This window comes from Streptomyces sp. NPDC045026 (genome assembly GCF_056432625.1).
On record NZ_JBWKIS010000018.1, the window covers coordinates 1 to 175739 of the forward strand.

157 protein-coding genes, 1 tRNA gene and 1 pseudogene are annotated in these 175739 nt (G+C 71.1%); 52 read left to right on the plus strand and 107 right to left on the minus strand.

What is annotated here, in order from left to right; genetic code table 11:
* Window positions 1-149: 149 nt before the first annotated feature.
* The 3 genes from AC07EJ_RS30325 to AC07EJ_RS30335 all read right to left on the minus strand — a co-directional run bounded on the left by AC07EJ_RS30325 (window position 150) and on the right by AC07EJ_RS30335 (window position 2498).
* Complete coding sequence (locus AC07EJ_RS30325) at window positions 150-647, minus strand: GNAT family N-acetyltransferase (protein ID WP_393585471.1); 498 nt, start codon at window positions 645-647, stop codon at window positions 150-152.
* A gap of 37 nt (window positions 648-684) precedes the next feature.
* Window positions 685-1203 (minus strand): RNA polymerase sigma factor, encoded by a 519-nt coding sequence (locus AC07EJ_RS30330; protein ID WP_389483896.1) that lies wholly within the window; start codon window positions 1201-1203, stop codon window positions 685-687.
* Window positions 1204-1316: 113 nt separating this feature from the next.
* On the minus strand, window positions 1317-2498 hold the full coding sequence (locus AC07EJ_RS30335) for a glycerophosphodiester phosphodiesterase (protein ID WP_478885476.1): 1182 nt from the start codon (window positions 2496-2498) through the stop codon (window positions 1317-1319).
* A 184-nt stretch (window positions 2499-2682) separates the two neighbouring features.
* Here AC07EJ_RS30335 and AC07EJ_RS30340 point away from each other — a divergent pair, with 184 nt between their 5' ends.
* Window positions 2683-3456 (plus strand): lysophospholipid acyltransferase family protein, encoded by a 774-nt coding sequence (locus AC07EJ_RS30340; protein WP_389484017.1) that lies wholly within the window; start codon window positions 2683-2685, stop codon window positions 3454-3456.
* A gap of 172 nt (window positions 3457-3628) precedes the next feature.
* Here AC07EJ_RS30340 and AC07EJ_RS30345 read toward each other — a convergent pair whose 3' ends face one another.
* The 8 genes from AC07EJ_RS30345 to argH all read right to left on the minus strand — a co-directional run bounded on the left by AC07EJ_RS30345 (window position 3629) and on the right by argH (window position 21174).
* On the minus strand, window positions 3629-5173 hold the full coding sequence (locus AC07EJ_RS30345) for an MFS transporter (protein WP_478885477.1): 1545 nt from the start codon (window positions 5171-5173) through the stop codon (window positions 3629-3631).
* Window positions 5170-5721 (minus strand): TetR/AcrR family transcriptional regulator, encoded by a 552-nt coding sequence (locus AC07EJ_RS30350; RefSeq protein ID WP_389483904.1) that lies wholly within the window; start codon window positions 5719-5721, stop codon window positions 5170-5172. The genes AC07EJ_RS30345 and AC07EJ_RS30350 overlap by 4 nt, the downstream gene beginning before the upstream one ends.
* Window positions 5722-5853: 132 nt before the next feature.
* Window positions 5854-7845, minus strand: a complete 1992-nt coding sequence (locus tag AC07EJ_RS30355; protein ID WP_478885478.1) for a hypothetical protein — start codon at window positions 7843-7845, stop codon at window positions 5854-5856.
* The gene (locus tag AC07EJ_RS30360) at window positions 7842-12041 is read right to left on the minus strand and encodes a DUF5682 family protein (protein ID WP_478885479.1); all 4200 of its coding nucleotides are present in this window, start codon (window positions 12039-12041) and stop codon (window positions 7842-7844) included. The genes AC07EJ_RS30355 and AC07EJ_RS30360 overlap by 4 nt, the downstream gene beginning before the upstream one ends.
* 5 nt (window positions 12042-12046) lie before the next feature.
* Window positions 12047-13231: an ATP-binding protein gene (locus AC07EJ_RS30365; RefSeq protein ID WP_478885480.1), complete on the minus strand. Its 1185-nt coding sequence runs from the start codon at window positions 13229-13231 to the stop codon at window positions 12047-12049.
* 294 nt (window positions 13232-13525) lie between these two features.
* Complete coding sequence (locus tag AC07EJ_RS30370) at window positions 13526-18703, minus strand: hypothetical protein (protein ID WP_478885481.1); 5178 nt, start codon at window positions 18701-18703, stop codon at window positions 13526-13528.
* Complete coding sequence (locus AC07EJ_RS30375; RefSeq protein ID WP_389483916.1) at window positions 18700-19557, minus strand: DUF4132 domain-containing protein; 858 nt, start codon at window positions 19555-19557, stop codon at window positions 18700-18702. The genes AC07EJ_RS30370 and AC07EJ_RS30375 overlap by 4 nt, the downstream gene beginning before the upstream one ends.
* A gap of 189 nt (window positions 19558-19746) precedes the next feature.
* A complete protein-coding gene (gene argH, locus AC07EJ_RS30380; RefSeq protein WP_389483918.1) occupies window positions 19747-21174 on the minus strand; it encodes an argininosuccinate lyase in 1428 nt (475 codons plus the stop codon).
* A 220-nt stretch (window positions 21175-21394) separates the two neighbouring features.
* Here argH and AC07EJ_RS30385 point away from each other — a divergent pair, with 220 nt between their 5' ends.
* From AC07EJ_RS30385 to AC07EJ_RS30395, 3 genes are all read left to right on the plus strand, one after another.
* Window positions 21395-21982 carry a pyridoxamine 5'-phosphate oxidase family protein gene (locus AC07EJ_RS30385; RefSeq protein ID WP_478885482.1) on the plus strand — a complete coding sequence of 196 codons (588 nt, stop codon included), beginning with the start codon at window positions 21395-21397 and terminating at the stop codon, window positions 21980-21982.
* A 3-nt stretch (window positions 21983-21985) separates the two neighbouring features.
* Window positions 21986-22696: a L,D-transpeptidase family protein gene (locus AC07EJ_RS30390; protein WP_393585481.1), complete on the plus strand. Its 711-nt coding sequence runs from the start codon at window positions 21986-21988 to the stop codon at window positions 22694-22696.
* A gap of 149 nt (window positions 22697-22845) precedes the next feature.
* Window positions 22846-23820 carry a bile acid:sodium symporter family protein gene (locus tag AC07EJ_RS30395; RefSeq protein ID WP_389483924.1) on the plus strand — a complete coding sequence of 325 codons (975 nt, stop codon included), beginning with the start codon at window positions 22846-22848 and terminating at the stop codon, window positions 23818-23820.
* A gap of 73 nt (window positions 23821-23893) precedes the next feature.
* Here AC07EJ_RS30395 and AC07EJ_RS30400 read toward each other — a convergent pair whose 3' ends face one another.
* The 6 genes from AC07EJ_RS30400 to AC07EJ_RS30425 form a co-directional block, all read right to left on the minus strand.
* A complete protein-coding gene (locus tag AC07EJ_RS30400) occupies window positions 23894-24433 on the minus strand; it encodes an arginine repressor (protein WP_100597053.1) in 540 nt (179 codons plus the stop codon).
* A 17-nt stretch (window positions 24434-24450) separates the two neighbouring features.
* Entirely contained in the window at window positions 24451-25653 is a 1203-nt protein-coding gene (locus AC07EJ_RS30405) for an acetylornithine transaminase (protein ID WP_389483926.1), read from the minus strand.
* Window positions 25650-26585, minus strand: a complete 936-nt coding sequence (gene argB / locus AC07EJ_RS30410; protein WP_389483928.1) for an acetylglutamate kinase — start codon at window positions 26583-26585, stop codon at window positions 25650-25652. The genes AC07EJ_RS30405 and argB overlap by 4 nt, the downstream gene beginning before the upstream one ends.
* On the minus strand, window positions 26582-27733 hold the full coding sequence (gene argJ / locus AC07EJ_RS30415; RefSeq protein WP_389483931.1) for a bifunctional glutamate N-acetyltransferase/amino-acid acetyltransferase ArgJ: 1152 nt from the start codon (window positions 27731-27733) through the stop codon (window positions 26582-26584). The genes argB and argJ overlap by 4 nt, the downstream gene beginning before the upstream one ends.
* Before the next feature lie 88 nt (window positions 27734-27821).
* Window positions 27822-28850: an N-acetyl-gamma-glutamyl-phosphate reductase gene (gene argC, locus AC07EJ_RS30420; protein WP_389483933.1), complete on the minus strand. Its 1029-nt coding sequence runs from the start codon at window positions 28848-28850 to the stop codon at window positions 27822-27824.
* 84 nt (window positions 28851-28934) lie between these two features.
* Entirely contained in the window at window positions 28935-29084 is a 150-nt protein-coding gene (locus tag AC07EJ_RS30425) for a hypothetical protein (protein WP_389483936.1), read from the minus strand.
* Between the two features lie 86 nt (window positions 29085-29170).
* Between AC07EJ_RS30425 and AC07EJ_RS30430 the strand changes: the two genes are divergently transcribed.
* A complete protein-coding gene (locus AC07EJ_RS30430; RefSeq protein WP_478885483.1) occupies window positions 29171-29617 on the plus strand; it encodes a DUF6314 family protein in 447 nt (148 codons plus the stop codon).
* Between the two features lies 1 nt (window position 29618).
* Here the strand turns inward: AC07EJ_RS30430 and AC07EJ_RS30435 are convergent, their stop codons facing one another.
* The 3 genes from AC07EJ_RS30435 to AC07EJ_RS30445 all read right to left on the minus strand — a co-directional run bounded on the left by AC07EJ_RS30435 (window position 29619) and on the right by AC07EJ_RS30445 (window position 32227).
* Window positions 29619-30194, minus strand: coding sequence for a histidine phosphatase family protein (locus AC07EJ_RS30435; RefSeq protein ID WP_389483941.1), 576 nt, complete (start codon window positions 30192-30194; stop codon window positions 29619-29621).
* Window positions 30195-30273: 79 nt separating this feature from the next.
* Window positions 30274-30723 carry a GNAT family N-acetyltransferase gene (locus tag AC07EJ_RS30440; protein ID WP_389483943.1) on the minus strand — a complete coding sequence of 150 codons (450 nt, stop codon included), beginning with the start codon at window positions 30721-30723 and terminating at the stop codon, window positions 30274-30276.
* A 67-nt stretch (window positions 30724-30790) separates the two neighbouring features.
* Complete coding sequence (locus AC07EJ_RS30445) at window positions 30791-32227, minus strand: aminotransferase-like domain-containing protein (protein WP_389483945.1); 1437 nt, start codon at window positions 32225-32227, stop codon at window positions 30791-30793.
* On the opposite strand from AC07EJ_RS30445, the gene AC07EJ_RS30450 reads away from it, so the two are divergent.
* Together AC07EJ_RS30450 and AC07EJ_RS30455 are read left to right on the plus strand one after the other, a co-directional pair.
* On the plus strand, window positions 32226-33182 hold the full coding sequence (locus AC07EJ_RS30450; RefSeq protein ID WP_389483947.1) for a DMT family transporter: 957 nt from the start codon (window positions 32226-32228) through the stop codon (window positions 33180-33182). The genes AC07EJ_RS30445 and AC07EJ_RS30450 overlap by 2 nt on opposite strands.
* Window positions 33183-33253: 71 nt before the next feature.
* Window positions 33254-33448: a DUF1918 domain-containing protein gene (locus tag AC07EJ_RS30455; RefSeq protein ID WP_362905948.1), complete on the plus strand. Its 195-nt coding sequence runs from the start codon at window positions 33254-33256 to the stop codon at window positions 33446-33448.
* Window positions 33449-33473: 25 nt separating this feature from the next.
* Here AC07EJ_RS30455 and AC07EJ_RS30460 read toward each other — a convergent pair whose 3' ends face one another.
* Window positions 33474-34682 (minus strand): glycoside hydrolase family 10-like protein, encoded by a 1209-nt coding sequence (locus AC07EJ_RS30460; RefSeq protein ID WP_389483949.1) that lies wholly within the window; start codon window positions 34680-34682, stop codon window positions 33474-33476.
* Between the two features lie 175 nt (window positions 34683-34857).
* Here AC07EJ_RS30460 and AC07EJ_RS30465 point away from each other — a divergent pair, with 175 nt between their 5' ends.
* Window positions 34858-35718: a 3-hydroxybutyryl-CoA dehydrogenase gene (locus AC07EJ_RS30465; RefSeq protein WP_389483951.1), complete on the plus strand. Its 861-nt coding sequence runs from the start codon at window positions 34858-34860 to the stop codon at window positions 35716-35718.
* Window positions 35719-35914: 196 nt separating this feature from the next.
* A complete protein-coding gene (locus AC07EJ_RS30470; RefSeq protein WP_389483953.1) occupies window positions 35915-36172 on the plus strand; it encodes a hypothetical protein in 258 nt (85 codons plus the stop codon).
* A gap of 5 nt (window positions 36173-36177) precedes the next feature.
* Here the strand turns inward: AC07EJ_RS30470 and AC07EJ_RS30475 are convergent, their stop codons facing one another.
* The 10 genes from AC07EJ_RS30475 to infC form a co-directional block, all read right to left on the minus strand.
* Window positions 36178-36723: an NUDIX domain-containing protein gene (locus tag AC07EJ_RS30475; protein WP_389483955.1), complete on the minus strand. Its 546-nt coding sequence runs from the start codon at window positions 36721-36723 to the stop codon at window positions 36178-36180.
* 74 nt (window positions 36724-36797) lie between these two features.
* Window positions 36798-38138, minus strand: a complete 1341-nt coding sequence (locus tag AC07EJ_RS30480; protein WP_389483958.1) for an NsdA family TPR-like regulatory protein — start codon at window positions 38136-38138, stop codon at window positions 36798-36800.
* 288 nt (window positions 38139-38426) lie between these two features.
* On the minus strand, window positions 38427-39566 hold the full coding sequence (locus tag AC07EJ_RS30485; RefSeq protein WP_478885484.1) for a PP2C family protein-serine/threonine phosphatase: 1140 nt from the start codon (window positions 39564-39566) through the stop codon (window positions 38427-38429).
* Window positions 39567-39736: 170 nt separating this feature from the next.
* Complete coding sequence (pheT, locus tag AC07EJ_RS30490) at window positions 39737-42247, minus strand: phenylalanine--tRNA ligase subunit beta (protein ID WP_389483962.1); 2511 nt, start codon at window positions 42245-42247, stop codon at window positions 39737-39739.
* Complete coding sequence (pheS, locus tag AC07EJ_RS30495; RefSeq protein WP_389483964.1) at window positions 42247-43371, minus strand: phenylalanine--tRNA ligase subunit alpha; 1125 nt, start codon at window positions 43369-43371, stop codon at window positions 42247-42249. Before pheS ends, pheT begins: the two co-directional genes overlap by 1 nt.
* Window positions 43372-43511: 140 nt before the next feature.
* Window positions 43512-44666: a sensor histidine kinase gene (locus tag AC07EJ_RS30500; protein WP_389483967.1), complete on the minus strand. Its 1155-nt coding sequence runs from the start codon at window positions 44664-44666 to the stop codon at window positions 43512-43514.
* A gap of 55 nt (window positions 44667-44721) precedes the next feature.
* Window positions 44722-45567, minus strand: a complete 846-nt coding sequence (locus AC07EJ_RS30505; RefSeq protein ID WP_389483969.1) for a TrmH family RNA methyltransferase — start codon at window positions 45565-45567, stop codon at window positions 44722-44724.
* A 196-nt stretch (window positions 45568-45763) separates the two neighbouring features.
* Window positions 45764-46147, minus strand: a complete 384-nt coding sequence (rplT, locus tag AC07EJ_RS30510) for a 50S ribosomal protein L20 (RefSeq protein WP_389483972.1) — start codon at window positions 46145-46147, stop codon at window positions 45764-45766.
* Window positions 46148-46244: 97 nt separating this feature from the next.
* Window positions 46245-46439, minus strand: a complete 195-nt coding sequence (gene rpmI / locus AC07EJ_RS30515) for a 50S ribosomal protein L35 (RefSeq protein ID WP_100597076.1) — start codon at window positions 46437-46439, stop codon at window positions 46245-46247.
* Window positions 46440-46554: 115 nt separating this feature from the next.
* Window positions 46555-47295, minus strand: coding sequence for a translation initiation factor IF-3 (gene infC / locus AC07EJ_RS30520; RefSeq protein ID WP_478885485.1), 741 nt, complete (start codon window positions 47293-47295; stop codon window positions 46555-46557).
* 350 nt (window positions 47296-47645) lie between these two features.
* On the opposite strand from infC, the gene AC07EJ_RS30525 reads away from it, so the two are divergent.
* Window positions 47646-48008, plus strand: a complete 363-nt coding sequence (locus tag AC07EJ_RS30525; RefSeq protein ID WP_100597078.1) for a DUF1844 domain-containing protein — start codon at window positions 47646-47648, stop codon at window positions 48006-48008.
* A gap of 13 nt (window positions 48009-48021) precedes the next feature.
* Here AC07EJ_RS30525 and AC07EJ_RS30530 read toward each other — a convergent pair whose 3' ends face one another.
* The gene (locus tag AC07EJ_RS30530; RefSeq protein WP_389483976.1) at window positions 48022-48753 is read right to left on the minus strand and encodes an SseB family protein; all 732 of its coding nucleotides are present in this window, start codon (window positions 48751-48753) and stop codon (window positions 48022-48024) included.
* A 94-nt stretch (window positions 48754-48847) separates the two neighbouring features.
* On the opposite strand from AC07EJ_RS30530, the gene AC07EJ_RS30535 reads away from it, so the two are divergent.
* The gene (locus AC07EJ_RS30535) at window positions 48848-49747 is read left to right on the plus strand and encodes a serine hydrolase (RefSeq protein WP_389483978.1); all 900 of its coding nucleotides are present in this window, start codon (window positions 48848-48850) and stop codon (window positions 49745-49747) included.
* A gap of 11 nt (window positions 49748-49758) precedes the next feature.
* Here AC07EJ_RS30535 and mycP read toward each other — a convergent pair whose 3' ends face one another.
* Window positions 49759-50922 (minus strand): type VII secretion-associated serine protease mycosin, encoded by a 1164-nt coding sequence (gene mycP / locus AC07EJ_RS30540; RefSeq protein WP_389483980.1) that lies wholly within the window; start codon window positions 50920-50922, stop codon window positions 49759-49761.
* Window positions 50919-52262, minus strand: a complete 1344-nt coding sequence (locus tag AC07EJ_RS30545; RefSeq protein WP_478885486.1) for a hypothetical protein — start codon at window positions 52260-52262, stop codon at window positions 50919-50921. Before AC07EJ_RS30545 ends, mycP begins: the two co-directional genes overlap by 4 nt.
* A gap of 149 nt (window positions 52263-52411) precedes the next feature.
* On the opposite strand from AC07EJ_RS30545, the gene AC07EJ_RS30550 reads away from it, so the two are divergent.
* Window positions 52412-53614, plus strand: coding sequence for an amino acid deaminase/aldolase (locus AC07EJ_RS30550; protein ID WP_389483984.1), 1203 nt, complete (start codon window positions 52412-52414; stop codon window positions 53612-53614).
* Between the two features lie 14 nt (window positions 53615-53628).
* On the opposite strand, the gene AC07EJ_RS30555 is transcribed toward AC07EJ_RS30550, so the two are convergent.
* From AC07EJ_RS30555 to AC07EJ_RS30575, 5 genes are all read right to left on the minus strand, one after another.
* The gene (locus tag AC07EJ_RS30555; RefSeq protein WP_478885513.1) at window positions 53629-54582 is read right to left on the minus strand and encodes a DUF2510 domain-containing protein; all 954 of its coding nucleotides are present in this window, start codon (window positions 54580-54582) and stop codon (window positions 53629-53631) included.
* 34 nt (window positions 54583-54616) lie between these two features.
* Window positions 54617-55906: an HAD family hydrolase gene (locus tag AC07EJ_RS30560; protein ID WP_393585504.1), complete on the minus strand. Its 1290-nt coding sequence runs from the start codon at window positions 55904-55906 to the stop codon at window positions 54617-54619.
* Window positions 55907-55939: 33 nt separating this feature from the next.
* Complete coding sequence (locus AC07EJ_RS30565; RefSeq protein WP_389483988.1) at window positions 55940-56719, minus strand: 3-oxoacyl-ACP reductase; 780 nt, start codon at window positions 56717-56719, stop codon at window positions 55940-55942.
* Window positions 56716-58080, minus strand: a complete 1365-nt coding sequence (locus AC07EJ_RS30570) for an aldehyde dehydrogenase family protein (protein WP_478885487.1) — start codon at window positions 58078-58080, stop codon at window positions 56716-56718. Before AC07EJ_RS30570 ends, AC07EJ_RS30565 begins: the two co-directional genes overlap by 4 nt.
* A 178-nt stretch (window positions 58081-58258) precedes the next feature.
* The gene (locus AC07EJ_RS30575; RefSeq protein ID WP_389483992.1) at window positions 58259-59629 is read right to left on the minus strand and encodes a glutamine synthetase family protein; all 1371 of its coding nucleotides are present in this window, start codon (window positions 59627-59629) and stop codon (window positions 58259-58261) included.
* Between the two features lie 87 nt (window positions 59630-59716).
* On the opposite strand from AC07EJ_RS30575, the gene AC07EJ_RS30580 reads away from it, so the two are divergent.
* From AC07EJ_RS30580 to AC07EJ_RS30590, 3 genes are all read left to right on the plus strand, one after another.
* Window positions 59717-60442 carry a FadR/GntR family transcriptional regulator gene (locus AC07EJ_RS30580; RefSeq protein WP_389483994.1) on the plus strand — a complete coding sequence of 242 codons (726 nt, stop codon included), beginning with the start codon at window positions 59717-59719 and terminating at the stop codon, window positions 60440-60442.
* Between the two features lie 111 nt (window positions 60443-60553).
* Entirely contained in the window at window positions 60554-62002 is a 1449-nt protein-coding gene (gene eat, locus AC07EJ_RS30585; protein ID WP_389483996.1) for an ethanolamine permease, read from the plus strand.
* A gap of 26 nt (window positions 62003-62028) precedes the next feature.
* Entirely contained in the window at window positions 62029-62721 is a 693-nt protein-coding gene (locus AC07EJ_RS30590) for a gamma-glutamyl-gamma-aminobutyrate hydrolase family protein (RefSeq protein ID WP_389484021.1), read from the plus strand.
* 15 nt (window positions 62722-62736) lie between these two features.
* Here the strand turns inward: AC07EJ_RS30590 and AC07EJ_RS30595 are convergent, their stop codons facing one another.
* Complete coding sequence (locus tag AC07EJ_RS30595) at window positions 62737-63678, minus strand: LysR family transcriptional regulator (protein ID WP_389483999.1); 942 nt, start codon at window positions 63676-63678, stop codon at window positions 62737-62739.
* Between the two features lie 70 nt (window positions 63679-63748).
* Here AC07EJ_RS30595 and AC07EJ_RS30600 point away from each other — a divergent pair, with 70 nt between their 5' ends.
* Window positions 63749-64870 (plus strand): TDT family transporter, encoded by a 1122-nt coding sequence (locus AC07EJ_RS30600; RefSeq protein WP_478885488.1) that lies wholly within the window; start codon window positions 63749-63751, stop codon window positions 64868-64870.
* Between the two features lie 9 nt (window positions 64871-64879).
* Here AC07EJ_RS30600 and AC07EJ_RS30605 read toward each other — a convergent pair whose 3' ends face one another.
* Entirely contained in the window at window positions 64880-65557 is a 678-nt protein-coding gene (locus tag AC07EJ_RS30605) for a GAP family protein (protein WP_389484003.1), read from the minus strand.
* 175 nt (window positions 65558-65732) lie between these two features.
* Between AC07EJ_RS30605 and AC07EJ_RS30610 the strand changes: the two genes are divergently transcribed.
* From AC07EJ_RS30610 to AC07EJ_RS30620, 3 genes are all read left to right on the plus strand, one after another.
* Window positions 65733-66323 (plus strand): hypothetical protein, encoded by a 591-nt coding sequence (locus AC07EJ_RS30610; RefSeq protein ID WP_478885489.1) that lies wholly within the window; start codon window positions 65733-65735, stop codon window positions 66321-66323.
* 108 nt (window positions 66324-66431) lie between these two features.
* Window positions 66432-67784: a Dyp-type peroxidase gene (locus AC07EJ_RS30615; protein ID WP_389484008.1), complete on the plus strand. Its 1353-nt coding sequence runs from the start codon at window positions 66432-66434 to the stop codon at window positions 67782-67784.
* 55 nt (window positions 67785-67839) lie between these two features.
* Window positions 67840-68964: a catalase family protein gene (locus tag AC07EJ_RS30620; RefSeq protein ID WP_389484010.1), complete on the plus strand. Its 1125-nt coding sequence runs from the start codon at window positions 67840-67842 to the stop codon at window positions 68962-68964.
* Between the two features lie 47 nt (window positions 68965-69011).
* Here AC07EJ_RS30620 and AC07EJ_RS30625 read toward each other — a convergent pair whose 3' ends face one another.
* From AC07EJ_RS30625 to AC07EJ_RS30640, 4 genes are all read right to left on the minus strand, one after another.
* On the minus strand, window positions 69012-69758 hold the full coding sequence (locus AC07EJ_RS30625) for a helical backbone metal receptor (protein ID WP_389484012.1): 747 nt from the start codon (window positions 69756-69758) through the stop codon (window positions 69012-69014).
* Window positions 69755-70330: a helix-turn-helix domain-containing protein gene (locus AC07EJ_RS30630; RefSeq protein WP_389484015.1), complete on the minus strand. Its 576-nt coding sequence runs from the start codon at window positions 70328-70330 to the stop codon at window positions 69755-69757. Before AC07EJ_RS30630 ends, AC07EJ_RS30625 begins: the two co-directional genes overlap by 4 nt.
* Before the next feature lie 160 nt (window positions 70331-70490).
* Window positions 70491-73109 carry an ABC transporter permease/substrate binding protein gene (locus AC07EJ_RS30635; protein ID WP_478885490.1) on the minus strand — a complete coding sequence of 873 codons (2619 nt, stop codon included), beginning with the start codon at window positions 73107-73109 and terminating at the stop codon, window positions 70491-70493.
* A complete protein-coding gene (locus AC07EJ_RS30640) occupies window positions 73102-74226 on the minus strand; it encodes a quaternary amine ABC transporter ATP-binding protein (protein ID WP_389490334.1) in 1125 nt (374 codons plus the stop codon). The genes AC07EJ_RS30635 and AC07EJ_RS30640 overlap by 8 nt, the downstream gene beginning before the upstream one ends.
* A gap of 249 nt (window positions 74227-74475) precedes the next feature.
* On the opposite strand from AC07EJ_RS30640, the gene AC07EJ_RS30645 reads away from it, so the two are divergent.
* Entirely contained in the window at window positions 74476-75414 is a 939-nt protein-coding gene (locus AC07EJ_RS30645) for a 5'-3' exonuclease (RefSeq protein ID WP_393585517.1), read from the plus strand.
* Between the two features lie 51 nt (window positions 75415-75465).
* Window positions 75466-76299, plus strand: a complete 834-nt coding sequence (locus AC07EJ_RS30650) for a siderophore-interacting protein (RefSeq protein WP_389490330.1) — start codon at window positions 75466-75468, stop codon at window positions 76297-76299.
* A 51-nt stretch (window positions 76300-76350) separates the two neighbouring features.
* Here the strand turns inward: AC07EJ_RS30650 and AC07EJ_RS30655 are convergent, their stop codons facing one another.
* The 4 genes from AC07EJ_RS30655 to AC07EJ_RS30670 form a co-directional block, all read right to left on the minus strand.
* Window positions 76351-77127, minus strand: coding sequence for an ABC transporter permease (locus AC07EJ_RS30655; protein WP_389490328.1), 777 nt, complete (start codon window positions 77125-77127; stop codon window positions 76351-76353).
* Window positions 77124-78152: an ABC transporter ATP-binding protein gene (locus AC07EJ_RS30660; RefSeq protein WP_389490327.1), complete on the minus strand. Its 1029-nt coding sequence runs from the start codon at window positions 78150-78152 to the stop codon at window positions 77124-77126. Before AC07EJ_RS30660 ends, AC07EJ_RS30655 begins: the two co-directional genes overlap by 4 nt.
* A 291-nt stretch (window positions 78153-78443) precedes the next feature.
* Window positions 78444-79091 carry a PadR family transcriptional regulator gene (locus AC07EJ_RS30665; protein ID WP_389490324.1) on the minus strand — a complete coding sequence of 216 codons (648 nt, stop codon included), beginning with the start codon at window positions 79089-79091 and terminating at the stop codon, window positions 78444-78446.
* 202 nt (window positions 79092-79293) lie between these two features.
* Complete coding sequence (locus AC07EJ_RS30670; RefSeq protein ID WP_393585521.1) at window positions 79294-79890, minus strand: GNAT family N-acetyltransferase; 597 nt, start codon at window positions 79888-79890, stop codon at window positions 79294-79296.
* A gap of 77 nt (window positions 79891-79967) precedes the next feature.
* Between AC07EJ_RS30670 and AC07EJ_RS30675 the strand changes: the two genes are divergently transcribed.
* Complete coding sequence (locus tag AC07EJ_RS30675; RefSeq protein WP_478885491.1) at window positions 79968-80942, plus strand: RluA family pseudouridine synthase; 975 nt, start codon at window positions 79968-79970, stop codon at window positions 80940-80942.
* 18 nt (window positions 80943-80960) lie between these two features.
* On the opposite strand, the gene AC07EJ_RS30680 is transcribed toward AC07EJ_RS30675, so the two are convergent.
* The 17 genes from AC07EJ_RS30680 to AC07EJ_RS30760 form a co-directional block, all read right to left on the minus strand.
* Entirely contained in the window at window positions 80961-82445 is a 1485-nt protein-coding gene (locus AC07EJ_RS30680) for a cytochrome P450 (RefSeq protein ID WP_478885492.1), read from the minus strand.
* Between the two features lie 164 nt (window positions 82446-82609).
* Window positions 82610-83242: a GTP-binding protein gene (locus AC07EJ_RS30685; protein ID WP_389490316.1), complete on the minus strand. Its 633-nt coding sequence runs from the start codon at window positions 83240-83242 to the stop codon at window positions 82610-82612.
* On the minus strand, window positions 83223-83621 hold the full coding sequence (locus tag AC07EJ_RS30690; protein ID WP_383887878.1) for a DUF742 domain-containing protein: 399 nt from the start codon (window positions 83619-83621) through the stop codon (window positions 83223-83225). Before AC07EJ_RS30690 ends, AC07EJ_RS30685 begins: the two co-directional genes overlap by 20 nt.
* Window positions 83618-84025, minus strand: coding sequence for a roadblock/LC7 domain-containing protein (locus AC07EJ_RS30695; protein ID WP_100597102.1), 408 nt, complete (start codon window positions 84023-84025; stop codon window positions 83618-83620). The genes AC07EJ_RS30690 and AC07EJ_RS30695 overlap by 4 nt, the downstream gene beginning before the upstream one ends.
* Entirely contained in the window at window positions 84022-85644 is a 1623-nt protein-coding gene (locus AC07EJ_RS30700) for an ATP-binding protein (RefSeq protein WP_389490312.1), read from the minus strand. The genes AC07EJ_RS30695 and AC07EJ_RS30700 overlap by 4 nt, the downstream gene beginning before the upstream one ends.
* An 835-nt stretch (window positions 85645-86479) precedes the next feature.
* Entirely contained in the window at window positions 86480-89305 is a 2826-nt protein-coding gene (locus tag AC07EJ_RS30705; protein ID WP_389490309.1) for a DEAD/DEAH box helicase, read from the minus strand.
* A 69-nt stretch (window positions 89306-89374) separates the two neighbouring features.
* Window positions 89375-90265: a diacylglycerol kinase gene (locus tag AC07EJ_RS30710; protein WP_393585527.1), complete on the minus strand. Its 891-nt coding sequence runs from the start codon at window positions 90263-90265 to the stop codon at window positions 89375-89377.
* A gap of 30 nt (window positions 90266-90295) precedes the next feature.
* A complete protein-coding gene (gene tatC, locus AC07EJ_RS30715) occupies window positions 90296-91240 on the minus strand; it encodes a twin-arginine translocase subunit TatC (protein ID WP_389490305.1) in 945 nt (314 codons plus the stop codon).
* Between the two features lie 50 nt (window positions 91241-91290).
* The gene (tatA, locus tag AC07EJ_RS30720; RefSeq protein ID WP_362905861.1) at window positions 91291-91578 is read right to left on the minus strand and encodes a Sec-independent protein translocase subunit TatA; all 288 of its coding nucleotides are present in this window, start codon (window positions 91576-91578) and stop codon (window positions 91291-91293) included.
* A 261-nt stretch (window positions 91579-91839) separates the two neighbouring features.
* Window positions 91840-92037, minus strand: coding sequence for a hypothetical protein (locus AC07EJ_RS30725; RefSeq protein WP_116503140.1), 198 nt, complete (start codon window positions 92035-92037; stop codon window positions 91840-91842).
* Window positions 92038-92046: 9 nt separating this feature from the next.
* A complete protein-coding gene (locus tag AC07EJ_RS30730; protein WP_389490303.1) occupies window positions 92047-92292 on the minus strand; it encodes a CpXC domain-containing protein in 246 nt (81 codons plus the stop codon).
* A 147-nt stretch (window positions 92293-92439) separates the two neighbouring features.
* Entirely contained in the window at window positions 92440-93396 is a 957-nt protein-coding gene (locus AC07EJ_RS30735) for a helix-turn-helix transcriptional regulator (protein ID WP_389490301.1), read from the minus strand.
* 15 nt (window positions 93397-93411) lie between these two features.
* A complete protein-coding gene (locus tag AC07EJ_RS30740) occupies window positions 93412-94365 on the minus strand; it encodes a helix-turn-helix transcriptional regulator (protein ID WP_389490298.1) in 954 nt (317 codons plus the stop codon).
* A gap of 227 nt (window positions 94366-94592) precedes the next feature.
* Window positions 94593-94967 carry an FKBP-type peptidyl-prolyl cis-trans isomerase gene (locus AC07EJ_RS30745; protein WP_389490295.1) on the minus strand — a complete coding sequence of 125 codons (375 nt, stop codon included), beginning with the start codon at window positions 94965-94967 and terminating at the stop codon, window positions 94593-94595.
* A gap of 59 nt (window positions 94968-95026) precedes the next feature.
* Window positions 95027-96043 carry an FKBP-type peptidyl-prolyl cis-trans isomerase gene (locus AC07EJ_RS30750; protein WP_389490293.1) on the minus strand — a complete coding sequence of 339 codons (1017 nt, stop codon included), beginning with the start codon at window positions 96041-96043 and terminating at the stop codon, window positions 95027-95029.
* Between the two features lie 143 nt (window positions 96044-96186).
* Complete coding sequence (gene pafA / locus AC07EJ_RS30755) at window positions 96187-97548, minus strand: Pup--protein ligase (RefSeq protein WP_019066118.1); 1362 nt, start codon at window positions 97546-97548, stop codon at window positions 96187-96189.
* Between the two features lie 9 nt (window positions 97549-97557).
* Window positions 97558-98817, minus strand: coding sequence for an MFS transporter (locus AC07EJ_RS30760; RefSeq protein ID WP_478885493.1), 1260 nt, complete (start codon window positions 98815-98817; stop codon window positions 97558-97560).
* A 123-nt stretch (window positions 98818-98940) separates the two neighbouring features.
* Here AC07EJ_RS30760 and AC07EJ_RS30765 point away from each other — a divergent pair, with 123 nt between their 5' ends.
* Window positions 98941-99975 carry a LacI family DNA-binding transcriptional regulator gene (locus AC07EJ_RS30765; RefSeq protein WP_389490287.1) on the plus strand — a complete coding sequence of 345 codons (1035 nt, stop codon included), beginning with the start codon at window positions 98941-98943 and terminating at the stop codon, window positions 99973-99975.
* A 66-nt stretch (window positions 99976-100041) separates the two neighbouring features.
* Here the strand turns inward: AC07EJ_RS30765 and prcA are convergent, their stop codons facing one another.
* The 6 genes from prcA to arc form a co-directional block, all read right to left on the minus strand.
* Entirely contained in the window at window positions 100042-100800 is a 759-nt protein-coding gene (prcA, locus tag AC07EJ_RS30770; protein WP_389490285.1) for a proteasome subunit alpha, read from the minus strand.
* Window positions 100801-100862: 62 nt separating this feature from the next.
* Window positions 100863-101705 carry a proteasome subunit beta gene (gene prcB / locus AC07EJ_RS30775; RefSeq protein ID WP_389490282.1) on the minus strand — a complete coding sequence of 281 codons (843 nt, stop codon included), beginning with the start codon at window positions 101703-101705 and terminating at the stop codon, window positions 100863-100865.
* Entirely contained in the window at window positions 101657-101833 is a 177-nt protein-coding gene (locus tag AC07EJ_RS30780; RefSeq protein WP_389490280.1) for an endonuclease domain-containing protein, read from the minus strand. The genes prcB and AC07EJ_RS30780 overlap by 49 nt, the downstream gene beginning before the upstream one ends.
* Window positions 101834-102038: 205 nt before the next feature.
* Complete coding sequence (locus AC07EJ_RS30785) at window positions 102039-102257, minus strand: ubiquitin-like protein Pup (protein ID WP_016325855.1); 219 nt, start codon at window positions 102255-102257, stop codon at window positions 102039-102041.
* 120 nt (window positions 102258-102377) lie between these two features.
* Window positions 102378-103889 (minus strand): depupylase/deamidase Dop, encoded by a 1512-nt coding sequence (gene dop, locus AC07EJ_RS30790; protein ID WP_383531789.1) that lies wholly within the window; start codon window positions 103887-103889, stop codon window positions 102378-102380.
* A 279-nt stretch (window positions 103890-104168) separates the two neighbouring features.
* Complete coding sequence (gene arc, locus AC07EJ_RS30795) at window positions 104169-105935, minus strand: proteasome ATPase (protein WP_389490278.1); 1767 nt, start codon at window positions 105933-105935, stop codon at window positions 104169-104171.
* 254 nt (window positions 105936-106189) lie between these two features.
* On the opposite strand from arc, the gene AC07EJ_RS30800 reads away from it, so the two are divergent.
* On the plus strand, window positions 106190-106504 hold the full coding sequence (locus AC07EJ_RS30800) for a ferredoxin (protein ID WP_478885494.1): 315 nt from the start codon (window positions 106190-106192) through the stop codon (window positions 106502-106504).
* A 100-nt stretch (window positions 106505-106604) separates the two neighbouring features.
* Here the strand turns inward: AC07EJ_RS30800 and AC07EJ_RS30805 are convergent, their stop codons facing one another.
* From AC07EJ_RS30805 to AC07EJ_RS30815, 3 genes are all read right to left on the minus strand, one after another.
* Complete coding sequence (locus tag AC07EJ_RS30805; protein ID WP_389490274.1) at window positions 106605-107183, minus strand: hypothetical protein; 579 nt, start codon at window positions 107181-107183, stop codon at window positions 106605-106607.
* 220 nt (window positions 107184-107403) lie between these two features.
* Entirely contained in the window at window positions 107404-108309 is a 906-nt protein-coding gene (locus AC07EJ_RS30810) for a tRNA (adenine-N1)-methyltransferase (protein WP_389483501.1), read from the minus strand.
* Window positions 108310-108361: 52 nt separating this feature from the next.
* Complete coding sequence (locus tag AC07EJ_RS30815; RefSeq protein ID WP_478885495.1) at window positions 108362-109900, minus strand: site-2 protease family protein; 1539 nt, start codon at window positions 109898-109900, stop codon at window positions 108362-108364.
* A 206-nt stretch (window positions 109901-110106) separates the two neighbouring features.
* Between AC07EJ_RS30815 and AC07EJ_RS30820 the strand changes: the two genes are divergently transcribed.
* Together AC07EJ_RS30820 and AC07EJ_RS30825 are read left to right on the plus strand one after the other, a co-directional pair.
* Window positions 110107-110964: a RecB family exonuclease gene (locus AC07EJ_RS30820; protein WP_389483507.1), complete on the plus strand. Its 858-nt coding sequence runs from the start codon at window positions 110107-110109 to the stop codon at window positions 110962-110964.
* Between the two features lie 37 nt (window positions 110965-111001).
* Window positions 111002-111673: a response regulator gene (locus AC07EJ_RS30825; RefSeq protein ID WP_389483510.1), complete on the plus strand. Its 672-nt coding sequence runs from the start codon at window positions 111002-111004 to the stop codon at window positions 111671-111673.
* A 64-nt stretch (window positions 111674-111737) separates the two neighbouring features.
* Here the strand turns inward: AC07EJ_RS30825 and AC07EJ_RS30830 are convergent, their stop codons facing one another.
* The 4 genes from AC07EJ_RS30830 to metH all read right to left on the minus strand — a co-directional run bounded on the left by AC07EJ_RS30830 (window position 111738) and on the right by metH (window position 119695).
* Complete coding sequence (locus AC07EJ_RS30830) at window positions 111738-113327, minus strand: ABC transporter substrate-binding protein (RefSeq protein ID WP_478885496.1); 1590 nt, start codon at window positions 113325-113327, stop codon at window positions 111738-111740.
* A 76-nt stretch (window positions 113328-113403) separates the two neighbouring features.
* A complete protein-coding gene (locus AC07EJ_RS30835) occupies window positions 113404-115008 on the minus strand; it encodes an ABC transporter substrate-binding protein (RefSeq protein ID WP_389483515.1) in 1605 nt (534 codons plus the stop codon).
* Between the two features lie 370 nt (window positions 115009-115378).
* Complete coding sequence (locus AC07EJ_RS30840; protein ID WP_389483518.1) at window positions 115379-116074, minus strand: HAD family hydrolase; 696 nt, start codon at window positions 116072-116074, stop codon at window positions 115379-115381.
* 99 nt (window positions 116075-116173) lie between these two features.
* A complete protein-coding gene (gene metH / locus AC07EJ_RS30845; protein WP_478885497.1) occupies window positions 116174-119695 on the minus strand; it encodes a methionine synthase in 3522 nt (1173 codons plus the stop codon).
* A 278-nt stretch (window positions 119696-119973) separates the two neighbouring features.
* Here metH and AC07EJ_RS30850 point away from each other — a divergent pair, with 278 nt between their 5' ends.
* From AC07EJ_RS30850 to AC07EJ_RS30870, 5 genes are all read left to right on the plus strand, one after another.
* Window positions 119974-120738 carry an IclR family transcriptional regulator gene (locus AC07EJ_RS30850; RefSeq protein WP_389483523.1) on the plus strand — a complete coding sequence of 255 codons (765 nt, stop codon included), beginning with the start codon at window positions 119974-119976 and terminating at the stop codon, window positions 120736-120738.
* Window positions 120739-121119: 381 nt separating this feature from the next.
* The gene (locus AC07EJ_RS30855; RefSeq protein WP_389483526.1) at window positions 121120-121911 is read left to right on the plus strand and encodes an MIP/aquaporin family protein; all 792 of its coding nucleotides are present in this window, start codon (window positions 121120-121122) and stop codon (window positions 121909-121911) included.
* Between the two features lie 60 nt (window positions 121912-121971).
* On the plus strand, window positions 121972-123516 hold the full coding sequence (gene glpK, locus AC07EJ_RS30860) for a glycerol kinase GlpK (protein WP_326776595.1): 1545 nt from the start codon (window positions 121972-121974) through the stop codon (window positions 123514-123516).
* Window positions 123517-123519: 3 nt separating this feature from the next.
* Window positions 123520-125142: a glycerol-3-phosphate dehydrogenase/oxidase gene (locus tag AC07EJ_RS30865; protein ID WP_389483528.1), complete on the plus strand. Its 1623-nt coding sequence runs from the start codon at window positions 123520-123522 to the stop codon at window positions 125140-125142.
* Window positions 125143-125267: 125 nt separating this feature from the next.
* On the plus strand, window positions 125268-126326 hold the full coding sequence (locus tag AC07EJ_RS30870; RefSeq protein ID WP_389483530.1) for an LLM class flavin-dependent oxidoreductase: 1059 nt from the start codon (window positions 125268-125270) through the stop codon (window positions 126324-126326).
* Between the two features lie 49 nt (window positions 126327-126375).
* Here AC07EJ_RS30870 and AC07EJ_RS30875 read toward each other — a convergent pair whose 3' ends face one another.
* From AC07EJ_RS30875 to AC07EJ_RS30895, 5 genes are read right to left on the minus strand one after another with little or no spacing between them, the layout of a single operon-like run.
* Window positions 126376-126912, minus strand: a complete 537-nt coding sequence (locus AC07EJ_RS30875; RefSeq protein ID WP_100599042.1) for a MarR family winged helix-turn-helix transcriptional regulator — start codon at window positions 126910-126912, stop codon at window positions 126376-126378.
* 56 nt (window positions 126913-126968) lie between these two features.
* Window positions 126969-127598, minus strand: a complete 630-nt coding sequence (locus tag AC07EJ_RS30880; RefSeq protein WP_389483533.1) for an SRPBCC family protein — start codon at window positions 127596-127598, stop codon at window positions 126969-126971.
* A gap of 38 nt (window positions 127599-127636) precedes the next feature.
* Window positions 127637-130036: a xanthine dehydrogenase family protein molybdopterin-binding subunit gene (locus AC07EJ_RS30885; protein ID WP_478885498.1), complete on the minus strand. Its 2400-nt coding sequence runs from the start codon at window positions 130034-130036 to the stop codon at window positions 127637-127639.
* 5 nt (window positions 130037-130041) lie between these two features.
* Complete coding sequence (locus AC07EJ_RS30890) at window positions 130042-130614, minus strand: (2Fe-2S)-binding protein (protein WP_389483537.1); 573 nt, start codon at window positions 130612-130614, stop codon at window positions 130042-130044.
* A complete protein-coding gene (locus tag AC07EJ_RS30895; RefSeq protein WP_389483539.1) occupies window positions 130611-131480 on the minus strand; it encodes an FAD binding domain-containing protein in 870 nt (289 codons plus the stop codon). The genes AC07EJ_RS30890 and AC07EJ_RS30895 overlap by 4 nt, the downstream gene beginning before the upstream one ends.
* A gap of 117 nt (window positions 131481-131597) precedes the next feature.
* On the opposite strand from AC07EJ_RS30895, the gene AC07EJ_RS30900 reads away from it, so the two are divergent.
* Complete coding sequence (locus tag AC07EJ_RS30900; RefSeq protein WP_478885499.1) at window positions 131598-132692, plus strand: XdhC family protein; 1095 nt, start codon at window positions 131598-131600, stop codon at window positions 132690-132692.
* A gap of 170 nt (window positions 132693-132862) precedes the next feature.
* The gene (locus AC07EJ_RS30905; RefSeq protein ID WP_478885500.1) at window positions 132863-133993 is read left to right on the plus strand and encodes a TetR/AcrR family transcriptional regulator; all 1131 of its coding nucleotides are present in this window, start codon (window positions 132863-132865) and stop codon (window positions 133991-133993) included.
* A gap of 154 nt (window positions 133994-134147) precedes the next feature.
* On the opposite strand, the gene AC07EJ_RS30910 is transcribed toward AC07EJ_RS30905, so the two are convergent.
* Window positions 134148-135512, minus strand: coding sequence for an MFS transporter (locus AC07EJ_RS30910; protein WP_478885501.1), 1365 nt, complete (start codon window positions 135510-135512; stop codon window positions 134148-134150).
* 293 nt (window positions 135513-135805) lie between these two features.
* Here AC07EJ_RS30910 and AC07EJ_RS30915 point away from each other — a divergent pair, with 293 nt between their 5' ends.
* From AC07EJ_RS30915 to AC07EJ_RS30980, 14 genes are all read left to right on the plus strand, one after another.
* The gene (locus AC07EJ_RS30915; protein ID WP_478885502.1) at window positions 135806-137290 is read left to right on the plus strand and encodes an aldehyde dehydrogenase; all 1485 of its coding nucleotides are present in this window, start codon (window positions 135806-135808) and stop codon (window positions 137288-137290) included.
* A 52-nt stretch (window positions 137291-137342) separates the two neighbouring features.
* Window positions 137343-138287 (plus strand): VOC family protein, encoded by a 945-nt coding sequence (locus tag AC07EJ_RS30920; protein WP_389483552.1) that lies wholly within the window; start codon window positions 137343-137345, stop codon window positions 138285-138287.
* Window positions 138284-139081, plus strand: coding sequence for an aspartate dehydrogenase domain-containing protein (locus AC07EJ_RS30925; protein ID WP_478885503.1), 798 nt, complete (start codon window positions 138284-138286; stop codon window positions 139079-139081). The genes AC07EJ_RS30920 and AC07EJ_RS30925 overlap by 4 nt, the downstream gene beginning before the upstream one ends.
* Complete coding sequence (locus tag AC07EJ_RS30930; protein WP_478885504.1) at window positions 139078-139869, plus strand: alpha/beta fold hydrolase; 792 nt, start codon at window positions 139078-139080, stop codon at window positions 139867-139869. The genes AC07EJ_RS30925 and AC07EJ_RS30930 overlap by 4 nt, the downstream gene beginning before the upstream one ends.
* Window positions 139870-139880: 11 nt before the next feature.
* Window positions 139881-140402 carry a cupin domain-containing protein gene (locus AC07EJ_RS30935; protein WP_100599053.1) on the plus strand — a complete coding sequence of 174 codons (522 nt, stop codon included), beginning with the start codon at window positions 139881-139883 and terminating at the stop codon, window positions 140400-140402.
* On the plus strand, window positions 140395-141147 hold the full coding sequence (locus AC07EJ_RS30940) for an SDR family oxidoreductase (protein WP_478885505.1): 753 nt from the start codon (window positions 140395-140397) through the stop codon (window positions 141145-141147). The genes AC07EJ_RS30935 and AC07EJ_RS30940 overlap by 8 nt, the downstream gene beginning before the upstream one ends.
* A 19-nt stretch (window positions 141148-141166) precedes the next feature.
* Entirely contained in the window at window positions 141167-141949 is a 783-nt protein-coding gene (locus AC07EJ_RS30945) for an SDR family oxidoreductase (RefSeq protein ID WP_393585549.1), read from the plus strand.
* Between the two features lie 10 nt (window positions 141950-141959).
* Window positions 141960-143588, plus strand: coding sequence for a thiamine pyrophosphate-binding protein (locus AC07EJ_RS30950; protein WP_389483568.1), 1629 nt, complete (start codon window positions 141960-141962; stop codon window positions 143586-143588).
* 15 nt (window positions 143589-143603) lie between these two features.
* Complete coding sequence (locus AC07EJ_RS30955) at window positions 143604-144548, plus strand: PDR/VanB family oxidoreductase (RefSeq protein ID WP_389483571.1); 945 nt, start codon at window positions 143604-143606, stop codon at window positions 144546-144548.
* Between the two features lie 20 nt (window positions 144549-144568).
* Window positions 144569-144793, plus strand: coding sequence for a recombinase-like helix-turn-helix domain-containing protein (locus AC07EJ_RS30960; RefSeq protein WP_389483574.1), 225 nt, complete (start codon window positions 144569-144571; stop codon window positions 144791-144793).
* 5 nt (window positions 144794-144798) lie between these two features.
* Window positions 144799-145830, plus strand: coding sequence for a Rieske 2Fe-2S domain-containing protein (locus AC07EJ_RS30965; protein WP_478885506.1), 1032 nt, complete (start codon window positions 144799-144801; stop codon window positions 145828-145830).
* Window positions 145827-147095, plus strand: coding sequence for an MFS transporter (locus AC07EJ_RS30970; protein WP_478885507.1), 1269 nt, complete (start codon window positions 145827-145829; stop codon window positions 147093-147095). The genes AC07EJ_RS30965 and AC07EJ_RS30970 overlap by 4 nt, the downstream gene beginning before the upstream one ends.
* Window positions 147096-147292: 197 nt before the next feature.
* Entirely contained in the window at window positions 147293-147964 is a 672-nt protein-coding gene (locus AC07EJ_RS30975) for a FadR/GntR family transcriptional regulator (RefSeq protein ID WP_389483582.1), read from the plus strand.
* Window positions 147965-148147: 183 nt separating this feature from the next.
* Complete coding sequence (locus tag AC07EJ_RS30980) at window positions 148148-149209, plus strand: PAC2 family protein (protein WP_393585556.1); 1062 nt, start codon at window positions 148148-148150, stop codon at window positions 149207-149209.
* A gap of 180 nt (window positions 149210-149389) precedes the next feature.
* Here the strand turns inward: AC07EJ_RS30980 and mshC are convergent, their stop codons facing one another.
* The 5 genes from mshC to AC07EJ_RS31005 form a co-directional block, all read right to left on the minus strand.
* Window positions 149390-150619, minus strand: coding sequence for a cysteine--1-D-myo-inosityl 2-amino-2-deoxy-alpha-D-glucopyranoside ligase (mshC, locus tag AC07EJ_RS30985; RefSeq protein WP_389483586.1), 1230 nt, complete (start codon window positions 150617-150619; stop codon window positions 149390-149392).
* 92 nt (window positions 150620-150711) lie between these two features.
* Window positions 150712-151152, minus strand: coding sequence for an SRPBCC domain-containing protein (locus AC07EJ_RS30990; protein WP_389483589.1), 441 nt, complete (start codon window positions 151150-151152; stop codon window positions 150712-150714).
* 121 nt (window positions 151153-151273) lie between these two features.
* Window positions 151274-152110, minus strand: coding sequence for an SCO1664 family protein (locus AC07EJ_RS30995; RefSeq protein WP_389483591.1), 837 nt, complete (start codon window positions 152108-152110; stop codon window positions 151274-151276).
* Entirely contained in the window at window positions 152074-152664 is a 591-nt protein-coding gene (locus AC07EJ_RS31000) for a DUF3090 domain-containing protein (protein ID WP_389483593.1), read from the minus strand. Before AC07EJ_RS31000 ends, AC07EJ_RS30995 begins: the two co-directional genes overlap by 37 nt.
* 100 nt (window positions 152665-152764) lie before the next feature.
* Window positions 152765-153451 (minus strand): histidine phosphatase family protein, encoded by a 687-nt coding sequence (locus tag AC07EJ_RS31005; protein WP_389483596.1) that lies wholly within the window; start codon window positions 153449-153451, stop codon window positions 152765-152767.
* A gap of 62 nt (window positions 153452-153513) precedes the next feature.
* Here AC07EJ_RS31005 and corA point away from each other — a divergent pair, with 62 nt between their 5' ends.
* Entirely contained in the window at window positions 153514-154512 is a 999-nt protein-coding gene (corA, locus tag AC07EJ_RS31010) for a magnesium/cobalt transporter CorA (RefSeq protein ID WP_389483599.1), read from the plus strand.
* Window positions 154513-154529: 17 nt separating this feature from the next.
* Here corA and AC07EJ_RS31015 read toward each other — a convergent pair whose 3' ends face one another.
* Together AC07EJ_RS31015 and AC07EJ_RS31020 are read right to left on the minus strand one after the other, a co-directional pair.
* Entirely contained in the window at window positions 154530-155318 is a 789-nt protein-coding gene (locus tag AC07EJ_RS31015) for a ferritin-like domain-containing protein (protein ID WP_389483601.1), read from the minus strand.
* A 236-nt stretch (window positions 155319-155554) separates the two neighbouring features.
* Window positions 155555-156610, minus strand: coding sequence for an LLM class F420-dependent oxidoreductase (locus tag AC07EJ_RS31020; protein ID WP_389483603.1), 1056 nt, complete (start codon window positions 156608-156610; stop codon window positions 155555-155557).
* A 128-nt stretch (window positions 156611-156738) separates the two neighbouring features.
* On the opposite strand from AC07EJ_RS31020, the gene AC07EJ_RS31025 reads away from it, so the two are divergent.
* Window positions 156739-157722, plus strand: a complete 984-nt coding sequence (locus AC07EJ_RS31025; RefSeq protein WP_389483606.1) for an aldo/keto reductase — start codon at window positions 156739-156741, stop codon at window positions 157720-157722.
* Complete coding sequence (locus AC07EJ_RS31030; protein WP_478885508.1) at window positions 157719-160004, plus strand: helix-hairpin-helix domain-containing protein; 2286 nt, start codon at window positions 157719-157721, stop codon at window positions 160002-160004. Before AC07EJ_RS31025 ends, AC07EJ_RS31030 begins: the two co-directional genes overlap by 4 nt.
* Before the next feature lie 98 nt (window positions 160005-160102).
* Here AC07EJ_RS31030 and AC07EJ_RS31035 read toward each other — a convergent pair whose 3' ends face one another.
* The gene (locus AC07EJ_RS31035; RefSeq protein ID WP_389483611.1) at window positions 160103-160804 is read right to left on the minus strand and encodes a hypothetical protein; all 702 of its coding nucleotides are present in this window, start codon (window positions 160802-160804) and stop codon (window positions 160103-160105) included.
* 47 nt (window positions 160805-160851) lie between these two features.
* Between AC07EJ_RS31035 and AC07EJ_RS31040 the strand changes: the two genes are divergently transcribed.
* A complete protein-coding gene (locus tag AC07EJ_RS31040) occupies window positions 160852-161040 on the plus strand; it encodes a DUF5703 family protein (RefSeq protein ID WP_067429589.1) in 189 nt (62 codons plus the stop codon).
* A 76-nt stretch (window positions 161041-161116) separates the two neighbouring features.
* Here AC07EJ_RS31040 and AC07EJ_RS31045 read toward each other — a convergent pair whose 3' ends face one another.
* The 3 genes from AC07EJ_RS31045 to AC07EJ_RS31055 all read right to left on the minus strand — a co-directional run bounded on the left by AC07EJ_RS31045 (window position 161117) and on the right by AC07EJ_RS31055 (window position 163664).
* The gene (locus tag AC07EJ_RS31045) at window positions 161117-161812 is read right to left on the minus strand and encodes a chaplin (RefSeq protein ID WP_389483614.1); all 696 of its coding nucleotides are present in this window, start codon (window positions 161810-161812) and stop codon (window positions 161117-161119) included.
* Between the two features lie 140 nt (window positions 161813-161952).
* A complete protein-coding gene (locus tag AC07EJ_RS31050) occupies window positions 161953-162186 on the minus strand; it encodes a chaplin (RefSeq protein WP_356291275.1) in 234 nt (77 codons plus the stop codon).
* A 152-nt stretch (window positions 162187-162338) separates the two neighbouring features.
* The gene (locus tag AC07EJ_RS31055; RefSeq protein WP_389483617.1) at window positions 162339-163664 is read right to left on the minus strand and encodes a M20/M25/M40 family metallo-hydrolase; all 1326 of its coding nucleotides are present in this window, start codon (window positions 163662-163664) and stop codon (window positions 162339-162341) included.
* A 188-nt stretch (window positions 163665-163852) separates the two neighbouring features.
* Between AC07EJ_RS31055 and AC07EJ_RS31060 the strand changes: the two genes are divergently transcribed.
* Window positions 163853-163940: transfer RNA gene (locus tag AC07EJ_RS31060), tRNA-Leu, on the plus strand.
* A 13-nt stretch (window positions 163941-163953) separates the two neighbouring features.
* Here AC07EJ_RS31060 and AC07EJ_RS31065 read toward each other — a convergent pair.
* From AC07EJ_RS31065 to AC07EJ_RS31115, 11 genes and pseudogenes are all read right to left on the minus strand, one after another.
* On the minus strand, window positions 163954-165168 hold the full coding sequence (locus AC07EJ_RS31065) for an ROK family transcriptional regulator (protein ID WP_389483620.1): 1215 nt from the start codon (window positions 165166-165168) through the stop codon (window positions 163954-163956).
* Window positions 165165-166151, minus strand: coding sequence for an ABC transporter ATP-binding protein (locus AC07EJ_RS31070; protein ID WP_389483623.1), 987 nt, complete (start codon window positions 166149-166151; stop codon window positions 165165-165167). The genes AC07EJ_RS31065 and AC07EJ_RS31070 overlap by 4 nt, the downstream gene beginning before the upstream one ends.
* A complete protein-coding gene (locus AC07EJ_RS31075) occupies window positions 166148-167119 on the minus strand; it encodes an ABC transporter ATP-binding protein (protein ID WP_389483625.1) in 972 nt (323 codons plus the stop codon). The genes AC07EJ_RS31070 and AC07EJ_RS31075 overlap by 4 nt, the downstream gene beginning before the upstream one ends.
* Complete coding sequence (locus AC07EJ_RS31080; RefSeq protein ID WP_389483628.1) at window positions 167112-168035, minus strand: ABC transporter permease; 924 nt, start codon at window positions 168033-168035, stop codon at window positions 167112-167114. The genes AC07EJ_RS31075 and AC07EJ_RS31080 overlap by 8 nt, the downstream gene beginning before the upstream one ends.
* Before the next feature lie 7 nt (window positions 168036-168042).
* On the minus strand, window positions 168043-169032 hold the full coding sequence (locus AC07EJ_RS31085) for an ABC transporter permease (RefSeq protein WP_478885509.1): 990 nt from the start codon (window positions 169030-169032) through the stop codon (window positions 168043-168045).
* 10 nt (window positions 169033-169042) lie between these two features.
* Window positions 169043-170737 (minus strand): ABC transporter substrate-binding protein, encoded by a 1695-nt coding sequence (locus AC07EJ_RS31090; RefSeq protein WP_478885510.1) that lies wholly within the window; start codon window positions 170735-170737, stop codon window positions 169043-169045.
* A gap of 35 nt (window positions 170738-170772) precedes the next feature.
* Entirely contained in the window at window positions 170773-171639 is an 867-nt protein-coding gene (locus tag AC07EJ_RS31095) for an ROK family protein (protein ID WP_478885511.1), read from the minus strand.
* Between the two features lie 256 nt (window positions 171640-171895).
* A complete protein-coding gene (locus AC07EJ_RS31100) occupies window positions 171896-173587 on the minus strand; it encodes a carbohydrate binding domain-containing protein (RefSeq protein ID WP_478885512.1) in 1692 nt (563 codons plus the stop codon).
* Window positions 173588-173699: 112 nt separating this feature from the next.
* Window positions 173700-174299, minus strand: a complete 600-nt coding sequence (locus AC07EJ_RS31105; RefSeq protein ID WP_389483639.1) for a histidine phosphatase family protein — start codon at window positions 174297-174299, stop codon at window positions 173700-173702.
* 19 nt (window positions 174300-174318) lie between these two features.
* Window positions 174319-175209, minus strand: a complete 891-nt coding sequence (gene gnd / locus AC07EJ_RS31110) for a phosphogluconate dehydrogenase (NAD(+)-dependent, decarboxylating) (protein ID WP_389483641.1) — start codon at window positions 175207-175209, stop codon at window positions 174319-174321.
* An 8-nt stretch (window positions 175210-175217) separates the two neighbouring features.
* Window positions 175218-175739, minus strand: a pseudogene (locus AC07EJ_RS31115) (glucose-6-phosphate isomerase); the annotation flags it as partial.

Consider the following 175739-nt stretch of genomic DNA (forward strand, 5'->3'; position numbering starts at 1 on the left):
CCTCCGTGCGGTGAAGATTCGACACCTCCACCACACACGGAGGCCTTCGCCCTCTTCAAGGCCCGCGCGTGTCAACAACGCTCATGCTCAATACAGCTAGCGCCTGCCGACAGGAACCGGGCGACAGCTCAGCAACCAGGCGGCAGCAACTAGGCGACGAAGGCGCCCGCTTCCGCCTCCTTGGCGAGCGTCACCACGGTGAGCCGCTCGTCGACGCGCTTCGTGGCTACAGCGGCATAGCCGTGCTTCCGGTAGAGCCGCAGGTTGTGCTCGCTGCGGTGGCCGGTGAACAGCTGGAAGCGCTTGGCGGCGCCGTCCGCGCCGAGCTTCGCCTCGACGGCGTCGAGGAGCCGCCCGCCCAGGCCGTGGCGCTGCATGCGCGGGTGCACGACGAGCTTGCCTATCCGGGCCGTGCCGTCCGCGTCCACGGCGCCCCGCACCGCGGCCACGACCTCCTCCCCGAGCCGGGCCACCAGGACCGTGCCGCCCGCGAGTTCGGCCCTGACCGAGTCGAGCGGTTCCGTCAGCGGTTCGATGGAGTAGTCGCCGTAGATCTCGGCCTCGCTCTGGTAGCAGAGGTACTGCAGTTTGAGGATCTTCTCGGCGTCCTGCTCGGTCGCCGCAGAGATGATCACACTCATGCCCATGTGTGCATGCCTCCCGCTCACCTGCTCCGCCGGTTGTCTAACGCTCCTTTCCCCAGGGTTCAGGAGCCGCAACCTCCGCCGCCAGCATTCTGCGCAGGCATCCCAGACATCTGGAACGTTCCGGACCGAGGCTGCCCTGTGAGATACCCAACTCCCCTGCGATCTCGCGGTAGGTGAGGTCCTGTGGCGACAGAAATGCAGCCACGACGCGGGGGCATCGCCCGGGAAGTCTGCGGACGGCGGCGTGCAGCGCGCGGCGGCGGTCGCCGGCCAGCGCCCGCTGTTCCGGGCCGTGTTCGAAGTCGTCGGCGGGCTCGGTGGCGTACGGGATCTCGCGCAGCGCGGCGTGGCGGGTGCGGCGGGCCTCGGATCTCACGGCGGCGGTGAGCCAGGCCGCGGGATCGGCGGGCGGGCCGTCGGTGTCGATGCGCTCCAGCAGGCGCAGCCAGACGGCCTGTTCGAGGTCGCCGGGTTCGGCCGCGCCGGCGTGGGCCTCCGCCGAGACCTCGGCGGCGACGAGCGGGCGCAGGGCGTCGATGACCAGGTCGTACGTCATGCCGGGCGGGACGCGGCCGCCCGGGCGTGCGGTTGCCGGGGCGGCCGTGTGTCACCCCAACCAGGGCCGGGGTGGGCGGTGTTGACGGCGTGCTGACGCCGTACTGACGGAGATCAGTCCTTCAGGAAGTCCTCGCGGGCGAGGAGAGCCGTGTCGCAGTTGTCCGAGAAGATGCCGTCGATGCCAGTGGCCAGATAGGCCTTGAAGGCGCCGAACGCGTCGCCGTAGGCGTTCGGGTCGGTCCCCTTCTTGAAGTCGGCGGGCAGGAAGGTGTTCTCGTTGCGCATCGTGTACGGGTGCAGGATCAGGCCCGCGGCGTGCGCGTCCTTGACGAGCGTGGTGGGCGCGAGCAGCTTGCCGTCCTTGTCCTTGGGGATGACGAGATCGAGCGTGGGGCCGATGCCCTGGGCGTAGGAGGCGATCTCGTCGAGGCCCTTGGGCGTGATGAGGTCGGCGACGGTGCGCGGGTCGCCGGCGTCGACGAAGTCCCAGGGGCGGGAGTTCGCGGTCGACAGGAGCACGACGAGCGGGTTGTCGACGAGCTTGTTCAGGCGCTGGATGCTGGTCGGCTCGAAGGACTGGAGGAAGACGGGCGAATTCTTCCTGTTCACGCCGTACTTGCGCAGGAGCGTGGCGACGCGCTCCTCCAGGCCGAGGCCGAGCTTGCGGAAGTAGGTGGGGTGCTTGGTCTCGACGTGGATCCACACCTCCTTGCCGCGCTCGCGGCTCTGCCGCTCCCGCCAGTTGAGGATCTCTTCGAAGGTGGGGATCTCCCAGCGCCCGTCGTAGAGGGTGTTGCGCTGGCGGTTGGCCGGGATGCGCTCCTTGGCCCGCAGGGTCTTCAGCTCGGCGAGCGTGAAGTCCTCGGTGAACCAGCCGGTGGTGGCGACCCCGTCGAGGCTCTTGGTGGTCTTGCGGCCGGCGAACTCGGGGTGCGCCGAGACGTCGGTCGTCCCCCCGATTTCCGGCTCGTGACGGCATACGAGGTGACCGTCCTTGGTGGGCACCAGGTCGCCCGCCTCGATGACGTGCGCACCCATGTCCAGGGCCAGCTGGTACGAGCCGAAGGTGTGCTCCGGCCGGTAGCCGCTCGTGCCGCGGTGGGCGATGACGGTGGGCACGGGCAGGCTCTTGTAGCCACCGCCGCCGTGATGTCCGCCACTGCCGCGCTCGTCGGCGCTCGCCACGCCGGGCGCGCCCAGGACGGCTCCACCCGCGCCGAGCACTGCCGCACCCAGTACCGAACGGCGGCCGAGCTGCGACCCCCGGGACTCCTGTGACTTCCGCATCCCCATTGAGCACTCCTCCCACATCGCTGCCTTGCACCTGTCAAAGCGCACCGATCGTAGATGTGCGGGAGTGACCAGTGGGAGACCTTGGACCGAACGGACGGGTGATGCGGGGTGACTCCTGGGCGCCGCATGACGGCCAACGGAGCGTAAATACGGGTCAACACTGCGTATCGAGTGCGTGAACCCGATGTGCAACGGGCCGGGGGCCGCGAGTATCGTCCTCACCTGCACAGACTTCAGCTCATCCAGCCACGGCTTAGGCCGCCACCCCTTGACACCGGAGGGCCCGTTGTCCCGTTTCGCGTTCATCAAGGCAGTGCTCTCACCGATCATGCGCCTGATGTTCCGCCCCCGGGTGGAGGGCGCCGAGAACATCCCGGGCACCGGTCCTGTCATTCTCGCGGGCAACCACCTGACCTTCATCGACTCGATCGTGCTGCCGATCGTGTGTGACCGTCAGGTCCTGTTCATCGGCAAGGACGAGTACGTCACCGGCAAGGGCCTCAAGGGCCGTGTCATGGCGTGGTTCTTCACCGGCGTCGGCATGATCCCGGTCGACCGGGACGGCGCCAACGGCGGTGTCGCGGCGCTCATGACGGGCCGCCGCGTCCTGGAGGAGGGCAAGGTCTTCGGGATCTACCCCGAGGGCACCCGCTCCCCCGACGGCCGGCTCTACCGCGGCCGCACCGGCATCGCCCGGCTGACCCTGATGACGGGCGCGCCCGTCGTTCCGTTCGCGATGATCGGCACGGACAAGCTCCAGCCTGGCGGCAACGGCTTCCCGCGGCCCGGCCGCGTCACGGTCCGCTTCGGCGAGCCGATGGAGTTCTCCCGCTACGACGGCATGGGCCGCGACCGCTATGTGCTGCGCGCCGTGACGGACTCGGTGATGGCGGAGGTCATGCGCCTGTCCGGCCAGGAGTACGTGGACATGTACGCGACCAAGGCGAAGGCCGCCTGAGCCGGTAGCGCTTGAGCCGGCAGTACTTGAGCCGGTAGCGCTTGAGCGTCACGAAGGGCCGCACCCGGTGGGTGCGGCCCTTCGTCATGCGTGGAGACGGTGGAGACGATGGACACGCCATGAGAGGCGCGTCATCCGTATGGACGCGTCGTCATCCGTCCGGACGCGTCCGTCACGGGTGTTCGACGCCGTCCTCCAGCTTCTGGCCGCGCAGCAGGAACCACGCCGCCACCGCCGTCGCGAGGAGTACCGCCGCGCCGATGCCCGCGGCGGCCTGCAGTCCGTCGACGAAGGCGCCCTGCGCCGCCGAGAGCAGTTCGCTCGCTGTGTGTGCGGGCAGCGCCGAGACGGACTCGACCGCTCCGCCCAGGGATTCATGGGCTGCCGACGCCACCTTTGGCGGCGTGCCGGCCGGGGCCGTGAAGTCCCGGTAGACGCCCGTGACGATGGAGCCGAGCAGGGCGATACCGAGGGCCGCGCCCAGTTCGTACGCCGTCTCGGAGACCGCGGACGCCGAGCCCGCCTGCTCCTTCGGCACGCTGGACAGGATCACGTCGGCCGTGACGGTGAACGAGAACCCTGCGCCGACGCCCACGATCAGGAGCACGATCCCGAGCAGCGGATAGCCGGTCGACTGGCTGAGCCCGGTGAGCCCGGCCAGGGCGAGGCCCACCGCGGCGAGGCCGCCCGCGACGACGGAGCGCACGGAGAACCGGCGCGCGACCGTACCGGCGACCAGTCCGGCCCCCACCGCGCCGATGGCGGCGGGCAGTTCGGCGAGACCGGCCTCGAACGGGCCGCGCCCCTGGACCAGTTGCAGGAACTGGGAGAGGAAGAACACCAGGCCCGAAAGGCCGAGGATGGTGAGCAGGTCGGCGAGGACCGCCGCCGAGAATCCGCGGTGGCGGAACAGCCGCATGTCGAGGAGCGGCGCGGGCAGCGTGAGCTGACGGCGGACGAACCACGTCAGAGCAGCCAGTCCGAGCACGCCGGACGCCGGCACCTGCCAGCCGAGGCCGTGCGCCGCGGCCTCCTTGACCGCGTAGACGACACCGATCATGCCGACGAGGGACAGGACGACGCTGATCAGGTCCCACGGGCCGGCGACCGGGTTCTTCGACTCGGGCAGCAGCTTGATGCCGACGAGGACGAGGACCGCCATCACGGGCAGGTTGATCAGGAAGACCGAGCCCCACCAGAAGTGTTCGAGCAGGAATCCGCCGACGACGGGACCGACGGCCGCGCCCGCCGAGGCCGCCGCACCCCAGATGCCGACGGCGAGGGAACGCTCGCGCGGGTCGGTGAAGATGTTGCGGATCAGGGCGAGGGTCGACGGCATCAGGGTGGCGCCCGCGACGCCGAGCAGGGCCCGGGCCAGGATCATCATCTCGGGGGTCGTCGCGTACGCGTTGAGCACCGAGACGGCGCCGAACGCGACGGCGCCGGTGAGCAGCAGCTTCTTGCGGCCGATGCGGTCGCCGAGGCTGCCCATGGAGACCAGAAGTCCCGCGATCACGAACGAGTAGACGTCACCGATCCACAGGAGCTGCGTGCCGGTCGGCTCCAGGTCCTCGCTGATGTACGGCGTCGCGAGACCGAGCACCGTCGCGTCGACCGCGACCAGGAGCACCGCGAGCACGAGGACGGAGAGCGCGAGCCATCGTCCGGGCCTCGGCTCCACCTCCGCCGCGGATGTGCGCTGGTGTGTGCTGGTCATGGTTCCACTCTCCGTCTGGCGCCGCCGAGCAGAAGCTCGACGATCATGTGCTGGAAGTCCTTGGCGGCCACCCGGCCGTCCTGTACGGCCCATGCGCCCCCGCCGATCAGGCTGTAGAGCGCCTCCGTGAGCCACGCGGGTGTCAGATCGATCCGGAACTCGCCGCGCTCCTGGCCGCGCGTGAACAGTGCGGCGATACGAGCGTCGAGCCGGGCCCAGCCCTCGTTCTGCGATTCGCCCTCGAAGAGCTGGTTCTCGGTGACGAGGAAGGCGAGGAGTCCGGCACACGGCTGGATCTCCGTCACGAGCCGGCGTACGGCTTCGTCGGCGCCGCCCTCGTCGAGCCGGGCGGCGTCGAGGGCCGCCTCGCACTCCTGGATCCCCAGGTCCTCAAGGGCCCTGACCAGTGCGTCCCGGCCCGCGAAGTGCCGGTGCAGCGTGGCGCGACTGAGGCCCGCCGCCCTCGCGACCTCGTCCATCGTGGCCGTGGCCTTGCGGGTGAGCAGGGCGGCGGCGGTGCGCAGCACCTGTTCCCGGTCGACTGACATGAGACGAGGGTAGCCCATGTGAGACACGCTTGTCTCACTGAGGGCTTAGGCGTCTCATACAGAGTGGCGCATATAGGGGCGCATTGGTGGGAATCAGGCGCAGGCGGGTGTGGGCTTGATCAGGGGTGCGGGTCAGGTCTGCCATGCCTCGCGGCACAGGGCCATGGACGCCTCGTCGAGGTAGCGGGCCGTGGCGAGCCAGACGCGGGCGAACGCGTCGGTGTCCGCTGCGCCGAGCCGGCCGAACCCGTCGCGGCCCCGCTCGGCCGCGGCCCTGCGCAGCGCGTCGAGCAGCTCGGCGGCGGTGGACAGGCCGGCGCGGCGCAGGAGGGCGGTGTCGGGTGCGGTGGCTGGCGGTGCGGTGGTGTGCGGTGCGGTGGCGTGTTGTCGGGTGGGCGCTGTGTGCGTCAGGGCGCGGCGGCCCGCGACGACCACCTGTTCCGTGCGGCGGCGCAGGATGTGGAGGGGTGCGGAGGGGGTGGGGAGTACGGGGACGCGTGCGGGGGCTGGTCGGGATGCGGGGGTCGGAAGGGACGCGGGGGCCGGCGGCGTCCGGGTCACGTCCTGGCGTTGGAGGCGGTCCAGGCCGAGGTCGTGCCAGCCCGTTGGGAGACCGACGGCGAGGAGCGCGGCCCGGGGATGCCCGGCGGGGACGAGGCGCGCGATCGCACGAACCCTGGTCCCGGGGGCCGTGGCGAGGACGGCGAGGTTCTCGCGGTGGGCCAGTTCGGGGTGGTCGTCGGCGGAGGTCAGCCGGACGGTGAGCCCCTCGCACTCGGCCAGGAGGCAGTCGCCACCCGCCTCGCGGGCCACGCCGGTCAGCGTGGCGTCGAGGAACAGCAGGTCCTGCCCCGTGGCGAGGGCCCGCGCCGCCTGTTCCGCAACGGGGACGGACCACAGTGCCGCGAGCGGCTCCTCGGTCCAGTCGGCTCCCGCGGCGGCCGCGGCCCGCACGCTCCGGCCCGCGCCGAGCCGCCCGTCGGCGGAGACGGTCGCCCCGGAGACCACGAGCCCGGTGCGCGCCAGGTCGCGGTGCGTGAGCGCGGTGTCGCCCATCCTGACGGCGCGGTCCCCGGCGGTCCTCGCCCTGGTCGGCCCTCCGGGGGCCATGTCGGGGACGGTGTAGAGGCGGCCCGTGGCGTCGGCGGTCCAAGTCACCACGCCCGCGTGACCGGTCGAGGTGAGAACGGGCTCGGTGAACAGCCCGTAGAGCCGCAGCGAACCGCCCGGCGCGTACGCGCGGCGGGCCGTGCCGCGCAGTGCGGCGTGCGCTTCCGGGGTGCCGGGGCGGCGCAGGCCGTGCGCGGTGACGAGCAACTCCTCGAGGGCGTCGGCAAGTTCGGAGGTGCGGTGGTCGGGCTCGGCGGCGCGGGCCGCGCGCAGGCCGTTCACCGTACGGATCGCGGCGGCCGCGGGGCGGGGCAGCGCCGCGAGGCGTGCCGAGTGGGCGGCCCTGAGCAGACCGGCCTGGAGCACGGCACCGGCACCGTCGACACCGGCGTCGAGGACGAGGGCGGCGGCCTGCCACAGAGCTTCGGCTGCGGCTGCTTGGGCCCGGGTGGTGGGCGGAGGCGTGGAGGCTTCAGTTGGTGGGGGCGCGGAAGGTTCGGGGGCGGAAGGCTCGGGGGCGGAGGCGGGTGCCTCCGGCCTGTCGGGGGCGGGTCGGGACGGCTGGGCGGGGGCGGGCAGGGACGGCTGATCGAGGGCTGGCAGGGATGGCTGGGCGGAGGTGTCGGCGGGGGCCGATGCGGGTGCGTCGGCGGGGGCCCACGTGGGTGCGTCCTCAGGGGTCGGCGTAGGTGCGTCCGCGATCGGTGCGAGGGTCGCCGCCGCGGCCCGGTGGACGCAGGCCGGGGCGAGCAGGCAGCCGCACCGGATCGCGTCGCCGACCGTGACCGTGCCGCCGGGTGCGTGCAGTTCCACGGAGGTCTCGTCGTCGACCGCGATCCGGCAGATGCCGCCGTCGGACGTCACCGGTCGCGTGGCGAGCTTCTCGACGGCCGCGTCCAGGCGCTTGCGCAGACGTGGCGAGAGTGCGGCCACGACAGCGGCGGTGACCTCGGGCAGTACCGGAGGAAGCTGCGGCGTCGGGCGGGACGACTGCTGAGAGTGCGTCGACGTCAACGGATCTTCTCCCCTACCCAGCGGGCGAGTTCGAGCGGGCCGAGTGCGGCGACCGGCATGCCCGCGGCGACCAGTTGTCCCGCGATGCCGGTGGAGTAGCGGGGGCGCCCGGCGTCATCGAGGCTCGCGCAGCCCAGTACGTGGCAGCCCGCGCCGACGAGTTCGCGTACCTCGGCGAGCATCCCGCCGACGGGGTAGCCCTCCTCGAAGTCGCTGACCACGACGACGAGGGTGCGCGAGGGCGCAGTGACGAGTGTGCGGGCGTGCCGCAGTCCGGCGGCGATGTGGGTGCCGCCTCCGACCCGGGCCTCCAGGAGGAGGGCCAGCGGGTCGTGGACGTGTTCGGTCAGGTCGAGGACAGCCGTCGAGAACGCCAGGAAGTGCGTGGACAACGCGGGCACGCCCGCCAGGACCGACGCGGTGAGCGCCGACCAGATGGTGGACGCCTCCATCGAGCCGGACACGTCCGTGAGGATGATCAGCCGCCAGTCGGCCGAGCGCTGGGCCCTGCCGTGGAACACGGGGCGCTCGGGGATGACGTGGATACGTCCGTCGTCGGTGCGCCGGGCTGTGGCGAGGTTGGCCCGCAGAGTGCGGGCGAGGTCGAGTCTGCCGCCGGGGCGCCGGGTGGGGCGGGCCGTCGCCGCGCCGGTGAGCGCGGGGCGCAGTCGCGTGGCGAGGGTGCGGGTGAGCTCGTCGACGAGACGCCGTACGAGAGGGCGCAGGGCGGCGAGCTTGGCCTCGGGCAGCCCTCCCGCGTGCTGGAGCACGGTGCGCAGCAGCTCCACCGAGGGGCGTACGGCTTCGGGGTCGAGCGCGGAAACCACGTCCGTGCGACCGCGGGTGGCCGCGGCGGCGAGGACCTCCTCGCGGATGCCGGGGCCGAAGAGGGCCGTGAGTTCCTCGGCCCATTCGCGTACGCCGGGGTAGGGCGCCTCTCGCCCGCCCCGGCCGCCGGCACCGCCCGGCAGATCGCCGCGCGCGCCTTCGCCGCGGCCCCTCCCGTACAGCTCGTCCAGGGCGGTCGCCAACGGGGCGATGTCCTGCGGGAGTTGGTCCTGTCGGCGCCCGAGTACGAGTCGCCACCGCTCGGCGGGGGCGATCCGGGCGTCACCGGCCGGCGGGAGGGGAGCGGGGCCGGTGGCGGGTGTGGCAGTGGCAGTGGCGGTGGTGGCGGCAGTGGACGGGGATGCGGTGGGCGGCCGGTCGGACGTGATGTCCGGCGTCGTGGGCAGGAGGTCCAGCGCGGCCAGCGCCTCGCGGGCGGCGAGGTCCGCAGACGTCCACGCGGCCAGCGTCCGCGCGTCCGTGTCCGGGGGAAGGTCTGCGTCGAGGGTGCCGTCGATGCGCTCCTCGATGACCGTGAGCAGCCGGTCGCGGGCGGCAGGGCTGAGCGTGTCGAAGCCGCCTCGAAGGGCGGGGAGCCGTGCGAGGAAGGGGCTGTCGGGCAGGTCGCCGACGCGGTCGAGCAGCGGGACGAGCGCCTCGGGAGCCGTCTCCAAGAGGGAGCCGGCGGCGGTGAGCAGGCCGGTCAGCCGGGCGGTGAGCTCCGCGCGGGTGCCGGGATCGGTGGCCGTGTCGACCCAGGACGCCGCGCGTACGCCGAGGGCGGTGGCGGGAGTGTGCCCGAGCAGAACGCGCACCGCGGCTGCGGCGCCGCGCATGAGCGGCGACCCGTCGTCGGCGAGCCGCGCCAACGAGTCGGCAAGCCGCATGCCGCCGAACACGTCGGCGCGCCGCGCGAGTTCGACGAGGGCGCGGGCGTCGTCCGGGTCGTCGGAGCCGGCGAGCCCGTCGAGACTACGGACGGCGGCAACGGTCAGAAGTCCGGCACAGTCGGCCAGCGCACGGTGCCAGGGGGTGGTGGGGGCGGAGGTCGGTCCGGGGGCGGCGGCGTGGGTGATGGGTCCGAGGGCGGGGGTGACGACGGGATCGGTCGCGGGTTCGGTGCTGGGGGCGGTGGCAAGCGCGGTGGTGGAGTCGGCACTGGGACCGTTGGCGCGCACGGCGCCGGGTTCGGCCCCGGGAGTCACAGCGAGAGCGGTGGCGGGTTCGGTGCTGGGGGCGGTGGCAAGCGCGGTGGTGGAGTCGGCACTGGGACCGTTGGCGCGCACGGCGCCGGGTTCGGCCCCGGGAGTCGCGGCGAGAGCGGTGGCGGGATCGACGCTGAATCCGTTGCGGGGTACGTCGCTGGGTTCGGCGCCGGGACAGGTAGCGGAGTGAGGCCCGGAATCCGAGTTAAGGCCGACGCCGGGGCCCGGAGCGGGATCAATGTGGGGATCAATGTGGGGATCAAGGTCGGGATCCGTAGCCGGACCAGTAGCCGTGTCCGTCCCGGGAAGGCCCGCGATGTGGCCCGACCTGAGGCGGTCTGTGAGGTCGAGGCCCCTGAGGATTTCGGGGAGCGTGCCGATGGCAGGGAGCACGGTCGTGACCTCTGCCAGGGCCTCGGCCGCGAGTGCGGGCAGCGCGCACTCGGCCGCCTCGCCGAGCGCGGTCAGCGCCTGCGCCGCGGTCGGGCCGCCTTCCGCGTGGGCGGCCCGGACGCGCGCGCGGAGCACGCCCTCGGCCACCTGCGCCGGCGTGACGCCCCGGGTGGTCGCCGTCGTGAGGACCGCCGCGGTGGCGGGTGTCCAGCGCACGGTCCAGCGCGTCGTGAGCGCATCGGCCCCGCCCGCCCCGCCGACGGACGCCTCCTGCGCGTACGGGATGCCGCACAGGGCGAGACGGCGCAGCAGCACCTCACGCCTGCGGTCCAGGCCGGAACGCAGGGGGTCGAGCCGTAGCTCCTTCTCCTGCCCACCGCTTGCCGGGCCCGGCAGTCCGAGAGCGGCCAGCTCCGTCTCGACGGCGGGTGCGAGTCCGCCGCGGGATGCGCCGGGGGCGGCCCGGCCCGTGCGCCCGCCGACCAGGACCCGTTCCAGCGCGCGGGCGACGGCGCGCCCGCGGCCCAGCGGCTCTCCCTGGGCCAGTACGGTCTGGACCGCCTCGACGAACTCGCTGCGGCCCGGCGCGGGCAGCCCGCGCAGACTCGCGAGGTCGCCCGCGACGCGGCGGACCTCGCGGGCGTCCGCCGGTCCCGACGGGTGGCCGTCGGCGCGCAGTTCGTTGGTGACACGGACGGCACAGCGCAGCGCCGTCTCTCCGACCGCGGCCGGGTCGCCCGCCGACTCCAGGACCTGGTGCTGCCACTCGGGATCACGGATCCCGGCCGGATATCCGGAACGGGCGTCCAACAGCGCGTACGTATACGGGATCAGAGAGACGGCACACGTGGGTGCGGCCGACGATCCCGGCTCCGCGGGGGGTCCGGTGTGCGGCTCGGCGTGGCCCATGGCTTGAGACTCGACCGGCGGTTCCGCGCCGGACCTGGCCACCAGCGGTTCCGCCCCCGGCCCGGCCGCCGGCTGCCCCGCTGTCGGCCCGGCAGTCACCCCCGCCGACGCTCCCCCGAGCGGCGCCCCCGGCGCATCGTCCCGCATCGCCTCTGTGCTCAACGCGGGCGCGTGGAACGCCCCGATCACCGCCGCCACCCTGCGTCCCCCGCGCGCCGCCTCGCGTAGGCACGCCCTCATCCACCGTTCCCTGGCGAGATCGAGCAGGTCGACTCCCGGGCCGTCCTGCGCGTCGCGGCGCAGGGCCCAGCCGGTGAGGAGCGCTGCGCGGCGCACGGCCTGTGGGGTGGCGCCCGGGGCGGGGGCCTCCACGAGACGGTCCCAGAGGTCGTCGCCGTCGCGGCCGGTCAGCCGCCCACGCACCCTGTCGTGCAGACTCAGCCTGCGTCCGGCGGGAGCGGATGCCTGTTCCGCGGGGCGGGTCACGCGCGGCTCCCGCCACGCCCGTTCCGCCAGAGGCAGGTCGCACGCGACCGCCGGGACGCCGTTCCGTGCGGCCCAGCGCAGCGCCGCGAGCTCCGGCGAGAAGTCCGCGAACGGGTAGAACGCCGGGCCCGCGTCCGCCTCTCCGTCGACCACCGCGGCGAGCGCGACAGGCGCCACCGTCTCCTCGTGGGCCAGCCACGGCAGCAACTCCTGCATCTCGGCCGGGAGTTCGACCAGCAGGACGTCCGGGGCCGCCTCGTCGAGGAGTCGCGGCACGACGGCGGCCAGCGATGGCGCGTGGTGGCGTACGCCGATGAGGTAGGGCCCGTCGGGATCGGTGAGCGCGTCGACGGCCACGCCCGCGTCGGTGGTCATGTGGATCAGCCCTCCAGGACGGAGCGCAGGTCCCACAGCGTGCGCCAGGTCGCGGAACCTTCCTCCGCGCGGCGCCGCACCGCGCCGTCCCAGTAACCGAGCAGCCGCGCCGCGTCTGCCGGGTCGTCCTTGCGGACGACGCCGGTGAGGTGGCCCGGCAGGAGCGCGAGGGCATCGCGGTCGCCGGGGAAGTAGGCGGCGGCGACGCCGAGGGCCGTGGCGACGGAGACGGCCTCGGCCGTACTCATCACGGTGGAGGGCCGCTCGACCTCCCAGCCCTCGGCCGAGCGGCCGTTACGCAGCTCTCGGAACGCGGTGACCAGGACGTCGAGGACCATGTCATCGAGCTGGTACGCGGCTCCCGCCCGTTCGACGGCCGCCTTCGACTGGCGGCGTACGAGGTCGAGTTCGGCGTCGAAGTCGCCGATGGGTCCGACCGTCTCGAAGTTGAAGCGGCGCTTGAGCGCGGCGGACATCTCGGAGACGCCCTTGTCGCGGAGGTTGGCGGTGGCGATGACGTTGAACCCGGGGGCCGCGTGGGCCTGGGCCGCGTCCGTGCCGGCCAGCTCCGGGACGGCGATGCGCCGTTCGGAGAGGAGGGAGATCAGGGCGTCCTGCACCTCGGGGAGGCAACGGGTGACCTCCTCCACACGTGCGACGGCGCCCTGGGTCATGGCGGCGAGCACCGGTGAGGGCACGAGCGCCTTCGGGCTCGGGCCCTGGGCGAGCAGCAGTGCGTAGTTCCAGCCGTACTTGAGCTGGTCCTCGGTGGTGCCCGCGGTGCCCTGGACGGTGAGCGCGCTGGTGCCGCTGACGGCGGCGGCGAGCAGTTCCGACAGCATCGACTTGGCGGTGCCCGGCTCGCCGACCAGGAGCAGTCCGCGCTCGCCGGCGAGCGTGACGACGCAGCGCTCCACGAGGGCTCGCTCGCCGACGAACTTCCGCCGGACGGCGAGGCGGCGCGGCACGCCCTCGCCGGCGTCGGCGCCTTCGGGCAGCCGCAGCGGTTCGTCGGCGCCCATCACGAACGTGACGACGGCGCGCGGGGTGAGCCGCCAGCCGGGCGGACGCGGGCCGGTGTCGTACGCGGCGAGGAACGCGAGCTCGTCGGCGTACAACTCCTCGGGCGGCACGATCTGCCGCTGCGCGGAAGACGTCGCGCCCTGGACGGTGTCGGTCGTGGTGGTCATCGGCGGCACTCCCGCGGCTGCGTGGCCCCGCATCGCGCGGCCGGGACGGACTCGGTCGTAGAAATCATCGGCGGCACTCCCCCAACTCCACGGCCCCGCACCACGCGACCAGGACGGACTCGGTCATAGAAATCGTAGAAATCATCGGCGCAGCTCCCGCTGCCGCGTGCCTCGGCACCCGCACCCACACCCGTGCGCTCGACGCGGCCGGAACGGATTCGGTAGGGGTGGTCATCGGCTGCGCGACCCGATGGCGCGGGCCGCGCATGGACGAGGTGACTCGGGTCGTGGTCATCATCGGCGCCGCCCCTTCCGGGTCGCCCGGGTCGTGAGTTCTTCGAAGGCCGGGACGTCGCCGGCGCGCACCCGGTCCCACGCTCGCGTGAACAGTTCCGGGACGGGGAGCAGCGGGACCGTCGCCGTGTTGCCCGGGATGTCGTACAGGGCCCGCTTCCAGGACTCGACGGGCAGCGCGGGGGACTTGAGTGCCAGCCAGGCGCCGGGCAGGAACAGGCCGCGTCCGGCGCGGGCGCGCTTCGCCTCCACCACCAGTGCGGTCGCGGCGAGTTCGGCGCGGGCCCGCTTCATGCGGGCGGGCTTCCAGCCGGTCCAGCGCGTGGTGTTGCGGTCGGTCGGGTCAGGGAGAGCGAGCAGTTGCAGGTAGAGGGCGGCTGCGTCCTCGCCGATGCCGTGCGTTTCGGCGACCTCGGTGACCAGGCCGGGGACGCTGCGCGTGGGGTCCTGGGCATATCCCTCACCTTCTCCCTCCGGCCCACCCGCGCCCGGCACGCCCGCCGACACCGCGCGGACCAGTCCATCCCCCAGTACCGCCCTGATCGCCCGCAGCGGGGCGTCCGCGCGGTATCCGGCCAGGCCCTCGATCAGACCGAGCGCCGGGTCGTCCGGGCCGGTGAGGCCGGCCGGGCGCAGGAGGACGGCCTCCTGCTGGTGCCAGGGGTGGAGCACGAACGCCTCGCCCACGCGCGTGAGTCCGTCCGCCGCCTCGCCCCCCGTCTCGGGCATGCCATGCGCCTTGCGCAGTTCGGGCGCGGTGGCGTGGCCCTTCTCGGTCCAGCCGAGGCCGAGCTGGAGCAACAGCTCCGGGTCGGCGAGCCGGGTGCGCAGGGCCGCGAGGCCCGCGGGCAGGGCGGCGCGCAGCGGACGCCCGTACGGCAGGCCGTACGCGAGCGCGCCGAGCGCCGCCACGGCGGGCACCAGGTCCCTGACGTGCGGCACCGCCGCCGGGTCGTCGCCTGTCAAACGGCCGTCCGTGTTGAGCCGTTGGATGGTGGTGCGGCCGAGCCACGGGGTGTGCCGGGGGTTGAGTACGGCTTCGGCGGTGCCGATGGAGGAGACCCCGTTCAGTGAGATCTCCACGTCCTCGGGGAGGCGTACGAGGGTGCCGAACCGCTCCGTCCACACGTCCCGTGCCTCCTCGACGGCGGGCCCGGTCTCCCAGAGGTCGGCGCCGGTCTCGGGGAGCAGCGCGGCGACGACATCGACGCGGCCCTGCCACGTGAGCGCGGTCAGGCGGTTGTGGCCTGCCTCCACCTGCGTGCGGGTGAGCCCGGAGCGGGCCTGACACTCGGCGGATCCGGCGTCGTCGAAGAGCGCTCCGGAGGGGCGTCCGGCGAGGAGCAGCGCGGCCTGGACGGGGCCGCAGCCGGGCGCCGCCGCCAGTGCGGTCGCGTTCTCCGCGTGCCAGGGCGTGGCGCCGCGCTCGCGTACGAGGGTGGCGAGTGACGCGATCCGGTCGCCGGTGAGCGTGCCGGGGATCCGCAGCGCCTCGCGGGTCGTGAAGTGGGCCACGGGCCCGAACTCGCCGGACGGGTCGTGGTCGAGGGCCAGCCAGTCCACCTCGTCGTCGTGACCGCGCGTGCGGGCCGCCGCGAGGATCGCGACGGTGCGGTCGCCCAGGCGGAGGACCTGGCCGGGGCGCGGCCGGTAGGCGCCCTTCTCGCGGAGTCCGACACTGCGGATGTGACGGTCCGGGTCCGTGAGGGCGCCTTCGGCGACGGCGTCCAGGAAGTGCAGGAGCGCGGACCTTTCGGTTTCGTCCAGGCCGGGGACGGTCGCGCGGTACGCCAGCGCGGGCAGGTGTCGCAGAACGGGCAGCCAGGTGGACGTGCAGCTCGGGATGGTGAGTTCGTCCGTGGTCCAGCCGCCGGTGAGCTTCGTGAGGTCGTGTCCGTCGGGCAGCGGGGTGCCTTCGGCGGCCTTGCCCGCGATCACGTGACCGACGGACTTGATCTGCCGGAGTGTGCTCCAGGTGTCGGGGCTCCAGTAGCCGAAGACCGTGTGGCCCAGGACGCCGCGGACAGCGCTGAGCAGGGGCCGGTCGTCGCCGTCGGGTGGCGAGAAGTCGTGGAACATCTCCTGCCTGCGCGCCACGACGGGCCGTGCCGTCGCCGTTCGGGGATCGGTGAACTCGGTCACGGATTCACGCAGTTGGACCATGGCGAGCGCGATGACGCCGACGCCCGTGTGGAGCGAGGGGTGGCCGATCGCGGGCAGGGCACGCTCGGTCGCGGTGAGCAGGTCGCGGTCGAACTGTTCGGATGCGGCCTGCTTCTGTTCGTCCGTGAGGGCCGTCCTGGCCTCGCCGGTGGTCTTCCTCCGGTGCTCCGCCAGCGCGCCCGCCACGTCGTCCGCCAGTGCGGCGGCCTGTTCGTCGTCGAACGCGCGCAGCGCCTTTGAACCGTCCTTGTCGCGGGCCCGCATGGCGTGCCAGAACGATGCCGGCGGGACCAGCGGGGTGCCGGCCGCGTACTGCGCGCCCGCCCGGGACATCACGGTGTCCCCGAAGGATCCGTCGGCGGGTCCGGCCCCGTCCCCGTAGAGACCCAACTGGTTGCCGTCGAGGGCGAGTACGGGCTCCGCTCCGCCGGGCAGGCGCAGCGCGCCGAGCGGCACGGGGGTGCTGCCGCTGGTGAAGCGGGCGGGCAGCGCGACCTCGCGGCCGTCGGGCGTGCCCGCCGTCAGCCGCTCTGCCGCGCCGTCCCGCGGACCGTCGCCGCGGACCCAGCGGCCGAGAACCGCGCCGTCGGTGCCCAGCGGGCTGTTCTCCAGGCCCGCTTGGAGGGGCAGCACTTGGCAGTCGGCGTGTCGCAGCCGGCCCTCGTCGCGCACGGCGCCCGCGAGGAGCGGCGGCAGGGAGGCGCGGCCGGTGGCGCCGGTGGCGGGGTCGTACTCGATCCAGGTGCTGGCCGTGCTCGTGGTGCGCAGCCGCCAGTGGTTCACGCCGTCGCCACTGACCCGGTGTTCCTTGGGCAGGGTGGTGTCGCCCGCGTGCAGGGGGCGGGCGCCGGTGCTGCGGCCGCCGTCGGCGAGGGGCAGGGAGGCGTCCGGGGTGTGTGCGCGCCACTGCGTGGCGGACTCGCCGCCGAGGTGGAAGACGTCGGCGGGACGCGAGGACCAGTACGCGCGCTGCTTGCCCTCGTGCCACCAGGTGACGAGCAGTTCACCGCCGACGAAGCGGAAGGCGGGCTGCCGCCAGTGGTCGGGCTTGCCGGGGATGCGCAGGTCGTGTTCGAGGAGGATGCCGTCGGGTCCGGCGACGACGGCCTTGTCCCGGTGGGCGACGATCAGCGCGGGCCAGGCCTCCTGGACGGTGAGCTCGTCGCCGTGGCGGCGCTCGGGTACGGGCCCGAGCAGTTGCATGGCCTCTTCGAGCGCGGGCCAGCCCAGTTCGTCGACGATGCCCGCGCGCAGGGTGCGGCCGAGGTTGCCGCTGAGGTCGTGGGCGCGGACGCGGGCGACGGCCTCGGGCACGACGTCCGCGGCGACCGACCGGAAGCGCCTGAGGCGCTGGAGCGCGGCGCGGGCACCGGGCAGGCCCGCCGCCGCGGTGAACGCGTCGGCCTGTTCGGTGAGCCATTCGGCCAGGAGCGGGCGGAGCACCGGGTGCTCCGTGACGGCGAGGGTCCTCCGATTGCCTGTGCTCTGGCGGGAGTTACCGCCGATGGCCTCCTTGAGGAGCGGCCTGAACCGCGTGTCCGCGGCCACTGCGGCGAGGTCGCGGCGGCCTGTATCGGGGCCGCCGAACCAGTCGTCGAGGCCGATCTCCTGGCCGCCCGTGCTCGGCGCGGGGTCCGCCACCGCGACGCCCGACGCGAGGCACACGTCGATGAGGTCCAGGTCGGCCCAACTGCGCCAGCCGCGCCCGCGGAACAGGTCGACCGGCCGCCCCTCGGCGCGCAGCCGGGCGGCCATGCGCTCCACCAGCCGGTACGTCATCGGGGAGCGGCGCGCCCCGCGCCAGCCGCCCTTCAGATGGGCGGACCAGCGCGACAGCCAGTCCCCCGCGTCGACGGCCGGGGTCGGGTCCGGGTCCGTCAGGAGCTGTTCGGCGCCGGTCTCGGCGAGCAGTTCCAGCCAGTCGCCCTCGGAGCCGTTGTCGTGTCCGTATCCCGTCGGCATGATCTCCAGCAGACGCTCGCGGACGGCCGGTTCCTGCGCTGCGAGGACGAGGAGGGCGGGCCGGTACGCCGTCCAGAACGTGCCGGGAGCGCGTACCACCGCCGGGGAGGCCAGGAGGTCGGCGAGCAGCCGGCACTCCTCCTCGACCCGGTCCAGGCCGGCGGCGTTGATGAGCTTGCGGGCGTCCTGCGGCAGGGCGGCGTACGGCGGCATGCCGGCCCCGCACCGCTCGACGATGAGCCTTCGGTACTGCTCCCAGGCCGCCTGCGGCGCCAGACGCTGCGTCAGGTCCCGTACATGGTCCTTGAGGGCCTTGACCGTGAGCGCCCCGGCGAACGCGAATTCGAGGAACACCGCGCGCTGCCGCTGCTCGTCCACGTCGAGGCTGTGGACGCGCTCGGCCTCGCGGCCCTTGCCGAAGAGGGCGGCCGCGTAGGTGGTGTTCTCGTGCCGGAGGAAGGCGCGGCCCGCCTCCTCGTAGTACGTGGGCAGGAAGTGCGGGACGGAGCGGCCGAGGCGCTCGCCGAGCTCCTCGAAGCCCTCCTTGGCGGCGCCCGCGCGGGTCTTGGCCATGCGGGCGAGGCGCTCGACGTCCTTCACGAGGGCGAGGGCGTGGTGTCCGTTGTCCGGGTCGTTCACCAGGGCCCAGGCGGGGAAGCCGAGGGTTTCGCGGCGCACCTGGCCGAGCCCGTCACGCACGCTCTCGCGCCGCAGCCCGAGGAAGTCCAGGGCGAGGTCCTCCGCGTCGCCGAGCGTGCCCGGCACGAGGCGGACGACCGTGCGCCCCTCCAGGACGGGGTGGGTGTACGCGCGGGCCGTGAGGTCGTCGGCGTCCTCGCCGGGGTGTGTGCCCGGGAGCAGGACGGCGCCCGCCTCCAGGAGCGCTCCCGTGTCCACCGTGCCGTCACCCGTGCTCATCGCGCCCCGCTCCCCTGCCGTCTGGCCCGCCGAACCCACTGGCCCCACCGCTCCCACCGCCCCCACCGAACCCGCCGTACCGGCCGTACCGGCCGCGCCCGGACCCGCGCCCGCGCCGCTCACCGCCGTGCTCACGCCGCCTGCTCCCCGTCCTCGAGCTCGCGGCCCGCGTACAGGACGGCGGCCATGCGCATGCCCTCCGACCAGGCCACCGGCCCGACTTCACCGAGGGCCAGGGCCTGCCCGCCCTCGGTGGTCCAGGTGAGCGGGCCGGTCTCGGTCTCGGCGTAGCCCTCGTAGTCACCGATCCACACTCGTGCCTCCACGGTGCGTCCGGCTTCGAGGACGGGCTGGACGGCGTGGCCGCCGCGCACGCGGTAGCCGAGGGACGTGGCGCGACCGGCTAGGAAGCGGAGCTCCTTGAAGGTGCCGCCCTCGTAGTCGTCGACGGCATGTGCGGCCGGGTCGCGGTCGGCGCCGCGTGTCCAGATCTCGCGGAACAGCTGCTGGACGCCCTGGTCGACCTCCAACTCGACGGCGAACTCGCGCAGTTCGCCGAGGTCTTCCAGGAGGACCGGGTGCGGAATGCTGATCTGCCGCGGGCGGATGCGCACGGTGTCCCCGTCGAGGTCGACGAGGCCGATACCGCGCTCGGGGTCGGCGTCGCGCAGGAACCCGGCGACCGTCCCGTCGTCACCGGTGACGACCAGGTCCTTCAGGGCAGCACGCCAGGCCGGGTCGGGCCACACCTCGGCGAGCACGGCGGCCGGCACGGGCAGTGAGCGGGTCATCCAGCGCTCGGCCCGCTCCCGGCAGTCGCGCTCGTGCCGCTCCAGCCACTCGGTGAGCTGCCGGAGCCCGATGACCGCCTGTTCGTCGGCGATCTTCGGCGGCACCGACTTCAGGAGCCGTCCCTTGCCGTTGCGGCAGACGACCTTCCCGTCGTCGTCCAGGGCGACTTCATAGTCGCCCGCGCGCATCCACCCCACCACTGCCTCCCCGACAGCCGATTTCCCGTTCGCAGATGTCGACCCCCGGTCGTGGGCGCGCGTCGAAAGCACGCGTCACGAGCACCGGTTGTGAGCCGGTGTTGATCAACTGCCGGAAACTTTAGGGGCAGCCACTGACAACGCAGTGCGGCCCGGCCCCCTGAAGGGCCGGGCCGCACAAAAGGCAGGTCAGGACTTGGCGTCGGCCCACGCGTGCTGCACGGCGAGGTCGTCCTTCACCTCGGCGAGCTGCACCGCGACGGCCGAAGGGGCGGTGCCGCCCCGCCCGTTGCGGGAGGCGAGCGCGCCGGGCACGTTGAGGACCGTGCGCACCTCGGGCGTGAGGTGCTCGGAGATCTTCGCGAACTGCTCGTCCGTGAGCTGGTCGAGCTCGATGCCCTGCTGCTCGCACTCCTTGACGCACTCGCCGGCGACCTCGTGCGCGACGCGGAACGGCACGCCCTGCTTGACGAGCCATTCGGCGATGTCGGTGGCGAGCGAGAAGCCGGCCGGGGCGAGCTCCTCCATCCGCTCCCGGTTGACCGTGAGCGTGGCCATCATGCCGGTGAACGCGGGCAGCAGGACCTCGAGCTGGTCACAGGAGTCGAAGACCGGCTCCTTGTCCTCCTGGAGGTCGCGGTTGTACGCGAGCGGGAGGGCCTTGAGCGTGGCCATCAGGCCGGTCAGGTTGCCGATCAGGCGGCCGGACTTGCCGCGGGCGAGCTCGGCGATGTCCGGGTTCTTCTTCTGCGGCATGATCGACGAGCCGGTGGAGAACGCGTCGTGGAGGGTGACGAAGGAGAACTCCTTCGTGTTCCAGATGATGATCTCCTCGGCGATGCGCGAGAGGTTCACGCCGATCATCGCGGTGATGAAGGCGAACTCCGCGACGAAGTCCCGCGACGCGGTGCCGTCGATGGAGTTGGCCGCCGAGCCGTGCTCGAAGCCGAGGTCCTTCGCGACGGCCTCCGGGTCGAGGCCGAGCGACGAACCGGCCAGGGCGCCGGAGCCGTACGGAGAGACCGCCGTGCGCTCGTCCCACTGGCGCAGCCGCTCGGCGTCCCGGGACAGCGACTGGACGTGCGCGAGGACGTGGTGCGCGAACAGGACCGGCTGGGCGTGCTGGAGGTGCGTACGGCCGGGCATGGCGACGTCGGCGTGCGCCTCGGCGAGGCCGACGAGCGCGTCCTGGAGCTCGGCGACGAGGCCGCCGATGACGCGCGCGTGGTCACGCAGGTACATCCGGAACAGCGTGGCGACCTGGTCGTTGCGGGAGCGGCCGGCGCGCAGTTTGCCGCCGAGGTCGGCGCCGAGGCGCTCCAGCAGGCCGCGCTCGAGCGCCGTGTGGACGTCCTCGTCGGCGATCGTCCCGACGAACGAGCCGTCCGCCACGTCCGCTTCGAGCTGGTCGAGGCCCGCGTGCATGCGGGTCAGCTCGTCCTCGGTGAGCAGGCCCGCCTTGTGCAGCACGCGCGCGTGGGCGCGGGAGCCGGCGATGTCGTACGGCGCGAGGCGCCAGTCGAAGTGGACCGAGGCGGAGAGTTTCGCCAGGGCCTCGGCGGGGCCGTCGGCGAACCGGCCGCCCCAGAGGCGGACATCGCCGGTGTTGCTGCTCACGGTTGCTCCTAGATGTGCGGTGCGGCGGGGCGGGGTTTCTCTTCCCCGTCCCGCCCCTTCCCGTAACGGGGTACCAGGCGAGGTCGCGCTTCGGCGCGATCTTCGACGTTATGCATGAGTATGCATCTCACTGCATGATTCGTCAATCGCTCCCCTCGTGGCCGGGATGCGCGCGAACTCGTTAGACAGGCGAACGACTTCGGGTCGATAATCCGGAGTCATGGGAAAGACCTACGAACGCATCGACGGCAGGCTGCGCACTTTCATCGAGGAGCAGCCCATGTTCTTCACCGCGACCGCACCCCTGTCCGAGGACGGCACGGTGAACCTCTCCCCCAAGGGGCTGACGGGATCCTTCGCCGTACTCGACGAGCGGACGGTCGCCTATCTCGACTTCGCCGGCAGCACCGCCGAGACCATCGCGCACCTGCGCGAGAACGGCCGCATCACCCTCATGTGGTGCGCCTTCCAGGGCCCTCCGAACATCGTCCGGGTGCACGGCCACGGGGAACCCGTCTTCCGTGACGACGCCCGGTTCAAGGAACTGCTCGAACACTTCCCCCACATCGACCCGACCCGGCACGGCCTGCGGGCGATCATCGCCGTGAGCGCCGACCTCGTCCGCGACTCCTGCGGATACGCGGTGCCCTTCATGTCGTACGACGAGGACCGCGATCTGCACGAGAGGCGCTTCGCGCGCGAGGACGACGCCTCCCTGAGTGCGTACTTCGAGAAGAAGGAACACATCGGGCGCAGCCTGGACGGACTTCCGGGGCTGCCGCTCCCGCTGCCCCCGACTACCGTCTGACACATGCGCTCACGATCCGTCGTCATAGCATCCCTGACCGGGGCGATAGCCCTGCTGACCCTTGGCGCGGCACCGCGCGGCGGACCCGCGCCGCTGCCCGCGCGGATGGCCGACACCGGCGGCGGCTCCCAGCTCGTCACCGCACAGGCCGCGCGCACCGGCTCGACCACCGGCACCGTCACCTGGTGGGACCGGCGCGACGGGCGGTGGGTCGCGGCGGGTTCGGCGGCGGCGCGGTTCGGCGCGAAGGGCCTCGCCGACGGCGGCTCGCGCAAACAGGGCACGTACACGACACCCACCGGCCTGTACGGCCTTCCCTACGCCTTCGGGACCGAGCCCGCACCCGTCGGCACAACCACCGCCTACCGGCGCGTGCACCAGGACTCCTGGTGGTGTCAGGACAACGACTCGCGGTCCTACAACCGCTGGACCGAGCCGCGCCCGGCCGACTGCCGCGCCGCCGAGTCCGAACACCTCGTGTCGTACGCGACCCAGTACGCACACGCTTTCGTCATCGCCTACAACTACGACCGGCCGGTGCGCGGGCGCGGAGCGGGGATCTTCCTGCACGTGAACGGGCGCGGGGCGACGGCCGGGTGCGTATCGGTCCCGGCGGACGCGATGCGGCGCATCCTGCGCTGGGCCGAGCCCGCCCGGCGGCCGCACATCGCGATCGGGACGGCGAGCGGCGCGACCGCGATCACGCGCTACTGAGGCGGCACCTCCGCCGCTGGATGAACCCGGACATGAAGGCGAACGTGTGGCGATCCTGAAGGCGAACGTGTGGCGATCCCATGAAGATGTAGGGACCACATAACGAGACGGGGTTGCGGGCTCGCGGGGCGGCGGCGTTGCATCGCCCGGTGCAGACCGAACAATTGATCCCCCAGCCGACGGACACCGGCAACCGCACGGCGCGCCTGGCCGTCACCGTGTTCCCCGTACTCGTGCTCGCGGCGGGCGGCATCGGGCTCGCCCTGCCGGACGCCTTCGCGAGCTGGAAGACGAACGTCCCGTACCTGCTGGGTGTGGTGATGTTCTGCATGGGACTCACGATGACCCCGCACGACTTCAAGGGCGTCGCGAAGCGGCCGTGGGCCGTCGGCCTCGGGCTCGTCGCGCACTACGTGATCATGCCGGGGCTCGGCTGGCTGATAGCCAACGCCCTCGACCTGCCGCCCCAGTTGGCGGCGGGAGTGATCCTCGTGGGCTGCGCCCCGAGCGGCACCGCCTCCAACGTGGTGACCTACCTGGCGCGCGGCGACGTCGCCCTGTCCGTCTCCGTCGCCACCGTCTCGACCGTGCTCGCCCCGCTCGTCACGCCGCCGCTGACGCTGCTGCTCGCGGGCGAGTTCCTGCCCGTGGACGCGGGGTCGATGGTCACGGACATCCTCAAGACCGTGCTGCTGCCGGTCATCGCGGGACTCCTCGTGCGCCTGGCCCTCGGCCGGTACGTCGACCGCGTGCTCGGCGCCCTGCCCTGGCTGTCGGCGCTCACCATCGCCGTCATCGTCGCCGTGGTCGTCGCGGGCAGCGCGAGCGCGATCAAGTCGGCGGCCGGGCTCGTCCTGCTCGCCGTCGTCCTCCACAACGGCCTGGGTCTCGCGCTCGGTTACGGCGCCGGGAAGCTGGCGCGTCTCGGGGCGCCCGCGTCCCGCGCGATGGCGTTCGAGGTCGGCATGCAGAACTCGGGGCTCGCCGCATCCCTCGCCACGGCGCACTTCAGCCCGCTCGCGGCGCTCCCCGCGGCCGTGTTCTCCGTGTGGCACAACGTGTCGGGCGCCCTGGTCGCGGCCTGGATGTCGTACCGGGCGCGCCGCGCCGAGCAGCAGGCCTGAGAACGCGGCAGCGCCCCGGACCGCCCGTGGACATCGGGTGGTCCGGGGCGCGAGCCCGAACGGTTCGGCGTGCTCAGTGGTCGTTCTGGGCGAGCCGCAGCAGATGGTCGGCGAGCGCCTGGCCGCCGGCCGGGTCGCGGCTGATGAGCATCAATGTGTCGTCACCCGCGATCGTGCCCAGGATCACCTGGAGTTCCGCCTGGTCGATCGCCGACGCGAGGAACTGGGCGGCGCCGGGCGGGGTGCGCAGGACCACGAGGTTCGCCGAAGCCTCCGCGGAGATCAGCAGTTCCCCCGCGAGCCGCCGCATCCGCTCCTCCTTGGCCGAGCCGCCGAGCGGGGCCTGCGGGGTGCGGAAACCGCCCTCGCTGGGCACCGCGTAGATCAGCTCGCCACCGGTGTTGCGGATCTTGACCGCGCCCAGCTCGTCCAGGTCCCGGGAGAGCGTCGCCTGCGTGACCGTGAGGCCGTCGTCGGCGAGCAGCTTCGCCAGCTGGCTCTGCGAGCGCACCGGCTGCCGGTTGAGGATGTCCACGATCCGGCGGTGGCGCGCGGTGCGGGTCTGCGGCACGGCGGGTCCCGCGGCGTGCTCGTTGTCCTGCGCCTGACTCATCGTCGTCGTCCCATTCCTCAGGATCGTCCTTCCCCGTCGGCCCCTTCGAGGGCCTTGTCCAGGATGCCGGGCAGCGCCTGGAGGAGGGCGTCCACCTCGTCGTCGTGGAGGTTGAGCGGCGGCATCAGCCGTACGACATCGGGGGCGGGCGCGTTCACCAGGAAGCCGGCGTCCTGAGCCGCCTGCTGCACCTGGGGCGCGAGCGGCTCGGTGAGCACGATACCCAGGAGGAGCCCGGCGCCCCTTACACGGCCGACGAGCGGGTGCCCGAGGGACGCGATCGCGTCCCGCAGCCGGGCCTCCGCGCGCTTCACGTTGTCCAGGAGGCCCTCGCCCGCGACGGTGTCGAGCACCGCGAGGCCGGCCGCGCAGGCGACGGGGTTCCCGCCGAACGTCGTGCCGTGGTGACCGGGTTCGAGCAGCCCGGCCGCCTCGCCGAACGCGACGGTGGCGCCGATGGGCAGTCCGCCGCCGAGCCCCTTGGCGAGCGTGACGATGTCGGGGTCGATGCCCTCCTCGGCCTGGTACGCGAACCAGTGGCCGGTCCTGCCGATGCCGGTCTGCACCTCGTCGAGCACGAGGAGGGTGCCGGTGGCCCGGGTGATCTCCCTGGCCGCCCTGAGGTAGCCGGCGGGCGGCACGACGACGCCGTTCTCGCCCTGGATCGGCTCGATGATCACGAGCGCGGTCTCTTCCGTGACCGCCGCCCGCAGCGCCTCGGCATCCCCGTACGGGACGTGCGTGACGTCGCCCGGCAGCGGCAGGAAGGGCTCCTGCTTGCCGGGCTGGCCGGTCAGCGCGAGGGAACCCATCGTGCGGCCGTGGAAGCCGCCCTGCGTCGCGACCATGTGCGAACGGCCCGTCAGCCGGCCGATCTTGAAGGCGCCCTCGTTGGCCTCGGCGCCCGAGTTGCAGAAGTACACGCGGCCGGACCGGCCGAACAGCTGGAGGAGCCGTTCGGCGAGCGCGACGGGCGGCTCGGCGACGAAGAGGTTCGAGACATGGCCGAGGGAGGCGATCTGCTCGGTGACCGCCCGGACGACCGCGGGGTGCGCGTGACCGAGGGCGTTGACCGCGATGCCGCCGACGAAGTCGACGTACTCCTTGCCGTCGGCGTCCCACACCTTGGCGCCCGCGCCGCGGACGAGGGGCAGCCGGGGCGTGCCGTAGTTGTCCATGAGCGCGCCCTGCCAGCGCGCGGTCAGCTCCTGGTTGCTCATGACTCCCCCTGCTCGTCGATGGCGTGTACGTCGGTGGAATCGGGGGCGTCCGGCACGACCATCGTGCCGATGCCCTCGTCGGTGAAGATCTCCAGCAGGATCGAGTGCGGGACCCGGCCGTCGATGACGCGGGCGGTCGTCACGCCGTTGCGCACGGCGTGCAGGCAGCCCTCCATCTTCGGGACCATGCCGCTGGCGAGCTCGGGAAGGAGCTTCTCCAGCTGCTTGGCGGTGAGCCGGCTGATGACCTCGTCGGAGTTCGGCCAGTCCTCGTAGAGGCCCTCGACGTCGGTCAGAACCATCAGGGTCTCGGCGCCCAGCGCCGCAGCGAGAGCCGCAGCCGCCGTATCAGCATTGACGTTGTAGACATGTCCGTCGTCCTGGGAGCGGGCGATCGAGGAGACGACCGGGATGCGGCCGTCGGCGAGCAGGGCCTCGATGGCGCCTGTGTCGATCTCGGTGATCTGGCCCACCCGGCCGATGTCGATGAGTTGGCCGTCGATCTCGGGCTGGTGCTTGGTGGCGGTGATGGTGTGCGCGTCCTCGCCGGTGAGGCCGATGGCGAGCGGGCCGTGCTCGTTGAGGAGCCCGACGAGCTCGCGCTGCACCTGGCCGGCCAGGACCATCCGCACCACGTCCATCGCGTCCTCGGTGGTGACCCGCAGGCCCGCCTTGAACTCGCTGACGATGCCGTGCCGGTCGAGTGCCTTGCTGATCTGCGGTCCGCCGCCGTGCACGACGACGGGCTTGAGGCCCGCGTGGTGCAGGAAGACGACGTCCTGGGCGAAGGCGGCCTTGAGGTCCTCGTCGATCATGGCGTTGCCGCCGAACTTGATGACGACGGTCTTGCCCTGGTGCCGGGTGAGCCAGGGCAGCGCCTCGATGAGGATCTGCGCCTTGGGCAGCGCGGTGTGCTTCCGCGTCGTGCTCATGAGCTGTACGCGCTGTTCTCGTGGACGTAGTCCGCGGTCAGGTCGTTGGTCCAGATCGTCGCGGTCTCGGAGCCGGCCGCCAGGTCGGCGGTGATGACGACCTCCCGGTAGCGCATGTCGACGAGCTCGCGGTCCTCGCCGACGCCGCCGTATCTGCAGACCCAGACGCCGTTGATGGCGACGTTCAGCTGGTCGGGCTCGAAGGCGGCGGACGTCGTGCCGATCGCGGACAGCACCCGGCCCCAGTTGGGGTCCTCGCCGTGGATCGCGCACTTGAGGAGGTTGTTACGGGCGATGGAGCGGCCCACCTCGACGGCGTCGTCCTCGGTCGCGGCGTTGATGACGTCGACCTTGATGTCCTTGCTGGCGCCCTCTGCGTCGCCGATGAGCTGCCGCCCGAGGTCGTCGCAGACCGTGCGGACGGCCTCGGCGAACTCGGCGTATCCGGGGGTGACTTCGGCGGCGCCGGAGGCCAGGAGCAGCACGGTGTCGTTCGTCGACATGCAGCCGTCGGAGTCGACGCGGTCGAAGGTGACCTTCGTGGCGTCCCGCAGGGCCTTGTCCAGGACGTCGGCCTCCAGGTCGGCGTCCGTGGTCAGGACGACGAGCATGGTGGCGAGGCCGGGGGCGAGCATGCCCGCGCCCTTGGCCATGCCGCCGACCGTCCATCCGTCGCCCTCGAACACCGCGGTCTTGTGCACGGAGTCGGTGGTCTTGATGGCGACGGCCGCTTTTTCGCCGCCGTGCGGGCCGAGCTGGGCGACCGCCGTGTCGACACCGGGCAGGAGCTTGTCCATGGGGAGGAGTTCGCCGATGAGGCCGGTCGACGCGACGGCGACCTCGCCCGCGTTCAGGCCGAGCGCCTGCGCGACCTTCTCCGCCGTGGCGTGCGTGTCCTGGAAGCCCTTGGGGCCCGTACAGGCGTTGGCGCCGCCCGAGTTGAGGACGACGGCGGACACGAGCCCGCCCTTGAGGACCTGCTCCGACCAGAGCACCGGCGCGGCCTTCACACGGTTGGAGGTGAAGACGCCCGCGGCGGCCAGGCGGGGCCCGTTGTTGACCACGAGGGCCAGGTCCGGGTTGCCGTTCTGCTTGATCCCGGCGGCGATGCCCGCCGCCGTGAATCCCTTAGCTGCCGTGACGCTCACGGTGTCTCCTTGTTCGCTTCTCCGCCCGCGCAGCGCAGCGGCGCGGCTGTCATACCCGTCTGCGGCCGGGTGGCTGCGCGTGCGACGCTCACGGTGCCACTCCGATCGTGGAAAGTCCGGTGGTCTCGTCGAGACCGAGGGCGATGTTCATGCTCTGGAGGGCGCCGCCGGCGGTGCCCTTGGTGAGGTTGTCGATGGCGCTGATCACGATGATCCGGCCGGCCTCCGAGTCGTACGCGACCTGCACCTGCACGGCGTTCGAGCCGTACACGGACGCGGTCGCGGGCCACTGCCCCTGGGGGAGGAGGTGCACGAACGGCTCGTCGGCGAAGGCCTTCTCGTAGACGGCCCGCACGCTGTCGGCGCTCACGCCCGGCTTCGCCTTGGCGCTGCACGTGGCGAGGATGCCGCGCGGCATCGGCGCCAGCGTCGGCGTGAAGGAGACGGAGACCGGCACGCCGGCGACCGCGCCCAGGTTCTGGATCATCTCGGGCGTGTGCCGGTGGCCGCCGCCCACTCCGTACGGGGACATGGAGCCCATGACCTCGGAACCGAGGAGGTTCGCCTTGGGCGCCTTGCCCGCGCCGGACGTCCCGGAGGCGGCGACGATCACGGCCTCCGGCTCCGCGAGCCCGGCCTCGTACGCGGGGAAGAGCGCGAGGGAGACGGCGGTCGGGTAGCAGCCGGGCACCGCGATGCGCTTGGTCCCCTCCAGCGCGGCGCGCGCGCCGGGCAGCTCGGGGAGCCCGTAGGGCCAGGTCCCGGCGTGCGCGCTGCCGTAGAACTTCTCCCAGTCGCCCGCGTCCTTCAGCCGGAAGTCGGCGCCCATGTCCACGACGAGCGTGTCCTCGCCGAGCTGCTCGGCGACGGCGGCGGACTGCCCGTGCGGCAGCGCGAGGAAGACCACGTGGTGCCCGGAGAGCACCTCGGCGGTCGTCGGCTCGAGGATCCGGTCGGCCAGCGGCACCAGGTGCGGCTGGAGTGCACCGAGAGCCTGCCCCACGTTCGAGTTGCCGGTCAGGGCCCCGATCTCCACATTGGGATGAGCGAGCAGCAGACGCAGCAGCTCTCCGCCCGCGTATCCGCTTGCCCCTGCCACTGCTACGCGTACCGCCATGGAACCCTCCTCTTGGATGGCATGACTATACGTGCGCATGCACGTTTATGCAATGTGGATGATCGTCGGGTGCTCTCTCAGGCGTCAGTCGGCGATCAGCCGGTCCCCGCCGCGCCACGACTGGCCTGACGCGGCGCGCTGTCGCTGGCGGCGTACGAGGTAGCGGCCGGGGGCGATGCCGGTACCGCCGTGTTCGGGGTGGATCGGATGGGCGACGGCGGTGTTCTCGGTCATGCCGAGGGCGAGCGCGACCCCGTCGGGGGACGGGGGCCGGGAGGCGGCAAAATGGGGAACAGGTGCGACGAGATGGGTGGGACGAGATGAGTGAGCCCTGGCCGGTTCCCGATGCGCTGGCCCATCTGGCGGGCCGGTGGCACGTCGAGCGGACGGTGCGGGACCTCGCCGACGACGCGGTCGGCACCTTCTCCGGGACCACCGACTTCGGTCACGAGGACGGCGGCGGGCTGCTGCACCACGAGGCGGGCACCTTCGTGTGGCACGGCACCGCCCGGCCCGCCGAGCGCACGCTGCGTTTCCTGCCGGGCGACGCTCCCGGCACGGCCGTCGTGCAATTCTCCGACGGCCGCTACTTTCACGACCTGGACCTGCGCACCGGCCGCCACACGGCGGACCACCCCTGCGCGGCGGACCTCTACCGCGGCGAGTTCGAGGTGACGGGCCCGGACCACTGGCGGATGGAGTGGCGGGTGAAGGGCCCGGCGAAGGACCTGGTGCTCACCACCGCGTACACCCGCGCCGCGGCCTGACTCAGACCGCGGCGTCGAGCCGTACGCTCCAGCGGCCGGCACTCCCCGTGAGGACCGCGGTCGACAGGGGGCGTACGTCGATGTTCCAGTACGTCGGCGGGGGCGCCTTGAGCGCGTAGACGAGCGCCGCGCGTACGACGGCCGGTTCGGCGACGGCCACGACGGTCGCGCCGTCGTCGTGCGGCCGTGTGTCGAGCCAGCCGCCGACCCGCGATATGAACGCGAGCAGCGACTCCCCGCCGTGCGGCGCCGAGCGCGGGTCGCGCAGCCAGGCGTCGACGGCGCCCGGCTCGACGGCCGTCACCTCGGCGAGCGTGCGCCCGCGCCAGCGGCCCATGTCGCAGTCCCGCAGGGCGAGTTGGGACAGGGGCGCGAGGCCGAGCGCCTCGGCGGTACCGCGGCTGCGGGCGGTGGGCGCGCAGTAGCGCAGTTCCGCCGCGGCGAGCGGCACCAGTACGGGCGAGGCCAGCTCCACCTCGTGCCAGCCGGTGTGGTCGAGGGGCCGGTCGTCGTCGAAGCGCTCGGCGAGCAGCGAGGCGCTGCGCGCGGCGGCCAGAAGCGTCACGCGAACGGGCATGCGGCGATCGTGGGGCGTGCCGCGGCTGCGGTCAAGGGTCCACGGGGCGTATGCCAGCCGCATGCGCCCCGCCGCGCGCTCACCGCAGGATGAGCGCCATCCAGTTGTCCGGCTCGGCGAGGGGTGCGAAGCCGACCTTCTCGTACACCCCGTGCGCGTCCTGAGTGGCGAGCATGATGCGGCGCAGGCCGAGCGGCTCCAGGTGGTCGCGGACGGCGGCGACGAGCGCGGTGCCCACGTTCTTGCCGCGGACGGCCCGGTCCACGTAGACGTCGCAGAGCCAGGCGAAGGTGGCGTGGTCCGTCACGACACGGGCGTACGCGACCTGCTCGCCGGAAGCGGAGTCGTACACCCCGAAGTTCAGCGATCCCGCGATCGCCCGGTCCTGGTGTTCGCGGGCGCGGCCCTTGGCCCAGTAGGCGTCCGTGGAGAGCCAGCGGTGCACGCGGTCGGCGTCGATGCGGATGGCGTCGGCCGAGATCTCGAAGCCGTCGGGGAGTGCGGGGGTGGCGGGTCGTGTGTCGGTCATGACGCGAGATTTGCAGGCGGGGCCGGTGTCCGTCGAGCCGGTTTCGGATGCTGATCGCCCCCGTCGCCTACTGGATCGTCTCGTCGCACGCGGTCCGCAGCCGGCGGATGCCCTCCGTGATCTCCGCGGGTCCGGCGACCGCCGCGAAGCTCAGCCGGATGTGCGGGGCCGGGGGCTCGGCGGAGAAGTACGGGCGTCCGGGCGCGACGGCGACGCCCGCGCGCAGCGCTCCCGCGACGAGCGCCGCCTCGTCCGTGCCGTCGGGCAGCCGCGCCCACAGGAGATAGCCCCCCAAGGGCACGTGCGCCACGGCGAGTTCGGGCAGGGTGGTGCGCAGGGCCGCCGTCATGGTGTCGCGGTGCAGCTTCAAGTGGGCGGCCACGGTGCGCAGGTGACGCGGCCACGCCGGTGAGCCGACCAGTTCGAGGGCGGCCTCCTGGAGCGGGCGCGGCACGAAGAAGTGGTCGACGACCTGGATCGCGCGCAGCCGTTCGAGGACGGGGCCGCGCGCGGCGAGGCAGCCGATGCGGAAGCTCGGCGAGGTCGCCTTGGTCAGGGAGCAGACGTGGACGACCACACCGTCGTGGTCGTCGGTGGCCAGCGGCCTGGGCAGCGGTCCCGCGTCCTCGTGGACGAGGCGGCGCACGAAGTCGTCCTCGACGATGAACGCCCCGGCCTCGCGTGCGATCCGCAGCACCTCGGGGCGCCGCTGCGCGGACAGGACCGCACCGGTCGGGTTCTGGAACAGCGGCTGGCACACGAACACGCGCGCGCCCGTCGCCCGGAAAGCCTCGGCGAGCAGCTCCGGACGCACCCCGTCCGTGTCGACCGGCACGGGCACGGGCCGCAGCCCGGCCGCGCGCGCGATCGCCAGCATGCCCGGGTACGTGGGCGATTCGACGAGGACGGGGGCGCCGGGCGGGGCGAGGGCGCGCAGCGCGGTGGCCAGGGCGGACTGGCCACCGGACGCGATCAGTACCTCGGCGGCGGTGATGGCGCCACCGATGCCGCGCGCGAACCACTCGCGGAGGTCGGGGATGCCGTCGACCGGGGGCCGCCCCCACGCGCCGGGGCGGCGGCCCGCGCGGGCCAGCGCCGCGGCCATGGCGCGTTCCGGCTGGAGCGAGGGGTGCAGATAGCCGCCGTTGAACTCGACGACACCCGGGGGCGGGGCGGAGAGCGTGACCAGGACTCCGGAGGCGTCCACGGCCCGCGGTACGAGCTCGGTCGCGGAGTCGGCGCTGAGCGCGAGCTCCTGCCAGGAGGTGTCACCGGCCGGCTCTGCCGCGGCGCGGGGCTCCGCGCGGAACGCCCCGGCTCCGGGGCGCGTCACGACGAGCCCCTCGGCGGCGAGCTGCGCGAGCGCACGCGACACGGTCACCGGACTCACCCGGAACCGCTCGACGAGAACCCGGCTGGACGGCAGCTTTCCACCTGGAGAGTAGCGATCCAGCTCTCCCCGCAGCCGTTCCGCCAGGTCACCCACACTGCTACGCTCATGCATGAGTACAGAGAATAGCGCTACTGCCACCACAGGGATAGCAGTTGCCGGGAGCGCGACCCCCGTCCGGGGCGCCGCTCCCACCCCCCTCACGCCGAAGGCGACCCGTGGCGGGACCGTCCTCGCGGCGCTCGGCGTCACCGCCTTCTCGCTCACCTTCCCCGCCACCGCCTGGGGACTCGAAGGGTTCGGGCCCTGGAGCCTCGTCACCGTGCGGAGCGTCCTCGCCGCCGTGATCGCCGGCTCCTGTCTGCTCGCGCTGCGCGTCCGCGCCCCCGAGCGCCGCCACTGGGCCGGTCTCGCGGTGGTCGGCGCGGGCGTCGTCCTCGGGTTCCCGCTGCTCACGACGCTCGCCCTGGAGACGGCCACCACCGCGCACTCCGCCGTCGTCGTCGGCCTGCTGCCCCTGACGACCGCGCTGCTCTCGGCGCTGCGCACCGGCGCGCGCCCCTCTCGCAGCTTCTGGATCGCGGCCTGCGCGGGCGCCGCAGCGGTGATCGCGTTCACCGTGCAGCAGAGCGGCGGCACGCTCACGACCGCCGACCTGTACCTCTTCGGCGCGCTCCTCATCTGCGCCGCCGGCTACACGGAGGGCGGCCGCCTGGCCCGCGTCATGCCGGGCTGGCAGGTCATCGCCTGGGCGCTCGTGATGTGCCTGCCGCTCGCCGTGCCGGGGGCGGTCGTCGCGCTGAGCCACGAGCCCGTCCACCTGACGGGGCACGCCGTCGCGGGGCTGCTCTGGGTGGCCGTGGGTTCGCAGTTCGTGGGCCTGGTCGTCTGGTACCGCGGCATGGCCGTCATCGGCATCCCGAAGGCGAGCCAGCTCCAGCTGGCCCAGCCCCTGCTCACCCTGGTCTGGTCGGTGTTCCTGCTCGGCGAGCAGCTCTCCCCCGCCGCGCCCCTGACCGCGGCCGCCGTACTCGTGTGCATCGCGGTAACCCAACGGTCCCGCGGCTGAGGGTCCCCGACTCGGCGACCCGGTCCTACTCTTGAGATACGGGTCGACGAGGGACGAGGAGGTCACTCACGATGCGTGCCACCAAGGGCGACCAGCTGCGGGTGCACGGCAGGACCGTGGGCGAGCACGACAGGGTCGCGGAGATAGTCGAGGTCATGGGCCACGACGGCGAGCCGCCGTTCAAGGTCCGCTTCCAGGACGGCCACGAGGCGGTGATGTCACCGGGCCCCGACTCCGTCGTGCAGCACGAGGAGCCGGCCCCCTAGTCATCGCACGGTCATCACAAGCGGCCTAGTAGTGGTCCTCGACCACCCGGGCCATGGCGCCGATCGGGTCGGCGCCCACCTCCTTCGCCGAGAAGAACACGTGTCCGTTCACCTGCGGGTAGCTCTCGGCGAAGGTGAGGTGGCGGGAGAGTTCGGCCGGATCCTGCCACTGCGCGGGCTGCGCCGGATCGCCCGCCTTGTAGAGCGCCTCTCCCGCGTAGAGGCGCACCCCGGTCCCGCGTACGACGTCCGCCCACCAGGGCACGAGCTTCGCGTAGTCCGCGGCGGCGAAGCCGATGTTCCAGTAGATCTGCGGGCAGATGTAGTCGATCCAGCGCTCGCGCACCCACCTGCGGGTGTCGGCGTGCAGGTCGTCGTACGTCTGCACCCCGGCCCGGGTGTCCGAGCCGAGGGGGTCCGTCGCCGCGTTGCGCCACACGCCGAAGGGGCTGATCCCGAACTGGGTGCGCGGTCGGATCCGCTTCACGCTCGCGGCCATCTCGCGCACGAGCCGGTCCGTGTTGTCGCGCCGCCAGGAGGCCCGGTCGGGGAAGTTCCCGCCGTGCGCCGCGTAGGCGGCGTCGTCGTCGAAGACCTGGCCCGCGACCGGATACGGGTAGAAGTAGTCGTCCCAGTGCACGGCGTCGAGGTCGTAGCGGCGGACGGCGTCGAGCATCGCGTCCTGGACGAACTTCCGCACCTCGGGCAGGCCCGGGTTGTAGTAGAGCTTCCCGCCGTAGGGGACCACCCAGTCGGGGTGCCGGCGGGCCGGGTGCGTGGACACGAGACGGGAGAGGTCCGTGTGGTTCGCGACGCGGTAGGGATTGAACCAGGCGTGCAGTTCGAGCCCGCGCCGGTGCGCCTCCGCCACGGCCGTGCCGAGCGGGTCCCAGCCCGGGTTCCTGCCCTGCACTCCGGTGAGGACGTCCGACCAGGGTTCGTACGGGGAGGGCCACAGCGCGTCGGCCGTCGGCCGCACCTGGAAGACCACGGCGTTCAGGTGCCGGCCCACCGCCGTGTCGAGGTGGGCGATGAGCTCCGTACGCTGCTGAGCCGCGCTCAGGCCCGGCTTCGACGGCCAGTCCCGGTTGGCCACGGTCGCCAGCCACATGCCCCGCAGGTCGCGGGCCACCGGAGCGTGGCCGGAGGCCGACGCGGCCGCGTCCCCCGCGGCGAGTCCGGTCAGCGCGGCCGCCGCCGCGATCGTGAAGCCCCTGCGTGACAAATGCCTCATACGCCCACCCCCTGGCCAACAGGCCCGGCCGTTCCGGTCCGCACAGACGACAGCATGCCCGACCCGGCCCCTCCTGTACGGCAGGTTCCGAGTAACGTGCAGGGCCGAGGCAGGCGCCGGAACCCGGGGGTCCTGCCGGCCGGAGAACAGCGAAAGGCACGAGGTGACCGACCCTATGGGGGACATCCAGCGCGTCGGAGTGGTGGGCTGCGGCCAGATGGGAGCCGGGATCGCAGAGGTCTGCGCCCGCGCCGGTCTGGACGTCATGGTGGCGGAGACCACCGGAGAGGCCCTGGAGATCGGCCGTACCCGGCTGCACAACTCCCTCTCCAAGGCGGCCGAGCGCGGCAAGATCAGCGCCGAGGAGCTGGCTGACACCCTGGCCCGCCTGAGCTTCACCACCGACCTCGGGGAGTTCTCCGACCGGGACCTCGTCATCGAGGCCGTCGTCGAGAACGAGCAGGTCAAGACCGAGATCTTCCAGGTGCTCGACCAGGTCGTCACCCGGCAGGACGCCATCCTGGCGTCCAACACGTCCTCGATCCCGCTGGTCAAGCTGGCCGTGGCGACCTCGCGCCCCGACCACGTCATCGGGATCCACTTCTTCAACCCGGCGCCCGTGCAGAAGCTCGTCGAGCTGATCCCGGCCCTCACCACCTCCGAGGGCACCGTCAGCCGCGCGCAGGCCCTCGTCGAGAAGATCCTCGGCAAGCACGCGATCCGGGCCCAGGACCGCTCGGGCTTCGTGGTCAACGCGCTGCTGATTCCATATCTCCTCTCCGCGATCCGGATGTTCGAGTCGGGCATCGCCAGCCGCGAGGACATCGACAACGGCATGGAGCTCGGCTGCGCCCACCCCATGGGCCCGCTCAAGCTCTCCGACCTCATCGGCCTCGACACGGTCGCCTCGGTCGCCGACTCGATGTACTCGGAGTTCAAGGAGCCCCTGTACGCCGCTCCCCCGCTGCTCCAGCGGATGGTCGACGCGGGCCGTCTCGGCCGCAAGACGGGCTCGGGTTTCTACCAGTACGCGTGACCTTGCGCGGTTGACTCTGCGTAATCGTGGGTTCGGGCCCGGCGCTCTTCGGAGTGCCGGGCCCGAACCATTCACACACCGTGTGCGCACCGGGCTCGCATATGCCCATCGCACACTCTCCCGCCGTACCCACCAGGCGAGTTGACTTTCCGTGCGTAAGGCAACGGATCTGCCGACTACGGAAAGGAGCCGACCCGTGACCGCCGACCCCGAGCGTCCCGTGGTCCCGGAAGAACTCGCGGAGTTACGCCGCAGCCTCGATGTGGGTCTCACCCGCGTCGACGGCAAGCTGGCGTTGCTCACGCAGCGCGATGAACAGAGCGTCAAGGATCAGGACGATCTGAGCACCCGGGTCACCGCCCTCGAGCACACCCGATGGCCACTGCAGGCCGTCGCCGCGATCACCGCGGCCGGCGCGCTCGCCGTTGCCGTCTGGCAGGCGTTCGGACGCTGAATCCCTCAGCCGGGGGTGTCCTGTCCCAGCCTGAGATGGTGCAGCATCAGCAGCGCGGCCGCCATGTTGGCGGCCGGGACCTCGCCGCGGGCGACCATGTCGGGGACGAGCTTGAGAGGGACCCACTCCCTGCGGTCCGACTCGAAGTCGTCCTCGGGATGGCCGACGTACGAAGCCTCCTCGGCCCAGTAGACGTGGTGCCTGGCGTCCTCGAGACCGTTGGACGGCTCCACGCTCATCAGATGGCGTAAGGGTCCCGGCCGCCAGCCGGTCTCCTCCTCCAGTTCCCTGGCGGCCGCGGCGGCGATGTCCTCGCCGTCCTCGACCACCCCCGCCGGGAGTTCCCAGCCCCAGCTGTCGGTGATGAAGCGGTGCCGCCACAGGAGCAGCACCTCGTTGGCCTCGTTGACCACGGTGGCCACGGCGACCGGCCGCAGCCGTATGACGAAGTGGTCGAGATGTCGGCCGTCCGGGAGCTCGACATCCGCGAGATTGACCCGGAACCAGCGGTTTTCATACACAGTCTGTTCGTTCTGTTTCGTCCACTGCACGGTTCTGCCACCTTCCGCCGAGTTAGATGGCAATATCCCAGCAGCGGGGCGTGAGAGAGCAGTGCAGGTCGGGCTCAGAGCGGTACGCGCAGCGCCCCGTCGATGAGTTCGGCGGCCTCCGCCGTGCCGGCGCAGCCGTTGCGGACCAGGTGTTCGCGTACCGCCCGGAGTCTGTCGCGCAGCCGCTGCGACTCCATTCCCCGTGCCTGTTCGGCCATCTCCACGGCGATCGCAACGGCCTTCTCGGCGTTGCCCTGTCTCAGCTCGATCTGGCTGAGCATGGCCAGGCGGTGCACCCGTCCCCGGTCGTGGGCGGGGTTGTGCACGGCCGCCGCCGCGTGCTCACGCGCCGAGGCGAGGTCGCCGAGGCTCAGCAGGGCCTCCGCCACCTGCACGTTGACGAGTCCGGGCTGGACATAGCCCGTCTCGTCCGGTTCGTGGCCGCGCCGGATGCGGTCGGCGGCCGACTCGGCGCGCCGGATGCAGGACAGGGCACCGGTGCCGTCACCGAGGTGTGCGTACGCCTTGGCCTGCATCGCGTACAGGTCCGAGGCGAGCGCCGGGGTGATGTGCCGTCCCGCGGCTCGCAGCGCGGCCTCCGCGAAGGCCACCGACTGCCGGTACTGCCGCATGTGGAGCGACTGGTTGACCAGAAGGGCGATGACATAGGCGCCGAGACCGCGGTCCCCGCTCGCCTTGGCGAGGCGCAGGGCCTGGTGGAAGTAGCGCTGGGCGAGGCCGTGTGCGTCGGAGTCGTAGGCGCAGATGCCCGCGATGGCGACCAACCCGCCGGTGGCGCGGTGCAGTTGGCGGCCCGTGTCATCGGTGTAGCTGCCGCGCAGCAGGGGCGCCGCCTCGGTGTTGAGGAAGCCGACGATGCGGGTGCGCGTCGCGATGCCGCCGGCCTTGCGGTACATCTGCTCGTAGTGCGTGCGGGCCGAGCGCATCATCTCCAGGTCGGCGGCGCTGACCCGGTGGCGTCCGCCGCGCGACACGTCGGTGTCCTCGGGCGGGTTCTCCCACTCCCATACGGGCATCACGGCCGGGGTCCCGGTGACGGCGGGGGCGCCCAGTATGTGGGGCCGCTGCTGTTCGTCCGAGCGCCACAGGGCGGTGGCCCGCTCGACGAATCCGGACAGGCTCTGACCGTGCGGACTGGCCGGCTCGCCGGGCACACCCAGGCCGATGTCGTCGAGGGTGACGGGGCGGTGCAGGCGGGCGGCCAGGACCTCACAGATCAGGTCGGGCACCTGGCCGCGCGGCCGCTGGCCCTTCAACCACCGTGCGACGGCGGTGTGTTCGTAACGCAGGGCGAGCCCCCTGGCGCGGCCCGCCTGGTTCACATGTGCGGCGAGGCCCGCATGGGAGATCCCGGCCTCGTCGAGGATCGCGTCGAGCAAAGTGTTGGGCTGCATGGAGGCCCTCCGGTGGCTCGGTGCCGTCAGCGTAGTGGAGCGGGCTTCACACGGGGTGTGAACGGAGTGCCCGAATCCGGGTGGTGCGCACTCTTTTGTGGCGTGATGCAACTCGATTGACTGAACTGCCTCGTAAGAGGCCGGCCGGGCCGCCGGCTCCCCCTCGTACAGTGCGGCGGCCCGCTTCGCGCCGTCCGACCGGTCGCCTGCCCGACAACTCCGTGGCCGGGCGGACGGCGCGCCCCGGGGCGCGGGAGCCCCGGGGTCAGGTCAAGCGGTGGCACCGATTCACTTGGCGGCGCTGTGGACGCGGGGCTCCCCGTGCTGCAAGGGGACTCGGTTGCGGTCGTTGCGCAGGACGAGGATCGCGGCGTCGTCGGCCGGCAACCCGCCCGTGTGGCGCAGGAGTCGGGTGTACACGGTGCGGATGACGGCCTTGGGGACGACCGGCTGGACGCGCACGGCCTCGGCGAGCGCGGCGGCCAGCGGGAAGAACCGGCCGCGGGCGTCCCGCGCGTCCTCGAGCCCGTCGGTGTGGAGCAGCAGCCCCTCCCCGGGCAGGAGCCGCCCGCACGCGACGACGGGCAGTTCGGCCGGGAGCGGGAACGGGCCCAGCGGTGGCAGGGGTTCACCGCCCACGACCAGTTCCGCGTAGCCACGCGGGACAGCTGCGGGTCCCACATGGCTGCGCAGCAGATAGGGCCACGGATGCCCGCAGTTGAGCGCGAGCACCTCCCCGTCCTGCCGGATCTCCAGGAGCAGTACGGTGACGAACTCCTCCGCGATCGGACTGACCGGATCGGTGCCGCCCGCCGCCGGGTGTTCGTCCCGCGACCGCTCGCGCAGATGGCGGGCCATGGCCCGCTCAAGTCGCCTCAGTACACAGCTCAGTTCGGCCTCGTCGTGCGCGGCCTCGCGAAAGCTGCCGAGGACGGCGGCGACGGTCGCGAGGGCGGCGAGTCCGTGCCCGCGGACGTCCCCCATGACGACCCGCACGCCGTGGTCGGTGGCGATGACCTCGTAGAGATCGCCGCCCACGGTGGCTCCCCGGTCGGCCGAGAGCTGTCCCGCGGCGATGGCCAGGCCGTCGACGCGGGGCGGCAGCGGGCGCAGCAGCACGTTCTGCGCGGCCCCCGCGATTTTGCGCAGCTGCCGCAGTTCACGCTGGAGGCCGCGCCGCACATGGAGGATCAGACCTGTGCCGACGGCGAAGAACACGGCGCTCGACGCGATGCGCGCACCGAGTCCGGTCTGCTGCGCGAGCGGACAGGCCAGCTTGAAGGTGATCGCCACGGCGCCCCAGGCCGTGGGCAGCGCGAGGTCGAGCGCGCGGCGGACACGAAGGGAGCGGGAGCGGGAGCGGGCGAGCCGGGATCTGAAGAAGGTGCGGGGTGGTCGGGAGGGCGTCCTCGGATGGTTACGGATCATGCCGACGGCCTCCCTAAGGCCCTGTTCAGCGCGGTCGGCCCTGCGGCCGCAATGATTCTGTCGACCGCCTGCCCCGATCGGACCGGATCACCGCCACTTCTCACCCGAACGAGTGAGGGGCACCTCCGGTGGTCCGGAGGTGCCCCTCACTGCGTCTCGCTCTGCCGGGATCAGGCCCCGCGCAGCACCGCCCCGGTGCGCTCAGCGGCCAGCGCCACCGCCGCGTCGCGGGCCGCTGAGGCCTCGTCGACGGTCAGCGTGCGGTCGCCGGCACGGAAGCGCAGCGCGTACGCGAGGGACTTGCGGCCCTCACCGAGCTGCTCGCCGGTGAACACGTCGAACAGGCGGAGGGACTCCAGGAGTGCACCCGCCCCCTCACGCAGCGCCTGCTCCACGTCGGCAGCCGGCACGGAGGCGTCGACGACGAGCGCGACGTCCTGCGTGGCCACGGGGAACGTGGAGATCCGCGGCGCCTGGAGCGCGCCGGTGCCGGCCCGCTCGATGCGGTCGAGGTCGACCTCCATCGCGCAGCTGCGCTCGGGCAGGTGCAGCGCCTTGATGACGCGCGGGTGCAGCTCACCGGCGTGGCCGACGAGCGTCTCAGCACCGTCCACCACGGCGAACAGCGCGGCACACCGGCCCGGGTGCCAGGGTGCGTGCTGGTCGCCGCGCACGATCAGCTCGACACCGGCCTCACGGGCGATGGTGCGGGCCGCCTCGACGGCGTCCGCCCAGTCGGCCGGCCGCCCGTTGCCCCACCAGCCGGCCTGCTCGCGGGCGCCCGTGAGGACGACCGCGGCGTGGCGCGGCTGACGCGGCAGAGCGGCGTCGAGGTCCGCGATCTCCTCGTCGGTGGGACGCCGGTCGACGGGCAGCCGTACGGCCTGCGGCGCGTCACCGGTCGACCGGAAGACCAGGCCGGTCTCGAACAGCGCCAGGTCGTGCGAGCCACGGCCGTCGTTGCGGCGCAGCGCCTCCAGGAGGCCCGGCAGCAGCGTCGTACGGAGCGCGGGCTCCTCGTCGGAGAGCGGGTTGACCAGCTTGACCGTGGTGCGGCGCGGGTCGCCCTCCTCGATGCCGAGCTTGCCGAGCGTCTCGTCACTGATGAACGGGTAGTTCAGCGCCTCGACGTAACCGGCACCGGCCAGCGCGCGGCCCGCACGGCGGTGCAGGCGCTGGCGCTCGGTCAGACCGCGGCCCGCCGGGGGCCTCGGCAGCGTCGAGGGCAGGTTCTCGTAGCCCTCGAGCCGGATGACCTCTTCGGCCAGGTCGTTCACCTCGGTCAGGTCGGGACGCCAGGACGGCACGGTGACCGTCAGGATGTCCTGGCCGTAGACGTCGCAGCCGACCTGCTGGAGGCGGCGCACCACGGTCTCGCGGCCGTACGTGACGCCCGCGACCTTGTCGGGGTGGTCCGCCGGGAGCCTGATGGTGCGCGGCGCGGAGGGCGCGATGACCTCGGTGACTCCGGGGTCCGCGGTGCCGCCCGCGAGGAGCACGAGGAGGTCGACGGTGCGCTGGGCCGCGGCGGACGCGGCTTCCGGGTCGACGCCGCGCTCGAAGCGCTTGGACGCCTCGGAGATCAGCTTGTGGCGGCGCGCGGTGCGGGCGATCGAGACGGGGTCGAAGTGCGCGGCCTCGATGACGACGTCGGTGGTCCCGGCGTCGGCGCCGTGGTCGGCGATCTCCGTGTTGGCTCCGCCCATGACGCCCGCGAGGCCGATGGGGCCACGGTCGTCGGTGATCACCAGGTCTTCGGCGTCGAGCACGCGCTTGGCACCGTCGAGGGTGACGAACTTCTCGCCCTGCTCGGCCCGGCGCACGCCGATCGCGCCCTGAACGAGGGAGCGGTCGTAGGCGTGCAGGGGCTGGCCGAGCTCCAGCATCACGTAGTTGGTGATGTCGACGGCGAGGGAGATCGGGCGCATGCCCGCCTTCTGCAGCCGGCGCTGGAGCCAGATCGGGGAGCGGGCCTCGGGGTTGAGGCCGGTGACGGTGCGCGCGGTGAAGCGGTCGCAGCCGGCCGGCTCGGAGACCTGGACCGGGTAGCCCTTGCTGTTCGGCGCGGGCACGTCGAGGAGCGCCGGGTCGCGCAGCGGGAGGCCGTACGCGATGGCGGCCTCGCGGGCGACGCCGCGCAGGGACAGGCAGTCGCCACGGTTCGCGGTGACGGCGATGTCGAGGACCTCGTCGACGAGCTCGAGGAGCTCGATCGCGTCGGTGCCGGCCTCGTGCTCGGGCGGCAGGACGATGATGCCGCCGGAGCCGTCATCTCCCATGCCCAGCTCGTCGCCGGAGCAGATCATGCCGTGCGAGGTCCTGCCGTACGTCTTGCGCGCGGCGATCGCGAAGTCGCCGGGCAGCACCGCGCCCGGCAGGACCACGACGACCTTGTCGCCGACGGCGAAGTTACGGGCGCCGCAGACGATCTCCTGCGGCTCACCGGTGCCGTTGGCCTGGCCGACGTCGACGGTGCAGAAGCGGATGGGCTTCTTGAAGCCCTCCAGCTCCTCGATGGTCAGCACCTGACCGACGACGAGGGGGCCCTTGAGGCCGGCGCCGAGCTGCTCGACGGTCTCGACCTCGAGGCCAGTGGCGACGAGCTTCTCCTGCAGGTCACGGCCGGTCTCGGTGGCGGGGAGATCGACGTACTCCCGCAGCCAGGAAAGCGGGATACGCATCAGATCTCCATCCCGAAGGGCCGGGTGAACCGGACGTCACCCTCGACCATGTCTCGCATGTCTTCGACGTTGTGGCGGAACATCAGCATCCGCTCGATGCCGAACCCGAAGGCGAATCCGCTGTACTTCTCGGGGTCGACGCCCGCCGAGGTCAGCACCTTGGGGTTGACCATGCCGCAGCCGCCGAGCTCGATCCAGCCCTCGGAGGAGCAGGTGCGGCACGGCCGGTCCGGGTTGCCGACGGACTCGCCGCGGCACACGTAGCAGACCATGTCCATCTCGGCGGACGGCTCGGTGAACGGGAAGAAGTTCGGGCGCAGGCGGGTCTTCATGCCCGCACCGAAGAGCGCCTGGACCATGTGGTCGAGGGTGCCCTTGAGGTCCGACATCGTCAGGCCCTCGTCGATGGCGATCAGCTCGACCTGCATGAACACCGGCGTGTGCGTCGCGTCCAGCTCGTCGGAGCGGTAGACGCGGCCCGGACAGATCACGTAGACCGGCGGCTCACGGTCGAGCATGGACCGGACCTGCACGGGGGACGTGTGGGTGCGCAGGACGACGTTCGACTCCGTCTCGTGGCCCTTGGGGCCCTCGACGAAGAACGTGTCCTGCATCCCGCGCGCGGGGTGGTCGGGGCCGATGTTCAGGGCGTCGAAGTTGAACCACTCCGCCTCGACCTCGGGGCCCTCGGCGACCTCGTAGCCCATGGCCACGAAGACGTCCTCGATGCGCTCCGAGAGCGTGGTCAGGGGGTGACGGGCGCCGGCCGGGACCCGGTCGTAGGGCAGCGTGACGTCCACGGCCTCCTCGACCAGGACGCGCGCGTCGCGCTCGGCCTCGAGCTCCGTCTGGCGGGCGGCGAGCGCCTTGCTGACTGCGCCGCGGGCCATGCCGACGCGCTTGCCGGCCTCGGCCTTGGCCTGCGGGGGCAGGGCGCCGATCTCGCGGTTGGCCAGCGACAGGGGCGAGGTGCCGCCGGTGTGGGCGACCTTGGCCTCCTGGAGCGCGCCGAGGGAGTCCGCGGCCGCGAAGGCGGCGAGCGCCTCGTCCCGCATGCGCTCGATCTCTTCCGGTTTCAAGGCCTCGACCTCAACAGGGTCGTACGACTTATTCGGTGCCGACATCTCTTCCCGTGCTTCCGGTTGGTTTGGCGGATGGTCCCCGTCCACGACTCGGAGACGATTCGTCTCAGGATTGGGACGCAAAGTGCCAAAGACCGAGTCTAACGGGGGTGGGGTGTGCCGATGTGCCCGTGGGGGCCCGCTCAGGCGTTCAGATACGCCGGGGCCCCCACGGGCAACGTAAATCGGAACTGGGCGCCGCCGCCGGGCGCGCGGCCGACCGTGATGGTCCCGCCGTGGGCCTCGACGATGCCCTTGACGATGTACAGGCCGAGTCCGGTGCCGCCGCGCTTGCTGCCCCGCCAGAAGCGGGTGAAGACGCGCTTCATGGACTCCTCCGGGATGCCGGGGCCCTCGTCGCTCACGGTGACCGACGTGCCGGCGCACTCCCGCTCGCGGGGTGATGCCGAGGGCATGACGTCGATGGTGACGGTTCCCTCGCCGTGGCGCACGGCATTTTCCAGGAGGTTGCTGAGCACCTGGTCGATCTTGTCCGGGTCGGCCCAGAGGTCGGGCAGCGGCTGCTCCACCCGCACGAGGAACCGGTCGGCCGGCTGTCCTGAGGCGACGTGGGCCTGGACGTGGCGGCCCACGGCGGCGCCGATGTCGACGGGCTGGCGGCGCACTTCGAGGCGGCCGGAGTCGATGCGGGAGATGTCGAGGAGTTCGGCGATGAGCCGCGTGACGCGGTTCGCGTCGGCGTCGACGGTCTCCAGCATCAGTTTCTTCTGGTCGTCGGTGAACCGCTCCCACTTCGCCAGCAAGGTCGCGGTGAAGCCCTTCACCGAGGTGAGGGGCGAGCGCAGCTCGTGGGCGACGGTCGCGATCAGCTCGGCGTGGCTGCGCTCGGTGCGGCGGCGGGCCTCGGTGTCGCGCAGCGAGACGACGACGCGGCGGACGGGCCCGGTGGGCGCGGTGCGCACGTACCGCGCGGAGACGAGCACCTCTCGCCCGCCGGGGAGCAGCAGATTGCGCTCGGGCTGGGCGAAGCGGGTGGCGAGGCCGCCGTACGGGTCGGTCAGCTGCCACCAGCGGCGGCCTTCGAGGTCCTCTAAGGGGAGCGCGCGTTCCAGGGGGTGGCCGAGGGCGTCGGCGGCGGGAACGGCGGTGATGCGGACGGCCGCCGCGTTGAAGCAGATGACATGCCCGGTCTCGTCGGCGACGACGAGTCCGTCGGGCAGGTCGTCCGGGTGAAGACCGCTGTCGGCGAGGGTGGTGAGGTCGTCGGGGCCGCGTCCGGGCGCGGGCCGGCGCAGGGTGTCCTGTGCCCCCGGTGCTCTGCTCGTGCCGACGCTCATATCCCCGTATCCCACCTCTCGGAAGGGCGCTGTGGCCTCCGAGCTCGCCACACTACTAGCTGGGGGTGACGGAGCGGCACCCTCCCGGGGCTCGCTGTGCACGCGCGGTGGCGTACAGGCAGACGGCGGCCGCCGTGGCGAGGTTCAGGCTCTCGGCCTTGCCGTGGATGGGGACCCGTACGACGGCGTCGGCGAGCTCGCGGGTCTCCTCCGGGAGCCCCCAGGCCTCGTTGCCGAAGATCCAGGCGGTGGGGGTGCCCATGGTGCCGCGGTCGAGCTCGGTGTCGAGGTCGTGCTCGCCCGCGCCGTCGGCGGCGAGGATGCGTACGCCCGCGTCCTTGAGCCCCTGTACGGCCCGCTCCACGGGTACGCCGACGGCGACCGGCAGGTGGAACAGCGAACCGACGGACGCCCGCACGGACTTGGGGTTGTAGAGGTCGACGGACGCGTCGGTCAGGACGACGGCGTCGGCGCCCGCGGCGTCGGCGCAGCGCAGGACGGTGCCGGCGTTGCCGGGGTCGCGGACGTTGGCGAGGACCGCGACGAGCTTGGGACGGGCGGCGAGGACATCCTCGAAGGGGGTGTCCAGGAAGCGGCAGACCCCGACGAGGCCCTGCGGGGTGACGGTCGTCGAGATGTCGGCGATGACGTCCTCGTCGGCGAGGTGCACCCGGGCGCCGGCGTCGCGCGCCAGGGCGACGATGTCGGCGTAGCGCTCGGCGGCGTCAGGGGTGGCGAACAGCTCGACGAGGGTGTCCGCGTGCCCGGCGGCCTCCCGCACGGCCTGCGGCCCCTCGGCCAGGAACAGCCGCTCCTTGCCCCGGAAATTCCGCTTGGCAAGCCGCCGCGCGGCACTGACGCGGGACGACTTGGGGGAGATCAGCTCGGGGGCGGCGGCCATTAACTCACCTTCGAAGGGGGCGGGGACGGAAAGGGGGCGGCACATGCGCTCCTGAAAGGGGCGCGGGGCTGTGACATCATGCGGCTCCGCCGCGCGGGCGCGACCAGCCCCCGACAACCCGCGGACGACAGACGCACTCGGACCCGCAAGCCGGATGGCTTGCGGGTCCGAAACACATCCGGCTGAAAGCGGAGCGTCACGCAGCCTTGGGCGCGTTCACGTCGGCCGGCAGGGCCTTCTGTGCGACCTCGACGAGCGCGGCGAACGCGTTCGAGTCGTTGACGGCCAGCTCGGCGAGGATCTTGCGGTCCACCTCGATGTTGGCGGCCTTCAGACCCTGGATGAGGCGGTTGTACGTCATGCCGTTCTGGCGGGCAGCGGCGTTGATGCGCTGGATCCACAGCTGACGGAAGTCGCCCTTGCGCTTCTTGCGGTCGTTGTAGTTGTAGACCAGGGAGTGGGTGACCTGCTCCTTGGCCTTGCGGTACAGGCGCGAGCGCTGACCGCGGTAACCCTTGGCGGCCTCGAGGACTGCCCTGCGCTTCTTGTGGGCGTTCACTGCCCGCTTGACGCGTGCCACTTGTTAACTCCTTGTAGCGGGGCCGTGGTTGGACTCACACGACCCGAAAACGAATTGGTCCCGGTCAAAGCTCCGGCGCGCTGGTGCGCGCCGGGACTCACTTGCCGAGAAGCTTCTTGATCTTCTTGGCGTCGCCCGGGGCCAGCTCGACCGTGCCGGTGAGGCGGCGCGTCACGCGGGACGACTTGTGCTCGAGCAGGTGGCGCTTGCCGGCGCGCTCACGGAGCACCTTGCCGGAGCCGGTGATCTTGAAGCGCTTGCTGGCACCGCTGTGCGTCTTGTTCTTCGGCATAGCGCCGTTCTCTCCTCGTCAGTGGCGTTCCCTGCCGGTCCGGGGCGCGGACCGGCATACGGAACGTCCAGATGTATCGGTTGGCATCCGGTCCGTACGGGCTGTACGGGCCGGATCAGGCCTCGGCGGAAGCCTCGGCCGCAGCTTCCTCGGCAGGGGCCTCGGCGGCGGTCTCCTCGGCGGCGGTCTCCTCGGAGACCTCCTCGGAAGCCTCGGCGGCATCGTCGCTGGCCCGCTGCGTGCGACCGTGCGTCGGCTGCGCCTTCTGCTCGGCCTTGCGGGCCTCCTGGGCCTCGCGAGCCTCGGCCATGGCCTCGGTCTTCTTCTTGTGCGGACCCAGAACCATGATCATGTTTCGGCCGTCCTGCTTCGGGTTCGACTCGATGAACCCGAGGTCCTCGACGTCCGAAGCGAGACGCTGCAACAGTCGGTAGCCGAGTTCCGGCCTGGACTGCTCGCGACCACGGAACATGATCGTGATCTTGACCTTGTCGCCCTGCTTGAGGAACCGGACGACGTGACCCTTCTTGGTGTCATAGTCGTGCGGGTCGATCTTCGGCCGGAGCTTCATCTCCTTGATGACCGTGTGCGCCTGGTTCTTGCGCGCTTCACGGGCCTTCATGGCCGACTCGTACTTGAACTTGCCGTAGTCCATGAGCTTGCAGACGGGCGGACGGGCTGTCGCCGCCACCTCGACCAGGTCGAGGTCGTACTCCTGAGCAAGCTCAAGGGCCTTGGCAAGCGGAACAATCCCGACCTGCTCGCCGCTGGGACCGACAAGTCGCACTTCGGGAACGCGAATCCGGTCGTTGATGCGGGGCTCGGCGCTGATGGATCCTCCTCGGTAGCACCACACGACGGTCTGGCGGACCGCCGCGTAACGTCTGTTTTCGTAGTACCAACCGCGCCGAAACACAAAAAATGCCCCGGACGGTACACAGGCGGGGCTCCAAGGACTACCGGAGCACCGTCGCGTATCACCGCGGGGCGCACATCGGACGGCTCCATCGTCCGTACGGAACGATGGGGGCCGTCTGACCGGTGACCCGCCGCCCCTCAGGAGCGGCCAGGTGGGAGATCGGAGCCTCCACTTGTGGGCCGGTCACTCAAGCCAGTGGCATGCGTGTCCGGCCGGTCGTTACACAAGGTTAGCAGCTCCCGGAGGGTGGGCCCAACCGGGTGCACGGGCGGCATATCGTGGGGCACATGAATGACGCCACCCCCGCCGCCGAAAACACCGACTACGACGCCCTGACCCGGGACATCGCCGAGGTCCCCGCCGTCGAGGTGATCGTGACGGTCGCGGTCAACCTGATGAGCGCCGCCGCGGTGAAGCTCGGCCTCACCGAGGAGGGCGACGCCCACAAGGACCTCGACGAGGCCCGCAAGCTCGTGCACGCCCTCGCCGGCCTGCTCGACGCGAGCACCACCGAGATCAGCTCGTTCCACGCGGCGCCGCTGCGCGACGGTCTGAAGTCGCTGCAGCTGGCGTTCCGCGAGGCGTCCTTCGTGCCGGACGAGCCGGGCCAGGGGCCGGGCGAGAAGTACACGGGTCCGGTCTACGGCTGATCGTTCCGGTAGTTCACGCGCGTACGTAGAGGGGCTCGCCGGGTGGCGTGGTCTCGGCCGGCAGGAGTGCCAGGTCGAGACCCCGCACCAGGCGGGCCCTCAGTGTTTCGTCGGCGGCGATGCGCCCGGCGACGGCGCGGGCGGTCTCCGCGGGGGCGGCCGACGGGTCGATGACGAGCGCGAGGATTCCGTCTGCGCTGCCCGGGCCCAGATGGGCGCGGAGCACTCCGGGCTCGGCGGCGACAGCGGTGCGGATCGCCTCCGTGACGGCCGGGTCGGCGAGGGGGTCGGCGCTGGTGCGGCCCTCGTTCGCGGCGCGCAGGGCGGCGCCGGTGAGCTCGTAGGTGACCGGGCCCGCGAGGTCGATGACGACGGTGTCGGCCTGCTCGTGCGCGGCGGCCTGGAGCGCCTGGTGCAGGGGCACGGCGACGGGCCGGGCCTGGGGGTCCCACCGGGCGAGGGACGCGGTGGAGGTGAACGCGGGCAGGGCCTTGCGGTCGCCGGCCTTGAGGGTGGGCACGGCCATGTCGCTGGTCTTCTCACGGCGCAGCCCGTTCTCGTCCTCCTCCACCTCGCCGAGGACGGCGACGACCGGGACGAGGAGCCGGGCTTCCTTGAGCGCCGCGAGGACCGGGCCGTGCGCCGTGCGGTCCTCGGCCCACGCGGCCAGGGCCGCGCTCAGGCGCGGGTCCGCGGAGCCGTCGTCGTCGGAGAAGCCGGGGTCGGGAATGTTCTTGTTCGCCACGTTCACGACCCTACCGACCGGGCGGAGCGAGGTTCTCAGCGGACCCTGAGCCTGGTCACACGGTGCGCACAGGGCGGGCGCCGAGCCTTCGGGCATGGACCGGAACCCACTCGCGGCGTGCGCCGCCCTCCTCACGGGAACACTCGTGGTGACCCTCATCGGCTGCTCGCCGGGCGGGGCGGGGCAGCCGGTTCCGGTCGCCGCGACGGCTCCGGCTTCCGCTTCGGGGGAGGCGTCCGCATCCGGCAAGGAGGTCTCGGTGGACCGTGACGACGCCCTGGCGAAGGCGCTGAAGCCCCTGCTCGACGACGGTGACGCGCGGGTCTCCGTGGCGGTGGCGGCGCTCGACGGATCCGTGGACGGCGCCGCGTACGACGGCGGGTCCGCGTTCGACACCGCGAGCATCGTCAAGGTCGACATCCTCGCGGCGCTGCTGCTGCGGGCGCAGGACGCGGGGCGGGCGCTGACCTCCCAGGAGCGGGCGTACGCGACGGCGATGATCGAGAACAGTGACAACGCGTCCGCGACGGCCCTGTGGGAGGCGATCGGCGGCGCGGAAGGGCTCGACGCGGCGAACCTGACGCTGGGTCTGACCGGGACGAGGGCGGGCGCGGGCGGCGAGTGGGGTCTGACGCAGACGACGGCCGGGGATCAACTGACGTTGCTGCGGGCCGTGTTCGGCTCGGATGACGCGGACTCGGGGCTGAGCGGGGCGTCGCGCGCGTACGTCGCCGGCCTGATGGAGCGGACGGCGGCGGACCAGCGGTGGGGGGTGTCCGCGGCGGCCGACTCCGTGTCCGCGTGCGCGCTGAAGAACGGGTGGCTGCCGCGCAGCACGACCGGGCTGTGGGACATCAACAGCGTGGGACGGGTGACCGTCGGCGGGAAACCGTATCTGGTGTCGGTGCTCTCCGACGGCAATACGGCCAAGGAGGCGGGGGTGGCGCTGGTCGAGGGGGTCGCGAAGGCCGCCGTCGCCGTGCTCGCCGGCTGAGGGCCGGCAGGTCAGTGGACGGTGCGGCGACCGCGCCACAGGTAGACGGCGGCCGCGAGGAGTACGACGCCGAGGCCGCCGGCGACGGGGCCCACCCAGCCGGTGGAGTCGTCAGGAGTGTCGGGTCCCTTGCCGAAGAACTTCTCCGAGTAGGTGGCGGTGCGCACGCCCTCGGGCTTGAGGGAGTCGCCCTTGCGGATCGCGGCGGACGGGTCGACGAAGCCGAAGCCGAGGGAGTCGTCGCGGCCGCCGGAGGGGGCGTCGCGGGCGGTGTCCTCCAGCAGCTGCTTGATCTGCGCGGGCGTGAGCCCCGGGTGGGCGGCGCGGATCAGGGCGACGGCGCCGGAGACGAACGCGGAGGCGGCGCTGGTGCCCCAGCCCGAGTAGTACGTGCGGTCGGGGTCGGCGATCGCGATGGCGTTGCCGGGGGCGCTGACCGTGGCGTACCAGCGGCGGGTGGAGAAGGGGGCGCGGTGGAGGTAGCGGTCGACGGCGGTGGCCGTGATCACTCCGGGGTACGCGGCCGGGTAGGAGATGTGGTCGCCCTTCTTGCCGCCGTTGCCCGCGGAGGCGACGACGACGGAGCCCTTCTTCAGGGCGTACTGGACGGCGGCGTCCTCGGTGGCTTCCGGGTGGGCGGTGGCGGAGTCGTCGCCGAGGGAGAGGTTGATGACGTCGGCGCCGTGGTCGGCGGCCCAGCGGATCCCGTCGGCGAGTGCGTTGCCCCGCGAGGAGCGGGCTTCCTTGCGGGCCGGGTCGCCGTCCTCGAGGATCACGCGGACGGGCTGGATCTTCGCCTCGGGGGCGATGCCGAGTACGCCGTCGTCGCCTCCGGGGCCGTGGCCGTGACCGGCGATGATCCCGGCCATGGCGGTGCCGTGCCGGGCCCAGTAGCGGTCGCCCCTCTTGGCGCCGAAGCCGACGAAGTCCTTGGTGGGCAGGACGTTGCCCTTGAGGTCGGGGTGGGTGTCGTCCACGCCGGTGTCGAGGACGGCGACCGTGACGCCCTTGCCCTTGGTCGTGCGCCAGGCCTCTTCGGTGTGCATGGCGTCCAGGCCCCACTGCTGGGCGCGGATGGAGTCGGCCTGGGCGGTGGCCGACGGGAGCAGCGTGAGGGCCGCGGCGGCGGTGAGCGCGGTGGTGGCGTTCCGCCATGCGGCGGCCGTGCGGGTCATGACGGCTCCTCGGTGGCCTTGGCGACGGCGGCACGCAGGCTTCGTTCGACGCGGTCGGCGATGCCCTGTGCCTCGAAGCCGAGGCCGGCCTGCGCGGGGGTCGTGACGCCGCCGGCCTTCATGGCCTCGGCGGCGGGCTGCGGGTCGGTGACGGTACGGCCGTCGGCGAAGCCGGAGACGGCGTAGGCGACGACGGGGGCGTCGGTGAGGACGGAGATGGTCCAGGAGGCGCGCTGGGCGTCGCCGAAGCCGGCGGCGAGGGTGCCCTTGGCCGCGTACGGGCGGGGCATGAGGTCGGTCCTGCGGTCGAGGCCGTCCTCGGTGAAGCGGGTGCGCAGCGCCTTCATGGCCTCGGTGTCCGCCTTGGTGAACAGCAGGCCGACGGTGGTGACATGACTGCGGGTGGCGTCGGTGTAGGTGGCGCGCAGGAGGCGCAGGCAGCCGGCGGGCCTGAGCGCCCTCTGCAGGAGCGGGTCGAAGGCGTTCTCGCAGGTGCTGTCCGGGGCGACGGCGATGCGTGTCCAGGTGCGGTCGGCGCCGCCGGGTCCCGCTCCGTCGCCCTTGACGACGGGCGGGAAGAGCCGGTCGACGGGGATGCTGTGCCACAGGGTGCCCGCGGCGGCGTACGAGCTTGGCGTACCGATGCTGCCGCCGCTGTCCCCGGTCAGCCAACTCCCGGTCGCCGCACCGCCGATGAGGCCGAGCCCGAGCACGGCGCACGCCGCGGCGGCCGCGACGCGGGGCCGTATCCCGGAGCCGACGGGGTGCAGGCGGGTGGTGCTGTCGTCGTAAGCGTCGGGGCGGTTGGAGAACGCGAAGGGGCGGCCGGCGCCGGGTCCCGGGGTGAGGTCGACGGCTCCGACGGGGCGCCGGGTTCCGGCGAGGGGCTCGCCCGGGATGCGCGGGGGCACGGCGGGCCGGGGGACGGTGGCGTGCTGTTCGCCGGGGGCGCGGGGCGGCGTCGAAGGGCGGTGCGGGACCGCTGCTGCGGGGGGTGCGGCGGGACGGGGCTCAGGCGTGCCGTCGGCGTTCTGTCCGGCGGTGTCCCTGATCGGGCGCAGCCGGGTCGTGGTCTCCGCCGGGCGCTCGGGCGGCAGGGGGCCGGGGTGCGCCGGCCGGTCGGACGCGGGGGCCGCGGGCGCGCCCGGCACGGGCGGGGTGTCCGGGAAGCGGGCCGAGGCCGGGGGCGGCGGAGGCGTGTGGTCCGGAGCCGGGGTGTGCGCGGGGCGCGGGGGTATCGGCGCGCTCGGGCCGGCGGGGTCCGCGGCCAACTCGTCGCGCTGCGTGGGCGGCTGGGAGGGGCGCGGCGGGATCGGCGCGCGGCGCGCGTGCGTGCTCATGCCTCCCCGTTTCGGTCCCGTTCTCGTCCTTGCGTGCGCGTCACTCTACGGGCTGACGCGGCTTCGCAGGGAACCCGTATCGCAGGTCAGGACGATCTGCCCGGATCCTCCCCCTACCCCGCGGTAATCGTGTCTGGCAGGCTTCGGTCATGACACCGCGCGCAGCCGACAGGGCCCGCTACGACCGGGCCACCGCTCATCTCGACGCCCCGGTCGCGATCGTCGATCTGGAGGCGTTCGACTCCAACGCGGACGATCTGGTGCGGCGCGCGGGCGGCAAGCCGATCCGCGTCGCGAGCAAGTCGGTGCGCTGTCGCGCGCTGCTCGAACGGGTCCTGGCCAGGGACGGTTTCGCCGGGATCATGTCGTTCACCCTCGCGGAGTCCCTGTGGCTGGCCCGGTCCGGTTTCGAGGACGTCCTGCTCGCCTATCCGTCCGCGGACCGGGCCGGTTTCGCGGAGCTCGCGCACGATCCGAAGCTGGCGGCCACGGTCACGGTGATGGTCGACGACCCGGCCCAGCTGCGGCTGATCGACGACGCGCGGGACGGCGGGCGCGAGGAGGTCAGGGTCTGTCTGGAACTCGACACCTCGTGGCAGGTCCTCGGCGGGCGCGTGCGGGTCGGCGCCCGCCGCTCCCCGCTCCGCTCCCCCGCCCAAGTCGCCGACATGGCGCGCTCCGTGGCCCGCCGACCCGGGTTCCGGCTGGTGGGTGTGATGGCGTACGAGGGTCATGTCGCGGGCGTCGGGGACGCGGTCGCGGGGCGTCCGGTGCGGTCGCGGGCGATCCGGCTGATGCAGGCGGCGGCCCGCAAGGAGCTGGCGGTCAGGCGGGCCGAGGTGGTGCGCGCGGTGCGGACGGTGGCGCCGGACCTGGAGTTCGTGAACGGCGGCGGCACGGGCAGCGTGCAGCACACCGCGGCGGAGCGCGCGGTGACCGAGATCGCGGCGGGTTCGGGGCTCTATGTGCCGCGCCTGTTCGACAACTACACGTCGTTCACGGGCCGGCCCGCCGCCCTGTTCGCGCAGCCCGTGGTGCGCAGGCCGGGTGTCGGGGTGGTGACCGTGCTCGGCGGCGGTTATCCGGCGTCCGGCGCCGCGGGAGCCGATCGGCTGCCCGTGCCGCATCTCCCGGAGGGGCTGCGCTACGACCCGCAGGAGGGACCTGGCGAGGTGCAGACGCCGCTGCTCGGGGCGCCCGCCGACGATCTACTGATCGGCGACAAGGTGTGGTTCCGGCACGCGAAGGCCGGCGAGCTGTGCGAGCGGTTCGACGTGCTGCGTCTGGTGGAGGGCGACACGGTGACGGCGACCGTGCCGACGTACCGCGGCGAGGGCTACACGTTCCTCTGAGGATTCCGGGACGGTTACGGCGTGACCGTCGGGCCGATGCTGCTGCCCACCCCGCCGTCGGACCCGCTGTCGCCCGCCGCTCTGATGCCCTTGACGATGCGGTCCATGTCGGTGAGCGGCGGCGCGTCCTCGCCGGCGTCGACGGTGATGCGGACGGTCACCAGCGACTCGGAGCCGGCACTGGAGGGGAAGACGACGGACTGGACGTAACCGCCGGGCCCCTTCGCGGTCTTCACCTTCCAGCGGACGAGGTAGCCGGCGCGCCCGGCGACGGCGGTCTGGCGGGCGGCGATCTGTTGGTGCGACTCGATGCCCCCGAAGGGCTGCTGGTTGACGCCGTTCTCGTCGTACGAGGCGTTCGCGGCGTTCTTGATGTCCTGTTCGGCAACGACTTCGGGTGAGGTCTCGTCGGTGCCGGTGACGGTGCGGGAGACGACGGTGCCGTGCCGGCACAGGCCCGAGTCGCCGGGGCAGTTGTAGGTGCCCGGGGTGGTGACCAGCATGTCGTCGTCGACGACGTTCTCGGCCTTCTGCCAGCCGTCGAGGACGGGGAGCGTGATGCCGTTGAGCAGGTCGGCGGCGGTGGACGCGTCCTCGGTGGGGGTGGGCTCGGCGCTGCTCGCGGTGGCGTTCGGGTCCGTGGGCGCCGGGGCGCTCGTGGTGGGTGCCGTGCGGGTGTGGGGGTCGTCGTCGCCACGGCCGAGCAGGACGGCGCCGGTGGCGATGGAGGCGACGAGCACGATGCCGGCGGCGGCCAGGGCGATGGTCTTGGCGCGGCGGCCCGGTGCGGCGGGCGGGCGCAGCGGGACCGTGGCCGGGAGCGGGGCTTCGGCGGGCGGCCCGAAAGCCTGCGGCGCGGCCGGGGTGTTCTGCGGCTGCCGTCGGTGCTCGGTCCACGCGGCCCCGTCCCACCAGCGCTCGGTGGGCGGGGCCGTGGGGTCCGGGTACCAGCCGGGCGGGGGCGTCATGCTCATCCCGGCACTCTAAATTGTGCGGCGACGGTCAGTACACCGAGTCCGCCTGGTCGGGGACGACGGAGCCGTCGGGACGCAGCAGGGGGCCGAAGCCGCCCTCGGGCTTGTTGTACGCGGCCGTGGAGCAGGGGTAGCTGCCGGACTTGCGTGGGAGGGGTTCGATGAACATGGGGTTCGCGACCCAGCGTCCGTCGGCGTTGTCGTAGGCGCGGCACATCACCTCGTTCTTGTTGCGGTTGAGCACGAGGTGCGCGCCGGTGGCGTCGCCGACGAAGGTGACGTCGGTGTCGGCGTCACCACCGCCGAGGGCGATGCGTTTGCCCCAACGCTGCTTCTCCCAGGCGGACTTGCCCTTGAGGTGGAAGATGTCCTGGTTGATCCAGCAGCGCTTGCCGTCGATGTACGGGATGGCTTCGCCCTGGGTGCGTCCGACCCCGCCGCAGCCTTCGTTGTACGTGGTGATGCGGCCCTTACTGTCGAGGACGGAGCGGATGGCGATGGTGTGGGCGCGGTCGATGCCGACTCCGCCCCGGCCGCCCGACCACACCTCGGTCACGGGCTCGGACCCCGCCGACACGATGTAGACGTCGAATCCGGCCTTCTGCAGTGTGCGGATGAGGTCGCGCTGCTGCTCGTAGTAGCGGACGTAGCCGGGGATGGTGTGCGTGCCGAGGGTCTGGGTCGAGCCGACGGGCGCGGCGAGGGCCTCGCGGCGGGCCTGGGCGGCGTACGACTCCAGTTCGGGGACGGTGTGTCCGGCGAACAGCTGCGGCACCCAGGCGTACTGGGGCACGGTGCGGCGGTGGTTCCACTCGCCGGCGAAGGCGGCGGCGCCACTCATCGTCTTGCCCGATTCGCGGATGTTGAAGATCTCGTCGGTGCAGTCGGTGTCGGTGGAGGTCGGCAGGGGCGCGCCGACGGGGACGGCCGTGCCGCAGGCGGCGGTGAGTGCCTTGTCGGCGTCGTCGGTCAGCCACTTGCTGGTCTTCTTCCAGCTAGCGGGCCGCAGGATCTTGTCGTGCTTGAGCGACCAGGCGATCGTCGCGTCGGTGACGTCGTTCTTGGAGACGGTGTTGTCCCAGTCGAACGCGGCGACGGGGCGGGGCCCGTGGTGGCCGTTGCAGGTCCCGCGCTCGTCGATCATGCGCTGGAGCCTGGCCCGGTTCTGCCCGTACCACGGCAGCTTCTCGGAGAGCTGCGGGCAGGCCCGGCCGGTGGTGGGAGCGGACGTGGCGGCGGCCGCAGGAGAGACGAGAGCCGTGGCCGCCAGGGCGGCGACCACGGCTGAAGTCCACGCGGCAACATCTCTGTTACGCATGCCTGGGGACCGTACACCTATATGAGGTGTCCCCTACAGAGGCGTGACGTAGGCCCCCGAGATCCCGCCGTCGACGAGGAAGTCGGTGGCGTTCACGAACGAGGAGTCGTCGCTGGCGAGGAAGGCCACGGCGGCGGCGATCTCGTCGGCCTCCGCGAATCGGCCGACCGGGATGTGCACCAGGCGGCGCGCGGCGCGCTCCGGGTCCTTGGCGAACAGCTCCTGGAGTAGGGGGGTGTTGACCGGGCCCGGGCACAGGGCGTTGACCCTGATCCCCTCGCGGGCGAACTGCACGCCGAGCTCACGGGACATGGCGAGGACGCCGCCCTTGGACGCCGTGTACGAGATCTGGGAGGTCGCCGCGCCCATGCGGGCCACGAACGACGCGGTGTTGATGATGGAGCCCTTGCCCTGCTGCCGCATGTAGGGGATGGCGGCCTTGCAGCACAGGTAGACGGAGGTGAGGTTGACCTCCTGGACGCGCTTCCAGGCCTCCAGGCCCGTCTCCAGGATGGAGTCGTCGTCGGGGGGCGAGATCCCGGCGTTGTTGAAGGCGATGTCGACCGAACCGTAGGTGTCGAACGCGGTCTTGAAGAGTGCCTCGACCTGTTCGGCGTCGGTGACGTCGACCTGGACGAAGGTGCCGCCGACGTCTTCGGCGGCCTTCTTGCCGGCGCTCGCGTCGATGTCGCCGCAGACCACGTTCGCCCCTTCGGAGGCGAGGCGGCGGGCGGTGGCGAGGCCGATGCCGCTGCCGGCTCCGGTGATGACGGCGGTGCGGCCGGTGAGGCGGCGGCAGATGTTCTCTGTCACTGTGCGGGACCCTCCGTGCTGATGAAGACGTTCTTGGTTTCGGTGAAGGCGGTGAGGGCGTCGGGGCCCAGTTCGCGGCCGACGCCGGACTGCTTGTAGCCGCCGAACGGGGTGGAGTAGCGGACGCTGGAGTGGGAGTTGACGGACAGGTTCCCGGCGCGGACCGCCCCGGCGACGCGCAGGGCGCGCCCCACGTCCCGGGTCCACAGGGAACCGGAGAGCCCGTACTCGGTGGCGTTGGCGAGCCGGACCGCGTCGGCCTCGTCGTCGAAGGGCAGGACCACGGCGACGGGCCCGAAGACCTCGTCGGTGGCGGCGGGCGCGTCGGGTGCCGTCTCGGTGAGGACGGTCGGCGGGAACCAGAATCCGGCGCCCTCGGGGGCGCTGCCCCGCAACGAGGCCGCTGACCCGTCGACGTACGAACGGACGCGTTCCAGCTGGGACTTGGAGATGAGGGGGCCCATCTGGGTCTTCTCGTCCGCGGGGTCTCCGACGACGACGGACTCGATCGCGGGCGCGAGCAGGCCGAGGAACCGGTCGTACACGGACCGCTGTACGAGGATGCGGGTGCGGGCGCAGCAGTCCTGGCCGGCGTTGTCGAGGAACGACATGGGGGTCGCGGCGGCGGCGGCCTCGATGTCGGCGTCGGCGAAGACGATGTTCGGGCTCTTGCCGCCGAGTTCGAGGGTCACGCGCTTCACCTGGTCGGCGCACCTGGCCATGATCTGTTTGCCGACGCGGGTGGAGCCGGTGAACACGATCTTGGCGACGCCGGGGTGCTCGACGAGGGCGGCTCCCGCCACGTCTCCCGCGCCGGGAAGGACCTGGAAGAGGTGCTCGGGAAGCCCTGCTTCCAGGGCGAGTTCGGCGAGGCGGAGCGCGGTGAGCGGGGTCGTCTCGGCGGGCTTGAGGATCACCGCGTTCCCGGCGGCGAGCGCCGGGGCCGTGCCCCACGCGGCGATCGGCATGGGGAAGTTCCAGGGCGCGATGACGCCGACGACGCCCAGGGGTTCGAGGATCGTGACGTCGAGGCCGCCGGCGACGGGGATCTGGCGGCCGGTGAGGCGCTCCACTCCCCCGGCCGCGTAGTCGAGCAGGTCGCGGACGTTGCCGGCCTCCCAGCGGGCGTTGCCGATGGTGTGACCGGCCTCGCACACCTCCAGGCGGGCGAGTTCCTCGACGTGCTCGTCGACGACGACGGCGAAGCGGCGCAGGAGGCGGGCCCGGTCGGCGGGGGCCGCGGCCCCCCACCCGCGCTGCGCCCGGTGGGCTCGCGGTACCGCGGCGTCGACCTCGTCGCGGGATGTCGCGCGGATCGTGGCGATGACTTCTTCGGTCGCCGGGTTGAGGATGTCGTGCACGCTAAAGCCTTTCGCCCTAGGGTCTTTCGTTTGGATAAGGCCGGGTCAGGGAGCGGGGTCTGGTGCCGTGCATCGCAAGGCGGAGGAGGGAGTCGACGCGGAGCGTCGGCGAGTGACGACAACGCCGCGAGGTGCGGTGCCAGGGCGCGCGAGCCCGGCATGATCCAAACGGAAGACCCTAGAGCCTTTCGAACGACCGGCGGAGTTCCCAGTCGGTGACGGCGGCGTCGAACGCGTCGAGTTCGACCCGCGCCATGTTGCGGTAGTGCGCGACGACCTCGTCGCCGAACGCGGCCTTGGCGATGGGGCTGGTCTCCCACAGCTCGGCGGCTTCGCGCAGCGTCGTGGGGACGTGTTCGTACTCGCCGGTGTAGGCGTTGCCGGTGCACTCCTCGGGCAGTTCGAGCTGCTGCTCGATGCCGTACAGGCCGGCGGCCACGAGTCCGGCGACCGCGAGGTGGGGGTTCACGTCGCCGCCGGGCAGTCGGTTCTCGAAGCGCATCGAGCGGCCGTGGCCGACGACGCGGAGCGCGCAGGTGCGGTTGTCGTAGCCCCACGCGGCGGCGGTCGGCGCGAAGGAGCCCGGCTGGAACCGCTTGTACGAGTTGATGTTGGGCGCGTAGAGCAGCGAGAAGTCGCGCAGGGCGGCGAGCTGGCCCGCGAGGAAGTGCCGCATCACCGGCGACATCCCGCCGGGGTCGTCCGCGCTCCCCGCCATGACGTTGGTGCCGTCGGCATCCTGGAGCGAGAGGTGGATGTGGCAGGAGTTGCCCTCGCGCTCGTTGAACTTGGCCATGAAGGTGAGCGAGACGCCCTCCTGGGCCGCGATCTCCTTGGCGCCCGTCTTGTAGATGGCGTGCTGGTCGCAGGTGACGAGGGCCTCGTCGTAGCGGAACACGATCTCGTGCTGGCCCGGGTTGCACTCGCCCTTGGCGGACTCGACGACGAGGCCGGCCGCCGCCATGTCGTTGCGGATGCGGCGCAGGAGCGGCTCGATGCGTCCGGTGCCGAGGACCGAGTAGTCGATGTTGTACTGGTTGGCCGGGGTGAGGTTCTTGTATCCCGCGTCCCAGGCCTGCTCGTAGGTGTCCTTGAAGACGATGAACTCGAGTTCGGTGCCGACGTGGGCGGTGTAGCCGAGTTCGGCGAGCCGGTCGAGCTGGCGGCGCAGGATCTGCCGGGGTGCGGCCACGACGGGCGATGCGTCGTTCCACGCCAGGTCCGCGATGAGCATGGCGGTGCCGTCGTTCCAGGGGACGCAGCGCAGGGTGGAGAGGTCGGCGTGCATGGCGAAGTCGCCGTAGCCGCGGTCCCAGGAGGACATCTCGTAGCCGTCGACCGTGTTCATCTCGGTGTCGACGGCGAGGAGGTAGTTGCAGCCCTCCGTGCCGTGGGCGAGGACCTCGTCGAGGAAGAAGCGGGCGGCGAACCGCTTGCCCTGGAGCCGCCCTTGCATATCGGGGAAGGCCAGGACGACAGTGTCGATCTCTCCACTCTCGACGAGGGACGTGAGCTCCTCGACGCCGAGCGGGGGTGTGCGGTCTGCCACGGGAAGGCCTCCTTCGGGGCTTCTTCGGTCAGCCGGAAGCCATAAGGTATTGCGGAGAACCATTGCTTGGGAAGGGGGTACGGCCATATGTCGCACACCGATGGCGACGACCGGCTCACGCCGGTGCTGCGGCCCGTGCGGGCGGGCAACGGATTCGAGGAGGCCCTGGAGCAGATCCTCCAGGTCGTCCGGCTCGGCCTGGTCCCGGGGGGTGAACGCCTGCCGTCCGAGCGCGAGTTGGCGGACCGGCTCGGGATCAGCAGGGTGACGCTGCGCGAGGTCCTCAAGGTGCTCCAGGACCAGGGCCTGGTGGAGTCGCGGCGCGGGCGCTACGGCGGCACGTTCGTGGTGGCGCGCACGGATGCGCCGGGCGAGGACGAGCTGCGGCGCCGCCTCAAGGATGTCGACGTCGAGGACGCACTGCGCTTCCGGGAGGTCCTGGAAGTCGGGGCGGCAGGCCTGTGCGCCGCGCACGGCCTCACGGACGGGCAGGGCGAGCGGCTGCGCGCGGCACTCGCGCGCACGCATGACGCCCCGCTCGCCGACTACCGCCGCCTCGACACGCTGCTCCATCTCACGCTCGCCGAGCTGTGCGGGTCACCCTCGCTCGCGGCGCAGTACGCGGCGGTGCGCGCGACGGTGAACGACCTCCTCGACTGCATCCCGCTGTTGGTACGGAACCTGGAGCATTCGCAGCGCCAGCACACGGCCCTGGTGGAGGCGGTGCTCGACGGGGACGCGGACGGGGCGCGGGAGATGATGCGCGAGCACTGCGCGGGCACGGCCGCCCTCCTGCGGGGCTTCCTGACCTGAGCCCGTCATTAACCGGCGCGTAACGCAGGGGTCTTGATTTCTTCGCGCGCCCCCCGCAAAGGTATGGATCCACTCCATTGAGCATCCACCGTACGACGGGGAGCCCGCGCCATGACCTTGGACACCCAGAACACCCGCCCCACCGGTGATACGGGGGACGACTATCTGGAACGCAGAACGCTGCGCCGCGGCAGCGCGGGCTGGCTGCTCCTGACCGGGCTCGGCGTCGCGTACGTCGTCTCCGGCGACTACTCGGGCTGGAACTTCGGCCTGGCGCAGGGCGGCTTCGGCGGCCTCGGGATCGCCATGGCCCTGATGGGCGTCATGTACGCGTGCATGGTGTTCTCACTCGCCGAGCTGTCCTCGGTGCTGCCCACGGCGGGCGGCGGCTACGGCTTCGCGCGCCGCGCCCTCGGCCCCTGGGGCGGCTTCCTCACCGGCACGGCGATCCTCATCGAGTACGTCCTCGCACCGGCCGCCATCTCCATCTTCATCGGCGACTACGTCGAGTCGCTCGGCCTGTTCGGCCTGACCTCCGGCTGGCCCGTCTACCTGGCCTGCTTCCTCGTTTTCATCGGCATCCACCTGTGGGGCGTGGGTGAGGCGCTGCGCTTCAGCTTCGTGGTCACGGGCATCGCGGTCGCGGCGCTGCTCGTGTTCGCCGTCGCCGCGTTCACCGACTTCGACGCGTCGAAGCTCAACGACATCCCGGTGGACACGGGCGCGTTCGGCGCCAACTCCTGGCTTCCCATGGGTCTGTTGGGGATCTGGGCGGCGTTCCCGTTCGGCATGTGGTTCTTCCTGGGCGTGGAGGGCGTGCCGCTCGCGGCCGAGGAGACCAAGGACCCGGCGCGCACGCTGCCCCGGGCGATCCGCTGGTCCATGGCGATCCTCGTGGTGCTCGCCGTCCTGACGTTCCTCGCCTCCTCCGGGGCGCGCGGCTCGGCGGCGATCCAGGAGGCGGGCAACCCGCTCGTCGAGGCGCTCCAGCCCGACGGAAAGGCGACCGCGCTGAGCCGCATCGTGAACTACGCGGGCCTCGCGGGCCTGGTCGCGTCGTTCTTCTCCCTCATCTACGCGGGCTCGCGCCAGCTCTTCGCGCTCTCCCGCGCGGGCTACCTCCCCCGCTTCCTGTCGCTCACCAGCCGGCGCAAGGCGCCCTACCTCGGCCTGCTCGTTCCGGGCGCCATCGGCTTCGCACTGGCGGCCGCGACGGGCGACGGTGCCCGCATGCTGAACGTCGCGGTGTTCGGCGCGACGATCTCGTACGCTCTGATGTCCCTGTCGCACATCGTGCTGCGGCGCCGGGAACCGGGCCTCGAGCGGCCGTACCGCACTCCGGGCGGCGTGCTCACGTCCTCCGTGGCGCTGGTCCTCGCGTGCGCGGCGCTGGTCGCCACCTTCCTGGTGGACGTCACGGCGGCGCTGATCGCGCTCGGGGTGTACGCGGTGGCGATCGGGTACTTCGGGGCCTACAGCCGCAGGCATCTGGTGGCGCGGGCCCCCGAGGAGGAGTTCGCGGCGCTCGCGGCGGCAGAGGCCGAACTGGAACGGGACTGACCATGGCGAGGGAGCACGGGCACATGATGGGCAGACCGCTGATCGGGGTCAGTACCTACTGGGAGGCGAAGGCGAGCTGGGGTGTGTGGGAGCTGCCCGCCGCACTGCTGCCCGCCGGGTACCCGCGGCTCGTGCAGTCCGCGGGCGGCCTCGCCGCGATGGTGCCGCCGGACGACCCCAAATACGCGCCCTCGGTGGTCGCGCGGCTCGACGGGCTCGTCGTCGCGGGCGGGCCCGACGTGGAGCCGGGCCGGTACGGCGCCGAGCGCGAGGACCGCACCGGCCCGCCCGCGGTGGAACGGGACGCGTGGGAACTCGCCCTGATCCGCGCCGCGTTGGCGTCCGGCAAGCCGCTGCTCGGCATCTGCCGGGGCATGCAGCTCCTGAACGTGGCCCTCGGCGGCACACTCACCCAGCACATCGAGGGGCACGTCAAGGACATCGGCGTCTTCGGGACGCACGCGGTGACGCCCGTGCCCGGGACGCGGTACGGCGAGCTGGTGTCCGAGGAGTCGGACGTGCCGACCTACCACCATCAGGCGGTCGACCGTCTCGGCCGGGGTCTGGTCGCGTCGGCGCACGCGGCGGACGGCACGGTCGAGGCGGTCGAACTCCAGGGCCTCACCTGGGTGCTCGGCGTGCAGTGGCACCCCGAGATGGGCGAGGACGCGCGCGTCATGAAGGGCCTGATACACGCGGCGGCACGGGGCGGCTCCTGACGCCCCGCGCAGCGCTCAGGCCGGCCCGCGGGTGAGCGCGAGCAGATCCCTGGCCGGCCCCACGGGCCGGTGCCCCGTCGGCCACACCGCGCGCAGGTCCCTGTGCAGCCGTACGCCTTCGAGCGGGATCTCGACGAGCCTGCGCGCGGCGAGCTCTTCGGTGACGGCGAGCTCGCTCAGGACTGAGGGGCCCGCGCCGCTCACCGCGGCCGCCTTCACCGCGGTCGTCGACGACAGCTCGATGAGGGGGCGGGCCAGGCCGCCGAGGGCCGCGTCGAGGACCTGGCGCGTGCCCGAGCCGCGCTCGCGCAGGATGAGCGGGGTCGCCGCCAGTTCGCCCGCCGACAGCGGCTTCCTGCGCCGGGCCCACGGGTGCCCGGGGGCGGTGACCACGATGAGCCGGTCGTGGGCGATGACGGTGGCGTCCAGGCCCGTGGGCACCGCGAGGCCCTCGACGAAGCCGAGGTCTGCGTCGCCGGACAGGAGGCGCTCCGCGACCGCCGCCGAGTTGCCCGCGTGGAGCGACACCGCCGTGTCGGGGCGCTCCGCGCGCAGCGCGAGCAGCCAGTTCGGCAGCAGGTACTCGGCGATCGTCATGCTCGCGGCGACCCGCAGCCGCGAGTCACGGCGGTCGCGCAGGGCCTGTGCCCCTGCGTCGAAGGCCGCCGCCGCCTCGACGATCCGCCGCGCCCAGTCCGTGACGAGGGCGCCCGCGTCGGTGAGCCGTGAGCCGCGCGGCGACCGGTCGACCAGGGCGACTCCGAGCTGGCGTTCCATGGAGCGGATGCGGCTGCTGGCCGCGGGCTGCGTAATGCCCGTCTCGCGGGCGGCCCGGCCCAGGCTGCCGAGCCGCGCCACGGCGAGGAGGAGTTCCAGGGCGCCGAGGTCGGGGACCCGGTGGGCGAGCCCCGCCCCCGCCGTCGAACCGTCCGCCGCGCCCGCCGTATCGCCACTCATAAATCCAGCTTATGCCCACATAGAGGCATGGTCCCTGGTGGGGTGAGCGGCCCGGCGCGACCGTGGAGTCATGGTCACCGCCACCCGGCCGCTCACGGCACCCCGCATCCCGTCCCTCCGGTGTCCTGCCGTGCGCCATCTCGGCCCCAACTGGTACGCGTCCGTGATGGGCACCGCGATCATCGCGAACGCGGGCGCCGGACTGCCCGTGCACGTTCCCGGCCTGCGGACCCTGTGCACCGCGATGTGGGCGCTGTCCCTCGTGGCGCTCGTCGCCCTGCTGACGGCCCGCGTCCTGCACTGGACGCACCACGGCGACCGCGCGAAGGAGCATCTGCTCGACCCGGCCGTGGCCCCGTTCTACGGCTGCCTCGCGATGGCGCTGCTCGCGGTCGGCGCCGGCACGATGCTCGTCGGCCAGGACTGGATCGGGACGCAGGCGGCCGTCGCCCTGGACACGGTGCTGTTCACGGCCGGGACGGTGATCGGGCTCGCCGCGGCGGTGACAATCCCGTACCTGATGGTGGCCAGGCACCGGATCGAGCCCGGCCAGGCGTCCCCCGTGTGGCTGCTGCCGGTGGTGGCTCCCATGGTGTCCGCGGCCGTCGGCCCGCTCCTGGTGCCGCATCTCCCGTCGGGCCAGTGGCAGCAGACACTGCTCATCGCCTGTTTCGCCATGTTCGGGCTCAGCCTGCTCGCGACCGCGCTGATGCTGCCGCTGATCTTCGCGCGCCTGGTGACGGCGGGCCCGCTGCCGCTGATGCTCACGCCGGCCCTGTTCCTGGTGCTCGGCCCCCTCGGCCAGTCGACGACCGCCGTCAACAAGTTCGCGGACACCGCGCCGGGCGTCCTGCCGGCCCCGTACGCCCAGGGCTTCGGCGTCTTCGCCGTCCTGTACGGCGTCCCCGTGATGGGGTTCGCGCTGCTGTGGCTGGCGCTCGCGGCAGCGCTCGCGGTGCGGGCGCGCCGTCGCGGCATGCGGTTCTCGATGACGTGGTGGGCGTTCACGTTCCCCGTCGGCACCTGTGTCACGGGCGCGGAGGGCCTCGCGCAGCACACGGCGCTCGCGGTGCACGACGGGCTCGCGGTCGTCCTGTACGCCGTGCTCGTCGGCGCCTGGGCCGTCGCCGCCGTGCTCACGGTCCGCGGCCTGATCAGCGCAGAGCTGCTCGCAGCACCTCGACGAAAGTGAGTAGGCCGGTCAGGAGGTGAGGATCGCGATGCCGTCTCCGAGCAGTTTCAGCCCGAGTACGAAGAACAGGACGGCCATCACGGCGACGTTGTGCTGCGCGGCCCAGTCTTTCCAGTTGCCCAGCGTGGTCTTGGCCCGCTCTCCACCGAGCAGGAAGACTCCCAGAGGGGCAAGCAGGCCGAGGGTGGCGATCAGGACGAAGATTGCCAGCGATGCGATCTGCTGACCGACCGGCAGTCCGGCTGAGCCGATGGAGGCGGCCGCGGCGATGGTCAGCGGGGCGTTCTTGGCGTTGAGCGCGGCCAGGGCCAGTCCGAGTCCGAAGACCTTGACCGGCGTGAGGCGGTCGATCGCGCCCATCCATTTCGGCAGCTGGGCCTGCGAGGGATCTCTCGGACGCCGGTGCCACATCCGGGCGCCGAAGAGGACGAGGAACACGCCCAGAGCGAGCTTGAGGGCTCCCACCCAGGTGGCCGGGTGACTGTGGGCGGAGGCACCTGCGGGGGAGGCGATCGCCAGCATCACCGCACCCAGTGCCGCGAGTCCCAGAATCCAGCCGATGGTGAAGAGGGGGCCGTTGAGACGTCCCCGAGGCGTCGCGAGTATGAGGATGATGGCGATGATCGGGAGCGGGCTGATCGCGACGGCGGCCGCAAAACCCAACACGTCACCGAGAACTGCGCCCATGGTTGCCTCCGGTGAGGGATCCCATTCCATCTTCCTGCGTCGGGCCGGATCTGTCCTCGGGGGCCAAGATGCGAGGCAGCGCGTCCACCGTGAGGATTGAGATGTGAGGGCGACGGCGCCTCATGTTCGGACGCTTGGCGACCCTCGCACCGATCCGTGGCAGGAGAACCTCACGATGACTGCGACGACAAGTGCGGCCCAGTCGGCTCACTCCGAACGCCCGGGCAGGTCGGATGGGGTCTGCAGCGAGTTCACCGTCTTTACCAAGATCAAGCCGGGCCACGCGGATGCGCTGCGTGAGGATCTCGCCGCGCTCGCCGACGCGACGGCTGACGAGAAAGCCCGTGGAGCGCTGCGCCAGATCGGCACCCTGCACGACGCACGGCACGTGATCTTCGACAACGACACCCGGTTCATGTTCGCCAGCGTCTTCGACGGCTCCTGGGACACCTACATCGACGACTTCGCCAAGACAGTGGTCGGGGCCCGCTTCGACAAGGTCTTCTCGCACACCGAAGGGTTCCCTGGGGTCGCCGATCCCGGGGTGAAGGACTGGTTCGTCTCCCAGCAGGAGCCCGCGGGAGTCTTCGTCAGCTCGTACCCCGATCTGACCGTTCAGCAGATCTGGAAGGACCAGCGCGTGGACGAGGCGTTCGAGGCGGTGCTGGACACCGCCGAATTCCGGGCGATGCTGGACAACCCGGCCAACGCGGAGCTGCTGGCCACGCCGGCCTTCCAGAAGCTGCTGGAGGAAGCCGCGGCCTAGGGACACAACAAACCCTCAGAGCCGACCCGACACCGGTGGCCCGCGTCGGGCGCGGGTCGGCCGCTGAAGGCTGCCCGGGCAGAGGCCGACATGGAGGCACAAGCGAGCATGAACACGACGGCAAGCAGCAGCGCGGCCAGCGTGCGCGTCGAGATCGACGACGTCCAAAGCGGGGCACTGCGTCCACGGCCCGTGCCGTACGAGGGAAAGTTCGTCTTCCTGCGCGTCGACGACCGCCACGCCGGGCGTGCCCTGCTGCGGCGGCTGCTCCCGGTGACCTCGGGTGGTCTGCCCGGCGTGGACCCGAGCCAGGACGCCTGGGTGGCCGTGGCGTTCACCTACCAGGGCCTGGAGGCCCTGGGGGTGCCTCAGGAGTCGCTGGACAGCTTTCCGCGGGCTTTCCGTGAGGGCATGGCCGCTCGGGCGGAGCTGATCGGTGACGTGGGCGAGAGTGCCGCAGCGCACTGGGAGGCACCGTTCGGAACGGGCGATGTCCATATCGCGTTGAGCGCCCTCTCCTCCGATGCGGCGCAGCTGGACAAGGAGCTGGAGCGGGCTCGCGTCGCCTACGAGGACACGCCCGGTGTCCAGGTGATCTGGCAGCAGGAGGTCCACCAGCTCCCGACCGGGCGCACCACCTTCGGCTTCCGCGACGGCATCAGCCATCCGAACATCGAGGGCGTCGGACTGCCGGGTTCCAACCCGCAGGAAGCCCCCATCAAGGCCGGCGAGTTCATCCTCGGCTACCCCGACGAAACCGGCAGCCTGCCGCCCATGCCCAGCCCGGACGTGCTGGGACGTAACGGGACCTACGCGGCCGTGCGCAAGATCCACACCAACGTGGCGGCCTGGCGGCAGTACCTGCGCGCGAACTCCTCCAGTGCAGAGGAGGAGGCACTCCTGGCGGCGAAGATGGTCGGGCGCTGGCCCAGCGGGGCGCCGCTGACGCTGACGCCGGAGCACGATGATCCGGAGCTCGCGGCCGATCCGCACCGCGTCAACAACTTCCTGTACCGGGAGAACGACGATCGCGGCTTCCGGTGCCCCGCCGGTGCGCACATCCGGCGCACCAACCCCCGTGATTCCACCATCATCGGCGACGCACGGATGCACCGCCTCATCCGCCGCGGCACCACCTACGGCCCGCCGCTGCCCGAGGGCGTACTGGAGGACGACGGCGCCGACCGCGGCCTGGTCGGAGTCTTCCTCGGGGCCCATCTGGAACGGCAGTTTGAGTTCATCAAGGCCGAGTGGGTCAACGACGGCAACTTCATCGGCTACCCCGGCGAGAAGGACCCGGTGGCCGGGCATCACGGTGGAACCGGCCGCGTCACCATCCCGGAGAAGCCGGTCCGGCGGCGTCTGCAGAACCTGCCCAGCTTCGTGGTCACCCGGGGCGGTGAGTACTGCTTCGTACCGGGTCTGCGCGCCCTGCGCTGGCTCGCTGAGCTGGAGGGCTGAGGGTAATTCCTGCGCCCTGAGGCCCCACCACGGTCTCTGAGGAGAGGTCGACGTCATGGCAGCACAGTTCGTCCCCTACACGCCGGACGTCGAAGACGACGACCCGCACTTCGATCAAAGCCTGCAGACGGTGATCGAAAAGACCGAGAGCTACATCGCCGAGTCGGTCACGGCCGGTGGCACCGGCCGGGCCCTCCGCGACGCTCATGCCAAGGGCTACGGGCTGGTCCAGGGCGAAGTGGAGATCCTGGACGGGCTGCCACCCGCCTACGCCCAAGGCATCTACGCGACTCCGGGAACCCACGATGCGCTCATCCGCTTCTCCAACGGTTCGCCGCACGCCGGACCCGACGTGCGACTGGGCGCCGCCACCGGACTGGCGCTGAAGATCTTCGACATCCCCGGCCCGACCCTGCTGGAGGACGAACGGGACACGGGCACCTTCGACTACGCCAACATCAACGGACCGATCTTCTTCTGCAACACGGTCGAGCACTACCTGTTCATCCAGGAACTGTTCCTGAACGCGCCGGCCTACTTCTCCCAGGGCCGACCCGGCGCGCGTCGCTTCTTCACCGAGTTCGTGACCGGAAAGGGAACGCTGGACCAGGACAACTGGGCGTGGGACGAGTTCCTGGCCTTCCTGCGCCTGTCGAAGACCCCTCCGGCAAACCTGTTGCTGTCGAGCTACTGGACGATGGGCGCGGTCCGGCACGGGGACTACATCGCCAAGGTGCGCATCACCCCCGAGCCGTCCTTCGCCTCCGCGGTGGTCCGGCGCGACATCGACCCGGCCTCGGCGGCGGAGGTCTTCCGGCCGGCCCTGCAGGCCGAGTTGCAGGAGCGGCCCTACGCCTTCGACATCCAGGTACAGCTCTGCACCGACCTGGAGCGGATGCCGGTGGAGGACACCACCGTGGAGTGGCCCGAGCAGCTCTCGCCGTCCGTCACCGTGGCCAAGCTGCGGCTGCCGCAGCAGGACATCTCCGGCCCGGAAAACCTGGAGAAGATGGACTCGCTCTCCTTCACGCCCTGGCGGGTCACCGCCGAGCACGCGCCCCTGGGCAACATCATGCGGGCCCGCAAAGAGGTCTACCGGCAATCCTCCATCGAGCGCCACAAGCTCAACCAGCAGCCGCGCACAGAGCCGCGCAGCATCGACGAGGTGCTCGGTGCTTGATCGACTCCCGGGCCGCGCCGTTGATGTGGGAAAGAATCTCGCAGAAGCTACATCCGCGGATGCGCTGCTCGCAGTGCCGCGCCCAGGACCTCCGGCGCCTGCGCCAACGACGGCCCGTACCAGGTGAGATGGCGCCCGCTGACGAGTGCGGCGGGCACCGGGAACTGCTCGGGTCCGTCGTCGCGCGTGAAGCGGTAGGGCTCGTCGGGCAGCACCACCAGGTCGATGTCCGCCGAGCGCAACTCGTCGGCCGCCAGGCGCGGATAGCGCTCGCCGTGGTCCGCGTACACGTTGTCCACGCCGAGCCGCGCGAGCAGGTCACCGGCGAAGGTGTCCCTGCCGAGAACCATCCAGGGACGCCGCCACACCGGCACCGTCGCGCGCAGCCGCCGGGCCGGTGAGTCCAGCCCGCCCCAGGCCGCCGCGGCCTCGTCCAGCCAGCGGGGCCTGCCGGGAGAGCTGCAGGCCCGAAGGACCCGCTCCAGCTCGCGCAGCGCGCCCGGCAGATCTCGGATCTCGGTGACGAGGACGTCGAGTCCCGCGGCGCGCAGGGCCGCGAGGTCGGGCGCGCGGTTCTCCTCCTCGTTGGCGATCACCAGGTCGGGGGCGAGGGCGGTGATGCGTGCGACGTCGGGGTTCTTCGTGCCGCCGATCCGTACGAGCCCGCTGCCGAGGTCCGCCGGGTGCGTGCACCAGTCCGTGGCGCCGACGAGCACTCCGGGCAGGGTGACGGCGACCGCTTCGGTCAGCGAGGGGACGAGGGAGACGACGCGCGGGGCGCTGGGCACGGTCACCGTCCGGGTTCGTCGAGCGCCTCGATGTGTTCGGCGACCGCGACGACGAGCACGCGCGCGTCCGCGCCGGTGGCCCGCCAGCGGTGCCGTACGCCACCGGTCAGGTACAGGGTGTCACCGCGACCCAGGCGATAGGCCCGGCCCTCGGCCTCGACCTCGACGGCCCCTTCCGTGACGTACATGAGCACGTCGTTGCGGAGCTGGAACTCGCGGCCCTGGTCGTGGTCGCCGATGAACTCCTCGGCGTGCAGCTGGTGGTGACCGCGGACGAGGGAGCGCACGACGGAGTCGTGGGACGCGTCCTCGGCGACCGTGGTGTCGTCCGCGCGCACCAGGTCCACGGTGTGGGCGGGATCGGCGGCGGCGAGGAGCTCGACCGCCGTGGTGCCGAGCGCGTCGGCGACCTTCTCCAGGGAGCGCCGGCTCGGCCGGGCGCGCTCGTTCTCGACCTGGCTCAGGAACGGGACGGACAGGCCGCTGCGCTCGGCCACGGTGGCAAGGGTGAGCTCCTGGGCCCGGCGCCTGCGCCGCACGGCCGCGCCCACCCGAAGAGTCTCCTTGTGTTCGTCCATCCCTCCGGCTCCCTCCCGCGCGTCGTCACCCGTCGGCTCCTTGCACCCTACGCAGGTTCGCCGGACGGTTTCATGTGAGCGGGGGAAAGCGCGTGGGCGGCCGGTGCTGAACACCGGCCGCCCACGCGCTTGGGGAACTACTTCGGAACGTACTCGGGAACTACTGCGGAGCCATCCGGTCCGCGACGCCCGCGTGCGTCTTCAGCCACGCGTCCACGGCCTCTTCCTCATGGCCCTGACCGCGCTTCTTGATCTCCGCCTCGAGGCTGCCCAGCTCGCTCTCGCTCATCTTGAAGTTCTTGAACCACTTCGTGAGCTGGGGGTACTTCGAGGGGAAGCTCTTGTTGGCGATGGTGCGGATCGTGTTGCCCTCACCGAAGAGCTTCTTGGAGTCGGTCAGCTTGTTGAGCTTGTACTCGCTGTACGCCCAGTGCGGCGACCAGAGCACGACGGCGACCGGCTGCTTCTTGGCGTACGCGCGCTTCAGCTCGGCGAGCATCGCGGGCGTGGAGCCGTCGACGACCTTGTACTCCTTGTCCAGGCCGTAGCCCGGCAGGACGTTCTTCTTCAGCAGGTTCATCTCGCCGGTGCCCGGCTCGATTCCGATGATCTTGCCGTCGAAGGTGGAGCCCTTGCCCTTGAGGTCCTGGAGGGACTTGACGCCCTTCACGTAGGACGGCACGGCGACCTCGAGCGAGGTCGGGCTGTACCAGGAGCCCAGGTCGGTCAGGTTGTCCTTGTGCTTGTCCCAGTAGTTCTTCTGGGCATAGGGCAGCCAGGCGTCGAAGTTGACGTCCAGGTCGCCGGAGCCGAGACCCGTGTAGACGGGGCCGACGTCCATCTGCTTGAGGTTGAGCTTGTAGCCGCGGTCGCCGAGGACCCGCTTCCACAGGTAGGTGACCGCGACGTCCTCGTCCCAGGGGAACCAGGCGACGTTCACCGGACGGGCGGCCTCGCCCTTGCCGCCGGCCGTCGACGACTTCTGGACCGGGGCCAGCTTGTTGACGAAGCCGGGGTTCGCCTTCAGCCACGTCTTGACGGCGTCCTGCTGCTTGCCCTTGCCGGCCTTGTTGATCTCGGCCTCAAGACTCGTGAGCTGCTTCTCGGTCATCTTGAAGTTCTTGAGCCACTTGCCGACCTGGGGGTTGTCGGCGGCGAAGCCCTTGCGGGACAGCGTGTGCACGCCGTCGCCCTTGCCCCAGGAACCCTTCGGGTCCTTGAGCTTCTTCAGCTTGTAGTCGTTGTACGCCCAGTGCGGGGACCAGAGCGTCGTGACGATCGGCTGCTTCTTGGCGTACGCGCGCTTCAGCTGCGCCAGCATCGCCGGCGTGGAGCTGTCGACGACCTTGTACTCCTTGTCGAGGCCGTACTCCTTGAGCACCTTGCTCTTGAGCAGGCTCATCTCGCCGGCGCTCGCCTCGATGCCGGTGATCTTGCCGTCGAACTTCGAGGCCTGGCCCTTGAGGTCCTCGAGCGAGTCGATGCCCTTCATGTAGGCCGGCACCGACAGCTCCAGGGACGTCTGGTCGTACCAGGAGCCGAGGTCGTCGAGCTGCTTGCCGTACTTCTTCCAGTACTGCGCGTGGGTGGTCGGCAGCCAGGAGTCGGTCTCGAAGTCGATCTGGCCGGAGGCCAGCGACGTGTAGAGCGGACCCGCGTCGAGCTGCTTGGCCTGCACCTCGAAGCCGCGCTGCTCCAGGATCTCCTTCCACAGGAAGGTGGAGGCGACGCCCTCGTCCCACGGGATGTAGCCGATGGAGATCTTCTTGCCCTGGCCGACGTTGGACGCGTCGGTCACGGGGTTGTCGCTCTTCGAGCCGCCGAAGATGCCCATGCCGCCCGCGACGAGCGCGAGGATGACGACGCCGACGACCGCGACCTCGGGGCGCGGGCGGTAGTTCCAGACCGTCAGGCCGTGCGCGGCGCGCACCTTGGCGAGCGCGCGGCGGCCCATCGGGGACGCCTGGGTGCCGAGCGCGCTGGTCATGCGGTCGAGGTAGATCGCGAGGATCACGATGGCGACGCCGGACTCGGAGCCGAGGCCGACGTTCAGCTGGCCGATGGCCTCGTTCACGTCGGCGCCGAGGCCCTCGGAGCCGACCATGCCCGCGATGGCGGCCATGGACAGGCCGAGCATGATGACCTGGTTGACACCGGCCATGATCGACGGGAGCGCGAGCGGGAGCTGGACGCGGAACAGCGTGTTGCGCGGGGTGTCACCGAACGCGTCGGCGGCCTCGACCAGTTCCTTGTCGACCTGTCGGATGCCCAGCTCCGTCATGCGGACGCCGGGGGCCAGGGCGAAGATCAGGGTCGCGACGATGCCCGCGGGGGCGCCCGAGCCGAAGAACAGGATGGCCGGGATGAGGTAGATCATCGCGGGCAGCGTCTGCATGAAGTCCAGGACGGGGCGCACGACGGCGCTGACCCGGTTCGAGCGCGCCGCCCAGATACCGACCGGCACCGAGATGACCAGCGCGATGATCGTCGCCACGAGGACGAGCGACAGCGTCATCATCGCGTGGTCCCACAGTTCGAGGGAGTCGATGAACGCGAATCCTACGAAGGTCAGGACACCGGCCACCGTGCCGCGCAGCCAGAAGGCGATCACCGCGAAGATGCCCGCGAGGATCAGCGGCTGCGGGGCCTGGAGGACCCAGTTGATGCCGTCGTAGGCACCGTTGAAGACGTTCTTGAAGAAGTCGAAGAGCCATGCGGCGTTGCTGAGCAGCCACTCGACGACGTCGTTGACCCAGTCACCGAAGGGAATCCTAGGCACCGGTGCTCACCTTCTTCACCGGCTCGTCGCCCTCGCCACGCGGCGTCGGGACGGCGTCCTGCAGAGTCTTGGTCATGGAGGTCTGCGCTTCGGGCTTCATCGGCTCACCGAGCACGGCGAGGAGCCGTTCACGCGTGACCACGCCTATGAGCTCGCCGCTCTTGTCGGTCACGGCGACGGCGACGCCGTCCCTGGAGCACGGCGTGAACAGCTCGATGACCGGGGTGTCCTCGGCGACCGTCGCGGGCGCGTCGGCCGGGTCGTACTCCTTGCCGGGGGCGGTCATGATGGCGCCCGCCGTCAGCACGCGGGAGCGGTCCACGTCCTGGATGAACGAGGCGACGTAGTCGTTGGCCGGCGTGACGAGGATGTCCTCGGCACTGCCGATCTGGACGATGCGGCCGTCGCGCATGACGGCGATGCGGTCGCCCAGGCGCATGGCCTCGTTGAGGTCGTGGGTGATGAAGACGATGGTCTTCTTCAGGGTCTTCTGGAGCTCCAGGAGCTGGTCCTGCATGTCGCGGCGGATCAGCGGGTCGAGCGCGCTGAACGACTCGTCCATGAGGAGCAGGTCCGCGTCGGTGGCGAGCGCGCGGGCCAGGCCCACGCGCTGCTGCATACCGCCGGAGAGCTCGTCGGGCCAGGACTTCTCCCAGCCGGCGAGACCGGCCAGGCGCAGTGCCTCGACAGCGCGCGCCTCGCGCTCCTTGCGCGCGATGCCCTGGACCTCGAGGCCGTACGCCGCGTTCTCGAGCACGCTGCGGTGCGGGAAGAGCGCGAAGTGCTGGAAGACCATGCTGATCTTCTTGGAGCGCACGGCACGCAGTTCGCGGGGACTGAGCGCGGTCAGATCCTGGCCGTCGAAGCGGACGTGCCCAGCCGTGGGCTCGAGCAGTCCGTTCAGCATGCGCAGAAGCGTGGACTTGCCGGAGCCCGACAGACCCATCACGACGAAGATCTGGCCCGGCTCGACGGTGAAGGAAGCGTCGATCACGGCGGCGGTGGTGCCGCCGGCGCGCAGTTCCTCACGGTCTGCTCCGTGGCGGAGCTTCTCCACCGCTTCATCGGGTCGTCTGCCGAACACCTTGTACAGGTCTTCGGCTTGCAGCCTGGACACATACACCTCTCGGGTAGAACGATGACGGCCCGCCTCCCCCGCCGGCGGGCCGTGGAGCGATGCGAGGTCCACTCGCAGTCCGGAAACCCATGCACTTGTTGAATGAGTGACCGGGTCCGCTCCGGCTCGGCGCCTGCCCTCACTTATGCAGATCAAACGCAAGAGTGTTCCAGTTCACATTGCGTTCACTTCCGGACCCGGAACCGCCACATCCGCGAGCGGCGGTGACTGTCAGTGCGTTGCGGCAGGATGTGGTGCGTGACCCAGCGAACCGATCGCCTGATGCTGCTCGACACCGCCTCCCTGTACTTCCGGGCCTATTTCGGGGTCCCCGACTCCGTGAAGGCCCCGGACGGGACGCCGGTCAACGCGGTGCGCGGCCTGCTCGAATTCATCACCCGGCTCGTGCACGACCACCACCCCGACTCACTCGTGGCCTGCATGGACGCGGACTGGCGCCCCCAGTGGCGGGTCGACCTGATCCCCTCGTACAAGGCGCATCGCGTCGCGCAGGAGACCGAAACGGGGCCGGACGAAGAAGAGATCCCCGACACGCTCTCCCCCCAGGTCCCGATCATCGAGGACGTGCTCGACGCGCTGGGCATCGCGCGCGTGGGCGTCGAGGGGTACGAGGCGGACGACGTCATCGGCACGTTCACCGGCCGGGCCACCGGTCCGGTCGACATCGTCACCGGCGACCGGGACCTCTTCCAGCTCGTCGACGACGGCCGCGAGCGCCGCGTCCTGTACCCCCTCAAGGGCGTCGGCACCCTGCAGATCACCGACGAGGCCCTGCTGCGCGAGAAGTACGGCGTGGACGGTTCCGGTTACGTGGATCTGGCACTGCTGCGCGGCGACCCGAGCGACGGCCTGCCGGGGGTGCCCGGCATCGGCGAGAAGACGGCCGCGAAGCTGCTCGCGCAGTTCGGGGACCTGGCCGGGATCATGGCCGCCGTCGACGACCCGAAGTCGAAGCTGACGCCTTCGCAGCGCAAGCGCCTGGACGAGTCGCGGCCGTACATCGCGGTGGCGCCGACGGTCGTGCGGGTCGCCGGGGACGTGCCCCTGCCGGACGTGGACACGGCGCTGCCGCGCGAGGCGCGCGATCCCGCGGCCCTCGACAAGCTCGCGGAGCACTGGGGCTTGGGCGGATCTTTGCAGCGACTGCTCACCACCCTGGAGCGCTGAGTGTTAACTTAGGTAAACCTAAGTAGTCAGTGATCTTCAGGGGAGGCCGCCATGGCGGAACGTCCGGAACGCAGGAAGCCGACGGCACACCGGGGCGAGGTCCTGCGCACCGAGCGGCTCTCCCCGCACATGCAGCGCGTGGTCCTCGGCGGGGACGGCCTCGCCGCCTTCGCCGCGGGCGGCTGCACCGACCACTACGTGAAGCTGCAGTTCCCGCTCGACGGGGTCACCTACCCCGAGCCCTTCGACCTCGGCCGGATCCGTGAGGAGCTGCCGCGCGATCAGTGGCCCCTCACGCGTACGTACACCGTGCGCGCCTGGGACCCGGTGGCGCGCGAGCTGACGCTCGACTTCGTGGTGCACGGGGACGAGGGGATCGCCGGGCCGTGGGCACGGGACGTACAGCCGGGCGCGAGCGTGCATCTGGCCGGTCCCGGCGGCGCCTACGCCCCGGACGCCGGCGCCGACTGGCATCTGCTCGCCGGTGACGAGAGCGCCCTGCCCGCGATCGCCGCCGCCCTGGAGGCGCTGCCCGAGGACGCCGTGGCCCATGCCTTCGTGGAGGTCTCCGACGCCTCCGAGGAGCAGAAGATCGACTCCGCCGCCCAGGTCGTCTGGCTGCACCGCGGCGACCGGCCGGTGGGCGAGGCACTGGTGCAGGCCGTACGCGGGCTCGCGTTCCCGGCCGGCCGGGTGCACGCCTTCGTGCACGGTGAGGCGGGCTTCGTGAAGGAGCTGCGCCGCCATCTGCGCACCGAGCGCGAGATCCCGCGCGAGGACCTCTCGATCTCCGGCTACTGGCGCCTCGGTCACAACGAGGACGGCTGGCAGGCCTCGAAGCGGGAGTGGAACGCGCAGGTGGAGGCGGAGCAGGAGACGGCGTAGGGCCACCTCCCGCCCCGCTGCGGCGTGGTGTTCAGAGCTGCGGCGTGGCGCTCAGACGGAGCGCTGGTACGAGCGGAAGGTGCGGGTCGACAGCCACACCGCCACGACGGCCAGCACGAGGAGCGCCCCGCCGCGGGTCAGCACGTCGCCCTGGTCCGGGTGGGCGGACATGGCCGAACGGCCCGCAATCATCGCCCAGTTGAGCGGGTTGAAGTCGGCTATGTGCCGCATCCACGACGGCATCTGCGACGGCGCCATGAACGCCGAGGACAAGAAGGTCAGCGGGAGCAGCAGGAACGTGTTGATCCCGATGATCGACTCCCGCTCCCTGACCAGCATGCCCAGGGCGTTCGACAGCGCGCCGAACACCGTACCGAGGAGCACCGCGGCGGCGACGAGGATGAGCACTCCGCCCGCCCCGCCCGGCACTTCGGCCCCGCCGAGGAGCCCGAGCAGCACGATGACGACCGACTGGAGCGCGGTGACCAGACCGTTGCTCACCACGTTGCCGTTCATCAGTGCTCCACGGCTCACCGGTGTGGTGAGGAACCGGTTGAGCGTGCCCCGCTGGATCTCGTCGAGTGTCGCCATGCCCGCCCACATGTTGGAGCTGAGCGCGCTCATCACGACGACGCCGGGGATGAGGTAGTCGAGATAGGTCGTGGTCCCGAATCCGCCCAGCTCGACGACCTTCTTGAACAGGTTGCCGAACAGGAACAGCCACACCACCGGCTGGATCAGGGTGATCAGCAGATACGCGGGCTGCCGCAGGAACACCATGAGCTGACGCTGCGTCATGTACCAGGTCTGTGGGATCGCGGTACTCATCGGGCACCTCCGGCGGGGGCGAGGGAGTCGGCGGCGGACTCGTCCACGGTGGCGGCCTGCGCCTCGGAGTAGCGGCGGCCCGCGTAGCGGAGATAGACGTCGTCGAGCGAGGGTCGGGCGACGGTGGCGGCGGCGACCGCGACTCCGGCCCGCTCCAGCGCGGCGAGCAGGACGGGTACGGCGGCGGCCCCGTCGTCGGCGCGGACGCTGACGCGCCGGCCGTCGAACTGGGTCTCCCGCACACCGGGCAGCGCGGCGAGCGCGCCCTCCAGGAGCGTGCGTCCGGCGTCCTGGACGGCGGCGCGCAGCTCCAAGTGGACGGCGTCCCCGCGCAGTTCGCCCTTGAGTCCGTCGGGGGTGCCTTCGACGACGACATGGCCGCGGTCGACGACGGCGATGCGTTCGGCGAGCCGGTCGGCCTCTTCGAGGTAGTGCGTGGTGAGCAGGATGGACAGGCCCTCGTCGCCGGCGAGGCGCGCGATCTCGTCCCACATCGCGGTGCGGGCCTCCGGGTCGAGGCCGGTGGTCGGCTCGTCGAGGAAGAGCACCTCGGGCCGGTGGACGAGGCCGAGCGCCACGTCGAGGCGGCGCTGCATGCCGCCCGAGTAGCCCTTGACCTGGCGCCCGGCGGCGTCGGAGAGGCGGAAGCGGTCGAGGAGTTCGGTGACGCGCCGGTTCAGGTCCGCGCCGCGCAGGCCGTACAGCCGGCCCTGGAGCTGGAGGTTCTCGCGGCCCGTGGCGACGGGGTCGGCGCCGGACTTCTGGGCGACGACACCGATGGCGCGGCGCACGCGGTCGGGGTGCCGCAGCACGTCGTGGCCCGCGACGGTGGCGGTCCCGGAGTCGGGGCGGGCGAGGGTGGTGAGGATCTTGACGGTGGTGGACTTGCCTGCACCGTTCGGGCCGAGCAGGCCGAAGACGGTGCCGGGTTCCACGGTGATGTCCATGCCGCTGAGCGCGGTGACATCGCCGGGATAGGTCTTGACGAGTTGACGCGCCTGCACTGCGGGCGCACGGGTGCTCATGACGACGGCTCTCCTGTGTGAGCGGACGACGACTGATCCGCTCGCGGGTGTGAGCGGATGACGGCCGATCCACGTGAAGAGCGCCGGGCTATCCTGGGTGTGCCGCACCTCGATCGCCTGGCTCGCCGCACGGTGGGTCGGTCCGGGGTTCGAGACCCTGGCGGGACTGCTGTAACAGTCCCGCCGGGGTCTGTTTGTCTCTCTCGGCTTGCTTCCCTCTCGGCCTCTCTGTTCTCTTCCTGGTTCTCTTCCTGCGGTGGGGTCACCGGTCGCGGCGTTCTCGCGGTGAGGTCACCGGTCGGGGCGGGTGTCCTCCAACTCGGCGAATTCCGGCGGGATTTCACCGGTCTCCTGGAAGGTCCGCCACTGCTCGACGCCGTCGAGCGTGCCCTGCTTGACCTCCCGCAGGAAGCCGCGGATCCACTCGGCCTGCGCCTCGACCATGTGCAGCTGGTACTCGGTCTCCACGAGGAAGATCCGCGGCAGCGACTCGTACAGCTTCATGAGTCCGCCGCGCGCGCTCGCCGCCTGGACCTCGAGCGAGGCCAGCCGCTCCTCGAGCAGTCGCGTCACCTCGTCGGGGTGTATGACCCCCATCAGGGAAAGCGCCGTCTCGAAGATCGGGTACTCCCGCGCGGGCACCGCGAGCAGGTCGGAGAGCCACTCGAGCGCTTCCTCCCTGCCGTCGTCGGTGATCCCGTAGAGCGTGCGCTCCGGCCGGTTTCCCTGTCGCTGCACGTCCGCGACCTCGACGAAGCCGTGCTTCTCCAGGTTCTGTACGACCGTGTAGAGCGAGCCGTAATTGATCTTCGTCGTGGTGTCCTTGCCGCGCCGGCGCAGGGTCTGCGCGATCTCGTACGGGTGCATGGGCTTCTCCATGAGCAGCACCATCACCGCGAGGGCCAGCGGATTGCCCAGCTTGCGCCGCTTCGTGGCCACGGACCTCACCTCACCCCTCGCGCACCTCACCTGGAAGCGCTGCACCTCGTATCCGAATATCCGTAGCCGAACATATCGCGATGGGCCACCAGGGTCAATACACGATGTATCGCGAATGAGGCGGGTACGCAAGACGGGTGTGCAAGAACGGGTGCGCAAGAGGCGAGGGCTTCGACGCCGATACGACCGCGCCACGCCCCTGTCACACCCCCGGACTGCGGTCGCCCTGCACGCGCGCGTGGAGGTGGCAGTCGTGCCAGCCGTCCGCGTGCAGGAGCGCGCTGCGCTTCGTGCCCTCCAGGGCGAACCCCGACTTGAGGGCGACCCGGCAGGACGCCATGTTGCCGACGGCGTGCTGGAGTTCGAGGCGGTGGAAGCCGATCTCGTCGAGCGCCCAGCGGGACAGCGCGGCGACGGCGCGCGGCGCGACCCCGGCACCCCGGGCCGCGGGCAGGACCCAGTACGCGACCTCGGCCAGCCCCTCGTGCAGCGAGACGGTGCGCAGCCCCGTGCGGCCCACCACCTCGCCGGTGTCCGCGGTGGCGACCGCCCAGCTGGCCCGCTGCTCACCGTCCCAGGCGTCCCGCCACTCCGTCATCCAGCCGCGCGCCTCGTCCTCGGACTCCGCGATCCGCGCGTGCCAGTGCTGGATCGTCGGGTCGCGGAACGCCGCGTACACGGCCGGCACGTCCTCGTCCCGCCAGGGCCTCAGGACAAGGCCGCCCTCGGCCTCGATGGTGGGCTGGGGGCCACGGGCGAGCGTGCCGGCGGCCAGGACCTGCGAAATCGTCATCGGCATGCGCTCCATCCTGCCCCTGGCGGCCCGCCCCGTCCGCGATTTCTGGGGACCGCCGGCCGCCCGTAGGCTGGGCCGCGATGAGACGTAAGCGGCGCATTCCGCCCTCCCCGCTGCCGCAGCGCGACGGCATCGACCCCTTCCGAGTCATGCTGCCGCTCGACGGCGCCTGGAGCACGGTGCGCGACCATCTCGTGGAACGGCTCGCGGCCGGGCCCGGGGTGATCGACGCGATGCTGCGCGAGGGGCGGATCGTGGGCGCGGACGGGGCCGCGGTGACGCCGGACGCGCCGTACGCGCCGGGCGCCTGGGTTTGGTTCCACCGCGACCTCGCGCCAGAGGTGCCGGTGCCGTTCGCGATCCGGATCGTGTACCGGGACGAGCACATCGTCGTCGCCGACAAGCCCCACTTCCTGGCCACGACGCCGCGCGGCGGCCATGTCACCGAGACCGCGCTGGCGCGCCTGCGACGGGAGTTGGACCTGCCCGCGCTCGGGCCGGCGCACCGGCTCGACCGGCTCACCGCGGGCCTCGTCCTGTTCGTCGTCCGTCCCGAGGAACGCGGCGCGTACCAGACGCTGTTCGGCGACAAGCTGGTGCGCAAGGCGTACGAGGCGGTCGCCGCGTACGACCCGGGAGTCGCTCTGCCGAGGACCGTGCGCAGTCGGATCGAGAAGGAGCGCGGGGTACTCGCCGCGCGCGAAGTGCCGGGCGGCGAGCCGAACGCACAGAGCCGGATCGAACTCCTCGGGGAACGCGGCGGGCTCGGCCGCTACCGGCTGCTCCCCCACACCGGCCGCACCCACCAGCTGCGGGTCCATATGAACGCGCTCGGCCTGCCGATCCTCGGCGACCCCATCTACCCCGTGGTCGCGGACGCGGTGGCGCCGGACGACTTCCGCCGCCCGCTCCAACTCCTCGCGCGGACCCTGGAGTTCAGGGATCCGGTGACGGGCCAGGAGCACCGCTTCGAGAGCGGTCGGGTGCTTGCGGCGTGGTCGGCGTACGAGGAGTGGGCGGACGGCGGGCCGACGGCGCCCGCCCACTCCTCGTAGCGCCTGGGTGCGGCCCGGTCAGTAGCCGCGCCACCAGCGCAGGAAGCGCTGCCAGGCGCCCTGCGGCGGAGCGGCCGGCTCCGGGAACGCGGCGGGCGGCTGCTGCGGTTCCGGGGCAGCGGCGGGGGCGGGCTGCGGGGCCGGCGGAGCGTGCGTCGACACCTGCCAGTCGTCGCGCTGCTCCGGGACCGGCCGGATGCCGGGTTTGGCGACGATGTCCTGCGGCGGGCGCGGCTCGAACTTCACCGGCAGCTCCACCAGATGCCGCGAGAGGATCGAGGAGCGCCAGCGCAACTCGTGCTCGTCCACGGAGAGTTCGACGTCGGGAAGGCGCATCAGGAGCGCGTCGACGCCGATGTCGGCGATGGCGCGGCCGATGTCCTGTCCGGGGCACTCGTGCGGTCCGCCGCCGAAGGCGAGGTGCGAGCGGTTGCCCTGCATGTTGGCGGACAGGTCGGGGCGTACGACGGGGTCGACGTTGCCGGGCGCGATGCCGAAGATCAGGCCGTCGCCCCGGCGGATGTGCCGGCCGCCGAGCTCGGTGTCCTCCTTGGCGAAGTAGCCGACCATGGCACTGAACGGCGGCTCGTCCCACAGGGACTGCTCGACCGCCTCGGGCACGGTCATCTGGCCGCCGTTGAGCCTGGCGCGGAAGCGGGGGTCGGTAAGGACCACGCGCAGCACGTTCGCGATGAGGTTGGCCGTGGCCTCGTACGCGGCGATCAGGACGAGGCGCAGGTGCTGGGCGACCTCGTCGTCTCCGAGGGCGGCGGGCTGGGCGATGAGGTGACTGGTGAAGTCGGCCTCGGGGCGGGCCCGGCGGCGGGCGGTGAGCCTTGTGAGGACGCCCATGATGTATTCGTTGCTCGCGATGGCGGTCTCGGTGCCCTTGATCATGTCGCGGGCGGCCTGCACCATCCGCTCGTTGTACTCCTCGGGCATGCCGAAGATCCGGCACATCACCATCATCGGCAGGTGCTCGGCGAACTGGCTGACGACCTCGGCCTCGCCCGTCTCGCAGATCTTGTTGACCAGCTCGTTCGAGGCGCGGTTGATGAAGCGCCGCAGCCCCCGGGACTCGATGGTGCCGATCGCCCCGGTGACCGCGCCGCGCAGCCGCTGGTGGTCGGCGCCCTCGGCGAAGCTGCAGATGGGCTGCCAGCTGAAGACCGGCGCGAGGGGGTTGGTGGGGGTGACGCTGCCGTCGAGGACGGCGTTCCAGTGGCGCGCGTCGCGGTTGAACTGCGAGGTCGCGCGGACCATGTGCAGGTTCTCGCTGTGCCCGAGGACCGCCCACATCGGCACGTCTTCGTGGATCAGGACGGGGGCGACGGGGCCGTGTTCGGCGCGCAGCTTCTCGTAGACGGCCGCGATGTCGTCGTCCGCCTCGGGACCGTAGAGCCGGCGCAGGCCGCCGGGGCCCATGGCGTGGGCGGGGCAGCCGGGCGGCGGACTGAGCGGGGCCTCGTCCGTGCCGGCGTGTGAGTGGGAGGGAGTCGTCACTGTGATCGCTCCGGTGGTGTGGAAAAGGCGGTGTGGAAACGGCTGTGGGAATCGGCTGTGCGGCAAACGGCAGTGCGGAATCAGATGTGCCGGATCGGCGGTGTGCGATCGGCCGTGCGGAAAAGACTGCTGTGGCGGAAGCGAACAGGCAGGCTCCGACCAGGTCAGACGCGGGCGAGCGCCAGTTCGTGCAGATAGCGCATCAGCGTCATCAGGACGTCCCTGCTGGAGGCCCGGCGCCGGGCGTCGCACTCCAGGATCGGGACGTCCGGGTCGAGGTCGAGGGCCTGGCGCAGCTCTTCGGGAGGGAAGCGCGGGCCGTCGGGGAAGGCGTTGTTGGCGATGACGAACGGCACGCCGCGCTCCTCAAGGCGCCCGATCACGTCGAAGCTGACTTCGAGGCGGCGGGTGTCGATGAGTACGACGGCGCCGAGCGCGCCCTCGAAGAGGCCGTTCCACAGGAACCAGAAGCGTTCCTGGCCCGGGGTGCCGAAGAGGTAGAGCACCAGCTCGTCCGTGATGCTGATGCGTCCGAAGTCCATGGCGACCGTGGTGGCGGTCTTCGTCTCGGAGCCGTAGTTGTCGTCGACGCCGATGCCCGCCTGGGTCATGGTCTCTTCGGTGGTGAGCGGCCTGATCTCGCTGACGGATCCCACCATCGTGGTCTTGCCCACGCCGAATCCGCCCACGATGACGACCTTCACGGCGGCCGTGACCGTGTCGGGCAGGTGGTCCTCGCTCAGGGGCCCCGGAGTGTGGGGGCCGTCCCTGAGCGTGTCAGAGCTTTTGAAGTCCATGCATCACCGCTTCGAGGAGGGAACGGTCGGCGACGGCGCCGCGGATGACGGGGGCGCGTGCCTGGACCAGTTCGGCCGCGAGGAGTTCGCCGAGCAGCACGGTGACCACGCTGAACGGCAGACTGAGGTAGGCCGAGATCTCGGCCGTGGACAGGGGTGACTTGCACAGCCGTAACAGGGCTGCCTGTTCAGGCGGTGCCGCGGGCGGGGGGTCCGCGCGCGCGACGATCAGGGTCACCAGGTCGAGCGGCGCGCGCTCGGCCCCCTCGCCACCGCTCGTGATGGTGTACAGGCGTTCGGGATTGGCGCCCTTGCCGTCCGCCGGGCGGCGCTCGCGCTGCGGCGGCTGCGCCCGGGAGGGTTGCGGGGGGTGTGTCATACGGTCTGCCCGTTGCGCCTGGGCGGACTGGTGAGGTGTGCGCCGATGCGTACGACGAGGTCGCGCATGCGGTTGCTGATGAGTCCGGCGTCCACGTGGGCGTCGGCCAGGACCGCGAGGTACGCGCCCTTGCCCGCGGCCATGAGGTAGAAGAACCCTCCGCTGACCTCGATGATGACCATGCTCATGCGGCCGTCGCTGTCCGGGATCTCGCTGGCCACGGCGGTGGCCAGGCTCTGGAGTCCGGCGCAGGCGGCGGCGATGCGGTCGGCGGCGTCGGGGTCTCCGCCGTAGCGGGCGATGCGCAGGCCGTCCGCGGAGAGCACCACGACCTGCCGGGTCTGGGGCACGCCGTCGGCGAGCTCCTTGAGCATCCAGTCGAAGTTTGCCCTTTGCTGGATCACTGGCGGTCTCCCTCGTCGACCTGCTGATTGGCCTCGCCGGTCTCGCCCGACGCGTCGCCCTGCCCGTCACCCTTGAGCCCGTTCATGAACGCCTCGACCCACAGGCCCGGTTCGGGCTGGTCCGGCTTCTCGGGCTCGGCCTCGGAGGCCGGCACAGGGATGGGGGTCCACTGCGGGGGCTGGTCCGCGCGGGGCTCCGCCCCGCTGCCGGGCTCGGGTGCCCTGGGCGTCACGATGATCTGCTGGTCGATGACCTTCGTGTCGACCTTCCTGCGGCGCTGCGGCAGTCCGTTGGCGCGCCACTCGGTGACGACGGGGACGTCGTCCTCCATGGCGGCCATCAGCGGCGCGGAGGGACGGGGTCCCGTGGTGGGGCGGCGCAGCTTCTTCTTGCGGGGCTCCTCCACGATGGGCTCGCCGTCGTTGTTGACGCGGGGCACACCGGAGGCGCCGATACCGTGCGCGAGGCCGGGCGCGGAGTCGCTCGTGATCATGATCCGCGGCACGATGAGGACAGCGCGGACGCCGCCGTACGCGGACTGACGCAGCCCGACCTGCATGTCGTACATCTGCGAGAGCCGGCCGACGACGGCCATGCCGAGGCGGGGGTTCTCGCCGAGGTCGTTGAGGTCGACACCGGCCTTGGCGCGGGCGAGCATCTCCTCGGCGCGGGCGCGGGCCTCCTCGCTGAGGCTGACGCCGCCGTCCTCGATCTCGATGGCGATGCCGGTCTGCACCTCGACCGCGGTGACGTGCACCTTGGTCTGCGGCGGCGAGTAGCGCGTCGCGTTGTCCATGAGTTCGGCCAGCGCGTGGATGAGCGGCTCGACGGAGATGCCGCGGATGGCGACCTTGGCGATCGAGTGCAGTTCGATGCGCGGGTATTCGAGGATGCGCGACATGGCGCCGCGCAGCACGCTGTAGAGCGGCACAGGCCGGGGCCACTGGCGGCCGGGGCGGGCGCCGCCGAGGACGGTGATGGAGTCGGCGAGGCGGCCGATCAGCGCGGTGCCGTGGTCGATGCGCAGGAGGTCGTCGAAGACCTCGGGGTTGCGGCCGTGGTCCTCCTCCATCTCGCGCAGTTCGGCGTTCTGCTTGTGCACGATGGACTGGACGCGGCGCGCGATGGAGACGAAAGCGCGCTGCGCGGCGTCGCGCATGGACTCCTCGCGGTCGATGAGGTCGAGCACCTCGGCCATCAACCTGCGCTGTGCGTCGGGGAGTTGGGCGTGCGCCGGGTCACTCTCGACGACGACCTTGACGGCCTCGGAGGCCGTGTCACCGGAGCGCAGCCGGTACAGGGACTCGGGCAGCAGATACCGGCCCATCCACTGGGCTTCGTCGTCACGGGCGGCGAGGCTGCGTTCCAGGTGCGCGATGTGCCGGGCGGACTGCGCGCGTTCCCCCTTGATCGTGCGGCCGCGGCGCAGCGCCTCGGCGGCCACGAGGATCAGCAGAAGCGTGGCGAGGCCGCCGCACAGGGCGACGGCGAACCGCGCGGGCTGCGCCACCACCGCTACGGCGGCTCCGGTCGCCGCGGCCATGGCCACGGCGGGCAGCAACAGCACGCGCGTGTAGGGGATTTCTCGGCCACCGGGAGGCGATTGAACACTCACCATGTATGCCCTCTGAACGGTCGGATCGGGGGAAATGTGCGTTACGGGGTGACGTGCTGACGTGCGTGTGGGGGGACGAACTCGAACCATCTGCAAGATTGGGAACAAGCGCACGAATATGTGCCAACTCGGTGCGCTGCGGGCGAGCTTAGTCCCGTGGGATCACCGCTGTGTCATATTCCGCAAGCACCTGAAATGGCCGCACGGGAGGAATACACTCGGCTGCATTTGCACGCTCAGCGGCGGTTCGCACACATGGAGTGATCACGTCCGCCCGTGCGAAATCCCCGTCACGGCGGGGCCGTTGGGCCCTCGACGCGTGCCGTGTGTGAGGTCAGAGGCCTGCGAGGCGCAGGACCGCGTCCGCCGTCGCCCCGGGAAGACCAGGACAGAGACCGGTACGGAGCGTTCGGGATCGCAGCGGTGCCCGAGAATGACGTCTTCGGTCAGCCCGGAGAGCAGGTCGGTACGCGGGAAGAGTTCACCCTTGGCGAGCGCACGCCATGGTCGGCGACGGTGGCAACTGCCCGTGGAAGTCCGTGAGTTCGCCGCAGACGACGCGGGGGACGCGGAGGTCTCAGACGCCGCGGAGGGCGGGGGCGCAGAAGCCGCGGACGGCGGGGGCGCAGACGACGCGGGGGACGCGGAGGGCTCAGACGCCGCAGACGGCGGGGGCGCAGACGCCGCAGACGCCGCGACATCGTGTGCGGCCTGCGTCCCCGCGCCCCTTCAGGAGCGCGGGGAACGGCGCGACCGGTCACCACCGACCGCTACCTGTCCCGTCGGCCACCTGTCCCGTCGGCCACGTATCCCGTCGCCCACGTATCCCATCGGCTGTCTAGCCGACGGACGAGTACGCCACCACGCCGCGCCGCAACGCGTCCACCGCCTTGCGCGCGTTCTTGGCGACCGTGTCCCCGTCTCCCGCACCGGGGACGGACGGCGCCGCGGCCGAGATCTGGCCGAGCACGTCGATGACCTGCTTGCACCAGCGCACGAAGTCACCGGCAGGCATGTCCGCCTCGCGCAGGACCTCGTCGAGCCCCTTGCCGGACGCCCACTGGTGCGCGGCCCAGGCGAAGCCCAGATCGGGTTCGCGCTGGCCGACGCCCTCGGTCTGGCTGATCTTGAACTCTTCCTCCAGGGCGTCGAGCCGGCCCCAGATGCGGACCATCTCGCCGAGCGCCGCCTTGGCCTTGCCGGACGGCAGCTTGGGCGCGAGCGCGTCGTCGGCGGCGCGGGCCTCGAACACCAACGCCGAGACGCACGCGGCCAGTTCGGCCGGACTGAGGCCTTCCCAGACCCCTTCGCGCAGGCACTCGCTGGCGAGCAGATCGAGCTCACCGTAGAGCCGCGCGAGGCGCTTGCCGTTCTGCGTGACCTCGTCGCCGCGCAGGTAGTCCATCTCGGTCAGCAGGGCCACGATGCGGTCGAAGGTGCGGGCGATGGTGTTCGTCCGGCCCTCGATGCGGCGCTCCAGCTGCTGCGTGTCGCGACGCAGCCGGTAGTAGCGCTCGGCCCAGCGGGCGTGGTCCTCGCGCTCGTCGCAGCCGTGACAGGGGTGGGCGCGCAGCTCGGTGCGCAGCCGCGTGATCTCCCGGTCGTCGGCCGCCGCCGCGCGGTTCTTGCGGTGCCGGTCGGGCACGATGTGGCCGGCCTTGGTGCGCAGCGCGGAGGCGAGGTCACGCCGCGACTGGGGCGAGCGCGCGTTGAACGACTTGGGGATCCGCATCCGATCCAGCGCCTCGACAGGCACCGGGAAGTCGATGGACGCGAGTCGCTTGACCTGGCGCTCGGCGGTCAGGACCAGCGGGCGCGGCCCGTCGTGCTGCTCGAAGCCACGGTGTCCGTTCGACCGGCCGGCCGGGATGCCGGGGTCGAGGACGAGCGCGAGGCCGGCGAACTTGCCGGAGGGGACGTGGATGACGTCGCCCGGCTTGAGCTTCTCCAGGGCGGCGGCCGCCGCGGTGCGCCGCTGGGACGCGCCCTGCTTGGCGAGCTCCGTCTCGCGGTCCTTGAGCTCGCGGCGCAGCCGCGCGTACTCCTCGAAGTCGCCCAAGTGGCAGGTCATGGAGGACTTGTAGCCCTCCAGGCCCTCCTCGTTGCGCTGGACCTGGCGGGAGATCCCGACGACCGACTTGTCCGCCTGGAACTGCGCGAAAGACGTCTCGAGCAGCTCACGCGAGCGGTGCCGGCCGAACTGCTCGACCAGATTCACCGCCATGTTGTACGACGGCTTGAAGCTGGAGCGCAGCGGGTACGTGCGCGTGCCCGCGAGTCCCGCCAGGTGTTCGGGGCTGAAGCCGCGCTGCCACAGCACGACCGCGTGGCCCTCGACGTCGATGCCGCGCCGGCCGGCCCGCCCGGTGAGCTGGGTGTACTCGCCGGGCGTGATGTCGGCGTGCTGCTCGCCGTTCCACTTGACGAGCTTCTCCAGGACGACCGACCTGGCCGGCATGTTGATACCGAGAGCGAGGGTCTCCGTCGCGAAGACGGCCTTCACGAGGCCGCGTACGAACAGCTCCTCGACCACTTCCTTGAACGTCGGCAGCATGCCCGCGTGGTGGGCGGCGATGCCTCGCTCCAGGCCTTCGAGCCACTCGAAGTAGCCGAGGACGTGCAGGTCCTCGTCGGGGATCGCCGCCGTGCGCTCCTCGACGATCTCGCGGACGCGGGCGCGGGCCTCGTCGTCGTTGAGCCGCAGGCCCGCGTACAGGCACTGCTGTACGGCGGCCTCGCAGGCGGCGCGGCTGAAGATGAACGTGATCGCCGGCAGCAGCCCCTCGCTGTCGAGGCGCTCGATGACCTCGGGGCGGCCCGGCGTCCAGATCCGGGAGCGCTGTCGACGCTCGCGCTCGCGGTCCGCCTCGCGCACCATCTTGCCCTTGCGGCGGTCGCGGGGGTTGTACGAGCGGCTGGCCTCCATGCGGGCCATGCGCGTCAGGTCCGGGTTGACGGCCTTCTTGTGCCCCTCCCCCTCCTCGAAGAGGTCGTACATCCGGCGCCCGGCGAGCACGTGCTGGAACAGGGGCACGGGCCGGTGCTCGGAGACGATCACCTCGGTGTCGCCGCGCACGGTGTCGAGCCAGTCGCCGAACTCCTCCGCGTTCGACACGGTCGCCGAGAGGGAGACCAGGGTGACGGACTCCGGGAGGTGGATGATCACCTCTTCCCAGACGGCGCCGCGGAAGCGGTCGGAGAGGTAGTGCACCTCGTCCATGACCACGTAGCCGAGGCCGAGGAGGGTCTGCGAGCCCGCGTACAGCATGTTCCGCAGGACCTCGGTGGTCATGACGACCACCGGCGCGTCCGCGTTCACGCTGTTGTCGCCGGTCAGCAGGCCGACCTTGTCGGCTCCGTACCGCTTGGCGAGGTCGGCGTACTTCTGGTTCGACAGCGCCTTGATGGGGGTCGTGTAGAAGCACTTCTTGCCCTGCTGGAGGGCCAGGTGGACGGCGAACTCGCCGACGATCGTCTTGCCCGAGCCGGTGGGCGCGGCCACCAGGACGCCCTTGCCCGTCTCGAGAGCCTGACACGCCTCGATCTGGAAGGGGTCGAGGCCGAAGTCGTACATCTCGCGGAAGTCGGCGAGCGCGGTGGCCTGCTCGGCAGCGCGCTTACGTGCTGCCGCGTACCGCTCGGCCGGTGAGAGGTCCTCTGTCATCGTGCTTTCGAGACTACCGGCCACCACTGACAACGGACGATCTTTATTGTGATCGGGCCCTTCCGGGGGTCAGGGGCCCAGGATTCGCACGGCTCCCGGCACGCACTCGGCGGTCATGGGCAGCGCTCCGAGCGGTTCCCCGTCGGCGTATCCGGTGATCCCTTCCGCGGCCAGTTCGATCTTCGTCGCGCGGTGGACGGTGACCTTGGGGTGGTCGAGGTGGGTCCCCTTGTAGACGCGCGGGAAGACCTTGAGCAGCGTCGCCCGTGAGCAGTCCCCGACGACCGTGATGTCGAAGAGCCCGTCGGTCATGTCGGCGTCGGCACAGATCTTCATGCCACCGCCGTACGACGTCCCGTTCCCGACGGCGACGAGCGTGGCCTCGACCTCCAGCGGAGGTCCGTCGTCCAGGGTGATCCGGTACGGGATCGGCTTGAACGCGGCGAGCTCGGCGACGATCGCGAGGTCGTACTTGAAGCGTCCGCTCGGCCAGCGCATCCGGTTGCCCCGGTCATTGACCCGGGAGTCGAAACCCGAGGCCAGGACGGTGCCGAACCAATGGCCGCCGGCCCGCCCCAGGTCGAGCTCGCGGATCCGCGCCCCCTTGAGCGCGTCGGCGACGAGGGCGCCTGCGGCAGCCGGGTCCCGTACGGGCAGTCCGAGGGAGCGGGCGAAGTCGTTCCCCGTGCCGACGGCGATCACGCCGAGCGGGGTGCGGGTGTCCGCGACGGCCTGAAGCGCGAGGTTGGCCATGCCGTCACCGCCGACGGCTATGAGCGCTCCGGTGCCGTCGTGGACCGCGGCACGTGCGCGCGTGAGCGCGTCGTCGGCGTCCTCACCGACGAGGGTGTGCACGGTGAATCCGGCGGCCCGCAACGCGGAAGCGGCCGGCTGCGCCGCATGGGCGCCCCGGCCGCGTCCCGCGGTGGGATTGACGAAGAGGGTGATCTCGCTGGTCACGGGCGGACCTTACAAGATCGTGCCGCCCTGTCAGGTCACGTCGTCATAACCGTTGACCCGGTCATGGTCCGAACTCGCCTGCTCGGGCAGCGCGCTGCCGGCCGAGACGGGCTCGGGCGTGAGGTCCAGGTCAGAGGCCTCGTCGTCGTCCAGGTCCTCGCGGTCCCTGGCCTTGCGGCGGTCGTTGAGCAGGGAGAAACCGGCGGCCGCGAAGTACAGGACCCAGATGGGTCCGGCGAGCGCCATCATGCTCAGCGGGTCGGTGCTGGGCGTGGCAACGGCCGCGAAGACCGTGATGCCCATGATCATGCCGCGCCACCAGCCGATCATCCGCTTGCCCGTGATCACCCCGGTGAGGTTGAGCATCACGAGGAGCAGCGGCAGCTCAAAGGAGAGCCCGAACACGACCACCATGCGTGTGATCAGGTCCAGGAGATCGTCCAGCGGCAGCTGGTTGTCGACACCGCCCGGCGAGAAGTCGAGCAGCACCCTCGCCATCGTGGGGAGGGTCTTGTACGCGAAGAAGGCGCCGCACAGGAACAGCGGGAAGCCGGTGGCGACGAAAGCGGTCGCGTACTTCTTCTCGTGCTTGTGCATGCCGGGCGCGACGAAGCCCCACAGCTGGTAGAGCCAGACCGGCGACGCGAGCACGACACCCGCCATCAGCGAGATCTTGAGCGCAAGCGTGAACGGCGTCAGCAGACCGTTCAGCACGATCCGCGCGCACGTCTCGTCGTGCTGACCCCTGCTCGCCTGCTCGGCGAGCTCGGCGAAGCTCGACTTGCAGCCCACCGAGTCGAGCACCGGGTTGGTGAAGAACTCGATGATGTCCTTGTAGAAGAAGGCAGCGACGATCGTGACGACGACGATGGCCAGCAGGGCCTTGGTGAGCCGGTTGCGCAGCTCACGCAGGTGTTCCGCGAGTGGCATCCGCCCCTCGGGATCCTTCTCCGTCTTGCGGGCAGACTTAGGCAACCCACGTCCTCATCTCGTGCGACAGGCCGCCTTCGCGGGGCGGCCCGGGATCAGCGCTGCGAAGTCTGGTCGGTCGGCTCGGTGACCGGGCGGGCACCCGTCACATCGCCGGGGGCGGCCTTGATGGTGCGCTGAGCCGGGGGCTGCTCATCGTTCTTCGGCGGGTCCGTGGGCGCGGTCTGCTGACCGTCGGACTTCATCGCCTTGGCCTCGCTCTTGAGGATGCGGGCCGACTTGCCCAGCGAGCGCGCCATGTCGGGAAGCTTCTTCGCGCCGAACAGCAGGACGATGACGACGAGGATCAGAATGATCTCAGGGGCGCCGATCTTTCCGAACATAAGCGTTTACCTTCTCACCGAGGCGGCAGGGGCGGGGCTGCCGGTACAGGTCGGACTGATGTCCGACCACCGTGCTGGCAGCGATCGTATCCCGTGGGGGTGAACAGGGGGCAATCCCTCTGCGTACTCCCAGTTGCGGGCCGCGCCTCGCTCTTCGGGCCGCGTCTGGCAGCGTACCCGCCCGTCCCTGCGACCGGACAGGGCACAGGGGTAAAGCGCTTACCATCCTGTCGCCCCCGTCACATTCGGCGGGTCGTGCGATTAGAGGAGTTCGCGGCTCGTGCGGGCCGTGCCGGCCGCCGCCCGCTCCAGGTCCTCCGCCGCACGGTTGATCTGCTGTGTGGTGTCGGCGACTTGGCGCCCGAGACGCTGCGCCTCGACAAAGACCTTGACCGCGAGTACGCCGAGCACGGCGAGCCCCACGAACCCCACAGCAATCGCCAGCATCGCCCAGAACATGCGCCGAGCCTAGACGGTCTGGTGGAGGCGGAGCGTGCTCACCCCTCCGCCGGTGAGGAGTTCGACGATGCGCTCCCCAGCCGGCTTGCGCACGGCGGCATCGCACTCGGGGCAGGTGAACGAGTAGAACGTGGTGCGGCGGGTGGCGCCGATCGCCAGGCGCAGGGCCTGCGCGGAGAGTTCGAACCGCGCACGGCAGTCGGGGCAGGCGGCCTTGAACAGCACCGGACCCACCACTGCAGACAATCCACCCATTTCGACCATCCCAGACTCTTCAGAGACTCTTCAGAACTTCCCGAACTTCTGGCACCCCCGGGCCGCACCGCGGTCAACGGCACGCCCACCTTGCTCACCACACCGCGCGCGTGAGGGTCGTCACCGACCCGGCCGCGGCCAACGGCCCTACCCCTGCACGTCGTACGCGGCCAGCGCCTCCCCCGCGGCCTGCCGCGCACTCTCGGCGAGTCCGAGCGGCGACACGATGCGCCCGTCGCGGCCGAGCCGGAGCGCCAGCCGGCGCAGCGAAGACGGGTCCGGCGTGCGCAGGGTGATCCGCAGGCCGCCGTCCGCCAACTCCTCGGCGCTGTCGTGCGGGTAATACTCCGCGACCCAGCGTCCGCCGGGACCGACCTCGACCACGACCTCGGGGTCCTCGGCCGCGGGCTGCACGAGCCCCTCGGACAGGTCCCGCAGTTCGATCTCCGGCGGCGCGGACGGCTCGTCCAGGATCCGGATCTCGGCGACCCGGTCGAGCCGGAAGGTACGGCGCGCCTCGGACCGCCGGCACCAGGCCTCTACGTAGGTGTGGCCGACGCTCACCAGGCGGATGGGGTCGATCTCCCGCTCGGTGAGCTCGTCGCGGGCCGGGGAGTAGTAGCGGATCCACAGCCGGCGCCGCTCCGAGATGGCCCGGTCGACATCGGCGAAGACGCCGCCTTCGGACTCGAAGGTCACCGAGAGCCGCGCGCTCGCCCCGGCCGCCTCGCCCGCCGCGGCCTCCAGCTTCGCGGTGGCCCGAAGGAGCGCGAGCCGGTCGCTCTCCCTGAGGCCGGGCAGGGTGGACACGGCGCGCGCGGCGACGAGCAGCGCCGTCGCCTCGTCGGCGGCGAGCCGCAGCGGTGCGGCGACATCGTCCGGGTTGTGCCACCAGATGCGGTCGCCGTCCGTGTCGATGTCGAGGAGGTCGCCCCCGCGGAAGCTCGTCCCGCACAGGGGCAGGATGTCGAGGTCCGAGATCAGCTCGTCCTCGGTGATCCCGAAGGCGCGGGCGACATCCTCCACGCGCGCTCCGGGGCGCTCCCGCAGATACGTCACGAGGGACAGCATCCGCCGGGTCTGGTCGATGGCATTCGTGGCCATTGGTCCTCGTTCCCCTCAGCCCTTGGCCACGGCACGCAGCCGGTCGACGACCTCGGCCCGCAGCTCGGCGGGTTCGAGGACGACCACGTCGGGCCCGAACTCGACCAGCCAGGCGTCGAGCCCGTGCCCGTACGGAATCTCCAGCTCGTCCCAGCCGTCGCCGAGATCGCGTACGGCCGATGCCTTGGCGCGCAGTGGATAGCCGGAGCCGGTGCGCAGCCTGATGAGGGCCGTGCGGTCGGCGGTCTCGCCGGCCCAGCTCGCAACGGTCTCGCGGACGGTCACGACGTCGGGCACGTCGGCGGTGAAGCGGGCGGCGCGGGAGCGGACCTTGCCGGTGATGCGGGAGAGCCGGAAGACGCGCTCGGCGTCGCGGTCGCGGTCCCAGCCGGCGAGATACCAGTGGCCGCGCCAGCATTCCAGCGCCCACGGCTCGACATGCCGCTGCTCGGGCCGCGCGGCGGTGGCCTTGCGGTAGTCGAAGACGACGGGCCGACGGTCTCGGCAGGCCAGCATCAGCGGCTCGAACGACGCCTCGTGCGCGGGGATGCGGGGTTCGAGGGCGGAGTGCGCCTCGTACGGGTCGACGTCCTCGGGGAGGCCCGCGGCCCGCAGCTTCTGCAGGGCTCCGCTGGCGGCACCGGCCAGGCGGGCCTGCTGCCAGACCTTCGCGGCCAGGCCGAGCGCGGCGGCCTCCTCGGCGTCGAGCGTGACGGGAGGCAGGCGGTTGCTGTCGCGGCGGGCGAGGTAGCCGACCTCCCCGTCGAGGTTCTCCACGGTCGCGATGACCAGGCCGAGCTCGCGCAGGTCGTCCTTGTCCCGCTCGAACATCCGGTTGAAGCTGTCGTCGGAGCTGGCTTCCAGGTAGGCCTCGATGGAACCGCGCAGCTCACGCTTGCTGAGCGGACGCCTGGTCCCTAGCAGACACAGCGCCAGATTCATCAGCCGCTCGGCCTTGGCAATGGCCATCGACGCCCTACGTCCTCTCTTCGAGAGCCCCCGGGCTCTCCCCCATCCGAACGTCGACCGTACCGCTCCGGGGTGTCGTGGCAAAAGCCGAGGCCAAGGGGTGCGTCCCGAAGGGATCCGGTCGAGAGCGGTGGAGAGAGACCGAAGGGCCCATGCCAGGAGGCATGGGCCCAGGGTTGACCGCCTGCGGTCGCAGCCTGATCAGAGTGCGACCGCGTCGGTGACGATCAGACCGCGACCAGGTCGCAGACGAAGATCAGCGTCTCGCCGGGGGCGATCACGCCGCCGCCGGCACCACGGTCTCCGTAGGCGAGGTGGGCGGGGATGGTCAGCTGGCGGCGGCCGCCGACCTTCATGCCCTGGATGCCCTGGTCCCAGCCGGTGATGACCTGCTGGGCGCCGAGCTGGAACTCCAGCGGGTTGCCGCGGTTCCAGGAGGCGTCGAATTCTTCACCGGTGGAGAAGGCCACGCCCACGTAGTGGACCTTGACGTAGTCGCCGGCCTTGGCGACAGCGCCGTCACCCTCCCAGATCTCCTTGATCTCCAGGTCCGCCGGCGGCTGACCCTCGGGGAAGTCGATCTCGGGCTTCTCGATGCTCACGTCTCTTGCTCCTGCTGCTAAACGGTTGGGCAACCCGGACAGTCTTGCATCCCGCAGGGTCAGGACGTGGCCAGGATGTCGACGACGAACACGAGCGTCGAGTTGGCCGGGAGCGTGTCGCCCTTGGCCTCCTTGCCGTACGCCTGGTCGGCGGGGATCACCAGCAGGACGCGGTCGCCCACGTGCTTGCCGACGAGACCCTTGTCCCAGCCCGGGATGACCTGGCCCTGACCGATCACCGTGGTGAAGGGCTGTCCGGTGTTCCACGACGAGTCGAAGAGCGTCGCCTTCGGCTTGCCCTCGTTGATCTTCCAGGCGGCACCGCTGTACTGCATGGTGACCGTCTTGCCGCTCTTGACCTCGGCGCCCTTGCCCTGGATCAGGACCTGGTCGACCAGCTTCTTCGGCGGGTCGTTCTTCGGCACGGAGATCGTCGCGGGCTCCGGCTTGTCGGCCTTGATCTGCGGCAGGTCCGACGGGATGGACGCCTGCGTGCCCGTCACCATCTTCGGAGTGACCTTGCCGACGTCGATCGCGAACACGAGCGTGTCGGTGCCGGTGACACCGGCCTGCTGGTTGCCCTGGCTGCCGAAGCCGGCGGCGGGCGGCGCGACGACGAGGACGCGGCTGCCCTCCTTCTGGCCGACCAGCGCGTCCGCGAACGCCGGGATGACCGACTTCGAACCGGCGGTGATCAGCTGCGGGCTGCCGCCCTGCTGGTAGGAGCTGCCGAGGTCCTTGCCGCTCTTCCAGACCTTGCCGGTGAAGTTCATCGACACCAGGTCGTCCTTCTTGACCACGGCGCCGTCACCCGCCGACAGGGTGTGCACGACGAACTTGCCGCTCGGCTCGGCCTTCGGCACGGTGATCTTGGCCTGCTTGCCGAAGTCGCCGCTGATCTCCGGCATGGGCGACGCCGAGTCGACGGGCTTCGGGGCGGCCGCCTCGGCCTTGGGCGAGGGGGACGCCGAATTCGCCTTGTCCGTGTCGCTCTTCTTGTTGTCATCACCCCCGCACGCCGTCGCGGTCAGCGCCAGAGCCGGGACGATGAGCAGAGCAGCAAGTCGGCGTCGCACAGTGATCCTCAGGTTGCGGGTTACGTGAGTACGGTCCAGCCACTCTAGGCCCTCACGTCCCTTACCCGGGGTACCGCACGCACACCGAAGGGCCCCGTACGTAGATCACGTACGGGGCCCGGGTCGACGGTGAGCCGGTCGTCCTACATTCCGGCGATCAGCTTCTCCACCCGGTCGTCCACGGACCGGAAGGGGTCCTTGCACAGCACGGTGCGCTGCGCCTGGTCGTTCAGCTTCAGGTGCACCCAGTCGACCGTGAAGTCACGGCGCTGTTCCTGTGCCCTGCGGATGAAGTCGCCCCGCAGCCTCGCGCGCGTGGTCTGCGGCGGCACCGACTTGCCCTCGAAGATCTTGAGGTCGTTGCAGATGCGGGCCGCCTGTCCCTTCCTCTCCAGAAGGTAGTAGAGGCCCCTGCGGCGGTGGATGTCGTGATACGCGAGGTCTATCTGCGCGACCCGCGGATGCGACATGGTCATGTTGTGCTTGGCCCGGTACCGCTCGATGAGCTGGTACTTCATCACCCAGTCGATCTCGGTGCCGATCCGGTCGAGGTCCTCGGCCTCGATCGAGTCGAGAACCCGGCCCCACAGTTCGAGGACCTGCTCGACGGTGCCGGTGCGGATCCCGCGGCGCTCGCAGAAGTCCACGGCCTTCTCGTAGTACTCGCGCTGCACCTCGAGGGCGGATGCCTCGCGGCCGCTGGCCAGACGCACCTTGCGCCGGCCGGTGATGTCGTGGCTGACCTCGCGGATGGCCCGGATCGGGTTCTCCAGGGTGAGGTCACGCATGACCGTGCCCGCCTCGATCATGCGGAGCACGAGGTCGGTGGCGCCCACCTTGAGCAGCATCGTCGTCTCGGACATGTTCGAGTCACCGACGATGACGTGCAGGCGCCGGTAGCGCTCGGCGTCCGCGTGCGGTTCGTCGCGGGTGTTGATGATGGGGCGGGAACGCGTGGTCGCGGAGGACACGCCCTCCCAGATGTGCTCGGCACGCTGGCTCACGCAGTACACGGCGCCGCGCGGAGTCTGCAGCACCTTGCCCGCGCCACACAGCAGCTGCCGTGTGACCAGGAACGGAATGAGGATGTCCGCGAGTCGCGAGAACTCCCCGTGACGGGCCACCAGATAGTTCTCGTGGCAGCCGTAGGAGTTTCCCGCCGAGTCGGTGTTGTTCTTGAAGAGATAGACGTCGCCCGCGATTCCCTCCTCGTGCAGGCGGCGTTCGGCGTCGACGAGCAGGCCTTCCAGAATGCGCTCGCCCGCTTTGTCGTGCGTGACCAACTCGGTCACGTTGTCACATTCGGGAGTTGCGTATTCCGGATGTGACCCGACATCGAGATAGAGGCGGGCGCCGTTCCGCAGAAAGACATTGCTGCTGCGGCCCCATGACACGACACGGCGGAAGAGGTACCGCGCCACCTCGTCAGGAGACAGGCGGCGCTGTCCCCTAAACGTACATGTGACGCCGTACTCGTTCTCCAGCCCGAAAATGCGGCGGTCCATGAGTGAACATTACGCCTGATGCCCTGTACTGAAACCGGGTTCGACAGCACCGTTTCGATCATTTTCCGATGAGCCCGCGACACGCCCGGCGCCACGGGGAGCTGCGAGGACCCGTCCGGTGGCGAGGAGCACGAGCAGCGCGGCCACCCCAGCCACACCGGGAACAGCGAAGCCCCACACCGTGCCGCCCCACTCGACCACCGGTCCGGCCACGGCGGTTCCGACCGACGTACCCACCGTGAACGTCGTCACGAGCCACGAGAACGCCTCCGTCACCGTGCCCCGCGGCGCATGCCGGTCGACGATGATGAACGCGCACGCGATCGACGGGGCCAGGAACACACCCGCGAGCGCCGTCAGCGCCGTCATCGCCACCACACCCGGCATCAGGACCAACGGCAGGTAGAAGACGGCCAGCAGGGCCACCAGCCACCGCAGCCGCCGCTCGGGAACGCCGGCCCACTGCCGCGCCCCGTACACGGAGCCACCGGCCAGCGCGCCCAGTCCGAGCGCCGCCATCAGCCAGCCGTACGTCACGTCACCGCCGTGCCCGTCCGCGTACGAGACGCCCGCCACGGTGATCGAGCCCAGCGCCGTCCCGATGAACAGGAAGGCCCCGAGGAGCGCGAGGAGTCCCGGCGAGCGCAGGGCGCCCAGCCAGTGCGCCTCACGAGGCGCCGAGCGCCAGGCGCGCGACGGCTGCGACACCACCACAGACAACGCGCCGAGCACTCCGACGACGTTCAGGACGATGAGCGCGGCCTGCGCCGACCACAGGGACACGCACACAGTGACGAGCAACGGCCCGACGGTGAACATGACTTCCTGCGCCACGGCGTCCATCGCGTACGCGGTGTGCACCTGGTCCTCGCGCGGCAGCACGTTCGGCCACAGCGCGCGCAGTCCGCCTTCCAGGGGCGGTGTGAACAGCCCGGCCGCGCCCACCGCGACGTACGCGAGCGCCGGCGACCCGGTCCCGGCGAAGGCGAAGACGGTCATGGCCAGTGCCGACGCCAGCGCCGCCGGGAGCTGCACCCGAGGCTGCCCCCGCAGGTCCACGAGCCGGCCGAGCAGCGGCTGGCCCACCGCGTTCGCGACGCCGTACACCGCGGCGAGCGCCCCGGCCAGGCTGTACGTGCCGCCCTCCGCCCGGACGAACAGCACGATCGCGATGGCGGCCGTCGCGTTCGGCAGCCGCCCCACCAGGGTGCCTACCAGCAGCCGCGTCGCGTGCCGCGCCTTGAGGATCTCCGCATATCCCGCGGCCATCGCCCGCCCTCTCGCCGCCCCGAGGCGCCTAGGTTTTACGTATAACGTCGAGGGTCATACGTACCATGTCCGCAGGCCACGGGTCCACCCGAAGGCCCCGCCACACACCCCACGGAGGCATGAGTGACGACCGGGTCAGACGAGACGGCCCCCGCGCGCCCCACCAGCCGCGACGTCGCCCGCGCCGCCGGAGTCTCCCAGGCCGCCGTCTCCCTCGTACTCGGCGACAAATGGCGCGGCCGCGTCGCCGAAACCACCGCCGAACGCGTCCGCGCCGCCGCCCGCGACCTCGGCTACCGCCCCAACCTCGCCGCCCGCAACCTGCGCCTCGGCCGCACCCGCACCGCCCTCCTCGTGGTCCCCGCCCTCACCAACGAGTTCTTCGCCGGCGTCTACACCGGCGCCGCCCGCGTCGCCGCAGAGCACGGCTTCGGCGTCGTGCTCTACCCCTCCCCCGAAGGCATCGGCCCCGCCCGCGACCCCTTCGACTCCGCGCGCGCGGCCCTCGACGGCGTACTCGCGTCCTCCATGGCCTCCGACGCCGTCACCGCCATCCGCGGCGACGGACTCCCCCTCGTCATGCTCGACAGCGACCCCGACGACACCGCGGCCACAGGCGCGGCCACCGTCAACCTCGACATCGCCGACGGAATGCGCCAGGTGACAGACCATCTGCTCGCCCTCGGCCACCGCCGGTTCCTGCATCTCGCATCCGCCGTACCCTCCTGGACCTTCGACGTACGCGCCCGAGAACTCGCCGAACGCACGGCCCGCGTCCCCGAAACCCATGTGACCACCGTGCACTCACCCCTGACGGTCGAAGCAGCCCGCACCGCCGCACAGGCCGCACTGGCCGCCCCCGGCCCCCGCCCCACCGCAATCGTCTGCGACGACGACAAGCTCGCCACCGGCGCCTACAAGGCCGCCCGCAGACTGGGCCTGCACATCCCCGACGACCTCTCCGTCACCGGCTTCGACGACCTCTCCCTCGCCAACGCCGTCGAACCCGAACTCACCACCGTCCGGCTGCCCGCAGAACTCTTCGGCGAGCGCGGCATGGCCGCACTCCTCGCCGTCCTGGACGGCCACACCCCCGAAACCACCGCGCTCCCCGTCGAGTTGATCGTCCGTGGCTCCACCTCCCCACCCACGGACTGACACAACGAACGGCGCCCCAACCGCTTCCACGGTCGGGGCGCCGCACACACCAGCAGGAAACCCTGCTCACTCCTCGTCGTCGGACTCCGCGTCACTGCTCTCCACCGGCTCCGCGGACGTCCCCGCACCGGCCTCGAGCAGCCGCGACAACTGCGGCCCCACAATGCGCTTGAACTTCCGCTGCTGCGGACGCGTGCGATCAAGAACCGCCACCTCGAGCCGCTCCGCGGGGATCTCCCGCTCGCTGCCGTTGGTATCCCGCGACAACGCCTGCACCGCCAGCTTCAACGCCTCCGCGAGAGTCATCCCGTCCCGGTGGCGCTGATCCAGATACGTACTGATCTGCTCCGCATTACCCCCGACCGCGACCGAGCCGTGCTCATCCACGATCGAGCCATCATGCGGAAGACGGTAAATCTGGTCACCCTCGGGCTCCGACCCGACCTCGGCGACCACCAACTCCACTTCGTACGGCTTCTCGGCGCTGCTCGAGAAGATCGTGCCCAGCGTCTGCGCGTACACATTCGCCAGACCACGCGCCGTCACGTCATCACGGTCGTAGGTGTAACCCCGCAGATCGGCGTAGCGCACACCACCGATCCGCAGGTTCTCGTACTCGTTGTACTTACCGGCGGCAGCGAAACCGATCCGGTCGTAGATCTCGCTGAACTTGTGCAGCGCACGGGACGGGTTCTCGCCGACGAACACGATGCCATCGGCGTACTGCAGCACAACCAGGCTGCGACCGCGGGCGATGCCCTTACGGGCGTACTCCGCCCGGTCGGCCATGGCCTGCTGGGGTGAGACATAGAACGGCGTCGACACCGGCTGACCGTCCCTTTCTGTCAGTGACTCAGTGACTCAAGTCTGCGGCGAATACGGACCGGTCAGAGAAGCGCGGCCCGCGGACCGTCGGGCTGCTCCAGCCGGCGCTCCAGGATGGAACGGGCGATCTCCGAACCCTCCTCATCGGTGAGCCTGCGGAACCCGTCGTCCGTGATCACCGTGACGATCGGATAGATCCGGCGCGCCACATCGGGACCACCGGTCGCCGAGTCGTCGTCCGCCGCGTCGTAGAGCGCCTGCACGACCAGCGTCGTCGCCTCCGACTCCGTCAGATCGTCACGGTAGAGCTTCTTCATCGCCCCACGCGCGAAGATCGAACCGGAACCGGTCGACGCGTACCCGTGCTCCTCGCTCCGCCCGCCCGTGACGTCGTACGAGAAGATGCGGCCCTTGCCGCGGTCCACGTCGTACCCCGCGAACAGCGGCACCACGGCCAGGCCCTGCATGGCCATGCCCAGGTTCGACCGGATCATGGTCGAGAGCCGGTTCGCCTTGCCCTCCAGCGACAGCTGGGCGCCTTCCACCTTCTCGAAGTGCTCCAGCTCCAGCTGGAAGAGCTTCACCATCTCCACGGCCAGACCGGCCGTACCGGCAATGCCCACCGCCGAGTACTCGTCAGCCGGAAAGACCTTCTCGATATCGCGCTGAGCGATCATGTTGCCCATCGTGGCCCGCCGGTCACCGGCGAGGACCACACCGCCGGGGAACGTGACGGACACGATCGTCGTCCCGTGCGGCGCCTCGATCGCGCCCTTCACCGGCAACGCACGGTTCCCGGGCAGGATTTCGGGCTGGTGCACGGACAGAAAGTCCACGAAGGACGACGACCCGGGCGTCAGGAAGGCAGCTGGTAGACGCCCGGTGCTACGAGTGTTGGCTTCCACGCGATTCCTTCCACGTAGGCGGCGGCCCGACTTATGGCGTCGGGCCGATCCTTCAACTGCCCCAGGGCTGCGTTGCAGCTGAAGCACGGTACGCCACGGACCCTACCCGTCTCGTGGCAGTGATCCACATGAACTGCGGGGCCTTGAGACAGATCACGCAGATCCCCGTCCGGGAGCAGTCACGGCAGCGCTGTTACAGCCCCTCGAGGTTCGACCGCTTGACTGCGAAGCACGCGCGCGGCTTGATCTCACCGCACCGCACACAGCGCTTCGCACTCCCCACCTCCGTCACACATCCACCCTGCTCACCTTCGAATCGAAGGTGAAAGTGGCCTACTGGCCACCTTTTTGCACGAAGGAGCGGACGAAGTCCTCTGCGTTCTCCTCGAGGACATCGTCGATCTCGTCCAGCACGGAGTCCACGTCGTCGCTCAGCTTCTCCTGGCGTTCCTTGAGGTCCTCGGAAGCCTGCGCGTCCTGCGCCTGCTCCTCGACCTCCTCGGTGGAACGCGTCGCCTTCTGCTGTCCGCCGCCGGTGTCCTTGGTCGCCATCTACCTCACCCCGCTCGGTTCGACGTTCTTGATCAGACCCTACAAGCCGGGTCCGACATCGGCCCCGCACTTCGTCCAACGTGCGAGGCCCACCTCTGTGATTCCCCGACCGCCGGCTTTTCAGCCTCCGGACAGCACCCGGACCAGATCTTCGGCCGTGCGGCACCGGTCGAGCAGCTCCTTCACGTGATTACGCGTTCCGCGAAGGGGTTCGAGGGTTGGGACGCGCTGCAGTGAGTCACGGCCGGGCAGATCGAAGATCACCGAGTCCCAGGAGGCCGCGGCGACGTCGTCCGCGTACTGCTCGAGGCAGCGCCCACGGAAATAGGCCCTGGTGTCCTCCGGCGGCTTCGTACGGGCCCTCTCGACCTCCGACTCGTCCAGGAGCCGCTTCATCCGGCCGCGGGCCACGAGACGGTTGTACAGGCCCTTCTCGGCCCTCACGTCGGCGTACTGAAGGTCGACGAGGTGGAGCCGGGCGGCATCCCAGTCGAGGTTGTCGCGGCGGCGGTAGCCCTCCATGAGCTGCCGCTTCGCGACCCAGTCGAGCTCTCCGGCCAGGCTCATCGGGTCGCTCTCCAGGCGGCCGAGTACGTCTTCCCAGCGCGTCAGGACGTCCTTGGTCTGTTCGTCGGCGTCCGCTCCGTAGCGCTCCTCGACGTACTTCCTGGCCAGCTCGAAGTACTCCATCTGGAGTTGCACCGCGGTGAGCGTGCGGCCGCTACGGAGTGTGATCAGGTGTTGCAGGCCGGGGTCGTGGGAGACCTGGTGGAGGGTGCGTACTGGTTGGTCGACGGCCAGGTCGACGGCGATGAAGCCGTCCTCGATCATGGAGAGGACCAGGGCCGTCGTGCCCAGTTTGAGATAGGTCGAGATCTCGGAGAGGTTCGCGTCGCCGATGATCACGTGCAGGCGGCGGTACTTCTCCGCGTCGGCGTGCGGCTCGTCCCTGGTGTTGATGATGGGGCGCTTGAGCGTGGTCTCCAGGCCGACCTCGACCTCGAAGTAGTCGGCGCGCTGACTGAGCTGGAAGCCGTGTTCGTGGCCGTCCTGGCCGATGCCGACGCGGCCGGCGCCGGTGACGACCTGGCGGGAGACGAAGAAGGGCGTCAGGTGGCGCACGATGTCCGAGAAGGGGGTCTCCCGCTTCATCAGGTAGTTCTCGTGCGTGCCGTAGGAGGCGCCCTTGTTGTCGGTGTTGTTCTTGTAGAGGTGGATCGGCTGGGCCCCGGGGAGCTGGGCGGCGCGCTCGGCGGCCTCGGCCATGATGCGTTCGCCGGCCTTGTCCCACAGGACGGCGTCCCGGGGGTTGGTGACCTCGGGGGCGCTGTATTCGGGGTGCGCGTGGTCGACGTAGAGGCGGGCACCGTTGGTGAGGATGACGTTGGCCAGGCCGATGTCCTCGTCGGTGAGCTGGCTGGAGTCGGCGACCTCGCGGGCGAGGTCGAAGCCTCGCGCGTCCCGCAGCGGATTCTCCTCCTCGAAGTCCCAGCGGGCGCGGCGCGCCCGGTGCATCGCCGCCGCGTAGGCGTTGACGATCTGGGATGAGGTGAGCATGGCATTGGCGTTGGGGTGGCCGGGGACGGAAATTCCGTACTCCGTCTCGATGCCCATTACTCGCCGTACGGTCATGCGGCCCTCCTTGCCCGGCGGCGCCCCCGTTCGGGGGCGGCGCTCAAGTACCGCTGGTTCTCCGGTGCGCGTGCGGTGCCCGTCCCCGCGCTGCGCGACTCGGCGGTACCGAAGAGCCTAGAACGCCTATGCGCTGGTGGGGAGATCATTACCGTCATTGCTGTTGCTGTGCTTTGGGAGTCGGCCGCTGCCTGGAATCCGGGAAGTCGGCCGGAATTGTTGCCTGGAAAACAGTCGGCTGCGGGTACCCGGTAGAGGCACCCGCAGCCGCCCTGCCTTTTACAGGTACTGCCCGGTGTTGGCCACCGTGTCGATGGAGCGTCCGGTGTCCGCGCCCTGCTTTCCGGTGACGAGCGTACGGATGTAAACGATCCGTTCGCCCTTCTTGCCGGAGATGCGGGCCCAGTCGTCCGGGTTGGTGGTGTTCGGCAGGTCCTCGTTCTCCTTGAACTCGTCCACGCAAGCCTGGAGGAGGTGGGAGACCCTGAGACCCTTCTGCTTGTGTTCGAGGAAGGCCTTGATGGCTGCCTTCTTGGCGCGTCCGACGATGTTCTCGATCATGGCGCCGGAGTTGAAGTCCTTGAAGTACAGGACTTCCTTGTCGCCGTTGGCGTACGTGACCTCGAGGAAGCGGTTCTCCTCGCTTTCGGCGTACATCTGCTCCACGGCGGTCTGGATCATTCCGTGGACCGTACTGGCGCGGTCGCCGCCGTGCTCGCCGAGGTCGTCGGAGTGCAGGGGGAGGCGGGCGGTCAGGTACTTGGCGAAGATGTCCTTGGCCGCTTCGGCGTCCGGGCGCTCGATCTTGATCTTCACGTCGAGTCGTCCGGGGCGCAGGATCGCGGGGTCGATCATGTCCTCGCGGTTGGAGGCGCCGATCACGACCACGTTCTCCAGGCCCTCGACACCGTCGATCTCGGCGAGCAGCTGGGGGACGATGGTGTTCTCCACGTCCGAGCTGACGCCGGATCCGCGGGTGCGGAAGAGGGACTCCATCTCGTCGAAGAAGACGATGACGGGGGTGCCCTCGCTGGCCTTCTCACGCGCACGCTGGAAGACGAGGCGGATCTGCCGCTCGGTCTCGCCGACGTACTTGTTGAGCAGCTCGGGGCCCTTGATGTTCAGGAAGAAGCTCTTGCCCGTGGCCTGTCCGGTCACTTCCGCGACCTTCTTGGCAAGGGAGTTGGCCACTGCCTTGGCGATCAGGGTCTTGCCGCAGCCAGGAGGTCCGTAGAGCAGGACGCCCTTGGGCGGCCGCAGCTCGTGCTCCTTGAACAGGTCCGGGTAGAGGTAGGGGAGCTCGACCGCGTCGCGGATCAGTTCGATCTGGTTGCCCAGGCCGCCGATCTGCTCGTAGCCGATGTCCGGGACCTCTTCGAGGACGAGCTCTTCGACTTCGCTCTTGGGTACGACTTCGTAGACATAGCCGGATCGGGGTTCGAGCAGGAGGGCGTCGCCGGGGCGGATGGTGATGTCGAGGAGTGGTTCGGCGAGCCGGACCACGCGTTCTTCATCGGTGTGCCCGACCACCAGGGCGCGCTCGCCGTCCTCGAGGATCTCCTTGAGGGTGACGATGTCGCCGACGCTCTCGTACTCCATGGCCTCGACCACGTTGAGTGCTTCGTTGAGCATCAGTTCCTGGCCGCGCCTGAGCTCTTCGAGCTCCACGCTGGGGCTCACGTTCACCCGGAGCTTGCGGCCGCCGGTGAAGATGTCGGCGGTACCGTCCTCGTTCGCCACGAGGAAGACTCCGAAGCCGGCCGGCGGCTGTGCGAGCCGGTCGACTTCCTCCTTGAGGGCCACGATCTGGTCGCGGGCCTCCCTGAGCGTGTTGGCGAGCCGCTCGTTCTGTGCGGACACGCCGGCCAGGTTGGTCTGCAGCTCGACGATCCGCTCTTCGAGAATCCTCGTATGCCGCGGAGAGTCGGCGAGCTTGCGTCGCAGGACGGCGATCTCCTGCTCAAGATAGGCAATCTGACCGGCGGGGTCGTCGGACCCTCTTCCCGGGCGGATGCCGCGGTTCATGTCGTCGTCGTGGGCTGCCACGGTCCTCACCTCCTCCAAGGGGAGCTGGACGCTTCCAGACCCTACCTGGGTGGGTGTCGATTGAAACCCCTAGATCAAAAAGACGATGGGGGTGTGTCCGATCTTCACCCTTGCGCTCTCCCTCACGCCAGGGGAATACCCACCCAACATGATTGGGAAGCGGGCGGTTGTAGGGTCGAAGTGTTCAACACCCGTCGGAGCTGGCCCGACTTGCTGGTACGCGGGGCGGTTCGAGGCAGGAAACGGCAGGAGATATGAGCGTGCAGCAGGAGGCCGGATCCGGCACCGGCAGCGGTGCCGCCCTTGAGGTGTGGATCGACCAGGACCTCTGCACCGGCGACGGGATCTGCGTGCAGTACGCACCGGAGGTCTTCGAGCTGGACATCGACGGTCTGGCGTATGTGAAGGGCGCGGACGACGAGCTGTTGCAGGCGCAGGGGGCTTCTGCCCCGGTGCCGCTGCCGCTGTTGAACGACGTGGTGGACTCCGCGAAGGAGTGTCCGGGCGACTGCATTCATGTACGTCGCGTTTCGGACAGGGTGGAGGTCTACGGTCCTGACGCGGAGTGACCGCCGGGTTTCGACGCGTCACGTGACGTAGGAATCGGCCAACGAAAGGGGCCCGTGCCGCCGTTCCCGGCGGGCGCGGGCCCTTTTCGTGTGTCGCGGGTCAGATGCTGCGGGCCTCTGCGGGCGTGGAGCGCACGAACGCGTCGCCCTTCCACTGCCACTTGGCCTTGTCCTGGGTGTCGGGGCAGCAACTGGGGACGGCGGAGCTGGAGTAGCCGAGGAGGGTGGCGGTGACGGCCTTGTCGCGTACCGCCACGTCGTCGGCGGTGAGCCGGTCCTTGGGGTCGACGAGCGTGGCGACGATGCGCGGCTCGGCGTGGGTCTCGCGGGGCTGGGTGAGGACGTAGACGCCGTTGGGCGGGGTGCCGGAGCCTGCGTCGCAGCGGACCACGGCGACGGTTTCCGGCCTGCCGTCACCGTCGAGGTCTCCGGTGGCCTTCTTCACCACGAGGATCTTGGCGGGGCCGCAGTCGAGCGGAAAGTGGACGGCGGCGGGGTCGGGCGGTGCGGCGGTGGTTCTGGTGCTTACGGGCTGCGTTGCCGGCTGGGCCGCGGTGGCCGCGCCGGGCTGCAGGAAGGAGGAGGCCGCGACGACGGCCGATACGGCCGCGGCGGTCGCGAGCCAGTGGATGGGGCGGGTGGTGCTGTGCGCCAGTTCCGGGACGGCGGGGTGCTGCACTAGGAGTGTCTCCTGTGAGGGCTGTGCCGGTGGGGGTGGCCAGCATCGTGCCATACCTCACAGTGCGAGGGAACGTCAGGGTCCGCTGATTCTCAGCTTCCTCACGTTGTCTTGCCGTATCGTGCGCGCCGCTTGTCAACGAACGGGCGCCGCCGTCGAGTTCCCCTGGTGTGACGGGGAACTCGACGGCGGCGCCTGTGCGTTGTGTGGGGTGTTCGGGTCAGCGTCCGGCGTTGCCGCCGTCCGCGTTCGGGCCCGAGTAGTCCTCGCCGTAGGCGCCCTTGGCGGGGCGGCGGCGGCGCATGGGCGGCTCGACGCCGTCCGCGAGGCGGCGGGCGGTGAGGAGGAAGCCGGTGTGGCCGATCATGCGGTGGTCCGGGCGGACGGCCAGGCCCTCGACGTGCCAGTTACGGATCATCGACTCCCAGGACGTCGGCTCGTTGAAGCAGCCGATCTCGCGGATGGACTCGACGGTCCGCGCGAGCTGGGTGGTGGTGGCGACGTAGCAGCAGAGGATGCCGCCGGGGACGAGGGCCTTGGAGACGGCCTCGAGGCACTCCCAGGGGGCGAGCATGTCGAGGATGACGCGGTCCACGTCGGCGTCGCTCAGGTTGTCCTGGAGGTCGCCGACGGTGAGCTGCCACGCGGGGTGGGGGCCGCCGAAGTAGCGCTCCACGTTCTGGGTGGCGATCTCGGCGAAGTCCTCGCGGCGCTCGTAGGAGTGCAGCATGCCCTCGTCGCCGATGGCGCGCAGCAGGAAGCTGCTCAGCGAGCCGGAGCCGACGCCTGCCTCGACGACGCGGGCGCCGGGGAAGATGTCGGCGAAGGCCAGGATCTGCCCCGCGTCCTTGGGGTAGACCACGGCGGCGCCGCGGGGCATGGACAGGACGTAGTCGGGGAGCAGGGGGCGCAGCGCGAGGTAGGCGACGTTTCCGGTGGTGCGGACAACGCTGCCCTCGGGAGCGCCGATCAGCTCGTCGTGGGGGAAGGAACCCTTGTGGGTGTGGAAGTTCTTCCCGGCCTCGAGCGTGAACGTGTAGTGGCGGCCCTTGGGGTCGGTCAGCTGTACCTGGTCCCCGACCTTGAAGGGCCCGCGTCGGCGGGCGGCACCGGTCGGTTCGGACATGTGACCAGCCTACCGGTCCGCGGAGGGGGCGCGGACCAGGGGCGCGGGGCGGTCAGGAGGGGCGGGCCATGGCCTTGACGAAGGCGCGCTCCACGTCGGCGGCGGACAGGACGCCGTAGATGGCGCCGCTCTCCTCGACGACGAGGTACTCGGTGGCGGGGGTGGCGCGGAGGGTGTCGAGGAGTTCCTCGCCTGAGAGTTCCGCGGAGACGCGCATGCCGTCGGTGAGGTCCTGGGCCAGTCCGCTGACGGCGACCCAGGGACGGCGGTGTTCGGGTACGCCGACGATCGCGGCCTCGCGGACGAGGGACCTGGGTTCCCCGTCGGCGTCGACGATGACGAGGGCGCGGGCTCCCGCCTCGTTGGCGCGGCGCAGGGCTTCGGACAGGGGGGTAGCGCTCTCGACGGGGACGGCGCGGCGGGTCAGGGTGCGGGCGCGCAGTTCGGGGAGGTGTTCACGCAGGCGGGCCATGCGGAGGCTGTTGCCGGCGCCGGTCCAGATGATCGCGGCGAGGATGGCTGCGAGCAGGGCGTCGGTGACGGTGTCCATGCCGCTGACGTCCGCGGCGCGTTCGCCGAGGGCGCCGGTCTGGGTGACCAGGGGCAGCCCGATGAGGACGGTGATGGCGAGGGCGCGGCCGACCCAGGCGGCGGCGACTGTGCCCGTCATGGGCTTGCCGGTGATCTTCCAGACGATGGCGCGGAGCATGCGGCCGCCGTCGAGGGGCAGGCCGGGCAGCAGGTTGAACGCGGCGACGATGAGGTTGGAGATCATCAGTCCCGCGAGCAGGACGCCGGGCACGGTGCCGGCTTCCACGACGAGCATGCCGAGGTAGAAGACGCCGGCCAGGACGAGGGAGAGCAGCGGTCCGACGAAGGCGAGGACGAACTCGCGTCCCGGCGTCTCGGACTCCTTCTCGATCTCGGACACCCCGCCGAAGAACTGCAGTTGGATGCGGCGCACCGGCAGTTTGAAGCGGAGGGCGGCGACGGTGTGCGCGAGTTCGTGGACGAGCACGGAGGCGTAGAACGCGACCGCGAAGAAGAGGGAGACGAGGTAGCGGGTGGCGCCGAGTCCGGGCAGGACGTGGTCGAGCTGGCCGCCGAAGACCCAGGTGATGAGGGCGGCGACGAGGAACCAGCTGGGCGCCACGTAGACGGGGACGCCGAAGGGGCGCCCCATGAGCAGCCCGCCCCGGGGCTCGGGGGCCTTGGTGGGGCGGCGGCCGCTGGTCGCGGGGGTTCGCGTGGGTGGGGGGTTGCCCTGAGGTCCGGGGTCCTGAGCGGGCGGGGGCGTGTCGCCGTCGCTGCCCGTGCCGGACTTGGTGAACGGGTCCGGGTCGGAGGTGTCGTCCTGGCCGGCCGGGGTGGTGTCGTCGCCGTCGGGCGGGGTGGTGTCGCCCTGGCCGGCCGGGGTGGCGGGCTCGGGGTGCTCTGTGTGCGGGTGCTCTTCCGGATCCCGGGGGGTCTGTGGGACGGAGTTCGCGCGGTCCGCGCCGTTGACGGGTGTTGGGTGCGTGGGGCCGGGGCGGGCGGCCTGGTGGTCGTCCGTCGTACCGCTGCCGGGCTGCGGCCGGCCGCTCTCGTCCACGGTGATCCCTCGGTCCCCTCGTCAGAAATCCCTCGCTCCTGCCGTTGCACGATCATGCGGGGCGAGGGGGTCTGTCGTCGATGGTATGCGTCCGGTGTGGCGTTGCCCTCGTCGACTCCCCTGCGGGACCGCCGGGCCCCGCTTCCCAGGACGCCGGCGACGCGTTCGTACCTGACTGTCGGTGGCGGCCCGTATGGTCTGTCGTCATGGAAACCAGCACCGAAGGGGCCGCCGCGGCCGCTCGCCCTGCGTCGCTCTCGCCCTCGCGCGCGAGCGACTTCATGCAGTGCCCGTTGCTCTACCGGTTCCGGGTGATCGACAAGCTGCCCGAGAAGCCGAGCGAGGCGGCGACCCGCGGCACGCTGGTGCACGCGGTGCTGGAGAGACTGTTCGACGCGCCTGCGGGCGAGCGGACGGCCCCGCGGGCGAAGTCCCTCATCCCCGGCCAGTGGGACCGGCTGCGCGAGGTGAAGCCGGAGCTGGCCGAGCTGTTCGCGGACGACGGCGAGGGTGAGCGGATGGCGCGCTGGCTCGGGGAGGCCGAGCAGCTCGTCGAGCGCTGGTTCACGCTCGAGGATCCGACGCGTCTGGAGCCCGCCGAGCGGGAGCTGTTCGTCGAGGCCCAGCTGGACTCGGGCCTGAAGCTGCGCGGCATCATCGACCGGGTCGACGTCGCGCCGACGGGCGAGGTCCGGATCGTCGACTACAAGACGGGCAAGGCCCCGCGCCCGGAGTACGCGGAGGGCGCCCTGTTCCAGATGAAGTTCTACGCGCTGGTGGTGTGGCGTCTGAAGGGCGTGGTGCCGCGGCGGCTCCAGCTGGTCTATCTGGGCAGCGGTGACGTGCTCACGTACGACCCGGTGGTGGAGGACCTGGAGCGGGTGGAGCGCAAGCTGCACGCGCTGTGGGACGCGATCGAGCTGGCCACGGAGACGGGTGAGTGGCGTCCCCGGCCGACGAAGCTGTGCGGTTGGTGCGACCATCAGGCGGTTTGCCCGGAGTTCGGTGGGACTCCCCCGCCGTATCCGCTTCAGATCAGGGTGCCCGGGTCGGAGAGCAGCTAGCAGGGCAGAATGGGCCGGACTACCGAAGGAGAGTTACGTGGCGATCCGCGTCCTACTGGTCGACGACCAGCCGCTGCTCCGTACCGGGTTCCGGATGATTCTGGAGGCCGAGCAGGACATCGCGGTCGTCGGCGAGGCCGGAGACGGCCTGCAGGCGCTCGACCAGGTCCGTGCCCTGCAGCCCGATGTGGTGTTGATGGACATCCGTATGCCGCGGATGGACGGTGTCGAGGCGACCCGGCAGATCACCGGCCCCGGGCGGGACGGTCCGGCGAAGGTGCTCGTCCTGACGACGTTCGACCTCGATGAGTACGTGGTGGAGGCACTGCGCGCCGGCGCCAGTGGCTTCTTGTTGAAGGACGCTCCGGCCAATGAGCTGGTGCAGGCGATCCGGGTGGTCGCGGCGGGCGAGGCGATGCTCGCGCCGAGCATCACGCGGCGGCTGCTCGACAAGTACGCGGACCATCTGCCGTCGGGTGACGAGCCGGTGCCCGACGCGCTGCACACGCTGACCGAGCGTGAGGTCGAGGTCCTGAAGCTCGTGGCGCGCGGCTTGTCGAACGCGGAGATCGCGGCGGATCTGTTCGTCAGTGAGACGACGGTGAAGACCCATGTCGGCCATGTACTGACGAAGCTGAGGCTGCGCGACCGCGTGCAGGCGGCGGTGTACGCGTACGAGAGCGGTCTGGTGCGTCCCGGCGCCCAGTGAGGCCGGGCGTCCGAAGGAACGGGCCGGTGGCCGCCTCCCGCGAAGGGGGGCGGCCACCGGTCTGTTATGCGGTGCCCTTGCTGATCTCCCAGAAGCGGAACACGGTCGACGCGTCGAGGCAGGATTCCAGGCCGTAGACGCTGTCCCGGGCGACGGCGTACTGCTTGGCCTGCCAGACGGGCAGGACCGGCAGTTCGTCGGCGACGATGTTCTGGAGCTGCTCGAAGTCCGGGTCGGTGGAGGCGCGGTCGCTCTGCGCCCCGGTCTCCGGGATGATCTTCCCGGTGATGGTGCTGTTGGTGTAGTTGTTCCCGAGCACGTTGCCGGCGCCGAAGAACGGCTGGGTGAAGTTGTCGGGATCCGGATAGTCCGGGACCCAGCCCTTCACGTACACGCCGTACTTGCCGGTCTTGATGTCCTTCTCGTACTGGCCGAACTCGATGGACTTCATGTCGGCGTCGAACAGGCCGCTCGCGTTGAGCTGCTTGGCGATGGCCTTCAGTTCCTGGTCGGTGGCGGGGCCGTAGCGCGAGGGCGTCGACCAGAGGGTGATCTTCACCTTGCCGGTGATGCCGTCGGCGCGCAGCGCGGCGCGGGCCTTCGCGGGCGAGGGGTGGGCCCCGTAGGTGTCGAAGAAGGCCGTGTTGTGGCCGCTGATGCCCGCCGGGATGATCGAGTACAGCGGGGTGGCGGTGTCCTGGTAGACCTCGTCGACCAGGGCGTCGCGGTCGATCAGGTAGGCCATGGCCTTGCGCACGGACAGGCGTCCCGCGACCGGGTCCTTCATGTTGAAGACCAGGTGCTGGACCTCGGCGCTGGTGCCCTCGACGACGTCCATGCTCTGGCTCGTCGAGGTGGAGTTCTCGATGCCGGCGATGTCCTTGGCGGCGAGTCCGCGGTAGGCGAGGTCGATCTTGCCGCCGACGAGGGCCTTCTTCAGGCCGGCCTGGTCGCCGTGGAAGAACTTGATGGTCATGCCGGAGTTCTGGACCTTCGCGGTGCCCTTGTAGTCCGGGTTGACCGAGAAGACGGCCTGCTTCTTGTCGAAGGAGTCCAGCTTGTAGGGCCCGGAGCCGACGGCCTTGCCGTCCGTGCGCAGGCCGTCTATCGAGTACGCGGCGTGGTCGACGATCGATCCGGCGCCGGACGCGATCTTGCTCGGGAACGTGGCGTCCGCGTGCTTCAGCTTGAAGACGACGGTCTTGGCGTCGGGCGTCTCGACCTTGTCGAGCATGGGGAACATGATCGCCGGGCCTGCGTCGTCACCGATGTTCATCATGCGGTCGAAGGAGAACTTGACGTCCTTCGAGGTGAGCTTGTGGCCGTTGCTGAACGTGAGGCCGTCGCGCAGGGTGCAGGAGTAGACGCGGGTGCCGGTGTCCGTGAAGGAGCACTCCTTGGCCGCTTCGGGCTCCGGCTCGGTGCTGCCCTTGGGGAAACTCAGGAGTGACTGGAACACGTTGTTGAACAGCAGCCACGACCCCGGGTCGTAGCCGGACGCCGGATCGGTGGCCTGAATGTCGTCGGACATTCCCATGACCACGGCTTCGCCCTGCCCGGCGGCGTCTGACTCGTCGGTGCCACAGCCGGCCAGCAGAGCCGCGGTGAGTCCCGTCCCGAGGGGCAGGACCAGCCACTGGTTGCGCATTCTCACGTACGTGCCTTGTCGTCAGTGGTGCGGAATCGGGCGAGCCGGCCGTCCTGGAGAGGAGGGCCGGCTCGCGCTGGGATCAGCCGCTCACGCCGCGGCCGAGCTCCCAGAGCTGGAGGATCGAGGAGGAGCTGAGGGCCCACTCGACTCCGGTGATGTCGTCGCGTGCGGCGACGTACTGCTTGCCCTGCCACAGCGGAAGGACCGGCACGTCGTCGGCGACGATGTTCTGGATGCTCGTGAGGCTCTTGGAGGCGGTCAGCCGGTCGGCCTCACGACGGGACTCGGGGATGAGCTGGTCCCGGATGGTGCTGTTCGCGTAGGGGGACGCGAGGAAGTTGTCCTTGTCGAGGAACGGCGCGATGAAGTTGTCGGCGTCGGGGAAGTCGGGGAACCAGCCCAGGCCGTAGACGTCGTACTTGCCCTTGAGCTCGGACGCGCGGTACGTGTCCCAGGCGTCGCCCTTGATGTCGACGTCGAACAGGCCGCTGGAGTTGAGCTGCTTCTTGAGCACCTCGAACTCCCGCTTGGTGGCGGGGCCGTAGTGGTCGGTCGTGTAGTGCAGGGTCAGCTTCACCGGCGTGGTGATGTTGGACCGGGACAGGATCGAGGCGGCCTTGGAGACGCTCGGCTCGCTGTACTTGTTGAAGAACGAGTTCGTGTGGCCGGTGATGCCGGCGGGCACGAGCGAGTACAGCGGTTCGGCGGAGGTGCCGTAGACGTCGGCCGTGAGCTGGCCGCGGTCGACGATCTGCGCCATGGCCTGGCGGACGGCCTTGCTCTTGACCACGGGCGCGCTGGTGTCGAACCCGAGGTAGCGGATCTCCATGCCCGGCATCTCGACCAGGTTGATGTTCTTGCCGGGGTTGTCCGAGAGCTGCTTGATCTGCTCCGGCGACATGGTGCGCGTCATCATGTCGACGTCGCCCTTTTCGAGGGCCTTGCCCATGGCGGGGGCGTCCGCGAAGGAGATCAGCTCCACCTGGTCGTTCTTCGGCTTCAACTGCCCCTTGTAGTGGGGGTTCTTGGTGAAGACGGCCTTGACGAGGGTGTTGTTCTTGACCTTGGCGTCAAGGGTGTACGGGCCCGAGCCGTCGACCGAGAAGCCATTGCGCAGCTTCCCCTTCGTGTAGTCGTCGGGGTTGACGATGCCGGCGGTGGGTGTGGCCAGCTTGTACGGGAAGGTGGCGTCGGGGCTCTTCAGGTGGAAGATGACCTCGCTGCGACCCTTGGTCTCGATCGTGTCGATGCTCGAGAGCAGTGCGGAGGAGCCGCTGTCGCTCTTGATGCCGAGCACCCGGTCGATGGAGAACTTCACGTCCGAGGCGGTGACGGGGGTGCCGTCGGCGAACGCGAGGCCCTTGCGCAGGGTGCAGGAGAAGCGCTCGTTGCCGGTGTCGGTGAAGCCGCAGGTCTGTGCGGCCTCGGGGACCGGCTCGCCGCCGCCGCGCGGCATGGCCATCAGGGTCTGGATGGTCTGGCGCAGCACGTTCCAGGAACCCGCGTCATAGGCGTACGCGGGGTCGAACGGGGCCGGGACGGCCTTCGAGGCCACGAACCGGTCGGTGGTGCCGACGGCGATCGCATCGCCTTCCTTGCCCCCGCTGTCGGACCCGCCGCACGCGGCGAGCACAGGCGCGAGCAGGCCGATGACGGCCGGCAACACCAAAGTCTTGCGGTTCATGCTCGAAGTTCTCCAGAGCTTGTCGATCCTGTGGGCCCGGCAACGGGGGTGGTGCCGACGGGACACAAGGGGGTACGGCGATGTTCTCGCGACGACATTAATGCGCACGGCGAGGTGTCCCGAAGGCGCCGCAGCCATGGGTTCATCACGCTGCGAAACCGGGTGTGGACGCACCGATAACCCCACAGGGGTCGCTTCGGCTCAGGTTCCGACCAATCGGGACACAAGGTCACCCGGGGTGGCACAGGGGGTGGGGTCGCAGCACAGGTCCACACACCTGTCGACCCCACATCGAGTGGGAAACCTCACACGTTCAACTGGGTTGCCTGGCACAGTATTTCGGCCACGCGCGAGGGGCGTTACCGAAGGTTCAGCGGACCATCAGGCCATGCAGGAAAGGCAGGTTGACGTGTTCGAGCGAGGGGACGACGGTGCGTCGGTGGGCGGGCGCGATGGGGGCGACGGAGGGTACGGCGACGACGTGGCAGCCGGCCGCCTCGGCGGCGGCGACACCGGTCGCGGTGTCCTCGATGACGGCGCATCTGGCCGGATCCGCACCCAGACCCGCGGCGGCGAGCAGATACGGGTCGGGGTACGGCTTCGTCCGCTCGACCTCGTCACCCGCGACCGTGAGCGCGAAATGCTCGCGTCCGAGTGAGCTCAGGACCCGGTCGATGATGCGCCGGTGCGAGGCGGACACGAGGGCCGTGGGCACTTCGTGGGCGGCGAGTTCGGCGAGGAGGCGCGCGGCGCCCGGCATGAGCGGCAGGGTGCTGCTGATGCGCTCCTCGAAGCCGTCGTTGAGCAGCACGGTCAGCTCGGGCAGCGTGATGTCCGCGCCGGTCGCCTCGATGAGGAAGCCGGCACTGCGGGTCATGGGACCGCCGACGACGACTTCGCGCCACGCCTCGTCGAGCACGTGCCCCAGCGAGCCGAAGACGGCGACCTCGGCGTCCCACCAGAAGCCTTCGGTGTCCACCAGAGTGCCGTCCATGTCGAGGAGCACGGCCTGCAGGGCGGAGCCTTCGGCCGTTCGGGTACCGAGAGCGGGGACCGTACTGGTCATCCGGGCACACCTCCGTGAAGGGACGAGAAGGCCGGCCGCCTCCTTTGACAGGAAGGCAACCGGCCTGCACTGGACCGACCAGTGTACGACTCGTTCAGGTCAGCGCGCGTTGAAGTACTTCGCCTCGGGGTGGTGGATGACGATCGCGTCCGTGGACTGCTCCGGGTGGAGCTGGAACTCCTCGGACAGGTGGACCCCGATGCGCTCGGGCTCCAGGAGCGACGCGATCTTGGCGCGGTCCTCGAGGTCCGGGCACGCTCCGTAACCGAGCGAGAAGCGGGCGCCGCGGTACTTGAGCGCGAACATGTCCTCCATCTCGGCCGGGTCCTCACCGGCGAAGCCCAGCTCCGAACGGACTCGCGCGTGCCAGTATTCGGCGAGCGCCTCGGCCAACTGGACGGACAGGCCGTGCAGTTCGAGGTAGTCGCGGTACGAGTTCGACTCGAAGAGCTTGGCGGTCTCCTCGCCGATCCGGGAGCCGACGGTGACGACCTGGAGGCCGACGACGTCGGTCTCGCCCGACTCCTCGGGACGGAAGAAGTCCGCGAGGCACAGGCGGCGGCCGCGCCGCTGGCGCGGGAAGGTGAAGCGGGTGCGCTCGTTGCCCTGGTCGTCGAGGATGATCAGGTCCTCGCCCTTGGACACGCACGGGAAATAGCCGTAGACGACGGCCGCTTCCAGCAGGTTCTTGGTGTGCAGCTCGTCCAGCCAGCCGCGCAGGCGCGGGCGGCCCTCGGTCTCCACCAGCTCCTCGTACGTGGGCCCGTCGCCGGTGCGCGCCTGCTTGAGGCCCCACTGGCCCTTGAAGAGGGCGCCCTCGTCCAGCCAGGACGCGTACTCCTTGAGCTGGATGCCCTTGATGACGCGGGTGCCCCAGAACGGGGGCTCGGGGACCGGGTTGTCGGTGGACGTGTCGGAGCGCGCGGGCTGCTCGTCGGGCCGCTCCTCGATCTGTACGGCGCCCGCCTTCACCCGGCGCTGCTTGAGCTCGGGGAGCGTGGCGCCGGGGACGCCCCGCTTGACGGCGATGAGGGCGTCCATGAGGCGCAGGCCCTCGAACGCGTCGCGCGCGTAACGGACTTCGCCCTCGTAGATCTCGTGGAGGTCCTGCTCGACGTAGGCCCTCGTCAGCGCCGCGCCGCCGAGGATGACGGGGAAGTCGGCCGCCATCTTGCGCTGGTTGAGCTCCTCCAGGTTCTCCTTCATGATCACGGTGGACTTGACGAGGAGTCCGGACATGCCGATCACGTCGGCCTTGTGCTCCTCGGCGGCTTCCAGGATCGCGGAGACGGGCTGCTTGATGCCGAGGTTGACGACGTTGTAGCCGTTGTTCGACAGGATGATGTCGACGAGGTTCTTGCCGATGTCGTGGACGTCGCCGCGCACGGTGGCCAGGACGATGGTGCCCTTGCCCTCGGCGTCCGACTTCTCCATGTGCGGCTCCAGATAGGCCACCGCGTTCTTCATGACCTCGGCGGACTGGAGGACGAACGGCAGCTGCATCTGGCCGGAGCCGAAGAGTTCGCCGACGACCTTCATGCCGTCCAGGAGCGTCTCGTTGACGATTTCGAGGGCGGTGCGGGTCTGCAGCGCCTCGTCGAGGTCGGCCTCCAGGCCGTTCTTCTCGCCGTCGATGATGCGGCGCTTGAGGCGCTCGTCCAGGGGCAGCGCGGCCAGTTCCTCGGCCTTGCCGGCCTTGAGGGACTTGGCGGTGGCGCCCTCGAACAGCGCCATCAGCTTCTGGAGGGGGTCGTAGCCCTCGGCGCGACGGTCGTGGATCAGGTCGAGGGCCGTCTGCACCTCCTCCTCGGTGAACCGGGCGATGGGCAGGATCTTCGACGCGTGCACGATCGCCGAGTCGAGGCCGGCCTTCACGCACTCGTCGAGGAAGACCGAGTTGAGCAGGATGCGCGCGGCCGGGTTGAGGCCGAAGGAGATGTTCGACAGACCGAGCGTGGTCTGCACGTCGGGGTGACGGCGCTTCAGCTCACGGATCGACTCGATGGTGGCGATGCCGTCCTTGCGCGACTCCTCCTGGCCGGTGCAGATGGTGAAGGTGAGGCAGTCGATGAGGATGTCCGACTCGTGGATGCCCCAGTTGCCGGTGAGGTCATCGATGAGGCGCTCGGCGATGGCGACCTTGTGCTCGACGGTGCGGGCCTGGCCCTCCTCGTCGATGGTCAGCGCGATCAGGGCGGCGCCGTGCTCCTGCGCGAGGCGCGTGACCTTCGCGAAGCGCGACTCGGGGCCGTCACCGTCCTCGTAGTTGACGGAGTTGATGACCGCGCGGCCGCCGAGCTTCTCCAGGCCCGCCCGCAGGACGTCGACCTCGGTGGAGTCCAGGACGATCGGCAGGGTGGAGGCGGTGGCAAAGCGGCCGGCCAGCTCCTCCATGTCGGCGACGCCGTCGCGGCCCACGTAGTCGACGCAGAGGTCGAGCATGTGCGCGCCCTCGCGGATCTGGTCGCGGGCCATCTCGACGCAGTCGTCCCAGCGGCCTTCCAGCATGGCCTCGCGGAACTTCTTGGAGCCGTTGGCGTTCGTACGCTCACCGATCGCCATGTACGAGATGTCCTGGCGGAACGGGACCGTCTGGTAGAGCGAGGCGGCGCCCGGCTCGGGGCGGGGCTCGCGGACGGTGGGCGTCAGGCCGCGGACGCGCTCGACGACCTGGCGCAGGTGCTCGGGCGTGGTGCCGCAGCAGCCGCCGACGAGGGAGAGCCCGTACTCGCGGACGAACGTCTCCTGGGCGTCGGCCAGCTCGGGGGCCGTCAGCGGGTAGTGCGCGCCGTTCTTGCCGAGGACGGGCAGGCCGGCGTTGGGCATGCAGGACAGCGGGATGCGGGAGTGGCGGGCGAGGTAGCGCAGGTGCTCGCTCATCTCGGCCGGGCCGGTGGCGCAGTTCAGGCCGATCATGTCGATGCCGAGGGGCTCCAGGGCGGTCAGAGCCGCGCCGATCTCGGAGCCGAGGAGCATCGTGCCGGTGGTCTCGACCGTGACCGAGCAGATCAGCGGGAGGTTCGCGCCGGTGGCGTCGAGGGCGCGGCGGGCGCCGATGATCGAGGCCTTGGTCTGGAGCAGGTCCTGCGTCGTCTCGACGAGGAGCGCGTCGGCGCCGCCGGCGATCATGCCCTCGGCGTTCTGCTGGTAGGCGTCGCGCAGCGTCGTGTACGCGGCGTGACCGAGGGTGGGCAGCTTGGTGCCGGGGCCCATGGAGCCGAGGACCCAGCGCTGCTGTCCGGTGCTGGTGGTGAACTCGTCGGCGACCTCGCGGGCGATGCGCGCGCCGGACTCGGAGAGCTCGAAGACGCGCTCGGGGATGTCGTACTCGCCGAGGGCCGCGAAGTTCGCGCCGAACGTGTTCGTCTCGACGCAGTCGACGCCGACCGCGAAATACTCCTCGTGGACCGAGCGGACGATGTCCGGGCGGGTCACGTTCAGGATCTCGTTGCAGCCTTCGAGGTCCTGGAAGTCCTCGAGGGTGGGGTCCTGTGCCTGGAGCATCGTGCCCATCGCGCCGTCGGCCACGACCACGCGGGTGGCCAGGGCTTCACGGAGGGCATCGGCTCGGGTCCGGCCGGCGGGGTCGGTGGTCGGAACGGGCGTTGGCAACGAGGCCATGAAAGTGCTCCCTGAGATGCGACGGCTGTCGGCTTTGCGGCTCCCATGGAGGAGGCGCACCCGGTCAGGGTAGCCGGGCCGGTGGTTTCTCCGCGGAGGCGTCCACTGGCCGGAACGGCCGTGTGGCGCGTGGTGCGGGTGTGCCCCGAACCGGGGCGTCGAGCCAAACGGTGCGAAATATAGGCTCCTCGCGTATTCGCACGAGGTCGGCAACGACCGATAGTGTTCAGCATTGTCGAACGTTGCTCGGCGAGAGGATCGAGGGAGGAAGGGCTGGGATGGCACGGAACATCCAGTCACTCGAGCGGGCCGCCGCCATGTTGCGGCTCCTTGCGGGCGGTGAGCGCCGGCTCGGCCTCTCGGACATCGCATCCGCGCTGGGCCTGGCCAAGGGCACGGCGCACGGCATTCTGCGCACGCTGCAGCACGAGGGCTTCGTCGAGCAGGACGCCGCGTCGGGCCGCTACCAGCTGGGCGCGGAGCTGCTGCGCCTCGGCAACAGCTATCTGGACGTGCACGAGCTGCGGGCACGCGCGCTGGTGTGGACGGACGACCTGGCGCGCTCCAGCGGCGAGAGCGTCTATCTCGGCGTCCTGCACCAGCAGGGCGTACTGATCGTGCACCACGTCTTCCGGCCCGACGACAGCCGTCAGGTCCTGGAGGTCGGGGCGATGCAGCCGCTGCACTCCACGGCGCTGGGCAAGGTTCTGTCGGCGTACGACCCGGTGGCGCACAGCGAGGTGGTCGAGGTGGACCGCAAGACGTTCACGGGGCGGACGGTGAGTGACCTCGTGGAGTTCGAGACCGTCCTCGACCTGACCCGCGCTCGCGGGTACGCGGACGACGTCGAGGAGACCTGGGAGGGCGTCGCCTCCGTCGCGGCCCCGATCCACGACCGGCGGCGCATGCCGGTCGGCGCGGTCGGCATAACCGGCGCCGTGGAGCGCGTGTGTGCCGACGGGGAGCTGCGCCCCGAACTCGTCGCCGCCGTGCGGGACTGCGCCCGCGCCGTCTCCCGCGACCTGGGCGCCAGCCGCTTCTGAGCGCCCCGCGCCGCTTCGCCGGTGTCCTCCGTACGGACCGAAGGCCCCGCTCACCGGCGGGGCCTTCGCCGTTTCAACATGCAGGCCGCACCTTTACGGGCCACCATCGACGAACGCGCAGTCCAGACACGGAAGCGACAGCACGGAAGCGATAGCCCGACTCGATCAATAACGATCGAGTTTTCGATAACAGAACCCTTGACTAGCGAGTAACCCCGGGGTGAGACTCGCGTCCATCGGTCGGCATTGTCGAACACCTACCGGCAATAGGCGTTAGAGTGTGGCAAGCCAGGGCCGAAAACGCCCTCACCTGAGGGCGCGAACCACCGGAGAGGGACCCGGGGTTCGGCTTCCCCTGGACGAAGGACAAAGGAGTCGCGGGTGTCCAGCTCCGACATCTTCATCGGCGAGACCATCGGTACCGCCGTACTCATCCTGCTGGGCGGTGGCGTGTGCGCCGCCGTCACGCTGAAGAACTCAAAGGCGCGCAACGCCGGCTGGCTCGCGATCACCTTCGGGTGGGGCTTCGCCGTACTGACCGGCGCCTACCTGGCAGGGGGCGTGTCAGGCGCCCACCTGAACCCGGCGGTCACCATCGGTCTCGCCATCGAGGGCGGCACCAAGTGGAGCGATGTCCCGCTCTACCTGGGCTCGCAGCTCCTGGGCGCGATGATCGGCGCCCTGCTGGTCTGGGCGACGTACTACGGCCAGTTCCACGCGCATCTGACCGACCCGGAGATCCTCGCCGCCCCGCCGGCCGAGGAAGGCATGATCCAGGAGAAGGTCTCGCCCAAGGCGGGCCCGGTGCTCGGCATCTTCTCGACCGGTCCTGAGATCCGGAACGTGGCGCAGAACCTCATCACGGAGATCATCGCCACGGTCGTGCTCGTCCTGGCCATCCTCACCGAGGGCCTGAACGACGGGGGCAACGGCCTGGGCGTCCTCGGTGCCATGGTCACCGCGTTCGTCGTGGTCGGCATCGGCCTCTCCCTCGGCGGGCCCACGGGCTACGCGATCAACCCGGTCCGCGACCTCGGACCCCGCATCGTGCACTCCCTGCTGCCCCTGCCGAACAAGGGCGGCTCCGACTGGACGTACGCCTGGATCCCGGTCGCCGGCCCCCTCATCGGCGGCGCCATAGCGGGCGGTCTCTACAACGTCGCCTTCAAGTAGGCGACAGGCCCCCTACGCAATCTCCGCCAGAGCCGCACCGAGCACTTCCAGGAGCAGACCGTGACCGACGCACACACCGCGGGCCCGTTCATCGCAGCGATCGACCAGGGCACCACCTCCAGCCGTTGCATCGTCTTCGACAAGGACGGCCGGATCGTCTCCGTCGACCAGAAGGAGCACGAGCAGATCTTCCCGAAGCCGGGCTGGGTCGAGCACAACGCGACCGAGATCTGGACCAACGTCCAGGAGGTCGTCGCCGGGGCCGTCACGAAGGCCGGCATCACCCGCGACGACATCAAGGCCATCGGCATCACCAACCAGCGCGAGACGACACTGCTGTGGGACAAGAACACGGGTGAGCCCGTCCACAACGCCATCGTCTGGCAGGACACCCGCACCGACGCCCTGTGCAAGGAGCTCGGGCGCAATGTGGGCCAGGACCGCTTCCGCCGCGAGACGGGCCTCCCGCTGGCCTCCTACTTCGCGGGCCCCAAGGCCCGCTGGCTGCTCGACAACGTCGAGGGGCTCAAGGAGCGCGCCGAGGCCGGCGACATCCTCTTCGGCACGATGGACTCCTGGGTCATCTGGAACCTGACAGGCGGTGTCAACGGCGGCAAGCACGTCACCGACGTCACCAACGCCTCCCGCACCATGCTGATGAACCTCCACACCATGGAGTGGGACGCGAAGATCGCCGAGTCCATCGGCGTCCCGCTGGCCATGCTGCCGGAGATCCGCTCCTCCGCCGAGGTGTACGGCGAGGTCAGCGGCGGCCCTCTCGGCGAACTCCTCGGCGGCATTCCCGTCGCGTCCGCGCTCGGCGACCAGCAGGCGGCCCTGTTCGGCCAGACCTGTTTCTCCGAGGGCGAGGCCAAGTCGACGTACGGCACCGGCACCTTCCTGCTGATGAACACGGGCGACAAGCCCGTCAACTCGTACAACGGCCTGCTGACCACCGTCGGCTACCGCATCGGCGACCAGAAGGCGGTCTACGCCCTGGAGGGCTCGATCGCCGTCACCGGTTCGCTGGTGCAGTGGATGCGCGACCAGATGGGCCTGATCTCCACCGCCGCCGAGATCGAGACGCTCGCGTCGTCGGTCGAGGACAACGGCGGCGCGTACTTCGTGCCGGCCTTCTCCGGTCTGTTCGCCCCGTACTGGCGCTCCGACGCCCGCGGTGTGATCGCCGGTCTGACCCGGTACGTCACCAAGGCGCACCTCGCGCGCGCCGTGCTCGAGGCCACCGCCTGGCAGACCCGTGAGATCACCGACGCCATGACGAAGGACTCCGGCGTCGAGCTCGCGGCGATCAAGGTCGACGGCGGCATGACCTCCAACAACCTGCTGATGCAGACGCTCTCGGACTTCGTGGACGCCCCTGTGGTGCGCCCGATGGTCGCCGAGACCACCTGCCTCGGTGCCGCCTACGCCGCCGGTCTCGCCGTCGGCTTCTGGTCCTCGACCGACGAGCTGCGCGCCAACTGGCGCAGGGCCGCCGAGTGGACCCCCAACATGGCCGCGGAGAAGCGCGACCGTGAGTACAAGAGCTGGCTCAAGGCCGTTGAACGCTCCATGGGCTGGCTCGACGAAAGTGGCGAGGAGTAAGACATGACCACCCTGCAGAGCGTCCCTGCCCTCGGGACGCATCCGGCCGTCGGCTCGACTGCGTCGTTCAAAGCAGCGAGCCGCGCCGAGACCCGGGAGCAGCTCTCCAAGGCGCAGTACGACCTCCTGGTGATCGGCGGCGGAATCCTGGGCATCTCCACCGCCTGGCATGCCGCGCAGTCGGGACTGCGGGTGGCCCTGGTGGACGCCGGTGACTTCGCCGGCGCCACCTCCTCCGCCTCCTCCAAGCTCCTGCACGGCGGTCTGCGCTACCTGCAGACCGGCGCGGTGAAGCTGGTGGCGGAGAACCACTTCGAGCGGCGTGCGGTGTCGCGTCAGGTGGCACCGCACCTCGCCAACCCGCTCACCTTCTACCTGCCCGTCTACAAGGGCGGCCCGCACGGCGCCGCGAAGCTGGGCGCGGGCGTGTTCGCGTACAGCGCCCTGTCGGCGTTCGGTGACGGTGTCGGGCACCTGCTCTCCCCCGCGAAGGCACAGCAGGACGTGCCCGAGCTGCGGACGGAGAACCTCAAGGCCGTGGCCGTGTACGGCGACGACCAGATGAACGACGCGCGCATGGCCCTGATGACGGTCCGCGCGGCCGTCGACTCCGGCGCCGTGGTCCTCAACCACGCCGAGGTCACGGGCCTGCGCTTCACCCGGGGCCGGGTCACGGGCGCGGACCTCAAGGACCGCGTCGACGGCGAGGAGTTCGGCGTGAACGCCCGCCTCGTGCTGAACGCGACCGGGCCCTGGGTCGACCACCTGCGCGCCATGGAGGACCCGAAGGCGGCCCCCTCCATCCGCCTCTCCAAGGGCGCCCACCTCGTCCTCAAGCGCACCTCGCCGTGGAAGGCCGCGCTCGCGACGCCGATCGACAAGTACCGCATCACGTTCGCCCTGCCGTGGGAGGACATGCTGCTCCTCGGCACGACCGACGAGGAGTACGAGGGTGACCCGCGCGACGTGTCGGTCACCGAGAAGGACACCGACCAGATACTCGACGAGGCGGCCTTCTCCGTACGGGACCAGCAGCTGAAGCGGGATCTGATCACGTACTCGTTCGCGGGTCTGCGGGTGCTGCCGGGCGGGCCCGGCGACACGTCCAAGGCCAAGCGCGAGACGGTCGTCACCGAGGGCCGCGGCGGGATGCTGTCCGTCGCCGGCGGCAAGTGGACGACGTTCCGCCACATCGGCCGCACGGTCATGAAGAAGCTGGAGTCGCTGCCGGGCCACCCGCTGGGCGAGGACTTCGAGCCGGTCAAGGAGCTGCCGAAGCGGATGCCGCTGCCGGGTGTCGCCAACCCGCGCGCCGTCGCGCACCGCCTCCTGGTCGACAACCCGGCCCCGGGGCCGCGCATGGCCGCCGACACGGCCAAGCACCTGGCCACGCACTACGGTTCGCTGGCCTTCGACATCGCGCGGATGGCCAACGAGAACCCGGAGCTCGGCCGGCGGGTCCACCCGGACGCCCCGGAGATCTGGGCGCAGGTCGCCTACGCCCGCGACCACGAGTGGGCCGAGACGGCGGACGACGTGCTGCGCCGCCGCACCACGCTGACGATCCGCGGCCTGGCCACGGACGACGTGCGCGCCAAGGTCCAGGACGTGCTCGACAAGAAGTAAGTACCCCTGGACTTCACTGACTTGAGGGGCGGCTGCCACGGGGGGAGCCGCCCCTCTCGCATGCCCCCAATGCGCTGCCACACCGCGTACATACGCCCGCAACGCCCGCGCGCGAGAGTGGGAGCATGAAGTTCCAGGTCCTGTCGATCATCGGCCATGCGCCGCACCCCCTCACCGGTGAACTCCCCTCCGCCGCCGACCGGTTGGCGCAGGTCGTCGATGTCGGTGTCGCGGCGGAGGAGTTCGGCTTCGACGCGTACGCGGTCGGCGAGCGGCACGCGGGGGCGTTCCTTTCGTCGAGCCCGACGGTGATCCTCGGTGCACTGGCCGCCCGTACGTCCCGTATCAAGCTGCTGACCGGCGTGACGGTCGTCGCGATCCTCGATCCGGTGCGGGTCGCCGAGGACTACGCGACTTTGGACCAACTCTCCCGCGGTCGCGTCGAGCTGGTCATCGGCAAGGGCGCCGAAGCCGGCCACTTCGACCTCTTCGGGCTCGACGAGGAGCGGCAGTGGGACCTCCAGAGGGAGAAGTACGAGCTCCTTCGGCGGCTGTGGAGCGAGGAAGGCGTCGACTGGGAAGGAGAGTTCAGGCCCGCCCTGAAGAACGTGACGACGGTGCCGCGCCCGTACGACGGACTGCCGCGCGTCTGGCACGGCTCGGCGACCTCGCTCAACTCCCCCGAGCTGGCGGCCCGGCACGGCGACCCGCTGTTCACGGCCAACGCCATCCAGCCGCGGGCGGCCTACGCGAAGCTCATCGACCACTACCGGGAGCGGTTCGAGGCGTACGGGCACGATCCGGCGCGGGCCCATGTCGCGGCGGGCTCGGGCGGCCTGCTCATCGCGGACTCGCACGAGCGGGCGGTGGCGCGCTTCAAGGAGCTGTACGAGGCGAAGGTCGCACAGTCCTTCAAGCCGCACCTGGCGGGCAGGGCGGGGTACAACACGCCGTTCCGCACGATCGAGGACGCCATCGCGGACGGGCCCCAGCTGATCGGTTCGCCGCAGCAGATCATCGACAAGATCCTCGGCTACCACGAGGTGTACCGGCACGACCTGCAATCGATCACCGTCGACACCTTCGGGCAGGGGACGGGCGAGCAGGTCGAGACGCTCCAGCGGTTCGCCGAGGAGATCGCGCCGGTGATCAGGAGGGAGGCGCCCAGCTCCCTGTGGGAGTGAGCGCCCCCGTTCCGGGAAACCGCACCGTCGCCGGGAAACCGCTTCGTCGCTAAGAAGCCGCTTCGTCCGGGGTGTCCGAGGCGAGGATGGAGTTCTCCAGCTTGCGCAGCAGCCGCGCGAGCTGGCGGCGCTCCGCCGGGGAGAGCTCGCCGAGCATGCGGCGTTCGTTGTCGAGGTGCTCGGTGAAGACCTCGTCGACCTTGGCGAGCCCTTCGTCCGTGAGCCGCGAGTAGACGACCCTGCGGTCGCCGGCGTCGCGCTCCCGGACGATCAGGCCGTCCTTCTCCAGGCGGTCTATGCGCAGCGTGACCCCGGCCGACGAGACGAGCCCCTGGTCGGCGAGCTGCCCCGCGGTCAGGCGGTACGGCTCGCCGGAGCGGCGCAGCGCGGTCAGCACGTCGAACCCGGCGACGGAGAGCCCGTGCCGCTCTATCGACGCGATGAGCTTGGTGTTGTACCGCAGGAACGAGCGGTGCAGCCGGGCGAGGACCTCCAGTGGGGTCGTATCCAGCTCGGGCCGCTCACGCGCCCAGTCCTCGATGACCTCCGCCACGGCATCACGCCGTGCCGCCTTCCGTTCAGTCATCCCCGTCCCCTCGGCCGCTCCCGGGCGGGACGCGATGTCCTACGCCCCTGAAAATCCTACCCCTGAAGGGATCGGGGGGTGGAAGCGCGTCGGGCGAAGAGGCGGATCACGGCGATCGTGACGAGCACGGCCGCGGCCGGGACGGCGGCCTTCCGAAGGAGGACGGGCAGAGCGGCCGCGCCGAGATCCACCGCCTCGGGCTCGCGGGCCGGGGACGAGAGCGCCGCCGCCGGTTCCATGGTGACCGGTTCCCTCAGCAACTCCTCCAGGCGGTCGGCGAATTGCCGCACGATGCGGTCGCCCACCTCGGTCATGATGCCGCGGCCGAACTGGGCGGGGCGGCCGGTGATGTCGAGGTCGGTGCGGACGCGGACGCGAGTGCCGGCCGGGTCGGCGGTGAGCGACGCGGTGACGGTGGCGGACGCGGTGCCCGCGCCCCGGGTCTCGCTGCCGCTGAGGTCGAGGACCATCGAGCGGCCGCTCTCGTCGCGGTTCACGGTGCCCTCGCCGCGGTAGCTCATCTGCACGGCGCCGACCTTCACCTTGACGCGCCCGGTGAACGCGTCGCCGTCGAGGGTGTCGAGCACGGCGCCCGGCATGCAGGGGGCCACACGGCCGAGGTCGAGGAAGAGTTTCCACGCGTCGTCCGGCGCTGCCGGGACGGTGAAGGAGTGGTCGAGTCGCATGGGTGGGTGTCCAATCGTCGGGGTGGAGCGGCGCCGGGTCAGCGGGCGGCCTTGGGCCGGCCGGCCTCGCGAAGCAGGTCGCGTACGCGGCTGGGTGAGAGGGGGCCGCGCCGGACCACCACGCCGAAGGGGCGCAGCGCGTCCTCGACGGCGTTTGCGATGACGGCCTGCGGAGCGATGGCGCCGCCCTCGCCGAGACCCTTGACGCCGAGGTCGTTCATCGGGCTCGGGGAGTGGATCTCGTCGAGGTCGAGGTCGGGTATCTCGGACGAGGTCGGCACCAGGTAGTCCATGTAGGTGCCGGTACGGGGCTGGCCGTCGGGGCCGTAGACCATCTCCTCGTAGAGCGCGCCGCCGATGCCCTGGGCGATACCGCCGGTGACCTGGCCCTCGGCGATCATCGGGTTGACGATGACGCCCGCGTCGTGGACGGCCACGTAGTGCAGGATCTCGGTCTCGCCGGTGTGTTCGTCGACCTCGACGACGACGGCGTGCGCGCCGCTCGAGACGGCGAAGCCGGGCGGGCGGAAGTGCACGGTCTCGCTGAGCTCGGTGCCGTGCCGGCCGTCGGTGGGCTCGGGGGTGCCGGGGAGGGGGGCCCGGCCGGCGAGTTCGGCCAGGGTGAGGGCCGGCTCCTCGGCGGTCTTGGACGTGATGACGCCCTCGCGCAGGTCGAGGCCGTCGGCGGGGACACCGAGCCGGCGGGCCGCGGCCTCGATGATCTTCTCGCGGACGAGGCGGCCGGCCCGGTGCGTGGCGTTGCCCGCGTTGACGAGGGCCCGGCTGGCGATGGTGCCGACACCGAACGGCGTGGCGGAGGTGTCCCCGCCCACCACGTCGACGACGTCGAAGGGCACCCCGATCGCGTCTGCGGCGATCTGCGCCATGGACGTGCGATGTCCCTGCCCCTGGGAAGGCGCGCCGATCGCCAGCTTGACCCGGCCACTGGGCGCGATGTCGATGCGCGCGGTCTCGAACGGGCCGAGTCCGGTCGCCTCGATGTACATCGCGAAGCCGACCCCGACGAGCCTGCCGTCGCGGGCGCCCTCGCGCTGGCGGGCGCGCACCCCTTCGACATCGGCCTTGGCGACGGCGCGCCGCAGCAGCTCGGGGAAGTCCCCGGAGTCGTACGACTGCGGCTTGCCGGAGCGGTCGACGAGGCCCGTCGCGTAGGGCATCTCGTCGGGACCCACGAGGTTGCGGGCCCTCAACTCGGCCGGTTCGAGGCCGAGTTCAGCGGCGAGGCGGTCCATCGCACGCTCCATCGCGAAGACGGTCTCGGGGCGGCCCGCTCCCCGGTAGGGAGTGGCGAAGGTGGTGTTGGTGAGGACGCCGACGACGTCGATGTCCACGTGCGGGACGCGGTAGGGCCCCAGGAGGTGGCACACCGAGTTGTAGGGCACGACCAGGCCGGTCATGTTGTACGCGCCGAAGTTGACGGTGATGCGGTCGCGTACGGCGAGGAGGTGGCCCTGCGCGTCCGCGGCCAGTTCGATGCGGTGGATCTGCTCTCGGGCGTGCGAGGAGGCCGTCAGGTTCTCGTTGCGGTCCTCGCGCCAGAGCACGGGGCGGCCCAGGACGCGGGCCGCGTACGGGACGAGCATCTCCTCGACGTAGAGGATCCCCTTCTGTCCGAAGCCGCCGCCGACGTCGGTGGCGATGACGCGGACGCGTTCCGCGTCGAGGCCGAGCGTGTGCGCCGTGGCCTCCCGCACCCGGTGCGGGGTCTGGGTGTTGGACCAGACGGTCAGCTCGCCGCTGTACGGGTCGACCTGGGCCGAGACCGCGCGGGTCTCGATGGGCGAGGCGACATAGCGGTGGGCCCGGAACTCCTCACTGACGACGGTGTGGGCCGACGCGAACGCCGCGTCGGGGTCACCCACCTTGGTGGCCACGGCGACAGCGGTGTTGTCGTGCAACTCGTCGTGGAGCAGCGGCGCGCCGTCGATCAGCGCGTGGTCGGGGTCGACGAGAACGGGCAGGGGCGCGTAGCGGACGTCGACGAGTTCGAGGGCGTCCTCGGCGAGGTAGCGGTTCTCGGCCAGGACGACCGCGACGGGCTGGCCGACGTAGAGGACCCTGTCCGTGGCGAGGAGCGGCATCGGGGTGATCGCGACGTACGGGTCGAGGAGTTCGGCGAGGCCGGGCGGGGTGCGCAGCTCCTCCCTGTTGAGCATGGCGGGCAGGTGGGCGACGTCGGCGCCGGTCCAGACGGCGACGACCCCGGGGGCGGCGAGCGCGGCGGCGACGTCGACCGACCGGATGCGGGCGTGGGCATGCGGGCTGCGCAGGAAGGCGGCCTCGGCGGCACCGGGCAGGGCGACGTCGTCGACGTAGCGGCCGTTGCCCCGCAGGAGGCGGTCGTCCTCGACGCGCGGAACAGGGCGGCCGGTCCAGGGGCCGCCGTCCGGCGTGGGCTGCTGGGGTCCGTGGGACATATGGGTCACTCCCCCCGCCCGGCGGGGCCGCCGGCGAAGCGCTCGTCCAGCGCCTGGCACACGGCACGGCGGATGTTGCGGTACCCCGTGCAGCGGCACAGGTGTCCGCTGAGGGCGTCGGCGACATCAGCCGCGTCGGGCCGCTCGAGCTGTTCGGTCAGTGCGGTCGCCGTCATCACGAATCCGGGGGTGCAGAAGCCGCACTGCATGCCGTGGCACTCGTGGAACGCCCGCTGTACGGGGGTGAGCGGGGCGTCACCGGGAGCGAGGCCCTCGACCGTGCGCAGCTCGGCGCCCGTGCACTGCACGGCCAGGGTCAGGCAGGAGCGGGCCGGCTCCCCGTCGACGAGGACGGTGCAGGCACCGCAGACGCCGTGCTCGCAGCCGACGTGGGTGCCGGTGAGGCGCAACCGGTCCCGCAGGAAGTCGCTGAGCAGCAGCCGGGACTCCACCTGGGCGGTCACGGGCGCGCCGTTGACGGTGAGGCGGATCTCGTGCCAGCCGGAGGGTTCGGCGAGCGGCGGCGGGGCGGCGTGAGTGGCCGTCGCCGGGTCGGGGGTGGCGAGGTCGGTGGTCATGAGCAGCGCTCCCAGGCGAGGGTGCAGGCACGGACGAGGAGATGGGCGGCGGCCTCGCGGCGGTAGGCGGCCGTGGCGTGGACGTCGTCGGCGGGTGTGAGCCCGGCGAGCGCGGCGGACGCGGCCGCGTCGAGGGCCGCCGCCCCCGCGTCGGTCCCGGTCAGCGCCTCCTCGACGGCGGGCAGGCGGACGGGGACGGGGCCCGCGCCGCAGAAGACCGCGCGGGCGGCTGCGACCGTGCGTCGGTCCGGCGCCCGGCGCAGGGTGACCGCGACGCCGACGGTGGCGAAGTCGCCGTGTCTGCGGGCGAGTTCCTCGAAAGCCCAGCCGTCACCGGCCCGCGGCGGCAGGACGACCTCGGTGAGGAGCTCGTCCGGTGCCACGGCGGTCTGGAAAGTGGCCACGAAGAAGTCGGCGGCGCCGACGGTACGGGTGCCGCCGGGTCCGGCGATCACGAAGCGGGCGTCGAGGGCGAGCGCTGCGGTCGGCAGTTCGGCGGCGGGGTCGTGGTGCGCGAGGCTGCCGCAGACCGTGCCGCGGTGGCGGATCTGCGGGTGCCCGATGCGCCGGATCGCCGCCGCGAGCAGGGGCCACCCGTCGTGCACCGCGGGGTCGTCCGCGGCCCGGGACTGGCGGACGGCGGCGCCGATGCGCAGGGCGCCCGACGCGTCGACGTAGAGGCGGTCGAGGCCGGGGACCCGCGTGATGTCGACGAGCAGTCCCGGGCGGGCGAGGCGCATGCTGAGCATGGGGATCAGGGACTGGCCGCCGGCCAGGACCTTGGCCTCCCGCTCCTCGTCGGCGAGGAGTGCGAGCACCTCGGCGACGCTGCCTGGAGCGCTGTAGTCAAAGGGTGTCGGTTTCAACCGGCTTCCACCAGGCCTCTCGGGTCGACGCATCTATCTAATGCCTAAAATGATTTACACTAAAGTTTCTTCTTGGCAAGAGGGTGCAGCCGATTCGATGTGCTCGAGGTGAGCGACATGCGACACGTGATCGACCAGGCAGCCGCGTGGCAGGCCTCCACGACCCGCTTCGCGATGGCGACGGTCGTCCACACCTGGGGCTCCGCCCCGCACGCCGCGGGCACCTCGATGCTGGTCGCCGAGGACGGCCGCGTCGTCGGCAGCGTCTCCGGCGGCTGTGTGGAGGCTGCGGTGTGCGCGGTCGCGGAGGACGTCCTCGCCGGTGCGGAGCCCGCCCGCGAGACGTACGGGGTCAGCGATGACGACGCCTTCTCGGTGGGTCTGACCTGCGGCGGAACCATAGAGGTGCTGATACGCGAGGTCACCGGCGACGCACCGCTCGCCCGGGTGGCCGCCGACCTCGCGGCCCATGTCCCGGTGGCGCTGGTGACGCCGACGGAGGGCGGGCCGGGAAGCCTCGCCGCCGGTGCGTCCGGGGTGAGCGGGACGCTGGGCGACGCACGGCTCGACCGGGCCGCGGCTCAGGCGGCCGAAGCGCTGCTCGCCCGCGGCACGAGCGGCCTCGTACGCGTCGGCGAGCCGGGCTCGGACCCGTCGTGCGCGCCCGAGCGGGAACTGTTCGTGCAGGCCTTCGGGGTGCCGCCGCACCTCCTGGTGTGCGGGGCGGTCGAGTTCGCGCGCCCCCTCGTACGGATCGGAGCGCTGCTCGGACACCGGGTGACCGTGTGCGACGCCCGCCCGGCCTTCGCGACGGCCGCCCGCTTCCCCGACGCGCACGAGGTCGTCGTGGACTGGCCGGACCGCTGGTTCGCGGCCCACCAGGACCAGGTGGACGCGGCCACCGCCGTGTGCGTGCTGACCCATGACGCCCGGTTCGACGTGCCCGTCCTCGAACTGGCGCTGCGCAGCCGGGCCGGGTACGTGGGCGCCATGGGCAGCCGGCGCACCCACGAGGACCGGCTGGCACGGCTGCGGGCCGCCGGACTCGGCGAGGCCGAACTCGCTCGACTGCGCTCTCCGATCGGCCTCGATCTCGGCGGGCGCGGGCCGGAGGAGACGGCCGTGTCCATCGCGGCGGAGCTCATCGCGGTGCGGCGGGGCGGCAGCGGGCGGGCGCTGAGCGGCCTCGCGGGGCCGGTGCACGCGTCGTGAGCCATTTTTGGACGGGCGTTTTTGAACGGCCGTTCCGGTCGTGCCCCGCGAGGGCGCTCCGGACAGGCACGTCGGCAGTGGCGCGCGACGGCGACGGCGACGACCCGGGTGGTCGCCCGCCACGACCGGCCCGAACACCCCATTCTGAACACTCGTTTAATCTGAGGCACGTGGACGCAGAGCACAGCACCCCGGACCGGACCACCCCCCAGCCCCGTCGCGGCCGCTCCCACGACCCCGAGGGGCGGCGCAGCGCCGTGCTGGAGGCGGCCCGTCGGCTTTTCGCGGCCCAGGGCTACAAGGGGGTCGGCATCCGGGCCATCGCCGCCGAGGCGGGCGTCACCCCCGGCCTGGTCATGGCGTACTTCGGCTCGAAGGACGGACTGTTCCGCGAGGTGGTCGGCGGCGGGACCGGGGTCACCGAGGGTGTGCTCGACGACCCCTCGGTCGGCCGGGAGGAGCTGCCGCACGCGCTCGCCCACGACTATCTCGACCGCTGGGACCGGCTCCCCGCGCACGACCCCTGGCCGGCGCTGATCCGCTCGGGGCTCAGCCATCCCCCCAGCGCCGAGCTGCTGTCCACGATCCTCGACCGGCAGGTGAGCGAGCCCCTGCGGCGGCTGCTCGGCGACTGCGACGGGGCGGACGCGCGGATCGCCATGATCCGCAGCATCCTCTTCGGCGTGATCATGGAGCGCTATCTGTTCGCCCACGAACCGGCCACGTCGGTGCCGACGGACACCCTGGAGCCCGTCCTCGCGGACGTCCTGACAGCGGCGCTGAGCGGGCGGATCCCGGAGCGGCGGGCCCCGGAACCGGATCCCGCGGCAGCCCCCCGCCCGCCTGTGCGCGAGGCCCCCGGCGCGTCCGGCCCCGCCGTGTTCGCCGCGCTCAACGCCTGTACCGCGCACTACCGGACCCTGATCGGCCGCGTCGTGAAGCGGCACGGCATCAGCCTGGCCGCCTTCGAAGTGCTGTCCGCGCTGCACGCGACGAGCGCCCCGTACCGGCGCACGATGGGCGAGATCGCCGCGGCCGGCGCGGTCAGCGCGGGCGGTGTCACCCAGCAGGCCGACCGCCTCGTGCAGGCCGGCCTCATCGAACGCGAACGTGACGGCCAGGACCGCCGCATCGTCCATCTCCGCCTCACCCCGGCCGGGGCCGACCTGGTCGGCCGGGTGGCCGAGGAGCGCCGCGCACACGAACGGGAGCTGCTCGCGGGGCTGGTGCCGGGCGAACAGCGGCAACTCGCGGCGCTGCTGGACGGCTTGGGACGGTCGATGACGGAGGGACAGGGCTGAGCCCGCACGACGGACCAGGGCTGAGCCCGCACGACGGACCAGGGCTGAGCCCGCACGACGGACCAGGGCTGAGCCCGCACGGCGGGTACGCGAACGGCGCCGGTCTCCTCGCACCCCCCGCGCGACAGACCGACGCCGAACACCCGCCCCTCCCTCAGGAGTTGAGCTCCTCCAGCGTCTTCCCCTTCGTCTCCACCGCGAACAGCGCGATCACCGCACCCACCGCGGCCACCCCGGCGAGCTGGGCGAAGACGAGCGTCAGGCTGCCGCCCCCACCGATGATCGCGCCGACCGTGATGGGGCCCAGGATGACGCCGAGGCGGTTCCACAGACCGCCGAACGCGGCGCCCTTGGCGCGGTTGCGCGTCGGGTACAGCTCGGGCGAGTAGAGGTAGAGCCCCGCGTTGATGGCATACACGAAGAACGTCGTGCAGGAGGCGAAGATCGCGACCTGGCTGCCCGATGTCACGCCGACCAGGGCGAGCGTCGCGAGGGTAAAGGTGGTGCCGCCGAGTGCGGCCACGAGGGCGGGGCGCCGGCCCACGCGGTCGATGACGAGGGCGATGGCGAGGGTGCCGAGGAGTCCCGTCACATTGCTGAGCAGCGTGTAGACGAGCGCGGTGGTCAGGTCGAGCCCGAAGTTCTTGGTGTAGAGCGACGGCAGCCAGGTGGAGATGCCGTGGTTGACGTAGTACGCGACGAACCAGAGCCCGGAGACCACGGTCGTGCGGCGCAGGTAGCGGCCGGTGAACAGCTCGCGCAGGCGGCCGCGGGACGTCTCCTCCGTGCGGTCCGCGGCCGGTTGCGGCAGGGGCTCCCCCGTGGCGGCGGCGACCTCCGCCTCGATCCGCGCGATGGCCTGCTCGGCCTCCTCGGTGCGGCCCTGGGAGAGCAGCCAGCGGGGCGACTCGGCGACGTGCTTGGGCAGGGCGGCGGCGAGCAGGACGGGCAGGGCGCCGATCACGAACATCGCGCGCCAGCCGAGGTTCGGCACCACCCACACGGCGATGAGGGTGGCGGCGGCCAGACCTGCCGGGAAGATCATCTCGTAGATCAGGACGAAGCGGCCGCGCTTGTCGGAGCGGGCGATCTCGTTGATGTACGTGGCCGCCACGGGGACGACCCCGCCGATGCCGAGGCCCTGGACGAAGCGGAAGAGCGAGAAGAGCTCGATGCCGTTCGAGAAAGCCACGGCGAGGCTCCCGAGGGCGGTGACGGCGACGCCGAGGGCCACCGTCCGCACCCGCCCGATCCGGTCGCCCAGCCACCCGGCGACGAGGGCGCCCAGGAGCATGCCCACGGAGCCGGTGGTGACCGCGAAGGTGGCCTGGCCCGTACTCAGGTGCCAGTCCTTGATCAGGACGGGCAGCGCGGACGCGGCAAGGAGCTGGTCGAACGCCTCGAAGAACGTCACGGCACCGATCAGGAACCGGACCTTCACGTGCCAGCGGGATTGCGGGAGTCGTTCGAGCCGGGCGGCTACGGAGCCAAGGCCTTGCTTGCCGGCCACAGTCGTCATGAGGGGTCCTTCCGCGAACACGCGAACAGAGGAGTTGCGCAGACACTAGGAGGAGTTATCTAAGCGGTCAATGATTAATGACTTAGATACATCGGAAGTGACCTCACCGTCACCCTCACGTAACCAGCCTCGGGCAGCGCTCGCGACAACTTCGCCGAGGGGTCTTGCGAGAAATTATTTAAGCCCTTAGATTTCTAGCACTTCAGCGCTTAGGCATCACCGCGCTGCACGTTCACCCCCTCCCTTCCCCCTCCCCCTGCACCCGTAGGCCGTCGACCCTGGAGGTCCCGCCCGTGCCTCACCACCCCACCGACATCCTGATCGCGGGCCAGTGGCGACGCGGCGCGGGCGCGCCGGTCGAGACCGTCGATCCGGCGACCGGAGCGGTGCTCGCCACCGTCCACTGCGCGTCCGCCGAAGAGGTCGACGAGGCCGCGCAGGCCGCCGCGCTCGCCGTGGCGGACCCGGCCTGGCGCGACCTCCTCCCCCACCAGCGGGCCCGACTCCTCTACCGCATCGCGGAGTTGACCGAGAAGGCCGCCGACGAGCTCGCGGCCCTCCAGACCGCCGACACCGGCAAGACCCTCACCGAGACGAAGGCCCTCGCGCTCAGCGCCGCCGGCACCTTCCGGTACATGGCGGCGGCCCTGGAGACGGCCGAGGAGACCCTCACCCCGCCCCGCGGCCCGTACGTGACGATGAGCGTGTACGAGCCGATCGGTGTCGTCGGCGCGATCAACCCCTGGAACTCGCCGGTCGCCAGCGACGCGCAGAAGATCGCGCCCGCCCTCGCCGCCGGAAACGCCGTCCTGCTCAAGCCCGCCGCCTGGACCCCCCTGGTCTCCCTCGCGCTCGGCCGCCTCATCCACCAGGCACTCGGCGAACTCGGCCTGCCCGCCGCCCTGTTGTCGGTCCTTCCCGGCAGCGGCCGGGTCGTCGGGGACGCGATCGTGCACCACCCCCTGGTGACCAGGATCGGATTCACCGGCGGTACCGAGACCGGCCGGTCCATCGCGGCGGTGGCGGCCTCGAAGCTGATCCCCGCCTCGCTCGAACTGGGCGGCAAGTCGCCGACGATCGTGCGCGCGGACGCGGACGTCGAACAGGCCCTGGCGGGCGTGATGTTCGGGATCTTCTCGTCCAGCGGCCAGTCCTGCATCGCCGGTTCGCGGCTCTTCGTCGCACGCGAGATCTACGACGGCTTCGTCGGCAAGCTCGTCGAGCGGGTGAGCAAGTTGCGCGTCGGTCCCGGCACGGACCCCGGCACCCAGGTCGGGCCGCTGGTCCACCACCGGCACCGGGACTCGGTCGCCGCCTATGTCGATCTGGCCCGCTCCGAGGGCGCCCGGGTGCTGTGCGGCGGCCGGGCGCCCGAGGGCGACACGTACCGGGACGGCGCGTACTACCTGCCCACCGTCCTCGACGGGCTCCCCAACACCTCACGGACCTGCCAGGAGGAGATCTTCGGCCCCGTCCTGGTCGCCCTGCCCTACGACGACGAGGACGACCTGGTCCGCCAGGCCAACGACTCCGTCTACGGGCTCGCCTGTGGGATCTGGACCCGCGACCACCGGGCCGCGTGGCGCCTGGCCCGCCGGATCGAGGCGGGGACGGTCTGGATCAACACGTACAAGCAGTTCAGCGCGTCCACCCCGTTCAGCGGGATGAAGGACAGCGGTCTCGGTACGGAGAAGGGCCGCGACGCCATCCGCGCCTACCAGCGCCAGAAGTCCCTGTACTGGGGCACTTCGGACGCACCTCTGCCCTGGGCCGGCTGACCGCGCCCCTGCTCTGGGCCAACTGACCGCGCCCCGTCGTCTGGAGACACTCATGCCCCACCCATCACCAGGACCCGTCGCTCGCCTGCGCTCCCTGCGCTACGTCGAGCTGCTCACCCCCGCCTTCACCGAGGCCGCCGACTTCTACGAGGAGGTCTGGGGCCTGCGGACCGTCGAGGCGGAGCGCGGCGCGGCGGCCTGGCTGCGCGGCACCGGCGAGGAGCACCACGTCCTGCACCTCACCCGCGCGGACCGCACGGGGCTCGGCCGGCTCGCGTTCGCCGTCGCCACGCCCGCCGAGGTCGACGAAGCGGCCCGGCGCCTGGAGGCCCGCGGGATCACCCCCGTCTTCGGCCCCGGACCGCTCGACCAGGTGGGCGGCGGCTACGGCCTGCGCTTCACCGACCCCGAGCAGCGGCTCGTGGAGATCAGCGCGCAGGTGGAGGCGGTCGCGCCGCGCGGCAGGGACGCCGCCGTCCCCGTCGGCGTCACGCACGCCGTCCTGAACACCGCCGACATCGACGCCTCCGTCGCGTTCTACTGCGACGTCCTCGGACTGCGCGTCTCCGACTGGTCCGAGCACCAGATGGCGTTCCTGCGCTGCAACGCCGACCACCACTGCATCGCGTTCAACCAGGCCGAGTGGGCTTCCCTCAACCACGTGGCGTACGAGATGAGTTCGGTCGACCACTTCATGCGCGGGCTCGGCCGGCTCAAGCACCACGGCATCGACCCGCAGTGGGGTCCTGGCCGCCACGGTCCCGGTAACAACACCTTCTCCTACTTCACCGACCCGTCCGGCCTCGTGTGCGAGTACACGTCGGAGGTCGCGCAGATCGTCGAGGACGCCTGGATCGCACGGGTGTGGCGGCGCGTGCCCGAGCTGTCCGACCTGTGGGGCACGGCGGGCCCGCCGTCGAAGGAGATCCGCTGTCACATGGCCGGCGCCCCGGACCCCGGCCCACTCGCATCTGTCTCCCAGGAGGTCCCCGCATGAGCACGGTACGCAAGGTGGGCCTCGTCGGCTGGGGCGCGATCGGCCGCGTCGTCGGCACCGCGCTCGCCGAACAGCAGGTCCCCGGCGCCGAGTTGGCGTGCATCATCGACAACCGCCCCCTCGGCGACACGGCGCCCGCGCCCCAGCGGACCTTCGACGAGGCCCTGGAGTGCTGCGACCTCATCGTCGAGGTGGCCGGGCAGGGTGTCGTACGGGAGTGGGGTGAGCGGGTCCTCGCCTCCGGCACCGATCTGCTCGTCGCGTCGACCGGGGCGCTGACCGACGACGAGCTGGCCAAGCGGCTGCTCGCGGCGGGGCCCGGCCGGGTGTACTTCACCGGCGGCGCGGTCGGCGGGCTCGACCTCCTCCAGGCGGTGCGCTCCCTCGGCCCCCTCGACGAGGTGCGGCTCACCACCACCAAGCTGCCGTCCACCCTCGAACAGCCCTGGATGGACGAGGAGTTGCTGGACCGGCTGCGGACGGCGACCGGCCCCGTCGAGGTCATGTCCGGCACGGCGCGCGACATCCCCGTGAAGTTCCCCAAGTCGACGAACGTGGCCGCCTCGGTCGCCCTCGCCGTCGGTGACCTGGACGCTGTGCGGGTCCGGGTCGTCGCCGACCCCGGCGCCCGCCACACGCGGCACGTCGTCGAGGCGTCCGGCGCGCACGGCGCGTACCGCTTCGACGTCGCGCACCTGCCGGACCCGGGCAACCCCGCCACCAGCCAGGTCGTGCCGTACGCGGTCCTGCGCAGCCTGGCGGCGCTGGCCGGGCGGACGGGCCAGATCCTGTGAGCGCCGTCCATAGCGCCGTCCATGTCGAGGAGGCGGGCGACCACGGGCCCCTGCTGCTGTGCCTGCACGGCATCGGCTCCTCGTCGGCGGCGTTCGCCCCGCAGCTCGCAGAGCTGTCCGCGTACGCCCGGGTCGTGGCCTGGGACGCGCCCGGCTACGCCAAGTCACCGGATCCGGAAGGGCCGTTGGACCTGGACGGGTTCGTGGACGCGGCGGCAGAGGTCATCCGGGAGCGCGGCGGACGCGCGCACGTTCTCGGTGTCTCCTGGGGCGGGGTGATCGCGCTGCGGCTCGCCGCCCGCCACCCGGACCTGGTCGAGTCCCTCGTCGTCGCCGACTCCAGCGCGGGCTCCGGCACGGACCCCGCCAAGGCCGAGGGCATGCGGGCGCGGGCCGCCGAACTGGCCGAGCTCGGGCCGCGCGCCTTCGCCGAGAAGCGCGGACCGCGGCTCGTGTCCGGCAGGGCGCCCGAGGAACTCGTCCAGCGCGTCGTCGACACCATGGCCGGGTCCGTGCGGCTGCCCGGCTACGCCTACGCCGCCGAGTCCATGGCCTCGGCCGACCTGCGGCCGGAACTGCCCGGGATCGCCGCGCCCACGCTCGTCCTGTGCGGCGACCAGGACCAGGTCACCGGCGTCGAGGCCTCTCAGGTCCTCGCCGGCGCCCTCCACAAGACCGCCTACGTGATCGTCAAGGACGCCGGTCACCTGGCCAACCAGGAACAGCCCGCGCGCTTCGACGCGTGGGTCCTGTCCCACCTCCGCATCACCGCCCGCATCCCCGAGTAGGAGTCCCCGCCATGCCTCTGACCACCACCGACTACGACAACGGCAGCGACCTCGGCAAGTACACCGACTCGCTCATAGCCACCAAGGAGTCCCGCGTCGCGGACTTCAACACGCTCTCCTTCCAGGAGAAGGCGGGCCCGCAGTACCGCCGCGGCCAGATCCGCTACGTCGGCTCCGGCGCCACCGGCAACCACGAGAACGACTCGCGGATCCTCCCGTCCGGCGGCTTCACCTTCTCCAACATGCTGCTGCCGCCCGGCGCCGAGGGCCCGGAGCACACCCACCACGACGTCGAGGAGGCCTTCTTCGTCCTGGAGGGCCAGGTCCGCGTGGGCATCCACCGCGGCGCCGACGAGGTCGAGTACCGCACCCTCGGCTACCGCGACATGATCGTCGTCCCGGCGGGCGTGGCCCGGTCCCTGAAGAACGAGGGCGACACCGACGCCCTGTTCTGCGTCGTCATCGGCACACAGAAGCCGCAGGTCCCGACGTACCCGGAGCACTCGCCGATGCACGGTGTCACCCGTGACTGACCCCTCAGGGGGCGCCGGCACCGTCGTCGTCACCGGGGCGGGCCGTGGCCTGGGACTGGCCATGGCCCGCCGGGCCGCCGAGGACGGCTTCCGCGTCGTGGTCGCCGAGCTCGACACCGAGCGCGGGACCCGCGCGGCCGAGGAGCTGCGCGGCGACGGGCTCGACGCCCACTTCGTGCACTGCGACGTGGCCGACCCCGACTCGGTGGACGAACTCGCCGACCGGGTGAGGGACTTGGGGCCGCTGTACGGCCTGGTCAACAACGCGGCTCTCGCCAACGGCGTCGGCGGCAAGGAGTTCCAGGACATCGACGTCGAGGTGTGGGACCGCCTGATGACGGTCAACGCCCGCAGCCCCTGGCTGGTGTCGAAGGCCCTGTACCCGCTCTTCGGCTCACCGGGCCGGATCGTGAACGTCGCCTCGGACGCCGCGCTCTACGGCTCCCCCCGCCTCGCCCACTACATCGCCTCGAAGGGCGCGGTCATCGCGCTGACCCGGGCGATGGCCAGGGAACTCGGCGACAAGGGCGTCACCGTCAACGCGGTCGCGCCCGGCCTCACCGAGTGCGAGGCGACCGAGACCGTGCCCGAGGAACGGCACGAGCTGTACCGCTCGGGCCGGGCCATCTCGCGGCCGCAGGAGCCCGGCGACCTCATCGGTCTCGTCGCCTTCCTGCTCGGCGAGGAATCCCGCTATCTCACCGGACAAGTGATCGCCGTCAACGGCGGCTTCACGATGAACTGACCCACAGGAGTGCAGAGTTATGGATCTGGGCCTCGCCGACCGGACCGTCCTGGTCACCGGCGGCAGCTCGGGCGTCGGCCTGGCCACGGTCCGCGCCCTTCTGGACGAGGGCGCGCGCGTCGCGACCTGCGGCCGTGACGCCGACCGCCTCGCGAAGGCGGCGGCGCGCCTGGGCAGCGACCGTCTCCTGACCGGCGTCTGCGACGTGCGGGACGCGACGGCCGTACGGGACTTCGTCCGGCATGCCGCCGACACCTTCGGGGGCCTCGACGGGCTCGTCAACAACGCGGGCCAGTCCCGCATGAAGAGCCTCGACGAGTCGACCGCCGAGGACTGGCGCGACGAGCTGGAGCTGAAGTTCTCCGGCGTCCTCAACCCGCTGCACGCCGCGCGCACCCACCTCGCCGCATCCGAAGCCGCGTCCGTCGTGAACGTCAACGCGGTCCTCGCCAAGCAGCCCGAGACCCGCCTGATCACGACGAGCGCCGCCCGCGCCGGCATCCTCAACCTCTCCAAGTCCCTGGCCACCGAGCTCGCCCCCGAGGGGATCCGCGTCAACTCGGTCTGCCTCGGCCTCGTCGACACGGGCCAGTGGACCCGCCGGCACGCCGCCGCGGAGTCCGGGCTCTCCTACGAGGACTGGCAGGCGGAGCTCGCCGCCGACCGCGGGATCGCGCTCGGGCGGCTCGGGCGGGCCGAGGAAGTCGCGTACGCGATCGTCGCGCTGCTCTCGCCGCGCGCCTCGTACATCACCGGAACCAGCATCGACGTCTGCGGCGGAGTCGGCCGCTCCATCCTCTGAGGAGACCACCATGCGTTACGACACCGGAGGCGATCTCCTCGTCGCCGTCCTGCGGGAACTGGGCATCGACACGGTCTTCGGGATCGTCAGCGTGCACAACCTGCCGCTCGTCGAGGCCGTGGACCGTGAACTGCGGTTCGTGCCCGTGCGCCACGAGGCGTCCGCCGTCAACGCGGCCGACGCCTACGGCCGGGCCCGCGGCACGCTCGGCTGCGCCCTGACCTCGACCGGGACGGGCGCGGGCAACGCGGCCGGCTCGCTGGTCGAGTCGCTGGCGTCCGGCACCTCCGTCCTGCACATCACCGGGCAGGTCGAGTCGGAGTTCCTGGGCAGCGGCCGCGGCTTCATCCACGAGACCAAGGACCAGCTGGGCATGCTGACGGCGGTCTCCAAGTACGCCGCGACCGTGCCGTCCGCCGACGCGGCGGGCCGCATCCTGCGCGAGGCGGCCCGCGCGGCGCTGACCGCGCCGGGTGGCCCCGCGAGCGTGGAGTGGCCGGTCGACCTCCAGTACGCGGCCCAGACCGACATCGCGGTCGAGGAGTTCACGGAGGCCGCCGCGCCCACCCCTGGCGATGACGAACTCGCTGCCGCGGGCGCCCTGCTGGCCTCGGCCGAGCGCCCCGTGATCTGGGCCGGTGGCGGCGCGACCCGTGCCCGTACCCAGCTCGCGGACCTGCTCGCCGCGACCGGCGCGGGGCTCCTGACGTCCAACTCCGGGCGCGGCGCCGTCCCCGAGGACCACCCGCAGGTCGTCGGCAACTTCGCGACGACGCCGGCCGGGCGCTCCCTGCTCGCCGACGCCGACGTGCTGCTCACGATCGGCACCCACTTCCGGTCCAACGAGACCGCCGACTACGGCCTCGAACTCCCCGCCGCCCACATCCAGATCGACCTGGACGCGGACGCCCTCGGCCGCGTGTACCCCGCCCGGCACGCGCTGCACGGCGACGCCGCCGACGTACTGGAGCGGCTGCTCCCGTACGCGAAGCCCGCCGAGCCGGGCTGGACGGCGCGGGTCACCGCTGTCCGCGACGACGTGCGCGCGACCCTGCACGACAACATCGGCCCGCAGGCCGCCATCTGCGACGCGATCCGGGCCGCGCTCCCCCGCGAGGCCGTCGTCGCCCGCGACGTCACCATCCCGTCGAGCAGCTGGGGCAACCGGCTCCTCGACATGTACGACCCGCGGGACAACGTCTTCCCGCGCGGCGGCGGCATCGGGCAGGGCCTCGGCATGGGCATCGGTGCCGCGCTGGCGAGGCCCGACGCGCCCACGGTCGTCATCGCCGGTGACGGCGGGCTCGCCGTGCACCTGGGCGAACTGCTCACCCTCGCCCAGGAGCGCCCGCGCCTGACCCTCGTCGTGTTCAACGACGGAGGCTACGGCGTCCTGCGCAACATGCAGGACCGGCACAGCGACCGCCGCTCCGGCGTCGACCTGGCCACGCCCGACTTCGAACTCCTCGCACGCGCCTGCGGGTTGCCGTATCTGCGGATCGCCGCCGCCGAGCACGCCGAGCCCGTCATCGCCGAGGCCGTCGCCTCCGAGGGGCCGACGCTCGTCGAGGTCGACCTCGCGGCGCTCGGCCCGATGAAGAACCCGTTCACCCCGCCCGTGAAGATCCCCACCGCGTAGGGAGGCCCCGCAGCCATGACCGCAACCGACGAGACCCTCCTGGACCTCCTCGTACACCGCATGACCTGGGAGGCCGACGGCGTCCTGTCCGTCGAACTGACCCACCCGGACGGCAAGCCCCTGCCCGCGTGGGAGCCCGGCGCGCACCTCGACGTCCACGTGGGCGGGCAGGTCCGCCAGTACAGCCTGTGCTCGGACCCGCGCACCCCGACGTCGTACCGCATCGGCGTCCTCAATGAACCGTCGTCACGCGGGGGTTCGCGCCATGTGCACACGAAGCTGCGCCCCGGCGGGCGGGTCACGGTGTCGGCGCCGCGCAACCACTTCGCGCTTCAGGACGCGCCGGGCTACGTCTTCGTCGCGGGCGGCATCGGTGTGACGCCGATCCTCGCGATGGCCCGCGAGGCCGCACGCCGGGGTGCCGCCTGGCGCATGGTGTACGGCGGGCGCAGCCGCGCGTCGATGGCGTTCGTCGACGAACTCGCCGCGCTCGGCGGTGATCTGACGGTGGTGCCGCAGGACGAGCAGGGCCACATCGACCTCGCGTCCACTCTCGCCGGGCTGCCGGACGGGACGCTCGTCTACTGCTGCGGGCCCGAGCCGCTGCTCGCCGCCATCGAGGCCCTCTGCCCGGCGGACCGGCTGCGCGTCGAGCGGTTCGCGGCCCCGGTCGTGGAGCGCTCCGCGGACGACGAGGGCTTCGAGGTCGAGTGCCGCACCTCCGGACTCACCCTCACGGTCGGCGCCGAGACGTCGATCCTGGAGGCGGCGGAGGCGGCCGGCCTGGACGTGGCCAGCTCCTGCCGCGACGGAATCTGCGGGTCCTGCGAGACCCGGGTGCTCGACGGCACGCCCGACCACCGCGACTTCCTGCTCTCCGATGCCGAGCGGGCCGCGGGCGCCTCGATGATGATCTGCGTCTCGCGCTGCGCCTCCGGCCGCCTGGCCCTCGACCTGTAACCCTTTTCCTGGAGGCACGTGTGACCACCACCTGGCCGTACCTGGACGTCCACCAGTCCCGTACGCACGAACCCACCCCCTACGAGTACAAGCTGGCCGCCACCATCGAAGAGGTATTCACCAAGGAGGGCCACGAACTCGCCGATGTCATCCGCGGGCTGAATGTCCGTCAGGTCCACGCCCCCGACGGCGCCCCGTGGACCGAGGACTCGTTCCGCGCCGAGATGAACCGACTGGGAGCGTGACCCTGATGACCGCCACCACAGCCACCACAGCCGGTTCGGCAGCTTCCACCGCCGACCACATCTACGCGACGGGCCTGCGCAATCAGTGGCACCCCGTCGTGCCGTCCTCGTTCGTCGCGCCCGGCGCCATGCGCAAGGTGACCGCGCTCGGCGAGCAGTGGCTCCTGTTCCGCCGCTCCGACGGCACCCTGTCCATGCTCGCGGACCGCTGCCCGCACCGCGGTGCGCCCCTGTCGCTCGGCAAGCACCTCGGCGACCGGGTGGCGTGCTGGTACCACGGCGTCGAGGTCGAGGGCGACGGCACCGTCTCCTCTGTGCCCGGCCTGCCCGGCTGCAGCCTGGAGGGCAAGAAGCTCGTCAGGTCGCTTCCCGTGCGCGAGGTCAACGGCGCGGTCCTCGCCTACTTCGGCGACGAACAGCACCCGGAACCGGCCGAGTTGACGCTCCCCGAGCCGCTCACCGACCCCGGCACCGACGCGATCCTGTGCTATGCGGAGTGGGACGTGCCGTGGCGCTACGCCGTCGAGAACCTCCTCGACCCGATGCACGGCGCCTTCCTGCACCACGACTCGCACACCATGTTCGACGGTGACACGACGGCCAAGTTCCGCATCCGCGAGACCGACCGGGGCTACTTCTTCGAGAAGACCGACCAGCGGGGCGTCAACTTCGACTGGGTCGAGCTGTGTCACACCGGCGTCGACTGGGTCGACCTGTCGATCCCGTACCCGCCGTCGGCAGGCCCCGGCGGCCCGTTCGGGATCGTCGGCATGGTCTGCCCGGTCGACGAGGAGCGCTGCGGTGTCTTCTTCTGGCGTTACCGCAAGGTCGAGGGCTGGCAGCGCGACACCTGGCGCTTCCTGTACAAGACCCTCATCGAGAAGCGCCACTGGGAGGTGCTCGAACAGGACCGCGTGATGCTGGAGGCCATGCCGGCGGACGCCGACCAGCGCGAGAACCTCTACCAGCACGACCTGGGTGTGGTGCGCCTGCGCCGCATGTACCGGGCGGCCGCCACGGGGCAGGCGTCTGCATGAGTTCGAGAGCCCGCTGGGCCGGCGTCCTCAGCCTCCTGGTCATCGTCCTGATCAGCTACGTGGACCGGGTGAACGTCTCCGTCCTCATCACCGACGAGGCGTTCACCGACCACTTCGGCATCACCGGTGACCGGGTGGCTCAGGGCGCCCTGTCGACCGTCTTCCTCGTGGGGTACGGCATCGCGGCCTTCTTCCTCACCCCGTTCTACGAGACGACGCTCGGGGTGCGGCGCGGCCTGTTCGTGAGCGTGGCCCTGTGGTCGGTGATGACGCTGCTGTCGCCGTACGCCCTGGGCGCGCTCACGCTCACCGTCCTGCGTGCCCTGCTGGGCGCGGCCGAGGGGCCGCTGTTCTCGCTCAAGACGATGTACGTGCGCGAGCACTTCCCGCCGCACGAGGCGGGACGGCCGAACGCGGTCAGCTCGATGGGGGTGTCCCTGGGCACGGCCGCGGGCCTCCCCCTGATCACGTATCTCGTCTACCACTTCGACTGGCATACGTCGTTCCTCGCCCTGGCCGCGCTCAACGCGGTGATCGGCCTACCGCTGATAGCCCTGTTCGTCCGTGGCCGGGGTGTGGCGGGGGCCCGCCGGTCCGGGTTCGGTGCCACCCTCAAGGGCGCCCTGAGCATGCCGCGCCTGGCGCCGATCCTGCTCATCGAGATCGCCACGCTCGCCTATCTGTGGGGTTCGAGCGCCTGGCTGCCGTCGTATCTGATCCAGGAGCGGCACTTCTCCCTGGCCGCCATGGGCGCCGTGTCGTCGCTGCCGTTCCTGATGTCGCTGGTGTCCGGGTTCCTCGGCGGGCTGCTGCTCGACCGGCTGCCGCGGCGGCTGCTCGCGCTGCCGTTCGTCGTCGGCTCGGCCGGCACGGCGGTCTGTGTCCTCCTCGTCGCCGGGGCGGACAGCGACGGGGCGGCGGCGACGGGCCTGATCCTCGCGGGCGCGTTCTGGGGCCTGCAGGGCCCGGCGATCCCCACGCTGGTCCAGCACTGCGCGCCGGCCCGTTTCGTGGGCAGCGCGTACGGGGTGGTCAACGGGGTCGGCAACCTGGTCTCGGCGTTCATGCCGATGCTGATGGGCGTGGCCATCGCGGCGAGCGGCGGGCACGGCTTCGGCGCCGGGTTCACGCTGCTGGCCGGGGCGCAGTTGATCACGCTGGTGTGCGGGGCCTGGCTGCTCGCGCGGCCGGTTCAAGGTCCGTCGGGCGCAGGTGCGCAGTCCTCGACAGAGTGCTCCGACTTGGAGCACAGCCAGGCGAGTTGAGGCCGCCCGGCCGGGGAGATCCCGGCCGGGCATGCGTCGTTCGTCGTCCGGGTGTTCCGTTCCCGCACCCGCACGATCAGGTCGTGGTTGCGGGACTCCGCCCCGCCCACCGCATCCCTGCACACATAATGGGCCGATACATCGGAGGTATCGGCGCTCCAGACGGTGGCGCTCCGACCGAGGACAGGGAGGCCGCCATGGCCGTCACCGACGAGGCCATCGAGAAGATCAAAGGCATGATCGTCTCCGGCGCGCTGCGCCCCGGCGACCGGCTCCCGAAGGAGAGCGAACTCGCGGCCGACCTCGGCCTGTCCCGCAACTCCCTGCGCGAGGCCGTCCGCGCGCTGTCCCTCATCCGCATCCTCGACGTGCGGCAGGGCGACGGTACGTACGTCACGAGCCTCGACCCCCAACTCCTGCTCGAAGCCCTGAGTTTCGTCGTCGACTTCCACCGCGACGACACCGTCCTCGAATTCCTCGCGGTGCGCCGCATCCTGGAGCCGGCCGCGACCGCGATGGCCGCGAGCCGGATCGACGAGGCGCGGCTCGACGCACTCGCCGCCCAGCTGGACGCGCTCGGCTCCGCGCCCTCGGTGGAGGAACTCGTCGCCTCCGACCTGGAGTTCCACCGCGGCATCGTGCAGAGCTCGGGCAATTCGGTCCTGTGCTCGCTCCTCGACGGCCTGTCGGGCCCGACGACCCGGGCCCGCGTCTGGCGCGGCCTGACGCAGGAGGACGCGGTCAGCCGGACCCTGCACGAGCACCGGGCGATCCTGGCGGCGCTGCGCGACGGCGACGCCGAGGCGGCGCGGTCGTGGGCGACGGTGCACATCGCGAGCGTGGAGCAGTGGCTGCGCTCGACGCTCTGACACGGGTTCCGCTACGGGCGTGACCGGGGAGTGCGAGGGCGGATCGCGGGGCAGTGATCCGGTCACTCCCCCGTTCAAGGGGGCTGCGGATGGCCCCCGCGCACGCCGTAAGGTGGGCAGGTACGCGATGGGGGTCCCCCCGGGCCATCAGGGCACTGGGGGAACGTCGGAAGGAGGCGCTGGGTGATCGAGCTCGAGGGGGTTCCCGAGCTGGTCGACCCGGTCATGGTGGCCGCGTTCGAAGGCTGGAACGATGCCGGGGACGCCGCCTCCGCCGCGGTCGCGCATCTCGACAAGGAGTGGAAGGGCGAGGTGTTCGCGGCGCTCGACGCCGAGGACTACTACGACTTCCAGGTCAACCGGCCGACGGTGTGGCTCGACGGCGGCGTGCGCAAGATCACCTGGCCGACGACCCGGCTCTCCGTGGTCCGGGTCGGCGGCGACAAGCCGCGCGATCTGGTCCTGGTCCGGGGCATCGAGCCGTCGATGCGGTGGCGTTCGTTCTGCAACGAGCTGCTCGGTTTCGCGCACGAGCTGGGGGTCGAGCTGGTCGTCATCCTGGGCGCGCTGCTCGGCGACACCCCGCACACGCGGCCCGTGCCGGTCAGCGGCGTCACGTCCGACCCGGATCTGGCACGATCCATGGACCTGGAGGAGACCAAGTACGAGGGTCCGACGGGCATCGTCGGCATCCTCCAGGAGGCCTGCACGCACGCGGGCGTCCCCGCGGTCTCCCTGTGGGCGGCGGTGCCGCACTACGTGTCGCAGCCGCCGAACCCGAAGGCGACGCTGGCGCTGCTCAACCGCCTCGAGGACCTCATCGACCTGCGCATTCCGCTGGGTGAGCTGGCCGAGGACTCCCGGGCGTGGCAGCTGGGCGTGGACCAGCTGGCGGCGGAGGACAGCGAGGTCGCCGAGTACGTGCAGTCGCTGGAGGAGGCCCGGGACACCGCGGACCTTCCGGAGGCGTCCGGCGAGGCGATCGCCCGCGAGTTCGAGCGCTATCTGCGGCGCAGGGACGGCGGCGGCCCTCCGGGCGGTCCGGCCGGCCATGCGACGGACGGCGGGGACTCGGCGCCGTACCTGCGGGACACCCCGAGCGAGCGCACCCGTCCGCCGCGACCCCAGCAGCGCCCCGATCCGGGCACGGAAGCCCCCGGCGGGACGGGTGACACGGACGCGTCCCCGGAGTCCGGGGAGTCCGGGAAGTCCGGGGACGATTCCTCGGAGGACTCGCCGGAGTAGGGCGAAGACGGCTGAGCAGGGGCGGTGCACACGCGATGTGCACCGCCCCTTCGCTGTGCGGACGCTGCCGAGCGGGCAAACGTGACCGCCCCCGAACTCCGTGGAGTCCGGGGGCGGTTGAGGGACGTACACGCCGGGTTCGGTCGGTCCGGTCCCAGGACCGAACCCGGACCGAGGTGACTAGAGGGCCACTCCGAGCAGGGCGTCGACCGCGCGGGACACCACACCCGGCGCCCCTTCGTCCGTACCGCCCTGCTCCGCCTGGAGGGCGGCCCAGCGGTCCACCGCGAGCAGCGCGGCCGGTGCGTCGAGGTCGTTCGTCAGCGCCTCGCGGATCTCCTCGACGAGCGCCGTCGCGGACGGCCCGTCGGGCCGGGAGACGGCGGCGCGCCACCGGCCGAGCCGCTCGACCGCGTCGCTCAGGACCTGGTCGGTCCACTCCCAGTCGGCCCGGTAGTGGTGGGCGAGGAGCGCGAGGCGGATCGCGGCCGGGTCGACCCCGTCGCGCCGCAGCTTCGAGACGAAGACGAGGTTGCCCTTGGACTTGGACATCTTCTCGCCGTCGAGCGCGACCATGCCGGCGTGGACATACGCCTTCGCCATCGGGAACTCGCCGGTGAGGACCTGCGCGTGCGAGGCGCCCATCTCGTGGTGCGGAAAGGCCAGATCGGACCCTCCGCCCTGGACGTCGAAGCCCATGCCGAGGTGGTCGAGGGCGATGGCGACACATTCGATGTGCCAGCCGGGACGCCCCTGGCCCAGCGAGGCGCCGTCCCAGCTCGGCTCGCCCTCGCGGGCGGCCATCCACAGCATCGGGTCGAGCGGGTTCTTCTTGCCCGGACGGTCCGGGTCACCGCCCCGCTCGGCGGAGAGGAGCCGCATCGCCGCGGCGTCCAGGCGGGAGACCTGGCCGAAGTTGGGGTCGGACTCGACGGAGAAGTAGACGTCGCCCTCGAGTTCGTAGGCGGCGCCCATGTCCCGGAGCCGTTCGACGAGCGGCACGATGCCGGGTATCGCCTCTACGGCTCCGATGTAGTGCTGCGGCGGCAGCATCCGCAGGGCGGTCATGTCCTCGCGGAAGAGGGCGGTCTCGCGCTCCGCGAGGCCGGTCCAGTCGACGCCGTCACGGATCGCGCGCTCGAGCAGCGGATCGTCGACGTCCGTCACGTTCTGGACGTAGTGAACCTGCCGCTTGGTATCGAGCCACACGCGCTGAACGAGGTCGAACGCGTTGTAGGTCGCCGCGTGACCCATATGGGTCGCGTCGTACGGGGTGATCCCGCAGACGTAGATACGGGCGACGGGACCGGGCTCGAGGGTGACGAGGCCATCGGTCGCGGTGTCGTGGATCCTCAGGTCGCGGCCCTTGCCAGGCAGGACGGGGACCTCAGAAGCGGGCCAGGCATACATGCCATGAGCCTAACCGGACGGAGCTTCCGCATACGAACCGGACCGGGTCCGATGGCCGGGAAGGCCCTCTTGCGGTCCTCTCCGGTGCCATGTCAGGCCTCGACCGTGGCACGGATGGCTCCCGAGAGACCGAAGTGGCGGATGCCGTGCAGCAGATGGGCCCGGAGCCCCGTCACGAAGTACGTCCACCCCTGGGTCTGCCCGACGGCCCGCGCGGCGCCCTCCAGGCCCTCCCCCATGGGCTGCTCGGTGATCGTGAGCAGCGTGGCCGCGCCGTCGTCGGCCCGCTCCAGCTCGATGGTCACGTCTCCCCCCAGCCACCTCCACGAGATCAGCCGGTCCGTCTCCACGGGCCCGACCTCGACGTCGAACATCGCGTCGACATGGCCGAAACGCCAGGTCACCGTGGTGCCGGGGATCATCGGGGCGGACGCGTCCGCCGTGAAGAAGCTGGACAGCCCCTCCGGGCTCACGATGGAGTTGAACACGTCCTTCACGGGCCGGTCGATCCGGTCCTCGACGATCAGTTTCACGGCGTGACCTCCGTTCCAGGGATCCCCTGAGGGGACCCTTCGAACGTAGCCCCAGCCACTGACATGCGCCCCCGGACGACGCGGACCGGAGGGCTCAAAGGACGGGCTCGGAAGGACGGACTCAGACGGGCGGCCACGGGATGGCGGGCCACTCCCCGCTCGGCTCCCGGTGCTTCCCGCTCGCCAGCAGCCCGTCGACCCGTGCGCGTACGGCGTCCAGCTCGGCCTCGGTGATCAGCTCCGCGAGCCGCAGCGCGAGGGGCTCACCGGCCCCCAGAGCGCCCGTGAGCGCCTTCAGGGCCTCGGTCATCTCCGCGGTCAGAGGCTCCCCCGCCCAGCCCCACAGAAGCGTGCGCAGCTTGTCCTCGGTGTTGAAGGTGACGCCGTGGTCGATGCCGAACAGACGCCCTTCGGCGTCGACCAGGAGGTGGCCGCCCTTGCGGTCGCCGTTGTTGATCACCGCGTCGAGCACGGCGAGGCGCCGCAGCCTGACGTCGTCGGCGTGCACGAGGAGCGCCGTGCGCCCCTCGCCGACCTCGGCGAGGCCGACGGCCTTCCACCCGTCTCCCGGCTCCTCGCCCTCCACGAGAGCGAGCAGCTCACCGCCCTCGGAGGGCTCCTCGGGCTGGTCGATCCAGAGCTGGCACATGCCTTCGCCGTACGGCCCGTCGCGCAGGACGGTCGGCGGTACGAGGTTCCAGCCGAGGGCCTCGGACACCTCGTAGGCGGCTACCTCGCGGCGGGCGAGGTTGCCGTCGGGAAAGTCCCACAGGGGGCGCTCGCCGGCGACGGGCTTGTACACGCAGGACGCCTCGCGGCCCTCGTGGGTGACCCTGCACAGGAGCACCGCGTTCGACGCCTCGCGGATGCGCCCCTGGACCGCCAGCTCGCCCCTGGTGAGGAGGTCCGTGTCCGAGACGGTCACGCTCCTCGCCGGTATCCGTTCTGACGCGGGCATACGTGTCCCTCCGGGTCGAGCGGCAGACTGCACAGCGGGCACGGCGGGCGCCCCGCGTTCACGACGTCCAGGGCACGCTTGGCGAAGGCGCGCGCCTGTACGCCGGTGAGCCGGACCCGCAGCATCGGGGGGCCGTTCTCCTCGTCCTGGAGAAGCCGTTCCTCGGCCTCCGCGAGGTCCTCGTCGGAGTCCGCGTCGAGCTCGACGAGTGCCTGCGCCTCGACGATCATCCGTTCGTCCTCGCCGTCCCAGGCGAGGGCCATCGTGCCGACCCGGAACTCCTCGTCGACGGGCGATTCGAGGGGCGCCGTGTCGTGGATCTCCGTGGGCGCGACAGCGGGCACCGAGGCGTTCCCGCCGCTGCGGCGCACGACCTCGTCGAGGAGCTCGTCCATGCGCTCGGCCAGCGCGGCGACCTGGGCCTTCTCCAGGGCCACACTCGTCACGCGGGCGCCGCCCGAGGCCTGAAGGAAGAAGGTGCGGCGCCCGGGGAGCCCGACCGTGCCGGCCACGAAGCGCTCCGGGGGGTCGTAGAGGAACACCTGACGGGACACGTCCTGTCTCCATTGGAATCGACTGCTGGGACCGACTGCTTGATCGAGCGCGGCAACAACTGCGGTTACTGCGACGGCTTCACCCTACTGCGGCGGACGATCACGGGGCGCCCGCACCGCCACCGACCGGCGCATCCCCCTCGGCCGGCTTCACGCGCGGGGCGAGCGACGCGAAATCGCCGGTGTCGCCGAGGCGGACGAGATAGGGGCGGAGCCGGGTGTAGCGGATCGCGGTGACGGAGCAGGGCTCCACGGAGATGCGCTGGAAGAGGTCCAGGTGAAGCCCTATGGCGTCCGCGACGAGCGACTTGATGATGTCGCCGTGCGAGCACATCAGATAGGTGGCGTCCGGGCCGTGGTCGCGCTCCACGCGCGCGTTCCACTCGCGTACGGCCTCCGCGGCCCGGTGCTGCATGGCCCGCATGGATTCGCCGCCGGGGAACGCGGCCGCGGACGGGTGCTGCTGCACGACCTCCATCAGCGGGTCGTCGACGAGTTCGGCGAGCTTGCGGCCCGACCAGTCGCCGTAGTCGCACTCGCCGATGCGGTCGTCGGTGTGCGGGGTGAGTTCCGGGCGGGCGGCGAGGAGCGGGGCCAGGGTCTCCTGACAGCGCTGGAGGGGGCTGGTGACGATCTCGGCGAGGGGTACCGCGGCCAGCCGCTCCGGCAGCGCGGCGGCCTGCGCGGCGCCGCGCTCGTCGAGGGACACACCGGGGGTCCACCCGGCGAGCAGACCCGCGGTGTTGGCGGTGGAGCGTCCGTGCCGGACGAGAATCAGCGTGGGCATGCGCGCCAGCCTATGGGTATCGCGACATGCGGCCCCAGCTCCCCCTGGGAAGAATGCGAAGCGTGATCGTCGACTGCGGCATCTACCGGGACGGGCGCAGGACCGAGGGGCCCGCGGACTTCTCCGACGCGCTCGCAGAGGCCAGGGCCGAGGGCCACTCCTTCGTCTGGATCGGCCTGTACGAGCCGACGGAGGACGAGTTCGCGCGGGTCAGCGACGAGTTCGGGCTGCATCCACTGGCCGTCGAGGACGCGCTCAAGGCGCATCAGCGGCCGAAGCTGGACGTGTACGACGACTCGCTGTTCGTGGTGCTCAAGCCGGTCGTGTACGAGCCGGAGAGCGACAAGGTCTCCTCCGGAGAGGTCATGCTCTTCATGGGCGACTCGTTCGTCGTGACCGTCCGGCACGGCGAGGGCGCACCCCTGAAGGCCGTACGCAAGCGGCTCGAAGCCGATCCCGACGTGCTGCGGCACGGGCCCACCGCGGTCCTGTACTCGATCGCCGACGCGACCGTCGACCACTACCTGGAGGTCGCGACCGAGCTCCAGACCGACATGGAGGGGCTGGAGGCCGAGGTGTTCTCGCCGGAGAGCGGCGGCTCGCGCAACACGGCGTCCAGGATCTACACGTTCAAGCGCCAGATCCTGGAGTTCCGCAGGGCCACGGGCCCGCTGATGCTCCCGCTGGCCAAGCTTTCCGGAACCGGCCCGTCCGTAGGGCCCGTGCCCTTCGTGAACGAGTCGGCGCGGCCGTTCTTCCGCGACGTCAGCGACCACCTCCTGCGCGTCAACGAGTCCGTGGACGCCCTGGACCGGCTCGTCTCGGACATCCTGTCGGCGCATCTGGCGCAGATGGGAGTGCGGCAGAACGACGACATGCGGAAGATCTCGGCGTACGCGGCCATGGTCGCGGTCCCGACACTGATCGCGGGCGTCTACGGCATGAACTTCGACCACATGCCGGAACTCCACTGGCTCTGGTCGTATCCGCTGGTGATCCTCGTGATGGTCTGCCTGGAGCTTCTGCTCTTCCGCACGTTCAAGCGGCGCGGCTGGCTGTAGCGCACGCCGCGCGGGGGCTACGCGAACTCGACCGCGCTCGCCGGGGGCCCGCCCAGCGCGTCGCGCCGCTCCGGCATCTCCAGTGACACCATCCGCCGCCAGCCGACCAGGCGCTCATACGCGTACACGGCGTGGATGCCCGCGGCGAGCAGGGCCGCCTTGGGCTTCGGCCAGCGCAGGATGCGCCCCATGTGGTCCATCACGGCGAGGCTGACGTCGCGGTAGACGCGGATCTCCTCCAGGGCGCACTCGCGCAGGATGCGCTGGATGTCGCGGCCGTGACCCGCGTACGCGAAACGCAGGAGCTCCTCGTGGCAGTACGCGAGGTGGTTGTCCTCGTCGGCCGAGATCATCTTCACCGCGCGGCCGATGTCGGGGTCGTCCGCGAAGTGCTTGCGCAGCAGGTCCATCTGCTCGGAGGCCCGCTGCTCGGTGACGCGGCTGTGGGCGAGATACATGACGATGTCCCGCACGGTGAGCGGTTCGTCGGCCTTGAGCTGCTCGTGCGCGAGGCCGATGCCGTGCTTCTCCAGGAGCATCGTGTAGTCGGTCTCCAGCGGGACTTCCACGGGTTGCAGGCCGCGCTTCTTCATCAGGGCCTTGAAGATCCGTCCGTGCTTGTCCTCGTCGGCGCCGTGCCGCGCCACCTTGGGCGCGAGGTCACGCTCGCTCAGGGGGACGAGTGCGGCGATGCGGCCGTTCTCCCAGCCGCCCTGCGCCTCACCGCTCGCCGCGATGGAGCAGAAGAGCCGGAACGACTCGTCGTCGTCGAGGATCTCCTGGAACAGGCTCTTGGCCGACAGCATCTCTGGTACCTCCGTGCACGCCGCGCGTTCCCTGCAGAGTTCCGCCGAAAACGAGTCAAATACGGCATGCCGGACCGGGCAACAGCTGTGGGGGGCCACTCGGCCGAAGGAAGGGCCTCGAGAGAGGGTTCCGGGGCGTAACCAGGTGCCAGGTGAGGCGTTGTTACCCGTGACGGCCGTGGCGGGGAAGACCCCCGAGCCCCCACCACGGCCGCAGAACTTTTCCTCTCCCCGCGTTACGCCAGTCCGGCCCGCTCCAGGGCCTCGGTGCCGGCCCGCAGGGCCGCGATCCGCTCGTCGAGCGTGAAGCCGGCGGGGGCCAGCGTCAGAGTCGTCACCCCGGCAGCCGCGTAGGCCTGCATCCGCTCGGCGATCCGCTCCACGGAGCCGAGCAGCGTCGTCGAGTCGATCAGCTGGTGCGGCACCGCGGCCCCCGCACCCTCCTTGTCGCCGCCCAGGTACTTGTCCTGGATCTCGGCGGCTTCCTTCTCGTAGCCCATGCGCTGGGCGAGCTGGTTGTAGAAGTTCTGCTTCCGGCTGCCCATGCCGCCGACGTACAGGGCGGTGTACGGGCGGAACATGTCGGCGAGCGCGGGCACGTCCTTGTCGGCGCCGAGCGCGAGGGGCAGCGTCGGGACGACGTCGAAGCCCTCCAGCGTCTTGCCGGCCTTCTCGCGCCCTGCCCGCAGGTGGGTCAGTGCGGTCTCCTCCAGATGCTCCGCGGCCGGGAAGATCAGTAGGGCACCGTCGGCGATCTCGCCGGTCTGCTCCAGGTTCTTCGGGCCGATCGCCGCGATGTAGAGCGGAATGTGCTCGCGCTGCGGGTGCACGGTCAGCTTGAGCGGCTTGCCCGGTCCGCCCGGCAGCGGCAGCGTCCAGTGCTCGCCCTCGTACGACAGCCGCTCGCGGCTCATCGCGCGGCGCACGATGTCGACGTACTCGCGGGTGCGGGCCAGCGGCTTGTCGAACTTCACGCCGTACCAGCCCTCGGATACCTGCGGGCCCGAGACGCCGAGGCCGAGGCGGAAGCGGCCGCCGGACAGGGAGTCGAGGGTCGCGGCCGTCATCGCGGTCATCGCGGGCTGGCGGGCGGGGATCTGCATGATCGCCGAGCCGATGTCGATGCGCTCGGTCTGCGCGGCGACGTAGGAGAGCACCGTGGGCGCGTCCGAGCCGTAGGCCTCCGCGGCCCAGCAGACGGCGTAGCCCAGCTTGTCGGCCTCCTTCGCGACGGCCAGGTTGTCCGCGTCCATTCCGGCGCCCCAGTAACCGAGGTTGATGCCGAGCTCCATGGCCGATCCCCTTACTGATCAGTAACGTCCTTTGTCCGGGCACCCTAGCGCGCCGGTTCGGCGGTCGGCCAAGGCCGGTTGTCCACAGGCCCCCAATAACCGACTTCCGGCCAGTAATCTCAGCGCCCATGGAGCAGAGGCATCTCGGCCGCACCGGCCTGCGAGTGTCCCGGATCGGGCTCGGCACCCTCACGTGGGGCCGCGACACCGACGAGCACGACGCCGCGGACCTGTTGAAGACCTTCTGGGAAGCGGGCGGCACACTCGTCGACACGGCCGATGTCTATGGGGGCGGGGAGGCCGAGTATCTCCTCGGGCAGCTCGTCGAGGGCCTCGTGCCGCGGCGCGATCTGGTCATCGCGACCAAGGCGGGGAGCGTGCCCGACCCGGACCGCCGCTTCGACGGCTCGCGCGGCCATCTCCTGGCCGCCCTCGACACTTCCCTCGCCCGCCTCGGCACGGACTACGTCGACCTGTGGCAGGTCCACGCCTTCGACCCGGCCACCCCGCTCGACGAGACGCTCCAGGCACTGGACATCGCGGTGAGCAGCGGTCGCGCCCGGTATGCCGGCGTCTCCAACTTCAGCGGCTGGCAGCTGGCCAAGGCGGGCACCTGGCAGCTGGCCGCGCCGGGCATACGCACCCGGCTCGCCAGTACGCAGATGGAGTTCTCCCTGCTCCAGCGCGGGGTCGAACGGGAGGTCCTGCCCGCGGCGCTCGACCTCGGCATCGGTCTGCTCCCGTCGTCGCCGCTCGGCCGCGGGGTCCTCACCGGCAAGTACCGCAAGGCCACGCCCGCCGGCTCGCGGGGCGCGTCCGACCACATGGCGCCCTTCGTCGCGCCCTACCTCGACGACGCCGCGACCCGCATCGTCGACGCGGTCACCACGGCGGCGGACGGCCTCGCCGTGACGCCGCTCCAGGTCGCCCTCGCCTGGGTCCGCGACCGGCCCGGGGTGGCCGCCCCCATCATCGGCCCGCGCAACTCGCAGCAGCTCACGGCGGCATTGTCAGTGGAGGCCCTTAGTCTTCCTGACGAGATCTGCCAGGCGCTCGACGACGTGTCGGCGCCCGTGCACCGCTATCCCGATCAGGACTGGAGCACGCTGTGAGTACGGAGCCCGCTGCCGCGGAGGGCCACCCGGGCCCGGCCGACACCGACGCGCCCCGCGCCGGGCAAGGCGCGGAGGCCACCGGCCCCGAGGAAACCGGCCCGGAGGAAGCCGGCACCGAGGAAACCGGCGCCGAGGAAGGGACCGGCACCCCTGATCCGGCCGAGACGGACGAAGGTGCCGGCGCCACCGCGGATCAGGCCGGAGCCACCGCCGGAGCCGCCGAAGGCGAAGGCGTGTCCGAGGCCGCTACCGAGGTCGCCGCGCAGCGTGAGTTGCAGGAGCGGATCGCCCAGCGCAAGGCGGCCAAGGAAGGGCCCATCGCGGCCGGGGGGAAGCTGAGCGGCACGGCCGCCGATCTCCTCGCCGCGGTCCGGGCCGTCGAGAGCGGTGAGCGGCCCGCCGCCGTGTTCAGCACGCCCGCACCGGCGCCCCGCAAGGTCGTCGCCGAGCCCGTCCGCCGGGCGCCGGCCGCCGCGCCCACGAGCCCCGCCGAACCGGCCGGGGAGGCGGTCGACGCCGTGCGGGCCGTGCTGACCGAGGGCGGCGCCCCCGCCTCGCTGGCCGCACCTGCCGCCGCGACGCTCGGCGAGGGCGCGGACAGCACGCTCCGGGACGACCCCTGGCAGCTTCTGCGGATCCCGGGGGTACGCCCCGAGCAGGCGGACGGGTTCGCCCGCGCGCTGCTGGGCGCCGAGTGCGGCCCCGACGACGAGCGCCGGGGCCGCGCCGTCACCGTATGGCTGCTCGAACAGGCCGCGGTCGCCGGGCACACCGCCCTGGACGCGCCGCTGCTCGCGGAAGCGCTGGGCAAGCGCGATGTACCGAGCCCGGACGAAGCGCTGCAGAGCGCCATCGCGGAGGGCGACGCGATGGTCTTCCAGGACGCGCTGGAGGAGCCCGGTGGTCCCGCCCGCGCGCCGGAAAGCGCCCAGGAGACCGCCGCGGAGGACGGCGCGGAGGACGGCGAAGAGGCCGAGCGTCCGGTGCGGGTGCTCGTCGGCCTCGAGCGGTACGCGCTCGCCGAGGAGAGCCTCGCCGACGGTCTCGCCCGGCTGGTCAACTCCCTCTCCAAGGAAGACAGTTCACAGGCTCTCGCGGACTGGGAGCCGGCCGCGGCGGCCGCCGCCGGTTCCACCGCCGAGTTGATCAGGGCGGTCGCCGGACACGGCCTCGTCCTGCACACCGGCGCGGAGGCGGCCCGCGCCGAGCCCGCCGCACTCGTCCAGGCCGTGGCCCGCCTCGGACTGCGCGTGTGCGCCGCGGCGCACAGCGTCGACGGACGGCGCCGCCTCGCCGAGCACTTCGGCCCCGGCGCCCCCGAGGGCATCGCGGTCACCGTGTCCGGCCTGCTGTCCGGCGCCGAGGGCCCCGGCCGGGACCGGGACGGCGCGCTCGCGGTGGACCTGCTGGTGGTCCTGGACGCGCCGCAGCTGGACGTGGAGACGGCCGCGATGCTCGCCGAGTCGCTCCCGGACGGCGCGCGGCTCGTCCTCAGCGGCGACCCGTCCGTCCTGTGGTCCGCGGGCCCCGGCCGGGTCTTCGCGGATCTCCTCGCGGCCCGCGCGTGCCCCCAGATCGCCTCCCGGACCCCGGACCCCGGCCCGGTCGGCGAGCTGGTCTCCGGCATCGGCATCGGCGAGCTGAACCAGGTGGAGGCCCCCGGCAAGGAAGTGGTGATCGTGCCGGTGCGCGACGCCGCCGAGGCGATCCACCGGGCCGTACAGCTGGTCGCCGACTCGGTGCCGCGCGCGATCGGCGTGCCCTCCGAGCAGACCCAGGTCATCACCCCCGGACACGGGGGCGCCGCCGGGACGCGCGCGCTGAACGCGGCCCTCAAGGAACGCCTCAACCCCGGCCCCGGCCGCTTCGGCGGCTTCGACCCGGGCGACCGGATCGCGTACGTACCGGCCCCTGGCCGCACCCTGCCCGGCCGGGTGGTGCGGGCGGACGCGGAGGGCCTGCACCTGGACTGCGCCGGGACCCCGGTCGTCGTACCGCAGGACGCGGTGGAGCGGGCCGTGCGGCACGGGTGGGCGCTGACCGCGCACCAGGCGGTCGGGCTGCGGTGGCCCGCGGCGGTGGTCGTGCTGCCGGGCGACGCGACGCAGGCGCTGAGCCGCCCGTGGGTGTACACGGCGTTCAGCCGCGGTGAGCGGCACCTCTCCGTGGTGCACGGCGCGGACGCGGCCCTGCCGCGCGCGGTGGCCGAGGTCGCGGCCAAGCCGCGTACGACACGCTTGCAGACCTTGCTGCGCACACAGGTCCCGCCGACGCAGTAGGCGCACGGCGGCATGCGAGAGGGGCGGGCGGACCGAAGTCCGCCCGCCCCTCTCGCTCACTCGCTCACACCCTCACCGGCCCACGTGAGCGGACCGCGTCAGGACGGTTCCAGCTCGTCCTCCTTCGCGCCCGCGATCGCGTCGGGCCCGTCGTCCGCCAGGTCGCCGTCCAGCTCGTCGTCGAAGACGGCGCTCACGTCGAAGCGGCAGACGACCCGCTGCGGATCCGCCTGGTCAAACGGCCCGTCCAGCCACTCCCCGGGCTCAGCCGGTTCGTCCGAGGCCGTGACCCACAGCGTGGAGTCGCCCTCCTCCAGGCCGAACTCCTTGTGCCGGGAGGCGATTTCGTCGGGTTCGAACTCTCCGAAGAGGACACCGAGGGCAGCGTGCACGCTGGTCCCGATGGTTCCGACGGCCGCCGCGGCGCCGTCGTCGAGGTCCGAGTCGGCCTCCACGTCGGCGACCCGCTGGGCCTGCGCGAGGAGTCGCTGGGGCTCCACCACGGCGTAGTCGCGGCGGATCAGCACGCTCAGGGCGTTCGGCTCCTCGGGTCCGGTGTACGGGGGAAGCGAGTCCTCCGTGCCGGGAATCTCGAAGGGAGTGACCTCGTCGTAGCGGTCGTAGAGGAGCTCGTCGTACTCCTCGGCCGCCGCGGCCAGTTCGTTGAACGCTTCGTAGACGGCCGGATCGTCCTCACCCGACCTGCGCTCGACAGCCGCCAGGTGGCGGTCGAGCGCAGCCTTGACCGCCTCGGCGGCGGCGCGTACCTCGGCAGCGGTGGGCTGCGCAGCATCAGACATAGTGCAGACGCTATCCGTACACGGCCCGTGCCCGCACAATAGATGCGATGCCGGAATACGAATTTGTCGACGTGTACGTCCCGCGCGGGGTCTCCCGCAAGGACGCCACACGCCTGCTGACCGACCATGCCGAGTACGGACACTGGGAATTGGACCGCCTGAGCCTGTTGCGCGACGGGAGCCGCAGGGTGCGGTTGCGCCGGCGGATCATCCGCCAGCTGCGCGCCACGTGGTGAATGAGCGGAGCGGGCCCCGTCACCGCTGGGCCCGCTCCGTTCCGCACCTGCTCAGTCACGCCGCGTCAAGCGGAGGTCACACGCCTGCCCGCGCGCGCCGGTAGAGGAGCGCGCCCCCGAGCAGGGCGCCCACACTGGCCGGCAGGACGGTACCCAGCGGCATCGAGCTGCCGGTCTCGGCGAGCTGCTCCGTACCCTTGGGCTGGGTGACGGTCTGCGGCGCGGGGTGGTTCGGGGTGCTGGGGGTCACCGGCTTCGGCGGCGCGGGCGTGATCGGCTGCGTCGGCGGCTTGGTCGGCGGGGTCGTGGGCTCGTCGCCTCCCGGCGAGTTCGCGCAGTCGTTGCCCCCCGCGGGGTTGAGCAGCCCGATGACCGAGACGCTGTTGCCGCAGGCGTTGACCGGCACGTGGACCGGGACCTGCACGTGGTTGCCGGAACCGACACCGGGCGAATCGCTCGTGCCCCCCTCGGCCGTGGCGCCGCCGCCGTGGTGGTGGTGGCTCCCACCGGGCCGGCCGCCTCCGGGCTTCGACGTGTTGGAACAGTCGTTGCCCGACGCCGGGTTGAGCAGCCCGACGACGTTCACGGTGTTGCCGCACGCGTTCACCGGGATGTCCACGGGAAGCTGGATCGTGTTGCCGGAGAGGACGCCGGGCGATCCCGACGAACCCCCCTCGGCACCGGAGTCCGCGTGTGCGTAGCCCCCGGACACGGCGAGTACGCCGGTCGCGGCCGCCACGGTGATCAGGCCTTTACGCGTGACCTGTCGCATAGCTTTAACCTGCCTTATGCCTTGCAGAATGCGCACGGGCATCCATACGCGTGCGCGGAATGCCCAGTCGGCCCCGGAGCGCATGGCGCGCACTCCGGGGCCGACGGGCTCAGACCCTCAAGGGGCGATGCACAACAACGTCACTTGTTGACGCAGGCGTTGCCGAAGGTGGGGTTCAGCAGCCCGATCACGGACACCGTGTTGCCACAGGCGTTCACCGGGATGTGGACCGGAACCTGGATGACGTTGCCCGAGATCACACCGGGAGACTTCACGGCAGCACCCTGGGCACCGGCGTCGGCAGCGGCGATGCCCGCGCCGGCGAGCACGAGACCACCAGTGGCAGCCGCAGCAGCGACGACCTTCTTGATCATTATTCCTCCTTGTTGGCAATGCAGTCCCAGCCGCGGACTGCACCCCCTGTAACGAGGAGGGGCTGATGAGGCTACGAGCCTATGTTTCCTTTCACTCTTCTCAGTCCCGTACGTACGCGCGGCCGAATATCCGGCGGCGCGGGCCCGGCGGGTCAGGACGCGTCGATGAACCGGTCGAGCACGCGCACACCGAACTTGAGCCCGTCGACCGGAACCCGCTCGTCCACGCCGTGGAACATGCCCGCGAAGTCCAGCTCCGGCGGCAGCTTCAGCGGAGCGAAGCCGAACCCGCGGATGCCGAGGTCGTCGAAGGACTTGGCGTCGGTGCCGGCGGAGAGCATGTACGGCACCGCGCGGGCGATCGGGTCCTCGGCCTGGAGCGCCGTCTGCATGGCGTCGACGAGCGCGCCGTCGAAGGTGGTCTCCAGGGCCTTGTCCGCGTGCACGTCCTCGCGCCGCACGTTCGGGCCGAGGATGCGGTCCAGGTCGGCGAGGAACTCCTCCTCGTAGCCCGGCAGATAGCGGCCGTCGACGTGCGCGGTGGCCTGCCCGGGGATCACGTTCACCTTGTAGCCGGCGCCGAGCTGGGTCGGGTTGGCGGTGTTCTGCAGCGAGGCGCCGATCAGCTTGGCGATGCCGCCGAGCTTGGCGAGCGTCTCGTCCATGTTCTCCGGGTCGAGCTCGGTGCCGAGCGCGTCGCCGAGCTCGTCGAGGAAGTGCCGCAGCGTCTTGGTGACCCGCACCGGGAACTTGTGCCGCCCCAGGCGGCCGACGGCCTCGGACAGCTCGGTGATCGCGTTGTCCTTGTGGATCATCGAACCGTGGCCGGCGGTGCCGTCCACCGTCAGCTTCATCCAGTGCATGCCCTTCTGGGCCGTCTCGACGAGGTAGAGGCGCAGCTTCTCGTTGACGGTGAAGGAGAAACCTCCGACCTCGCTGATCGCCTCCGTGCAGCCCTCGAAGAGGTCCGGGTGCTTGTCGACGAGGTGCCGCGCGCCGTACGTGCCGCCCGCCTCCTCGTCGGCGAGGAAGGCCAGGACGATGTCGCGCGGGGGCTTGCGGCCGCTGCGCAGCCGGTCGCGGACGACCGCGAGGGTCATCGCGTCCATGTCCTTCATGTCGACGGCGCCGCGGCCCCACACACACCCGTCGGCGATCTCGCCGGAGAACGGGTGGTGGGTCCAGTCCGCCGCGTTGGCCGGTACGACATCGGTGTGGCCGTGGATCAGGAGCGCGGGCCGCGAGGGGTCCTCGCCCTGGATCCGGGCGACCGTCGAGGCCCGGCCCGGGTGCGACTCGAAGATCTTGGGCTCGAGGCCCACCTCGGCGAGCTTCTCCGCCACGTATTCGGCGGCCTTGCGCTCGCCGGGGCCCGAGTGGTCGCCGTAGTTGCTGGTGTCGATCTGGATCAGCTCACGACAGAGGTCGACGACCTCGTCCTCGCCCGAGACCGTCCTGCCCGTGCTCGACTCGCTCACGCCTGTTCCTCCCACTGTCGTTGCTGGTGGTCCCCCTCATCCTCTCTCTCCGGGGGCCGCCACCCAAGGGCGGGCCGGTGTCGTCATCCGCCGTTCACAGCGAAGGGGTGGCCGGATCGGGCACCCCTTCGGGCCTGGTAATGTTCTCTCTGTCGCCGCGGGGAACACCCCGCGAAGACAGACACCTTGTCCGGGTGGCGGAATGGCAGACGCGCTAGCTTGAGGTGCTAGTGCCCTTTATCGGGCGTGGGGGTTCAAGTCCCCCCTCGGACACCAGCAGGAACCCCAGTTAACCTGGGGTTTTTTGCATTTCCGGCCCTTGTGTCGACCCCCTCTCCGTCAAGCGCTCGAAGAGCAGCGGGCGGGCGACGCGCACGGCGGTGGTGATCGCTCCGAACAGGACCGCGTCCGCACCCGTCCTGCTGGGCTCGACGCGGGGGCGCAGCGGGGTGAGGCGGTGCAGGGTCTCGCCGACCGTGGCCAGCAGGAGGTCCGCGCCCCGGCCGACGCCGCCGCCGAGGACCACCAGATCGGGGTCGAGCACGGCGGTCACGGAGGCGACGGCGAGGGCGAGGCGCTCGCCTTCCTGGCGTACGGCGGCAAGGGCGGCGGTGTCGCCGGTGCGGGCGGCGTCGAAGACGCGCTTGGCGGTGAGCGGTCCGGTCATGCCCAGGGCGCGGGCGGCGCGGACGACGGCGTCGGCGGAGACCGCGTCCTCCAGCATGCCGCGTCGGGGGGCCGCCCCCGACGCGGGTACGCCGTCCAGCGGCAGGAAGCCGATCTCGCCCGCGGCGCCGTGCGCGCCGAGGAAGAGTTCGCCGTCGGCGACGACGCCCATGCCGAGGCCCGTGCCGATCAGTACGTACACGAACAGATGGCTGTCGGCGCCCGCGCCGAAGGTGTACTCGCCGAGGGCGGCGAGATTGGCGTCGTTGTGGACGGAGAGCGAGGTGCCGAGCCGGTCGCGCATGCGCTCGATGAGGCCGGCTCGGCCCCAGCCGGGCAGGTTGACGGCGTAGCGGACCCGGCCGGTGTGGCGGTCGAAGACGCCGGGGGTGCCGACGGCGGTGTGCACGACGTCGGCCTGGCTCAGCCCGGCGTCCGCGAGGGCCTGTTCGGCGCAGGTGACGGCGGCGTCGGCGACCGCTCCCGCGCTGCGGCCCCGGTTGCGTACCTCCGTACGGGAGACGATCGCGCCCGTCAGGTCGGCCACCGCCGTGCGCAGCCGGGCGCGGCCGATGTCGATGCCGAGGACGTGTCCGGCACGCGGGTCGGGTTCGTAGAGGACGGCGACGCGTCCCCTGCTCTGGGCGTGGGTGCCCGCCTCGCGGACGAGGCCGGCACGTTCCAGAGCGGCGAGGGCGGAGGAGACGGTGGGCTTGGACAGGCCGCTGTCGCGGGCGAGTTGGGCGCGGGAGGCGGGGCCTTCGAGGCGCAGGCGTTCGAGGAGCAGCCATTCGTTGTTGCTGCGCAGGCGCCGGCGGTTCCAGGGGGGCGTCGTCACCGGGCGCCCTCGGGCGGGGCGGTGACGTGGCAGGCCGCCGTGTGGCCCTCGGCGACCGGTTGCAGGCGTGGGGTGACGTGGTGGCACTGGTCGACGGCGAGCGGGCAGCGGGCGCGGAAGCGGCAGCTGGGCGTGGGGTCGATGACGACGGGCGGGTCGGTCTTGGCGGCGGCCGCGTCGATGTCGAGGGGGGCGCGCGGGTCGGGGACGGCGGACAGGAGCAGCTCGGTGTAGGGGTGGCGGGGGTGGGCCAGGACGTCCTCGGTGGGGCCGGTCTCGACGACGTGGCCGCCGTACATGACGGCGATCCGGTCGGAGAGATAGCGGGCGCCGGCGATGTCGTGGGTGATGTAGAGGATGGAGACGCCCTCGGTCTCGCGCAGGTCGGCCATGACGTTGAGCAGGCCGATGCGGATGGAGACGTCGAGCATGGAGACGGGTTCGTCGGCGAGGATCAGCTTGGGGCGGTGGGCGAGGGCCTGGGCGAAGCCGATGCGCTGGCGCTGGCCGCCGGAGAGTTCGTACGGGAAGCGGGACAGGACGTCGGCGGCGGGGGTGAGGCCGACCGCTTCGACGACGCGCTCGGCCTCTGCCTGGCGCTCGGTGCCGCTCAGTTCGGGGCGGTGCAGCTTGAGGCCGCGCAGGATGCCGTGGGAGACGCGGTAGGCGGGGTTGAGGGAGGCGAAGGGGTCCTGGAAGACCATGGGGACGTCGCCTCGGTAGGCGAGCTTGGCCCTTCGGCCGCGCTGGGCGGTCAGCGGCTTTCCCTGGTACCGGATTTCGCCGCGGGTGGGCTTGTGGACCTGGGCGACGAGGCGGGCGAGCGTGGACTTGCCGCTGCCGCTCTCGCCGACGAGGGCGACGATCTCGCGTGCGCCGATGGTGAGGTCCACGTCGTCGACGGCGTGCAGAAGGCGGCGGGTGAGCCCGGAGCCGACCTTGAAGTGGCGGGTGAGGCCGATCGTTTCGAGGAGAGGGCTCATGACGCGGCCTCCGTGAGGTGCAGCAGGCAGCGGGAGCGGGCCGCGCCGACCTCGTACAGGGTGGGCTCGGTGACGTGGCACTGCTCGTGGACGAGGGGGCAGCGCGGGTTGAAGCGGCAGCCGGGCGGGGGTGCGGCGAGGTCGGGCGGGCTGCCGGGGATGCCCTTCAGGGGGACGCGGGGGCCGCGGATCGAGGGGAACGCTTCGAGGAGGCCGCGGCTGTAGGGGTGGGAGGGGTGGTCGAAGACGGTGCGGGTGGGGCCGTGTTCGACCACCTGGCCCGCGTACATGACGAGGAGCTGGTCGGAGAAGTGGCTCACCAGCGACATGTCGTGGGTGACGAACACGACGGCGAAACCCAGGAGTTGCTGGAGTTCCTTGATCTGGACCATGAGGGAGCGCTGGGCGACGACGTCGAGTGCGGAGGTCGGCTCGTCCATGATGACCAGGTCCGGGGTGAGCAGCAGCGCCATGGCGATCATGGCGCGTTGGCGCATGCCGCCGGAGAGCTGGTGCGGGTAGCTGTGCAGATGGACCGGGTCGATGCCGACGAGGTCGAGGACCTCGGTGGAGCGGGCGCGGATCTCCTCGTTCGAGTACGTCCCGTGGGCGGCCATGGCGTCCTTGTACTGGGCGGCGAGGGTGGTCACCGGGTTCAGGGCGTTCATGGCGGACTGCAGGACGACGGAGTAGTCGCGCCAGCGCAGGGCGTTGAGTTCGCGTTCGCCGAGGGTGACGAGGTTCTCGCCGCGGAAGCGGACGGTGCCGCCGGCGATGCGGGCGGGCGGGTTGAGCAGCCGCGCGACGGCGAACATCAAGGTGGACTTGCCGCAGCCGGATTCGCCGACGATGGCGGTGAACTGACCTTTCTCCACCGAGAGTTCGACGTGGTCGACGGCCGTGACGGGGCCACGTGGCGTGTCGTAGACGACGGTCAGGCCGGTGACGCTCAGCAGGGGTTCAGGCATCTTTGCGCCTCCTTCGTGCCGGCCGCAGGGCCGGGTTGCCGATCTCGTCGAAGGCGTAGTTGACGAGGGCGAACGCGACGCCGAGCAGGGCGACGCAGAGGCCGGGGGCGATGGACCACAGCGGGGTGCCGGTCTGCAGGGCCTGCTGGTTCTGGGCCCAGTAGAGCATCGTGCCCCAGCTCTGCGAGTTCGGGTCGCCGAGGCCGAGGAACTGCAGGCCGGCCGCGCTCAGCACCGAATAGAGCGCGGCCCCGAGGAAGTTGGCGACGATCAGTGAGGTCATCGTCGGCAGGACTTCGCAGACGACGATGTACGAGCGCCGCTCGCCGCGCACCCGGGCGGATTCCAGGAAGTCCCGGTTGCGCAGCGACAGGGCCTGGGCGCGTAGCTGGTTGGCGCCGTAGGACCAGCCGGTGAAGACGAGGACGGCGAGGATCACGGTGAGCGAGCCCTTGCCGGCGTACTTGGCGAGGATGATCACCAGTGGGAACGCCGGGATGACGAGGACGACGTTCGTCAGGAGCGACAGGAGGTCGTCGGCGAGGCCGCCGAGGTAGGCGGCGGAGACGCCGATGATCACGGACAGGACGGTGGCTAGGGCGCCGGCGACGACCGCGATGACGAGCGACTCCCGTGTGCCGTAGATGAGTTGGGAGTAGATGTCCTGGCCGAGGGCCGTGGTGCCGAGGAGGTGGGCGGTGGACGGGTCGAGGCGGGGGGCGAAGTTCGCCTCGTCGGGGTGGTCGACGGAGGTGAACAGGCCCGGGAACGCGGAGACGACGGTGAACACGAGCAGGATCACCGAGCCGGCCATGGCTTTCCGGTTGCCGCGGATCGCCCTCCACAGGCCGCCTCCCGTCCGGTTGCGGGCGGGGGCCTTCTCGGGGGGCGGTGCGGTGATGGCGGTGGTGGTCATCGGCAGCTCACCCCTTCGCCCTGGCTCGTGGATCGAGCCACACGGTCGCGATGTCCACCGCCAGCAGAGCCACCAGTACCGCGACGGTGAACAGCATGAACAGGGCCTGCATCAGCGGGTAGTCGACGTTCTGGACGGCGTTGTAGAGGAGGTAGCCGACGCCGGGATAGTTGAAGACGTACTCGATGAGGATCGCGCCCGAGATGACGAAGCCGAGCGACATGGCGAAGCCGGCCAGGTTGGGCAGGATCGCGTTGCGGGCCGCGTAGCCGTACATGATGCGGCGGGACCCGAGCCCCTTCGCGCGGGCCATCCGGACGTAGTCCTCGGCCAGGGTGGTGATCATGTTGTTGCGCATGGTGAGGATCCAGCCGCCGATCGTCGTGATGAGCAGCGTCGTCGCCGGCAGGACGGCGTGGGAGAGCACGCTCCCGACGAAGCCCGGGGAGAAGCCGGGCACGATCGTGGTGTCGTAGTTGAAGTTGGCGGGAAGCCAGCCGCCGGTGCCCTGCGAGAAGACCAGGATCAGCAGCAGGCCCACCCAGAAGTACGGCAGCGCCGACGTGATCACGAAGATCGGCGGGAGGATCGCGTCGAGTGCACCGCCGCGGCGCCAGCCCGAGACCGTACCGATGAGCGTGCCCAGCACGAACGCGAGCACCGTGGTGATGCCGACGAGGCCGAGGGTCCAGGGCAGGGCGCCGCCGATCAGCTCGGTGACCGGCTCGCCCAGCGTCTGGCCGATGGAGCGGCCCCAGTTGCCGGTGAACATGTGGCCCAGATAGTCGAAGTACTGGACCGCCACGTTCTGGTCGGGCTTGAAGCCGAACGACGTCAGCATCTGTTCGAGCGCGTCCCGGGAGACCCGGCCGCGGGTGCGCACGACGAGCGCGTCGACGGGGTCGCCCGGCATGAAGCGCGGGATGAAGAAGTTCAGGGTGAGGGCCGCCCAGAGCGTCAGCAGGAAGAACCCCAGGCGGCGCAGTATGAAGCGCACAAGTCACCGCCTACTGGGCCGACTTGGAGTACAGGTGGGTGAGCACCTGGCCCGTGTCGGGGAAGTTGTAGGCCGCTGGCTGGGCGTAGGGGTTGCCCTCGGTGGGCCAGCCGGCGATGTCCTTGGTGTTGTACTGGAACCAGTCCACCGACTCCACGACGGGGATCAGCGGGACGTCGTCGATCATGTACTGGGCGACCTTCTTGACGATGTCGACCTGCTGGGTCTCGTTCGCCGTCGCGTACTCGTTGAGGAGCTGGTCGACCTTCGGGTTCTTGTAGCGCTCCCAGTTGCTGGTCGCGTTCTTGCCGAGCGGGGCGGTGTTCCCCGAGTGCAGCATCTGGCGCAGCTCGTAGTACGGGCTGGGGCCGCTGGTCTGCTGGGCGTAGTACGCGAGGTCGTAGTCGCCGGTGTAGAGCTTGCCGATCATCGTCTGCTGCGCGAGGTCCTGGACCGTGAGGTCGATGCCGACGGCCTTCAGGTTCTGCTTGATGACGTTGAGGGAGGCGTCCCAGTCGGTGTAGCCGGTGATCGTGATGATCTTCAGTTTGAGCGGCTTGGACGGGGAGTAGCCGAGCTCGCCGAGGAGCTTCTTGGCGCGCGCCGGGTCGGGCTTGTCGAAGCCGGCCTTCGCCACGGCCGCCTTGTCGAAGTACTTGTCGAACGTCGGCGTGACGATGCCCGACTGGTTCGCGGCCGGTTCCTGGCCGCCCACACCGATCTTGGAGACCTTGTCCCGGTCGATGGCCAGCGAGATCGCCTGGCGGACCTTGAGGTTGCTGGTCGTCTTGTGGGACGGGTCGAGGTTCGGGTGGATGCTGACGTTCAGGACGGGCGGCGACCAGGTGTGGTTGTCGGCCGACTTGTCCAGGTAGAACTGCTTGATCCCCGGGATGAACTGACTGCCCCACTGCGCCTTGCCGTTGGCGAGGTCGAGGTTGGCGGGACCGTTGTCCAGGTAGGCCGGGTACTCGACCTTCTGGATGTACGGCTTGCCCGGCTGCCAGTAGCCGGGGTTGGCCGTGTACTGGATGTTGTTCGGCGAGCAGGGGTCGACCTCGAAGGGGCCGGTGCCGACGGGCTTCTTGTCCACCCAGGTGTCGGGGTGCGCGGCGGCCGCGCCGGTGCCGAAGACGTGCTCGGGCACGATGGCGACCTGGTGGGCGAAGGCGTAGAAGTACGGCTGTGCCGCTTCCTTGAACTTCAGGGTGACCTTGTCGCCGGAGGCGGTGGCCGACTGGAGTCCGGCCGTGGTCCACAGGGCGTACAGGTCGGTGGACTTGACGCGCTTCATGAGGTTGAAGGTGAAGGCGACGTCCTTGGCGGTGAAGGGCTTGCCGTCGTTCCACTTCACGCCGGAGCGGATGGTGAAGTCGATCTGCGTCTTGTCGGCGTTCCACTGGTAGCTCTTGGCGAGCATGGGTGTCTCGGCCTGGTCCTTGAGGGTGTTGACGAAGATCAGGGGTTCATAGACGAAGCCGATGGAGGTGTTGTAGACCGCCGGGTTGAACGGGTTGAAGTTGCAGGTCCAGGTCTGCCCCGCCGTGTTGGCGATGGTGACCGTGCCGCCCTTCTTCTTGGGGCCGCTGTTCTGTGTGGCGTTGTTCCCGTCGGAGCTGCCTTTGTGCTTGGTCTCCGAACAGGCCGTCGCCGTCACGGCGAGCGCGCCGATGACCGCTGCGGCGAGGATGCGCGTGGGCCTCATGTCCTGCCAGTCCCTTCGTGGGCCGGGTGGGTGCGTCAGGTTCCGGTGCGCGCGGCCTCGACGGCCAGCGCGAGTGCCCCGAGCAGGGGCGCGTCGTACGGGTGCGCTGCGACTGCGAGCTGCGGCGGGTAGGGCACGGCCGCGTCGAGGGCTGCGCGCAGCGGTGCGTGCAGCGCCTCCCAGGAGCGGACCATGCCGCCGCCGACGACGATCCGCTGGGGATCGACGGCGATGGCGAGGTTGACGAGGTGGAAGGCCAGCTCGTCGACGAACTCCCCGATGTGGTGGGCGAGTTCGGTGGACCTGTCCACCTGCGCGGCCTGGCTGAGCGCCTTGCCGCTGACGACGTCCTCCAGCAGGATCCGGTCGCCGGCCGCCCGACCGACGTCGGCGGGCGCCCGCAGGTTGTAGCCGATCTCGCCGGACGCGCCGTGCCGTCCGGCCAGGACCGTGCCGCCGGCCACGATCGCGACGGCGAGGCCGGTGCCGAGGTTGACGTACAGGCCCGGGTCGCAGCCCTGCAACGCCCCGGCATCGCACTCGTAGCGGGCCGCGGCCTTCACGTCGGTGGCCAGGCGAAGGTTCGACTCCGGGAATTCCAGGGCGAGTTCACGGCCGAGGGCGAGCTCTCCCCAGCCGGGGATGTTCGGGGCGAGGGCGACGCCGTCGTCGCCGGGGATGCCGATGGTGGACACGCCGACGGCGACGGGTTCGCGGCCGTCGAGAAGCGTTCGGGCGGCGCCCACGGCCCTTTTGAGGCCTGCTCGTGCGCCGTGCTCCGCCGCGGTCTCGACCGTGAGGTCGTACAGGCGGGTGCCGTGCTGGTCTGCGACGGTCAGGGCCGTCTTGGTGCCGCCGAAATCGAGTGCGAGGACGACGGGCGTGGAGGGAGGCACGTTCACTTCGGAGCTCCTCACGCGGGAGGGAGGCGCCAGTAAAGTTACGTAACTAAACGAGGTGGCCCGGACTGTACGCTCGATGCCCCTCGCGCGTAAGTCCTCTCGTGCACAACGGAGTTGATGATCTTTCGGAGCCTCCAGAGCTTTCGGAGCTTTCCGGTCTTTCGGGCTTCGGGCTTCGGGCTTCGGGCTTCGGGCTTTCGGGCAACGACAAGGCCCCCGGAAATCCCGGGGGCCCGCCTGATCGGTGCGCGCGTGGTCAGCCGGTGAAGCCGGCGGTGATCTTCGTGAACTGCCAGTTGTCCTGGCTGATGCCGGAGCAGTTCTCCGCCACTCCCCCGCCCGCGCACGGCCGGTCGCGGTTGACCGACCAGAAGGCGAGGCGTGCGATGTGGTGGCTGTTGGACCAGTCCTTGACCTGGGTCCAGATCGCCGGCGTCGTGGTCTCCGCCTGGTCGCTGATGCCGTTCATGCCGGAGATACCGATGTGCGCGTACGCCGTCGTGTCGTCCCAGCCGAAGACCGACTTGAGCTTGGTCTTGAGGCCCTCGGCGGCGTTCACGGTGTTGCCGTACATGTCGGAGCCGCCGCCGAAGTCGAACGGCATGATCGTGAAGACGTCGATGTCCGCGTTCAGGGCCTTGGACTGCTCGATGAGGCGGTTGCCGTAGTACGTCGGTCCGGTCGTCGAGGTGCCGAAGGTGAGGATCGTGCGCAGGCCCGGGTTGTTGGCCTTGACGATCTTCAGGGCGCCCAGGATGCGGTCCTGGACGGCTTCGTTCTCGAACTCGTCGGAGTTCTCGATGTCGACGTCGATGGCCTTGAGCCCGTACGCGTCGATGACCTTCTGGTAGGCGCCCGCGAGAGCTTCGGGGGTCGAGCAGTTGGGGCCGAGCTTGTTGCCGCTCCAGCCACCGATGGACGGGACGACATCGCCGCCCGCGGAGCGGATGGCGTTGATCGCGGTCTGGTCCTGGCCGCCGGTGAGGGCGCGCTGACCGTCCCACGCGGGGTTGCAGCCGCCGGAGGAGAGAATGAACGCCATCGTGAACCACTTGACGCCGGTCGCGTTCATGACCGTGGCCGGGCTCGGCGGGTCACCCCAGCCGGTGTAGAAGTACGGGGCCGCCTGCTTGAATCCGGTGCCGCCGCCGGAGCCCGGATCGGTCGTCACGGAGATCGAGTTGGAGGCGGCCGAGGCGTTGCCGGCCGCGTCATGGGCCTTGACCGTGAAGGCGTACGCGGTGCTCGGGGCGAGCCCGCTGACGGTGGCGCTCGTGCCGGAGACCGTCAGAAGCTTGTTGCTGCCGCCGCTGTAGATGTCGTAGCCGGTGACGCCGACGTTGTCGCTCGCCCCGGTCCAGGACAGGGAGACGCTCGTCGAGGTCTTGCCGGTGGATTTCAGCGCCGTCGGGGCGGTGGGCGCCTGGGTGTCGCCGCCCCCGCCGCCGGGCCCGTCGAGGCTGATGTCGTCGGCGTAGTAGGTGCCCTGCGCGTACCAGCCCTGGGTGTAGATCGTGGCGCTGGTCTGGGAGGCGCCGGTCGTGAACTGCACCGTGAGCTGACTGTAGGCCGTCGGGGACTGCGTCCAGGTCGAGGCCCCGCCGTCCACGCCGAGGTAGACGTAGTTGCCGCGCACCCAGCCGGAGAGGGTGTACGCGGTGTTCGGCTGGACGGAGACGGTCTGGCTGCACTTCGCGTTGTCGCTGGAGCTGGCCGCCCCCGACAGGGCCTTGGTGCCGCCGTGGACCGGGCTGGACACGACCGAGCCGAGCCCGCCGGAGCAGGTCCACGGGCTCGTGCTGCCGCTCTCGAAGCCCGCGTTGGACAGTACGTTCGCGGCCTGAGCGGTGGCGGGGAGGGCGACCGCGCCGGCCACGGCGAGTGCGGCGGATCCGATGAGGGCGAGGAGGCGGGGCCTCGCGGAGCGTCTCTTGCGTCTGGAGAACACACGAACTCCCGGTGGGGGCAAGGGGATTGGACCGGACACCAGCGGCGCGCGAGGCGCGACCACCAAGTTGGTATGGACCAATCCCCTTGTCAAGACCCCGCGTTCACTCCACTCACTCGTGTCCGGGCGCCCGCACGTTCCACTCCGCGATCACCGGTCGCCCGTGCTCCGTCGAAAGGCGGCTCACCGTCCCGGTCGCCAGTTGGAACAGCCGGCCCTCCGCCGGGGCGAGGCCCAGGCGGCGGGCCGTGAGGACGCGCAGGACGTGGGCGTGGGCCACGAGGACCACGTCGCCCTCCGCGAGCGCGGGCGCCACGCGGGCCAGGACGCGGTCGGCCCGCTCACCCACGGCCTCCGGGGACTCGCCCGGCCCGCCTTCAGGGCCCTGGGGAACACCTTGGGTCCACAGGTCCCAGTCGGGGCGGGTGCGGTGGATCTCGCGGGTGGTGACACCTTCGTAGGCGCCGTAGTGCCACTCGTGGAGGTCCGGTTCGGGCCTGGCCCCGCTCAGACCCGCGAGGTCGGCGGTGCGGACCGCGCGGCCGAGAGGGCTGGTGAGGACGAGGGCGTACGGACGTCCGGCGAGGAGCGGGGCGAGGGACTTGGCCTGTTCCTCGCCGTGCTGGGTGAGGGGCTTGTCCGTCCAGCTGGTGTGCTGTCCGGACAGGCTCCACTCCGTTTCGCCGTGGCGGACGAGCAGAAGGTCGCCCATGACTGTCGTCTCCCCCCGGTTACTTCTGGGTGGTCTCGACGGCGTGGCCGCCGAACTGGTTGCGCAGCGCCGCGATCATCTTCATCTGCGGCGAGTCGTCCTGGCGGGAGGCGAAGCGGGCGAAGAGGGACGCGGTGATCGCGGGCAGCGGCACCGAGTTGTCGATGGCCGCCTCGACGGTCCAGCGGCCCTCCCCGGAGTCGGCGGCGAAGCCGCGCAGCTTGTCCAGGTGCTCGTCGTCGTCCAGCGCGTTGACCGCCAGGTCGAGCAGCCAGGAACGGATGACCGTGCCCTCCTGCCAGGAGCGGAAGACCTCACGCACGTCGGTGACGGAGTCGACCTTCTCCAGGAGCTCCCAGCCCTCGGCATAGGCCTGCATCATGGCGTACTCGATGCCGTTGTGGACCATCTTGGAGAAGTGGCCGGCACCGACCTTGCCGGCGTGGACGTAGCCGAAGTCGCCTTCGGGCTTGAGGGCGTCGAAGACCGGCTGGACGCGGGCTATGTGCTCCTTGTCGCCGCCGACCATGAGGGCGTAGCCGTTCTCCAGACCCCAGACACCGCCGGAGACACCGGCGTCGACGAAGCCGATGCCCTTGGTGGCAAGCTCGGCGGCGTGCTTCTCGTCGTCGGTCCAGCGGGAGTTGCCGCCGTCCACGACGATGTCGCCGGGCGAGAGCAGTTCCTTCAGCTCGTCGATCGTCGACTGCGTGGCGGCGCCCGCCGGGACCATCACCCAGACCACGCGCGGGCCTTCGAGCTGGTCGACGAGCTCGGCGAGGCTGCTGACGTCGGCGAGGTCGGGGTTGCGGTCGTAGCCGATGACGGTGTGGCCGGCGCGGCGGATGCGCTCGCGCATGTTGCCGCCCATCTTGCCGAGGCCGATGAGTCCGAGCTGTATCGCGGTCATGTCTGTGTTCACTTCTTCCGGAGCGTGCGGTAGGTGGCGACGAGCGCCTGGGTGGAGGCATCGAGGCCGGGGACGTCGGCGCCTTCGGTGAGGGCGGGTTCGACGCGCTTGGCGAGGACCTTGCCGAGTTCGACGCCCCACTGGTCGAAGGAGTCGATGTTCCAGACGGCACCCTGGACGAACACCTTGTGCTCGTAGAGGGCGATGAGCTGGCCCAGGACGGAGGGGGTGAGTCCCCTCGCCAGGATGGTGGTCGTGGGGTGGTTGCCCTTGAAGGTGCGGTGGGGCACCTGCGCCTCGGGGACGCCCTCGGCGCGGACCTCGTCGGCGGTCTTGCCGAAGGCGAGAGCCTGGCCCTGCGCGAACAGGTTGGCCATCAACAGGTCGTGCTGGTCCGCCAGTTGAGCGGTCAGCTCGCCGACCGGGCGGGCGAACCCGATGAAGTCCGCCGGGATCAGCTTCGTTCCCTGGTGGATGAGCTGGTAGTAGGCGTGCTGCCCGTTGGTGCCGGGGGTGCCCCAGACGACGGG

Coding starts and splice junctions, on each gene's coding strand:
- AC07EJ_RS30550 (WP_389483984.1), top strand. CDS start 52,412: ATGACACCGCGCGCAGCCGACAGGGCCCGCTACGACCGGGCCACCGCT.
- AC07EJ_RS30360 (WP_478885479.1), bottom strand. CDS start 12,041: ATGACCACCGACGCGGGCGTGGCCGTCGACGCGCTCACCGATCCCGAC.
- AC07EJ_RS30735 (WP_389490301.1), bottom strand. CDS start 93,396: ATGGCCACGAATGCCATCGACCAGACCCGGCGGATGCTGTCCCTCGTG.
- AC07EJ_RS30500 (WP_389483967.1), bottom strand. CDS start 44,666: ATGAGCGTCGGCACGAGCAGAGCACCGGGGGCACAGGACACCCTGCGC.
- AC07EJ_RS30650 (WP_389490330.1), top strand. CDS start 75,466: ATGGCGGAACGTCCGGAACGCAGGAAGCCGACGGCACACCGGGGCGAG.
- AC07EJ_RS30785 (WP_016325855.1), bottom strand. CDS start 102,257: ATGGCGACCAAGGACACCGGCGGCGGACAGCAGAAGGCGACGCGTTCC.
- AC07EJ_RS30485 (WP_478885484.1), bottom strand. CDS start 39,566: ATGATCCGTAACCATCCGAGGACGCCCTCCCGACCACCCCGCACCTTC.
- AC07EJ_RS30935 (WP_100599053.1), top strand. CDS start 139,881: ATGCCTCTGACCACCACCGACTACGACAACGGCAGCGACCTCGGCAAG.
- AC07EJ_RS30610 (WP_478885489.1), top strand. CDS start 65,733: ATGACTGCGACGACAAGTGCGGCCCAGTCGGCTCACTCCGAACGCCCG.
- AC07EJ_RS30865 (WP_389483528.1), top strand. CDS start 123,520: ATGACCACCCTGCAGAGCGTCCCTGCCCTCGGGACGCATCCGGCCGTC.
- AC07EJ_RS30325 (WP_393585471.1), bottom strand. CDS start 647: ATGGGCATGAGTGTGATCATCTCTGCGGCGACCGAGCAGGACGCCGAG.
- AC07EJ_RS30970 (WP_478885507.1), top strand. CDS start 145,827: ATGAGTTCGAGAGCCCGCTGGGCCGGCGTCCTCAGCCTCCTGGTCATC.
- AC07EJ_RS30655 (WP_389490328.1), bottom strand. CDS start 77,127: ATGAGTACCGCGATCCCACAGACCTGGTACATGACGCAGCGTCAGCTC.
- pheS (WP_389483964.1), bottom strand. CDS start 43,371: ATGTCGGCACCGAATAAGTCGTACGACCCTGTTGAGGTCGAGGCCTTG.
- AC07EJ_RS31035 (WP_389483611.1), bottom strand. CDS start 160,804: ATGTCTGATGCTGCGCAGCCCACCGCTGCCGAGGTACGCGCCGCCGCC.
- AC07EJ_RS30615 (WP_389484008.1), top strand. CDS start 66,432: ATGAACACGACGGCAAGCAGCAGCGCGGCCAGCGTGCGCGTCGAGATC.
- AC07EJ_RS30545 (WP_478885486.1), bottom strand. CDS start 52,262: ATGAGCACGCACGCGCGCCGCGCGCCGATCCCGCCGCGCCCCTCCCAG.
- AC07EJ_RS30880 (WP_389483533.1), bottom strand. CDS start 127,598: ATGCGACTCGACCACTCCTTCACCGTCCCGGCAGCGCCGGACGACGCG.
- AC07EJ_RS30730 (WP_389490303.1), bottom strand. CDS start 92,292: ATGGGTGGATTGTCTGCAGTGGTGGGTCCGGTGCTGTTCAAGGCCGCC.
- AC07EJ_RS30670 (WP_393585521.1), bottom strand. CDS start 79,890: ATGCCGATGACGATTTCGCAGGTCCTGGCCGCCGGCACGCTCGCCCGT.
- AC07EJ_RS30505 (WP_389483969.1), bottom strand. CDS start 45,567: ATGGCCGCCGCCCCCGAGCTGATCTCCCCCAAGTCGTCCCGCGTCAGT.
- AC07EJ_RS30800 (WP_478885494.1), top strand. CDS start 106,190: ATGAGCGTGCAGCAGGAGGCCGGATCCGGCACCGGCAGCGGTGCCGCC.
- AC07EJ_RS30340 (WP_389484017.1), top strand. CDS start 2,683: ATGTGCAACGGGCCGGGGGCCGCGAGTATCGTCCTCACCTGCACAGAC.
- AC07EJ_RS30450 (WP_389483947.1), top strand. CDS start 32,226: ATGAGTACAGAGAATAGCGCTACTGCCACCACAGGGATAGCAGTTGCC.
- AC07EJ_RS30400 (WP_100597053.1), bottom strand. CDS start 24,433: ATGAGTCAGGCGCAGGACAACGAGCACGCCGCGGGACCCGCCGTGCCG.
- AC07EJ_RS30840 (WP_389483518.1), bottom strand. CDS start 116,074: ATGACCAGTACGGTCCCCGCTCTCGGTACCCGAACGGCCGAAGGCTCC.
- AC07EJ_RS30760 (WP_478885493.1), bottom strand. CDS start 98,817: ATGGCCGCGGGATATGCGGAGATCCTCAAGGCGCGGCACGCGACGCGG.
- AC07EJ_RS30700 (WP_389490312.1), bottom strand. CDS start 85,644: ATGGTGAGTGTTCAATCGCCTCCCGGTGGCCGAGAAATCCCCTACACG.
- mshC (WP_389483586.1), bottom strand. CDS start 150,619: ATGTATGCCTGGCCCGCTTCTGAGGTCCCCGTCCTGCCTGGCAAGGGC.
- AC07EJ_RS30920 (WP_389483552.1), top strand. CDS start 137,343: ATGCCCCACCCATCACCAGGACCCGTCGCTCGCCTGCGCTCCCTGCGC.
- AC07EJ_RS30945 (WP_393585549.1), top strand. CDS start 141,167: ATGGATCTGGGCCTCGCCGACCGGACCGTCCTGGTCACCGGCGGCAGC.
- AC07EJ_RS30440 (WP_389483943.1), bottom strand. CDS start 30,723: ATGACCGACACACGACCCGCCACCCCCGCACTCCCCGACGGCTTCGAG.
- AC07EJ_RS30460 (WP_389483949.1), bottom strand. CDS start 34,682: ATGAGGCATTTGTCACGCAGGGGCTTCACGATCGCGGCGGCGGCCGCG.
- AC07EJ_RS30950 (WP_389483568.1), top strand. CDS start 141,960: ATGCGTTACGACACCGGAGGCGATCTCCTCGTCGCCGTCCTGCGGGAA.
- AC07EJ_RS30835 (WP_389483515.1), bottom strand. CDS start 115,008: ATGAACCGCAAGACTTTGGTGTTGCCGGCCGTCATCGGCCTGCTCGCG.
- AC07EJ_RS30630 (WP_389484015.1), bottom strand. CDS start 70,330: ATGGACGAACACAAGGAGACTCTTCGGGTGGGCGCGGCCGTGCGGCGC.
- AC07EJ_RS31045 (WP_389483614.1), bottom strand. CDS start 161,812: ATGCGACAGGTCACGCGTAAAGGCCTGATCACCGTGGCGGCCGCGACC.
- AC07EJ_RS31090 (WP_478885510.1), bottom strand. CDS start 170,737: ATGAGGCCCACGCGCATCCTCGCCGCAGCGGTCATCGGCGCGCTCGCC.
- AC07EJ_RS30600 (WP_478885488.1), top strand. CDS start 63,749: ATGGTCACCGCCACCCGGCCGCTCACGGCACCCCGCATCCCGTCCCTC.
- tatA (WP_362905861.1), bottom strand. CDS start 91,578: ATGTTCGGAAAGATCGGCGCCCCTGAGATCATTCTGATCCTCGTCGTC.
- AC07EJ_RS30995 (WP_389483591.1), bottom strand. CDS start 152,110: ATGCCCGCGTCAGAACGGATACCGGCGAGGAGCGTGACCGTCTCGGAC.
- AC07EJ_RS30900 (WP_478885499.1), top strand. CDS start 131,598: ATGCGACACGTGATCGACCAGGCAGCCGCGTGGCAGGCCTCCACGACC.
- AC07EJ_RS30820 (WP_389483507.1), top strand. CDS start 110,107: ATGGAAACCAGCACCGAAGGGGCCGCCGCGGCCGCTCGCCCTGCGTCG.
- AC07EJ_RS31105 (WP_389483639.1), bottom strand. CDS start 174,299: ATGGGCGACCTTCTGCTCGTCCGCCACGGCGAAACGGAGTGGAGCCTG.
- AC07EJ_RS30965 (WP_478885506.1), top strand. CDS start 144,799: ATGACCGCCACCACAGCCACCACAGCCGGTTCGGCAGCTTCCACCGCC.
- AC07EJ_RS30685 (WP_389490316.1), bottom strand. CDS start 83,242: ATGGACTTCAAAAGCTCTGACACGCTCAGGGACGGCCCCCACACTCCG.
- AC07EJ_RS30365 (WP_478885480.1), bottom strand. CDS start 13,231: ATGACCACCACGACCGACACCGTCCAGGGCGCGACGTCTTCCGCGCAG.
- AC07EJ_RS30425 (WP_389483936.1), bottom strand. CDS start 29,084: ATGACCGAGAACACCGCCGTCGCCCATCCGATCCACCCCGAACACGGC.
- AC07EJ_RS30480 (WP_389483958.1), bottom strand. CDS start 38,138: ATGCAGCCCAACACTTTGCTCGACGCGATCCTCGACGAGGCCGGGATC.
- AC07EJ_RS30875 (WP_100599042.1), bottom strand. CDS start 126,912: ATGACTGAACGGAAGGCGGCACGGCGTGATGCCGTGGCGGAGGTCATC.
- AC07EJ_RS30435 (WP_389483941.1), bottom strand. CDS start 30,194: ATGCCCGTTCGCGTGACGCTTCTGGCCGCCGCGCGCAGCGCCTCGCTG.
- mycP (WP_389483980.1), bottom strand. CDS start 50,922: ATGACCCGCACGGCCGCCGCATGGCGGAACGCCACCACCGCGCTCACC.
- AC07EJ_RS30465 (WP_389483951.1), top strand. CDS start 34,858: ATGGGGGACATCCAGCGCGTCGGAGTGGTGGGCTGCGGCCAGATGGGA.
- argB (WP_389483928.1), bottom strand. CDS start 26,585: ATGAGCACGACGCGGAAGCACACCGCGCTGCCCAAGGCGCAGATCCTC.
- metH (WP_478885497.1), bottom strand. CDS start 119,695: ATGGCCTCGTTGCCAACGCCCGTTCCGACCACCGACCCCGCCGGCCGG.
- AC07EJ_RS30445 (WP_389483945.1), bottom strand. CDS start 32,227: ATGCATGAGCGTAGCAGTGTGGGTGACCTGGCGGAACGGCTGCGGGGA.
- AC07EJ_RS30595 (WP_389483999.1), bottom strand. CDS start 63,678: ATGAGTGGCGATACGGCGGGCGCGGCGGACGGTTCGACGGCGGGGGCG.
- AC07EJ_RS30555 (WP_478885513.1), bottom strand. CDS start 54,582: ATGACGCCCCCGCCCGGCTGGTACCCGGACCCCACGGCCCCGCCCACC.
- AC07EJ_RS31020 (WP_389483603.1), bottom strand. CDS start 156,610: ATGGAGCTCGGCATCAACCTCGGTTACTGGGGCGCCGGAATGGACGCG.
- argC (WP_389483933.1), bottom strand. CDS start 28,850: ATGGCGGTACGCGTAGCAGTGGCAGGGGCAAGCGGATACGCGGGCGGA.
- AC07EJ_RS30560 (WP_393585504.1), bottom strand. CDS start 55,906: ATGCGTAACAGAGATGTTGCCGCGTGGACTTCAGCCGTGGTCGCCGCC.
- eat (WP_389483996.1), top strand. CDS start 60,554: ATGACCTTGGACACCCAGAACACCCGCCCCACCGGTGATACGGGGGAC.
- AC07EJ_RS31015 (WP_389483601.1), bottom strand. CDS start 155,318: ATGCTGTCGGCCAAGAGCCTGTTCCAGGAGATCCTCGACGACGACGAG.
- AC07EJ_RS31040 (WP_067429589.1), top strand. CDS start 160,852: ATGCCGGAATACGAATTTGTCGACGTGTACGTCCCGCGCGGGGTCTCC.
- AC07EJ_RS30675 (WP_478885491.1), top strand. CDS start 79,968: ATGAGACGTAAGCGGCGCATTCCGCCCTCCCCGCTGCCGCAGCGCGAC.
- AC07EJ_RS30525 (WP_100597078.1), top strand. CDS start 47,646: ATGAATGACGCCACCCCCGCCGCCGAAAACACCGACTACGACGCCCTG.
- AC07EJ_RS30455 (WP_362905948.1), top strand. CDS start 33,254: ATGCGTGCCACCAAGGGCGACCAGCTGCGGGTGCACGGCAGGACCGTG.
- AC07EJ_RS31075 (WP_389483625.1), bottom strand. CDS start 167,119: ATGCCTGAACCCCTGCTGAGCGTCACCGGCCTGACCGTCGTCTACGAC.
- AC07EJ_RS30345 (WP_478885477.1), bottom strand. CDS start 5,173: ATGACCAGCACACACCAGCGCACATCCGCGGCGGAGGTGGAGCCGAGG.
- AC07EJ_RS31050 (WP_356291275.1), bottom strand. CDS start 162,186: ATGATCAAGAAGGTCGTCGCTGCTGCGGCTGCCACTGGTGGTCTCGTG.
- AC07EJ_RS30330 (WP_389483896.1), bottom strand. CDS start 1,203: ATGACGTACGACCTGGTCATCGACGCCCTGCGCCCGCTCGTCGCCGCC.
- AC07EJ_RS30705 (WP_389490309.1), bottom strand. CDS start 89,305: ATGACAGAGGACCTCTCACCGGCCGAGCGGTACGCGGCAGCACGTAAG.
- AC07EJ_RS30975 (WP_389483582.1), top strand. CDS start 147,293: ATGGCCGTCACCGACGAGGCCATCGAGAAGATCAAAGGCATGATCGTC.
- AC07EJ_RS30405 (WP_389483926.1), bottom strand. CDS start 25,653: ATGAGCAACCAGGAGCTGACCGCGCGCTGGCAGGGCGCGCTCATGGAC.
- pheT (WP_389483962.1), bottom strand. CDS start 42,247: ATGCGTATCCCGCTTTCCTGGCTGCGGGAGTACGTCGATCTCCCCGCC.
- AC07EJ_RS31070 (WP_389483623.1), bottom strand. CDS start 166,151: ATGAGCCCTCTCCTCGAAACGATCGGCCTCACCCGCCACTTCAAGGTC.
- AC07EJ_RS31005 (WP_389483596.1), bottom strand. CDS start 153,451: ATGCCCACGCTGATTCTCGTCCGGCACGGACGCTCCACCGCCAACACC.
- AC07EJ_RS30605 (WP_389484003.1), bottom strand. CDS start 65,557: ATGGGCGCAGTTCTCGGTGACGTGTTGGGTTTTGCGGCCGCCGTCGCG.
- AC07EJ_RS30645 (WP_393585517.1), top strand. CDS start 74,476: ATGTGGTGCGTGACCCAGCGAACCGATCGCCTGATGCTGCTCGACACC.
- AC07EJ_RS30535 (WP_389483978.1), top strand. CDS start 48,848: ATGGACCGGAACCCACTCGCGGCGTGCGCCGCCCTCCTCACGGGAACA.
- AC07EJ_RS30910 (WP_478885501.1), bottom strand. CDS start 135,512: ATGACGACTGTGGCCGGCAAGCAAGGCCTTGGCTCCGTAGCCGCCCGG.
- AC07EJ_RS30925 (WP_478885503.1), top strand. CDS start 138,284: ATGAGCACGGTACGCAAGGTGGGCCTCGTCGGCTGGGGCGCGATCGGC.
- AC07EJ_RS30955 (WP_389483571.1), top strand. CDS start 143,604: ATGACCGCAACCGACGAGACCCTCCTGGACCTCCTCGTACACCGCATG.
- AC07EJ_RS30590 (WP_389484021.1), top strand. CDS start 62,029: ATGGGCAGACCGCTGATCGGGGTCAGTACCTACTGGGAGGCGAAGGCG.
- AC07EJ_RS30885 (WP_478885498.1), bottom strand. CDS start 130,036: ATGTCCCACGGACCCCAGCAGCCCACGCCGGACGGCGGCCCCTGGACC.
- gnd (WP_389483641.1), bottom strand. CDS start 175,209: ATGACCGCGATACAGCTCGGACTCATCGGCCTCGGCAAGATGGGCGGC.
- AC07EJ_RS30810 (WP_389483501.1), bottom strand. CDS start 108,309: ATGTCCGAACCGACCGGTGCCGCCCGCCGACGCGGGCCCTTCAAGGTC.
- AC07EJ_RS30620 (WP_389484010.1), top strand. CDS start 67,840: ATGGCAGCACAGTTCGTCCCCTACACGCCGGACGTCGAAGACGACGAC.
- AC07EJ_RS30725 (WP_116503140.1), bottom strand. CDS start 92,037: ATGTTCTGGGCGATGCTGGCGATTGCTGTGGGGTTCGTGGGGCTCGCC.
- AC07EJ_RS30385 (WP_478885482.1), top strand. CDS start 21,395: ATGGGAAAGACCTACGAACGCATCGACGGCAGGCTGCGCACTTTCATC.
- AC07EJ_RS30660 (WP_389490327.1), bottom strand. CDS start 78,152: ATGAGCACCCGTGCGCCCGCAGTGCAGGCGCGTCAACTCGTCAAGACC.
- AC07EJ_RS30890 (WP_389483537.1), bottom strand. CDS start 130,614: ATGACCACCGACCTCGCCACCCCCGACCCGGCGACGGCCACTCACGCC.
- AC07EJ_RS30690 (WP_383887878.1), bottom strand. CDS start 83,621: ATGACACACCCCCCGCAACCCTCCCGGGCGCAGCCGCCGCAGCGCGAG.
- AC07EJ_RS31025 (WP_389483606.1), top strand. CDS start 156,739: ATGGAGCAGAGGCATCTCGGCCGCACCGGCCTGCGAGTGTCCCGGATC.
- AC07EJ_RS30580 (WP_389483994.1), top strand. CDS start 59,717: ATGTCGCACACCGATGGCGACGACCGGCTCACGCCGGTGCTGCGGCCC.
- AC07EJ_RS30350 (WP_389483904.1), bottom strand. CDS start 5,721: ATGTCAGTCGACCGGGAACAGGTGCTGCGCACCGCCGCCGCCCTGCTC.
- AC07EJ_RS30430 (WP_478885483.1), top strand. CDS start 29,171: ATGAGTGAGCCCTGGCCGGTTCCCGATGCGCTGGCCCATCTGGCGGGC.
- AC07EJ_RS31080 (WP_389483628.1), bottom strand. CDS start 168,035: ATGACCACCACCGCCATCACCGCACCGCCCCCCGAGAAGGCCCCCGCC.
- AC07EJ_RS30335 (WP_478885476.1), bottom strand. CDS start 2,498: ATGGGGATGCGGAAGTCACAGGAGTCCCGGGGGTCGCAGCTCGGCCGC.
- AC07EJ_RS30870 (WP_389483530.1), top strand. CDS start 125,268: ATGAAGTTCCAGGTCCTGTCGATCATCGGCCATGCGCCGCACCCCCTC.
- pafA (WP_019066118.1), bottom strand. CDS start 97,548: ATGGACCGCCGCATTTTCGGGCTGGAGAACGAGTACGGCGTCACATGT.
- AC07EJ_RS30850 (WP_389483523.1), top strand. CDS start 119,974: ATGGCACGGAACATCCAGTCACTCGAGCGGGCCGCCGCCATGTTGCGG.
- rpmI (WP_100597076.1), bottom strand. CDS start 46,439: ATGCCGAAGAACAAGACGCACAGCGGTGCCAGCAAGCGCTTCAAGATC.
- AC07EJ_RS30740 (WP_389490298.1), bottom strand. CDS start 94,365: ATGGCCATTGCCAAGGCCGAGCGGCTGATGAATCTGGCGCTGTGTCTG.
- AC07EJ_RS30390 (WP_393585481.1), top strand. CDS start 21,986: ATGCGCTCACGATCCGTCGTCATAGCATCCCTGACCGGGGCGATAGCC.
- dop (WP_383531789.1), bottom strand. CDS start 103,889: ATGACCGTACGGCGAGTAATGGGCATCGAGACGGAGTACGGAATTTCC.